Genomic DNA, 195,983 nt, shown 5'->3' with positions numbered 1-195,983 from the left:
GGCGGGAACACGTCCCGGATCAGCTCCCAGACCTCGTCCGTGATGACATCTCGCGACACGACTCAAGAATCACCCGAAGGCTCCACACCCACATTTAGCAACACGGCCTAGTAGCTTTTGGCCACCTGCCCATGACGACGCGCCGTAGCGGACGTCGGGCACCAGTCCAATCCACGGGGCCATCGGCCCCGCGACCAGGAGGCCCCCATGCGAGCACCTCGCACTCTGGCCGTCGCCATGGTCACCGTCGCCCTTGCGACGAGTGCCTGTGGTGGTGGCTCCACCGAGTCCGGCTCCGGCAGCGACGGCGCTGCCAAGTCCGGTGGTGAGATCACGATCCGCGGTTGCACCCCGGAGAACCCGCTGCTCGGCTCCAACACCACCGAGGTGTGCGGAGGCAATGTCATCGACGCCGTGACCTCCAAGCTGGTCCGGTACAACTCGGAGACCGCGGAACCGGAGATGGACCTCGCCGAGTCGATCGAGACCTCCGACAACAAGGTCTTCACGGTCAAGCTCCAGAAGGACCGCAAGTTCTCCGACGGCACCCCGGTGACGGCCAAGAGCTTCGTCGACGCCTGGAATTTCGCCGCCTACGCCCCCAATGGACAGCAGAACGGCTACTTCTTCGAGCCCGTCCAGGGCTTCGCCGACGTCCAGTGCGCAGATGAGGAGTGCAAGACCAAGCCCAAGGCCCAGACGATGAGCGGTCTCAAGGTGGTGGACGACTCCACCTTCACCATCACCACCAGCGAGCCGGTCTCGAACCTTCCGGTACGCCTGGGCTACTCGGCCTTCGTGCCGCAGCCGGAGGCCTTCTTCAAGGATCCGAAGTCCACCGAGTTCGGCAAGATGCCGATCGGCGCCGGCCCCTTCAAGATCACCAGCAACACGGCCACCGAGATCGTGATGGAGAAGAATGCCGAGTACACCGGCAAGTTCCCCGCGCACGTGGACAAGGTGACCTACCGCATCTACAACGATGCCGCGGCTGCCTTCACCGAGGTGGTTGCCGACCAGCTCGACTTCACCGACATCATCCCCGCCGACCAGCTGGTGGGCGACCAGTGGAAGTCCCAGCTGGGCGAGGACCGCACCACGGTGCGCGAGTCGGGTGTGCACCAGACCCTGACCTTCACGCCCAATGACGAGCAGCTCAAGAATGTGGAGCTGCGCAAGGCGATCAGCAAGGCGATCGACCGCGCCACCATCACCGACAAGGTCTTCAACGGCACGCGTACCCCGGCCGACGGCTGGGTCTCCCCCGTCGTCGACGGGTACAAGGCCGGCGCCTGCGGTGATGCCTGCACCTTCGACAAGGACGCTGCGAAGAAGGCCTACGATGCCGCTGGCGGCTACAAGGGTGTCTTCCAGATCTCCGTGAACGGCGACGGTGGCCACAAGATGTGGGCCGACGCGGTCTGCAACCAGCTGAAGACCAACCTGGGGATGAACTGCCAGGTCAACATCACGCCTGACTTCAAGACCCTGCGCACCCAGATCAAGGCCGGCGAGCTGAAGGGCGCCCACCGCAGCGGTTGGCAGATGGACTACCCGTCGATCGAGAACTTCCTGACGCCGCTCTACACCAAGAACGCGGCCTCGAATGACGCCAAGTACGACAACCCGGCCTTCGACAAGAAGCTCGTCGAGGCAGCCGCCGCCAAGACGCCGGAGGAGGCCAACAAGCTCTACCAGGAGGCCGAGGCCATGCTCGCCGACGGCATGCCGGTGACCCCGCTGTGGAGCGCCGCCACCCCGGTGGCTTGGTCCAGCAAGGTGACCAATGTCAAGGTGACCCCCTTCGGAACCCTCGACCTGAGCGCCATCAGCGTCAAGTGACCCGGTCAGACAAGCAATCTTGACGTCCACGATGCGGTGGTGCGCCGGAGGATCCCGGTGCACCACCGCATCGTGTGGTGTGTGAGGAGAAGTCCCAGATGCTCAAGTATGTCCTGCGCCGCCTGGTGCAGATGATCCCGGTGGTGATCGGCGCCACCTTCCTGCTCTACCTGATGGTCTTCGCCCTGCCCGGCGATCCCTGGGTGGGGCGTTGCGGCGAACGAGACTGCAGCCCCGCCTACATCGAGGCATTCAAGGCCGAGTACAACCTGGACAAGCCACTGCTGGTCCAGTACGCCCTCTACCTGGGCAAGCTCGTCCAGGGCGACCTGGGCGTCAACTTCTACCAGAACTCGGTGGCCTCCGAACTGGCCGTGCGCTACCCCACCACGGTCAAGCTGGCGCTCATCGCGCTGCTCTTCGAGGCCCTCATCGGCATCACCGCCGGCGTGCTGGCCGGCATCCGCAAGGGCAAGTTCCTGGACAACCTGGTCACCGTCTCCACCCTCGTGGTCATCTCCATCCCGGTCTTCGTGATCGGCAGCATGGCCCAGTTCGGGGTGCTCAAGACTGGCCTGAACGACGTGATCCCGGTGACCGCCAGCCAGGGCACCCTCCAGCAGCTGATCCTGCCCGGCCTGGTGCTCGGCTCACTGTCCGTCGCCTATGTGGCACGCCTGACGCGAACCAATCTGGTGGAGAACCTCCGCGCCGACTATGTGCGCACCGCCCGTGCCAAGGGGCTCAGCAATGGCCGCACCATCGGCGTGCACGCCCTGCGCAACTCGCTGATCCCGGTCATCACCTTCATGGGCTATGACTTCGGGGCACTGATGGGCGGCGCCATCGTCACCGAACGCATCTTCAACATCAACGGAATCGGCGGTTTCATCTTCCGGTCCATCAACCAGCGCGACGGCATCTCCGTCGTCGGCGCGGTCACCTGCCTCGTGCTGGTGTACCTGTTGATGAACCTGATCGTCGACATCCTCTACAGCGTGCTCGACCCGAGGATTGCCCATGACTGAGTACACGAACCTCCCGCCGCTGGCCGACGGCGCAGCCCCAGCCGCTCTGTCCGTCGACGAGCCCGGCCCCGGCATGCCCGCAAGTCAACCCGAAAAGGCCCTCTCCCTGTGGACCGACGCGTGGCTGGAAATGCGCAGCAAGCCCATGTTCTGGTTCTCCGTCGTGATGATCATCATCCTGGTGGTCATGGCCATTGCCCCGGGGCTGTTCACCCGCACCGATCCGTACGCCTGCGACCTGCAGATCGCCCGCGAGGCGCCCAACGCAACCCACTGGTTCGGCACCGATCTGCAGGGCTGCGATGTCTATGCGCGCACGGTGTACGGTGCCCGCGCCTCGATCCTGGTGGGCCTGCTCACCACCCTGGGCACCACGCTCTTGGGCGGAATCGTCGGCGTGATCGCCGGCTATGCCGGGGGCTGGCTCGACACGCTGCTGTCCCGGCTGGGCGAGATCTTCTTCGCCATCCCGCTGCTGCTCGGTGGCATCGTGATCCTCTACTCCTTCCCCAGCAACTCGGAGACCCCCTACCTGGTGGTCGTCGCCAAGGTGGTGGCCGCGCTGGTGGTGCTGGGCTGGCCGAGCATCGCGCGCCTCATGCGCTCGTCGGTCCTGCAGGTCAAGCCCAATGAGTACGTCCAGGCTGCCCGTGCACTCGGGGCCAGCCCGTGGCGGATCATCCGAAGCCACATCCTGCCCAATGCGATGGCCGCCGTGCTCGTGGTGGCCACGATCAACCTGGGCTCCTACATTGCCGTGGAGGCCACGCTCAGCTTCCTCGGCATCGGACTGCGCCCTCCGGTGATCAGCTGGGGCATCGCGATCAGCGAGGCCTCGGGACTGGGGTACATCCAGTCCGCACCGTGGATGCTGGCCTTCCCGTCCCTCTTCCTGTCGCTCACCGTCCTGGCCTTCATCCTGCTGGGCGAAGTGATTCGCGACGCCCTCGACCCGAAGCTGCGGTGAGACGATGACAGCAACACAGACCAACCGCCGGACCAGCATCGGCGTGGACCGGATCGGTTTCGACTGGGACGCTCCCCTGCTACGGGTCGAGGACCTGCACGTCGAGTTCCGGATGCGGTCCGGGATCGCCAAGGCGATCAATGGCGTGGACTTCCATCTGGATCAGGGTGAGACCCTGGCCATCCTGGGCGAGTCCGGCTCGGGCAAGTCAGTCACCGCCCAGGCCATCATGGGCATCATCGACTCGCCACCCGGCTTCGTGACGGGCGGCAAGGTGGTCTACCGCGGCGTGGACCTGCTGCAACTGCCCGAGAAGCAGCGACGGGCAACCCGCGGGCCGCTGGTCTCGATGATCTTCCAGGACGCGTTGAGCTCGCTGAACCCGGTCTTCCCAGTCGGGTGGCAGATCGCCGAGATGTTCCGAGTGCACCGGGGCATGAACAAGTCCGACTCCATGGCCGAGGCCGTGCGTCTGATGGAGAAGGTGCAGATCCCCGCCGCCAAGGAACGGGTGAAGGCCTTCCCACACCAGTTCAGTGGCGGCATGCGCCAACGCATCATGATCGCCATGGCCATCGCGCTGGAGCCGGAGGTGTTGATCGCCGACGAGCCCACCACCGCCCTCGACGTGACCGTCCAGGCTCAGATCATGGGGCTCCTGCGGGAGCTGCAGGACGATTCCGGCATGGGTCTGATCCTGATCACCCATGACCTGGGCGTGGTGGCCGACGTCGCCGACCGGATCAATGTGATGTACGCCGGCCGGATGGTGGAGACTGCTGACGTGGCGGACATCTACTCACGTCCCGCTCACCCCTACACCAAGGGGCTGATCGACTCGATCCCGCGGCTCGACCAGAAGGGCGGCACCCTGCAGGCCATTGGTGGCCTTCCGCCAAACCTGCTGGCCATGCCCGCGGGCTGTGCCTTCCACCCGCGCTGTCCCCGGGCCACGGACCAGTGCCGCAGTGGAGAACCGCCGGCCCTGCTTCCCGTTCCTGATCCGGCGGCTTCCCCCAACCGTGCCAGCGCCTGCCATTTTGCCCAGGAGGTCTTCCATGGCTGAGCCCATCCTGTCCGCGCGCGGACTCACGAAGTACTACCCGATCAAGGACGGCGTCATTCGCCGAACGGTGGGCCATGTCAAGGCCGTCGACGGGGTGGACCTGGACCTGCATCCCGGTGAGACCCTGGGCATCGTCGGCGAGTCCGGCTGTGGCAAGTCGACCCTGGGGCGGCTCCTGATGCGCCTGGAGGACCCGACCGACGGCACCATCACCTTCCAGGGTGAGAGCCTGCACGACAAGCAGGGGGCTGCCCTGCGGCGCCTCCGGCGTGACATCCAGATCGTCTTCCAGGATCCCTACACCTCCTTGAACCCCCGCATGACCGTGGGAGACATCATCGGCGAGGCCTTCGAGATCCATCCCGACGCGGTGGGCAAGGGCGGACGACGGCAGCGGGTGCAGGAGCTGCTGGAACAGGTGGGCCTCAATCCCGAGCACATCAACCGCTACCCGCACCAGTTCTCGGGTGGCCAGCGCCAACGCATCGGGATCGCGCGCGGCATCGCGCTCAACCCGAAGGTGCTGATCTGCGACGAGCCGGTCAGCGCCCTGGACGTCTCCGTGCAGGCCCAGGTGGTGAACCTGCTGGAGCGGCTCCAGGACGAACTGGGGCTTGCCTATGTCTTCATCGCCCACGACCTGGCCGTGGTGCGCCACATCTCCGACCGGGTGGGCGTGATGTACCTGGGCAAGATGGTGGAACTGGGCGACGAGGAACAGATCTATGAGCGCCCGACGCACCCGTACACCCAGGCGCTGCTCTCCGCCGTCCCATTGCCCAACCCGGAGCTGCGCGGAAAGCGCGAGCAGATCATGCTGAGTGGCGATGTTCCCAGCCCGGCCAACCCGCCGTCGGGCTGCCGCTTCCACACCCGGTGCTGGAAGGCCACCGAGGTCTGTTCCCAGCAGCTCCCCGTGCTGGAGGATCGCCCAGACGGGGTGGGCGCGCACCCCAGCGCCTGTCACCACGCCCAGGTGCGCCGCGTGGTTCCCGTCGACTGACCGGACCCCGGCCGGCCCGGTGGAGGGGCAGAATGGATCCATGCGTCCCGTCGTCGTGATCCAGTCCACCGTGGGCCGGTGGGGTTTCCGCCTCGCCGCTGCCCTGGCCATCGGCCTGCTGGTGGCGGAGCTGGTCCTGGGCGGTCCAGTCGCTGCGCTGCGGGCTCTCCCGTGGCTGGCGCTGGTCGTGATGATCTGCTGGTTGCTCTGGTCAGCGGCAAGCATCGAGCTGGGGGCTGATCGGCTACGGCTCGACAATCCGCTGACTCGCACCGACATCGGCTGGGATGCCGTCACCGGTGTCCGCAACTCGTGGGGCATCAGCGTCGACGCCCAAGGCCGTAGCTATCGCGCCTGGGCCGCCCCTGCCCGCAGCGGTGCCTCGATGGCGCAGGGCCGTGCGGCTGGTGTCCGCGACCTGCAAACGGCTCGTCCGGACGCTGCCCCTTTGTACTTCGACCTGGATGCCCGTGCCGCGGAGCTCCTGATCGGCGAGGAGGCCCGAATCCGGCATGGTCGCCCCGACTGCGGACAGTGCGTCCAGCACGTGGTCCGCTGGCCGCGCATCGCTGTCTTGGCCGTGTTGGCCATCGCCGCGGGCCTGACCCTGCTCTGAGGCCTGAAAGCGCTACACCCTGAAGGCGTGACAAGCGGCCACGGGCCCGGCTCCCTCATCAGGGAACCGGGCCCGTGGCCGGTTGTGGTCCGTCGTGTTCAGCGGCCCACGGTCAGTGATCGCCGATCACTTGACGTAGCCGATGTCTTCCTTCGGCAGTTCCTTGAAGGTGGCCGCGCCGATGTTGGCGAGGTTCTTCGGGGCAGCGGTGTAACCCACACGACGGTAGATCGGCAGGGTGTGCACCTGCTCCCAGATGATCTTGTCCACCTGGTTGACCAGCTCGGCGCGCTTGGCCTTGTCCGGCTCGGTGTCGATCTGCGGGATCAGCTTCTCGATCTCGGGATCGACCAGCTGGGCGTAGTTCGACTCCGAGGGCTCCTTGCTACCGGCCGTCTTGGCACCGTAGATCTGACGCACATTGTTCATCGGGTACTGGGTGCCCTGCCAGGTGAACGCGAGGATCTCGAAGCTGTGGGCGCGCAGGTTCTTGCTCATGTCATCGGGAGCGATGTTCACGAACTTGAGGTCGATGCCCACGGCCGCCAGGTCCTTCTGCAGCAGCTTGCCCTCGTTCTCACTGGTGGGAATGCCGGTCAGCATCGTGTACTTCACGACGAGCGGCTTGCCGTCCTTCTCGCGGATGGTCTTGCCCTCGGGCAGCTTCCAGCCGGCCTCGTCGAGCTGCTTCTTGGCCGCCTCGACGTCGTACTTGAAGTCACCGGAGTTGTCCTCGTAACCCTCCTGGCCGGGCATGAAGAAGTGGTTGCCCAGCATCAGTTCGGAGGGGTTAACCGGCAGGCCCACCAGGTCGGACTTGGTGATGGCCTCGCGGTTGGTGGCCTTCACGATCGCCTGACGCACGTTGATGTCTGCCAGGTGGCCCGACTTCGTGTTGAAGGTGAAGTGACGCCACTGACGCGAACCTGCGGCGCGGATGTCGGCGTCGGAACGCTTCTTGGCCGTGTTCACCGCGGTCGCGTTGATCATGGTCTCGACGACGTCGATCTCATTGTTGGCGAAGGCGTTGACGTCGGCCGGGGTCTCCAGCTGGCGGAAGCTCACCGAGTCGAGCAGCGCTGGGTTGCCCCACCACTTGGGGTTGCGCTTGAAGGTCACCATCTTCTGGGCCTTGTCCAGCTTGTCGAAGATGAAGGGGCCGCTGGCCCAGTCGGGGTTGTACGTGGTCCAGCCCTTGTTGTACAGCTCGGGAGTGGCCACGCCCTCCTTGGGCTGCACGCTGGACAGCACGGCAGACCAGTCGGGGTAGGCGGCCTTGAAGGTGACGACGACGTCGGTCTCCTTCTCACCCTTGGCGACGCTGACGATCTCGGAGAAGCCGTCGGTGGTGGCCGGCTTGAACTCGGGGTTGGAGCCGTTGTTGGCCTTCCAGGTGGCCTCGTAGTCGGTCCAGTCGATGGTGCGGCCCGAATTCCACTTGGCCTCGGGGTTCAGGTGCAGCGTGACCACCTGGCCCTTGCCGTCCTTGGGCTCCTGGACGTCGTAGCTCTCCAGGAAGGGCTTGTTCTCCTTGATGGAGGCGTCGTCCTCGTAGAGGAAGTTCACCGGCTGGGTGTACTCGGAGATCGTGTCATTGTCCACACCATTGCCGTCGATGCTGGAGGTATTCCAGTCCGGGGGCAGGAAGCTGATGGCGAAGCGGACGGTACCGCCCTCCTTGAGCTCCTCGCGGGGCTTCTCGTTCATCGCCGAGAGCGCGGGACCCTCATTGCTGGTGGTGTTGCCTCCGGTGCTCGACGTGGGGGCGCCACAGGCCGAGAGAGCCAGGGCTCCGACGGCGAGCAGGGCGACCGCTGATGCGGGCTTGCGCACAATGACCTCCGAGATGATCGTGGACGCCACCCACACTGGTGCGTCCGATGATGGAAACCTACGACATGGCGTACGCGAGGCAAACAGTTGTGACGGGCTCGTGTCCACATCGTTACGTGACCGTGATTCCCCTAGCCGCAGCGGCGATGCCGGAGTGATGAACGCCTCCGGTGCATGAAGAATGCCCCTCCCCCGGCGATGGCTCGGGGAAGGGGCACTTCTATAAGGCAGACATCCCTGTGGACACAGCGATCGCGGCAGCCGGCCGTCGATCAGAAGACCTGCAGGGCCTCCGGATAGTGGCAGGCAACCTCCTGGTCGGCACCCTGCACCAACAGTGCCGGCCGTTCGGAGTCGCAACGGGAACGGTGCTGCTCGTCGAGCGTCTGGTACTTGGGGCAGCGAGTGTGGAAGGGGCAGCCGGCCGGCGGGTTCGCCGGGCTGGGCAGGTCTCCCGTGAGCACGATCCGGTCGCGGGTGGCCTCCTTGGCCGGGTCGGGAACCGGGATCGCCGAGAGCAGCGCCTGGGTGTAGGGGTGCTGAGGGGCATCGAAGACGTCGTCCACGTCGCCGATCTCCACGATGTGGCCCAGGTACATCACCGCCACGCGGGTGGCGATGTGGCGCACCACGGACAGGTCATGGGCGACGAAGAGGTAGCTCAGACCCAGCTCGACGCGCAGCTGCTCCAGCAGGTTCAGCACACCGGCCTGGATGGAGACGTCCAGCGCACTGACCGGCTCGTCGAGCACCAGCAGCTTCGGCTCCAGGGCCAGGGCTCGCGCGATGCAGATGCGCTGGCGCTGCCCACCGGAGAAGTTGCGCGGGTAGCGGTTGGCGTGGGCGGGCTCCAGACCGACGAGCTTCATCAGCTCACGCACGCGGCCCTCGATCTTCGCCTTCGGGTAGCCGTTGTACTTCAACGGCTCGGCCAGGATCTCGGAGACCGGCATGCGCGGGTCCAAGGAGGCCATCGGGTCCTGGAAGACCACCTGCAGGTCCTGACGGACCGCCTTGCGGCCGGATCCGTTCAGTTCCGCAACATCCTTGCCCATCACGACCACCCGGCCGCTCTCCGGCTTCTTCAGCTCGAGGATGCTCATGATCGTGGTGGTCTTGCCGCAACCCGACTCCCCCACCAGACCCAGGGTCTCACCGGCCCGGATGTCCAGGTCGATGGTGTCGACGGCGTGCACCGTGCCCACGCGACGCTTGAAGACCGCGCCCTTGGTGAGCGGGAAGGTCTTCACCAAGCCCTCGACGCGCAGCACCTCCTCGCGCTGCTCGCGCGGCAGGGCGGTCAGTTCGCTGGCCCGCACCTTCGGAATCGGGTAGATGTCCTGGTAGGTGAGGTCGCCGTCGATGATCTGGTTCACCTTGACGCAGGCGGCAAAGTGCCCGGCCTTGTCGGTCTCCGCCAGGGCCGGCTCGTCCCGTCGGCACTCGTCGGAGGCCATCGGGCAGCGCGGTGCAAAGGGGCAGCCCGGCGGCAGCTTCAGCAGCGACGGCGGATTGCCCTCCACGGGGGTGAGCATCTCGTCGCGGCTCATGTCCGGGCGGGGCAGCGATCCGAGCAGACCGATGGTGTAGGGCATCCGGGTGCGGTAGAAGATGTCGCCCACGTCGGCGGCCTCGACGACGCGCCCGGCATACATCACGGCCACCTTGTCGGCCATGCCCGCCACGACGCCCAGGTCATGGGTGATCATGATGACGGCCGCGCCGGTCTCCCGCTGTGCCACCTTCAGCAGGTCGATGACCTGCGCCTGGATGGTCACGTCGAGGGCCGTGGTGGGCTCGTCGGCGATGATCACGTCGGGATTGTTGGCGATCGCCATGGCGATCACCACGCGCTGGCGCATGCCGCCGGAGAACTCGTGCGGGAAGGCCTTGGCGCGCACCTCCGGGTTCGGGATGCCCACCATGCGCAGCAGTTCGATCGCGCGCGCGTGGGCCGCGTCGTCGTCCATCTCCTGGTGGATCTGCAGGGCCTCGACGATCTGGTCACCGACGGTGTAGACCGGTGTCAGGGCGGACAGCGGGTCCTGGAAGATCATGGCGACCTTGCGGCCCCGCACATTGCTCATCCAGTTGTCGTCGCGGCCGATCAGCTCGGTGCCGTGCAGCTTGACCGAGCCGTCCACGCGGGCGTTCTCGTCCAGCAGGCCCATGACGGCCATCGAGGTCACGGACTTGCCGGAACCGGACTCACCGACGATGGCGAGCACCTCGCCGGCGTCCACCTGCAGGTTCACGCCACGAACGGCGTGCACCACGCCGTCCTCCGACGGGAAGCGCACGTTGAGGTCGGCCACCTGCAGGGCAGGGACGCCCGCACTTGCGGTGGGCAAATTGCCTTCGTTGCGGAAGCGGGCGGGGTTGACAGCGGCGTGGCTCATGCCTGGCCTCCGGACTTGGACGACGGGTCGATGGCGTCGCGCAGGGCGTCACCGATGAAGTTGACGGACAGCAGCGTGATCACCAGCACCGTGGCCGGGGCCAGGAAGACCCACGGGAAGGTGGTGGCCATCTGGGTGCCCTCACCCAGCAGCGTGCCCAGCGACGTGTCCGGGGACTGCACGCCGAAGCCGAAGTAGCTCAGCGCGGTCTCACTGATGATCGCGCTGGCCACGGCGAGCGTGGCGTCGATGATCAGGTAGGACGAGATGTTGGGCAGCACGTGCTTGGTGATGATGGCCCAGGACGGGACGCTCATGAACTTGGCGGCATTCACGTAGTCCAGGTTGACCACGCTCAGCGTCATGGCGCGCACCACGCGGGCGCTCAGCATCCAGCTGAAGGCCACCAGCAGCAGGATGAACAGCCAGGTGGAGCCCTTCTGGCCGCCGGTGTTCTGGCTGATGATGGCGATCATCAGGAAGGACGGGATCACCAGCATCATGTCGATGATCCACAGGATGGCCTTCTCCACCTTGCCGCCGAAGAAGGCAGCTGCGGCACCGACCAACGCCGCGATGGCGGTCACCAGGAAGGAGACGGAGAAGCCGATGATCAGCGACTTGCGCAGGCCCTGCATGGTCATGGCGAAGACGTCGCGACCACCCTGGGTGGTGCCGAACCAGTGCAGGTTCGACGGCGGGGAGAGGAACCATTCGTTGTCTACGTCGTCGAAGCGCCACTGGCCGATGTGTGGGCCGATGATGGCCGCCAGCACCACCAGGGACAGACCGAAGACACCGATCTTGGCGCCCAGCGGGCGCCAGAAGCGCTTGAGGATCAGCCGTCCACGAGACAGGTGCTTCTCGTCGTCCACGAGGTGGTCGACGGCCGCCGCGGTGGCTTCCACCTCGGTCTTCGAGGAGGCCTCGGGTTCGAGATTGCTCATCTGGCCAGCTCCTAGTTCGTGCGCACGCGCGGGTCGATGGCGGCGATCAGGATGTCGGACAACAGCGCGCAGGCGAGGACACACACGCCGGAGAAGGCCACGACGGCGGCGGTGCCGTTGATGTCCTGGGCGGTGATCGACTCGACCGAGTAGGCACCCATGCCGTGCCAGCCATAGATCTTCTCGGTCAGCGCTGCGCCGGTGAAGACCAGCGCGACGCTGAAGGCGAAGTAGGTGGTCATCGGGATGATGGCATTGCGCAGCGCGTGGTGGCGGATGGCCTTGCCCTTGCGCAGGCCCTTGGCGCGTGCGGTGCGCACATAGTCGGCTCCCAGCGTGTCCAGCATCAGGTTGCGCTGGTAACGCGAGTAGGAGGCCATCTGCATCAGCGAGAGCGAGAGCGTGGGCAGCAGCAGGTGCTGCATCCGGTCCACCAGCTTGGCGCCGAAGTAGTCGCCCGCCTGGCCGGTCTCGCCGATGAACTCGAACAGCGGGTAGCCGACGGCAGTGTTGATCCAGGTGGCAACCATCTGCAGGCTCGGGGCCAGCACCAGCACCGGGGTGGAGATCAGCAGCAGGGCCAGGAAGGAGACGGCGCGGTCGGCGAAGGAGTACTGGCGCACAGCGGTCCAGGCGCCGAGCGCGACGCCACAGATGATGCCCAGCAGGGTGCCGATCGTCATCAGGCGCAGCGAGACCCAGATCCGGGTGCCCAGCAGCTCATTGACCGAGTCTCCCTTGGGCGTGAAACCCCAGTCCCAGGAGCCGAAGACCATCTTGAGCCACCGGCCGTAGCGGGTCAGGGGCGATGTGTCGGGATTGATGTTGTAGCTGGTCAACGTGGCGTTGACCGCATCACGGTTCAGGCTGGGGTTCTGCCAGTCGAACGCATTGCGCGGGTCCATCGAGACCGATGCAAGCAGGTAGGCCACCGAGACTGCGATGAACAACAGCAGCACGTAGTTGGCCAGACGCCGGAGCAAGAAGCGGAGCACGGACGTCCTTTCTGTGATGGTGCGGGAGCCACGATCCCTGACCCTTGTCGCGTCGGCCACAATGCCCCGCGAGCCTTGGTTGAGTCAAGGTTCTCAGCCGGTCCAGAAGCGGTTCTGGCCGTAAAATTATCAGTTGACCCCACGGAATCGATTCAGCATTCAGCGCTTTGAACGCTCCACATCCGTGACTAGTCAAGGACTGAACTCGTCGCGAATCCCCGTGACGAATGACGAGCGGGGCAGCGACATGAATGTCGCTGCCCCGCTCCTGTTCAGACCGGATCGATCACAGCTCGGTGACCGAACCGCCGGCCTTCTCGATCTTCTCCTTGGCGGAGCCGGTGAACGCGTCGGCGCTCACCTGGACTGCCACCTGGATGTCGCCATTGCCGAGCACCTTGACGAGGTGACCCTTGCGAATGGCGCCCTTGGCGACGAGGTCATCGACGCTGACGGCACCACCCTCGGGGAACAGCTCGGCGATGGTGCCGACGTTGACAACCTGGTACTGCACCTTGAAGGGGTTCTTGAAACCCTTCATCTTGGGCAGACGCATGTGCATCGGCATCTGGCCGCCCTCGAACGCCTCGGGGACGTTCTTGCGCGCGCCGGTGCCCTTCGTACCGCGACCAGCAGTCTTGCCCTTCGAGCCCTCACCACGACCAACACGGGTCTTGGCGGTCTTGGCTCCGGGGGCAGGACGCAGGTGATGAACCTTCAACGCCATGTCACTCAACCTCTTCCACAGCAACGAGGTGCTGCACAGCCTTGACCATCCCGCGGATCTCGGGACGGTCCTCCTTGACGGCAACGTCGCCAACCTTCTTGAGACCCAGCGTGCGCAGGGTGTCCTTGTGGTTCTGCTTGCTGCCGATGCCCGACTTCAACTGGGTCACCTTGAGGCGTGCCATCAGTTGGTCACCCCTTCCTTGCGAGCCCGCAGCATCGCGGCGGGAGCAACGTCCTCGACGGGCTTGCCGCGACGCTTGGCGATCTGCTCGGGCTCCTCGAGGCTCTGCAGCGCCTCAACGGTGGCGTGCACCACGTTGATGGCGTTGGGCGAGCCCAGGGACTTGGCGAGCACGTCGTGCACGCCGGCGCACTCCAGCACGGCGCGAGCCGAGCCACCGGCGATGACACCGGTACCGGGCGAAGCCGGACGCAGCATCACGACACCAGCAGCCTTCTCGCCCTGCACCGGGTGCGGGATGGTGCGCTGGATCAGCGGCACCTTGAAGAAGTGCTTCTTGGCCTCCTCGACGCCCTTGGCGATCGCCGCGGGCACCTCCTTGGCCTTTCCGTAGCCGACGCCCACGGTGCCCTCACCATCGCCCACCACGACCAGCGCGGTGAAGCTGAAGCGACGGCCACCCTGGACCACCTTGGCGACGCGGTTGATGGCAACCACGCGCTCGAGGTACTGCGACTTCTCTTCGGTCTGCTTGGCGTTGCCTCGACGGTCCTCACGACCCCGACGCTCGCCTCCGGCACCGCCACCGCGGCGCTGAGTTTCACTCATCGTCATATGCCTTTCAGTCGTGATCAGAACCCGAGGCCAGCCTCGCGCGCGGCGTCAGCCAGCGCAGCGATGCGACCGTGGTACTTGTTGCCAGCGCGGTCGAAGACCACGTTCTCGATGCCAGCGGCCTTGGCGCGCTCAGCGATCAGCGCACCAACCTTCGCGGCCTTGGCGGACTTGTCGCCCTCGGCGCCGCGGACGGCGGCCTCCATGGTGGACGCCGATGCCAGGGTGTGGCCCTGGACGTCGTCGATCACCTGGACGGCAAGGTGACGGGCGGAACGGGTGACGACCATGCGGGGACGCTCGGCCGAACCCTGGATCTTCTTGCGGCCACGAGTCTGGCGACGCACACGCGACGCGGTCTTCGGAGCCAGTCCCTTGCGGACTGCCAGTGAGATAGCCATGGTCACTTACCAGCCTTTCCGACCTTGCGGCGAACGACCTCGCCGGCGTAGCGCACGCCCTTGCCCTTGTACGGCTCGGGCTTGCGGAGCTTGCGGATGTTGGCCGCGACCTCGCCGACAACCTGCTTGTCGATGCCCTGAACGCTGAAGGCGGTGGGCTTCTCGACGGCGAAGGAGACACCCTCCGGCGCGTCGATGATGACGGGGTGCGAGAAGCCGAGCGCGAACTCGAGCTGCTTGGGGCCCTTGGAGATCACTCGGTAACCAACGCCGACGATCTCGAGCTTCTTCTCGTAGCCCTCGGTCACACCGATGATCATGTTGTTCACCAGGGTGCGGGTCAGGCCGTGCAGCGAGCGGCTCTCGCGCTCGTCATTGGGACGAGCGACCTCGAGCTGGCCCTCGTCATTCTTCTGGATCTTGATGGGCTCAGGAACGACGTGGGTCAGGGTGCCCTTGGGGCCCTTGACCTCGACATTCTGGCCGTCAAGCTTCACCTCAACACCGGACGGGACGGTGATCGGGAGCTTGCCAATGCGTGACATTCAAATTCTCCTTATCAGTCTCGTCGGGTCACCAGACGTAGGCGAGCACTTCGCCGCCCACGGACTTCGCGTGTGCCTGGCCATCGGTCAGCAGGCCCTGCGAGGTGGAGATGATGGCAATGCCCATCCCACCCAGCACCTTCGGCAGCGCGGTCGACTTTGCGTAGACGCGCAGGCCCGGCTTGCTGATGCGACGCAGGCCCGCGAGGGAACGCTTGCGATCGTCGCCGTACTTCAGCGTGATCTTGAGGGTCTTGCCGACCTCGCCCTCGGCGGGATCGAGCACCTCGAAGTCAGAGATGTAGCCCTCCTGCTTGAGGATCTCGGCGATACCCACCTTGATCTTCGAGCTCGGCATGGAGGTCTCGTCGTGGAACGCCTGATTGGCGTTGCGCAGACGCGTGAGCATGTCTGCGATTGGATCAGTCATTGTCATGGCTGTTTGCTACTTCCTCGCGACGGTTTCATGGCCGGGTCCACCCAGACATGACCTTTCGCGCTATGTCCCGACCGGCGGCCGGGAAGTTCTTGGGGCCACCGCTCCAACGAAGCGATGACGGGTGTGAGCCGACGACGGGGATCGCTCCCCGTCGTCGGCCACGAGTTCTCAGCGTGCTGGGCTCACCAGGACGACTTGGTCACACCGGGCAGCTCGCCCTTGTGTGCCATCTCGCGCAGGCAGACGCGGCACAGACCGAACTTGCGGTAGACCGACTTCGGTCGGCCGCACTTCTGGCAGCGGGTGTAGGCGCGGACGCCGAACTTCGGGGTACGAGCCTGCTTGACCTTCAGGGCTGTCTTGGCCATGGTTCAGCGCCTCACTTCTTCTTCTTGTAGTACGCCGGGCCGCGACGCACCTTCTTGGCCTTGGGGTCGTCGACCTCCTTGAAGGGGAAGCCCAGGTGCTTCAGCAGCGCCTTGCCCTCCTCATTGTTGGAGGCGGTGGTGACGAACGTGATGTCCATGCCGCGCACGCGATCGATCTTGTCCTGGTCGATCTCGAGGAACATGACCTGCTCGTTCAGGCCGAAGGTGTAGTTGCCCAGGCCGTCGAACTGGTTGCCGTTGAGGCCGCGGAAGTCGCGGATTCGGGGCAGGGCCAGGGTCAGCAGGCGGTCGGCGAACTCCCACATGCGGTCACCGCGCAGGGTGACGTGGCAGCCGATCGGCATGCCCTCGCGCAGCTTGAACTGGGCGATGGACTTGCGGGCCTTGGTCACCTGCGGCTTCTGACCGGTGATGGCGGTCAGGTCGCGGATGGCACCGTCCATGACCTTGGAGTCATTGGCGGCATCGCCGACACCCATGTTCACCACGATCTTGGTGAGGCCAGGGATCAGCATGGGGTTGGCGTACTTGAACTCATCCTGCAGGGCGGGACGGATCTCGTCGCGGTAACGCTGCTTCAGGCGCGGCATTTCGCGCGCGTAGGTCTCGGCGCTCATCAGATCTCCTCCCCCGTCTTGCGGGCGATGCGAACGCTACGGGTGGTGGTGTACTCCGAACCGTCGGGACGACGCTTGGTGACCTCGACGCGCTTGTAGCCGACGCGGGTGGTCTGGGCGTCCTTGCCGGTACCGATGACCAGCTGGACGTTGGAGACATGGATGGGGGCCTCGGACGAGATGATGCCGCCCTTGGTCTGCTGGCCGGAGGCGGTCGCCTGGTCACGCAGGTGACGCTTGACGATGTTGACGCCCTCGACGGTGACGCGCTGGTTCTCGATGTCCACGGCGATGATCTCGCCGATGGTGCCCTTGTCCTTGCCGGCGATGACCTTGACGCGGTCACCCTTCTTCACGTGGAGCGACTTCATGTCAGATCACCTCCGGGGCAAGCGAGACGATGCGCATGAACTTCTTCTCGCGAAGCTCACGGGCCACGGGGCCGAAGATGCGGGTGCCGCGGGGCTCCCCGTCGTTCTTCAGGATGACGGCGGCGTTCTCGTCGAACTTGATGTAGGAGCCGTCAGCGCGACGGTTCTCCTTCACGGTGCGAACGATGACAGCCTTGACGATCTCGCCCTTCTTGACGTTGCCACCGGGGATGGCGTCCTTGACGCTGCACACGATGGTGTCGCCGAGACCGGCGTAGCGGCGACCGGAACCACCGAGAACACGGATGCACAAGAGCTCCTTGGCACCAGTGTTGTCGGCGACCTTGAGCCGCGACTCCTGCTGGATCATTGATTCTCCTCTGCCCCACCGGTTCCCCGCAGGGCCTTGTGGAGCTTGATCTGGTCCCCCTGGATTTTGCCAGGAGGGGTGGACAACCCCGAGCCGTGAGGCCCGCAGGCAGAGGGACGATCTCTCATCCCCCGACGAACGGTCTCCCGTTCGAGACTGGAGGGCTCCCCCACACCGCGTGCACCTGAGCGCACAGCTGGGGCGATTGAAGCCAACTTCTCAAGTCTAAACGACCAAGGGGCCCTCTGGCGAATCGACCCGGTGGCGAATCGACCCTGTGGCGAATCGGCCCGGTGGCGAATCGACCCTGTGGCGAATCGGCCCGGTGGCGAATCGACCCGGTGGCAAATCGACCTCGCAACAGGGGAAGGGCCCGTCCTGGTGGACGGGCCCTTCCGGGAGATCAGACGCACAGGGCGTGGATCACTTGGCCTTCTCGAGGATCTCGACGAGGCGCCAGCGCTTGGTCGCCGACAGCGGTCGGGTCTCCATGATGCGCACACGGTCACCCGTGCCGGCCTCGTTGTTCTCGTCGTGGGCCTTGAGCCGCTCGCTCTTGGTCATGACCTTGCCGTAGAGGGGGTGCTTGACGCGGTCCTCCACGAGCACGGTGATGGTCTTGTCCATCTTGTCCGAGACGACGAGTCCCTCGCGCACCTTGCGGGCGGAGCGGGCCTCGGTCTCGACGTTGGTGTTCTCGCTCATGATCAGGCCTTCTTCTCAGGGTCGTCAACGATGCCCAGGTTGCGCTCCTGGAGCACGGTGTAGATCCGGGCGATGTCCTTGCGGACCTCGCGCAGACGTCCATGGGACTCCAGCTGGCCGGTGGCGGCCTGGAAGCGCAGCGTGAACAGCTCTTCCTTCAGCTCGAGGACCTTGGCGTTGAGGTCGTCACGGCTGAGGCCGCGCAGTTCGGCGGCGGTGGTGGTCTTCGCCATCAGATTTCACCTGCTTCGCGCTTGATGAAGCGAGCCTTGAAGGGCAGCTTGTGGATGGCGAGGCGCATGGCCTCGCGAGCGACCTCTTCCTCAACACCGGAGAGCTCGAAGAGCACACGACCCGGCTTGATGTTGGCCACCCAGAACTCGGGCGAACCCTTGCCGGAGCCCATTCGGGACTCGGCAGGGTGCTTGGTCAGCGGACGGTCCGGGTAGACATTGATCCACACCTTTCCGCCTCGCTTGATGTGACGGGTCATGGCGATACGAGCGGCCTCGATCTGACGGTTGGTCAGGTAGGAGCTCTCCAGCGCCTGGATCCCGTACTCACCGAAGGCAAGCTTGGTGCCACCCTTGGCCATGCCATCACGCTTGGGGTGGTGCTGCTTGCGGTACTTAACACGACGAGGAATCAGCATGCTCAGGCTCCTGCGTTCTCAGCTGCCGGGGCCTGGGCCTCTGCCTTGGCGCCGGCATTGTTGTCATTGCGCGCCTCGTCGGCGCGGCGGCGTCCGCCACGCTCGGGGCGATCGCCACGACGGTCGGGACGGCGGCCACCACGACGGTTGGCGCCGGGGGCGGCTGCACGAGCGGCCTTCTGGGCAGCGCGCTCGGCGCGGGTGCCCGTGACGTCGCCCTTGTAGATCCACACCTTGACGCCGATGCGGCCGAAGGTGGTGCGGGCCTCGTAGAAGCCGTAGTCGATGTCGGCACGCAGCGTGTGCAGCGGGACACGACCCTCGCGGTAGCCCTCGGAACGGCTCATCTCGGCACCGCCCAGACGGCCGGAGCACTTGATGCGGATGCCCTGGGCACCCGAACGCATCGCGGTCTGCTGCGCCTTGCGCATCGCGCGGCGGAAGGCCACGCGGGCGCCCAGCTGCTCGGCGACACCCTGGGCAACCAGCTGGGCATCGATCTCGGGGTTCTTGACCTCGAGGATGTTCAGCTGGATCTGCTTGCCGGTCAGCTTCTCCAGGGCATTGCGCACGCGCTCTGCCTCGGCGCCATTGCGGCCGATGACGATGCCCGGACGGGCGGCGTACAGGAAGATGGTCACGCGCTCGGAACGACGCTCGATCTCGATCGAGGAGATGCCGGCACGCTCCAGGTTCTTCAGGAGGTACTGACGGATCTTGACGTCTTCACCGACGAAGGCCGCGTACTGCTTCTCGGCGTACCAACGGGTCTTGTGATCGGTGGTGATGCCGAGGCGGAAGCCATGCGGGTTGATCTTCTGGCCCATGCTCAGGCTCCCTTCTTGCTCTCAGTTGCGGTCTTGTTGGACTTGGGCTCGACAACCACGGTGATGTGGCTGGCGCGCTTCAGGATGCGGCTGGCGGATCCCTTGGCACGGGGACGGATGCGACGCATGGTCACACCCTCGTCCACGAAGCACTGGGACACGTACAGGTCGTCCGCACGCAGGTTCTCGGTGTTCTCGGCGTTGGCGATGGCCGAGGCCAGCACCTTGTAGACGGGGTCGCTCGCGGCCTGCGGAGCGAACTTCAACGTGACCAGGGCCTCGTTGGCGTCCATTCCACGGACCAGGTCGATGACACGACGCACCTTCATCGGGCTCATCCGGACGTGACGCGCAATCGCGTACGAGCCAGGACGATCCCCGAGCAGGGCAGCGCGACGGCTGGGCCGGCTTTCGTTGTTGCTCATTCTTTGATCAGTTCCTTGTCTCGCCCGCTCAGCGGCGGCGCGCCTTCTTGTCGTCCTTGACGTGACCCTTGAAGGTACGCGTCGGAGCGAACTCGCCCAGCTTGTGGCCGATCATGGACTCGGTCACGAAGACCGGGACATGCTTGCGACCGTCGTGCACGGCGATGGTGTGACCCAGCATGTCGGGCACGATCATCGAGCGACGCGACCAGGTCTTGATGACGTTCTTGGTTCCCTTTTCGTTCTGGGCATCGACCTTCTTGGTCAGGTGCTCGTCGACGAAGGGACCCTTCTTCAAGCTACGTGGCATTTTTTCTCAGGCTCCCAATCAGCGCTTCTTGCCGGTCTTGCGGCGACGGACGATGAGGCGGCTGCTCGCCTTGTTCTTGTCGCGGGTGCGACCCTCAGGCTTGCCCCAGGGCGACACCGGGTGACGACCACCCGAGGTACGGCCCTCGCCACCACCATGCGGGTGGTCGATCGGGTTCATGACCACACCACGCACGGTCGGGCGGACGCCCTTCCAGCGCTTGCGGCCAGCCTTGCCCCAGTTGATGTTGGACTGCTCGGCATTGCCGACGGATCCAACGGTGGCGCGGCAACGGACGTCGACCATACGCATTTCGCCCGAGGGCATGCGCAGGGTGGCGTACTTGCCCTCGCGAGCGACCAGCTGGATCGACGCGCCGGCGCTGCGGCCGAGCTTCGCGCCGCCACCGGGACGCATCTCCACGGCGTGCACGGTGGTGCCGACGGGGATGTTGCGCAGGGCCAGGTTGTTGCCCGGCTTGATGTCGGCGCCCTCACCAGCGGTCACCGTGGCGCCCTGGGTCAGACCCGAGGGAGCGATGATGTAGCGCTTCTCGCCGTCTGCGTAGTGCAGCAGCGCGATGCGGGCGGTGCGGTTCGGGTCGTACTCGATGTGAGCGACCTTGGCCGGAACGCCGTCCTTGTCGTAACGCTTGAAGTCGATGATGCGGTACGCCTGCTTGTGGCCACCACCGATGTGACGGGTGGTGATGCGTCCGGAGTTGTTGCGGCCGCCGGTCTTCGGCTTGGGGGCCAGCAGCGACTTCTCCGGCGTGGAACGAGTCAGTTCGACGAAGTCGGCCACGCTGGAGCCGCGACGGCCCGGCGTAGTCGGCTTGTACTTACGGATACCCATGAGGTCTCAGTTTCCTTGTCTCAGCGAACGTCCGGTCAGGCGACCGGACCTCCAAAGATGTCGATGCGCTGGCCCTCGGCCACGGACACGATCGCGCGCTTGGTGTCGGGGCGCTTGCCCAGACCGAAGCGGGTGCGACGGGTCTTGCCGGGACGGTTGATGGTGTTCACACCGGTGACCTTGACATTGAAGATGGCCTCGACGGCGATCTTGATCTCGGTCTTGTTCGCGTGCGGCGCGACGAGGAAGGTGTACTTGTTCTCGTCGAGCAGGTTGTAGCTCTTCTCGCTGACCACGGGTGCGAGCAGGATGTCGCGGTGGTCGCGGATCTTCACGGAATCAGTCACTTCTCGGTCTCCTCTGCGGCGGCCTCGGACTCCGTGGCCACGGCCTTGGCGCCACGACCCTTGACGGGGCCGGCGGTGTAGGTCTCCAGGGCGGCCTTGGTGAAGACCACGCCGTCGTTGACCACGACGTCGTACGCGTTGAGCTGGTCAACGGCGATGACGTGCACGGTGGGAACATTGCGCAGGCTCAGCCAGGCAACGTCGTCGGCACGATCCAGGACGACCAGCAGCTTGCTGACGTCACCGGCGGCGGCGAGGGCCTTGAGGGCGGCCTTGGTGTTGGGGGTCTCACCCGCGACGATCTGGTCGAGGACGAAGACCTTGCCGTCACGAGCGCGGTCGGACAGGGCACCCTTGATCGCGGCGGCGATCATCTTCTTGGGGGTGCGCTGCGCGTAGCTGCGCGGCTGCGGGCCGTGGACGGTGCCACCGCCAACCCAGATGGGCGAGCGACGCGAGCCGTGACGGGCGCGGCCGGTGCCCTTCTGGCGCCAGGGCTTGATGCCACCGCCGCGGACCTCGCCGCGGGTCTTGGTGGCGTGCGTGCCCTGACGAGCAGCGGCCTGCTGGGCCACGACAACCTGGTGGATCAGCGGGATGTTGGTCTGGACACCGAAGAACTCGACGGGGAGCTCGGTGCTACCGGCCTTCTTGCCGTCGACGTCGAGGACGTCGACCTTCAGCGACTCGCTCATGCGACATCACCCTTCTTGGCAGCGCTGCGAACGACGACCAGCGAGCCCTTGTTGCCAGGGATCGCGCCCTTGACGAGGATCAGGCCGCGCTCGGCGTCGACAGCGTGGATGGTCAGGTTCTGCACGGTCACCTTGTCGACACCCATGCGACCCGCCATGCGCATGCCCTTGAACACGCGACCGGGGGTCGAGCAGCCGCCGATCGAACCCGGCGAACGGTGCTTGCGGTGCACACCGTGCGAGGCGCGCAGGCCGTGGAAGCCGTGGCGCTTCATGACACCAGCGGTGCCCTTGCCCTTGCTCACGCCGGTGACGTCGACGACGTCGGCGGCGGCAAAGGTCTCAGCGGTGATCTCCTGGCCGAGCGTGTACTCGGAGGCATCCGAGGTGCGCAGCTCGACGAGGTGCTTGCGAGGGGTGACGCCGGCCTTCTCGAAGTGACCGCCCTCGGGCTTGGTCACCGACTTGGCCTTCTTGGCGCCGAAGCCGAGCTGGACGGCGTTGTAGCCGTCGACCTCGGGGGTACGGACCTGGGTCACGACACAGGGGCCGGCCTGGATCACGGTCACGGGCACGACGCGGTTCTCGTCGTCCCAGAGCTGGGTCATGCCGAGCTTGGTGCCCAGCAGGCCCTTCACCTTGCGTTCGTTGTTCATGTTCACGGACCTCACGGGAGCTTGATCTCGATGTCCACACCGGCCGGAAGGTCGAGACGCATCAGCGAGTCGACGGTCTTCGGGGTGGGATCAAGAATGTCGATGAGCCGCTTGTGGGTGCGCATCTCGAAGTGCTCGCGGCTGTCCTTGTACTTGTGGGGCGAACGGATCACACAGAACACGTTCTTCTCGGTCGGCAGCGGCACCGGGCCGGCAACCTTGGCACCCGTACGGGTCACCGTGTCGACGATCTTGCGCGCCGACGAGTCGATGACCTCATGGTCATAGGCACGGAGCCTGATGCGGATCTTTTGTCCCGCCACAGTTGTTCCTTCTACTCGTCCAAGCTTGAGTCCGGAGGTTTCCGGCTTCGCGTCGGAGATCCCGGCGGGATCTCCCAAATGCTCACTGGCCATTGAGTTCCGTGGTCTCGTCCCTTGGGGACCAAGTCCACTTCCCTCCGACCCCCGCGGTCGGGCGTGTCGCAACTGTCAGGCACTCACAAACGCTCTATTTCCGTTATGTAGTGCTCTCTTCAGTTCCGTCCACACGGCGACTGCCCAGGATCGGGGCGACATCCACAGCGGGCCTGCGAGGCAGTCCCGTCCGGCGGCATGACGCGCCAACTCCATCGGAGCAACCTGACAAGTTTGTCATGCCAAGGGGGCGGATGCAAAATCGGCCCCACTTGAGGTCCATTTCTGCCCCGACGGCCGCCCCGGATGGCAGTCTGGTGCCAGCCACCCGGCCCCTGGATGGTCTTCCGGCACCTTCCCCGGAGACCCCCGACCACCACGACGAAGGAGTTGTGATGGACGTCGAACTTCGTGAGGTTCGTGACTTCCTGGCCGAACACGAGCCCTTCGCCGCGCTGCCCGCAACCATCCTCGACGAACTGCCGAGCCGTCTCCAACTGCGCTACCACCGCCGCGGCACCGTGCTGATGGAGGTGGGCAAGCCCAACAATGTGCTGCACATCCTGCGCTCCGGCGCCGCCGACATCGTCGACGTCAGTGGTGCGCTGGTGGAGCGCGCCGAACCCGGCGGCGGTTTCGGCGCCTCCTCCCTACTCTCCAAGGCGCCCTCCCGCTACACCATCTCCACCGTGGAGGACAGCCTGGTGCTCGTGATGGGTTCCGAGGTCTTCGGCCACCTGGTCAAGCACTACCCCCAGGTCCGGGACTTCTACGACCAGCAGTCCGACGGGCGCCTGCGTCGAGCCGTCGCCGTACAGCAGAGCGCCGACGGTTCGGCGGCCTGGCTACGCACCCGGGTGGATGACATCGGCAGCCCCGACCCCGTCTCGGTCGCCTCCAGCATGTCGATCCGAGAGGCCGCCGGTGTGATGACCCAGCACCGGATCTCCGCACTGCTGGTCAGCGAGGGTGATCAGATGGAGGGCATCCTCACCGACCGCGACCTGCGGTCCAAGGTGGTGGCCCAGTCACTGGACGTCCAGCGGCCGGTCTCGGAGATCATGACCCGCTCCCCCATCCATGTGGCCCCTGGCACCCAGGCCTTCGAGGCCCTGCTCGAGATGACCAGCCGGGGCGTCCACCACCTGCCCGTCGTGGAGGACGGCCGCGCGGTGCGGATCGTGACCGCAGGCGACATCGTGCGGCTGCAGCAGGCCGACCCGGTCTTCCTGGTGGGCGACATCTCACGCCAGCGCGACGTGGCCTCCCTGGCCCGGCTGGCTGGCCGGACCCCCTCTCTGGTTGCGCAGCTGCTGCGCCAGGACGCCTCCGCCGACGACATCTCCCGCCTGCTGTCCACCGTCGCCGACGCCCTCACCCGTCGCCTGATCGGCTTCGCCGTCGACGAGCTGGGCGAGGCACCCGGCCCGTGGGCCTGGATCGCGTTGGGTTCCCAGGCGCGGCGCGAATTGTCCGTCCATTCGGACCAGGACCACGCCATGGTGATCGCCGATGGCGTGCTGGAGCAGGAAGGGGCAGCCCAGTGGTTTGCCGCCGTCGCCGAGCGCGTGACGGCCGGGCTCGCGGAGTGCGGGCAGGAGCTGTGTCCGGGCGACGTCATGGCCAGCAATCCCACCTGGCGCCTCTCGGTCAGCCAGTGGCGCCGACAGTTCGCCCAGTGGATCCACGAGCCCGCACCGGAGGCGGTGCTGCACAGCCAGATCTTCTTCGACGCCCGCACCGTGCACGGCGATCCATCGCTGCTGGCCGCGGTGCGCAGCGACGTGCTGGCCGCCACCCCCAATGCCAAGCGATTCCTGGGTCAGATGGCAGCGGAGGCGGTGGAACGGCAGACCCCGGTTGGCTTCTTCCGCGGCATCGTGCTGGCCACCCGTGGCGAGGAGGCCGAGACCTTCGACATGAAGGCCAATGGAGTGCACGCCATCATCGAGATCGCGCGCGTGCACGCCCTGGCCCAGGGACTCGACGCGGTCGGAACCCTGGACCGCCTGCGCGTCGCATCCGCCAATGGCGCCGCCAGCCTCAATGACCTGGCCGACGCCTTCGAATTCGTCGCCCACGTGCGGCTGGCGCACCAGAGTCGGCAGCTGGAGGCCGGCCGGACCCCGGACAATGTGGTGCGGGCCGATGAGCTGTCGAACTTCGACAAGCGGCACCTCAAGGACGCCTTCGCGGTGATCCGCAAGGCCCAGGAGGGCCTGTCGTACAGCTACCAGACCCACCTGATGAACTGAGGCGGCCATGGCACTGTTCCGAAAGTCCGCCCAACACCGCAGCGGGTCGCTGCCCGACGGCCCCCTGCGCGACTGGCTCGCCACCCCGGCGCCGGAGGGCAGCACCCCGGCGTCGTCCCTGCGTCTGCTGGCCGTCGACGTGGAGACCACCGGCCTGGACCCGAAGAAGGACCATCTGCTCAGCATCGGCTTCGTGCCCGTCGACGGGGACGCGATCACCCTGCGCGGGGCGGGTCACATCGTCCTGCGAAGCCAGGCCGACGTGGGGCAGAGCGCCACGATCCACCGGATCACCGATGACCAGCTGGCCCAGGGCGTCGAGCCGGAGGAGGCACTCACCCAGCTCCTCGCTGCCCTGCGGGGCCGGGTGCTGCTGGCCCACCATGCGGTGATGGAGACGGGCTTCCTGGAGAAGGCAATGCGCGACGTGTGGGGACACAGCGTTCCCATCCCCACCGTCGACACGATGCAGCTGCAGTACCGGCTGCTCACCAAGGGCTTCGACGACGAACCCCCCCAGGGCTCACTGCGCCTGTGGGCAGCCCGTGACCAGTACGGACTCCCCCGCTACCGGGCGCACGAGGCGCTCACCGACGCCCTGGCCTGCGCGGAGCTGTACCTCGCCCAGGTCTGCGAGCTCGGATGGCAGACGCCGCTGAAGAAGCTGCGCTGACGGCTCACAGACTGGCGCGGAAGGACCTCAGACGCGCCAGCGACGAGTCGTGGCCCAGCAGCTCCATCGACTCGAAAAGCGGCGGGCTGACATTCGATCCGGTGATTCCGACACGCAGCGGGGCGAAGGCGAACTTGGGCTTGATGCCCATGTCCTCCACCAGCTTGGCGCGCAGCGCGGCCTGGATCGTCTCTGCGTCGAAGGGTTCCAGCCCTTCCAGCACGGACAGGGCCGCGTCCAGCACGTCAGCGGCGTCATCCTTGAGCTTGCCCACCACCTCGTCGGGGGCGCTGATCTCGGCGTCGGCGGCGAACAGGAAGGCGAGCTTCTCCTTGGCCTCGCTGAGCAGCGTGAGGCGCTCCTGGATCAGCGGGGTGGCCCCCACCAGGATGCGCCGACCCTCGTCGTCCAGCGCGGGCTCACCCTGCTCGGCCCAGTAGGTCTCGATCCGGCTGGCAACGTCCTCGGCCGACATCTGGCGGATCCAGGCTCCGTTGAGCCAGTTCAACTTGTCGAGGTCGAAGATCGGGCCCGCCGGGTTGATCTTGGACCAGTCGAAGGCGGCGACGAACTCGTCGAAGGTCTGCACCTCCTCGCCCTCGCGGACCGGCGGGTAGCCCAGCAGCATCAGGAAGTTCAACAGCGCCTCCGGCAGATAGCCCTGCTCGCGGAACCAGGTGAGGCGGGCGGCCGGGTTCTTGCGCTTGCTGATCTTGGACTTGTCCGTGTTGCGCAGCAGCGGCATGTGCGCAAAGCGCGGCATCGGCAGGCCCAGCCAGGTGTAGAGCAGCATGTGCTTGGGGGTGGAGCTGATCCACTCCTGCCCACGCACCACGTGGGTGATGCCCATCAGGTGGTCGTCGACGACGACGGCCAGGTGGTAGGTGGGGAATCCGTCGGTCTTGAGGATCACCTGGTCATCGGGGCGCGGGGCGTGCGTCTCGCCGTTGACCAGGTCATCGAAGACCAGCTCGACGTCATCGGGAATCAGCATCCGCACGACCGGGGTCTCCTGGAAGCCGGGCAGCTGGGCCCGCTCCTGTTTGGTCTTGCCCAGGCACAGCCGGTCATAGCCGATCACATCGCGCTTCTCGGCCTGCTGCTGCTCACGCATCTCCTTGAGCCGATCCGAGCTGCACCAGCAGTAGTAGGCGTGGCCGTCGGCGATCAGCTGGTCGACGAAGGGACGGTAGGTGTCCAACCGCTCCGACTGCTTGTACGGGCCGAACTCGCCGCCCTGGCGGGGCCCCTCGTCGGGCGCCAGACCCAGCCAGTCCAGGGTGGAGTGGATCTGCTCCTCGGAGCCCTCCACCAGCCGCGCCTGGTCGGTGTCCTCGATGCGCAGCACGAAGGCACCGCCGGTGCGCTTGGCCCAGGCCTTGTCGAAGAGCGCCATGTACGCCGTTCCCACGTGGGGATCGCCGGTCGGGGACGGGGCGACACGCAGTCGCGCGGGGGTCAGGGCGTCACTGGAGAGCTGTTCAGTCATGATGCCCAGAGCCTACCGCCTGGGCGCACGGGAGGGCGGGCGACGCGAGCCGGCAAGCTGGGCCCCAGCCGCCCCGCTGGATGTCGGCGTCGCATGCTAGTTTCGTCGCCATGACCGCACCTGTTCCTGCCGCCAGCAACGACTTCATCCGCGAAGCGATCCGCCGCGACAACGAGCAGGGAATCTATGGCCAGCGGGTGCAGACCCGTTTCCCACCCGAGCCCAATGGCTACCTGCACATCGGCCACGCCAAGGCCATCGTGCAGAACTTCGGGGTGGCCAAGGACTTCGACGGCATCTGCAATCTGCGTCTGGACGACACGAATCCGGGCGCCGAGGAGTCGGAGTACGTCGAGTCGATCAAGGACGACATCGCCTGGCTGGGCTACACCCCGGGCATCACCGTGCACGCCTCGGACTACTTCGAGCAGCTCTACCAGTGGGCCGAATGCCTGGTGGAGCAGGGCCTGGCCTATGTGGATGACCAGGACGGGGAGACGATCAGCGCCCAGAAGGGCGGCTTCGGCACCCCCGGTGTGAACTCCCCCTTCCGAGACCGCCCCGTCGCCGAGAGCCTGGACCTGCTGCGCCGGATGCGCGACGGCGAGTTCCCCGACGGCTCGCGCTGCCTGCGCGCCAAGATCGACATGGCGGCCGAGAACATGTGGCTCCGCGATCCCGTCATGTACCGCATCCGTCACGCCCACCACCACAACACCGGCGACGAGTGGTGCATCTACCCCACCTATGACTGGGCCCACGGCCAGAGCGATGCCATCGAGGGCGTCACGCACTCCCTGTGCAGTCTGGAGTTCGACTCGCACCGCCCGCTCTACGACTGGTTCCTGGAGCACCTGCCGCTGAGCGGTGACAAGCCACGCCAGATCGAGTTCGCCCGTCTGGAGCTCACCCACACGGTCACCTCGAAGCGCCGCCTCAAGAAGTTGGTGGACGACGGTCTGGTGGACGGCTGGGATGATGCCCGGATGCCGACGCTGCGTGGCATGCGCCGCCGTGGCTACCCGGCTGCCGCGATCCGCGACTTCATGACCGCCATCGGCACCACCCGCAACAACTCGGTCAAGGCGATCGAGGAGTTCGAGTCCTTCGTGCGCCGCGAGTTGAACCTCACCGCCCAGCGCCGGATGGCCGTGCTGCGCCCGCTGAAGCTCACGCTCACCAACTGGCCCACCGACGAGTCGGGCGCGCCCGTGGTCGAGTACTTCGAGGTGACGAACAACCCGGAGCGCGCCGAGGATGGCACCCGACAGGTGCCGTTCAGCGGCAGCCTGTACATCGAGCAGGAGGACTTTGCGGAGGTTCCGCCGCCGAAGTACTTCCGCCTGACGCTCGACCGCGAGGTGCGCCTGCGCGGGGCCTACTTCGTCAAGGCCCACAACGTGGTCAAGGACGAGGCCGGCAATGTGGTCGAGGTACTGGCCACCTACGATCCCGAAACCCGCGGCGGTGATGCCCCCGACGGCCGCAAGGTGAAGTCCACGATGCACTGGGTTTCCGCCAGCCATGCCGTCGACGCCACGGTCGCCCTCTACGAGCGACTGTTCACCGCCAAGGCCCCGGGCGAGGCCACCGGCGAGGCGCTGGACGACCTCAATCCGGACAGCCGCGAGATCCTCACCGGCTGCAAGGTGGAACCGGCGCTGGCCGAGACCCCGGCCGGGGACGTCGTGCAGTTCGAGCGCACCGGCTACTTCGCGGCCGACCCGGACCAGCCGATGCTCTTCCACCGCACGGTGGGCCTGCGCGATGAGTGGGCAGCCCAGCAGAAGAAGAAGTAGCCGCTCCCTCCCCGAGCCTGTCGAGGGCCCTTGGATGATCCCCCGAGCCTGTCGAGGGCCCTCAGATGATGCCGAGCAGCTTCGCCACCCACCACAGGGCGAACAGGGTGCCGGCCACCATCACCAGGATGGCCGTCAGCACCATGGCGCTGGCGGCCACCAGGTAGGCGACGCTGCGGCGGCGAACCCGCTCCGGGTCTGCGACGGCGCGTTCCAGCAGGCGCAGGTTCATGCGGTTGGACCGGAAGCCGATGTCGGCCAGGTCGCCCACCAAGGGCAGCTGGCCCAACAGGGCGTCGGCTCCGCAGTTGACCACCATGCGGCCCAGCACGGGCAACGGCACCTGCGCCCGCACCGCCTCCACCAGGATCAGGCTGGCCATCGCAGTGGTGGCGGCATCCCCCACCCCCGGCACCAGGCCGAACAGCGCATCGGCACCGATGGTGATCCTGGTCCCCGGAATGGTGACCAGGTCGTCGAGGATGTGGGCCAGGCTGCGCGAGCTGCCGGTCTCCGACGAGACGGCATCGGCGGCGAGACCGCGAGTGCGCGGCGTCCGGCTGGAGTGGGAGGCCATGGGACCAACGGTAGCGGCGGCATCCCCACCGCCGCCCTTGCGCAGCTGTGCCGACAGCGGAACGCAGCGTCAGGCGAGCCCTCGCGGCCGGGCCAGCACTAGGCTCGGTGCCATGAATCCCACCTCCACGTACCGGCTGCAGATCACCCCCGAGTTCCGGCTGCAGGATGCCGCGGGCCTGGTCGACTACCTTGATGCGCTCGGTGTGGGCGCGGTCTACCTCTCCCCTGTGTTGACCTCGACGACCGGCTCCGGTCACGGCTACGACGTCACCGATCCCACCAGCATTGATCCACAGCGGGGCGGCGAGGAGGGCTGGCGGGAGCTGGTCACGGCGGCCCGCAGCAAGGGTCTGGGCATCGTGGTGGACATCGTGCCGAATCACCTGGGCGTCGCCCACGCCTGGGAGAATTCCGCGTGGTGGAGCGTGCTGGCACAGGGCCGGGACTCGACGTACGCCGCATGGTTCGACATCGACTGGACTGCCGACAAAATCGTCCTGCCCGTCCTGGGCAGCGAGGACGATCTGGATGCGCTGACCCTCTCCGAGGATCTGGCCGAGCTGCACTTCTACGAACACCGCTTCCCCGTCGCCGAAGGCACCGCGCTGCCCGGGGACAGCCCTCGTCAGGTGCACGACCGGCAGCACTACCGGCTGGTGCCCGGCTCCCAGGGCAATGACCTGCTCACCCACCGCCGCTTCTTCACGGTTGCGACACTGGCCGGAGTGCGCGTCGAGGATCCCGAGGTCTTCGACGCCACCCACGCCCGCATCCTGCAGATGGTGCGCGAGGACGGCATCGAGGGCCTGCGCGTCGACCATCCCGACGGCCTGCGCGACCCGCGCGGCTACTTCGCCCGGTTGCGTGACATGGCCCCCGAACAGTGGATCGTCGCGGAGAAGATTCTCGAGCACGGCGAACCGATGCCGGACTGGGCCGTGCAGGGCACCAGCGGCTATGACGCGATGACCGAGGTCAACCAGATCTTCATCGATCCGGCTGCGGAAGACTTCTTCACCGGCGACTACCAGCGACGCACCGGTGACGAGCTGGACGTGGAGCAGCACGTCCTGGCGGGCAAGCGCTGGATGGCGCAGGAGATGTTCGGCGCGGAGACCCGTCGGATCCTGGGTCTGCTGGACCTTGGGGAGCTGTCCGACGAGGAGGTCGCACGAGCCCTGCACGAGCTGGCCGCCCGGATGGAGTACTACCGCAGTTACCTGCCGGAGAACGACTCGGCCCTCACCGCGGCCCTGGGACACACCCGCCACGATCTGCCGGAGCTGGGTGACGCGTTGGATCTCCTGGAGCCGCAACTGCTCGACGGCAGCAATGAGGCGGCGCTTCGCTTCCAGCAGCTCACCGGCGCCGTCATGGCCAAGGGAGTCGAGGACACCGCGTGGTACCGGGCCAATCGCTTCGTGGCGCTGAACGAGGTGGGCGGCCACCCGTCGAGCTTCGGCACCGACCTGAACACCTTCCACCGCGCCATGGAACGTCGCGAGGCCGAACTGCCCGAGTCGATGACCTCGCTCTCGACGCACGACACCAAGCGCGGCGAGGACGTGCGCGCCCGCCTGGCGGCCCTGGCGGAGGTGCCCGACGCCTGGACGGCCTTCGCCGATGTCTTCGACGAGCGCACCAACATTCCGGAAGCCACCTTCGCCCACCTGCTGGCCCAGACCCTGGCTGGTGTCGGCCCCGTGCAGCGCGAGCGGCTGCACGCCTACGCGGAGAAGGCGATGCGCGAGGCGAGTCTGGCCACGAACTGGATCAGTCCTGACCAGAGCTTCGAGCAAGCCGTGCACCAGGCGATCGACACTGCCTATGACGACGAGGTGCTCTTTGGTGCATGGCGGGAGCTGCAGCAGACCATCGCACCGCTGGGACACTGGAACAGCCTCTCGCAGAAGCTCGTGCAGCTCACCATGCCCGGCATCCCCGACGTCTACCAGGGCACCGAGATCTGGGACGACTCGCTGGTGGACCCGGACAACCGTCGACCGGTCCACTTCGACGAATTGCGAACGCTGCTCGACGTCGACTCCCCCGACCCGCTGGATCCGGCCTACAAGCAGAAGGTGGTGCGCACGGTGTTGCGGCTGCGTCGTGAACGGCCTGAGCTGTTCACTGGCTACCGCCCGATCACGGCCGATGGCATGGCGGCCGACCATCTGGTGGGCTTCGAGCGCAACGGTCTGGTCACCCTGGCGACGCGTCTGCCCCACCGGCTCCGGTCGATGGCGGGCTGGCAGGACACCACCATCACCCTGGACGGGACGTGGCGTGACCGGCTCAGCAACCGCGAGGTGACCGGCACCGTGAGGCTCGCGGAGCTGATGACCGACGGTCCTGTTGCCCTGCTGATTGCCAGCTGAAGCCTCCCCCAGCCGGGGCAGCTTCCAGTTCTGCCCCCGGCGTAAGAGCGGCCTCCCCACCCCACGGGGTGGCGCCGCCCCGCTACCGTTGAAGCACTGCCCGCAGTTGGGCACCGCACCAGGAAGAAGGACCCATGGGACTGTTCGACAACATCAAGGACAAGCTGACCGGCAACAAGGATGAGGCCGCCCAGCCGGCCCCCGAGGTGTCGCCCGACGACCAGGCGCGAATCGACCGCCAGCAGGCCAGCAACGAGGCCACCGCGGCCGCCGCCCAGGCCGAGCTCGACGCCCAGGAGAAGGCCGCCGCCGAGGCTGCTGCCAAGGCCGAGGCTGAGGAGAAGGCCAAGCAGGAGGCTGCTGCCAAGGCCGAGGCTGAGGCCGCCGCCAAGCAGAAGGCCGAGGCCGACGCGAAGGCCAAGCAGGAAGCCGACGCCAAGGCGAAAGCGGATGCCGAGGCTGCCGCCAAGCAGAAGGCCGAGGCTGACGCGAAGGCCGAGCAGGAAGCCGAGCAGAAGAAGGCCCAGCGCACCTACACGGTGAAGCCCGGCGACAACCTGAGCGAGATCGGCGCCAAGTTCGGCGTCAACTACATGGACATCGCTCGCGCCAACAACATCCAGAACCCTGACCTGATCTACCCGGGCCAGGTCTTCGTCATCCCGGAGTGATCTCCGGCTGACCGGGCTCCAGCTGGGTCACCTACGGGCTCGCCAGAGGGAGCCGCCACAACGCATGAGGGGCTGTGCACCATCCAGTGCACAGCCCCTCATGCCGTCCCCGCCCCCGAGTGAGGGCACCAGCACCAGCACCAGCACCAGCACCAGCACCAGCACCAGCACCAGCACCAGCACCAGCACCAGCACCAGCAAGATCAAACCAGATGCATATGCGGTGTCCAGTGCATCTACTGCACTGGACACCGCATATGCATCTGTTTCTGGCGAACTTGTGCCCAGGGTGGGATGAGCTGGAGCCGAGAGGTGCGGACCGGCAGAAGCTGGGGCCCGCCGGCCGGCAGACCCGCCCACGCTCCCATCGCGCGGGCCGACGTCTCTCCCCACTCCCCACCGCAATGCTGGAGATGCAGCAGGGCCCCGATCCTTGCGGATCGGGGCCCTGCTGTTGATCAGGCTTCTCGCCGTGATTCAGATCGTCGGTGACAGGGTCACTTGATGATCTTGGTCACGCGGCCGGCGCCGACGGTACGACCACCCTCACGGATGGCGAACTTCAGGCCGTCCTCCATGGCGACGGGCTTGTTCAGGTGAACAGTCATGTCGGTGTTGTCACCGGGCATGACCATCTCGGTGCCCTCGGGCAGCTGAACAACGCCGGTCACGTCCGTGGTACGGAAGTAGAACTGGGGCGAGTAGTTCGAGAAGAACGGCTTGTGACGGCCACCCTCCTCCTTGTTCAGGATGTAGACGCTGCCCTCGAAGTCGGTGTGGGGCGTGGTCGAACCCGGCTTGATGACACACATGCCGCGCTCCACGTCCTCCTTCTTCGTGCCACGGAGCAGGAGGCCCACGTTCTCGCCAGCCTGGCCCTCGTCGAGGATCTTGCGGAACATCTCAACACCGGTGACGGTGCTGGTCTGCTTCTCGGGGCGGATGCCGATGATGTCGACGGTCTCGCCGGTCTTGACGACGCCACGCTCGATACGGCCGGTGATGACGGTGCCACGACCGGTGATCGTGAAGACGTCCTCAACGGGCATCAGGAAGGGCTTGTCGGTCTCGCGCTCGGGCTGCGGGATGTACTCGTCAACAGCGGCCATCAGGTCCTGGACGCTCTTGCCCCACTTCTCGTCGCCCTGGAGGGCCTGGAAGGCGGAGACGCGGACGACCGGGCAGTCGTCACCGTCGAACTCCTGCGAGGTCAGCAGCTCGCGGACCTCCATCTCGACGAGCTCGATGAGCTCCTCGTCGTCGACCATGTCGCACTTGTTCAGGGCGACGACGATGGCCGGCACGCCCACCTGGCGGGCGAGCAGCACGTGCTCGTGGGTCTGCGGCATGGGGCCATCGGTGGCGGCAACCACGAGGATGGCGCCGTCCATCTGAGCAGCACCGGTGATCATGTTCTTGACGTAGTCGGCGTGGCCGGGGCAGTCAACGTGGGCGTAGTGACGCTTCTCGGTCTGGTACTCGATGTGCGAGATCGAGATGGTGATACCGCGCTGACGCTCCTCGGGGGCCTTGTCGATCGTGTCGAAAGGCGACGCCTCGTTCAGATCCGGGTACTGGTCGTGGAGCACCTTCGAGATCGCCGCGGTGAGCGTGGTCTTGCCGTGGTCGATGTGTCCGATGGTGCCGATGTTGCAGTGCGGCTTAGTCCGCTCGAACTTGGCCTTTGCCACTTGGGCTCCTTCTGGATTGCCGCCACGCTCTCCGCGGGGCGTACTGGTGTGTAACGGCTCGGGGAGATCCCGCACCGAGGTCTTGATACTTGCCGACCTTGCTCAACGTTCGATGGGCAAGGCTACCGTCCAAGTTTTGTGCACCGAGGGCCGAGAGTCAAACTCATTCCCCGCTGCGAGTCGGATCTGGGGCCGAGGAGCGCACTCCTCGGCCCCAGATCAGACTTGACTGTGTGTCATTCGCCGCCGTTGGCCTTGGCGACGATCTCGTCGGCGACATTCTTCGGGGTCTCGCCGTAGGAGTGGAACTCCATCGAGTACGAGGCCTGGCCCGAGGTCTTCGAGCGAAGGTCACCCACGTAGCCGAACATCTCGCTCAGCGGCACCAGCGCACGGACGACGCGGTTGCCGTGCAGCTCGTCCATGCTCTGGACGGCGCCGCGGCGGGAGTTCAGGTCACCGATGACGGTGCCCAGGAAGTCCTCCGGCGTGGTGACCTCGACGGCCATCAGCGGCTCGAGGATGGCCGGGTCGGCCTTGCGAGCGGCCTCCTTGAAGACCATCGAGCCGGCCAGCTTGAAGGCCATTTCCGAGGAGTCGACGTCGTGGTAGGCGCCATCGGTCAGGGTCACGCGGATGTCCTCCACCGGGTAGCCGGCCAGGACACCGAACTGCATGGCCTCCTTGACACCGGCGTCGACGGCGGGGATGTACTCCTTGGGAATACGACCACCGGTGACGGCATTGACGAACTCGTAGCCCGAGCCCGGCTCCAGCGGCTCCAGGTCGATGATGACCTTGGCGTACTGGCCCGAACCACCCGACTGCTTCTTGTGGGTGTAGTCGACCTTCTCGACCTTGCGACGCAGGGTCTCACGGTAGGCCACCTGCGGCTTGCCGATGTTGGCCTCGACCTTGAACTCGCGCTTCATGCGGTCGATCAGCACCTCAAGGTGCAGCTCGCCCATGCCGGCGATGATGGTCTGGCCGGTCTCCTCGTCGGTGTGGACGCGGAAGGTCGGGTCCTCCTCGGCCAGACGCTGGATGGCGACACCCAGCTTCTCCTGGTCAGACTTGGTCTTGGGCTCGATGGCCTGCTCGATCACCGGCGCCGGGAACTCCATCGACTCCAGGATGATCGGGTTGGCGGGATCGCAGAGGGTCTCACCGGTCGTGGTGTCCTTCAGACCCATCACGGCGACGATCATGCCGGCGCCGATCGAGTCGATCTCCTCACGCTTGTTGGCGTGCATCTGGTAGATCTTGCCGATGCGCTCCTTCTTGCCCTTGGTGGCGTTGAGCACCTGGGTGCCGGCCTGCAGGACACCGGAGTAGATGCGCACGAAGGTGAGCTTGCCCAGGTGCGGGTCGGCCGCGATCTTGAAGGCCAGGATCGACAGCGGATCCTCGTTGTTCGGGTGACGCTCCAGCGTGGTCGACTCGTCGCCGGGCTTGAAGCCCTCGATGGCGGGGACGTCGAGCGGGGAGGGCAGGTAGTCGACGATGGCATCGAGCAGCGGCTGCACACCCTTGTTCTTGAACGAGGTGCCACACACGACGGCGTTGAACTTGTTGTCCAGCACGCCCTTGCGGATGCCAGCCTTCAGCTGCTCCACGGAGGGCTCCTCGCCCTCGAGGAACATCATCATCAGCTCGTCGTCGGCCTCGGCCACGACCTCGAGCAGCTCGGCGCGGGCGGCCTTGGCCTTCTCCAGCATGTCGGCCGGGATCTCCTCGACCTCGTACATCTCGCCCATGCCGGTCTCGCCGCGGTAGGTCTTGGCGTTCATCTCGACCAGGTCGACGACGCCCATGAAGTCGGCCTCGGCACCGATCGGGAGCTGGATGATCGCCGGGGTGGCCATCAGACGCTCACGGATGGTGTTGATGCAGTGGTCGAAGTTCGCGCCCGTCCGGTCCAGCTTGTTGATGTAGCAGATGCGGGGCACGTTGTACTTGGTGGCCTGACGCCACACGGTCTGGCTCTGCGGCTCAACACCGGCCACACCGTCGAAGACGGCGACGGCGCCATCGAGCACGCGCAGCGAGCGCTCCACCTCGACGGTGAAGTCCACGTGGCCGGGGGTGTCGATGATGTTGATCTGGGTGTCGTGCCAGAAGCACGTGGTGGCAGCGGACGTGATCGTGATGCCACGCTCCTGCTCCTGCTCCATCCAGTCCATGGTGGCGGTGCCTTCATGGGTCTCACCGATCTTGTGGTTGATACCGGTGTAGAACAGGATGCGCTCGGTCGTGGTGGTCTTGCCGGCGTCGATGTGGGCCATGATGCCGATGTTGCGGACCTTGGCCAGGTCAGTCTTCAAGTCGATGGCCACAGGGCTTCAACCTCAAATCTTTGATGGGTTTGAACAGGTTTGGACAGATCACGTCCGGGACAGGAGTCTAACCGGTCCCGGACGTGATGACGCCCCAACGTCGAATCCGACGTTGGGGCAGTGAAATCACCAGCGGTAGTGGGCGAATGCCTTGTTGGCCTCGGCCATCTTGTGCGTGTCCTCGCGCTTCTTGACCGAAGCGCCCAGACCGTTCGAAGCGTCCAGGATCTCGTTCATCAGACGCTCGGCCATCGTCTTCTCGCGACGGGCGCGGGAGTAGGTGACCAGCCAGCGCATGCTCAGCGTGGTGGCGCGAGCCGGCTTGACCTCGATCGGAACCTGGTAGGTGGCGCCACCGACGCGGCGGCTCTTGACCTCCAGCGAGGGCTTGATGTTGTCAAGCGCGCGCTTGAGCGTCTGGACGGGATCCACACCGGTCTTCTCACGGGTGCCCTCGAGGGCGGTGTAGACGATGTCCTGGGCAGTGGTCTTCTTGCCGTCGAGCAGGATCTTGCTGACGAGCTGCGTCACCAGCGGCGAACCGTAGACCGGATCGGCGATGACGGGGCGCTTGGGCGCCGGTCCCTTGCGAGGCATTACTTCTCCTTCTTCGCGCCGTAGCGGCTGCGAGCCTGCTTGCGACCCTTGACACCCTGGGTGTCGAGAGAGCCACGAATGATCTTGTAGCGGACACCGGGGAGGTCCTTCACACGACCGCCGCGGACCAGCACCATGGAGTGTTCCTGCAGGTTGTGGCCAACACCCGGGATGTAGGCAGTCACCTCAATGCCCGAGGAGAGGCGCACACGCGCCACCTTGCGGAGAGCCGAGTTCGGCTTCTTGGGCGTGGTGGTGTACACACGCGTGCACACGCCACGACGCTGGGGCGAACCCTTGAGCGCAGGCGTGCTGTTCTTGCTGACCTTGTCAGTGCGGCCCTTGCGGACCAGCTGCTGGATTGTAGGCACCGGCTGGTATCACTTTCGTTGTCTGGATGGTCTTACCCTGGCTTGCAGCTTCCGCACGTCAGATGTGGACCACCGTTATCCCATCTGGTGCAGTTGTCTGCAGTGCGAACTCCGCACCGTTGCCACCCGTCCTCGCAACGTTTAGGAGGGTGACCCCACTGCCAGGGCACGCACAAAGGCCCGATTGAATCGAGCACAGAATCCAAATCTACTCGACTGCCCTGCAAGGGTCAAAACGTGGGTACCGAATCTGGCATACTCTGCGCCCGCCAGGATGCGGTTTCGCCACTGTCCGTCGGATGGGGCCGCCGACGGAGACGTGCCGGACCCCGTGCCGTCGAGCTGCTGTCAGCCCACTGCCGTCAGCCCAGCACCGTGGTGAGGCGGCTGCGCAGCTTCTCGGTGTCCGCAGCGGTGAGGAATTCTGCTGCTGTCAGGACGTGTTCGGCCAGTTCGGGCTGGCCGGTCCTGGCTCGGAAGAAGTCGCGGATGGTGACCCCGTGCGGCGGGATGGCAGCGCGGCGCACAGACATGCCCGGTTCGATCCTCCCGGCTTCGAGGACGCGCAGATAGGTGCCCGCTCCCCCACCGGCGATGAACTCCTTGATCCAGGTGGGCCGGCCCGCCACCACCTGGAAGGTGCGGCACGGGATGCGCGGCACGCTCACCTGGAGCAGAACCTCCCCGATCCGCCAGGTCTCCCCCACGATCGACTGGTTGAGGTCCCAGCCCAGCGTGGTGAGGTTCTCACCCATCCAGCCGTCGGGGAGCTCTCGGCCCAATCGTTCACCCCACAGGTCCAGATCCTCCCGCCCGACGGCGTAGACCGCCTTGTGGGTGCCGCCATGGTTCTTGCGGTCTCCGACGAAGTCGCCCTCCACCCCGGAGGCGCGGGGACCGTCGGGGGTACGGGGCCCGGGATCGCTGACGGTGATGCTGCGCACTGGCCGCTTGTCAATCCCCGTCGGCCGGTCATACCCTCCCAGATCGCCCCGAGGTGCCCCGATGTTGGTGGAGAGGATCCGCATGGCCCCAAACTAGTCCCTTGCCGCCCAGGTGCCCCGCTCCAGCCTGAAGGCGCACGTCCCGCCGGCGCCCATCCAGAAACAGATGCATAGGCGGTCTCCAGTGCATTTGGTGCACTGGAGACCGCCTATGCATCTGTTTCTGGCGGCGACGGGCGCGAAAACCCACGCGGGACGCGGGACGGGGACGCGGGACGGGGACGGGGACGCGAGGCGCGCAAACCCACGCGGCGACGGGGACGCGCAAACCCACGCGGGGCGAAGACAACGACACCGGGGTGCGCCCAACAGGACGCACCCCGGTGTCAGGGATCAGACGAGGATCAGCGCATCTCGCCGAAGTCGAGATCCTCCAGCGGAACAGCCGCGCCGGTACCCGTGCCGAAGTCGTAGTCGAACGGGTCGTAGCTCATGGTGAAGGCGGTGGCCTTCGCCTCGGCCGTGGGCTCCACACGGATGTTGCGGTACCGCTCCAGGCCGGTGCCGGCCGGGATCAGCTTGCCCAGGATCACGTTCTCCTTCAGACCACGCAGCGAGTCCGACTTGCCGTGGATAGCGGCGTCGGTGAGCACCTTGGTGGTCTCCTGGAAGGAGGCCGCCGACAGCCACGACTCGGTTGCGAGCGAGGCCTTGGTGATGCCCATCAGCACCGGACGACCCTCGGCGGGCTTGCCACCCTCGGCCAGAGCCTTGCGGTTCTCGGCCTCGTAGGTGGGACGGTCCACCAGCTCACCGGGCATCATCATCGTGTCGCCGGAGTCGATGACCGTCACGCGACGGAGCATCTGGCGAATGATGATCTCGATGTGCTTGTCGTGGATCGGGGCGCCCTGGGTGCCGTACACCTTCTGCACCTCGTCCACCAGGTGCTCCTGCACCTTGCGGACACCACGCACGCGCAGCACGTCCTGCGGATCCATCGTGCCGGCGGTCAGCTGCTGACCGGCCTCCACGTGGTCGCCGTCCTGCAGCGAGAACTTGACGCCGTCCACCTCGAAGTCGAGGCGCGCACGACGCGGCACCGGGTACTCGAGGTCTTCCTGGCCGTCGTCGCGCTTGATGATGATCTTGCGCGAACGGTCGCCTTCCTCGATGGTGACGCGGCCGGCGGCCTCGGCCATCGGGGCCTTGCCCTTGGGCTGGCGAGCCTCGAAGAGCTCGACCACTCGGGGCAGACCCTGCGTGATGTCGTCACCGGCCACACCACCGGTGTGGAAGGTACGCATCGTCAGCTGGGTTCCGGGCTCACCAATCGACTGGGCGGCGACGATACCGACGGCCTCGCCGACGTCGACCAGCTTGCCGGTGGCCAGCGAACGGCCGTAGCACATGGCGCAGGTGCCGGTGGCTGCCTCACAGGTGAGGACCGAACGGACCTTGACGCTGGTGACACCGGCCGCGACGAGCGCGTCGATCTCCAGATCGCCCAGGTCGGTGCCGGCGGGCACCACCACATTGCCCTCGGCGTCGACGCCGTCGACGGCCAGGGTGCGGGCGTAGACGGCGGTCTCGACATTGCCCAGCTGACGCAGGGTGCCGGTCTCGTCGGCCTCGGCGATGACCTTGGTCAGGCCACGCTCGGTGCCACAGTCCTCCTCGCGGATGATGACGTCCTGGCTGACGTCCACCAGACGACGGGTCAGGTAACCCGAGTCGGCGGTACGCAGAGCCGTGTCGGCCTGACCCTTTCGACCACCGTGGGTGGAGATGAAGTACTCCAGGACCGACAGGCCCTCACGGAAGTTCGACTTGATGGGTCGGGCGATGATCTCGCCCTTCGGGTTGGCCACCAGGCCTCGCATTGCAGCGATCTGACGCATCTGGGTCATGTTTCCTCGAGCGCCCGAGGAGACCATCATGAAGATGGGGTTGGTCTCGGTGAAGTTGCGCTCCATGGCGGTGGTCAGCTCGGCCGTCGCGTCGGTCCAGATCTGGATGAGCTCCTGACGACGCTCGTCCTCGGTCACGGCACCGCGCTCGTACAGCTTGTCGATCTTGGCTGCCTTGGCGTCGTACGCGGCGATCAGCTCGGGCTTGTTCGGCGGCGTCTGCACGTCGCCGATCGAGACGGTCACGCCGGAACGGGTGGCCCAGTGGAAACCGAGGTCCTTCAGGTTGTCCAGCGCCTGGGCCACGACCACCTTGGAGTAGCGCTCGGCCAGGTCATTCACGATGGCACCCAGCTGCTTCTTGCCGACGGTCTCGTTGATGAACGGGTAGTCGGCCGGCAGCGCCTCGTTGAAGATGGCGCGGCCCAGCGTGGTCTCCACGATGCAGGAACCGTCGGGACGCATCTCGGCACCCTCGGGGGCGACGAAGTTCTCCGTGAGGCGCAGCTTGATGGGCGCACCCACCAGCAGCTCCTTGCGGTCGAAGGCCATCAGGGCCTCGGCGATCGAGCTGTAGGCATTGCCCGTGCCGGCGCCCTTGCGCTCCTGGGTCAGGAAGAACATGCCGATGATCATGTCCTGGGTCGGCAGGGTGACGGGACGGCCGTCAGCCGGCTTCAGGATGTTGTTCGTCGACAGCATCAGGATGCGCGCCTCGGCCTGGGCCTCGGCGGACAGCGGCAGGTGGACGGCCATCTGGTCGCCGTCGAAGTCGGCGTTGAAGGCCGTGCAGACGAGCGGGTGCAGCTGGATGGCCTTGCCCTCGATGAGCTGCGGCTCGAAGGCCTGGATGCCCAGACGGTGCAGGGTTGGTGCACGGTTCAGCAGCACCGGGTGCTCCTTGATGACCTCTTCGAGGACATCCCACACCTGGGGACGCTGACGCTCCACCATGCGCTTGGCGCTCTTGATGTTCTGCGCGTAGTTCAGGTCGTCCAGACGCTTCATGACGAAGGGCTTGAACAGCTCCAGGGCCATGGCCTTGGGCAGACCGCACTGGTGCAGCTTGAGCTGCGGTCCGACGGTGATGACCGAACGGCCGGAGTAGTCGACGCGCTTGCCCAGCAGGTTCTGGCGGAAACGACCCTGCTTGCCCTTCAGCATGTCGCTGATGGACTTGAGCGGACGGTTGCCGGGGCCCGTCACCGGGCGGCCGCGACGACCGTTGTCGAAGAGCGAGTCCACGGCCTCCTGCAGCATGCGCTTCTCGTTGTTCACGATGATCTCGGGCGCACCGAGGTCGAGCAGGCGCTTGAGGCGGTTGTTGCGGTTGATCACGCGACGGTACAGGTCGTTCAGGTCGGAGGTCGCGAAGCGGCCACCGTCCAGCTGCACCATCGGACGCAGGTCCGGCGGGATGACCGGGACGGCGTCCAGCACCATGCCGGCGGGCGAGTTCTTGCCGTCGAGGAAGGCGGAGACCACCTTCAGACGCTTCAGGGCGCGGGTCTTGCGCTGGCCCTTGCCGGTCTGGATGGTGTTCTTAAGGCTCTCGGCCTCGGCCTGCAGGTCGAAGGTGGCCAGGCGACGCTTGATCGCCTCGGCGCCCATGAAGCCCTCGAAGTACTTGCCGAAGCGGCTCTTCATCTCGCGGTAGAGGATCTCGTCGCCCTCGAGGTCCTGGACCTTCAGGCCCTTGAAGCGGGTCCAGACGGCATCCAGGCGGTCGAGCTCACGCTGCGAACGGTCGCGGAGCTGCTTGAGCTCCTTCTCCGCACCGGTCTTGACCTTGTTCTTGATGTCGGCCTTGGCGCCCTCGCTCTCGAGCTGCTCCATGTCCTGCTCGAGCTTGGCCATGCGCGCCTCGATGTCGGCGTCGCGACGCTGCTCGATGCGCTTGCGCTCGGTCTCCACCTTGGCCTCCAGCGACGGCAGGTCGCGGTGACGCGCGTCCTCGTCGACGGAGGTGATCATGTACGCGGCGAAGTAGATGACCTTCTCCAGGTCCTTCGGCGCGATGTCCAGCAGGTAGCCCAGGCGCGACGGGACGCCCTTGAAGTACCAGATGTGGGTCACGGGAGCGGCCAGCTCGATGTGGCCCATGCGCTCACGACGCACATTGGAGCGGGTCACCTCGACGCCACAGCGCTCGCAGATGATGCCCTTGAAGCGCACGCGCTTGTACTTGCCGCAGTTGCACTCCCAGTCCCGGGTGGGGCCGAAGATCTTCTCGCAGAAGAGGCCGTCGCGCTCGGGCTTGAGCGTGCGGTAGTTGATGGTTTCCGGCTTCTTGACCTCGCCGTGCGACCACTCGCGGATCTGGTCGGCCACTGCCAGGCCAATCCGCAGTTCGTCGTAGAAGTTCACGTCCAGCACGTTTGGTTCACCTTCCCCTGCCTGTCTGGCAGGTGCCTTTCATGGGTGTCTGAGTTCGAGTGACCGGCCCCCGGGGGATTGCTCCCCCGGGGTCAGGTCAGGGACTGAGTTGGAACTCAGACTTCGTCGACTGCGGCGAACGAGTTGTCCGCACCCGGGCGACGGGAGAGATCGATGCCGAACTCCTCGGCGGAACGGAAGTCGTCCTCGCTGTCGCGGAGCTCCACCACCGTGCCGTCGCTGGAGAGGACCTCCACGTTCAGGCACAGCGACTTCATCTCCTTGACCAGAACCTTGAAGGACTCCGGGATGCCGGGCTCGGGGATGTTCTCGCCCTTGACGATCGCCTCGTAGACCTTCACGCGGCCGGGGACGTCGTCGGACTTGATGGTCAGCAGCTCCTGCAGGGCCCAGGCGGCGCCGTACGCCTCCATGGCCCACACCTCCATCTCACCGAAACGCTGGCCACCGAACTGCGCCTTACCACCCAGCGGCTGCTGGGTGATCATGGAGTACGGGCCCGTGGAACGGGCGTGGATCTTGTCGTCCACCAGGTGGTGCAGCTTCAGCATGTACATGTAGCCGACGCCGACCTTCTCCGGGAAGGGCTCACCCGAACGACCGTCGAACAGGCGGGCCTTGCCGTCGGCGTCCACCAGGTGGTCACCGTCGCGGGTCGGGATGCCGTGCTCGAGCAGTCCGGCGATCTCGTCCTCGTTGGCACCGTCGAAGACCGGGGTGGCCAGACGGGAGTTGCCGTCGACGTGGGCCAGGCCCACGTCACGCAGGCGGTCTGCCCATTCACCCTCGGCCTCGGTGAGGTCCCAACCGGTCTTGGCAATCCAGCCCAGGTGGTTCTCCAGCACCTGGCCCATGTTCATTCGCGACGGAACACCCATCGGGTTCAGCACGATGTCGACGGGGGTGCCGTCCTCCAGGAAGGGCATGTCCTCCACGGGCAGGATCTTGGAGATGACGCCCTTGTTACCGTGACGGCCGGCGAGCTTGTCACCGTTCTGGATCTTGCGCTTCTGGGCCACGTACACGCGGACCAGCTGGTTGACGCCCGGAGGCAGCTCGTCGCCATCCTCGCGGTCGAAGACGCGCACGCCGATGACCACGCCGGTCTCGCCATGGGGCACCTTCATCGAGGTGTCGCGCACCTCACGCGCCTTCTCGCCGAAGATGGCGCGCAGCAGGCGCTCCTCGGGGGTCAGCTCGGTCTCGCCCTTGGGGGTCACCTTGCCGACGAGGATGTCGCCGGTGCCCACCTCGGCGCCGATGCGGATGATGCCGCGCTCGTCCAGGTTGGCCAGCATCTCCTCGGAGACATTCGGGATGTCCCGGGTGATCTCCTCGGGGCCCAGCTTGGTGTCACGGGCGTCCACCTCGTGCTCCTCGATGTGGATCGAGGTGAGGACGTCGTCCTGCACGAGGCGCTGCGACAGGATGATCGCGTCCTCGTAGTTGTGGCCCTCCCAGCTCATGAAGGCAACCAGCAGGTTCTTGCCGAGCGCCATCTCGCCACCGTCGGTGCAGGGGCCGTCGGCCAGCGGGGTGCCGACCTCGACGCGCTGTCCCTGGGAGACCAGCGGGCGCTGGTTGATGCAGGTGCCGGCGTTGGAACGCTTGAACTTCTGCAGCTGGTAGGTCTGGTAGGTGCCGTCGTCGCAGGCCAAGTCGATCAGGTCTGCGGAGACGCTCATCACCACACCGGCCTTGGAGGCAACGGTGACGTCGCCCACGTCGATGGCGGAGCGGTACTCCATGCCGGTGCCGACGAAGGGGGCCTCGTTGCGCAGCAGCGGAACTGCCTGGCGCTGCATGTTGGCGCCCATCAGGGCTCGGGAGGCGTCGTCGTGCTCCAGGAAGGGGATCAGGGCGGTGGCCACCGAGACCATCTGGCGCGGCGAGACGTCCATGTACTCCACGTCGTCGCGCGGGACGGTGTCCACGTCGCCGTGCTTGATGCGCACCAGGATGCGCTCCTCGACGAACTTGCCGTCCTCGCCGATCTCGGCATTGGCCTGGGCGATGACGTAGCGGTCCTCCTCATCGGCGGTGAGGTAGTCGATCTGGTTGGTGACGACGCCGTGCTCCACCTTGCGGTAGGGGGTCTCGATGAAACCGAAGGCATTGACGCGGGCGAAGGAGGCCAGCGAGCCGATCAGGCCGATGTTCGGGCCTTCGGGGGTCTCGATGGGGCACATGCGGCCGTAGTGCGACGGGTGGACGTCACGCACCTCCATGCCGGCGCGGTCACGGGACAGACCGCCGGGGCCCAGGGCCGAGAGGCGACGCTTGTGCGTCAGGCCGGCCAGCGGGTTGTTCTGGTCCATGAACTGCGAGAGCTGCGAGGTTCCGAAGAATTCCTTCAGCGCCGCGGTCACCGGGCGGATGTTGATCAGCGTCTGCGGCGTGATCGCCTCGATGTCCTGGGTGGTCATGCGGTCACGCACGACGCGCTCCATGCGGCCCAGGCCGGTGCGCAGCTGGTTCTGGATCAGCTCGCCGACGGTGCGCAGACGACGATTGCCGAAGTGGTCGATGTCGTCCTCTTCGATGATGATCGTCTGGCCGTCGCGCTCCAGTTCGGTCTTGCCCTCGTGCAGGGCGCAGACATAGTGGATGGCGGCGACGATGTCGTCGATGGTCAGCACCTGCTGGTCGAAGGGCAGGCCCAGGCCGAGCTTCTTGTTGATCTTGTAGCGACCAACCTTGGCCAGGTCATAGCGCTTCGGGTTGAAGTAGTAGTTCTTCAGCAGCGCCTCGGCGGCGTCGCGGGCCGGCGGCTCGCCCGGGCGCAGCTTGCGGTAGATGTCCAGCAGGGCCTCGTCCTGGGTGGAGACATTGTCCTTCTCCAGGGTCTGGCGGATGCTTTCGTACTCGCTGAACTCCTCGAGGATGCGCTCCTCGCTCCAGCCCAGCGCCTTGAGCAGCACGGTGACGTTCTGCTTGCGCTTGCGGTCGAGGCGGACGCCCACCAGGTCACGCTTGTCAACCTCGAATTCCAGCCACGCACCGCGCGACGGGATCAGCTTGGCGGTGAAGATGTCCTTGTCCGACGTCTTGTCCGGGGTCTGCTCGAAGTAGACGCCGGGCGAACGGACCAGCTGCGAGACGACGACGCGCTCGGTGCCGTTGATGATGAAGGTGCCCTTGTCCGTCATCAGCGGGAAGTCGCCGATGAAGACGGTCTGGCTCTTGATCTCGCCCGTGTCATTGTTCATGAACTCGGCGGTGACGAAGAGCGGGGCTGCGTAGGTGACGTCGCGGTCCTTGCACTCCTCCACCGAGTACTTGGGGCTCTCGAAGCGATGGTCGCGGAAGCTCAGCGACATCGTCTCGGAGAAGTCCTCGATCGGGGAGATCTCCTCGAAGATCTCCTCCAGCCCGGATTTGGTGTTGACATCGGTGCGTCCCGCCTCGAGGGCCTCCTCGACGCTGTTGCGCCAGGCCTCGTTGCCGATCAGCCAGTCGAAGGACTTCGTCTGGAGATCGAGGAGATTGGGGACTTCGAGCGGTTCATGGATCTTCGCGAAGGAGATTCGTCCGCTGGTGGAGACGACATTCGTGTTCTTCGACGCAGTGCGCGAGGCGGCCAAGATATTGGTCCTTCCAAGAACTCGGAAAGGGTTCTTTGCATGCAGAACGACCCGAGTCAAGTGACGGGTCGACAGTTTGGCGATGGGGCAAAATAACACACTACTGCATGGGCGTCAGGAAATCAACATCTGCGCACAGCACCGCTCCGGCCCCATCACGTCCGATGCCGCGTCCTTGCGGCTCGTCCTGCCCGAGTTGGCTCCACTGTAGCGGTCGGGGGCGCACAGGCAAAGGAGCGCGCCCCAAGGTCAGCCGATCGGTCCGGACGTGGGGCTGGCGGCTGCCTGCCCGGCGATCTGGCCATCCGCCGCCGGGCTGGCGATCCGTCGCGACGCTCCCCCGCTGGGCCGGGTGGTCACGCGGTCCGGCGCGGGGGCGGTGCCCGGTTGCGTGTCACTGGGAACGGTGGGGGCCGGGTCCTGGGCCCTGGTGGTGGGCGATGTGGTGGTGGGCGATGTGGCGGTGGGCGCCGTGGCCGGGGCACTGGTGGTGCCCCCGCTGCCGTTGCTGTTGGTGCCGTTGCCGAACTCGACGACGCTCGGCCTGGGCTGGGTGGGCACGCGCACCACTGGACCCTGATTGACGGGTGCTTCCGGGGCTCTGGTGGTACGCACGGGCTCGGGGACGGCCTCGGGCTCCGGGGTCCAGGCAGGCTGGGTGGAGGCGCTCACCACGGGCGGCACCCAGGTGGCGGTGGCGGGCGCCGGGACCGGCATGGAGATCCGGCTCCTGCTCGGTGTGGGCGACGGGCTGGCCGTGGGGGTGGCCGACGGCGTCACGGAGTGGCTGCTGGATGGGCTGATCTCCGGCGCCGGCTCCGCCTGCACGGGCGGATTGACCCACGACGACATCATCCCGGGGTGCACCCCGGCCAGGTAGCCGGCGCTGCACAGCCCCAGCCCCACCAGGCCCAGCGCGGCACCGCGGCGCTGGCGTCGCTTCCCGCGGCCGATCCACACCACGGCGGCCCAGACCAGCGTCGCCAAGCCGCCGAAGAAGTACAGGAACCAGCTGCCGGCCACCCAGCCGCCCACCAGCAGGTAGACGAGCAGGGCGGCCAGCAGCACATGGGGCCTGGCGAGGCGTCGCATCAGTTCTCCTCCGCTGACTGTTTCTCAACCGCGGGGAACGACGCGGCGGCGTGGCGCGTCAGGCGCGCCACAGTCCCTTGGTGTCGATGACGGTGCGGCCCTCCAGACGGGCCGGGTCCAGCTGCTTGAAGGCGGTGTGGTCCACCAGCAGCAGCACGATGTCGGCGGCCTCCAGGGCCTCGTCCAGCTCGGCCAGCCGCACGCCACGGCCGGCCAGCTGCTGGGGCAGCGTGTCAACATGCGGCTCCACGGCCAGCACGGTGACGTCGCCGAGTTCCTTGGCGATGGTCTCCACGATCTGCACCGACGGCGACTCGCGCAGGTCGTCGATGTCGGCCTTGAAGGCCAGACCCAGGCAGGCGATGGTGGCATCGGACCGCGAGCCCACGGCCTTGCGCACCTGCTCCACAACCCAGCTGGGCTTGCCGTCGTTGACCTCGCGAGCCTGGCGGATCAGCTTGGCCTCCTCCGGGGTGCTGGAGACGATGAACCAGGGGTCCACGGCGATGCAGTGGCCGCCGACGCCCGGGCCGGGCTGCAGGATGTTGACGCGGGGGTGCTTGTTGGCCAGCTCGATCAGTTCCCACACGTCGACCCCGAGGCGGTCGCTGATCAGGCTGAGTTCGTTGGCGAAGGCGATGTTGACGTCGCGGAAGGCATTCTCCGTGAGCTTGGCCATCTCTGCGGTGACGGCGTCGGTCTGGTGCAGCTCACCCTGGCAGAAGGTGGCGTAGAGGTCGCAGGCGCGCTGCGCCGCATGCGGAGTGAGGCCGCCGACGATGCGGTCATTGGTGACCATCTCCACCATGATGCGGCCGGGCAGTACACGCTCGGGGCAGTGGGCGAACTCCACCTCGGTCAGCTCGGGGCGCAGGGAGAGCAGGACGTCGCGGACGTGCTCGGTGGTGCCGGGCGGGGAGGTGGACTCCAGGATCACCAGCTCGTCACCCTCCAGCTGGGGGGCCATGGCGGCGGTGGCGGCGTCGATGTAGCTGAGGTCGGCCTTGTGGCCGTCGGCGAAGGGGGTGGGCACGGCGATGATGTAGACGTCGGCCTTGGGGGTCTCCTTGGTGGCGGTCAGCTTGCCGGCCTTGACCACCTCCGCGACGACCTCGCCCAGCCCTTCCTCGACGAAGGGCAGCTCCCCGCGGTTGACCGCGTCAACATGCTTGTCGCTGACGTCAACTCCCACCACGTCCAGACCTGCACGAGCAAGTACTGCGGCGGTGGGCAGACCGATGTAGCCCAGCCCAATGACGGCGACCTTGTTGTCCACGACTCTCCTAGAAGTCCAGCGATGACAATGACGAGCCCCCGAAATCTCGGTATGCAGGCTATCATTGCGAGAAGACGTCGGGGGATGTTTGTCGCGTGACGCCCACGGGCCGTTCGGGAGACGGCAAGGGGGTTGGCTCGCACGGTGCGGTGAGGAGCCACCATTCGCATTCTGTTGCTGACGCAGCACTTCCCCCCGGAGGCCGGCGTGCATGCCGCGCGCTGGAGCTGGCTCGGCCAGTCGATCGTCGACGAGGGTCATGAGCTCGATGTGGTCGTCCCCCGGTGGCGCAACCAGCCACGGCTCCCCCACGACAATCCCGCGCTGCGCGTGCACGAGGTGCGTTCGCTGGTTCCCGGCCTGGGGATCCGCCGACGTGTGGCCAATGAGGCGCTGGGCACCGTGCAGTCGCTGGTGCAGGCGCTCTCCACGCCGCGCCCCGACGTGGTGGTGGCCACCGTGCCGGCCCTGTCCACCCTGCCGCTGGGCTGGCTGGTCTCACGGCTGCGCAGGACGCCGCTGGTGCTGGAGCTGCGCGATGCCTGGCCGCACCTCCTGCAGGACTTCCCCACCTGGGACGACGACGGCACCCAGGACTCCCCCACCCTGCCGCAGAGGGCCCCGCTGTGGACCCGCGCTCTGACCTGCCTGGCGTGGCGGATGGAGAGCGCGGCCGCCACGGTGGTGGTGACCAGCGATGCCCTGCGCGATGACCTGCTGCAGCGCGGATTCGCGTCGGTGGAGCTGGCCCGCAACATTGCCCAGCGGCCCGCCCGTCAGCCGCACACCCAGCGGACGGAAGGGCCGCTCCACGTGGTCTACCTGGGCAGCTTTGGCCGGGCGCAGAAGCTCTCCACGGCCGTCCGGGCGGCGGCGCTGGCCCAGCAGCGAGGCGTCGATGTGCAGCTGCGACTGGTGGGCGGCGGCGTGCATGAGGCGGCACTGCGTGATCTGGCGGCTCGGCTTGATGCTCCGGTGGAGTTCGTGCCCCGGGTGCGGGCCGACGAGGTGGACTGCCACTACGAATGGGCCGATTCGGTCCTGGTGATGCTGCGCGACTGGGACGGCATGCGGCTGACCGTTCCCAGCAAGCTCTACGAGGCGCTGCACAGCGGCCGCCACATCAGCGCCAGCATCGACGGCGAAGCGGCCCGGATCGTCGCCCAGACGGGCGCCGGTGACGTGGTGCCCCAGGACGATCCCGAGGCTCTGGCGCAGCTGTGGACCGAACTCGCCGCGCATCGGGAGCGTCTGCAGGTGGGCGTTGGCGGCCAGGAGTGGCTGGCGGGCTACGCGGATCTGGCCAGTCAGGCGACGGCCGCGATCAAGGCTTTTGGCGATGCCGCCCGCCGCTCCCCCGTCCGCGGTTCCGGGCGGGTCACGGCGCTGGCCGATGACGTCCGACTGACCGGCGACACGATCCTGGGCCATCTTGGATCGGACAGCGCCACCTTCTACGTGCAGTTGGCCCGCCGCACCGGCCTGGCGCGCCGGGTGCCCACGGGCCGTGGGCCCGCCGCCGTGCAGGTGGTGGCTGCCCATTTGTCCGACCAGCCGGCGCTGGTGGACGAGGCCGTGGCCCGGTGGGCGCCCGAGGCCGGCCAGCGACGCAGCCACCGGGTGCTGGACCGGGTGGCCGCGGCCGCAGCCCAGGCTCGGGGCCTGCAGCCCCAGGTGCCCCAGAACCTGGTACAGGCCGAGGACCGGGCGCGGGAGCGCGTCGCCGCCGGCGACCTGAGCGGCGCGATCGATGGGCTGCCCGCGGGCTCCGCCATGGCCGCCCGCCTGCGCAGCACCCGGGCCACGATGCAGCCCGACTTCCGGCTGTCTGCACCGGCCGCAGACCTGGCGCAGTGGCGCCCCCGCCCGCAATCGGTGCTGCACGTGCTGACCAACTCCCTGCCGCACACCCGTTCCGGTTCCACGCTGCGCAGCCAGGCCATCATGCAGGCGCAGCGTGATTCCGGGTGGCGGGTGGAGGCGGCCACCCGGATTGGCTACCCGGTGACCATTGGCCGGATCGGCACCGCCCGGGTGGAGATGGTGGACGGCATTCCCGTGCACCGGATCATTCCCCCCTCCTTGCCGCCGCTGGCGCAGGACCGGCTGGCCGAACACGCGCGACGCCTGTCCGCGCTGGTGGCCACGGTGCGCCCGTCGGTGCTGCACACCACCACCGACTACACCAATGGGCTGGTGACCCAGGCCGTCGCCGAGGCGTGGGGCATTCCCTGGGTCTACGAGATGCGTGGCCAGCTGGAGCTCACCTGGCTCTCCAAGCGTCCCGAGGCGGTGCGGGCCGAGGCCGCCAGCAGCGAATTCCTGCGGCTGCAACGCGACCGCGAGACAGCCTGTGCCCGGGCGGCCGATGCCGTGGTGGTGCTCAGTCAGGTGCAGAAGGATGACCTGGCCGCACGCGGTGTGGACGCCGGCAAGATCCTGGTGGTGCCCAATGCGGTGGACCAGGAGCTCCTGCTGCGGGACGGTTCGCCCAGGCAGGCCCGAGCCCGGCTGGGGCTCGACGCCGACGCCCGCTGGGTGGGTGCGATGAGTTCCCTGGTGGAGTACGAGGGATTCGAGACGCTGCTGCGGGCCGTCGCAGAGCTGCGTGGCCAGGGGCGTGATGTGCGCTGTGCCCTGGTGGGCGACGGGACCAGCCGTCCGTCGCTGATGGCCCTGGCTCGGGAACTGGGCATCTACGACGCGTGCGAGTTCCCCGGCCGCGTGGGGCGTGCGGCGGCACTGACCTGGGTGGAGGCGCTGGACGTGGTCTGCATCCCCCGCCAGGACACGCCGGTCTGCCGGGTGGTGACGCCCCTGAAGCCCGTGGAGGCCATGGCGCTGGGCCGTCCCGTCGTCGCCAGCGACCTGCCGGCACTGCGAGAACTGGTGGAGCCCAGCGGCGCGCCACTGGTGGCGCCCGGTGATCCCGGGCAGCTGGCGCAGGGCATCGCGAGCTTGCTCGACACCCCGGATCTGTATGCCGATTGTGCGACACGCGGGAGGGCGTGGGCGGCCGAACGCACCTGGCAGGCGGCGGCTGATGGTTACGATCGCCTGTACCGATCTCTGGAGGCCCTCCGATGAGCAGCGCTCGGCGACCCGCCGAAACCGCCCCTCGACTCCCCCACCAGCCGCCCCGCCGATCCGCAGATCCCCCCGAGCTGCGCCCGGTCAGCGGTCGCCCACCACTGGCGATCTACCTGCGGCAGCTGTGGGAGCGTCGCCACTTCATCACCGAACGCGCCTGGAGTCTGGCGGTCACGCAGAACAAGGGGATGTTGCTGGGCAATCTGTGGCTGCTGCTGAACCCCCTGATGGACGCGGCTGTCTACCTGGTGGTCTTCGGCTTCCTGTTCGCGTCGAACATCCCGAACTTCCCTGCTTTCCTGCTCATCGGCATCTTCATGTTCGGCATTACGAGCCGTGATGTGAATGGCGCCTCGGGCATCATCAAGTCCAATTCCGGCTTGATCCGCGCCTTCAGCTTTCCCCGCGCGTCACTCGTGCTCGCGTCGGTGCTGCGCAACCTGCTCGAATCGGTGCCCAACATCCTGGTGCTGTTCGTGCTGGCCACCATCTTCGTCGGCGCCCCGGGGCCGTCGGCGCTGCTCTTCCCGCTGCTCTTTGCCCTGCAGGTGATGATGAACACCGGTTTCGCCTTTGTGGCAGCCCGGCTGTGCTCCGACATTCCGGATGCCCAGAAGTTGGTGCCCACCATCTTCCGCTTCCTGATGTATGGCTCCGGTGTCATGTTCTCCATCCAGCGTTACGAGGCCATCCCCTGGTTGGCGATGCTGGTGCGCAACAATCCGCTGTACCTGCTGATCGACGGTTACCGCCAGTTGCTGTTGACCAAGGTCGTGCCACCACCGGGCCAGTGGTTCGAGCTGACCCTGTGGGCCGTGGCCGCCCTGGTGATCGGTTTGGTCTGGTTCTGGCGTGGGGAGGTGACCTATGGACGCCCCGACTGATGCCATTGGGCAGGACACGACTCCTGGCCCCTTCCCCACCGTGGTGGTGGACAACGTGGTGGTGCGCTACCGCTCCGAGATGAGCAGTGACAAGCCGTCGCGCAAACGAATCCGCCGGATGCTGGAGCTCGTGGCCCCCGGCCGGCGGCGGGCGACGGTGGAAGCCCTCAAGGGGGTCTCCTTCACGGTCTACGAGGGCGAGCACCTGGGCATCCTGGGTTCCAACGGTTCCGGCAAGAGCACCCTGCTGCGCGTGATCGCCGGCGTGCAGCAGCCGACCTCCGGGCAGGTTCGCGCCGCCGCCACGCCCGTCCTGCTGGGCGTGCAGGCGGCATTGGTGCAGCAGCTCAGCGGCCGACGCAATGTGATGCTGGGCCTGCTGGCACTGGGCTTCACACCGGAGCAGGCCGAGGAGCGCCTGCCGGCCGTGGTGGAGCTGGCCGGAATTGGCAGTGCCATCAACCGGCCGATGAACACCTACTCGTCGGGCATGTCCGCCCGCCTCACCTTTGCCATTGCCGCAGCGGCCGAACCCGAGATCCTGTTGATCGACGAGGCACTGGGCACCGGCGATGCCGCCTTCGCGAAACGCTCGGAGGAGACGATCGAGCGGATCCGGGAACAGGCAGGCACCATCTTCCTGGTCTCGCATGCCGCCCAGACCATCGAGACCATGTGCACCCGGGCCATCTGGCTGCACATGGGCGAGATCATCGCCGACGGGGACGCCAAGACGGTGGCCCGCACCTACCGCTGGTGGGCGTGGAACATGGCGTCGAACGAGAAGGATGTTGCGGACAAGGTGATGCAGCAGGCCCGCGACGGCTTCCTGGTGGCGTCCATGGAGGACCAGTGACCACGTCCACCGGGCCGCTGGCCTCCGCCCGCAAGGCCCTGTGGCACCTCCGCGAGGGGGGTTTCCCCCAATTGCGAGAGCACCTCAAGCGCCGACGCCGTGGCACCGTCGTGACCTGGAAGGGTGACCTCTTCACCCGGGCCGACGATGGCTCGATGCTCTTCCATCCCTTCCAGTGGCCGAAGTCCGCTCCTCGTCGGGACCTGCGCGTGGGAACGATTGCCGACGACTTCACCCGGGCCGCCTTTGGCTACGAGTGGCAGTCGGTGCTGTTGAAGCCCTCCACGTGGCGTGAACAGGTGGACGGGATTGACCTGCTCTTCGTCGAGAGCGCCTGGCACGGCAACCACGACACGTGGCAGTACCAGCTGACCGGCAGCAAGGCCCCCACCGACGAGGTCCGCGCACTGGTGGCGGCCTGCCGGGAGCGCGGCATTCCCACGGTCTTCTGGAACAAGGAGGACCCGACGCACTTCGAGGACTTTCTCGACTCGGCGCGCCTGTTCGACCACGTCCTCACCACCGACGCCAGTTGCGTGCCCCGGTACCGGGAGTCGCTGGGTCATGACCGGGTGGACGTGCTGCCCTTCGCGGTCCAGGAGCGCATCGTCAATCCCGTGCGTCGCCTCCATGGCGAGCACGAACGCGGCATCGCCTTTGCCGGCACCTGGTTCAACCACAAGTACCCCGAGCGACGTGACCAGATGCGGCTGCTTTTCGACGCCGCGCTGGAGGCCGAGGACGACGAGAACCGGTTCGAGATCTTCTCCCGTTTCCTGGGCGACGACGAGCGCTACCAGTTCCCCTCCCCCTACGCAGAGCGGGTGGTGGGCAGCCTCTCCTTTGACCAGATGCTCTCGGCCTACCGCGCCTACAAGGTCTTCCTGAATGTCAACACGGTCACCGACTCGGAGACGATGTTCGCCCGTCGCCTGCTGGAGATCACCGCCTGCGGAACGCCGGTGGTGACCACCCCCACGCCCGCGATCCGGGCCTTCCTGGGCGACGGTGTTGCGCAGGTGGATTCCACACCGCTGGCGACCCTGGTGATCGACGAGTTGCTGCACGATCGTGACGCCGCGCGACGCCTGGTGCACCTGGGGCAACGGGAGCTGTGGCGATCCCACACCTACTCCCACCGGGTGGACCAGGTCTTGCAGGCCGTGGGGCTGCCGGGTGCGATGCCGCCCTCGAACCAGGTGAGCGTGGTGATGTCGACCAAGCGCCCCCACCAACTGGACCACGCGCTGGAACAGGTGGCCCGGCAGAGCGACGTTGAGATCCAGTGGCTGCTGGGAGCCCACGGATTCGAGGTAGGCGCCGATTTCCGTGACCGCGCCGCCGAACGGGGGGTTGACCTACAGGCGTTGAGCGCGCCGGATGACTGGCCGCTGGGCCGGGTGCTCAACGCCCTGGTGGAGCGTAGCGACGCCCCGATCGTCTCCAAGATGGACGATGACGACCTCTACTTTGAGCACTACCTGTCAGACCTGCTGGCAGCACAGCGGATCACTGGCGCCGACGTGGTGGGCAAGTACGAGCGCTGGGTGCACCTGGCGCAGCGTGACCTGACCGTGCTGGCCTCAGAGGGCATGGCCTGGCGGCCATCCAACCTGGTGGCCGGGCCGACGATCACCACCACCCGCGACGTGGCCCGGCAGGTGTCCTTCCCCGCCCTGAACCGCTCCGAGGACACCGGCTTCCTGCAGGCCGTGACCGCGGCGGGCGGCACCATCATTGCCACCGACCCGTTCAACTTCGTCCAGATGCGTCAGGGCGCCGACGGCGGCCACTCGTGGAATGTGGAGGACGACCACTTCCTGGGCGCCGAACGGCAGCTGCCGGGGATTCCCCGGCAGCTGGTGGTGGTGTGACTCAGACCTGACGCCGCCCGGCTGCCGTGGCCATGGTGATGACCTCGTTCGCAATCTCTGCGTACACCTCCGGCGTGTAGTGGAAGGCGGCCAGACCCCAGCGGTGCTCGGGGTCTGCTTGGGGAGCAGCGCTCGACACGGAGCGCAGCCCCAGTGTTTCGAGGTGTGTGTGATACCTGGGATACAGAGCGTTCGCCTGTTCCGGGATGATGCCCATCGATCCCGGCACCGCGCTCCCATCGCTACTAGTGACGGCCCAAGGGGTGGTCACCAGCAGCGTGCGCTCCAACAGCCCAGATGTCCGCAGCCAGCTAACAAAGCGATCCGCCGCATGGGACCAAGCATGGAAGTGCTCATCGCTACCAAGCGGCAGCACTCTTCCGCACTCCAGAGCGCCGGACAGACCATCATTGGTGACGACGTCAATGCTCTTTGTCACGTAGCTGCCATCGTGCATTCTCACGACACCGTGCCGCTCGTCGCACAGGTCGATCAGGAGCACGTCCACGCTATCCGCAACCTCTTGGAGGCGATCGGTGAGGTCCCCTGCAAAGTCCCCCTCCACCTGCTTCTGCTGAAACTGGTTGGCAAAGGGCACCCCGGGCGGTAGATGGTGCGTGGCGTCGCTGCCCCAGGACAACAGCGATTGACGCGCCACGTAGCACTGCAGTTCGTGACCGGCAGGGTCCATGCAGGCCACCGTGTCACGCGAAACACAGCTCCCGGCCACTGCCAGACGCGTTCTCGCATCCGATCGCTGAGTTTCGTCCATACCCGCCTCCACAAATCACAGTATTAGCCGTGTTCCGGGTCTGTCCCGCAACCCTGAGCCATCCATCCTAGATATGATCCCCTACAGATCCCCCGAACCTCCCCCCGATCGGAGCAGCCTGGTGCTGAAACGTGACGACATCTGGCACCACCCCGCGCTCAAGGATGAAGTAGTGGTGTGCGCTCCCGAGGAGCGCTCCAAAGGTCTCCTTGGCTTGGTCAATTCGGCGTCACTGGTGGTCGACTCTGTCGCCGACATTCCTGCCGGAGCTGGTGGAGTGATCCTGTTGGACAGCCGCCCCCACGCCCTGAACGAATTGGTCCGCGAGTCCATCCAGCATGGCTTCCCCAGCGCTGACGCGCGGCTGTTGCTGGTCTTCTCGACCGAGGACCTGAGCATCTTCGCCTCCTTGGCTGAGGGCGCAGCAGCCAAGGAACTCACGATCACCAGCTTCGGGGTGGAGGATCGCTCGGTCACCGTTGAAGTCGCTCCCAGCCTGCCTCAGGACGAATCCGCTGAGGACATGATTCGCATGCTGAAGCTCGGCATGCTGACTGCCTCCCCTATCGCACGGACCGGCCCCGACAGTGACGAGATTCCACTTCTCAGGGCACGTCTGGCCAGCGCCTTGGAGCTGCTTGGCGAGTACGCCTCACAAGCTCCCTCGGCAGAGGCTCCCACTGAAACCGCACCCGTGTCGGCACCGGAACTCGCCGAGCTCCAAGGCCGCATCACAACGTTGAACGTCAAGTTGGCTGCTCTCCAGCGCAAGTATGACGCCCTGGCGGGATCTCGCCTCGGACGCATCACGCTCGCCAACTGGGAACGAAAGAAGGCTCACTGACATGGAATCGCGTGTGGATAGCCAGGAGTACGCCCGCCGGTTGGTCCTTTCGCCTGATGACCTCAAGGCCGAAATCGATGCCCTGCGGGGCGCCGGACCGGCCCAGGAAGCCATCGACCCGACCGCCAATGGTGTTTCCGTCATCATGCCGACCTATCAAGGCGCGGGGCGTATCGCCGTCGCGCTGGAATCCTTGGCGAGCCAGAGCCTCGACAGGTCCCGCTACGAGGTGATCGTCGTGCCCAACGGCGAGGACGATGGCACGCTGGCCCTACTTGCGTCCCTCGGCCCCGAGCTGGACATGGATCTGAGGGTCCTGCGGTCGTCCCGGGCAAGCGCTGGCGAGGCGCGCAACCTCGGGCTGGCGGCCGCCCGGATGAGTCATGTCACCTTCGTCGACGACGACGACACGGTGGAGCCGCGCTTCTTGGAAGAGCTCATGCTCGCGGTCGAAGGCGGTGACATTGCCCTGGCCCCCATCGTCAATGTCACGCCCGATGGCGACATTGACCCGAACAATTCCCTCGGCACACGAATCGATGCCCTCCTCGGCAAGCGGGTGCTGGCTCGCGAGATCCCGTGGGCCCTCGGCTTCAACGCCTGCAAGCTCGTCCCCATCGAGCTGGCACGCAAGGCCAGCTACCGGACCGACCTGCGCAGCGGTGAAGACCTCGTCTACTTCGCGCACCTGCTCACCGAACCTGGCATTCACATCACTGCAGTGCGCCCCGGGCCGGACAGGGCCTACCTCCGGCAGCTCCGCGACGACTCGATCTCACGCCGCACCGGCACCTTCGAGTTCCTAGTGGAAGAGCGCCTTGCGTGCATCAAGGACCTTGAGGCCACCCAGCGGGCCGCCTCGAAGCAGGATGCCGCCGCGATCACCCAGCTGATCAAGGCCCAGCAGGGGTTCATTGCTCGATATGCCGAAGCGAACGAGGGGGGACGGGATGAGATCCTGCGTCGGGTGCCCATTGAGGATCACCGTCACCTCCCCTGGGCGAAGCTGAACAGTGGCATGGCTCGTGATCTTGCGATCGCCTACTGCTTCATGCCCTTCTCCGACACTTCCGGTGTCGTCGCGGGCAAGGCAATCGCGGAACGCGAGCGGATCGTTGACGTGATCTCGAATGACATGTCGAAGATCCGTCGGGTAGACGAATCGCTGCGCATGTTGTCCGATCCGTGGGTGGATCAGCACGTCGTGGTCCAGGCGCCCCCGTCCTTCGCGGACTGGAACAACATCTCCGACTTCGCAGCGAAGGCTCTCGACAAGGCGGAGAAGCTCGACGCCACCAAGGGTCCGTACGAGACCATGTACAGCCGCGCCCTCTGGGCCGGGTCCCACGTTGCCGCGGCCCTGTTCAAGCTGCGCCATTGGAACGTGGTGTGGACGGCCGAGTTCTCCGATCCGCTGCGCAGGGATGCGGCCGGCCTGCCTCGAAAGGCAGCCCTGGTCGACAACGACGTCTCGGAACGTCTGCGACAGGGCATCGCTGGCAAGGGCTTCGCCCACCTGCCCATCGAGTCCAGCTTCGACTTGATCGAGGCAGCCACGATGGTGCTCGCGGACGACCTCCTGTTCACAAACCAGAACCAGCTCGACTACATGCTGTCCTTGTACAAGGACCAAGACTTCAAGGCGATGGTGCTCAAGAAGGCACGTGTCCGTCCGCATCCCACGCCAGCTCCTGAGCTGTACCACGTGTCCCCCACCTCATATGAGGTGCCCGATGGCGTGGTGAACATCGCCTACTTTGGCAGCTTCTACCCGAATCGTGGGATCGGTGAGGTGATGACGGCCCTCCAGAACTCGTCTTCTGAGGTGCGTCGCAAGGTGCGGTTCCACATTTTCTGCAACAACCCGAAGCTCGTCAAGGAACAGATCGCCGAGCAACATCTCAGCGCCAACGTCTACGTGAACCCGTACTTGGACTATTTGGAGTTCCTGAACGCGGCCACTCTGTTCGACGTTCTCCTGGTGAACGATGTCATCCGTGACGTCAACCTTCCCATCAACCCCTTCCTCCCCTCCAAGCTGAGTGACTACAGCAGCGCTGGTGGAAAGGTGTGGGCTCTGGTGGACGATGGGTCACCCATGACGCAACGGGAGGATATTGATTTCCTCACACCCGGCGGCGACACACCGAAGATCCGCGAGTCTTTGGCGCAAATCGCCTACGCCACTTCCCCGATGAGCAATCTCTGATGCCTCGAGTGACCGAGATCGGCCCTTACGAGGATGAACTGGGGAACAGAATCATCGGAAGCCCCTCAAAGACCATGCCCGGAAGCTCAATCAATTTCAATTCTACAAATTGTGTCATCCGGTTCGAACAAGGAGTCACCTGGTCGGGAGGAGTTCAGTTCCACCAACCCAATGGCCGGATCTCCATCGGACAGCGAAGCTGTTTTAGAGGGGCAATCGCCGTGGGCCGGGACTGCACGGTCACGATTGGTGAGCTCCTCAGCGTGACGTCAAATTTGGAGATCGTTACAGAGGATGGCGTCTCAGTTGACATCGGAGATGACTGTCTATTCGCAAAGAACGTGGCGTTGCGCGCCTATGACAATCACCCAATTTATGACCTGGAGAGTGGGGAGCGCATTAATTTCAGTCGCCCCATCAAAATCGGGGACCACGTGTGGATCGGCGCAGGCGCAACGGTGATGGGAGGCAGCACCATCGGCGGGGGAGCAATCATCGGAACCATGTCCGTAGTGACTGCGTCGCATCCCATTGACGTCCACGCATTGGCCGTCGGAGTCCCAGCGACAGTGCGTCGGAGAGGCGTAGCTTGGGTGAAGCCAGGCAATCCTCCGGCGCCTACGCTGCCGCACCGAGAGTCATATCCTAGATTCATCTGACTACAGCCAGCCAAGTTCAGGATCCCAAGAAGCAATCCCCCACTGAACAGGGCAACCGAAGGGTTAAAAGGACGGATTCCAGTATGACGAGGGTAAATGGTACAGAAGGCGAAAGAACCTCTTCGATTGACCGAACTCACAGTGCTCTCACCGTGACCGGAGTCGGCACTGGGCGTCCTCGCATGGGTTCGCGCCCCACGGCCGACTTCCGCCCCGTAGCATTAATCGGAGTCATCGCCACGCCCCAAGGCGTATGCCAGTCAACACTTGACACTGCCCTGCAGGGTGAATTGGCGTCAGCCACGCTGGAAGATGCCCTTCTGTGGACGGGCGAGTGGTTCGGCATGTTCCAGTCCTCCGACCAGCAGGCGGTCGTCTTCGCCAGCGACTTCTTCGGCTACTGCCCCGTCAATTGGGCCTTCCGCGGAGGCGGATCACAGGGCAAGGTTCACGTCTCCAGCTCCCTGAGAGGTCTGGCGAAGAGCCTCACCGATGACGGCGACGTCCCCGCCATCGACTGGAGCACCGCGATCCCCTCCTTGGTCACCAACGCCACGATCTTCACCCAGCGTTCCTCGCCCCTGTCGGTACGTGCGGGGGCGCAGACCCTCCGTCCGGACCAGTTCCTCCTGGTGACCCAAGAGGGTGTGGAGCTGTGCACGCGCCCCTTCTTCCAGGACCCTCATGGCCGTTCATTCGAACAGCTGATCGCCGCTGGCACCGAGCGCGCCACGGCCACCCTTCGGTCTGCGGCACGCGGAGACCTGTCCGGCTTCACGTTGGGTCTCTCAGGTGGCAAGGACTCACGCGCAGTCTTGGCGCTTGCCATCGCCGCAGGCCTCGAGAGGCAACTCGAGATCTATTCGGCCGACCCGCGGAGCGCCCCTCCGGGGCCAAGTCGGGAAGTCATCGCGCGCGATCTACCTCTCGCCGCAACGATGGTGGACCACTATGCTCTGCGCTGGCAGTCAGCCAACGAAACTCCGCAGCGCCCCGTCACCTTCCAGGAGTCGCTGTCGTTGTGGCAGGACTATCGCGGGGGTCAGAGCTACGAGTTCCGCGCCCCCGCCCGCGTCGGAGTTCCCAGCACATCTCCAACGCTCAGCCTCCACGGCGGTGGCGGCGAGCTCTATCGCAGCCACTACGGTCACCTACACCATGACTCCTACCCAGGATGGGCTGCCGGCAACCTGAATACCCGGCAGGGCATCCGAACTGATCTCGAACGACTGTTCACGACTCTTGTCCCTCGCGCTGCTGTCCAGGAAAGTCACTACGCCGCCGCCCAGCAAGCGTTCGTCAATGCCATCGACTACGGCCTTGGCGAGGATGTCGAATCGACCCTTGACCGCTATTACGCCATGCACCGAAATCGTTCACACTTCGGCACCATCCAACTCGCGGCAGCGACTGGAAATCTCATGGTCTATCCCCTGGCTCAGCCCGAGTTCTTCTGGGCCAATCAACTCTTGGAGCGCAGCGATCAGGAGACGGGACGACTCTTGTTCGCACTCATCGAGCAGAGTGCCCCGGACTTGAACGTCCTGCCTTTCGAGGCACACCCTTGGCCCACTGAATGGCTGGCGGAATCACGCGGCGACGTCACGGTCTGGACCGACGCGAAGCGCGAGCGTGGCTTGATTTCGTGGGAAGACCAGAACCAACGCAACAGGCAGAAGCCGTTGCAGGTCCTGGAGACCGGCGGCCAACCGTGGAAGACCGTTCCCGAGGCGCAGGCGACCATCAACGAGAACATGGACCTGCTCATGGTCCACCCACAGACGCGGGACGTCGCAAAGCTGCTGGCGCCCTCCATTGCCGTGGCTCAGGACAGCAGCCCGTCGTCGACGGTGACCTATGCAGCACGCACCGCCACCATCGTCGACGCGCTCGGGATCTCCGAGAGCGTGAAGGTCGACAAGCGCACTATCAGCCTTGCCGCGAGCGTCTCTCAGGACGCGTGGCAACCGCAGCCGGGTGCCTACGCGGCAGTGCTCTCGAAGGCCACGGTCGGCCCAGCTCATCTGCACGTCACATCCACTGACGGACGGCTGGCCATCGCCGTCGATGGTGTCGAGGGACCGGCCGAGTACGCCTTCTACATCCACCACGAGAACCAGCGCGTGTTGACTCGTTGGTACGAACAGGACGCGACGATGGTCCACCCCCAGGAAGGCAATCTCGCGCCCGGACGGTGGCGTGTGACGGCATACATTCGCCGTCCGGACTTCCCCTGGAGCTCGCGTGTCCTCACCTCGGAGGACCTCGCCGTGTGAAGGGAGGCCGGTGGGCCATCCGTCCCGTCAGCCGGTGATGGCTGCCGCCACTAGGTCACGTAGCTCAATGAACTCCTGCATGGACTTCATCTCTGGACCGAGCAGGTGTCCGGCGTGCATCGAGAGCTCGATTGGCACGTCCAGCACGATGTGCCCAGGACGCGCCCCCATCACAATGACGCGGTCACCGAGGAAGACTGCTTCCTCGACGGAGTGCGTGATGAAGAACACTGTCTTGTGCGTCTCCCGCTGCAGTGCCAAGAGGTCTGCCTGAAGCCTTTCGCGGGTCAGGGCGTCCAAGGCCCCGAACGGCTCATCCATGAGGATGATCTCCGGAGAGTTGGCCAGCACTCTGGCGATCTGCGCCCGCTGTTGCATGCCACCCGAGAGTTCATACGGTTTGGCGTCGCAGAAGCTGCCGAGGCCCACCATCTCGAGATACTCACGAGCAGTTCGGGAGCGCTCCGAACGGCCGACTCCGCGCAACCGCAGACCCAGCGACACGTTCTCCTCCACCGAGAACCACGGGTAGAGGTTCGGGTGCTGGAATACGACGCCTCGCTCAGCTCCAGGACCCGTGACGTTTTTCCCCCGCACGAGAACCTCTCCGCGTGTAGGACGGAGGAATCCCGCGATTTGTTTCAGAAGGGTTGTCTTGCCGCAACCCGAGGGCCCTACGACACACAGGAACTGCCCTGCAGGAATGTCGAGGGTGGTGGGTGCCAGAGCGTGTACGGCCTCCCCTGAGTCCGAGAAGTACACGTGCTCGGATTCCTTGATCTGGATCATCGGCAAGGCTGACGTCCCAGATGCCTTCAGGCCCCACTCCTGACTCATCGGCCGCCCTCCTTCTTGCTCGGGCTGAAGGCGCGAACGCACCTGTCGGCGGAGGCAGGCACGGTCACAGAGCCTTGGTCCCTGAGGAACCCGCCGGTGCTGGTGCACAGACGGACCATCCCCCCACCGAAGTACTTCTTGGTGTTCTGCTCGTGTGCGGTCGGGTATTCGTAGCCGGGCAACAGGGTCTGGGCTTCCTCAGCTGGCACACCGAGTGCGCTGCCGATGCTCGCCGCAGCCTGGTCTGGCCTGTCCCTGATCATGGTCACTGCCCGATCCTGGAGTTGGGTCCACACTGTCATGAAGGCTGGGTTGGCGGCCGAAAACTCAGCGGTGGCCGCTTCGAGGTCGAAGGTCGGAGATCCCTGGCTGGCGGTGTCAGCGCTGGAAAGAACCACCCGTCCCTTGGCGGCAAGCTGGGACAGGACGGGGTCCCAGACCCAGGCCGCATCGATCTCGCCACTGTTCCAGGCACCGAGCATCGCATCGGGGGCCAGGTTGACCAGCGTGACAGAGTTGAGCAGACCTTGGGCGCTCAGAGCACGGATCAGTGAGTAGTGCGCGGTGGAACCGAAGGCTGCCGCGACGCGCTTGCCCTTGAGCCCATCGAGGCCAGTCACGCCCGAATCCCGGACCACCAGGGATTCGGCCTTGCCGATGATGTCATGGATCCAGACCGTCTGGATGTCCAGGTCCAGCGGTCCTGACACGGACTTGACCATCGGCGACGAGCCGATCTGGCCCATGTCGATGGCATTCGCGCCGAAGGCTTGTACGACATCCGCGCCGGAGCTCATCTTCATCCACTCGATGGTCGCGTTGGGCATGCAGGCTTCCAGCCAGCGACGGTCCTTGACCACAAGGTCACCATTGGGGACTGGCTGCCAGGCAATGCGGACCTTCGTGGTCACTGACTCGTCCACCGCAATCGGGCAGGCTTCCCTGACCTGGGCGTCTGGATGCACTGCCCTGTTGGGATCGATCATTCCACCGGAGGCAAAAAGAGTGACTACACCGACCGCCACCACCCCAGCACGTACCTTCTTCGCGGCGGCTGATCGCAAGACATCCGTGCTCATCTCATCCACCTCCCTTCCAAGGCACCAGAGCTGTCCCGACACGGGCGATGCCCCAATCGAGCGCTACTGCCACCAGACCGATGGTGATGACGCAGGCCAAGGTCAGCGGTGTCTGAAGTCGCGTGCCCGAGAAGTAAGCAAGACCCCCGATTCCGGGGATGCCGTTGTTGAGCTCGGCAGCAACGACCGTCGTCCAAGCGAACCCAACCGCCAGACGCAGGCCTTGCACGATGGACTCCAACGAATGGGGCAGCACGACATAGCGCCAGATCTGCAGACGAGTCGCGCCCATCGACTGCGCGGCTTGTAGACGTTCGGGGCTGACCGAAGAAACCCCTTGCATGGCGGAGATCGCAATCGGAGGGAAGGCGGCCAGGAACAACAGCCAGATCTTTGCCGCTGCACCAATCCCCACCCAGACGATGACAAGACCGGCATAGCCCAGAGGGGGCAGGGCTCTCACAAAATTGAGCATGGGCGACAGCGCAATCCGGAGGGGGCGCACCATTCCAAGCGCGAATCCGAATAGGAGTCCCACAACCATGGCCAGCGCGACACCGACCCCGATTCGGTTGAGCGAGACGAGTAGGTGTTCCCACAGATAGTAGTTCTGCTCACCGCAGGCGGTCTGCCCGTCGCCGATGTCACGACAGGTATTTGCTTGGAGAAATGCCTTCCCCACGCTTGCGGGCGATGGGAGGTACTGCGGCGAAACCCAGTGCGCCGCCGCAACGATCCACCAGACGGCGATGAAGAACACCAAGACACCCACCTGGAGGGTGACATCCTGGATTCCTCTTCGGCGACGCCCCCTGCTCTCCCGGTGGGCCACATCAGTAAGGTGTCGCACCTTGGAATCAACGATGGTGTGCGTGGCGGTCACTGGGTCACTCCTTCCATCGACCGAGCACGGGCTCCGCCATCTAGAAATCCCTCTGATGCCAACACATCCAGGACGCTATTGACCTCAAGCGAGAAGTCGGCCGTGAGAGGCGTGTTCGACGCCCCTGACGCTTGGATCCCCACGTACCTGCCTTGTTTGAGCGACACGATGTCGTAAAAGTAGTCGTGTGACATGCCCGGGGTCGCTAGTGCCACCATGTTGACGCCGGGAGGTGAAAAGACGAGATTCGTGAGCGCGGCACCCATGTTTCCCACCACATGTCGCGCACCGCCCAAAGTGCACATCTGGTCGTACAGGCACAGTTCCTCGGGGTAGACGACCTCGTACCCCTGCTTGACCAGGTGGGGCACGAGCTCATCTTCGTTGGTGAGCATCCGTTTCCCTGTTCTGTTGCGGCTCAGATACACCTTGCCGGACGGAGCATGATTTCGCCCTCCAGCCTCGGCAGCGAGGGGCACGAGGGATCGAAGGAAGTCGACGGCTTGGGGGTGTTTCATTGAGGGCGCTCTGGAGACCGGCCCCGGGTAGTAGGCCTCCGCGAGGTGGATCGAGTGAGTGCCCTGCACCACGATCTGGTCCTTGCCGATCCCCAGCAAATTCATGCACTGCACCATCACCCCGTGCATGGGTTCGGGAACATCATTGACCAAGACAGAAACCTCGCCCAGGTCCAGGTACTCTCCCACCCGCGCGAGCCTGGCGAAATTGTCGACCAGCCAGTGACCGTAGTTGGCGTCCCACGTCTGCTTGAGGATGATGCAGGGCTTTTCCACCGCCACACCTTGGCGCGGAGTGACGTCCTGTACGGATGTCCACCAGTCCGTATCCCCGTTGCGCTGCAGAAGCCCTCGAGTGGTCGTGTGCCACGAGTTCGCGAATGACTCCTCAACGACGGCCCCTTCTGAGGGGTGGACATTGCCATACCCGGACACGAAGCACTCTCCCAGCGCAGACAAGAACTGGGCTGGGACAAACTGCGGCTGGTAGTCGCGGTGCGCGTCGCGCGCCATACGCTCCTTAACCGGAGAACCGACGATCAAGGGCGCCTCACGCCGGTAGAACGCAGCCGGTAGCAGCTCCACCCGATGGGCCGAAGCTTGGCGTTGTGACACGGCATGCATGCGCTGATGGCGATAGACCGACTTGGAGAGCGTCACAACCTCGGAATCACTCACCACCTGCGACACCGTCCGCACCAGAAAGGCCACGGTCTCTTTGCGACCTCCATCCAGATACTCCTGGGCGAAGGAGGCCGCATCACGAACTGGCTGCCGGCAGCCACCAACCTCGTAGGAACCTCCCGGTTCAAGTGCCGGCCAGAGGGTAGCGAAACGGTCACCAAAGCCAGCGGTCTCTACATCACTCACGGACAGGATGTCGTACCCGTCCAGGACGTCATCCCAAGTACCGACAACAGGTTCATCCCCACCGCACATGCGCAGGGCTGTCCCAGAAGATGCCGCGGCAACAGGGAGTCCGTCCACGTTCCAAAGCACGCCCCCCACAGCCAGTGCCTGTTCACCAACTGTCAGATGGACGGGGACACGCGAGCACGGAGCATTCATGGCAGCGGCTTTCCAAGGGGGGTGGGATGGAACTTGGGAATGAAGGGCTGCCCTCGGCCGGGGCACCCCTGCCGAGGGCACGAAGGATCAACTGACTGCGGCCATGACCTGAGCGCTCACGTTCACGGCGTCAAACTCGATGATCTGTCCAGGCAGGAGCGGCTCGAAGTCAGCCACGCGCGTGCCCACCCCGAGCAGCTGCTCGATCGCGGCCACGGCCCGCCGGGCGGCCAGGCCGTCGCCGTAGGGATTGACGGCGTGGGCCATCTCCTCGTAGGCGATGGGGTTGTCCATCAGGCGCGCCACCTCGTTGACGATGCGCTCGGTGTCGGTGCCAATCAGGCGCACCGTGCCGGCGGTGACGGCCTCGGGACGTTCGGTGTTGTTGCGCAGCACCAGCACGGGCTTGCCCATGCTGGGGGCCTCCTCCTGGACGCCGCCCGAATCGGTCAGCACCAGGTGGGCATTCTTCTGCAGGTGGATGAACTGCACATAGTCCAGTGGCTCGATGGTGATGACATTCTCGTGCTCATTGAGCACGGGCAGCATCGCCTCGCGCACGGCCGGGTTGCGGTGCATCGGGAAGACGATGGTCGCCTCCGGGTACAGCGACGCGATCTGCCCCACGGCCGCGGCGATCGAGGCCATCGGGGCGCCCAGGTTCTCACGACGGTGCACTGTCAGGGCGATGATGCGTCGACCGGCCTCCACGGCGGCGGTGAGTCGCTCGTCGTCGAAGGTGTTGCTCATCTCCGCGGTCTCCAGCATGGCGTCGATGACGGTGTTGCCGGTCACGACGACACTGTCGGGGTTGACCCCCTCGGCCAGCAGGTTGGCCCGCGCCTCGGGCGTCGGCGAGAGGTGCAGCTTGGCCACCTGGCCGGCCAGCTTGCGGTTGGCCTCCTCGGGGAAGGGCGAATCAATGTCGCCGGAGCGCAGGCCCGCCTCCAGGTGCACGACGGGGATCTGGCGATTGAAGCCGGCAATGGCGGCCACGGCGACGGTGGTGGTGTCGCCCTGCACCACGATGGCCGACGGCTGAACCTCGGTGATCAGGGCATCCATGGCGGCAAAGACCTTGGAGGAGAGCTTGTTGAGCGACTGCCCCGCCTCGAAGAGCGCCAGGTCATGATCCGGGACGATGCCGAAGACCTCGTTCACCTGGTCCAGCATCTCGCGGTGCTGGCCGGTGACCGCGGTCACGCACTCCAGTTCGGAGGAGGACTGCATGGCCCGCACCAGCGGCGCCACCTTCACAGCCTCGGGGCGGGTTCCGTAGATCACCAGGACGCGGTGCTTCATGCCGACTGCTTTCTGCTCGGTTCCAGCTCCGACGAGTGGGGCGTCGGAGTTGTGCCCAGCCGCCCCCGCGGGCCAAGCACGCTGAGTTCCCCCGAAAACAGCGAAAAGGGTGGCGGGACTCGTCCCGACCACCCCCATTGGTCTCGATCACTATAGCGTCATACCGGCATAGAGAGACACCGAGGATGAAGTGATGCTTCGCCCAGTGGCACAGTCCCCCGCCGACATCTGCACGCGCTCATACTCCCAGACTCCCTGCCCTGACAGGAATTCCTTGCCCAAAGGACAAACGGCAGGGGGTGGCTGGATTGCTCCAACCACCCCCTGCCGGGTGCTGAGTGCGGCAACCGTCAACGGGTCACGCGCAGATCAGGCGCAAAGAGTCACTTGATGGTGACGGTGGCGCCGGCGGCCTCGAGCTGCTCCTTGGCCTTGGCGGCGGCGTCCTTGGCCACGTTCTCCAGAACGGGCTTCGGGGCACCCTCGACGAGGTCCTTGGCCTCCTTCAGACCGAGGGAGGTCAGGGCGCGCACCTCCTTGATGACCTGGATCTTCTTGTCGCCAGCGGCCTCGAGGATGACGGAAACCTCGTCCGAGCCCTCGTCGGCGGCGGCGGCGTCGCCACCGGCAGCGCCACCGGCCGCGGGAGCGGCGGCAACGGCAACCGGAGCAGCGGCGGTGACCTCGAAGGTCTCCTCGAACTGCTTCACGAACTCAGAGAGCTCGATCAGGGTCATCTCCTTGAAAGCGTCAAGGAGCTCTTCAGTGCTGAGCTTGGCCATGATGGTCCTTTCGTATTTCTGTCTGATGCAGCGTCAGTTGGCCGCGTCGGTGTTGTCAGCAGCGTCAGCTGCATCTGCCGCATCAGCGGCGGGTGCCTCCGAGGTGGCCTCGGCGGCGTCCTGGTCAGCCGCGGGCGCCGAACCGGCACCAGCGATGATCGAGGGGTCTCCCTGAGCCTTGGTCTCCAGGGCACCCAGGGCGCGAGCGGCCTGGGCGAGCGGAGCGGCAAACAGCGAAACAGCCTGCTGGGGGGCGGCCTTCATGGCGCCCGCGAGCTTCGCGAGGAGGACCTCACGCGACTCGAGATCGGCAAGCTTCTTGACCTCGTCGGCGTTCAGGACCTTTCCGTCCATCACACCGCCCTTGATGACCAGGAGGGGGTTAGCCTTTGCGAAGTCGCGCAGACCCTTCGCAACGGTGGCAACGTCACCGTTGATGAAGGCGATGGCGGTGGGTCCGGTGAGCTGCTCGTCGAGCCCCTCAATACCGGCTTCCTTGGCCGCGATCGTGGTCAGGGTGTTCTTCGCAACGGCGTAGGTGGCGTCCTCACCCAGCGACCTGCGCAGTTCCTGCAGGTTGCCGACGGTGAGTCCGCGGTACTCGGTCAGCACGGCTGCATCGGCGTTCGTGAAGCCCTGCTTCAGCTCGTCGACCGCAGCTGCCTTGTCTGGCCTCGCCATTGGGTCTCCTTCCCACTTCCTGTAGTCCGCGAGCCGCCCACGAGGAGCGACCCGCCGTATGCCAGCAACCAGGAGGGACTCGGGACATCAAAAAAGCCCCGACGCACAAGTGGCGCGGGGCAACTTCCAGACTGGACACGTGCGGGGCACGTGGTCGGGCCTGGGAATCGTACTGCGGTCACCTGCGCGGGCGCCGTTCTTGCGAGCGGCATTAAATCTCTACCAGCGGTCTTTGGCTCAGCCAAGCGTACGACACTTCACCGTCGACGCAAAATCGGGGATGACACGCCCCATCGACCGCTCCTGGCTCATCGATCCTCCCACGCCCATCGACGCACACGTCGACCCCGTCGGGGAAAACCCTGAGAGGCCCCGACACCGCGTCGCGTGACCGTCCAGGATTCAACTGTGAGCAAGTTCACACTCAACTTCTCGACGTCGAGGCAACCCCCTTGCCACTAGGCGTTCAACGGACGTTCACCCAACGCGATATCGCCCTGAGCTGATCCTTAATCAAACCTGAGAGTTGGTGAAGAAGATTCAGGGACGTAGAGTCCTGACAGTCGCCCAGTGGGGGTGGCACTCCAAGAAAGACGACCGGCTCCGCGCCCCACTGAGCGAAGCCGTACACCTAACAAGGGGGACCATGTCCACGATCCGCAGGACCGCCGCAGTCTTCGCCGCCACCGCGGCAATGGGCGTCAGCACCTTCGCCACCGCCACGCCCGCCGAGGCAGCCGTGTGCGGCAAGAAGGCCAACGTCTACTGCTCCATGAGCCACGCCAAGAAGATCAAGGGCACGGTCAAGTACGGCACCCGTGGCGCCCAGGTCAAGAACCTGCAGCTCGCGCTCACCCAGATGGGCTTCAAGGTCTCGGCCACCGGCTACTTCGGCCCCCAGACCCTCAACGCGATGCAGCGCTACCAGGACTCCCGTCTGGTCCCCCGCAGCCGCAATCTCGACGCCCGCACCCTGCGCGCCCTGCAGAGCGGCGCCGGCAACTGGGCCGCCAAGAAGGGCGTGAAGAAGGCCGCCCCCAAGCGCACTGTCACCAGCAGCATCACCGCCCCCGCCTCCAGCAAGGGCCAGCGCGCCGTCAACTTTGCCTACTCGCAGATCGGCAAGCCCTACCGCTACGGCGCCACCGGCCCCAGCAGCTACGACTGCTCCGGCCTGACCGGTGCCGCCTGGAAGGCTGCCGGCAAGAGCATCCCCCGCACCAGCCACGCCCAGCTGCGCGGCCTGAAGCGCGTCAGCAAGTCCAACCTCCAGCCCGGCGACATCGTCGGCTTCTACGGTGGCGGCCACGTGGGCATCTACGTCGGCAACGGCTACGTGATCCACGCTCCCCGCACTGGCCAGAACGTCAAGAAGGTCAAGATGAGCACCATGGGCTTCTACAGCGCGGTGCGCCCCGCCTGATCCAGGTGGCAGCCTGATCCAGGTTCCAGACCCGGCCCATTGGGCCAAGGGCAAGGGCCCGATTCTCTCGAGGAATCGGGCCCTTGTTGGTTCCTCCTGGGGTGTAGACGCTCCCCGTGCGTCGGGCGGCGTGGGATGTGAGCACCGCCAGCCCGCGTGTGCTCTAGCACCCCGCGCGGCTTCCATCTCCCCGCGTGGGATCCACGAGCCCGCGTGGGATCCCACTCCCCATCGCAGCCCCGCGTGGGATCCAACTCCCCCATCGCAGCCCCGCGTGGGTTCCATCACCCCGCGTGCGCTCTGCCCGTCGCGAAGCCACCAAACCCACGCGCGGGGACAGTGGCCAGCCCAAACCCACGCGCCGTCAGGCGCCCAACATGCCCCGGCCTCCGCCCAAGACCTGCGGCCGCGGCACAGGGTGGCTCCTTCGCCCCGCGTGGCTTCCAACACCCCGCGTGGCTTCCAACACCCCGCGTGGCTTCCATCACCCCGCGTGCGCTCCACCCGTCGCGAAGCCACCAAACCCACGCGAGAGCACAGTGGCAAGCCCAAACCCACGCGCGACGTCGACGGAGGGCCTGTGGACGAGGAGTTGTCCACAGGCCAGTGATGATCATGAACATTTCGAGGTCCGAATGTCCACATTGGAAGCGTGAAGACCTACGCGCATCATGAGCTCATCGCCCGCGGGATGACACCCGCCGACATCCGCCGCAACCTGGCCCAGGGCACGTTGGAGAGACTGCGACGAGGGGACTACCTGGATCTCTCGCAGGGTCCCGCCCCCGAGTATGAGGAACGGCACCGTCTGCTGATCACGGCGACCTGGCCACGACTGCACTCGGGGGTCCTGAGCCACCACTCCGCAGCCGCGCTGCTGGGCCTGCCCCTGCCTCCCGACGAGCTCAATCGCGTGCACATCACCCGCCCCGGCCGGTCGGGTGGACTGGTGCGCACCACCGTGCAGGTGCACCGCGCCCCGCTCGATCGCAGCGAGATCGTCGAGGTCAATGGCTTTCCCGTCACCAGTCTTGAGCGAACGGCCGTCGATCTGGCCCGGACGCTGTCTCCCGACCGTGGGCTCGCCGTCGTTGATGCCGCCCTCCGTGCCCATGCCGACCCCGGCACCCTGCAAGACATCCTGCAGTCGCAGAAGAACATGCACGGCATGCCACGTGCGCGCGCCGTCCTTGGCCTGGGCGACGGGCGGGCCGAGAGCGCCGGGGAATCGCGCAGCCGCTGGTTCATGCACGACGCCGGGTTGCCGATGCCCACCCTTCAGCTGCCCATCCACGACGCCCACGGACGACTGCTGGGCCGTGCCGACTTCGGATGGGAGGAATTGAAGGTGCTCGGCGAGTTCGACGGACGCATCAAGTACGGACGGATCTTGAAGCCCGGGCAGGAGCTCGCCAGTGTGCTGCAGGCCGAGAAGGAACGCGAACACTCCTTCCGCGGCCGCGGCTGGTGGGTGCACCGATGGACCACCCCCGAGATGGCAGACCTCACCCGGTGGACCGCCACTCTCTGGAATGTGCTGCGGCACGGCGGCCTGCGCTGATCCCATTGTCGCTCCCGCGACTCGCCTGAATTCTGCCTGCCTGTTGAGGTTCTGCCTGCACGCGTGGGCCCCGTCTGAACGCGTGGGCCCTGTCTGAACGCGTGGGCCCTGCCTGCACGGCTTGCCAGCGCGCGTGTGTCCAGCCAACCCGCGTGGGTTCCAACTCCCCATCGCGGCGCCGCGTGGATTCCATCAGCCCGCGTGCGCTCTACCCGTCGCGAGCCCACCAAACCCATGCGCGGGCTATCTCACGAGTCCAAACCCACGCGAGGACAGGGCCCACTGCGCCCGGCCCAAGACCAGCGACCAGCTGCCAACGGCACAGGCCCCTGCCACCACCCTCGCGTGGCCTCCATCACCCCACGTGGCCTCCATTACCCCGCGTGGGTTCCAACTCCCCATCACAGCGCCGCGTGGGATCCATCACCCCGCGTGTGCTCTACCCGTCGCGAAGCCACCAAACCCACGCGAGAGCACAGTGACGAGCCCAAACCCACGCGAGAGCAGAGTGGCGGCACCAAACCCACGCGAGGCACCAGCCCCCGCACGAGCTCCACGCCCAACGCCAGCACACGCAAGAACTCCCCGCCAGCAAGGCTGACGGGGAGTTCTGGTGCTACAGGGGTGCTGCTCAGGCCTTCTCGGCCGGCTTCACCTTGGTGGGGTCGATCAGGACGCCCGGGCCCATGGTGGAGGAGACGGAGATCTTCTTGATGTAGCGGCCCTTGGAGGAGCTCGGCTTCAGTCGCAGGATCTCGTCCAGGGCGGCGAAGTAGTTGTCCACGATCTGCTCGGCGTTGAAGGACGCCTTGCCGATCAGGAAGTGGAGGTTGGCGTGACGGTCCACACGGAACTCGATCTTGCCACCCTTGATGTCACTGACGGCCTTGGCGACGTCCATGGTGACGGTGCCGGTCTTGGGGTTCGGCATCAGGCCACGGGGGCCCAGGACGCGGCCCAGGCGGCCAACCTTGCCCATCAGGTCGGGCGTGGCCACGACGGCGTCGAAGTCGAGGTAGCCGCCAGCCACCTTCTCGATCAGCTCGTCCGAGCCAACCTCGTCCGCGCCGGCCGCCTTCGCGGCCTCGGCGTTGGCGCCATTGGCGAAGACAAGGACCCTTGCCGTCTTGCCGGTGCCGTGCGGGAGGTTGACCGTGCCACGGACCATCTGGTCCGCCTTGCGGGGGTCGACGCCGAGTCGCATGGCGACATCGATCGTCTCGTCGAACTTGGCCGACGCGCCAGCCTTGACGAGCTCGAGGGCCTGCTCCGGAGAGTAGAGCTCGTTCTCGTCACGCTTCTCGGCGGCGGCCATGTAGGCCTTGCTGCGCTTCATTGATCTGGTTCCTTACGTTTGTGTTGCAGTCAGCCTCGAGGGCTGATCCACCAGGTTCTGGTGCGGGCCGCGCAGGCCCTCCCAGGGGTGCCGCCCCAACTGCGGGCAGCGGGGAGCGTCACTCGACGGTGACGCCCATCGAACGGGCGGTGCCGGCGACGATCTTCATGGCCTGCTCGACGTCGTTCGCGTTGAGGTCCGGAAGCTTGGTCGTGGCGATCTCGCGCACCTGGTCAGCGGTGAGCTTGCCCACCTTGTCCTTGTGCGGAGCGGCGGAGCCCTTGCTGAGGCCAGCGGCCTTCTTGATCAGCTCGGCGGCCGGCGGGGTCTTCGTGATGAAGGTGAAGGTGCGGTCCTCGTAGATGGTGATCTCGACGGGGACGATGTTTCCACGCTGGGATTCCGTCTTGGCGTTGTACGCCTTGCAGAACTCCATGATGTTGACGCCGTGCGGGCCGAGAGCGGTACCGACCGGCGGTGCGGGAGTGGCTGCACCCGCCTGCAGGGCGACCTTGACGAGCGCCGCTACCTTCTTCTTGGGAGGCATGTTTGGGTCCTTTTCTTGGCTGGGCGACGCGGGATGCGTCGCCACTGGTCTTGCTGGGGGCCGAACTGGCGGCTCGGCCCGACGTGAACTGCCGTCAGATGCGAGCGATCTGCGGGAAGGTCAGGTCGACCGGGGTCTCGCGACCCAGGATCTCGACCAGGGCCTTGAGCCGCTGGCTGTTCACGTTGATCTCGGTGATGGTGGCGTGGACACCCGCGAACGGGCCGTCGACCACCTGGACGGAGTCGCCAACCTGGAAGTCGACAACCTCCACCTTCTTGCGCGTCCGCGGCGTCGGAGCGGTCTGCTCCGAGGCCACACGGGCGGCGATGGACGGGGTGAGCATGCGCTCCACCTCGTCGAGGCTCAGCGGAACCGGCGTCTGGCCATTGCCGACGAAACCGGTGACGGAGGGAGTGTGACGGACGGTGCCCCACGACTCGTCGGTGAGGTCCATGCGCACCAGCACGTAGCCGGGCAGCACGGTGCGCGTCACCGTCTTGCGGGCACCATTGCGGATCTCGACGGCCTGCTCCGTGGGCACGATCGTCTCGAAGATGTAGTCCTCCATGTTCAGCGTCTGGACGCGGGCGTCCAGGTTCTGCTTCACACGGTTCTCCATGCCGGAGTAGGTGTGGATGACATACCAGTCGCCGAACTTGGTGCGCAGCTCCTGGCGCAGCTCCTCGAGGGCAGCTTCCAGGGCAGCGTCGGCGTCCTCGCTGGACTCGGCCTCGTCCTCGTCGGTGGCCTCGTCCTCGTCATCGTCGAAGTGCAGCTCGATCTTGTCGGCCTCGTCGGCCAGATCGTCACCGAAGTCGAGGTTGAGCTCCTGCTCAGGCTCCTCGGTGTCCTCGATGTCATCGAGCTGGCCCAGATCGATTTCGACCTCGGGGGTCTCGTCGACGGACTCGTCGAATTCAGGATTGGTCACGTGATGTCTCCGTTGGTTTGACTGGGTCACTTGCCGAGGAACTTCAGCATGACCCAGCCGAAGGCGGGGTCAAGAAGTCCGACGTAGGCAACGATGAACAGAACGAACAGCAGGACAACCACGAAGTACTGGCTGAGCTGGGCACCCGTCGGCCAGATGACCTTGCGCAGCTCGTCGGCCGACTGTCCGACGAAGGCCACCGGCGTGGTGCGCTTGGGCTGTGCCGCAGCCGCCTTCGACGACTTCTTGGCGCTGGCACTGCGACCCTGGGGAGCTGCAGACTCGAGCTCCTGGGCCTTGGCCGACTGGCGACGCACCGGACGGGGCACGACGGGCTGGGCCGCGGCCTGCCCCTCAGCTGACTCGGAGGTCTCGACGGACCCGGCGGTCTCCACCGGCTCCGACTCCTCCGCCGCGCCCGCGGCGGAAGCCTCGGCGCGGCTGCGACGCTTGGGACGCGACGAGCGGGCCTGTGCGGCGAGTCGCTCAGCCGCCGCGAGCTGCTCCGGATCGTCGATCACCATGTCCTCGGGATCGGCGTGGCCGGGGGTGTCGTCCTGGACGGGCTCTCCGCGAAGCTCCTCGGCCTCGGGATCGACGATCTCGCCGGGGGCAACATCGTCGGTGTGGGCGGCAAGCTGCTCGCCAGAGGGAACGTCCAGGAATTCTTCCGGATCCGACTGGCTTGCGGCGTCATCAAAAGACTTGCGCGTCTGGTCGTCGGTCACGGTGTTCCTTCGTTCTCGCCTCTCGGCTTGCTCGGTGACCCTCTCGGATCGACGTGCTCGCCCCCACGAGCCTTCTGGACTGTTCGGCAGGTCAAGAGACCTGCTTCGCAGGGCAAGAGGGACTCGAACCCCCAACCTGCGGTTTTGGAGACCGCTGCTCTGCCAGTTGAGCTATTGCCCTTGGGTGGCGCTGAGCACCACCAAGATGAAAAGTGTAGGGCTTTTGGGCCCCGGAGTCGAACTGACTCCTACTTGGAGCCCCGGACGCGCGTCAACGCGGCCTGACCCACCAGTCCCACAGCGTACGGCAAGTCGTCCACCAGGTAGCGACGCGCCAGTCGGCGTGGCTCCTGCACCAGACGATGCAGCCACTCCGCGCCCACCTCCTGCAGCAGGGGGTGCGCCCGCGGCACCTCCCCCGCGGCCATGTCCAGCGCGCCGCCGCAGCCCATGAACCAGGTGGCGGGCAGGTGCTCGCGCAGGGCGAGGGCGACGCGGTCCTGCTTGGGGAAACCAAGCGCCACGAAGACCAGGTCCGGCTGCGCCTCCACCATCCGTCGGGCGAGCTCGGCCATGTACTCCGGATCCTTGTCGAAGCCCTTGGGCGGCGACTCGTGGCCCACCACCTGGAGCCCCGGGTAGGCCTTCACGAAGGTGGCTCCCGCACGTTCGGCGACGCCGGGACCGGCGCCCAACAGGAAGACCTTGCGACCCTCGCGGGCCGCGGCCTCCGACAGCTTCCACACCAGATCGGCACCCGTCACCCGCTCCGGCAGTGGCGTGCCCAGCAGACGGCTCGCCCACACCAGGGGCATTCCGTCGGCCACCACGGTGGTGGCCTCCGAGACCAGATCAGCATGCTCGGGGGCACGCAGGCGGAACATGATGTCCACATTGGCGGTCAACAGCAGACCACCACGCCCGGCGTCGAGTTCGGCCATCACGTGGTCCACCGTCCCCGCTTCGGAAAGCGCGTGGATCGGCACCCCGTCGAGCACGACGGTTTCGTGGCCAACCTGCCCAGAATTCATTTATGTCCCCCTGTGTCACGTCTACGGCCCTGCGCTGTAAGGAAATGAATCCACCAGGGCCGCGCCGATTCGAGACTACGGTAAAAAAGCTGAGAGCCGCTCGGTCAGGTGCCCCGGACGGCCGCCCTACAGGGGGAATGGACTAGGTCTTTCACGCTTCTGGTGGAGCCTCGGCAGGAATCGTACAGCCGACGAGGACCGGCTCCGGAATCAGCGTGACGCCATATTTCCTCGTCACCCCGCGCCTGACCACGCCCGCAAGTTCCATCAGGTCAGAGGTTGCGGCTCCTCCCCTGTTCGTCAAGGCCAAGGTGTGCTTCGTGGAAAGACTGACCTTTGCGCCAACAGTGAAACCCTTTTGGAAGCCCGCATGGTCAATCAGCCAGGCCGCCGAGGTCTTCACCCGCCCCTCGCCGGCCGGGTACCGAGGAGCCGCCTCCGGCAGCTGCTCGGCCTCCTGCGCGGTGAGGATCGGGTTGGTGAAGAAGCTGCCCGCACTCCAGGTGTCATGGTCGGACGGATCGCTCACCATCCCCTTGCCCGCACGCAGGGCCAGCACGGTTTCACGCACCAGGGTCATGTCAGCCCGCTGCCCCACCTGGATGCCCAGACGGTTGGCCAGCTCCTGGTATCCCACGGGGGCGCTCAGATTGCCCAGCAGCATCTGGAAGGTGACCTCCAGCACCACATAACGTCCCGTCGGGCCGCCGTCGGGCATGCGCGTCTGCTTGAAGACCGAGTCGCGGTAGGCGAACTGGCACTCCGGCGCCGTGAAGGTGCGCAACTCCCCCGCCACCCGGTCATAGGTGCGCACCCGGTAGATGGTCTGCGAGACGTCGCTGCCATAGGCACCGACATTCTGGATCGGGGTGGAGCCGACCAGCCCGGGAATGCCCGAGAGCGCCTCCAGGCCACGCCACTCGTTCGCGATGGCATGCGCGACGAAGTCGTCCCACACCTCACCCGCCGCCACCGTCACCACGGCCCCGCCGCAGTCCGAGACATCAGCCGAGATGCCACGCGTTGCCACCTTCACCACCGTGCCGGGGAAACCCTCGTCGCCGATCACCAGGTTGGAGCCGCCGGAGAGCACCAGCAGTGGCTCGCCCGCCTCATCGGCCTCGCGGACGGCCGCCACCAACTCCTGCTCCGTGGTTGCCACCACCATCCGACGCGCAGGGCCGCCCAGCCGCAACGTGGTGTGGTCGGCGAGCAGCGAGGAGACCTCACCCTGCTGGGGTGCCGGGCTCGCCGTTGACTCGGTGTGGGTGGTCTCGCAGCTCGCCGGCTCGGCGCCGGGTGTCAGGACGTCCGGGCCGTTGGACTCAGGGCCCTCGGAGAGGGAGGACAGATCAATGGGCAGGCTCACAGCGCCACCTCCACCTTCACGGCACCCAGCACCTTGTCGTCGTCGCTGGTGGCGGTCAGGGCCACGGTGGCCATACCGTCGCTGACTGCTGTCACGCTTCCACTGAAGTGCACGGGGGCTCCTTCGTCATTGTCGGGCACCAGAATCGGACGGGTGAAACGCACGAAATAGCTGGTGACGCGAGCCGGATCCTGGCACCAGTCGGTCACCACGCGCAGTGCGGTGCCCATGGTCCACATGCCGTGGGCAACCACGCCGTCGAGTCCGATCTGGCGGGCATGCCGATCGCTGAAGTGAATGGGGTTGAAGTCTGTGGAGGCACCCGAGTAGCGCACCACCTGCTCTCGGGTGATGTGCACGTCAAGGCCGGGCAGCTGGTCGCCGACGGCAACCTGGGCGGGATCGAAGCTCATGCCTGCTCCTCCTCGGGCCGGGTGTGGATCAGCTGACTGGTGGCCGTGCACAGCGCCTCCCCCTGGACGGTGCGCATCTCCACACCGACCGTGACCATGTCCGTGGTGCCGCGATTGCGCACCTTCTCGATGGTGAGCTGGGCCACCACGTCGTCGCCCTCCCGCATGGGGCGGTGCCAGACGAACTTCTGGTCTGCGTGCATGGTGCGCATCAGGGCCAGATCGAGCTCCTCGTCCTGGAAGAGGGCATCCCAGGCCTGCGCGCCGATCACGATCGCGAAAGTGGGCGGGGCGATGGGGTTCTCACCGGCGTAGGCGGGGTTCGCGTCGCCACCCTCCCGGCCGCCCAGCGCCGCGGCGAACTCGGCAATCTTGGCGCGACTGACGCGATACGGGGCCGTGGGCGGATAGCTGCGCCCGACGTGTTCAGGGGTGATCGGCATGCGGTCAAGGCTACCGGCCGTCGTCCGGCCCGGGTGGATGGCTGGCAGGTGGGGTTGTGGGGTGATCACCGCAGCCCCGCGTGGGATTGGCCCCCTTTGGCTCAGCCCCGCGTGGGTTTGGCCCCCTTTGGCTCAGCCCCGCGTGGGTTCCAACACCCCGCGCGCGCCCTACCCATCGCGAGCACACCAAACCCACGCGACGGCTGTCCCACGGGAGCGACGGCTGCCCCACGGGCACACCCCTACACCAGCCAACCCAGCAGCTCCCGCTCACCCGGACACCCGTCGGAGCCCGTGCGCACCCCAGCATTCCCACCCCAGCAGAAGAACGCCCGGCTCGTTCACCGTTGCCACACCAACGCCTCCCCCGACGTTCACCATGGATTGCTTGGCTGAGCCCTCCACCACGGCGCGGAGTACCCCGTCCGCGCCCCCACTCGTGAGGGGAACAACCTTGAACAGCAGCATCCGTCGCGGATCCGCCGGCCTGGCCGCAGTCGCCCTGGCCGTCAGCCTCGCCTGCACCGCGCCCGTCGCCCACGCCGACCGCTCCGACCGCGCTGGGCACCATCACGGCAAGCACCAGAACAAGGCGGCCGGCTCCTTCCAGCGCGTCTCCACCTTCCCGGCCTACCTCAACGCCAGCAAGGATGAGGTGGCGGTGGCCGAGATCTCCACCATCACGCCCGACGGCAAGACCGTCATCTACACCGACGCGGCCGGCAAGCGCATCGGCTTCGTGGACCTCCGAGACCCGGCCAACCCGAAGCCGCTCGGCACCGTCGCCGTCCCCGGCGAGCCCACCAGCGTCTACGCCACCGGCGACAAGATCCTGGTCTGCGTCGACAAGACCGACGGCAACTTCACCGATCCCAAGGGCAGCATGCTGGTCTTCGACCTCAAGAGCCGCGAGCTGCTGCGCGAGATCGACCTGGGCGGCCAGCCCGACTCCATCGACGTGAGCCCCGACGGCCGCTGGGCCGCCATCGCCATCGAGAATCAGCGTGACGAGGAGTTCACCCCCGAGGGCCTCGAGGAGGGCGACATCCCGCAGCCTCCCGCGGGATTCCTCGCGTCGCTGGAGCTCACCGCCGACGTTGCCGACTGGCAGGTCAAGCGCACCGACCTCACCGGTCTGCAGGGCATGGTGGCCAACACCGATCCCGAGCCCGAGTACGTCAAGTTCAGCCCCGATGGCAGCCGCGTCGCCCTGACGATGCAGGAGAACAACCACATCGCCATCATCGATCCCCGCGCCCAGAAGGTGCTGAACCACTTCAGCGCCGGCACTGCCACCGTCGACGGCGTCGACACCAAGAAGGACGGGGTCATCAACCCCACCGACAGCATCACCGCACCGCGTGAGCCCGACAGCATCGGCTGGGTGGACGGCCGGCACGTCGCCATCGCCAACGAGGGCGACTGGAAGGGTGGCACCCGCGGCTGGACCATCTTCGACGCCACCAGCGGCAAGGTCACCTGGGATGCGGGCAACAGCCTGGAGCAGGCCGTCATCGCCAATGGCCACTGGCCGGAGGGTCGCGCCGCCAAGAAGGGCGTCGAGCCCGAGGGCCTGGCAGTGGCCACCTTCAACGGCAAGCGCTACGCCTTCGTCGGCTCCGAGCGTGCCAATGTCGTCGCCGTCTACGACGTGAGCAAGCCCAGCAAGCCGCGCTACCTGCAGATGCTGCCCTCCACCAATGGCCCCGAGGGACTGCTGCCGGTGCCGTCGCGCAACCTGCTCGTGGTCTCCAGCGAGGTGGACGAGGCCGAGAACAACATCCGCGCCACCGTGCAGACCTACCAGTTCAGCCGCAAGGCCAAGCCCGCCTACCCGCAGATCAGTGCCACCCATGACATTGCATGGGGTGCCCTGGGCGCGCTGACCGCCGACCCCAAGAAGCCCGGCCTCCTCTGGAGCGCCACTGACGCCGCCTACAAGGACACCCGGATCCTGCAGATCGAGGCCACCGGATCGCAGGCCAAGGGCAAGGGCAAGCAGGCCCAGCCGGCTCGCATCACCCGCGAGATCCCCGTCACGAAGGACGGCAAGCAGGCCAGCTATGACGTCGAGGGCATCTGGCTGAAGCGGGATCGTTCCGGCTTCTGGCTGGGCGTCGAGGGCGCCAAGGGTCCCGAGAACATGCTCGTCGAGACCGACGCCAGGGGTGCCGTGCTCCGCGAGGTGACACTGCCCGAGGGCTACACCGCCAAGCTGGGCAAGCAGGGCATCGAGGGCATCACCGGCACCGCCGACGGCTCCGTGCTCTACGTCGCCATGCAGCGCGAGGCCAAGGGCGAGGACGTCACCCGCATCGGCCGCTATGACGTGAAGGCCGGAACCTGCACCTTCTACGGCTACCAGCTGGAGAGCACCGACGTCGAGGGTGACTGGATCGGCCTGAGCGAGATCCACCTGCTCGACCAGGACACCCTCGCCGTCATCGAGCGTGACAAGCTCAATGGTCCCGACGCCAGCATCAAGCGCATCTACACGGTGGACATCAAGGGCAAGGGCGTCGCCGACGGCCAGCTGCTCCCGGTACTGGCCAAGGAACTGGCCGTCGACGTCCTGCCGCACCTGCAGGCCACCAAGGGCTGGACCCAGGAGAAGTTGGAGGGAATGACCGTCGACGCCCGGGGTGACCTGTACGTCATCACCGACAATGACGGCGTCGACGACAACAATGGGGAGACCGTCTTCCTCAACCTGGGCCGCAAGCTGAAGGGCTGACCCAGCCGCTGCCCCTTGGAGATGGGGCAACATGCGGGCTCCCGGACCATGGTCCGGGAGCTCGTTGTTGTCCCGGGGGGGCCGGCGGACCTGGTCTCCCGCTCGTCTCGCGTGGGATTGGAACACCCAGCCCCGCCCTCGCGTGGGTTCCAACACCCCGCGTGCGCAATACCCGTCGCGAGACCACCAAACCCACGCGACGCGCAAACACCGGGCCGCCTGGAGCCCCCAGCACTGACCCCGCGTGGGATTGGAACACCAGCACTGATCCCGCGTGGGTTCCAACACCCCGCGTGCGCAATACCCGTCGCGAGACCACCAAACCCACGCGACGCGCAAACACTGGGCCCGAGGGACACCGGGCCAGGGAGCCCCCCAGACCAGTGAAAGCACCAACCCCACGCGCCACTCCCGCCACCCCCCCGCCGCTGGACGACGCAGAACCGGCCGCCACCCATGACGGGTGACGGCCGGTTCTGAAGTTCAGTAACTGCTCAGCGGGTCTCGCGGTGAGCGGTGTGGCTGCTGCACTTGGGGCAGAACTTCTTCAGCTCAAGACGATCTGGGTCATTGCGACGGTTCTTCTTGGTGATGTAGTTGCGCTCCTTGCACTCGGTGCAGGCAAGCGTGATCTTGGGACGAATGTCCCCGCCCTTCTTGGCCATGTTCGTTCCTTCGTGTGGAGCGTGGTCTGCCTGTGGCAGAGGTGGATCTATCTTGGTAGCGGAGGCGGGAATCGAACCCGCGACACAGCGATTATGAGCCGCTTGCTCTACCCCTGAGCTACCCCGCCATGTTGCTCGCGAACCTGTTCGGTTTCCCGAGCCGCTGGGTCAACGGCCGTCCGTGAACAATCAGAGCCCCCAAGCAGAATCGAACTGCTGACCTTCTCCTTACCATGGAGACGCTCTGCCTACTGAGCTATAGGGGCGTGCCGAGGATTCAGCTTAGTACAGGGCTTTCGTCCTGCCAAATCTGACTCTCTGGCCAGTCTCCCGATCAGGACTTCCTGCTCCGGGCGACCCGCAGAACTTTAGAGGAAGTTGCGTCACCAACACAAATCGGCGTCGCGTCGGCGATTCCCAAAACCACTCCCACCAGCGGGAGAAGAAAGCCATCGGCCAACCCCTCCCGGGCAGCGGGTCACGCGGCAACCCCATCCCATACCCGAAAGCGGCCCGGACACTCTGGCCAGCGTCCGCCCCTTCGCCTAGCCTTTCACCATGAACTGGCCCTCCAGCGCCGCCAGTGATCCCGCCCAGTGGGAGGCCGATGTCGTCCTCGCCGACGGTGGGATCGCGCAGCTGCGACCAATCACCCCCGAAGACCGCGACGCGATGGTCGCCTTCTACTCCCGCGTCTCCGAACAGTCCAAGTACCTCCGCTTCTTCGCCGCCCACCCGACGCTGAGCGAGCAGGAGCTCGAGGAGTACACCAACCCGGACAACCGTGACCGGGTGGCCATCCTGCTGGCCGTCGACGAGGAGATCGTCGCCTTCGCCCACTACGAGGTGATCGAGCAGTTCCTCCCCCAGCGGGTGGCCAATGTCGCCTTCCTGGTGCAGGACGACCAGCAGGGCCGCGGCGTGGGCAACATCCTGCTGGAGCACCTGGCGCAGATCGGGCGCGAGTGCGGCGTCGAGCGTTTCACCGCGGAGATGCTCACCCAGAACCGACGCATGGTGCAAGTCTTCACCCGTGCCGGCTACTCCGTGCGGCCCGAGCTGAGCGACGGCTGCATCCTGGTGGACTTCCCGCTGGAGGCCACCGAGAAGTCGCGCGAGGTGATGGAGCAGCGCGAACACAAGGCGGAGAGCAATGCCATCCGCGGCCTTCTGACCCCCCGACGGATGGCCGTCGTCGGGGAGGTCTCCCAGGTGAGCCCGATCATCAGCTCCATCGCCGACGTGGGTTACCGCGGCGAGCTGCTGGTGGTGACCACCGCCGACAGCTCCACCGAGAGCCACGAGCGCAGCCTGCGCCAGATTTCCGGCGACATCGATCTGGTGGTGGTTCGGGCCGGCGTCGACGGGCTGGAAGAGCTGATCGTCGAGGCGTCGGAGAAGAATGCCCGCGGCATCCTGGTGCTGGCCGGCACCAGCCCCGCCCCGATCGGCCAGGAGGACGCCCGCCAGCTGGTCTCCTGGGCGCGCACCCATGGGCTGCGGGCGCTCGGCCCCACCGCCCTGGGCCTGGTCAACACCGATCCGGAGGTCTGCCTCAACGCCTCCCCCGCCCGACGCCCCCGACGCGGCGTGGTCGGCCTGTTCACCCAGACCGCCGGCGTGGCCACCATCGTGCTGGCCCGCGCCCAGGAGCTCGGCATCGGCCTGTCCTCCTTCATCGCCACCGGCGCCTTCGCCGACGTCACCGGCAATGACGTGATGCAGTACTGGACCGACGACGAACGCACGCGCGTCTGCCTGCTCTCGCTGGACTCCGTCGGCAACCCGCGCAAGTTCTTCCGCGTGATGCGACGCCTGGCACTGACCAAACCCGTGGTGGTGTTCACCCCGTCGCGTGCCCTGAACTCCGCCCGCAATGACCAGTTGGACCTGCCCAGCGCGCCGGCCAAGGCGCTGGACCAGGTGATCAACCAGACCGGCGCCATTGTGGTGAGCCGACGCGACACCATGTACGACATCGCGCAGCTGATCGCCCGCCAGCCCATTCCCCGCGGCCGGCGCGTGCGCGTGATCGCCAACTCGGGTGGGCTGGCGCACCAGATGGCACAGGCCGCCATCCGCTTCGGGTTGGAGCCCGGCGATCCCGTCGTCGTGCACGACCAGCCCGCCGCCGAACAGCTGATTGCCCGCACCGCCGAAGCCGCTGCCAGCGGCGAGGTGGACGCCGTGGTGAGCGCCGTCGTGGAGGTGGCCGACCCCCTGCTCGACGAGGTGCACCGCGGCCTGACCGAGATCGCCAGCACCAGCCCAGTGCCCGTCGTGGGTGTCTTCGTCGGCTTCCGGGACGCCCCGATGCGCACCGACGGCGACGACGGGATGGGTCAACTGCCCACCTTCACCCACTACGCCGACGCCCTGCAGGCCCTGGCGTTGGTGGTGGAGAACGAGAACCACCGGGAGCGCCAGCGCAGCGCCGGCGAGCAGGACGCCCTGCCGTCGGGCGACACCCGCCGTGCCCGCGCCATCATCGAGGAGATCCTGGCCGATGCCCCCGAGGGTCGCTGGGCCACCGACGCCGAGTGCGCCGAGATCCTGGATGCCTACGGCCTGACCCTGGTGCCGTGGCGGCCTGTCACGAGCCTGGAGCAGGCCGTCGCAGCGGCCGAGGAGCTGGGCTGGGACGTCGTCCTCAAGGCCACCGCCTCGCTGGTGCGTGGACGTCCCGAGCTGGCCACCAATTTCTTCCACATCGAGGATGCCGAGGGCATGGAGCGCGCCTGGGAGTCGCTGGGCCGCACCGCACAGGACCTGGGACTCACCGACGGCCTGGACCCACTCGAGCTCAAGCCGGTGGTGCAGACGACGATGGCCACCGGAACCTCGCTGACCGTGCGCGGGCTGGAGGACGCCGTGCTGGGCCCGATGATCAGTGTCGGGGTGGCCGGGCCACCGTCGGACCTGCTGGGCGACATCGCGTGGGGCGTCCCACCCCTGCACCCCCGCGACGCCCGTGCCCTGCTGGACGACCTACAGGCCGCGCCCCTGCTGCACGGCTACCGCGGCTCGCGGCCCGTGGACATGGATGCGATCAGCGACGTGCTGGTGCGGCTGGCCCTGCTCAAGGATGACCAGGCGGCGCTGGCCGAGATCGAGCTGCAGCCGGTGATCGCCTCCCCCGGCGGCACCGCGATCGTCGGCGGGCGGATGCGGATCGTCCCGATGCCCGTGGAACGTGACCCTCTGGCCAGGCGCGCCACATGAGTGCCCCCACCCTTCCCCCGGCCGCTCCCCCTGGCACCCGCCCCGTCCTGGTGCACGACGGTGTGCTGACCGAGTACAGCTTTGGAGACACCCACCCGATGGGGCCGGACCGGGTGCGACTGGCGATCGAGCTGGCCGACCACTGCGGCGTGCTCGACCAGTACGACCTGGTGGCACCCCGCGAGCCCAGCGACGACCTGCTGCGGTTGGTGCACTCCGACGAGTACGTCCAGGCGCTGCACGACGGCCAGGAGCACCCCGAGCTGGGCATCGGCGGGGAGGACAATCCCGTCGTGCCAGGGTTGCCGGACGTCGCCTCCCGGATTGCCGCGGCCACCACCACCGCCGCGGAACTGGTCTGGACGGGCCGGGCACGCCGCGCCGTGAACGTGTCCGGCGGGCTGCACCACGCCATGCCGGCCCAGGCTGCTGGCTTCTGCCTCTACAACGATGCGGCCGTGGCGATCGCCTGGCTGCTGGACCAGGGCGCCCAGCGGGTGGCCTACCTGGACCTCGACGCACACCACGGCGACGGCGTGGAACAGGCCTTCTGGAATGATCCGCGCGTGCTGACCATCTCCGTCCACGAGACGGGGCTGCACCTGTTCCCCGGCACCGGCTTCGCGCACGAGATCGGCGGGCCGGACGCCTTCGGCACCGCCGTGAACGTGCCGTTGCCGCCGGACGCCTGCGACCTGCAGTGGCTGCGCGCCATGAATGCCGTCGTGCCACCCCTGCTGGGCGCCTTCCGCCCGCAGATCCTGGTGACCCAACACGGCGCCGATCCGCACCGCAGCGATCCGCTCACCCACCTGCCGATCACCATGGACGCCATGTCCATCTCCATGCGCCAGGTGGGCGTGTGGGCGGAACGCTATGCCGGTGGACGCTGGGTGGCCGTCGGCGGCGGAGGTTACCGTCGCGACGCCGCCGCCCGGGCCTGGACCCACCTGCTGGCGGAGGTGGCGGGCACTCCCGTCGATCCGACGATGCCGACCCCGAAGGACTGGGCCAGCCGGCTGCGCGACGAGGGCTGCCCCACCATGGGCGACCCCGACGCAACCATCAGCACCAGCATCCTGACCACGGACAAGATCTATCCCGACGAGCCGGACCCGGCCCTGGTGGCCACGTCACGGGCGGTCTTCCCGTGGTGGGGGCTGCAGCCCTACCACTGAGCGAACGCGACGACGCCCCGGCCTGCACGGCAGATCCCTGCACGGCAGGCCGGGGCGTCCCAACGCGGCCACACCCGCGAGGGATCCTCAGCGAGGCGGCATCCGCAGTCCACCGTCCAGGCGGATGGTCTCCCCATTGAGGTAGTCGTTCTCCACCAGCGAGCCCACCAGCGCGGCGAACTCCTCGGGCTTCGCGAAGCGGGCCGGGAAGGGCACGCGGGCCTCCAACTCGTTCCGGAAGTCCTCATTGATGGCCTCCATCATCGGCGTCCACACCACGCCCGGCGCGATGCTGTTCACCCGGATGCCCTGACTGGACAGGTCACGCGCCGCGGAGATGGTGAGCGAGTGCACGCCACCCTTCGACGCGGCATAGGCAGCCTGGCCCACCTGACCCTCGAAGGCGGCCACCGACGCGGTGTTCACGATCACGCCGCGCTGACCGTCCTCGTCGACGGGCTCATTGCCAGCCATCGACGCGGCCGCGTGGGCCAGCACGTGGAAGGTGCCCACCAGGTTGACCGTGATGGTGGTGGCGAACAGGCCACCGTCGTGCACCCCCTTGCGTCCGACGATGCGCGCCGAGGGGCAGATGCCCGCGCAGTTCACGGCCACGCGCAGCGGCGCCCGCCCTGCGGCCTCCTCAACGGCAGCCTGCACGGCCTGCTCGTCGGTGACGTCGACGGCGACATAGGTCACGTCGGGATGGGCCTGTCCGGCCTGCTGCATCTTCTCGATGCCCGACGCCAGGTCGAAGGCCGTGACGGTCATGCCCTTGGCGGCCAGGTGCGCTGCGGTGGCAGCGCCCAGACCGGAGGCGCCGCCGGTGACGATCGCACCGGCAGGGCCCAGCTGTGCCAGATCCATGGTTCTTCCTCTCCTGCTGTGGTGGGTGGTGGGGCTCAGACGAAGCTGCTCAGACGAAGCTGCTCACACGAAGCTGCTCACACGAAGGCCGAGACGCCGGTGATGGCGCGGCCGACGATCAACGAGTTGATCTCATAGGTGCCCTCATAGGTGAACAGGATCTCCACGTCATTGAAGAGCTTCGACATCTCGTGGCTGGTGATGATGCCGTTGCCGCCCAGCAGACCCCGACCGGCGGCGGCCGACTCCCGGGCCAGCCGGGTGCTGGTGGCCTTGACCATGGCGGCGTGCGGCATGTCGAAGCGGCCGTCCTCCTGCAGCCAGGCGATCTGGGACATCATCGCCAGCGAGGCCGAGGCATTGCCGACGATGCGGGCGAGCTGCTCCTGCACCAGCTGGAACTTGGCCAGCTTCTTGCCGAACTGCTCACGTCCCAGGGTGTACTCGCGGGCGCAGTCAAGGATGGCCAGCTGCACGCCGGCTCCCTGCCAACCGACCCAGGCACGGGAATTGCGCAGCATCTCGTTGGTGGCGGCAAAGGAGGCGCACCCGGGGATCAGGTTCTCGTGGGGGATGAGCACGTCATCAAAGGTGATGTCCGCGTTCTGCATGATGCGCAGACCCATCTTGTTCTCGATCTTGGTGGCCTGGAAGCCCTCACGGTCGCTCTCCACGATGAAGCCCTTGACCGAGCTGTCGGCCACGTCCCGGGCGAAGACGATCGCGAAGTCGCAGAACGTGCCACCGCCGATCCAGCGCTTCTCACCGTTGATCACCCAGCCCTCGTCGGTGCGGGTGGCCGACGTGGCCAGGCCGCCCGCGATGTCGGAGCCGTGGTCGGGTTCGGTCAGCGCAAAACAGCCCACCTTCTCGAAGCGACGAAGACCCGGCAGCCAGGTCTGCTTCTGCTCCTCGGACCCAAGCTGGTTGATCAGGTCCAGCACCAGCTCGTTGTGGATGCCCACCAGCGCGGACAGCGAGACGTCGGCGCGGGTGACCTCCGCATAGGCCAGGCCCTTGAACAGGCGGCTGGCACCGGAGAACTCCAGCTCGCCCAGACCGTACTCGGCCAGCTTGGGCAGCAGGTCGAAGCAGAACTCCTCGCGGTCCCAGAAGGGGCCGACGACGGGGCGCACCTCGGACTGGAGGAAGTCGTGCAGCTGCTGCAGACGCTCCCGCTCGGCGGGCTCCAGCCTGTCTGCCACGTGAAGCAGGTCGGCGTCGGGGAAGGGGATCTGGTGGGGCTGCTTGGTGCTGGTGGTCTCGCCGCGCACTACGGGTGGCATGATTCTTTCCTCTCGGTCGTAAGGAGCGCCCTTGCACCCCACGTGGGAATTCGGGTCTCACCGCAGGTCCTGATCTGTGCGACGCGAGCCACACAGTACGATCATTGCCTGTACCGTACTGCCGAATCGCACCCAGGGGAAGCCCTGGCGTGAAAATTGTCACACCGCCGACCGGATGGAGAAGCACCGTGAGCGAGCCCGCCACCAACACCCCACTGGCCACCCCCCGCCAGCGGGAGATCTTCGAGGCGCTGCTCACCCACTTCCTCGCCGAGGGATTTGCAGACTTCACCATGGACGGCGCCGCGCAGCGGCTGCACTGCTCGAAGTCCACGCTCTACTCCCTGGGCCGCACCGGCGACGACGTGATTCGCCGCGTCCTGGTGAGCTTCTTCCGAGAGGTGGCCCGTCGAACCGATCTGGCACTGACCACCCATCGCTCGCCCACGCTGGCCATGGAGGCCTATTTCGACGCCATGGCGGCAGCCATGGAACCCGCCTCCCCCGCCTTCATGCGCGACGTGGCCACCACCCCCCTCGCCCGTCGCGTCTACGAGACGAATACCCGTCTGGCCACGGAGAAGATTCGCAGCCTGGTGGAACGCGGCATCCAGGAGGGCGAATTCCGCAAGCTCCCCGTGGACCTGACAGCCCACTTCATCGAGGTGATGCTGGAGCACATCCAGCAGGGCGGCGTGACGGCCACCACTCCCTCGCAGGCCTACGCCGAGCTGGGCCAGCTGGTGCTGCGAGGCATCCAGTCGAGCTGAGCACCACGCCGGCCGACCAGCACCCACCACCCCGTCCTACAACCGGACGCCGGACAAAATTGTCCAGAATTCCTGCCGATTGGGTCTCGCATTTAGTTTGAGATCCAAGTAGAGTCCATGTGACATAGATCACAGTGGCAGTGCCGCCACGCCTCTCCACCGTCGGACAGGAGCATCATGACCGCCAACAGCACGGCCACCGAGCAGTTCAAGGCCGCCCGCGACCACCTCGTCAGCCTGCAGCACGACTACGACGCCGCGCGCGCCAGCTTCGAGTGGCCCCGATTCGAGGAGTTCAACTTCGCCCTCGACTGGTTCGACCACCTGGCCACCGAACCCGACTCCCGAGACCGCCTCGCCCTGGTGATCGCGGACCAGGACGGCCCCGAGACCCGCCGCACCTTCGCCGAGATGAGCGAGCGCAGCAACCAGCTCGCCAACTGGCTGCGCGGTCTGGGCGTGAAGCGCCAGGACCGCGTGATGATCATGCTGAACAACCAGGTGGAGCTGTGGGAGAGCATGCTCGCCTGCATCAAGCTCGGCGCCGTCATCGCCCCCACCACCGTCATGCTCGGCGCCGCCGATCTGGACGACCGCACCGAGCGGGCCGAGATCAGCTGGGTCATCGCCAATGTCGGTGACGCCGCCAAGTTCGCCGACGTGCCGCGCGAGCTCACCGTCATCCAGGTGGGCGAGGGCGAGGCCGCCCAGGACAAGCACCCCACGCACTTCTTCGCCGACTCCTTCCAGGCACCCGTCGAGTTCAGCGCCGACGCGCCGACCAAGGCCGACGAGACGCTGCTGCTCTACTTCACCTCCGGCACCTCCTCCAAGGCCAAGCTGGTGGAGCACACCCACACCAGCTACCCCGTCGGCCACCTCACCACCATGTACTGGATCGGCCTGGAACCCGGCGACGTGCACCTCAATGTCGCCGCGCCCGGTTGGGCCAAGCACGCGTGGAGCAACTTCTTCGCCCCGTGGATCGCCGGCGCCACCGTCTTCCTCTACAACTACGGCCGCTTCGACGCCAAGGCCCTGATGGCCCAGATGAGCAAGGAGGGCGTCACCAGCTTCTGCGCCCCGCCCACCGTGTGGCGGATGCTGATCCAGGCCGACCTGAGCCAGATGACCAACCCGCCCAAGAAGCTCGTCGCCGCCGGTGAACCGCTGAACCCGGAGGTCATCAGCCAGGTGGAGAAGGCCTGGGGCACGCAGATCCGCGACGGTTTCGGCCAGACCGAGAGCTCGCTGCAGGTGGGCAACTCCCCCGGCCAGCCCGTCAAGTCCGGCTCGATGGGCCGTCCGCTGCCCGGCATGGACGTCGTGCTGATCGACCCGGCCACCGACGAGATCGGCGACGTCGGCGAGATCTGCCTCAAACTGGACCCCCGCCCCGTCGGCCTCACCCCTGGCTACTACGGCGACCCCGACCGCAATGCCGACGCCTTCCGCGACGGCTACTACCACACCGGTGACATCGCCGAGCGCGACGAGGACGGCTACCTGACCTACGTCGGCCGCAGCGACGACGTCTTCAAGGCCAGCGACTACCGCCTCTCGCCCTTCGAGCTGGAATCGGCCGTCATCGAGCACCCGGCCGTCGCCGAGGTCGCCGTCGTCCCGTCGCCCGACCCCATCCGCCTGGCCGTGCCCAAGGCCTATGTGGTGCTGGCCGCGGGACACGAGCCCACTGCCGAGACCGCCGAGTCGATCCTCAAGCACTGCCGTGAGACGCTTGCCCCGTACAAGCGCATCCGTCGTCTCGAATTCCACGACCTGCCCAAGACCGTCTCGGGCAAGATCCGCCGAGTCGACCTGCGCAAGCGCGAGAACGAGATCCACGCCGCCGACGGTGGCGCTGACAAGGCCAGCACCGAGTTCGCGGACACGGACTTCCCGTCGCTGCGAGGCTGAGCCAGACATCAACGAAGGACCGGGATCCCGCCCGGGCATCCACCGGATGCCCGAGCGGGCCCACGTGCCCCCAGGAGGACCCATGACGCAGGCGCGCACCACCACCGACCCGATCGCCGAGGCCGGCCGGCAGTGGACCGCACACGGGTGGGAACACGCCGCCACCGGGATGACCACGGTGGTCTCCCTGGTCCGCGTGCACCAACTCCTGATGGGACGGATCGAGACGGCGCTCAAGCCCTTCGGCATCACCTTCTCCCGCTTCGAGCTGCTGGCCCTGTTGATGTTCAGCCGTGCCCGCGCCCTGCCGATGAGCAAGGCCAGCGCCCGCCTCCAGGTGCACCCCGCCTCCGTCACCAACACCGTCGACCGGCTGGTGGCCGACGGACTGGTGGAACGCCGGCCCAATCCCACCGACGGCCGCGGCACCCTGGTCGCCATCACCGATCAGGGCATCACCCTGGTGCAGCAGGCCGCCCGGGCACTCAACGAGGTCTTCACCGACATGGGCTTCGAACCGGCCGAGCAGGAACAGCTGCTGGAGCTGTGCAATGCCTTCCGGGAGCGCACCGGCGACCTCGGGTGAGGCTGACGGGGCACGGCGGGGAAAGCGCACAGAAAAGGGGCTCGGGGACCGCGGACGCCACCACGGTCCCCGAGCCGATCAGGGGTTCTGCTGACCTGGTCAGCAGTGCTTGAAGTCGGGCTGGCGCTTCTCGACGAAGGCCGCCATGCCCTCCTTCTGGTCCTCGGAGGCGAAGACCGAGTGGAAGACCCGACGCTCATAGTCGATGCCCTGCGCCAGGCCGGTCTCGAAGGCCGCGTTGACGACCTCCTTGACCATCATCGACGCCACCAGCGACTTCGACGCGATGGTCTCGGCCACCTTGTGGGCCTCGTCCATCAGGTCGTCGGCGGGGATCACCCGCGAGACCAGGCCGGCCCGCTCGGCCTCATCGGCGTCCATCATCCGGCCGGTGAGGCACATCTCCATCGCCTTGGCCTTGCCCACCGCACGAGTGAGGCGCTGCGAGCCACCCATGCCGGGGATGACGCCCAGGTTGATCTCCGGCTGGCCGAACTTGGCGGTGTCCGAGGCCAGGATGAAGTCACACATCATCGCCAGCTCACACCCACCGCCCAGGGCGTAGCCGGAGACTGCGGCCAGCACCGGGGTGCGCAGACGGGTGAAGTCCTCCCACCCCTTGAACCAGTCCGACATGTACATGTCGGTGGCCGACCGTTCCGCCATCTCCTTGATGTCGGCGCCTGCCGCGAAGGCCTTGGCCGATCCGGTCAGGATGATGCAGCCGATGCCCTGGTCGGCGTCGAACTCACGGCCGGCCGCGACCACCTCGCGCATCGTCTGGTCATTGAGCGCATTGAGGGCCTTGGGCCGGTTGAGGGTGATGACACCCACCCGCCCGCGGGTCTCGACGAGGATGTTCTGGTACTCGGTCATGCTCATGCCTCCTGGTCAGTGGACTGCTCACGGATGCTGTTGATGATGCCCGAGAAGTCCTTGCGGGCGCCTTCACCCTCGCTGAACTGGCGGTAGAACTCCACGGCCAGGCGCCCGAGCTGGGCGTCGGTGCCGGACAGGTCGATCGCCCCCAGGGCCAGGCCCAGGTCCTTGGCCATCAGCGCGCCCATGAAGCCTGGCTCGTAGTTCCGGTTGGCCGGGCTGGTGGGCACCGGGCCGGGCACCGGACAGTTCGTGTTGAGCGCCCATGACTGTGCCGTGCTGGTGGAGGCGACGTCGAAGAAGGCCTGGTGGCTGACACCCAGCCGCTCCGCCAGCACGAAGGCCTCGCTGATGCCGATCATGTTGATGGCCAGCACCATGTTGTTGCACAACTTCACGGCCTGGCCGGCGCCGGCCCCACCGCAGTGCACGATCTTCGCACCCATGGCCTCCAGGACGGGGCGGGCCCGTTCCAGGTCGGCCTCGTCGTCGGCGCCCACCATGAAGGTGAGCGTGCCCTTCTCCGCACCGACGGTGCCGCCCGACATCGGTGACTCCACCAGCGTGTGGCCGGCCCCCATGACGGCTTCACGAGCCGCCAGGCAGTCGGCAACGCCCACGGTGGAGGTGTCGATGAACAGGGTGCCCGCGGGAGCGGCGGCCAGCAGGCCGTCCTCCCCCGTCAGCGCACCGAGCAGGATCTTGCCATTGGGCAGGCTGGTCACCACCACCTGCGCCTGGCTGGCAGCCTCGGCCGCCGAGGCACAGTTGATGATGCCGTATTCCTCGGCGCGGGTGCGGGCCTCGGACACGGGATCGAAGCCGCGGACGGTGAAGCCAGCCTTGGCACAGTTGGCGGCCATGTGCGCGCCCATGTTCCCCAGGCCGATGAAGGCCACGGTGGTCTGCGTCATGTCAGTCCTTCCTGGAATGGTGTGGTCTCAGGCCCGGGCGGCCAGGTTGGGCTCGGTGATGCGCGGGTCCTCGATCGGCGCAAAGGCCTGCTCGACGTCTGCGGGCTGCACCTGGTCGAGGCTGGCCGGCTGCCACTGCGGATTGCGGTCCTTGTCGACGAGCTGGGCACGGATGCCCTCGACGAAGTCGTGACCGCGCTGCATGTTCACCGAGACCCGGAATTCCGTGTCCAGCGCCTCGGCCAGGCTCTGCCCCTTGGCGCGTCGAAGCGACTCGAGGGTCACCTTGAGCGCCAGCGGGCTGTTGCGGCGGATCCGCTTGGCCGCATCGGCCGCCCATTCCCGCCCCTGGCCGGCCAGGTCGTCGAGCGCGTCGAGGATGTCCTCCACCGACTCGCGTGAGTAGACGTCCTCCACTTCCTGTGGCTCCGCGGCAAAACCACGGGGCGCCTCGACGGCGAACTGCTCCACGACGGCGGCATCGCCACTGGCGCACAACGCCTCGACGAGCTCCTCGAGCTGGGCCGACGGGACGAAGACGTCCGCCAGGCCAGACTCAATCGCCTCGCCCGCGCCCACGTGCTGGCCGGTGAGGGCCAGGTGGGTGCCCAGGTGGGAGGGCACATGGGTCAACAGGTGCGAACCGCCCACGTCTGGCACGAAGCCGATGCCGGTCTCGGGCATGCCCACCCGGGTGTCGTCGGTCACGATCCGGTGGGAGCCGTGGGCCGAGACGCCGATGCCGCCGCCCAGCACGATGCCGTTCATGATGGCGAGATAGGGCTTGGGGTAGGTGGAGATCACGAGGTTGAGCAGGTACTCGTCGGCCCAGAACTTCGCACCGTCGACGCCATTCGCCTTGGCATCGTGGTACAGGCTGACCACGTCACCGCCGGCACACAAACCCCGCTCACCGGCGCCGGTCAGGATCACCAGACGGACGGCCTCGTCATCCCGCCAGGCGTCCAGCACTGTGGACAGTGCATCCACCATCGGCTGGTTGAGCGCATTCATCGCCTTCGGTCGGTTGAGGGTGATCACCCCCGCCATGCCCCGGACCTCGGCGAGCACCTCGTCGGTGCCCAGGTCGAGTGCACTCACGACTGGTCACCCATCGGCATCACGAAGCTGGCGCCCTCCTTGATGCCCGAAGGCCAACGCTCGGTGACCGTCTTGGTCTTGGTGTAGAAGCGGAAGGCATCGGGGCCGTGCTGGTTCAGGTCACCAAAGCCGGAGGCCTTCCAGCCGCCGAAGGTGTAGTAGCCGATCGGCACGGGGATCGGGACGTTGATGCCGACCATGCCGGTGTCCACGCGATGCGCGAAATCGCGGGCGGCGTCACCGTCGCGGGTCATGATCGAGGTGCCGTTGCCGTACTCGTGGTCGCTGACCATGGCCAGCGCCTCCTCGTAGTCATTGGCGCGCACGACGCACAGCACCGGGCCGAAGATCTCGTCGGTGTAGATGCTCATGTCGGTGGTGACCTTGTCGAACAGGGTCGGGCCGACGAAGAAGCCCTCCTCGTGGCCCTCCACCTTCAGGCCTCGGCCGTCGACGACCAGCTCGGCGCCAGCGGCCTCGCCCTGGCCGATGTAGTCGATCACGCGGTCCAGGGCGGACTTGGCGACCAGCGGGCCGTAGTCGGCCTTCGGGTCCTCCGAGACACCGACGGTGAGCTTCTTGGCGCGCTCGGCCATCTTCTGCACCAAGGCGTCGGCGGTCTCCTGGCCGACGGGGACGGCCACCGAGATGGCCATGCAGCGCTCGCCGGCCGAACCGTAGGCGGCACCCACCAGGGCGTCGGCCACCTGGTCCAGATCGGCGTCGGGCATGATCACCATGTGGTTCTTGGCGCCACCGAAGCACTGGGCGCGCTTGCCGAGCTCGGCGGCACGCGTGTAGATGCTCTGGGCGATCGGGGTGGAACCGACGAAGCCGTAGGCCTTCACGCGGGGATCCTCGAGCAGCGCGTCGACGGATTCCTTGTCGCCGTTGACCACCTGGAAGATGCCGTCGGGCAAGCCGGCCTCGGTCCACAGCTCGGCCAGACGCAGCGGCACGCCGGGGTCGCGCTCCGACGGCTTGAGGATGAAGGCATTGCCCGACGCGATGGCGGGGCCGCACTTCCACAGCGGGATCATGGCGGGGAAGTTGAAGGGCGTGATGCCGGCGACGACACCGAGCGGCTGGCGCATGGAGTAGGTGTCGATGCCCTTGCCTGCGTCGTCGGTGAACTCGCCCTTCAGCAGGTGCGGGGCACCCATGGCGAACTCGACCACGTCGAGGCCACGCTCGATGTCACCGACGGAATCGGCCAGCACCTTGCCGTGCTCGCTGGAGAGCAGGGCAGCCAGCTCGTCCATGTTCTCGCGCACCAGGTTGACGAACTTGCCCAGGATGCGGGCGCGACGCTGGGGGTTGGTGGCACCCCACGCCTTCTGGGCCTCCTCGGCCACGTCGATGGCCTTGGTGACCTCGTCACGAGTGGCCAGGGCCACCTTGCCCTGCACCTGGCCGGTGGAGGGGTTGTAGATGTCCGCGAAACGGCCGGACGTGCCCTGGACGATGCTGCCGCCGATGTAGTGATGCACTTCACGAGTCATGGTGTCTTCCTCCGCCGATTGTCGTCATTGACTGCCAAAGTGTGGCCTAAGTCACACATTACATAGTTGGACATCCAAATACCAGAGTCAGTTTCACTGCTCGGGACCACGGTCAGCCTCCAGCAGCAGGGCGTCCCCCTGGCCACCTCCACCACACAGCCCGATGGCACCACGGTGCCCCTCGCCGCGTGCCAGTGCGCGAGCCAGGTGGACGGTCAGGCGAGCGCCCGAAGCCCCGATCGGATGGCCGAGCGCGATGGCCCCACCCGCGGTGTTCACCTTGTCCAGGGAGACCCCCAGCTCACGCGCGGAGTGCACACCCACGGCCGCGAAGGCCTCATTGATCTCCACCAGGTCCAGATCCGCAGCCCGCCACCCCTGACGTTCGAGCGCGCGCTCGATGGCGCGGGCCGGCTGGGCCTGGAGTGACGCATCGGGACCCGCAACCTGGCCGGGAGCGCGCAGCACGGCGAGCACCGGCCAGCCCTCCCGCTCGGCCCGGGCGCGCGTGGTGAGCACCACGGCGGCCGCCCCGTCGGAGATGGGCGAGGCATTGCCGGCCGTGATGGTGCCGTCCTTGGTGAAGGCGGGGCGCAGCCGGGCCAGGGATTCGGGTGTCGAATCCGGGCGAATTCCCTCGTCGGTGGCTACCTCGACGTCTCCCTTGCGCCCCTTGACGGTCACGGGCGTCACTTCCTGGGCGAGGATCCCGGACTCCCACGCCTGCGCGGCGCGCTGGTGGGAGCTGGCCGCGAACTGGTCCTGCTCCTCGCGGGTGACTGGATAGCGCTCGGCGTGCAGCTCGGAGAGCTCCCCCATCGGAATGCCGCTCTCGGCGCACATCAGCCCGTCGTAGGCCATGTGGTCGACGATCTGACCGGGGCCGTAGGCAACGCCGGCACGCATCGCCGGGACCAGATGGGGAGCCTTGGACATGGATTCCATGCCGCCCGCCACCACGACGGTGGCCTCCCCCGCACGGATCAGGCGAGCCGCGTCGATGACCGCGGTCAGACCAGACAGGCAGATCTTGTTGATGGTGACGGTGTGGGCACTGGCGGGGATGCCGGCGCCCAGCGCGGCCTGCTTGGCCGGGTTCTGGCCGACCCCGGCCTGCAGGACCTGCCCAAGGAAGACGGCCTCCACCTGATCGGCGGGCACCCCGGCATCCTCAAGGGCGGCCCGGATCGCCACCGACCCGAGTTCTGTGGCGGGCACGCTGGAGAGCTGCCCCAGGAGCCTGCCGAAGGGCGTGCGTCGAGCCCCCACCACCACGACGTCGCCTGCCTGCTTCACGAATTCACTGGATCCCTGCACGGCACACCTCTCTCAAGTACGTTTCTGAGCCAAATCGTACCGTCACTCTGTGATATTCACCACACACTGGTCGAGATTGGTCCACCTGGCCAGCCCCGGGTCGGCACGCACCGCCAGATCCCCCGCCAGACGCGATGCCGACTAGGCTGGCCCGGACCGACGAACGATAGGAAGCGCAATGGCCACACCCCACATCTCCTGCGAGAAGGGCGACATCGCCGAACTCGTCCTGATGCCCGGCGACCCACGCCGCGCCAAGCGCATCGCCGAGACCTTCCTCGAGGACGCCCGACTGGTCAGCGATGTGCGCGGCAACAACATCTTCACCGGCAGCCACCGGGGCACCCCGATGAGCGTCATGGCCTCCGGCATGGGCGTTCCCACCACCGCCCTGTACGCCACGGAACTCTTCCGCTTCTACGGCGTCAAGCGCATCTGCCGGGTGGGCACCACCGGAGCCATCTCGTCGTCGGTGAAGGTGCGCGACGTGATCATCGCGAACGCCGCCCACACCAATTCGAGCATCTCCACCATCCAGGTGCCGGGCGTGACCCTCTCCCTGACCGCCAGCTTCGACATGCTGCGCGGCGCCGTCGACGAGGCGCGCGCCACTCCCCCGGCCGGCGCCCAGGTGCACGTGGGCGCCGTCTACTCCAGCGACTTCTTCTACCTGGACCGCCCGGACATCACCGAGGGTCTGGACAAGCTGGGGACGCTGGGCGTCGAGATGGAGTCGGCCGCCCTGTTCTCCTGCGCCCTGGCCGAGGGCGGCGAGGCCCTCACCGTGCTGACGGTCAGCGACCACCTCAAGGACGGCGCGGGCGACATGACGGCCGACGAGCGCGAGACCCGCTTCGGGGACGCATTGCGGATCGCCGCCGCCGGCCTGATGGCCTGACACCCCGGCGGGCCCGGGGAACGACTCACCAGGCTCACCGAGTTCACCGAACAGAACTGCCCCGCACTCCAGCTGGAGTGCGGGGCAGTTCTGCGCTGCAGCCGATCAGGCCTCGGCGGAATTGCGAATGATGTAGTCGAAGGCGCTCAGGGCGGCGGTGGCACCAGAACCCTGCGCGACGACGATCTGCTTGTACGGCTCGGTGGAGCAGTCACCGGCGGCGAAGATGCCGGGCACCGACGTCTCGCCACGGTCATTGATCTCGATCTCCCCGCGGGGCGAGAGCTGGATGCCGCTGTCAGCGAGCCACTTGGTGTTGGGAAGCAGACCGATCTGGACGAAGACGCCGGACAGGTCCAGCTGCTTCTCTTCCTCGGTATTGCGGTCCTTGTACTTCAGCGCGGTCACCTGGGCGCCGTCGCCGACCACCTCGGTGGTCTGGGCGCTGGTGATGACGTCCACATTGCCCATCGAGCGCAGCTTGTCCTGCAGCACATTGTCGGCCTTCAGGGTGTCCATGAACTCGACGACGGTCACATGGTCGACGACACCAGCCAGGTCGATGGCAGCCTCGACGCCCGAGTTGCCACCGCCGACGACGGCGATCTTCTTGCCCTTGAACAGCGGGCCGTCGCAGTGCGGGCAGAAGGTGACGCCCTTGTTGCGGTACTCGTCCTCGCCGGGAACCGACATCAGGCGCCAGCTGGCACCCGTCGCCAGGATCACGGTGCGGGCCTTCAGCGAGGCCTCCTCACCGAACTTGACGGTGTGGTAGCCGCCCTGTTCGGTGGCCGGGATGACGCCGGTGGCCGAGACATTCTTGTGCACGTCGATCTCGTAGTCGCCGACGTGCTGCTCCAGCGCGGCCGCGAACTTGGGGCCCTCGGTCTTGGGCACGGAGATGAAGTTCTCGATGCTCATGGTGTCCAGCACCTGACCACCGAAGCGCTCACCGACCAGACCGGTGCGGAAACCCTTGCGGGCGGTGTAGATGGCGGCGGCGGCACCGGCGGGGCCCTGGCCGATCACCAGCACCTCGTAGGGATCCAGCTCGTTCAGCTTGGCCGCGGCGCGGGCACCGGCGCCGGAGTCCAGCTTCGCGACGAAGTCGGCCATCTCCATGCGGCCCGACGCGAAGGGCTCACCGTTGAGGTAGACCTGCGGCACGGCCAGGATGTTCTTCTCCTTGACCTCGTCCTGGAAGACGGAGCCCTCGACGGCCGTGTGCTTGATGCGCGGGTTGAGCACCGACATGGCATTGAGCGCCTGCACCACCGTCGGGCAGTTCTGGCAGGTCAGCGACATGTAGGTGACGAACTCGTAGTCACCGTCGAGCTGCTTGACCTGCTCCATGACATCGGCATCCTCCTTGACGGGGTTGCCACCCACCTGCACCAGAGCAAGGACCAGGGAGCTGAACTCGTGACCCAGCGGGATGCCGGCAAAGCGGACACCGATGTCCGTGCCGGTGCGCTCGATGGAGAAGGAGGGCTTGCGGGCATCGTCGCCGTCGGTGCGGACGGTGATCTTGTCGGAGAGGGCAGCAATCTCGTTGAGGAGCTCGACCATCTCCGTGGACTTGGGACGATCGTCGATGCTGGCAACCAGCTCGATCGGCTCGACGACCTTGGTCAGCAGCTGCGAGAGCTGGGTGGTGAGGGTGGAATCAAGAACGGCCATGGCTCCTACTTGGTGGTGCTGTCGAACGGGCGACGACGAATGGGGTGATCCGCGAAGGGGCGGCTGCGCGCGGCCGCCGCCCCTCCTGGAACGTGTGATCCTGGGATCGGTTGATCAGATCTTGCCGACGAGGTCGATGCCGGGCTTCAGGGTCTTCTCGCCCTCTTCCCACTTGGCGGGGCAGACCTCACCCGGGTTGTTGCGCACGTACTGGGCGGCCTTGATCTTGCGGATCAGCTGGCCGGCCTCACGGCCAATGCCCTCGGCGGTGGTCTCGATGTACTGGATCACGCCGTCGGGATCGATCAGGAAGGTGGCGCGGTCGGCGCGGCCCTCGTCCTCACGCAGGTTGTCGAAGTTCTTGGTGATCTCCCACGTGGTGTCGCCCAGCATGTAGTACTTGATCTTGCCGACCTCCTCGGAGGCCTCGGTCCAGGCCTTGTGCACGAAGTGCGAGTCGGTGGAGACGCCGAAGACCTCGACACCGAGACCCTGCAGCTCCTCGTAGTGGTCAGCCATGTCGCCCAGCTCGGTGGGGCAGACGAAGGTGAAGTCGGCCGGGTAGAAGAAGAAGACGGCCCACTTGCCGAGGACGTCGGCCTCGGTGACGTCCACGAACTGACCATCCTTGTAGGCGGTGGTGCTGAAGGGCTTGATCTTGGTGTTCATCAGGGACATGGGGTGAACCTTTCATCGAATGATCTGGAAGTATTCCAGAAACTGGAACCTTTCAAGGTTGAGTCTAGGGGCTCCGGGGCAGGATTTCAAGACCCGTCGCCGTCATGCTCACACCTGCACCCACCACATCGGGGAGCACCTCAAATCTAGCCAGCACTGGGCCCCCGGGACAGGCCCCGGCGACTGTTGAAAAACGACGAAACCCGATGCCAGACGGCATCGGGTTTCCGCACGGCGCGAGTGCGCCAGACCTGCTGCAAGGGGACTCAGTCGCGGCGACAGTCCGGACACAGCCCCCAGTAGATGACCTCGGCCTCATCGAGCATGAAGCCGTGCGTGTCCACCGGCGTCAAGCAGGGCATGCGCCCCACGGCGCACGGCACATCGACGATCTTGCCGCACTCCCGGCAGGCCATGTGGTGATGGTTGTCATGGGCGTGCAACTGGTAGAGCGCCGGATGCCCGGCGAGCTCGACCTTGCGCACCACCCCCGCCTCACGCAAGGCATTCAGTGCGTCGTAGACGGACTGGACCGACGCGGAACCCACACGCTGCAGCACGCCGGTGCGCACCGCGTCCACCTCGGCGTGGGTGACCTCCGCCAGGACGTCCAGCACGGCGGTCCGGATGGCGGTGACCCGCATTCCGGCCGCGCGCAGCAGCTCGGCAGATCCCTGTTCGCTGCCCATCACCCTCCTGTCGTCCTGCTCCAAGATCCTGGGTCAACGGTGTCCATGATGCGTCATCGGGCAAGACATCCCCGAGCACACCCAGCTGACACCGCCCAGATGACACCGCCCAGATGACACCGCCCAGATGACACGAAAGCCCCGGATCACGATCCGGGGCTTTCGAGTGGCAGGTGTAGGGTTCGAACCTACGTAGGCGTACGCCGACAGATTTACAGTCTGCTCCCTTTGGCCACTCGGGCAACCTGCCATGCCGGTGAACCCGGCGAGGAGAAACACTAGCAGGAGTCATCCCGATCGTGCCAATCGAGCCAACACCGCAGCTCCCCCGCCTTGCTCCAGCACACCGGCGAGCCGTGCCGGGACGTGCCACCGGAGGCCGAGTGGCAGAATGGGGACGACCAGATGCCCCGGGCATCACTTCCACCCGGGCATCACTTCCACCCGACCACCCCCGGCCCCGCGCCGGCCAGCACAGGAGGCCCCATGGCAGCCGACAGCTCCTTCGACATCGTCAGCAAGGTGGACCGCCAGGAGGTGGACAATGCACTGGGCCAGGCCGCCCGCGAGGTGAGCCAGCGCTTCGACTTCAAGAACACCGACTCCACCATCAAGTGGTCCGGGGACGAGACCATCGAGATCGAGAGCAATGGCGAGGAGCGCGCCAAGGCCGTCCTCGACGTCTTCCAGTCCAAGCTCATCAAGCGCGGAGTCAGCCTGAAGGCGCTGGAGACCGGAGATCCCCGTCTCAGCGGCAAGATGTGGAAGATCACCTGCACCACCAAGCAGGGCATCAGCCAGGAGAATGCCAAGAAGATCTCCAAGCTGATCCGCGACGAGGGCCCCAAGGGCGTCAAGGCGCAGATCCAGGGCGACGAGCTGCGCATCAGCTCCAAGAAGCGCGACGACCTGCAGGCGGTCCAGCAACTGGTGAAGGCACAGGACTACGACTTCGCCGTCCAGTTCGTGAACTACCGCTGACCCTGATCCACCGCTGACCCCGGCCCCCGCTGACCCCGGGGAATAGATCCGTCACGGGCACGGTTGAGGCATCATCCAGATACCCCAAGGAGGTATTCCGATGAGCATCGTGCCCACCACCCTGACCTTTGCAGCCGGCGTGCGCGCCTTCGACGAGCGCGACTACCGCACCGCTGCCGAGAACTTCCTCGAGGTGCTCGCGGAGGACCCCCACCACGGGCTGGCGCGGGAATACCTGGCCCGGGCCTACTACCACCGGGCCTCGCTGGGCCGCGCCGAGGAACAGTGCCGCACCATCCTGGCCGCCGACCCCACCGACGAGTACGCGCTGCTGCTCCTCGCCCGCTCCATCGAACGGCAGGGGCGTGCCGATGAAGCGCTGGGGATCCGCCGCCAGCTGGCCGCCCTCACGGGTGACCCGCAGCACCTGCCCAACCACACCGTGGCAGCCTGAGCCCCAGCCCCGCTGAGCATCCGGTGCCCGTCAGCCTCCCGGCGGACGGGCACCGGTGCGTCTCCGGGCTAGGCTGGCGGCCATGTTCCGCGTCGCCACCTTCAACGTCAATGGAATCCGGGCCACCCAGAAGCGGGGCTTCGAGGACTGGCTCGCCACCCGCGGCTGCGACGTGGTCGCTCTCCAGGAGGTCCGCTGCCCGGTCCCGCTGCTGCCCGACGGCGTCTTCGGCACCTACCACCTGGCCTATGACGCCGGGCAGCTGGCCGGGCGCAATGGCGTCGCAGTCCTGACCCGCGAGAAGCCCACCGACATCCGCAGCTGGGGCGCCGGGGCCCTGGTGCGCGCCCCGGGCGACTCGCACGTCGAGCTGCGCGAGGAGGCAGAACGCGATGCCCTGGCACGCGAGCTCAAGGCCTTCGCCACCGAGGGTCGCTACCTGGAAGTGGACCTGGCCGACAAGCCGCTGACGGTCGCCAGCCTCTATCTGCCCAAGGGAGGGCTACCCGCCGAACTCCAGGCCGACGGGAAGAATGGCCGCGACAAGCCCGACGGCGGCGCCAAGTACGAACGCAAGATGCGCTTCCTCAAGGGCTTCGCCCGCCACCTCACCAAGGCTCGACGCAAGGCCGCCGCCGAAGGCCGAGAATTCCTGGTGATGGGCGACTTCAACATCGCGCACACCGAACAGGACATCAAGAACTGGAAGGGCAACCTCAAGAGCGAGGGCTTCCTGCCCGAGGAACGCGCCTGGCTCGACGAGATCCTCTCCCCCAGAACCCTGGTGGACGTGGTCCGACGCCTGCACCCCGACGAGAACGGTCCGTACTCGTGGTGGAGCTGGATGGGGCAGGCCTTCGTCAACGACGCCGGATGGCGGATCGACTACCACTTCGCCAGCCCCAAGCTGGCCAAACTGGCCGTCGAGGGCGGCACCGACCGGGCCGACACCTACGACGCCCGGATGAGCGATCACGCCCCGGTGGTCGTCGACTACGACTTCTGAGCCCTCGACGAGATCGGGCAGCGGGTCAGCGGAACATGCCCAGCACCAGCTCGCGGGGCACGTCCTCGACGCGGGCGTGGCGCCACTGCGGATTGCGGTCCTTGTCCACCAGCTGGGCGCGCACGCCTTCGACGAAGTCGGAGTCCGCGACGAAATTGCGTGCCAGCGCCAGGTCCTGGGCCAGCACCTCGTCCACCGACGACATGCCCCCGGCGCGACGGATGGCCTCCAGCGCCACACACACGCTCCATGGCGACTTCTGACGGACCAGCTCGGCGCACTCGCGGGCCCGCGGCTCGGAGTGGGCCTCGAGACGTTCCAGGATCTGGGCGGCGTCGTCCCCGGTGAAGCACTCGTCGATCCACGGCTGGTCCTCGGCCACGGCACACGGCGCATCGTCGCCCAGCCCCTCCACCTGGTGCACCAGACCCATCCACCGGGCGCTCGCCGCGTCGATCGTCGTGCCCGTCATGGCAAGCCAGACACCCGTCTGGCCGGGCGCCTTCGCCAACTGCCAGGTGATGCCGACGTCGGGGAACAGGCCGATCCCCACTTCCGGCATGGCCAGGGCGAGGTCGTCGGTGGCCAGCACCCGGCCGGCATGCAGCGCCAGCCCGAGCCCACCGCCCATGGAGATGCCGTGCAGGTACGAGGTGACCGGCTTGGGGTAGGAGGCGATCTGCTGGTTGACCCCGTACTCCTGGGTGAAGAAGTCGACGGCCTGCTGGGGATCCTCCAGGACCAGGGTGCGAATCTCGCGCACATCGGCGCCGGCACAGAAGCCGCGCTCCCCCTCGCCACGGATCTCCACCCGCTCCACCTGGGGATCATCACGCCACTCGTGCAGGCGGGCGTCGATCGTGTCCATCATGGCCACGCCCAGCGCATTGATGGCCCGCGGCCGGTCGAGGACCAGGCTGGCCGTGCCACCGTCGATCTGGCAACGAACCAGTTCCTGCGGTGCCGCCTGGCCGTCAGTGGTCTTCTGGTTGTCCTGCATGCTCATGGTGCCTCCTGTGGCGATTGCGTCGCGCCTCGGTGACCCGTTCGTGGGTCAGGACCTGCCATCCAAAGCCTGCCACGGCGGCAACTCCGAGCGCCACGGCCGGATTCATCGAGTCCAGGGAGCTGACGCTGTTGCGATAGGCCAGGTTCACCGCGGCATAGCTGAGCAGCACCACGGTGGCGTACACGCTGGCCCGCACCATCTTCTTGGAGGGCTGGGTGAGCGGCAGCAGCACCCCGCCCCACAGCACGTACCAGGAGTGCAGCGCCGGAGCGCACAGCGCCACGGCCAGGAAGCTCCAGGACAGGAAGGTGACCGGCCGGTGCCGGGCGACGGTCACCGCGAAGACGCTGATCAGGAGGCCCGCCAGCGCCAGGCCCGCGGTGCGGGAGAGTCGGATCAGGGCGTGCCCCGTGGGGTCCAGGCCCAGCTGGTTGGCGACGAATTGCGAGGCCTGGCCCAGGATGGTGAAGGGCGAGACGGTCACCACCATGCCGGGCACGTCGACGGCGTCGAGCCAGCCCCAGCCCAGCCCGGTGAGCCGGGTGATCAGGGCGAAGCTGCCGATCGCCACCGCCAGTCCCAGCACCGCACGAGAGACCACCACCAGGAGTTCTCGCCAGTGCCAGCTGTTCCAGCCCCGCGGGATCAGCGGCAGGGCGTAGGCGGCCATGATCGCCGGCTGTTTGATGGCCGCGGCGGCACCGATCACCACCGCCGCCGGTAGCCACGCCCAGCTGGCGCGGTAGGCCAACCAGATGGCCAGCACCATCAAGCCCACCATCAGGGCGTCATTGTGGGCGCCGCCGATGAAGTCGATCACCAGCACTGGATTGAGGGTGGACATCCACGCAGCCTTGGCGGGATCGACGCGTAGGTCAACGGCGATCCGCGGCACGAGCAGTCCGATCATGACCACCCCCAGCAGGGCGGGGATGCGCATCGCCAGCGCGGACAGGTAGGGGTCGAATCCCGTCATGTCCACGATCAGGTGCTGCATCTGCAGACTGAGCGGGCCGTAGGGCGCCGGCGTGCGCCGCCAGACCCACGCCACCTGGTCTGCGAAGGCGCCCGGCAGCAGCATCACATTGCCGTGGTACGGGTTGATGCCGTTGTGGATCAGCCAGCCCTGGGCGGCATAGGAATAGGCGTCGTGGCTGAAGATGGGTGGGGCCAGCAGGAAGGGCGCGCCCCAGATGCCCAGCACGGCCCAGTGCTTGAGGTGCGTGTAGGCGACGGCCTCGCCCTGCGCCTGCGCGCCGGGACGCATCCGGAACCAGGCGTCCACCAGGAGGGCCAGCCCGGCCATCACCAGCAGCGTCCCCACCACCCGGGCGGGAGTGCCCGTGAAGTGCAGCCAGCGCAGCACCCGCCACCACGGAGAATTCTGCGGGAGGTAGGCCGGCGTCAGCGATCCGAGCGCGATCAGCGAGGTGCCGTAGGCACCCCGTCGCACATTCGGCACGGCCCAGGCCCGTCGCACGCTGCTCCAGTGCAGGTCCAGGCTCTGGATGCTCGAGGCAAGACTCACCGCAGCTGCTCGCGTCCCTGCCGCAGGCCGTCGAGCGTCGGGGCGCTGGAGACGTGCGCGCCGGCCCACTCCAGGGCGTCGAAGGGACACTCCTCCACGCAGATGCCGCAGTACATGCACAGTGACCAGTCGATCTCGAAACGGTCCAGCACATTGCGGGAGCGTTCCCGGGAGCGCGCATAGCCGGAAGTGCGGGAGGCTGCCGCGGCGCCACCGATCGGAGCGCCGCCCTCTCCTTCGACCTTCTCGGTGTGGGAATCGATCTGGATGCACCAGGCCGGGCATTCGCGAGCGCAGATCATGCAGGAGGTGCACTTGTCCTCCACCAGACGGATGGAGCCGTGTTGCACGACGCCTTCGCCGTGGACCATCCCGGGGGTCTGCCGTGGATCCTGCGTCATCGGCGCCTCCTCACCCGGCCACCTGCGACGGCGGCCGCGATCTCGTCGGGCGTGGCAGGCGGCTGCTGCGGGTCACGGTCTCCCCAGACCGACGGGTCGGGAACCCCGGGCGGAGCCATCCGTCGCCGGCTGGGCGCCGACGCATCCTCACCCGGCTCCTTGGATCCCGGCCAGGGCTGCGCTGCCCGCGCAGCCAGCACGAAGTCCTTGCGCAGGGGCGCAATGCTGCCGCCCAGGCCCGCCGAGTGGTTCAGCAGGGGCGCGGCGTCACCCCCGTCGAAATGGATTCCGAAGAAGTCGTGCACTTCCCGCTCATGCCAGGCAGCGCCACGAAAGATCGACGTGCAGCTGGGCAGGTGTGGATCCTGCCGGGGCACGCGTGTCTGCAGCCGCACACCTCGGGCCGGCTGCGTCGAGAAGTCCACCAGACGGATGATGACGCGGAATTCGTCACTGCGTCCCAACTCGTCGACGGCGGTGATCCAGTCCAGGAAGGGGTGGCTCGAGCTGGTCTCCCGCACGGACTCCAGCCAGCCGTCCACGGGCAGGTCGCGAACCTCGTCGCTCAGTCCGTGGGCCAGACCCGACCCCTGCTGCTCGGTCATGCGGCACCTCCCGGGCCTGCGACCAGCGCACGTTCCCGCACTGCGACGATCTGTTCGTGCAGCGCCGACGGGGGTGGCGGACAACCCGCGATGTAGCTGTCCACCGGGACCAGCTGGTCGATGCCCTTGGTCACCGACCACGCATCCCAGTAGGGGCCGCCGGCGCAGGCGCACGCCCCGAAACTCACCACATGGCACTCGCCCAGCGCGTCGATCCGCGCCTTGACCAGCGGGGACATCGCGTCGGTCAGCGTGCCGGAGACCACGGCCACCACGGCCGCCCCAGCGGGCACCGCATCCAGCCGGGGCGCTCCCACGGGCACCGCGAACTCGGACTCGATGGCGCAACAGGCCAGCGCCAGGTCCACGACGACCACGGATTGGTCGCCGAACCAGTCGATGTACTCGCCTTGGGCCACTGTTGTCACGGGCGTCAGCCTAGCCTCCCCGGGAATTAACCCGCTCGTGCCCGGGTTACGCTTGTGAGTCGAGTGTTGTCGTCGTTGTGAAAGAGGCCCGTTGTGACCGGTGTAGAGGTACTCGAGCGAGTGGTGATCAGGTTTGCGGGTGATTCCGGCGACGGAATGCAGCTCACCGGCGACCGTTTCACGCACGACTCGGCGACGATGGGCAATGACATCTCCACGCTGCCGAACTTCCCGGCAGAGATCCGCGCCCCGCAGGGCACGCTGCCCGGCGTCTCGAGCTTCCAGGTGCACTTCGCCAATTTCGACATCGTCACCCCCGGTGACCATCCCGACGTGCTGGTGGCGATGAACCCCGCCGCACTGAAGGCCAACCTGAAGGATCTGCCGCGCGGTGGTCTGGTGTTGGTGGACACCGCCGAGTTCACCAAGCGCAACCTCACCAAGGTGGGCTACGAGGCCAATCCGCTGGAGGACGGCTCGCTCACCGACTACCAGGTGGTCGCACTGGACCTGACCGGCCTGGCCGTCGGCTCAGTCAAGGAGTTCGGCCTGGGCCGCAAGGAATCGGCCCGTTCCAAGAACATGTTCGCGTTGGGTCTGCTGAACTGGCTCTACAGCCGCCCCACCGAGGGAACCGAACAGTTCCTCGCGGAGAAGTTCGCCAAGAAGCCGGAGATCCGCGATGCCAACATCGCCGCCTTCCGCGCGGGCTATGCCTACGGTGAGACCACCGAGGAGTTCGCGGTGCGCTACGAGGTGGCCAAGGCCCCGATGCAGCCCGGCATCTACCGTCAGATCTCGGGCAACCTGGCCACCAGCTACGGCCTGATCGTCGGCGCCGAGAAGGCCGGTCTCCAGCTCTTCCTGGGCTCCTACCCCATCACCCCTGCCTCCGACATCCTGCACGAGCTGAGCAAGCACAAGGACCAGGGCGTCATCACCTTCCAGGCCGAGGACGAGATCGCTGGCGTCGGTGCCGCCCTGGGCGCCTCCTTCGCCGGGGCGCTCGGCGTCACCTCCACCTCCGGCCCCGGCATCGCCCTCAAGGCCGAGACCATCGGTCTGGGCGTGATGACCGAACTGCCGCTCGTGGTCGTCGACGTGCAGCGCGCCGGGCCCTCCACCGGCATGCCCACCAAGACCGAGCAGGCAGACCTGCTGCAGGTGATGTACGGCCGCAATGGCGAGGCCCCCCTGCCGGTGCTCGCCCCGGCCACGCCCGCAGACTGCTTCGAGATGGCCGTGGAGGCGGTGCGGATAGCGGTCACCTACCGCACCCCGGTGATCTTCCTCTCCGACGGCTACCTCGCCAATGGCGCCGAGCCGTGGCGCATCCCGGAGATCGACCAGATCCCGCAGATCGACCCCAACTTCGCCACCGGACCGAATGACGGTGAGGACTTCCTGCCCTACAAGCGCGATCCCGAGACGCTCGCCCGCGCCTGGGCCAAGCCGGGCACCCCCGGTCTGGAGCACCGCATCGGCGGCATCGAGAAGGCTGACGGCACTGGCAACATCTCCTACGATCCCGCCAACCACGACCACATGGTGCGCCTGCGCCAGGCCAAGGTGGACGGCATCGTGCGTGACATTCCCGACGTCGAGGTGGACGACCCCACTGGCGACGCGAAGGTGCTGGTGCTGGGCTGGGGATCCACCTACGGCCCCATCGCCGCGGCAGTGCGCCGCGTGCGCAAGGACGGCCGGGCCATCGCCCAGACCCACGTGCGTCACCTGAACCCGCTGCCCGCCAATCTTGGCGAGGTGCTCAAGCGCTACGAGAAGGTGATCGTCCCGGAGATGAACCTGGGTCAGTTCGCCATGATGCTGCGCGCCAAGTACCTCGTCGACGTGCAGAGCTACTCCCGCGTCTTCGGCCTGCCCATCTCGCTCAACGAGCTGGCGGCGGACCTGGAACAGGAGATCGACGCGCTCACCCCGTCCGGGCAGGGCCAGGTTGCCGATGTGGATGCGCCGCAGGGCCCCGGCAGCGAGGACATGGGCGACGGCGAACTCGCCCCCGACTCGGAGCAGGCGCAGCTGCGCGCCGAGTCGGCCCGAATCAACCCCACCACCGAGGAGCAGAAGTGACCACCACTGCCGACCAGGCCTCCGGCTACCGCGGTCTTGCCGGAGTCCCGCTGAGCATCGAGCCGCTGAACCGCAAGGACTTCACCAGCGACCAGGAGGTGCGCTGGTGCCCAGGCTGCGGTGACTACGCCATCCTCGCCGCCTTCCAGGGACTGATGCCGGAGCTGGGCATCAAGCGCGAGAACACCGTGATCGTCTCGGGCATCGGCTGCTCCTCACGCTTCCCGTACTACGTGGACAGCTACGGCATGCACTCGATCCACGGCCGCGCCCCGGCCATCGCCACCGGTGTGGCCACCACCCGTCCCGATCTGGGTGTCTGGGTGGTCACCGGCGACGGCGATGCCCTGTCGATCGGCGGCAACCACCTGATCCACGCGATCCGACGCAACGTCAACATGACGATCATGCTGTTCAACAACCGGATCTACGGCCTCACCAAGGGTCAGTACTCCCCCACCTCCGAAGCGGGCAAGGTCACCAAGTCCAGCCCGCTCGGCTCGCTGGACACGCCCTTCAATCCCGTCTCCCTCGCCCTGGGCGCCGAAGCCGGCTTCGTCGCCCGCACCGTCGACTCCGACCGCCAGCACCTCACGCAGGTGCTGAAGGCGGCTGCCAACTACCGGGGCACCGCGCTGATCGAGATCTACCAGAACTGCCCCATCTTCAACGACGGCGCCTTCGAGGACCTCAAGGGCAGTGGCTCCGACGAGTCGATCATCCCGCTGCGCCACGGCGAGCCGATCGTCTTCGGCGCCGAGAACCACCTGGGCGTCGTCCAGAAGAGCGACGGCTCGGTGGAGGTGGTCGAGGTGTCCGAGGTGGGCCTGGACAAGATCCTGGTCCACGACGAGCACCACGCCGACCCGTCGCTGGCCTTCGCGCTGAGCCGCCTGACCGACGGCGGTGTCATGCACCGATCGCCGATCGGCGTCTTCCGCAATGTGGAGCGTCCCGCCTACGACGACCTGGCGCGTGAGCAGATCTTGGTGGCCCACGGTGACCGGACCGCGTCCGGCCTGCAGGCCATGGTGAATGGTCGCGACACCTGGACGATCCTCTGATGGGCCCTGCACTGGACCACCCTGCACTGGACCACCCTGCACTGGACCACCCCGCACTCGACGCGTCTGCGCTCGATCCCGCCACCCGCCCGCAGGACGACCTGTTCCGGCATGTGAACGGCTCCTGGCTGACCAGGACACCCATCGACGCCGACAAGGCCTCTGCCAGCGCCTTCCAGACGGTGCGGGAACAGTCCAGGCAGGCCGTCCGTGAGATCGTCGAGGAGCTGGCCGCCGATGGGGCCCCGGATCCAGGCAGCGAGGCCGGCAAGATCGCCGCACTGTATGGCACCTTCATGGACACCGAGACGGTCGAGGCGCTGGGCGCCGCTCCCCTGCTGCCCCTGCTGGAGCGCGTCGACCGGATCGCCGATGCCCAGTCACTGGCGCAGTTCTGGGGCTGGTGCCTGCAACACGAGCTGTCCGCCCCCTTCGCTCTGGGCCCCGACGCCGACATGGACAACCCCACCCGCTACGCCATGTTCTGCCATCAGTCGGGGCTCGGACTGCCGGACCGGGAATACTACCTGGAGGACTCGCACGCGGAGCTCCGCGAGGCCTACTTGGCCCATGTGGCCGAGATGCTGGGGCTGGCCGGCGTCGCGGACGCCGACGAGCAGGCTGCCCTGGTGCTGGACCTGGAGACCCGGATCGCCGCCGCGCACTGGACCCGCGAGCGCAGCCGTGACCTGGGCGCCAAGCACAACCCGACCAGCTGGGCCCGGCTCACCGAGGAACTGCCGGCCCTGCACCTGGACGCCGTGGCCCGTGGGCTGGCCGTCGAGGCCGACGAGCTGGATCTGGTCATCAACTGCCAGCCCAGCTACCTGAGCGGCCTGGCGGAGCTCGTCACCGACGAGAACCTGCCGGCCTGGCGCGCCTGGGCCCGCTGGCACCTGGTGCACGACCTGGCGAACTTCCTCAGCGACGACTTCGTCACCGGCACCTTCGACTTCTACCAGACCCGTCTGATGGGTGTGCAGGAGCAGGAGCCCCGGTGGAAGCGCGGCGTCGCGCTCGTGGAGTGGGTGCTGGGCATGGCCGTCGGGCGCATCTACGTCGAACGGTACTTCTCCCCGGAGGCCCGGCAGCGGATGGACGAGCTGGTGGCCCACCTGCTGGAGGCCTACCGCCAGTCGATCAGCCAGCTGGACTGGATGGGCGAGCAGACCCGCCAGGAGGCGCTGCACAAGCTGGAGCAGTTCCGCCCCAAGATCGGCCACCCCCGGGCCTGGCGCAGTCACGACGCACTGGAGGTTATCCCGGGCGACCTGGTGGGCTCCATCCTGCAGGGGGGACTCTTCGAGTGGCGTCGTGCGGTGGACAAGCTGCGCACCCCGATGGATCCCGACGAGTGGCTGATGTACCCGCAGACGGTCAACGCCTACTACCACCCGCTGCGCAACGAGATCGTCTTCCCGGCCGCTATCCTGCAGCCGCCCTTCTTCAACCCGCAGGCAGACGACGCCGTCAACTACGGCGCCATCGGATCGGTGATCGGGCACGAGATCGGCCACGGCTTCGATGACCAGGGCTCCCGGTGCGACGGCGACGGGCGCCTGCGTGACTGGTGGACCGCCGAGGACCGGGCGGCCTTCTCTGCCCGCGCCGATGCCCTCAAGGCCCAGTATGCGGCCCTCACGCCCCGCCAACTCACCGATGACGATCCCCGCCCACACGTCAACGGCGAGTTGACCATCGGCGAGAACATCGGAGACCTTGGTGGGTTGGGGATCGCCCTCAAGGCCTGGCAGATCAGCACCGATGGCGAGGACCCGGAGCCGGTGGACGGCCTGACCGGGCTCCAGCGCCTCTTCCACGGTTATGCCACCATCTGGCGCGCCAAGTACCGCGACGAGACCGCCCGGCGGCTGCTGGTGATCGATCCGCACTCCCCCGCGGAATTCCGAACCAACCAGGTCGCGATGAACCAGGATGCCTTCCACGAGGCCTTCCAGACCGCCCCCGGCGACGGGATGTGGCTGGCGCCCGAGGAGCGCGTGCGGATCTGGTGAGCCGACGCTCGTGGCGCCCACCCTCAGGAACCGCGAAAGCCCCGGCCGGAGATGATCCGGCCGGGGCTTCGTCGTTCGAGAGGGGCCTCGTCAGGCGGAGCGGCTCACCAGGTCGTTGCAGATCTTGGCCAGGGCCTCCTTGGCCGGCCCCTCGGGCAGCGGCTCCAGGTAGGACAGGGCCAGATCAGCGTGGCGCTGCACTTCCGCGCGGGCCTGCTCGATCACCGGATGGGCGCGCAACTGCTCCAGCACCTCGGCCAACTTCTCGTCGGAGCTGAGATCGGAGGCGATCAGGTCCGTGAGCGCCTGGTCCGCCGGATCCTTCGATGCCTTCAGCATCAGGGTGGGCAGCGTCGGGATGCCCTCGCGCAGGTCTGTGCCGGGGGTCTTGCCCGTTTCATTGCTGGTGATGTCGATGATGTCGTCGCTGAGCTGGAAGACGACGCCGATCTCCTCGCCGAAGGCATCCAGCGCGGACAGGTACTCCTGCGACGCCCCGGCGACCATGCCGCCGAAGACGGCCGAGGTGGCGATCAGGGAACCGGTCTTGTCGGCCACCACCTGCAGGTAATGCGCCAGCGGGTCCTCGTCGCCCTGCGGGCCACGGGTCTCGGCGATCTGGCCCTGCACCAGCCGCGCGAAGGTCTCCGCCTGCAGCCGGACGTACTCGGTGCCCAGGTCCGCGACCGTGGTGGAGGCGCGAGCGAAGAGGTAGTCGCCGACCAGGATGGCGATCGAGTTGTCCCAGCGACGGTTGGCGCTCGGCGCCCCACGCCGCATGTCCGCGTCGTCCATCACATCGTCGTGATACAGGCTGGCGACGTGGGTGAGTTCCACCACCAGCGCCGCACGGGTCAGGTCGGCCTCGTCGACGTCGTTGCCGAAGTGTGAGCCGAGGATCACCAGCAGGGGACGGAAGCGCTTGCCGCCGGCATTGATGATGTGACGCGCAGCCTCAGTGACGAAGGGACTGTCGGCGACGGCGGCCTTGACCAGTTCGTCCTCGATGACGGCAAGCCGACCGGTGACGGAGGCCTCGAAGTCCTCGTCCACGACGTGGGTCACAGTTCTCCTCATTTCATGCGGCTGGGGTCATCCGACACCTTGGACCAGCCTAGTGGTTGGTGAAGCGACCGCCCAATTGGGCGAGCCCGCCTGGCAGGGGGAATTCCACGGCGGGCAGCGCCCCAGAGGCCTCCACGACGCCGCACGGCCCGCCTCCCGGATGGGGAGAGCGGGCCGTGCAGCGGATGTGATGTCCCCGGGGTCAGCGCAGGAAGATCGAAGCCTTCTCCGCGAAGTCGACCAGCGGCTGGCTCCACACGCCAAGGGCCAGGGTGCCGAAGGCGCCCACGGCCACGACGAGCCAGCTCATCCACGAGGCCTCCGCCACCTCCACCTCGTCGTCCACCGGGTCACGGAAGAACATCACGACGATCATGCGGATGTAGAAGAAAGCGGCCACCAGGCTCAGCAGGATGGCGACGGCCACCAGCCAGGCGTACCCGCCCTTCCAGGCGGCGGTGAAGGCCAGCAGCTTGCCGACGAAGCCCGCGGTCGGCGGGATGCCGGCGAAGCTCAGCAGGAAGAGCGTCATCATCACGCCCACCACCGGCTTGCGACGGCCGATGCCCCGCCACGAGGCCAGACCGGTGGCCTCGCCACCCGCCTTGCGCACCATCGGGATCAGGGCGAAGGCGCCCAGCGTGGCCAGACCGTAGGCGGCCAGGTAGAAGAGCACCGCCGCGGTGGAGCCGATGCCACCGACCGGCAGACCGCTGACGGCCGTGTTGGCGCCGACGACGGCCACCAGGATGAAGCCTGCGTGGGCGATCGACGAGTAGGCCAACATGCGCTTCACGTCGGTCTGGCTGAGGGCGACGAGAGCACCCACCACCATGGTCAGCACGGCGATGGCCGCCAGCAGCGGCTGCCAGTCCCAGCGGGCGCCGCCCAGGCCCACGTAGAAGACGCGCATCAGCGCGACCACCGCGGTGAACTTGGTGCAGATCGCCATGAAGCCGGTGACCGGAGTGGGCGAACCCGTGTAGACGTCGGGCGTCCAGGAGTGGAAGGGCACCGCACCCACCTTGAAGAGCAGGCCGATGGCCACCAGCGCCATGCCCGCCATCAGCAGGCCACGGCCCTGCGTGCCGGCCGAGACCGCCGCGTCGATGTGACGCAGCTGGAAGGAGCCGGAGAAGCCGTAGAGCAGCGCCACACCGTAGAGGAACATCGCACTGGACAGCGAGCCCAGCAGGAAGTACTTCAGCGCGGCCTCCTGGCTGAGCATCCGGCGACGACGCGCCAGGCCCGCCAGCAGGTACAGCGGCAGGGAGAAGATCTCCAGCGCGACGAACATCGCGAGGAGGTCATTCGAGGCGGCGAACAGCATCATGCCGAACAGGCTGAACAGCAGCAGCGGGAAGACCTCGGTGTGCTCGGCACGGGCCGCGCTCGCCTCGCGCTCCAGGGGCGAACCGGGAACGGCCGAACCCATCGGCGTGAACTGCGACTGGCCACCCGAGACCTTGCGTTCGGCGAACAGCAGCGCCGCCAGCAGCCCGAAGACCAGCAGGCAGGCCCACACGAAATAGGTGGGACCGTCGAAGGCGATCATGCCCATCGCGCCGATCTGACGGCCGCCGCTGAGCCAGTTGCTGACCGTCACGACGAGCGCGGTGAGCAGCGTGATCGAGGTGACGATCAGCTGCGCGCCGTAACGCGGGCCGCGCTTGCTCGTCGACTCGACGCCGATGCCCAGACCGGCACCCACCAGCACCACGATCATGGGCGCCAGCAGGCGGTACTCGAGCTGCGGGTAGGAAAACTCCATCGGGACCATGATGTCGAAGGGAACCATCACTTCTCCCCCTTCACGACGGGTGCCGGATCGGTCATGCCAACGGTGGCCATGGTGTCCTTCACGGTGTTCTCGGTGACCTTGAGCATCGGCGTGGGCATGAAGCCCAGCACCAGCAGCAGTGCGATGATCGGGGCCATCACGGCCTTCTCACGCAGGTCCAGGTCATTGTTGGTGAAGTGCTCCTCCGCCTGCTCCGTGACCGGGCCGGTCATCGTGCGCTGGTAGGCCAGCAGCACGTAGAGGGCGGCCAGCACGGTGCCGATGGCGGAGACCGCGGTCAGCACCGGGTGGCGCTGCCAGGCACCGGCCATGACCATCCACTCGCTGATGAAGCTGGACATGCCGGGCAGGGCCAGCGCCGAGAGGCCGGAGACCAGGAAGAGGCCGGCAGCCACCGGAGCCACCTTCTGCACGCCGCCGAAGGCCTCGATGTCGGCCGATCCACGACGGCGGACGATGAAGCCCACCACCAGGAAGAGGGCCGCTGTGGAGAAGCCGTGGTTGAGCATGTAGAAGATCGCACCATTCATCGACTGCGTGGTGAAGGCGAAGATGCCCAGCACCATGAAACCGAAGTGGCTGATCGAGGTGTAGCTGACCAGACGCAGCAGGTGCTTCGAGCCGATCGCCATCAGCGCGCCGTAGAAGATCGACAGCACGGCCAGGCCGAGCACCACCGGGGTGGCCCACTTGCTGGCCTCCGGGAAGATCTCCAGGCAGAAGCGGATCATGCCGAAGGTGCCGATCTTGTCCAGGATGCCGACCAGCAGCGTCGAGGAGCCGGGGGTGGCCTGCTCGGCGGTGTCCGGGAGCCATGTGTGCACCGGCACCATCGGGGCCTTGATGGCGAAGGCGATGAAGAAGCCCAGCCACAGCCAGCGGCCCACATTGCCGTCGATGTTCAGGGCGGCCAGGTCGTCGATCAGGAAGCTCGGATTGGCCGAGGCGGCGGTGTGGGCACCCAGACCGATGATGCTGACCAGCATCACCAGACCACCGGCCAGCGAGTAGAGCAGGAACTTCAGCGCAGCCTGGGCGCGGCGCGGGCCGCCCCAGCCACCGATCAGGAAGTACATCGGGATCAGCGTGGCTTCGAAGAAGATGTAGAAGAGCAGCGCGTCGGTGGCCATGAAGACGAACAGGGCCAGGCCCTCCAGGACCAGGGCCAGCGCGAAGAAGGTGCTGGCGCCCCAGGTTCCGGGCTGTTCGTCCACATTCCACTCGGCCAGCAGGACGATCGGGACCAGGACCACGGTCAGCAGGACCATGGCCTTGGCCATGCCGTCCAGGCCGAGCGCGTAGTGGGCACCGATCGAGGAGATCCACACGTGGGTCTCCGCCAGGTCACTGCTGCTGAAGAAGGCGGCCAGCCCCAGTGCCAGGGTCACCAGGCTGACGCCCAGGCCCAGCATCTTGCCGGCACTTCCCTTCACGAAGAAGAGGAGCAGGCCACCGACCAGTGGCACCAGGGCCAGCGCGGTGAGCAGGGGGAAAGTCATCGTTTCTCCTCCCCTCAGGCCAGCTGGCCGAGGATCAGTGCAAGCCCAACCAGGACCGCGCCGGCGACCATGGTGAGGGCATAGCTGCGGACGTAACCGTTCTGCAGCTTGCGGACGGCAGTGGAAAGGCCGGCCAGGGCGGTGGCGGTACCCATCACGGCACCGTCGACCACGTGGCGGTCGGCGTGGTCGACAGCACCCACGAGCGCCTGACCCGGACGCATGAAGACGGCCTCGTTGAATGCGTCGCCGTAGAGGTCATTGCGACCCGCGAGGGCGAAGACATTGTCGGTGGCCGGCTGGTAGGCCGGGATGTCCTTGCGGAAGAAGAACCAGCCCAGGAAGACGCCCAGCGCGACGGTGGCCATGGTGATCCAGCCGATGGTGGTGATGTGCAGCAGCTGCATCTCGTGCACCTCGGCACCGGTGGCCGGGGCCAACCAGTCACCGATCCAGTTGTTCATCACGGCGCCCGCGACGATCGACAGGATGGCCAGGATGACCAGCGGGACGGTCATGGTGGCGGGCGACTCGTGCGGGTGCACGCCGTCGAGCCAACGCTTGTCACCGAAGAAGGTCATCATCATCAGGCGAGTCATGTAGAAGGCCGTCACCAGGGCGCCCAGCAGCGCGAGGCCACCGAAGACCGGGGACTTCTCGAAGGCCGCCTCGATGATGTGGTCCTTGGAGTAGAAGCCCGAGGTGAACGGGAAGCCGATGATCGCCAGGTAGCCCATCGCGAAGGTGAGGAAGGTGATCGGCATCGCCTTGGACAGAGCACCGAAGTGGCGCATGTCCACGTCGTCGTTCATGCCGTGCATGACCGAACCGGCACCCAGGAACATGTTGGCCTTGAAGAAGCCGTGGGTGACCAGGTGGAAGATGGCGAAGGCCGCACCGATCGGGCCCAGGCCGGCGGCGAGCATCATGTAGCCGATCTGGCTCATGGTGGAGCCGGCCAGCACCTTCTTGATGTCGTCCTTGCTGGTACCGATCCAGGCGCCGAAGAGCAGGGTGACGGTACCGACGACCGCGACGGCCAGCTGCGCGGTGGGCGTCTGGTCGTAGATGTGGTGGCTGCGGATGACCAGGTAGACACCAGCGGTCACCATCGTGGCGGCGTGGATCAGGGCCGAGACCGGGGTCGGGCCCTCCATGGCGTCGAGCAGCCAGGACTGCAGCGGCACCTGCGCCGACTTGCCGCAGGCGGCGAGCAGCAGGAAGAGGCCGAGCAGCGTCGCCCAGGTGGACGACAGGCCGGCGGCCTGCTCGTTGACGTCGATGAAGGCCGTGCTGCCGAACTGGGCCAGCATGGTGAACAGCGCCATCATCAGGCCCAGGTCACCGACGCGGTTGACCACGAAGGCCTTCTTGCCCGCGACCGCTGCCGAGGTGCGGTGCTGCCAGAAGGAGATGAGCAGGTACGAGGCCAGGCCCACACCCTCCCAGCCGAAGAAGGTGATCAGGTAGTTGTCACCGAGCACCAGCACCAGCATCGCGGCGATGAACAGGTTCAGGTAGGCAAAGAAGCGGCGACGACGCTCGTCGTGTGCCATGTAGCCGATCGAGTAGATGTGGATCAGCGATCCGACGCCGGTGATCAGCAGGACGAACAGGATGGAGAGCTGGTCGATCAGCAGACCGACGTTGATCTTCCAGTTGCCCGACTCGAGCAGCGTCCAGAGGTGCTGCGAGACGGCGCGGTTGGCCTCGTCGGCCAGCATCATCTCGGCGAACAGGCAGGCGCCGATGGAGAAGGAGTAGAGGGCTGCCGCCGTGGCGAGCAGGTGGCCCCACTTGTCGGTGGCCCGGCCGGCCAGCAGCAGGAAGGCTGCCACCGCGGCGGGCACCGCGATCATCGTCCACGCAAACCGGAACATGCCGGTCGCGGCGACGGGAGTGACGATTTCGAGAAGATTCACCGATGCCCCCTCAGAACTTCAGCAGGTTTGCGTCGTCGACCGAGGCCGAGCGTCGGCTGCGGAAAATGGTGACGATGATCGCCAGGCCCACCACCACTTCGGCCGCGGCAACCACCATCACGAAGAAGGTGGCCACCTGACCGTCGAGGTTTCCGTGGGCGTGCGAGAAGTTGACCATCGCCAGGCATGCCGCATTGAGCATGAGCTCGATGGACATGAAGGCCACCAGGGCGTTGCGGCGCAGCAGGAAGCCGAGCACGCCCAGGCTGAACAGGATGGCGCTCAGCACCAGGTAGTAGTTCGGGTTCATTCCCGGCCCTCCTCGGCCTTGACGGACTCGATGGCGTGGAAGGTCTTCTGGGCAGGGCCCGCCAGCTCCTCCGGATTGGCCACCACGCCGCGACCGACCATGGCCTCGGGCACCGAGTTCTCGGCAACCGTGCCGTCGGGCAGCAGTGCCGGCGACTGGACCGCATTGCTGGTGGCGTAGACGCCCGGGTTGGGCATCGCACCGGGGTGACGACCCTCGGTGGCGTAGCTGCGCAGACGATTCTTCAGCTGGCCAGCCTGGCGCACCTTCGGACGCAGCTGCTCGCCGTGGGCGAGCACCATGGCCGCGACCGCTGCCGTGATCAGCAGGGCGCTGGTGGCCTCGAAGAGGATGATGTAGTCACCGAAGATCAGCGCTGCCAGACCGGGGACATTGCCGCCCTGTTCCGCAGTGGCCTCGGCCAGACCATTCGGCATGCCGACGATGCCCTTGCCGATCGCGCTGATCAGCAGGACGCCGAAGCCGAGGGCGGCCAGCAGCGATGCGGTGCGATGGCCCTGGATCGTCTCCACCATCGAGTCGGTGGTGGACACGCCCACCAGCATCAGCACGAACAGGAAGAGCATCAGGATGGCGCCGGTGTAGACGATGATCTGCACCACGAACAGGAAGGGCGCATCCAACGATGCGTACAGGCCTGCCAGCGAGATCATCATGCCGGCCAACGAGAGCGCGGAGTGCACGGGCTTGCGGAAGAGCACCATGCCCAGCGCACCCAGCACGGCGATCGGCGCGAGCACCCAGAAGGCCACCTCCTGGGCCGTCGCGAGCGGGACGAGGCCGATCATTTGTTCCCTCCCTGGGTGCTCGGCGGTGCGGTACGGACATCGGGCTGCCCGGTGGGCGGCAGACCGAGGAAGTAGTCCTTCTCGTCATCGCCCAGACGGCGCGGGTGCGGCGGCTGCTCCATGCCGGTCAGCAGCGGGGCCAGCAGCCGGTCCTTCTCGTAGATCAGGACCTCGCGGCTGCGATCGGCCAGCTTGAACTCCGTGGTCATGGTGAGGGCACGCGTGGGGCACGCCTCGATGCACATGCCGCAGAAGATGCAGCGCAGATAGTTGATCTGGTAGACGCGGCCGTAACGCTCACCGGGGCTGTAACGCTCGTCCTCGGTGTTGTCACCGCCCTCGACGTAGATCGCGTCGGCCGGGCAGGCCCACGCGCACAGCTCGCAGCCCACGCACTTCTCCAGGCCGTCCGGCCAGCGGTTCAGCTGGTGACGTCCGTGGAAGCGGGGGGCGAAGACCTTCTCCTTGCCCTTCTGGGGGTAGCCCTGGGTGAAGGTCTTGCGGAACATCGTTCGGAAAGTGATGCCGAAACCGGCCCACTGGTCGAGGAGACCCATCAGGCGTCAACTCCGTTCTTGGTGGTCGCGAGATCGTCGTCGAGCGCAGCGCGCTGTGCGCTGACCACCCGAGTGGTCCCCGGCAATTCCTGACCGGGCAGCGGAGGCACCGGGTAGCCGCCGGCGAAGGCGTCGAACTCACCCTCCGGCTCCTCGACCTCCTCCTCGGCGGTGCCGCCCAGCATCAGCCAGGCCAGCAGGCCCAGCGCGACGGCACCCATCAGGCCCATCAGGACGATGCGGGCGGTGCCGCTGGTGCCCATGGTGGCGCGCATCAGGGTGACGCAGACGATCCAGACCAGGCTGATCGGGATCAGGCGCTTCCAGCCGATGCCCATGAACTGGTCATAGCGGAAGCGGGGCAGCGAGCCGCGGCACCAGATCAGGCAGAAGATCATCACCTGGGTCTTGAGGAAGAACCACAGCAGTCCCCACCAGCCCTGGTCGATGCCCTCGATCATGTTGAAGGGCCACGGAGCGCGGTAGCCACCGAAGAAGAGCGTCACCGCCAGCGCGGACAGGGTGGCCATGTGGATGAACTCGGCCAGGTAGTAGGTGCCGTACTGGAAGCCGGTGTACTCCGTCGAGTAGCCGGAGACCAGCTCCTGCTCGCACTCCGACAGGTCGAAGGGCGGGGTGTTGGACTCGGCGAGGATGGAGATGAAGTAGACGCAGAAGGCCGGGAAGAGCGCCACCGCGTACCAGCTCGGGATCGGGACGTCGACCCCGAAGAAGTTCATGTGCTGCGCCTGGGCCTCGACGATCTGCGAGGTGGACATGCTGCCCGAGAGGATGAAGACCGAGACCAGCGAGAGGCCCATGGCCACCTCGTAGGAGATCATCTGGGCGCTCGCGCGCAGGCCGCCGAGCAGCGAGTAGGAGTTGTCCGAGCTCCACCCGGCGAAGACGGTGCCGTAGACGGCCATCGATCCGGTGGCCAGGGTGAACAGCACCGCGACGGGCATGTCGGTGACCTGCAGGTGCGTGGTGTGTCCGAACATGTTCACCTCGCCGGCCAGCGGGATGACCGCCCACGGGGCGAAGGCACAGATGCCGGCGATCACCGGGGCCAGGGAGAAGACGATCCGGTCGGTGTTGTTGGGGATGAAGGTCTCCTTGAACAGGAGCTTCATGCCGTCACCGATCGCCTGACCCATGCCATTGATGAAGGCGGTGTTCATGATCGGGCCCTTGCGGTTCTGCATCTTGCCCAGGATTCGACGCATGAACCACACGTTGAACAGGCACCAGAGCAGCTGGAGCATGAAGACCCCGACCACCTTGATCAGGACGATCCACCAGACGTCGGGCCCGAAGATCGACGAAGAGTTGAGTGGCGTCATGCCACACCTCCAACCATTGAGGAGCGAACTGCGCTGGCAGCGAGGCTGACCGGCGCGCCGTGACCGGCGGCCAGGGCCTCTGGGGTCGCCGGCGCCGAGTTGGCGGGAAGCCACACGACATCGTCGACCATCTCGGACTCGACGACCACTGGCAGGTCAACGCTGCCCCGGGCCGTCCGAACCTGCACCATGCCGCCGGGGACAAGTCCGTGGGTGGCAGCCGTGGTGGCCGAGACCCGGGCCACCGCGACCGGTGCGGTGTCCATCAGGTGCTGGGCCCCGTCGACACCGGCCGAACCGTCCAGCAGCAGGCGCCAGGTGTCCAGCAGGACTCCCTGCGGCGCGGCCGCCGGGGAGGTGGCGGTGACGGTGGCGCGGGCGCCTTCCCAGTCGCCGAGTTCGGCGAGGTCCGCGGCGGCCTGACTGGCGGTGCGGACTCCCAAGTCGGTGCCCATCGCGTCGGCCAGGGCGGCAAGGACGCGGATCTCGGTCATCGGCGACTTGTTCTGGCGGTTGACCACCTTCACCTCGCGGGAGCGGTGCTCCCAGTTGGTGAAGCTGCCGGCCTGCTCCTCGATCAGGGCGACGGGGAAGACCACGTCGGCACGCTCGGCCACCTCGGAGAGGCGCTGCTCGAGGCTGACGACGAAGCCGGCGGACTCGATCGCGGCACGGGCCGCGGCCGGGTCGGCCAGGTCGGCCAGCTGCACGCCGGAGACGACGAGCGCCTTCAGGCTGCCCCGGGCAACCGCGTCGATCATCTGGTCGGCCGACAGGCCCACCTGGCTCGGCAGGTGCTCCACGCCCCAGGCGGCCTGCATGTCGACGCGCGCGGTGGCATCGTGCACCGGGCGTCCGCCCGGCAGCAGGTTCGGCAGGCAGCCGGCGTCGATCGCACCCATGTCACCGGCACGACGCGGGATCCAGGCCAGACGGGCGCCGGTGGCATCGGCCAGGCGGCTTGCCGCACCGAGGGTGCCGACGGACTGGGCCGCCCGCTCCCCCACCAGGATGATCGTGTCGGCATCCAGCTGCACCTGCCCGGCCAGCTGCTCCAGGGCCTGCGACTCCAGACCCGGAAGGGCCGGAACCAGACGGGCGCCCATCTTGCGGGAGCCGTCCGACAGGTGCGTGCCGACGCTGAGCACCTCGAGCTTGTTCTTCCGGAAGGCCTTGCGCAGGCGCAGGAAGACGATCGGGCTCTCGTCCTCGGGCTCGAAGCAGACCAGCACGACGCGCTTGGCATTCTCCAGGTCCGCATAGGTGACCGATTCGTCCAGACGACGGCCGGCGACCCGGGCGGCCAGGAAGTCGGCCTCCTCGATGCTGTGCGGACGCGAGCGGAAGTCCACATTGTTGGTGCCCAGGACCGCACGGGCGAAGCGACCATAGGCGTAGGCGGTCTCGGTGAGCAGTCGACCACCGGTGAGCACTCCCACCTGCTGGCCCGCTGCCTGCAGGCCGGCGACGGCCGCGTCGATGGCCTCGTGCCAGCTGGCCGGCACCAGCACACCATCGCGGCGCACCAGCGGGGTGGTCACCCGGTCATCGCCCCGGGTGGAGAGGAAGGCGAAGCGACCCTTGTCGCAGTTCCACTCCTCGTTCACCTCCGGATCCAGACCGGCCAGCCGACGCTTGACCTGGTAGTGACGGTGGTCCGTGCGCAGCGCGCAACCGGCCGCGCAGTGCTCGCAGCTGGTCTCCGTGCTCACCAGATCGAAGGGGCGGCTCTGGAAACGGTAGTCGGCGCTGGTCAGCGCACCGACGGGGCAGATCTGGATGACATTGCCGCTGAAGTAGGAGTCGTAGGCGTGCTCACCGTCGGTGTTGATCTGGCTGAACGCGCCGCGCTCCTGCAGGTTGATGAAGGGATCACCGGAGATCTGCGCGCTGAAGCGGGTGCAGCGCTGGCACAGGACGCAACGCTCGCGGTCCAGCAGCACCAGCTTCGAGATGTCGATCGGCTTGGCGAAGGTGCGCTTGGCGCCTTCGTAGCGGCTCTCTGCCGGGCCGTGGCTCATCGCCTGGTTCTGCAGCGGGCACTCGCCGCCCTTGTCACAGATCGGGCAGTCCAGTGGATGGTTGATCAGGAGGAATTCGAGCATGCCCTCCTGGGCATCCGCGACGACCTCGCTGGTGGCGGCCGTGTTGATCTTCATGCCCGGCATCACCGTGGTGGTGCAGGAGGCCGACGGCTTCATGGGGCGACCGTTGCCACCGTCGGGAATGTCGACGATGCACTGGCGGCAGGCGCCAGCCGGGTCGAGCAGCGGATGGTCGCAGAAGCGCGGGATCTCGATGCCCACCTGCTCGGCGGCGCGGATGATGAGCGTGCCCTTGGGCGCGCTCATCTCGATGCCGTCAATGGTGAAGCTGACCTCGTCGGGCTTGGCGACCGGTGCGGTCTTGTTGGTGTCGACGCTCATGCGTGGGCTCCCGCCTTGTTCGGATCGGCGAAAAGGGCGCTCTTCTCATAGGGGAACAGTTCCCAGGCCGGTGTGTGGTAACCGGCCTCGAACTCGCTGCGGAAGTGCTTGATGGCGCTCTGCACACAGGCCACGGCGCCGTCGGCGAGGGTGCAGAAGGACTTCATCGACATGTTGCCGGTGACGCTCAGCAGCTTCTCGATGTCGCCCTCCTGCGCGGTTCCCTGCTCGAAATTGCGCAGGGTCTGCACCAGCCACCAGTTGCCCTCGCGGCAGGGGGTGCACTTGCCACAGGACTCGTGCTTGTAGAACTCCACCCAGCGCAGCGTCGAGCGCACCACGGAGGTGGTCTCGTCGAAGCACTGCAGGGCCTTGGTTCCCAGCATCGAGCCGGCAGCGGAGACCGCTTCGTAGTCAAGCGGGGTGTCGATCTGCTCCGCGGTGAAGATCGGCGTGGAGGAACCGCCCGGCGTGAAGAACTTCAGCTGGTGGCCCTCACGGATGCCGCCGCTCAGCTCGAGCAGCTGGCGCAGGGTGATGCCCATCGGTGCCTCGTACTGGCCTGGGTGCTTCACATGGCCGGAGACCGAGTACAGCGTGTAACCATTGCTCTTCTCGGTGCCCATGTGGGCGAACCAGTTCTTGCCGTGCTCGATGATGCTCGGCACGGAGCTGATCGACTCCACATTGTTGACCACGGTGGGCGACGCGTAGAGGCCGGCGACCGCCGGGAAGGGCGGGCGCAGTCGGGGCTGACCGCGGCGACCCTCGAGGGAGTCGAGCAGTGCGGTCTCCTCGCCACAGATGTAGGCGCCCGCGCCGGCGTGGACGATGATGTCCAGGTCGAAGCCGGTCCCCAGGATGTTCTTGCCTGCGTAACCAGCCGAGTAGGCCTCACGCACGGCCTGCTGGACGCGACGGATCACGTGCAGCACCTCACCACGGATGTAGATGAAGGCCGTATTGCAACCAATGGCATATGAGCTGATGATGACGCCCTCCACCAGGGTGTGGGGGCTCGCCATCATCAGCGGCATGTCCTTGCAGGTGCCCGGCTCCGACTCGTCGCCGTTGACGACGAGGTACTTCGGGTTCGGGTTGTCCTGCGGCACGAAGGACCACTTGAGTCCGGTGGGGAAGCCAGCGCCACCGCGGCCGCGCAGCCCGGCGTCCTTGACCTCGTTCATCACGTCGGCCGGCTGCATCTTGAGGGCCTTGCGCAGCGCGTTGTAGCCGCCCTGGCGCTCGTAGTTGCTGATCTTCCAGGACCGGTCATCCGCCCAGTTCTTGCTCAGGACGGGGGTCAGGGTGTCGGTCACTTCGCCTCCTCCTGGGTGGGGGCCGGGATCTCGGCCGGGTTCGGGGCCGTCCAGCCCTGCTCCTGGGCAATGCGGGTGCCCCGCAGCGAGGGCTCGCCACCGGCGGGGCCCTCGTCGGCACGACCGTCGGGGAAGCCGGCGATCACCCGCTCGGCCTCCTTCCAGCTGGTGATGGTGGCGCCGCGCGGCGACTGCACCTCCTGGCCCTGGACCAGGGCGTCGATCAGCTCGTCGGCCTTCTGGGGCGTCATGTTGTCGAAGAATTCCCAGTTGACCATCATCACGGGGGCGTAGTCACAGGCGGCATTGCACTCGAGGCGCTCCAGCGAGATCTTGCCGTCGGGCGTGGTCTGCCCCTCGCTGATGCCGAGCTTCTTCTCCATGCAGCTCATCAGGATGTCGCCACCCAGAACCGCACAGGTGGTGGTGGTGCAGACACCGACGTGGTGCTCTCCCGCGGGGCGACGCTTGTACATGGTGTAGAAGGTGGCCACACCGGTGATCTGTGCCTCGGTCTGGCCCACCAGCTCCGCGATGATCCGGATGCCGGCCGGCGAGACGCGGCCGTCCACCGACTGCACCAGGTGCAGCATCGGCAGCACGGCCGAGTGCTTCTGCGGGTAGCGGGCCGCGATGGCGCGCATCTCCTCGATGGTGTGCTCGGTGATGTTCGTCGACTGGTCGTCGAAGTCGACGCCGCTGTCGGCGTCCGAGAAGTGGGACTGGAACTCGTGGCCGCTCATGCGGTGGCCTCCTGGGTGCAACGGACGAGCTGGGTGCAACGGACGAGCTGGGTGCAAGGGGCGAGCTGGGTACAACCGGTGGGTCGGGTGCTCATCGGTCCACACCACCCATCACCGGGTCGATGGACGCGAGGGCCGGGATGACGTCGGACAGCATGCCGCCCTCCATCAGGGCCGGGATCGCCTGGATGTGGTTGAAGCCTGGGTCACGAAGGTGCGCGCGGAAGGGCCGCGTGCCGCCGTCGGAGACCAGGTGCATGCCCAGCTCACCGGCCGGGGCCTCCACCGCGGTGTAGACCTGACCGGCGGGCACCTTGAAGCCCTCGGTCACGATCTTGAAGTGGTGGATCAGCGCCTCCATGGACTCGCCCATGATGTGCTTGATGTGTTCGTGCGAGTTGCCCTGGCCATCGGGGCCGATGGCGAGCTGCGCGGGCCACTTGATGTGCGGATCCTCCACCATCACGGGCTGGCCGTGCGTGGCCTCCAGCTTGTCGATGACCTGCTTGAGGATGCGCACGGACTGGTTCATCTCCTCCAGACGGACGCGGAAGCGGCCGTAGCAGTCGGGGGCGTCCCAGGTGACGGCATCGAACTCGTAGTTCTCGTAGCCGCAGTAGGGCTGCGTCTTGCGCAGGTCCCAGGGGTAGCCGGCGGCACGCAGCGGCGGGCCGGTGACGCCCAGCGCCATGCAGGCCGGCAGGTCCAGGGTTGCGACATCCTGCATACGGGCGCGGAAGACCGGGTTGGTGTTGCAGAAGCCGGCCACCTCGGGCAGGTACTTCTCCATCCGGCTGACCAGTGCGCGCAGCCGCTCGACGCCATCGCCCGGCATGTCCACCGCGACGCCGCCGGGACGGATGTAGGCATTGTTCATCCGCAGGCCCGTGACGGCCTGCAGGAATTCCAGGCAGATCTCGCGCTCACGCAGACAGACCTCGGCCACCGAGGAGGCGCCGAGCTCCAGTCCACCGGTGCCGATGGCCACCAGGTGGGATCCGAGGCGGTTGACCTCCATCACCATCACGCGCATGATGTCGGCGCGCTCCGGGACCTCGATGCCGAGCAGCTTCTCGACGCCCAGGCAGTAGACGGCCTCGTTGAAGATGCTGGCCACATAGTTGGCGCGCGTGACATAGGTGACGCCCTGGGTCCAGGTGCGGTACTCCATGTTCTTCTCGATGCCGGTGTGCAGGAAACCGATGCCGGGACGCACCGAGAGGACGGTCTCGCCGTCCAGCTCGAGCACCATGCGCAGCACGCCGTGCGTCGACGGGTGGTGCGGGCCGAAGTTGACGACGATCGTCTCGTCGCTGCGCTCGGCCTGGCCCTGGACGATCTCGTCCCAGTCGGAACCCTGCGTCATGTACACGTGGTCTGCGGGCTTCTCACCCGGACCCGCGTAGAGGTCCTCATTCATGGCGTGGCTCATCAGTAGCTCCTCCGCTGGTCCGGCGGCGGCACCGTCGCACCCTTGTACTCGACCGGAATGCCGCCCAGTGGGTAGTCCTTGCGCTGCGGGTGTCCCGCCCAGTCATCCGGCATCAGGATGCGGGTCAGGCCGGGATGGCCGTCGAAGATGATGCCGAACATGTCCCAGGTCTCGCGCTCGTGGTAGTCGGCCATCGGGTAGGTGGCCACCACCGAGTCGACGTGGGGATGGCCGTCGGGCAGGGCCACCTCCAGACGGATACGACGGTTGTGGGTGATGGAGAGCAGGTGGTAGACCACGTGCAGCTCCTCCCCCTCCTGCTCCGGGTAGTGCACGCCGCTGACGCTCATGCAGATCTCGAAGCGCAGGGCCGGGTCATCGCGCAGCTGGCGCATGACCGACGTGATCTGCTCCGGCACGACGAAGAAGGTGATCTCGTCGCGGTGCACCAGCACGCGCCCGGTGGAGAAGCCGGGCACCAGCTGCTCCAGACGGTCGGCCACCTCGTCGAACCAGCCACCATAGGGGCGCTGGGCGACACCATTGGCCTCGATGGTGCGCTGCATCCCGGCGAAACCGGAGGTGTCCGGCGAGCCCTTGCCCCACATGCCGCTGGTCTGCTTGAGCACATAGGGCTTGTCCAGGTGGACCGGCGGGTCCGGGGTGGGCTGCGCATCCTCGCGCTCGATGCCGCGCTTGGGGGCGGCCTCGGGCGAGGTCACGGGCTCGTTGATCGTCTTGTCCTCGATCGGCTTCTCGTCGCTCATCGCATGAGGCCCTTCATCTCATGGGTGGGGGTGGCCACCAGGGCGGCGGCCTCGTCGCGCTCACGCTTGCGGTCCTGGTTGCCCATCAGCGGGTAGCTCTGGATGTCCGCACGCAGCTTGAAGATCGCGTCGATCAGCTGGTCCGGGTTGGGCGGGCAGCCCGGCAGGTAGTAGTCCACCGGGACGATGTGGTCACAGCCCTGGACGATCGCGTAGTTGTTGAAGATGCCGCCGGAGCTGGCGCAGGCGCCCATCGAGATCACCCACTTGGGATTGGGCATCTGGTCGTAGAGCTGGCGCACCACGGGGGCCATCTTCTGGCTCAGTCGGCCGGAGACGATCATCAGGTCTGCCTGACGGGGCGAGGCGCGGAAGACCTCGTGGCCCCAGCGGGCGGCGTCATGGCGGGGGCCACCGTAGGAGATCATCTCGATGGCGCAGCAGGCCAGCCCCATGGTGAGGGGCCAGAAGGAGGTCTTGCGCAGCCAGCCGACGACGGCCTCGGAGGAGGCAAGAAGGACGCTGCCCTCTGCTTCGTTGTTCATGGTCATTCCCTTCGTTCAGCTGGAGGTTCAGTCCCAGTCCAGGCCGCCGCGGCGGTAGACGTAGTAGTAGGCGATCAGGACGGCGTTCATGAACAGCAGCATGGCGATCACGGAGAACAGGCCCAGCTCGTCGAAGCCGACCGCCCACGGGTACAGGAAGACGATCTCGATGTCGAAGATGATGTAGAGCATCGCGATCACGTAGTACTTGACCGGGAAGCGACCACCACCGGGCGCCTGGGGCGTCGGGTCCATGCCGCACTCGTAGGTCTCGTACTTGGTGCGGTTGGCGCGCGTCGGGCTGAAGACCAGGTTCAGGCCCACCATGACGAGGACGAAGAGCGCGGCCAACGCTGCCAGGCCGACGATCGGAATGTAGGGGTTCATGCGCTGACGCCCTTCCTGAGGTGTGCTTGCTTCATTCTTTCCCGAACCTGCCTCTCCGTCATGCCTTGGGGGCCAGACGGGTCAGCGTGTTGATGATGTGGTCGTCCAGGTCGCCACCGCGGCGATCCGTCAAATTGGCCAGCAGCTTGTGCACCAGCTTCATCAGTCGACGTCGTGGGAGCCCGTACTTGATGCACACGTGCATGACGGCCGGCTTGCCGATCAGCCACGCGAAGATGTGCCCGAGACGGAAATATCCCCCGAAACTGCCTTCCAATTGAGAACTGTATCCCGCGAGCGCCCGCTCGGCTGCGGCGGTCCCCATCCCTTGCGCGTGGGCCTGGGCGATCGCGTCGGCGGCCAGCTCGGCCGCCTCCAGTGCATAGTCGATTCCTTCACCGTTGAACGGGTTGACCATGCCACCCGCATCGCCGACCAGGAGCAAGCCCTTGGCATAGGCCGGCTTGCGGTTGAAACCCATCGGCAAGGCCGCGCCGCGGATCGGGCCCAGCTGGTTGGCCTCGGTGAGTTCCCACTCGGGCGGGGTGGCCGCGAGCCAGCGACGCATCAGATCCTTGTAGTCGGTCTTGCCGAAGGCCTCTGAGGTGTCCAGCATGCCCAGGCCCACGTTCACGATGGCATGGCCCTCGGCGTCGCGGCCCATCGGGAAGATCCATCCATAGCCGGGCAGCACATTGGACTTGCCGGGCTCGCCGTCCCACAGCTCCAGCCAGGACTCCATGAAGTCGTCGTCGCCGCGTGGGCTCCTGTAGTAGGCACGCACCGCCACGCCCATCGGCCGCTTGTCCAACTTGTGCACGCCCATGGCCACACCCAGCCGGGAGCTGACGCCGTCGGCGGCCACGACCACCGGGGCCATGAAACGGCGACCATCCTTGGTGGTCACGCCGGTGATCCGTCCCTCGGCGTCCAGCACCGGCGCGTTGACGGAGGCACCCTCCACCAGTTCCGCCCCCAGGGAGGCGGCGTGGCGGGCCAACTTCTCGTCCAGGTCCATCCGGGCGCAGGTCAGACCGAAATTGGGGAAGTCGGTGAGTTCCGGCCAGGGCATGAACAGATCTGTGCCGTCGTCGACGCGCGCTGCGCCGCCATAGATCTTGAGGCCCTCATTGCGATGGAAACCGTTCTCCGCGCTGATGTCCATGCCCAGCTTCACCAGGGCGCGCACCGCGCGGGGCGTCAGGCCATCGCCGCAGATCTTGTCGCGCGGGAAGGTCGCCTTCTCCAGCAGCACCACATCCAGGCCGCGGCGAGCCAGATGGGCCGCGGTGGCCGAGCCTCCCGGGCCGGCGCCCACGACGATGACATCGGCCTCGCGGACCTCGACATGATCCTGCGACGTTGAAGCCGACACGGGCACCACTGATCACTCCTCCAGGCAGCCCCGGACCGATTCCGGGCGCGCAAGCACGTTGCCGCAGTTGACTGCCCCGTGAGTCTAGGGTCTGCCCGGCGACGAACCCAAGCCACACACCGCACCTGGGATCACCGGTGGCCGACAAGCCGCCGACAAGGGGCTTTGGCAGCTGATTCCACAAGATTCTCGTTGCGTAATTCAGGCTCCGCGACGCCCGTGAAGGGCACGTTTAGCTGCAACCCTGCGCGGGTAGTTAGGATGCCGTGGTGATCCTCAATCCCGGTTCTGAACGTCTGCGTGCCCGCACTGTGGCCATCGAGGACCCCGGAAACCTGGAACGCTTCCTTCCCGAGGGCGCCAGCAGCGCCTTCCTGCGCCGCGGCGACGGCGTCGTCGGCATCGGCGAGGTGGCCCGCTTCACCACCGACTCCCCCGAGGCTGCCGACGTCTGGTGGCAGCAGTTCGTCGAGGAGCTCGAGAACGAGACCGAACTGATGGGAGTCTCCGGCACCGGACCCATCGCCTTCGGCTCCTTCAGCTTCGACGGCGACCGATCGGCGGAACCATCCGTCCTGGTGGTCCCCCAGGTGGTCATCGGCCGCCGACGCGGACAGGCCTGGATGACCCGCATCGGACACGGCAGCGTCGAGGACCAGCTGCCCGAGGTGCAGCCCGCTCCCGTGGCCCCCGGACATGTGGAACTGGGCGACGGGGCGCTGGACGCCGATCGCTGGGCCGACGCGGTGGCCGAGGCCATCCAGTTGATCCGGGCCGGCGAGGTGGAGAAGGTGGTGCTGGCCCGCGACATGATCGCGCGCACCGAGAGGCCGCTCGACGCGCGGTGGCTCGTGAACCAGCTGGTGAACCGCTACCGCGACTGCTGGACCTATTTGGTGGACCGCACCCTGGGAGCCACCCCGGAGATGCTGGTGCGCACCGAGGGTGGGCTGGCCACGTCGCGGGTGCTGGCCGGAACGATCCGTCGTCCCTATGCGGCCGATGCCGCGGAACTGGCGACGGTGCTCACCGGATCCATGAAGGACCTGCGGGAACACGAGTACGCCGTCGTGAGCGTCGCGCAGGGACTGGAGCCGTGGTGCTCGGGCATGAATGTGCCCGATGCCCCCTATGTCCTCGAGCTGCCCAATGTGCTGCACCTAGCCACTGACATCACCGGCGTGGTGAAGCCCGGCACCTCGTCGCTGGCCCTGGCCGCGGCCCTGCACCCCTCGGCTGCTGTCTGTGGCACGCCCACGCCCGTGGCACGCGACGTGATTGCCGATCTGGAACAGCTGGACCGCGGGCACTATGCCGGTCCCGTCGGCTGGATCGACACGGCGGGCGACGGAGAGTGGGCCATTGCGCTGCGTGGCGGCCAGTTGAGCGCCGTCGACGAGCACGAGATCCAGCTCTTCGCCGGCTGCGGCATCATGCGCGACTCCGTGCCCGCCGACGAGGTGACCGAGACACTCGCCAAGTTCGCCCCGATGCGGGAGGCCCTCACCGGCGAGTGACCCCCGCCGGAGGTCATCGCTTCTTGCGCTGCACGACCTTCTTCTCAGCCTTCGGCCCACTGGTCTTCTCGGCCTTCGCCTCCCTGGTCTTCTCGGCCTTCGCCTCCGCGAGGAGGCGCTCGTTCTCCTCCTTCTGGGCCTGCAGCTCGTCGGCATCCAGGCCTCCCATGCGCAGCACGGAGAAGGCCATCGCTGCCAGGAAGAGCGAGATCCACGGCGACAGACCGAAGACCACGGGCAGGGTGATCAGGGCCACCATGTCGAAACCGCGCAGCAGATTCATCGCCACGCCCGGCGGCATCGCACCGGCACTGGTGGACAGCATCGGCTTGGAGAAGTCCGGCGGGGCGGCGGCCACCCAGCGGATGGCCGCCACCAGCCCGGCGACACCGCAGACCAGCGCCACCATCACGCCGTCGTTGACCTGGCGGGGCGCCTCGGTGCCAAGCCCGACGAAGGCGGGGATGACCGCCAGGGTCCACAGGCCGGCCAGCACCATCGGCACCACGCAGGCGGCGGTCCGCAGCTGTGACGTGCTCCATGGGAAGGCGCGGGCCAGACCCCGGGTGCGGGTGAGCACGCGCAGGCTGGAGAAGAACGGGATCAGCGCCGCCATCAGGACCAGGGCGGAGATGGCGGCATTCAACGCACCCAACCCCAGCGCCTGCACCGCATAGGGCACCACCGCGCTGACCAGCAGCAGGACCAGCGGCTTCGGGAAGCGCAGCACCCGCTGGAAGTCACGCCACACCAGGGCACTCGTGCCGATGCCGCGGCCCCGCGTGGCACGCACGCTGCCGCGACGCATCGCCTCCCGCTGCACCAGGATGTCTCGCATCAGGCCGAAGTCCAGCCCGAACATGGCCCCCTGCATACCGCTGACCAGCGAACCGCCGCTGAGCAGCCGAGCACGTCTGATGCCGTTCAGCCGGGCGCGCGCCAGGATGCCGAAGCCCACCAGGGCCACCGCCCCGAGACCGGCCACCAGCAGGGCCCACAGCCGGGTGCTGTCGTGCGAGATGTGGATCGAGGCCCGCCCCGTCGCGGTGGCCACCACCGCCAACATGGTCAGCACGCCCGCCACTGCCGCCAAGGACTGCAGGAGGCGCACCGGCCAGGATCGTTCGGCCCCCTGCTGGGCAGCGGCGAAGGCCACCAGACCCGCCGCCCCCAGCCCCGTCGCAGCGGCCCATGCGCCCACCAGCACCAGCGGAGAACCGGTCAGGGCCGCCACCAGCGCCCCCAGGGCAGCACCCAGGACGAGGGCCGCCATCAGGGCCATCACCAGACGTCGGACCAGGAGGCGCGAGCGCCGCAGCGGGGCGTCCAACAACCAGAAGCCCTCGGCCGCAGACGCCAGCACCGGACCGAACAGGGTGCAGGCCGCCAGGGTCAGCACGAAACTGCCGAACAGGGCCGCCCACGGCAACAGCCCGCGACCCGAGAGGCACGCGGTGGTCTCGCAGTTGGAGGCCATCTGCTGGGCGCGGATCACCACATTGGTGAGCATCGCGACGATCATCACCCCGGCGAAGACGGCAATGTACGCGTCGGACAACATCTGCCCCAGGTGACGCTGGGCGCGGCCCTGACGCCAGTCCTTGATCAAGAGCTCCAGTTGTCGCTCGTCGACCTCCCCCAGCGAGGGCAGCGGTTCGGCCACGTCCGGCCCAGGGCGGTGGGCCTGTGGGGAAGTGCTCATCCGCGGGCACCGCCCAGTTCCACCTCACGCGCCCGCACCGCGGCCACCAGCGACGGCTCGTGCGAGGCCATCACCACCGCCAGCCCCTGGTCCAGGTCCTGTCGGAGCCGACGGCCCAGCCACGCGATTCCCTCCACGTCCAGGCGCTGCTCCGGTTCGTCGAGCACCAGCAGCCTTCGCGGACGGACGAAGGCCGTGGCCAGGGCCAGACGACGGCGCTGGCCCGAACTCAGCGTGCCGGGCAGCTGTCCCGCCTGCGGCACCAGCTGCACCTGGTCCAGCACCTCGTCGACGAGGGCATCGGGCTCCTCCTGGCCGTGGGCCCGGGCCAACAGGTCCAGGTGTTCCACCACCGAGAGGTCGGGGAAGAAGTCCAGATCGTCGATCACCGTGGCCACATTGCGTCGAATGTCCGGATTGGTCTCACGCATCGGCATGCCGCAGACCTCGACCGTGCCGGAGGTCGGCTTGTCGGCACCCACCAGGCAGCGCAGCACGGTGGACTTTCCGGCACCATTTCGGCCGGTCAGTGCCACGGCCTCCCCCTCCTTGACGTCCAGGTTGAAACCGTCGACGATGACGTGCTCCCCGTAGTGCTTGCTCAAATCCCTGACCGACAGGACGGTCTTGCGTGATGCCATGCGTCCCATTGTGCGCCATGCCCCTGCGGCCACCGGAACGCACCGACACTGGTCGGTGGCAAGGCATGGAAGAATGGGCCCCGTGTTCGAGTCCCGTGCCACCCTCGCCAAGCGACGCAATGACGTCGCCCAGATGTTCGACGGCGTCGCCCAGCGCTACGACCTGTTGAACGACCTGATGACCTTTGGCCTGCAGCGCCAGTGGCGTCGCGACACGGTGGAGGCGGTGAACCCCAAGCCGGGCGACGTGATCCTTGACCTGGCCGGTGGCACCGGCACCTCGGCGGCCACCTTCGCCGAGCTGGGGGCCGAGGTCTTCCCGACCGACCTGAGCATGGGCATGCTGCGCGTTGGCCAGCAGCGCCAGCCGCAGCTGCAGTTCGTCGCCGGCGACGCCCTCCAGTTGCCCTATGCGGACAACACCTTTGACACGGTCACGATCAGCTACGGCCTGCGCAATGTGGAGGACACGCTGGCCGCGCTGCAGGAGATGCTGCGTGTCACCCGCCCAGGTGGCCAGGTGGTCATCTGCGAGATGAGTCATCCCACCAATCGGGCCTTCGAGTTCGTCTACGACCAGTGGATCCCGCGCGCACTTCCCGCCCTGAGCCGTTTCTCCAGCAATCCCGCCGCCTACGAGTACCTCTTCGAATCGGTGCTGACCTGGAAGCGCCAGGAGGAACTGGCCGACCTGATGGCCAAGGCCGGTTGGCAGGCCGTCGGCTGGCGCAACCTCAGCCAGGGAATCATCGCCCTGCATCGCGGCTGGAAGGCCTGATACCGCACCAATGGCAATCATCCTCGACCCGTACGCTGCGCGCTCCTGCCCGGTCAAGACGCAGAACCGCTACGACCCCACCGTGGTGGCTCCCCAGAGCCAACCCGACGAGGCGTTGCAGGAGCTCTTTGCCGGCGGCAAGACCTTTGAGGACGAGGTCCTGCAACTGGTGATCGACCACGCGCCCGATGTGGCAGACCTGCGCCAGATCGAGGATCGCGATGAGGCCCAGCGTCTGACGCAGGAGGCCCTGGCGGCCGGGCGTCGCGTCGTGATCGGCCCCAGGCTGCCGGCAGATGTGGCCGGCCACCGCCGAGGACAACCCGACATGCTGGTGCGCGGAGCCGACCAGCCCGACGGCCGCGCTGGCTACCGGCCCGTGGAGGCCAAGCGGCACCGCGTGGTGGAGATGAGCCACACCGACCAGCTGCTGCGCTACAGCACCCTCGCAGACCCGACGACGGAGCTGACCCTGCCCCAGCTGGTCTTCAAGCCGTCACGCGAGGCGGACCTGCTGCAGATGTCCCACTACTGGCGACTGCTGGAGGCCGCCGGCTGGGCCGATGGGGGTGGGGCCGTGGCCGGGGTGATCGGAACCGACCACCTGAACGGCCAGCACCGTCCCGCCATCAGCTGGGTGGACCTCTCGGCCAAGTTCATCCGTACCTTCTCCCGAACCTCCAGCACGGGGTGGAAGCTGCGCAGCGCGCTCGAGCGCTATGACCACGAGTTCGGTTTCCGGGTGAAGGTGGCCCAGGTGGCCGCCGCCCGCACTGGGGTGGGCGAGGACCACCGGCCGATGGTCTCCCCCATCGTCGTGCGCGAATGTGACCACTGCACCTGGTGGGAGGTCTGCAAGCCGCAGCTGGGCGAGGATGACCTGAGCCTGCGGATCAACAAGTCCCCGCTGGATGTTCGTGAGATCAGCGTGCTGCGCAATCACGGCATCAACACGCTGGCGGATCTGGCGCACGCCGACGTCGAGGCACTGATGGAGAGCTATCTGCCGGAGGTGGCGCACCGCAGCGGTGCCGACTCCCGGCTGCGGCTGGCGGCACGACGCGCCTCCTTGATGCTGGCCGGGGTGGAGCTGGAACGTCTCACCTCCGAGCCGGTCGACCTGCCCGAATCCAGCCTGGAGATCGACTTCGACATCGAGACCTCCGCGGGTGACCGGGTCTACCTGTGGGGTTTCCTCGTCGACGACCGGACCACCGGCTCCGACCCCTTCTACAAGGCCTTCTCCCGGTTCGAGGAGTTGGACAATGCCGGTGAGGTGGCGCTGGCCGTGGAGGCCATCACCTGGCTGGACCGGTTGGTCACCGAACGGCCCGACACCCGCGTGTACCACTACTCGGACTACGAGGTGGTGCACCTGATGCGGCTGGCGCGTCGCAGTGGCAAGCCGGACGTGCTGGCCGCCGCCCACCGGGTGCGATCCCACTTCGTGGACCTGTTCTCCCTGGTCAAGGGGCACTTCTTCGGCACCAATGGCCTGGGCCTCAAGGTGGTGGCCCGGTCCGGCCCCGGCTTCGAGTGGCGCGACGACGACCCGGGCGGCCTGAACTCCCAGCGCTGGTTCCGCGATGCCGTGCACGGCCCCGACGAGCTCACCCGCAGCGAGGCGACCACCCGCGTGCTGGAGTACAACGAGGACGATGTGCGGGCCACCCACCAACTGCGGGCCTGGCTGCGCACCCTGGACGACGAGGCGCCCGACGCCGAGACGCCCACCACCTGAGCCCGCGCAGGCCCCGGCCGATGCCGGCTCAGAGGCTGGCGAGCTGCTGCGCCCAGGCCCGTCGCCCGTCGCGGGCCACCGGGACCACCAGCAGCTCAGGGCCACGTACCGGGACCCGCAGCCGCTGGCCCAGCTCCTCCAGGTCGGTGACCGTCGCGACCTGCCAGCCGTAGCCGCCGGCAATCGCGGACAGATCGGCCCGGTGCGGCGTGCCGAAGACCTTCTCGAAGCCGTCGCGGTACTCGTCGCCGCCCTGCTCCAGGGTGTGGAAGATGCTGCCGCCCCGATCGTCGAGGACCACCAGCCGTAGCCGGGGCGCCGTCTCCAGCTGACCCAGCCACAACCCGCCCACGTCGTGCAGGAAGGTGAGGTCACCCAGCAGACAGGTGGTCGGGCTGTCCAGGGCCAGCGCGATACCGGCGGCGGTGGAGATCACCCCGTCGATCCCGGCCAGCCCCCGGTTGGCGAAGACCCGGGTGCCCGGTACCTCCGGGCCCAGCAAGGCCTCGGGAATCGGGGCGAGGTCCGCATCACGAATCGGGTTGGAGGAGCCCAGCACCAGCACCTGCCCTGCCGTGCGCTCCACCACCAGCGAGGCGACGGCGTGGCCGGTGACCGCAGCGCTCTCCCCCACGGGCGGGCGTTGCGCCAGCTCCAGCCGGGTCTGCATGTCCAGGTCTGCCGTCAGCCACTGGTTCAGCCAGTGCTGCTCGTGCGCCGGGGAGAGCACCACGTCGTCGACCACCCGGGAGGCAGTGAAACCCGGGTCTGGCCAGCGGGCTCCGTCGGCCACGACGATGATCTCCACGTCGTCGCGACGCAGCAATCGGGTGACGGGGCGTGACAGAGTCGGGTGCCCGAAGACCACCACCCGCTGGATCCTGCCGCCCAGATCCGCCTTGCCCAGCAGCAGGCGGTAGGTGCTGATGGCGCGGCCGGTGCGGGCATTGCTGGACGGCTCGGCCAACAGCGGGACGTGTCCGGCCTGGGCCACCTGGGCGGCGTGCCGTCCCGTCTGCGGTGTGGCATCCCCCACGAGCACCACCGTGCGCGCAGCGCCGTCCAGGAGCACGGGCGCACTACCGCGAACCAATTCCACCTGCCAGTGCCCCGGCTCGGGCAGCGACTCGTCGGTGGGCATGAGGGGCTCGTCGAAGTGCAGGTTCACCTGGACGGGGCCGGGATCGGCGGTTCGGTCGCCAGCTGCAAGGGTGAGGGCGCGGCGCAGCTGGAAGCGCCAGGAGGGAACCGTCCCGTCGCTGGTCAGCTGCACCTGGTGACGAACCTGCCCCGCAAACAGCCCGAACTGGTGCCCGGTCTGGTTGCCGCCGGAGTTGATCATGGTCAGCGGCCGATCAGCTGACAGCACCACCAGCGGCACTCCCGCCTCGCTGGCCTCCATCACGGCCGGCGAGAGGTTGGCCACCGCCGTGCCGGACGTGGTCACCACGGCCACCGGCTCCTGCAGCGCCTTGGCCATCCCGAGCGCGAGGAAGGCGGCGGACCGCTCGTCGATGCGCACGTGCAGGTGCAGGCCCGGGGTGCGCTGCAGCGCCATCGAGAGCGGCGCATTGCGCGATCCTGGGGCCAGGACGACGTGCCGCACCCCTGCCTGCTGGAGCTGCTCGACGACGCACTGCGCCAGCAACCAGGAAGTCATCGGGCGCCACCCGTGGCTGCCGAGGCCGCGCGATCGGCCCACGCCTCGACGCGGTCCACCGGGGCCGAGCAGGCAGCCAGCCGCTGCGGGGCCACGGTCAAATCCCCCACCGGGAGATGTCCGTCGACGGCGACCAAGCAGGGGTCCGCGACGTCGTCGGTGAACAGTCGTACGGTGTTGAGTCCGCACGCGAAGGGCAGCTCGGGCAGGGCTGCGGCCAGCGCCACGCCCATCCGGATCCCGACGCTGGTCTCCAGCGCCGAGCTGACCACCACGGGCATCGCCAGGTCTTCGGCCAGTTGCAGGCAGCGCCGCACGCCGCCCAACGGCTGCACCTTCAGCACCGCCACATCGGCCGCCCCGAGCCGCTTGACCCGTTCCGGATCGCCGCTGCGCCGAATCGACTCGTCGGCTGCGATCCGCACGTCGATGCCGTGGTGTGCGAGCTGGGTGCGGAGTCTGGCCAGTTCCTCGGTGTCCAGCACTGGTTGCTCGGCGTACTCCAGATCGAAGCGGGCCAGCTGACGCAGGTTCTCGACGGCCTCGTCGAGGGTCCAGCCACCGTTGGCATCGATCCTGACCCGCCCCTGCGGGCCGAGGGCATCCCGGACGGCCTCCACGCGCGCCAGGTCATCGGCCAGCCGCTGCCCACGCTCGGCCACCTTCACCTTGGCCGTGCTGCACCCGGACTCCACCACGATGCTCCGGGCCTGCTCCGGGTCAACGGCCGGGACGGTGACGTTGACGGGAATGCGGTCGCGCACCGGATCGGGAAAACCCAGGTCTGCCGCCTCCCGAGCCGCCTGCCACCAGGGGCGAATTTCGTCCCCCTCGTAGTCGAGGAAGGGGCTGAACTCCCCCCACCCGGCGTCGCCGGACAGCACGATCCCCTCGCGAACCGTGATGCCGCGGAAGCGAGTGCGCAGGGGAATCTGGTAGACGTGCGTGGCCATGCGTCCAGCCTAGTGGGCGGCACCGACCCTGCCCTGTCAGGTGCGTGACCACCCGCAAAATCCCGATGTGCGCCTGTTTGGGATTGTCGCCCCGTCCGCGCATATGGGTACCAGATCCAGTACAAGGGGGAGGAGACAGCCCACCTGCTCCGCGTCCCGGCCAACGCGAACAGCACGGCCTCGAACGATGAGGCTCGTCTTCACCCCCCGGTTGGGCCGACTACCCCTCCTGGCTCGGCGCGGACCGGCAGAACCTCAAGCGCATCAACCGCCTGATCGACGACGCGCTTGGCGACCAAGGAGAACATGTTTCAGGAATTGAGCAGGACTTGCCTGCACGCAATTCATCGAATAACGTGATGAACATGTCAGCAATTCTTGTCGCCAGGTACTACCTGGACCTCATGCGCCACTGCGGCGCATGTGTTTGTTGACCCTGCCCACGGGTGGCCACCAGGCCACACCCGCGCGGCTCGATCCCTGCCACAGCTGACTCTCGTCAGGCGTCTGTGATTCAGGACAGGTAGATCGACTTTCTTCCGCACTGCCAATTGCACCGCCTCGGCGGGTCTTTTGCATACCTGAAATGTCGTCCATTTCCGCATTCGGGCATGCAAAGTTCGAACAATCCTCACACCAGAATCCACAGAAGAGGTATACCCATGTCCAATTCCGATTTCGCACTTGAGGGCATCGACGCCGAGGGCCTCGACCGTCTTTCCTGCAATGCCAAGGAGGATCCCAGCACGGGCCGAAAGACCCTGAAGGCCACCACGGTCTGTGAGGCGGGCTTCCGCAACCTGACCTATGTGCGTGACCTGCAGCCCGTGCTGGTGGGCGAGCCCCCGGCCCTGCTGGGCGACGACTCGGCCCCCAACCCGTCGGAGATGGTGCTGGCCGCCCTGGGCTCCTGCATCTCGGTGGGCCTGCTGGCCAATGCCACGCACCGCGGCGTCACCCTGACCAAGATCGAGGTGGTGATGGAGGGCGACATCGACATCTCCGCCGTCTGGGGCGTCGGTGACATCCCCGAGGACAAGGTGGCCGGTTTCAGCGACATTCGAGTCAACGTCACGCTGGCCGCCGATGCCAGCGACGAGGTGCTGCAGGAGATCCACGACAACGCCATCGTCTGGTCGCCCGTGGTGAACACCATGCGCCGCCCCGTCCGACTCGACTCCACCCTCACCATCGGCTGACCAGCCACCCATTCAGGAGAAGGCCATGACCACCACCCTCAGCACCCCCCTCGTTCGCCCCGAGACCCTGGACCGCATCGCCGAGCGTGCTGGCGCCCTGGACCGGGGACACGAGACCACCCAGGACGTCTTCCCGGAGCTCGGCCAGCAGCAGGTGCTGGCGCTCGGCGCCCCGCACAATGCCGATGGCGGACTGCCCGCCATGGCGGAGCTCGTCCAGCAGGTGGCTGCCCGGTGCATGAGCACGGCCTTCTCCCTGTGGGCCACCCGCGTGACCATCGAATACCTGCTGGCCTCGGGCGCCGAGCTCGGCGCCCGGTACGCCGCGGAGCTGGCCAGCGGTGAGCGGCTGGGCATCACCGGCATGGCGTCGGCCTTCAAGGACCTCTCGGGCTGCGGCGAGTTGGACCTGCAGGCCACCCCCACCGACGATGGGCTGGTGCTGGACGGCACCCTGCGTTGGGCCAGCAACCTGTTCGACGACTCGATCCTGGTCACCGCGGCGCGGACCGCCGACGGCCAGAAGGTGGTGGTCGCGCTGCCGCTCGACACCCCGGGCATCACCGTCGGCAAGGGTTTCGAACTGCTGGCCCTGGGCAGCACCTCGTCCTCCTTCGTGAAGCTGGAGCAGGTGCGGGTCCGCGAGGAGCAGGTGTTGACCCGCGACGTCACCACCTTCCTCACCGGCATCCGCCCCACCTTCCTGGTGCTGCAGAGCGCCATGTGCCTGGGGCTGGCTGGCGCATCGCTGGAGGCGGCGGCGCAGGGCCTTGCCGGAGTCAACGACTCCTTCTCCGACGAGGTCTCGGCCGTGCGCGAGCGACAGCAGCAGACCGTGGCCACGCTGACCGGAATTGCCGAGCGGGTGGGCACCACCACACCCCCGCAGCGTGTGGAGCTGCTGGAGCTGCGCCTGGCCGCCGCCGAGATCGCCACCGCGGCGGCCGGCCTGGAGGTCCGCACCGCCGGTGGCAAGGGCTATGCCCGTTCCACCCCGGCCAGCCGACGTTTCCGCGAGGCCACCTTCATCCCGGTGCAGTCCCCGTCCGAGGGACAGCTGCGCTGGGAACTGGCCAACAACAACTGACCCCCGAGAGGCGGACCCATGACCGCGGTACTCACCGATCCCGAGACCTTGCAGGAGAACTGGCACACCGGCCATCCGGTGGATCCCGCCCGGATGCGTGCCGTGATGGGCGCCTTCCCCACCGGGGTCACGGTGGTCACCACCATGAGCGGCCCGCGACCGGTGGGCATGACCATCAGCTCCTTCGCGTCGGTCTCCCTCGACCCACCGCTCGTGCTGGTCTGCGTGGCCCGCACCGCGGCGAGCCTGCCGGCCTTCCGCGTCGGCCGCCCCCTGGCGGTCAACGTCCTCGGGCACGGCCAGGCCCACCTGGCGCGACGCTTCGCCAGCCGCGTCGAGGACCGATTCGAGGGCGTCGACCACCGCCCCGGGCGCAATGGCTCTCCCCTGCTGAGCGGCACCGCCGCGTGGGTGCAGGGCCATGTGCAGCAGATCCACGACGCGGGTGACCACGTGCTGCTGCTCGTCAACGTCCAGCGGCTGCACCGCAGCGAGATCCAGCCCCTGCTCTACCACTCCGGCCTCCTGCACGACTGGGAGCCGCCCACCCCTGAGGACTTCCGATGACCGTCGCCCCACAACGACATGTTCCGCCCACCACCACTTCCCCTGCCCCCGCCGCCACCCCCCGGCCGCGCCCGGAGCGCGACGAACTCGAGATCTGGGGCATCGGCGAAATGGTCGACCGTGTGATCGCGGTGGCCGTGGAGAAGGCGCACCGACCCACCTCCATGCTGCTGCGCTCCTTGATCGGCGGGACGATGGTGGCCTTCGGCGTGCTGCTCAGCACCACCGTGAGCACCGGCATCACCACGCCTGGACTGTCCAGCATGGTGATGGGTCTGGCCTTCGGCTTCTCCTTCGTGCTGATCCTGGTCTCGGGCGCCTCGCTGATCACCGCCGACATGGCCGCGGGCCTGATCGCGGTGCTCTCCGGCCGGCTCGGCTGGGCGCACTACCTGCGTTTCCTGACGCTGGGGCTGGTGGGCAACCTGGCCGGGGCGCTCGGTTTCATCACCGTCGCCGCAGCGGCCGGCGGTCCCTATCTGGCCAAGCCCTTCGCGACGAATGTGGTGGCCATCGGCACCGCAAAGAGTGGCGCGGGCAACACCAGCGCCTTCCTGCTGGCCATCCTGTGCACCTGGTTCCTGCAGACCGCGATGTTCATGTTCTTCAAGGCCCGCACCGACGTGGCGCGGATGGGCTTTGCCTTCTACGGCCCCTTCGCCTTCGTCGTGGGTGGCACGCAGCACGTGATCGCCAACATCGCCTTCATCGCCTTCCCGATGCTGCTGGGCGCCTTCCACCCCGGCGCCATCCCCGCCACCCCCATCACGTGGGGCCTGGGAGAGCATGGCCTGCTGCGCAACCTGGCGCTGACCACGGCCGGCAACTTCGTCGGCGGCGCGCTGCTGGTGGCGGTGCCCTTCTGGCTGGTGGCCCGTCTGATGCGCCAGGACCGCTGAGCAGAACCTGCTCGTGGCACGCAACAGCGTCCGTCCCCCCGTGGGGACGGACGCTGTTCCTTCGTCAGCGGCGGCGTGGGATCAGAGCTTGGCCTGCCACTTGCCGGCCCAGACCAGGTCATTGGGCGTGCCCTTGAACTCGCTCTTGCCCTCCAGCTTGTCCAGCACCCCGGCGATGATGTCGGGGTTGGAGTTGTAGGCATTCACGAAGCACTTCACCATGGTCAGGTCGTGCAGGTGGGTGGTGAAGTTCAGGCTCACCGCAAAGGTGGGCACCTCGTGCACATACCAGGGGATCTCGTTGCTCATGGCAGCGCTCCACTGGATGCGGTAGTTGTTCTGGGCGCCGTAGCCGATCACCTCGGCGATGAACAGGGCTGCGTCGGTCTCCTGCTTGTACTTCTCGATGGAGCCCTTGACGCGGCTGCCGCCCTCCTGGACGCTCACCTCGTAGCCACGGGCCGTCAGCTCGTCGACGAAGAGCTGGACGGTCTGGTCATTGCCCGAGTAGATGCCGCCCTTCTCACCGGCGACATAGTAGAGCTTGATCCGGCGGTGCTGCTCCGGGTTGAGGGGCAGCTCGTCGAGGGTATTCTTCACCAGGGTGATGCCCTTGTCAGCGGCATCCTTGCGCATGGCCAAGTGCTCCTCGCAGCCAACCACCTCCAGCTCCTTGGGATCCTTGATGAGGGTCCCGTCGGCCTTCTTCTCGTGCAGGCGACGCTTCGCCTTGAGGCCCAGGACGCGGCGCAGGGCGTCGGTCATCCGCTCCTCGGTGATGACCCCCTTGCGGTAGCCATCCAGCATGTAGCCGTAGTCCTCGTCGATCTGGTTGAAGAAGAGGAACATGTCACAGCCTGCCGCGATGGCGCCCGGCACGTAGTCCTTGCGCTGCATCGCCGAGGTCATGCCCAGCATGTGGCTGGCGTCGGTGATCAGCATGCCGTTGAAGTCCAGCTGCTCCTTGAGCAGGGTGGTTGCCAGCTCGGGCGCCAGCGTCGCCGGCAGGATGTCAGAGTCCTGCAGCCCGGGCACGAGCTTCTTCTGGTAGGCCGGCAGGGCGATGTGGCCGGCCATGATCATCTCCACACCGTTGTCGATGTGGTGCTGGTAGACCTTGCCGAAGCTGGCGTCCCACTCCTCCACGGAGAGCTCGTTGACACCCAGGATGAGGTGCTGGTCGCGCTCCTCGGTGCCGTCGCCGGGGAAGTGCTTGATGCAGACGTTGACGTCGCTCTCCCGCATGCCGTCGATGTAGGCCTGGGTGTAGGTGATGACATCGTCGGCATTGGTTCCGTAGGCGCGGGTGTTGACGATGGTGTTGCGCCAGTTGAACAGGATGTCGACGCACGGGTCGAAGTTGGTGTTGACGCCCAGCGCGCTCTCCTCGCGGCCCGAGACATAGCCGGCATTGCGGGCCACCGACGGGTCCCCAGCGGCCTCGCTCTGGGCGCCGGAGGCAATGTAGGTGCCGTCATTGCAGGCGCCATTGCCACCGGAGTCGCAGTTGGCGGCCACCATCAGCGGGATCTTCGAGCCGCTCTGCAGTTCGTTGATCAGGCCCTGCACCTGGGCGGCGGTGCCACCCTGGTAGCGCGCGCCGCCAATGTGGTAGCGGTCCATGATCTCCTGGTTGGTCAGTTCATTGCCGCTGTAGGCGTCCTTGCCGAAGAAGAAGAGATTGGTGAACAGCTGTCCCACCTTCTCCTCGTCGGTCATGGAGGCGATGGTCTCCTCAACCCAGGCCACCTGGGACTCGTCGAGGTTGTAGGGGCTGGCGGTGAGGTCAACGAGCTTTGGCATGTGCTGCTCCTTCTGGTCCGGGGATGGGTACGTCAGGCCTTCACGACGGGCTTGGTGACCTTGCGGTTGCCGCTGACGGTGGGCCACGGAACCTCGTCGGGCAGGTAGGTCTCGAACTCGGTGATCAGGGCCTGCTGGTACTCACCGGCGAAGGTGCCGTCGAGGAATTTCGGCAGCGCCTCGGCGACGAAGCGGTGCCAGGACTCCTTCTCCTTGCCCGGGTTGATCGGGTAGTAGAGGCAGCCGGCCTTGGCGGCGGCATCGCGGTCACCGGGGGCGTCGCCGATCAGCATGATCTTGTCGTCGTCGTACTTGCCCTTGGCCGCGTACTCGACGTGCTGGGCCTTGCCGCCCATCTCCTGTCCGGCGATCACCTTCATGTACTGGGCCAGACCGTGCTCGGTCCACTCCTTCTCCAGCGCGTGCAGCGGGGTGGCGGAGACGGTCATCTGGTCGATGCCGGCGGCGTCCATGGCCTGCATGGCCTCGCGAACACCGGGGAAGGGACCGCAGCCGTGCACCATGTCCGCGATGGTGGCGTTGACGCCATTGCCCCAGCGGATGCAGCGGTCGATGGTCTCCGAGGGGTGCTCGGCGGCGAAGGCGGCGATGCCCTTGTCACTCAGCGGATGGCCGGACTCGATGAACTCGGTCAGCTCCGGGTAGTCGGGGATGGTGACGCCGCGCTCGGCCACCTCGGTGCGGTCCCGCAGCAGGTCCAGCAGCTGACGCAGCGCCAGCCAGCGGTTCAGGCCGCGGGTGACCGATCCCAGGTTCACGAACAGGGCGGTCTGCCGGGCCAGGGTGGAGACGGGCTGCAGGTCGAAGTGCTTGATGTAATTGGGCGTGAAGCACTCGGTGTGCTTGATGTCCATGGCGTCCATGGCACATCCGTCGGAATCGATGCCCACGAAGAACTTCTGGGTCGGGACGAAATCGACGAGCACCTGTGCCGCCGCGGGGATCTGCGTCATTGCCACTCCTTTGTTGCCGGTGTCACCAGCCAATCAAAGGAGCACTACTTGCCACAGGGGTTGCCACCAGTTGTTCGTCGCCCACAGGTGCCGCTGGGGCGCGCGGCTCAGCCCAGCACGCAGCCGACGAAGATGCCGACGGCACAGAGCAGCTCGGCGATGCCGGTCTGCTTCAGCACGCCGATCAGCGGCTTGCCCGTGGCACCGGCCAGCACCGTCCGGGTGGCCGGCAGCAGCAGCACCAGCGTCGCCAGCCCCAGCAGCACCCACCAACTGGTCAGCCCCGCCATCACCACCACGCAGACCACCACCAGGGCGGTCAGGAACGCGAAGAAGCGACGCGTGCCGGCGTCGCCGAGCCGGGTGGCCAGCGTGCGCTTGCCCACCTCTCGGTCGCCGACGATGTCGCGCAGATTGTTGGTCACCAAGATCTGGCAGGCGATGGTGCCGATGGCCACCGCGGCGGCCAGGCTGGCCCACGTCACGCGGTCGATCTGCACATAGGTGGTGCCGCACACGGCCACCAGCCCGAAGAAGATGAAGACGAAGACCTCGCCCAGCCCGGCATAGCCGTAGGGGTGCTCTCCGCCGGTGTAGTACCAGGCGGCGATGATGCAGGCCAGGCCCACGGCAATCAGCCACCAGTGCCCGGTCAGGGCCACCAGCACCAGACCGGCGACGGCGGCCAGCCCGAAGCAGCCGAAGGCGGCGGCCTTCACCTGTGCTGGACGCGCAGCCCCCGAGCCGACCAGCCGCATCGGGCCGACGCGGTCCTCGTCGGTGCCGCGGATCCCGTCGGAGTAGTCATTGGCGAAGTTCACGCCGATCTGCAGGGCCAGCGCGACGACGAAGGCCAGCAGGGCATGCCCCAACCGGAATCCGTCCTCGAACCAGGCCACGGCCGATCCGGCCAGCACCGGCGAGAGCGCCGCCGGAAGGGTGCGCGGGCGCGCTCCCTCGATCCATTCACCAACAGTTGCCACGAGGCCTCAGTCCTTCTCGTCCAACAGCTCGCCCAGCAGCGACTGCCGGTCAATCTTTCCAGAACTCGTCCGCGGCACCACATCAATCCTTGTCAGCTGGCGGGGCAGGGCCGCCCTCCCCAGCCTCGCGGAGAGCTTGGAACGCCACCAGGCAAGGTCATGCGCCGAGGTGGTGGCCAGCACCACCCGGCTGCCCCATTCCGCATCCGGCAGGGCCAGGACCACCCCACTACCGGGTTCGACGGCGTCGACGGCGGCCTGCACGGCGGCCAGGTCCACATTCACGCCGCCGCTGGTGACCACGTCGTCGAAGCGTCCCAGGACGCGCAACCGTCCGTCGCGCCACTCACCGCGATCATTGGTGCGCACCGCGCCATCCGTGAGGGTCTGCGCGGTGAGTTCCGGGTTGAGCCGGTAGCCGCTGAAGACCATGTCACCGCCCAACAGGATGCGGCCCTGTGGGCTGACGGTGGCCTGGACTCCGGGCAGCGGTTCGCCGTCCCAGACGCAGCCGCCACAGGTCTCGCTCATGCCATAGGTGGTGACCAGGTTGAGCCCCCGCGACCGGGCCCGATCCAGCAGCACCGGGTCCACGGCAGCGCCGCCCAGCAGGATCGCGTCATAGCGCGCCAGGCTCGCCATCGTCGCCGGATCGTCCATCGCCCGGAAGAGCTGGGTCGGCACGATCGAGATGGCATTCGCCCCCGCTTGCGGCGCCAGGTCCGAGAGGTCGGGCGAGGCAAAGACCACCGGACGGCCCGCCACATGGGCCCGCACCAACACCATCAGGCCGGCGACGTAGCCGGTGGGCAGCACGCAGGTCCAGCTCATGAGCCCCAGCACCTGCTGCGAGGCCTCGGCGGCGGCCAGCAGCGCCTTCCGGGAGAGCACCACACCCTTCGGCACGCCCGACGAGCCGGAGGTGGAGACCACCACGGCCGCATCCGGCTCCGTGATCGGCAGTTCGGGACGCAGCATCGCCAGCGCCTGTTCCGGGTGCTCCCCGATGGGGGCGAGGGTGAGCCGCCCTGCCAAGGCCTCGGGCAACCGGGCCGGCAGCTCGTCGGCGGTGCAGGTGGTGAGCAGGCGATCCATCCCCCGACCGTATCGCCAACGGGTCGGCAGGGTTAGTGTGACCCGGTGAGCCAGACCTTCTCCTCCCTTGCCAACCCGAACTACCGCATCTGGTTCGTCGGTGGCCTGGTCAGCAACATCGGGGGCTGGATGGCGCGCACCGCGCAGGCGTGGTTGGTGCTGGTGGTGCTCACCGACGGCAATGCCCAGGCGCTGGGCTACCAGACCGCCGCGATCTTCCTGCCCGGCCTGCTGCTCAGCCCGGTGGCGGGAACCGTCGCGGACCGCTTCCCCAAGCGCAGCATCCTGCTGGTCAGCTGCACGGTGGGCATGCTGAGCGCGGCGCTGCTGGCGGGATTGACCATCACGGGCCGCGTGGAACTGTGGCACGTCTTCGCGCTCAGCTTCGTCGACGGGTTGGCGATGGCCTTCGACAATCCCGCCCGCCAGGCCTTCGTCAGTGAGATCGTCAGCTTCGAGGACCTGCCCAATGCCATCAGCCTGAATTCGGCCAGCTTCAATGCGGCCCGGCTGCTGGGCCCGGGCATCGGCGGCGCACTGATCGCCGTGGTGGGAACCGGCTGGGTGATCGCGGCCAATGTGGTGGCCTTCGCGGCCATGACGGTGGCGCTGCTCAGCATGAGGACGAATCTCCTGCACCCGGCCAGGCCCACCGGCGGCAAGGCAGGCGGCTTCGTCGCGGGCCTGCGCTATGTCCGCAGCCGGCCAGACCTGATGGCGCTGTTGACGGTAGGCCTGGCGGTGGGCGGCCTGGGCTTCAACTACAACATCTCCAATGCGGTGATGGCGACGCAGGCCTTCGCCCGTGGCGCCGGCGACTACGGCATCGTCGGCTCGTCGATGGGGATCGGAGCGCTGGCCGCCGCCCTCTGGTCGGCCCGCCGTGGCCGCCCGCGGCTGCGCCACGTGCTGATGGGCATGGCGGGCTACACCGTCTTCAACCTCTTCGCCGCCCTGAGCGGTTCCTTCTGGCTCTTCGTCGTCCTGCAGATCCCGGTGGGCTTCTTCACCATCACCGCCCTGGTCACCGGCAACTCGCTGCTGCAGACCGCGACGGCACCGCAGATGCGAGGCCGGGTGATGGCCCTGTGGGGGCTGATGATCATGGGCGTGGCGCCGCTGGTCTCGCCCCTGGTCGGCTGGCTCGGGGACCAGTTGGGCCCGCGAGCCACGATCCTGTTCGGCGTGGTCTGCGTCGGGATCATCTTCGTGGCGCTGACCGCCACGATCATGCACAATGACCGGATCCGGGTGCGGCTCGACTGGCACAAGCGCGCCCCGTGGATGCGGATCGAACGCCTGATCACCCAGGACATCCCGGAGCTGAAGCGCTGAGCCCCGCTTTCACCCGCGGGCCACGCTTCTGGCCTAGTTTGGTGCCATGAGCACCGTCATCGCCCACCGGGGAGACTCGGAGCAGGCCCGGGAGAACACCGCCGAGGCCTTCGCCGCCGCTGTCGAGGCCGGCGCCGACGTGGTGGAGGTGGACATCCGCACCACCGCCGACGGCACGTCGGTGATCCTGCACGACGAGACGCTGCTGCGGCTGTGGGGACGCCCCAAGCACGTCGCAGACATGGCCGGAACCCTGGCCGAGCAGGGCGATGCGCAGTACCGGATCCCCACCCTGGCCAGCACCCTGCGCCAGTTCGCCGAACTGAACCGGGCGCGCCGCCACCGCGTGACCCTGCTGATCGACACGGTCAGCGAGTACGACGTCCGGGTGGCCGTCGACGAGGTGCGTCGCTTCCAGGCCAGCGATGACGGCCGGCTGGTGCCGATCAGCTGGTGCGGTGCCACCGAGGCGATGCTGGTGGTCCGGGAGTTGCTGCCGGACGCCGATCTGGCCTACAACCACAGCGGTCCGCGGTTGGACATGGCCATGGTGCGGCGCCTGCGCCCCAGCGCCGTGAACCTGGAGTGGACCCTGCTCTCGCCCCGGCTGGTGGACCAGATCCACCGGATGGGTCTGGACGTGGCGGTGTGGACCATCAATGACGCCTGGACCATGACGCTGGCGATCCACGCGGGCGTCGACCGGATCACCACCGACCGGCCGCGCCTGTTGCGCCGCCTGCTGATGGGCGGCGCCAGTCCCCTGGCACTGGCCATCCTGGACGCGGACAGCCTGGCCGTCGCGGCCGAGGTGGGCCGGGAGACGGCGATGGCGGTCAAGGTGGCGTGGGAGCTGGCGGTCTGGGCTAATGCCCACCTGCGCACCGCCTCCCTGGTGACGGATGTTGACCTGGCCATCGAGCGCCATGTCCGTGAGGTGGTGGAGCACACCTTCGGCGGCGCCCATCGGGTGGTGGGTCGTGAGCTCGGTGGCAACCCGGAACGTGACCGCCCCACCTGGTACCTGGGTCCGGTGGTGGGCACGACGAACCTGGTCAATGGTCTGCCCTGGTCCTGCATGAGCCTGGCACTGGCCGTCGACGGCGAACCGCTGGTGGCCAGCCTGGCCCAGCCCGCCCTGGACAATGTCTTCCTGGCCGCGCAGGACATGGGTGCCGTGCTCAATGGCGAACCGCTGCAGGTGGCCCGCTGCGACTCGTTGGCGGGCCGCACCGTGCTCGCAGAACTCGACGCGCAGGGCCTGTGGCCCGGCCTGGAGGGCTTGCTCACCGGGTTGGGGGAAGCGCACTGCACGCCCCGCCTGATGGGTTCGGGCGCTCTCAGCCTGGCCGGGGTGGCTGCCGGCTGGGCGGCCGCGGGAGTGGTGCACCGCTTCGATCCGAGGGAACACCTGGCCGCCATGCTGGTGGCCCGGGAGGCGGGTGCCGACGTGGTCGACCTGGCCGGCGCGCCGAACCTCTTCCCAGAGGACGGTGGCGTGCTCGTCGCCGCCCCGGATGCCACCCAGACCGTGTTGCGCTGTCTGTCGCGGTGAGGCCGGATGCTTGGATGGGGGGCATGAAGAAGCTCCTCAACCAGGCTGGCGACGCCGTCGCCGACTCCCTCAGGGGCCTCGAGGCCGCCCACGGGCACCGCCTGCGCGTCGACCACGAACACCGCGTGGTCCTGCGCGGTCAGGATCCGGACGTCCCGCGGGTGGGGGTGGTCTCCGGTGGGGGCAGCGGGCACGAGCCCCTGCACAGTGGCTATGTGGGCCGCGGCATGCTGGACGCGGCCTGCGCCGGGGAGGTCTTCACCTCCCCCACCCCGGACCAGGTCATCGCGGCCAGCCGCGCCGTGGACCAGGGCCACGGGGTGCTGCACATCGTGAAGAACTACACCGGCGATGTGCTCAACTTCGAGATGGCCGCCGAGCTGCTGGCCGACGAGGGCATCGACGTCGAGCAGGTGGTGGTGGACGACGACGTCGCCGTCACCGACTCGTTGTACACCGCCGGCCGACGCGGAGTGGGGCTCACGGTGCTGTTGGAGAAGGTGGTGGGCGCGGCCGCCGAGCAGGGCTGTCGGCTGACCGAGCTGGCAGCCCTGGCCCGATCGGTCAACGACCGTGGCCGATCGATGGGACTCGCGCTCAGCAGCTGCACCGTTCCCGCCGTGGGGCGGCCCACCTTCGAACTACCCGAGGACCAGTTCGAACTTGGGATCGGTATCCATGGTGAGCCCGGCCGTGAGAGGCTTCGTGCTGTGGGAGCGCGCGATGCCGCGGAGCTGCTCGTCGATCCCGTGCTCGCCGACCGTGACTTCACCGGGTCCCCGACGATCTGCATGCTCAATGGGATGGGCGCCACCCCACTGATGGAGCTGTACGTCATGTACGGCGAGGTGTCGAGATTGCTGCAGGCCCGCGGGGTGACGATCGCCCGCAACCTGGTGGGCAACCACGCCACTTCCCTGGACATGGCGGGCTGCTCCCTGACGCTGCTGACTGCCGACGACGACCTGCTTGACCTGTGGGATGCGCCGGTGGACACGCCCGGACTGAGATGGGGTTGCTGACCATGGACCTGACCACTGCCATGGCCTGGATGGCCGACTATGCCGAACTCATCGCCGCGCACGCCGCCGAGCTCACCGAGCTCGACCGGCAGATCGGCGACGCCGACCACGGTTCCAACCTGGACCGCGGCATGCAGGCCGTCGTCGCCCTGGACGCCAGCTCCTTCGACTCCGCAGCCGACTACCTCAAGAAGGCGGGAATGACCCTGGTGAGCACGGTCGGCGGCGCCGCCGGACCGCTCTATGGCACCTTCCTGCTGCGCTTCGCCTCCGCCCTGGGTGAGACCAACGACGCCCCCGCCACGGCCCGCGCCTGGCGCGCCGGCCTCGAGGGCCTGGTGGCCCGCGGCAAGGCAGGCGTTGGGGACAAGACCGTCGTCGACGCACTGGCGCCCGCCGTGGAGGCGATGGAGGCCCACACGGGCGACGTGCGCAGCTGCCTGGAGGCGGGGCTGGCCGCGGCCCGGGCCGGGCGCGACGCCACCGTCCCGATGGTCGCCCGACGCGGACGGGCCTCCTATCTGGGTGAACGCAGCGCCGGACACCAGGATCCCGGCGCCACCAGTATCACGCTGCTGGTGGAGTCCGCCCTTGCCGTCCTGCCCTGACCACCGCTGACCACTACCTCGGGGGAGCCATGATCAGCATCGTCGTCGTCTCGCACAGCCGTGCGCTGGCCCGTGCCGCCGTCGCCCTGGCCCATGAAATGGTGCCGGAGGCAGTGCGCCCTCGCATCGTCGTCGCCTCCGGGCTGGACGACGAGACCACCGGAACCGATGCGGTGGCCGTGGCCGCCGCGATCGACGAGGTGGATTCTCCCGACGGAACGCTCGTGCTGGTGGACCTGGGCAGTGCCCTGCTGTCCACGGAGATGGCTCTTGAGTTCGTCGAGCCCGACGTGGCCGAACGAGTGCGGATCAGCTCCGCCCCGATGGTGGAGGGCCTGGTGGCCGCCGCCGTGTGCGCCTCCAGCGGCGCCGGCCTGGACCAGGTGGATGCCGAGGCGGGACAGTCCCTGCTGCCCAAACGCCAGCATCTGGGCCACCCGTCGTCCGGCCAGCAACCGACCATCCGCAGCACTCCCGCACCCGCAGCCACCGCCATCGCACCGGGCGACGAGCTGGAGCTGCGGGTGGTGGTGCAGAACCAGCACGGCCTGCACGCCCGCCCCTGCGCCTCGATCGTCGCGGCGATGGCCGGATTCGATGCCACCGTGACGATCAGCCGGGCCGACGACCCCGACGAGCTGGGGACGGTGGATGCCCGCAGCATCATGGCAGTGCAGGGGCTGGGCCTTCGTCGGGGAGAGGAATTGGTGGCCCGGTTCAGCGGCCCCCAGGCACACCACGCGCACCGGGACTTCGCCGAACTGGCCGCCCGCAATTTCGGCGACGGAGTGCCTGCCCACCAGCCGCAGGCCGTGGCCCAGACGCTGGGCGGCAGCCCGATCGTGGAACTGCCCCTGTGCGTTGACGTCAGCACCTACGGGCCCGGTGACCCGCAGGAGGAGGCCGCCCGGTTGGAGCGGGCCATGGCGGCCGCCGACGGATTCGTGGAAGGGCTGGCCGCTCGGGTGCCCGACGGCAGCGCCACCGGCGCGGTGCTGCGCGCCATCCGCTCCATCCTGGCCGATCCGATGTTGGGGCAGGGATTCCGCGAGGAGGTGCAGGACGGGGCCAGCGCCGTGGCGGCGGTGCGCACCACGATGGCCGAGGCCTGCCGTTTCTTCGAGACGATGACCAATCCCTACCTGCGCGAACGCGGCACGGACCTGCGGGCGCTGGAGCGGCTGGTGCTGCGCGCCCTGGTGGACGAGGGTGACCTGACCATTGCGGACGTGCCGGCCGGTCACCTGGTGCTGGTGGAGGAGCTCGATGCGATCACAGCCACCCAGCTGGACCCCCGCCAGGTGCCCGGGGTGTTGACCCGCACCAGCGGCAGCAATGGCCACGGCCTGATCGTCGCCCGTGACCGCGGGCTGGCGGTCCATGTCGTCGACGCGGGCTAGTCTTTTCCGCATGACTGACGCCGATGGACTCGTCTGGGCGTGGGGATGGGGCCTGGCCACCGTCCACGACTCCGGCCAGGTGCTGGACACCTGGTTCCCCGAGCCCCAGCTGGGGCACCCCGCCGATGACGTGAAGGCGCCGTCGGCCATGGTCTCGTCGCAGACCGAGGACACAGACCGCCGGGTGCGCGTGCAGCTGGTGAAGTCGGTGGTGGACCTCACCGCCCCACCCGCCGATGTCAGCGACGCCTACCTGCGCCTGCACCTGCTCAGCAGCCGTCTCGTGCAGCCGCACGGGATGAATCTGGACGGCCTGATCGGCATCCTGCCGAATGTGGTGTGGACCAGCTGTGGGCCCTGCGCCCTGGAGGCCTTCGAGCAGGTGCGCCTGCAGCTGCGCAATACCCGGGGCGTGGTGAACGTGCTCTCGGTGGACCGCTTCCCCCGCATGGTGGACTATGTGGTGCCGTCGGGCGTGCGGATCGGCGACGCCGACCGCGTGCGGTTGGGCGCGCACCTGGCCGAGGGCACCACCGTGATGCACGAGGGTTTCGTGAACTTCAATGCCGGCACGCTGGGCCACTCGATGGTGGAGGGCCGGATCTCGGCCGGTGTGGTCGTCGACGACGGCACCGACGTGGGTGGGAGCGCCTCCATCATGGGCACCCTCAGCGGCGGCGGCACCCAGGTCATCCGGATCGGCAAGGGCTGCCTGCTGGGCGCCGAGAGCGGGGTGGGCATCTCGTTGGGTGACAACTGCGTGGTGGAGGCCGGCCTGTACGTGACGGCCGGAACCAAGGTGCGCCTGCCCGACGGGAAGGTGGTCAAGGCCGTCGAGCTGAGCGGCCGCAACGACCTGCTGTTCATCCGCGACTCCCAGACCGGCGCGGTCCTGGTGAAGCCCCGCGACGGCCAGACGATCGCGCTGAACTCGGCGCTGCACCAGAACTGAGGCCCACCGTGCGCAGGTCCGTACCCCTCCTGGTGCTGCTGGTGCTGGTGACCAGCCTGGTGATCGGCACCATCACCCTGCTGGGCTGGATCAGGAGTGGGGCCACCTCCGTGATCCCGCCCGCGCAGCAGTGTGTGGTGCAGGTGGGCACGGTGCGGGACTCCCTGAGCCTGGAGCAGTCGGAGAATGCGGCGATCATCGTCGCGGAGGCCCAGCGACGGGGGTTGCCGGCCCGGGCATCGTCGATCGCCCTGGCCACGGCGATGCAGGAGTCTGACCTGCGCAACATCGACTACGGCGACCGTGACTCGGTGGGCCTGTTCCAACAGCGCCCCAGTCAGGGCTGGGGCACTGTGGAGCAGATCATGGACCCCTGGTATTCCGCCGGGAAGTTCTACGACCACCTGGTGCACGTGCCCAACTGGCAGGCGGGCGACATCAATGACGTCGCGCAGGCGGTGCAGCGTTCCGGGGTGCCCGACGGCTACCGCAAGCACGTGGAGGTCTCCCGGGCCTGGGCCAGCGCGCTGACCGGCCACTCCCCCGCGGCGGTGCGCTGCATCGACCGCGGCGCTTCGACGCCGGAGACGGCGCGGGCGACGAAGGTGGTGGAGCGGGCCTTCGGTGGGAGTGTGAAGGCCAGCCACGGTCAGGCGCAGATCACGCTGAACTCGTCGGATCCGACGAAGCTGTGGGCCGCCGCCCAGTTGGTGCTGGCCACCACGGAGACGACGGGTGTGACCGCGGTCACCGTCGGGGACCAGACACTGGAGCTGAGCGCCACCGAACTGGCCCAGTGGAGTGCCGCCTCGGCGGGCACGAACAAGCCCACCGAGGCGACCATCACGCTGCGTGCGTGACCTGGGCGCACCCGGGCCACAGGGGGTAGACGTCGCACCATCCATCGGTTCCGCGGTCACCCCCGCCTCCGATCGGCACGGAAAGCGCGAGCGCGAAACTCATCAGAATCGTCCAACCTGACGCGCGTTGAAGTACCCTTTTCACAATTCCTCCTTAGTTAAGTGATTGATATTGATGATTGGAAGGACGTCCGGGAAGTGAGTCGTGGCAGATCAGCCAGACTGAGCAACAGTGGCCTTGTCGAAGTGTCTGCATCTGTATTTCTGGCTCTGCTCACACTGGTCAACCAGACCGCACACCCAGACTCCTTGACAGTGGCAGTCTTTTCAGTGCTCGCCTGCCTTGGGGCGGGCTTGTGCGGGCGTCGGCCAACGGTCGGTGCCCTCGTCGTGGCTCTCGGAATCGCCGGTATGGCGCCCCTGCCCGCTTCGCAGACCGGCGTGGCCTTTCATTCCTGCCTAATACCAACCTTCAGTTTCGCCCGGCGGGGCCGCTCCCTGCGGGCCTGTGGATGGGCCGTCGTCGCCCTTGTGGTGGCCACCGGCAAGACAAGTCGTGAGGTGACCAACACCAGTTCATTGCTCAGCTACTCGCTGGCATGGTTGGTGCTCCTGGTCCTTGCCGGGCTTGCGGGGCACCTCATCCATGCCACTGCTTCCGCCGCTGCCTCCAGACGTGCCGCGGAGTTGCTCGAACAGCGTCGAGCACTGGCTCGCCAACTCCATGACACTGTCGCCCATGACCTCGCCGTGATCGCCATGACGAGTCAGCGAGCGCAGCTGGACGGTCATCTCTCGGCAGCGGACCTCGAGACCATCGCCGCGAGCTCCCGCAGGGGGAGCACCACCTTGCGTTCCACGCTGGACCTGTTGATCTCCGCTCAACAGGAACCCTTTCGGGAGCCGACGAGCACCTCACCATTCCCCACGCTCATTGCCTCAAGAGCCAACTATCTGGAGCGATTGGGATTTCAGGTCAACGTGGATCTTGACGGCGACTGGAGCACGGTGGACGCCACCACCGCCCAGTGTTTTTCCCACGTGCTGCAGGAAGCAATCAATAATGTGGAGAAGCACGCGGACCGCACCAAACCAGTGGCGCTACTCGTGGAAGTCACCCATGAATCCGTCAGCCTGGTCGTACTGAACCAAGCCACTGCGCACACCACTCGGTTGAATCACAACCCTCTGGGCCTGAAGGCGATGAAGCAGCGCCTGCAGGGCTTGGGGGGAAGCCTCGAAGCCGGTCTGCACGAGACGACGTGGACCCTGCGCGCCACATCTCCGCTGCTGAGGCTGTGACCCGGGACCTGCGAGGCCCGAGCCACAGCCTCGGCGGGTGAGACCGCGTTCGTCGAATCAGTTGCGAGTCTCGAGAGTGGCCGCCTCGGCTCGGCCGACCAGGCAACCCATGGCGGTGCTGCCCGGCGTACTGATCCAGCTGCTGGTCCGGTCGGGGGCGTTGTTGCAGATGACCCGGAGCCGGAACTCCCCGGTACCTGACGTGCACTTGGCGACGAACTTCCCGTCGGAGGTACCGGTCACGGAGCAGCCCGTCGGCAGCGCCTCGGCAGTGGCGGGGCTGGACAGCAGCAGCGCACTGCTGGCAGCGAGCATGGCGCCCGTTGCAGCCACGATCTTCTTGATGGACTTCATTGCTCTTCCTTTCCGTCATCCAATCCGACTCTCGGGGAGACACCGACGAAATTAAGAGATGCCCTCGAGCGGTGGACGGCTACAGCGGCAGACGTGAGCTCTTTGGCCCAAGTCTTGGCCCTGGCGGCCCAAGAGCGCACAGGGTCTACGAAAAGACGCTAGAAAGGACCAACGGCTCGAAAGCATGCAGATCAGGAGGCTCTCGTGTTGGAGATCGACCGCGTGACCGTCGCGTACGGCAGCACCGTCGCCTGTCAGGACATATCACTGGCACTCGACACTGGACTGCACGCGCTGATTGGCCCCAATGGTGCAGGAAAGTCATCGCTGATGTCCGTGGTTTCAACCCTCAGGCGTCCCTCCTCAGGGACCATCCGTCTGGATGGCCAGTCCCGCATTGCCGAGCGTCGCCTGCACACGAGCTTCCTGCCCCAGGAGAACCTCCCCGAGAAGTCTCGCTTCAACGTTGCGGACTTCGTGCGCTACATGTGCTGGCTACGCAAGGTTCCCCGACAGGCCACGAACACCGAAGTGGATCGGGTTCTGGAGTGTGCCCGGCTGACTGAACTACGGGACAAGCAGCTTGCGGAACTCTCCGGCGGCCAGCGACGCCGTGTCGGTATCGCGGCAACGCTGACCGGACAGCCACGCCTCCTGGTGCTCGACGAACCGTCGGCTGGTCTCGACATCGCCCAGCGATCCCTGCTGGCCGAGGTGCTGCAAGAAGCGGCGCGCGAGGCCGTCGTACTGGTCTCCACGCACATCGTTGAGGATGTCCTCGACACGGCTGACACCGTCACCGTACTGGCGCACGGACGAATCCTCCACCACGGTCCGGACTTCGCACCACCCCATGACCTCAAGGCCTTCGAGCAGCGCTATCTCGCCCTGGTGACCCCATGAGCACGCGACACCTCACCTCAGGCGAGGCCCTGTGGCTCCGGTACCAGAAGGTCCATGTCGGGCTCGTCTGCGCTCTGCTGGGACTACTTGTCGTCCATGTCGGTTTCGGGGCCCTGACCCGGATGGCTGACTGTCAAGACCCGGAATGCCGTGCCAACGTCAGCTACTGGGCGCCCGTGGTCGTCGTCGCCAGCCTCGGAATCTCGCTGCGTCCAGAGTCCGCGCTGGAACGCGTTGCCGCCTACTCGCCCGTTCGCCGCAGGACCATCCTGCTGTCCGCCGTGACGGTCATGGCGATACTCGCCACGAGCCTCCCGGTCCTGTCTGCTCCCACGGAATTCGGTGCCGCGGCCGCGATTCGCAATGTGCTGGGCTTCGTTGGCCTGTTGCTTCTGGGGCACTCGGCCACGCGTGGCCGCTCGGCATGGGTCCCGTTCATCGTCCTGATCCTGCTCACCGCCTTCTACAGCTGGGGCGGGCACCCCACCGTCGCGGAGACCATCTGGGGATTCCCGAGGCAGCCGGGCGGTGTGAGCACCCCCGATGGCCTGGTTGACCTCAGCTGGCCCACGGCCTTGACAATCTACGCCGTGGGAACGGCCCGCTACCTCGCGTCCGTCAGCGCCTCATCGCGCCAAGCCCGACGTGGTTCACTCGCCCAGCGCTTCCAGCAGGGTCGGTCCGGCCAGGCCTCGACGCTGCCCATCATCGCGTTGCTCGGAATCATCGGCACGGTGAAGCTGTTCAGCACCAGCAGCAGATGGGCCGGGGACCTCGGAGCGCTCATTCCCCACGCCATCACAGGAGAATGGCTCGCCATGGTGCCTGTCAGCGCCGCCATTGGCGCGTGGGCGGGCCAGACCCGGTGGCGGAGCGGAACGGCGCAGTTCGACGTCATCGCAGCGCGCGGCGTCCCGGCGCGCTGGTGGTCCTTTGCCCGCTACGGACTGCTCGCGCTGGTCACTGGTCACGCCATGATCCTCGCGCTGTGCGTCACGGCCACGCTCGTCTCCAATGCACGAATCGGCGTGGGCGTGGCAGAGACCTGGGCAACTGTCCCGAATGCCGGCACTCTCGTGCCGTACTACACCGTCCTCGCCGCCACGTGTCTGGTTGCCTCCATGGTCGGCTTCACCCTGCGGGCTCGCTGGGTCACGCCCCTCGTGGCGCTGGGGGTCTACGTGCTGCAGTTCCTCCTGATGCCGACGGGCCTGCTCGTCGCCAGGTACACGGCACCCACCTATGACCTGCGCGAATACAGCGCGTGCACGGGTGACTTCCCTCGGGTGTGTGCCCGTCCTGTCGACGCCGCCTATCTCCCGGCAGGCCATGCCATGGTGGCTGAGGTCTACGCGGGCTCGCCCTTCAAGCAGTCCCTCCCCGGCCTGGTCCTGCTCGCCAATGACGCCGGTTTCGCGGACAAGGTGGCCACGGTGATCGGCACGCCACCACGAGGCCTCGCAGTGGTCTCGCTCGACCACAACCGCTCCTTCGGGTCCACCAAGCAGTTTGACCGATTCGCTGCCCTCAACGACCTCCGCACAAGCGTCGGTGCCGGCTGTCCCGTCACGCTGGACCAACGAGCCTCGATCCCCGTGCTTGACGATCCACAGGCCGACCGTGAGTGGGGTCTGTCCTATCTGGCAGCCATCAGGGACTGTGACCAAGCCCGGATGTCCAGGCTGCAGCGATGACCAGCGCAGCCATTCGCGTCGTGATCTGCGACGACGATCCCCTGGCCCGCCAGACCTTGGCCACCTACCTCAACCACGCCCCGGGGATCTCGGTCGTGTCCGTCCATGCCGATGCCACCTCTGCACTGGACGCCGTCATGCGAGACTCCCCGGACGTCCTGCTCTCCGACATCAACATGCCCGCGCTCAGCGGTATCGAGGCCGCGCGCTGGGTGGCGGAGCAGCATCTTCCCACCAAGGTGCTGCTGATCACCGCGCTCAGCGATCTGAGCACCACGGCCGCCTTGCAGGCAGGGGCTGCCGGATATGTCCTCAAGAGCGTGTCGCCCGGAGCGCTCGTCGATGCCGTGCGCGCTGTCCACCGCGGACTTGCCGTGGTATCAGAGGCGCCCTTTCGCAGCCTCTTCCCGCAGGTGCCGGATGGTGTGCGCCCAGACCTGACCGCCGAGGAACGCAGGACGCTGAACCTGCTGTGCCGGGGACTGTCCAATGCGCAGATCGCCGAGACGATGTATGTCAGTCTGTCGACCGCGAAGCGACACCTCACGTCCGCGATGCGCAAACTGGGCACCACCAGCAGGTTGTCGACCGTTCTCGAGGCCCAGCGGCTGGGTCTGGACGACATGTCCCCCGAGTGATCAGCCCTTGAGGCGCTCCACGGCCGCGTCGATCCGCTCGTCGGTGGCTGTCAGCGCAATCCGGACGTGCCGGGTGCCGGCCTTGCCGTAGAAGTCGCCGGGGGCGGCCAGGATGCCGCGCTCGGCCAGCCAGTCGACGGTGACGCGGCAGTCCTCGCCCCGCGTCGCCCACAGGTAGAGCGAGGCCTCCGAGTGGTCGATGGTGAAACCGGCCGCCTCCAACGCGGGACGCAGCCTCGCTCGTCGGGACAGGTAGCGCTGGCGCTGCTCCTCGACGTGCTGGTGATCGGCCAGGGTGGCAGCCATCGCCGCCTGAACCGGCCCGGGCAGCATCATGCCGAAGTTCTTGCGCACGTCCAGCAGATCCATCACCAGCGTCGGACAACCGGCGATGAAACCCGCCCGGTAACCGGCCAGGTTCGAGCGCTTGCTCAGCGAGTGCAGCACCAGCAGGTTGCTGATCTCGCCGTCGCAGACCGCAGGATCCAGGATGCTGACGGCCTCGGCCTCCCAGCAGAATTCGCCGTAACACTCGTCGGAGGCCAGCACCGCCCCGGTCTGGCGGCAGAAGGTCACCCAGGCGCGCAGCTCGTCGACGGTGAGCACCTGGCCGTGCGGGTTGGCGGGTGAGTTGATCCACACCAGGGCGGGCGTGATGCCGTCGCGGGCCAGCTGCGCCGGATCGTCACTGGCGATGATCGTGGCGCCGACCATGGCGGCCCCCACCTCATAGGTGGGGTAGGCGGTGGTGGGGATCACGATGGTGTCGTCGGCGCCCAGATCCAGCATGGTGGGCAGCCAGGCGACGGCCTCCTTGGTGCCGATCACGGGGAGCACGTTCTCGTCGGCGAGCTCGACGCTCCTCCACCGGCCCTGCAGGTAGCCACGGATGGCGGCACGCAGCTCCGCGGTGCCCCAGACCGTCGGGTAGCCGGGCCAGTCGGCGGCCCCGGCCAGGGCCTCGCGCGCCAGCTGCGGAGTCGGGTCGACGGGAGTTCCGACGCTGAGGTCGACGATGCCGCCGGGATGGACCTGCGCCTTCTGCTTCGCTCCCGCAAGGGAGTCCCACGGAAAATCGGGCAGACGCGACGCCAGCGGCGCCCGCCTGCCCGACTCCATGGCAGTGTCGGTGCTCATCAGCCCTGCGGAGGCAGGGCCTTGACCACCTCGTGGTCCTTGTCGATGACGCCGAGCTTCGAGGCGCCACCGGGCGAACCGATGCCGTCGAAGAAGTCGACGTTCACGTCGTAGTACTGCTTGAACTCGGCCGGGACGTCGTCCTCGTAGAAGATCGCCTCGACGGGGCAGACGGGCTCGCAGGCACCACAGTCCACGCACTCCTCAGGGTGGATGTAGAGCATGCGGTTGCCCTCGTAGATGCAGTCGACGGGGCACTCCTCGACGCAGGCACGGTCCTTCACGTCCACACAGGGCTGCGCAATGACGTAGGTCACTGGGTTCTCCTAAAACTGAGGTTCTGGGGCCGAAACGGCTGGTTGCATCGCCCGGCAAAGCCACTCTACAACGTGTGACGCGAGGTCCAACCACTCACTCACAGGTGATCTCATCAGTTGGCGCATAGGTCCAGGAGTAGGGCTCGCGCTTGACCACGGAACCGCCCTTGTAGAAGAGCCGGGCGTAGTTGACGGTGAAGCCGGGCGCCGCCGCCTGCGGGTTGCACTTGGGGCCGGACCGGGTGAGCTTGCGGCCGGTGGTGAAGTTGGACTTCACCAGCTCCGTGGAGGTCACCTTGTCGTAGACCTTCGTCGACCAGATCTTGACCGTCATGGAACCCTTGCCGCCCGGCGACGACTTGTCCACCCAGGACTGGATGATGGCGCCATAGGGGCTGTCATTCTTGAACTTCACGTCGATGTGGCCGTAGTAGAGGGTGGCCTCACGGCCGGCCGGGTAGCGCGAGAAGTACATCGTGTGCGGCTGGTGCTCGATGCGCTGCAGACCAGAGAAGAAGAGCGCATTGAACACGGCGGTGCCGCTCTGCGAGATGCCACCGGCATTCTCCTTGACCAGGTGGTCTCCGGAGACCACCCACCCGTCGACGAAGCCCGAACCGGGGGTTCGCGGCCCGATGGTGTCGTTCAGGCTGAAGGTCTCCCCCGGGGCGATGTAGGTGTTGTTGATCCGTGAGGCGACCACCGAGAGGTTGGTGTTGCGGTAGTCGGCATGCGGGTAGGTGGTGGTGAACTCACCGGTCACCTCGGACACCTTGGCCTTCTGGGCCTGCTCGGTGGTGACCTCCGGCTGCTTGGTGGTCACGGGCACCGTGACGGTGCGCTGCGCGCCGGTCTTGGTCAGGGCCTCCCCGACGGCCTTGTCGAAGGCCTTCCGGTCGATCGACATGCCGGGCTTGCCAGGCACCACGACGGGCTTGCCGTCCTTCAGCTGCCACTTGGCGTCCTGCGGCTCGTCGAAGCCGATCGGTTCGGCCTTGCGCACGGCCGCCTTGTAGAGCTTGTCCATGTCGCTGGTGGCGGTGAGCATGCCGTCCTTGGCCTGGATCTTGGTCAACTCCCCGATGCCGGGGCCGGTGAGCTCCACCTTCCCCTTGCCCAGGTCCACGATGATCGGAGCGCTGACGCGTGGGGTGATCTGCTCCTTGACGAAGGCCTTCGCCTTCGCGGTGGTGATCGCCGGTTCGCTCTTCGTCAGCGGCGCCTCGAGCTGCTGCTCCTTCATCCACGCGGAACGAACGGCCTTGGCCGCGGCGTCGACGTCGAGTTCGGTGCCCACCACCCCGTCCTTGACGGTGACCTTGTCCCGGTCCAGCGAGACGGTGGCGTCGGCGGGCTTGACGGTGAAGTTCTGGGCCTGCCCCTTCAGGGCGGAGGTGAGCGCCGCCTCGTCGACCGACGTCTTCAACTTCATCTCGCCGCCGCCGCTGAGCACATTCCAGATGTGGGCGGGGTGCAGCGACTTGCCGGCACCGGCCTGCTCGATGGTGCCCGCGTAGTCCACCACCAGTCCGGCCGTGGGCGGGGTGACGGTCGCCTTCTGCTTGCCGGCGCTCAGCGTGATCGGCGCCTCTGCTGCAGGGGCCACCGCCTTCTTCAGGGCATTGATGGCCTCGTCGGAGGGCATGCCGCCGACGGGGACTCCCCGAACCGTGCTGTTGCGGGGCAGCTTGTCACCAGCCATGGCGTAGCCCGCGGCATAGGTGCCACCGGCCAGGACGGCCAGCGTTCCCACGCCGACGAGTGCCCACTTGGCGCCGGAGCGCTTCGGCTGCTCGGAAGTCACAGATGGTCTCCTAGACCTGGAGGCGGCGCGGACCTTCACGCACCGAGAGGTACTCATTCTAGGCCGAGCCGGCCAGTGCTTCAGGGCCCCTTCAGGAGTCGACCTGCTGCCAGCTGACGGCCTGGCGCACCAACACGTCGAAGCCATCGGACAGGGCGCGCAGGACCTGGGGATCAATCCCGTCCTGTGCGATGGCCTTCCGGGCAGCATCGCGCACCTGGTCGTCGGCGAATCCCGTCGGGAAACCGGCGCGGATGGTTCCCGTCAGGCCCCAGCCCTGCCGGATGGCGGCGGTGGCATTGATGCCGGCGAACCAGTCGACGGCCAGGGGTGCCACCAGCTCGTGCTGTTCCGGCAGGAAGAGGCCGCGTGCAATGGCGGAGATCTCGTAGGCCGACGCGTCGTCGTGCAGGACGCGGTGCAGCATGGCGCGCTTGTGGTCGGCATCGGGGATGGCGGCACGGGCGGTCAGCGATTTCAGCTGCCCCTGGCTCGAGGGGTCGCGCGCCAGTTCGGCGTCGATGATCCCGGGATCGGCACCCAGCGTGACGAGCCGACGCACCGCCAACCAGCGTTCCTCGGCACCCAGCGGGCGACCGGTTTGGTCGTCGAGGAGTCCGCGGATGACGTCTTGGTCGTCGCTGCTCGCCACCAGTGCCCGCTGCAGCACCAAGTACCGGTCGGAGCTGGGCGCGGTGCTCGCCAGCATGAGCTGGCAGGTGTGGGCCAGCTCCGCTCGGCGCCCGGTGCGGTGCTCGGGGCGGCTCCAGCCTCCAACGCAGTCCAACGCGAGATCGAGTTCGGCGTCGAGCAGGGTGTCATCGGACTCGCCGGGCAGGGCGCGCAGCAGCATGCCGAGCAGCGCGGCTGGGGCCACGCAGGCGTCGTGCAGGTGCATCTGGAGGCTTCCCACCAGCGCAACGCGGGCGCAGGTGGGCAGGTTGGCCAGCGGGAAGTCGGTGAGGACACCGTCGACGACGTGCCCAGAGGTCAGTGCCCAGGCGGTGTCGTCGGCGTCGGGCAGCACCAGGTCACCGGGTTCGGCGGCCAGGGGCAGCGGGGTGTGATCCTCGGTCACCGAGAGTTGCGTCTGGTCGCGCAGCATCCCGTCGGGTGCGTGCACGGCCACGCGCAGGGCGTGTGGCCGGGGCCGGGACTGGTGCGGGGTGCGTCGGGTCAACGCCAGGTCCCCACCTTCCTGCACCACGGCCAGCCGGTCTACGCCGCTGGTGCCCAGCCACAGGTCCAGCCAGTCATCCAGCCCGTCGACGCCCTGGGCCCGCCAGGCATCAACCAGTTCGGCCATCGACGCATTGCCCAGTGCATGCCGCCGGATGTGGGTCCGCAGGCCCGCGAAGAAGGCGTCGTCGCCCATCCAGGTGGCCAGCTGCCGCAGCACCGCCGCCCCCTTTGCGTAGCTGATGCCGTCGAAATTGGCCAGGGCCGCCGCGGTGTCGGCGGCCCCATTGCCCGCGACGGGGTGCGTGTTGGGCCCCTGGTCGGCCGTCAGGCCCCAGGTCTTGCGTCGCAGCCCGAACTCCGCCCACAAGGGGTAACGGGTGTGCTCGGTGCAGATCCGATGGCCCAGGTATTCGGCGAAGGATTCATTGAGCCACAGGTCATCCCACCAGCGCATGGTGACCAGGTCCCCGAACCACTGGTGCGCCAGCTCATGCGCGATGGTGCCGGCGCGGCTGGCGCGCTGCGCATCGGTGGCCCCGCCGCGGTGCAGGAATTGTTCCCGCAGCACGACGCAGCCCGGATTCTCCATGGCGCCGGCGTTGAAGTCGGGCGCGAAGACCTGCAGGTAGTCGCCGAAGGCGTACGGGATGCCGAAGAGCTCCTCGTAGGCTGCAAGGCTCTGCGCGGTGACCTGGAAGAGGTCATCGGCGTCGCGGTGCAGTTCGTCCGCCAGCGCAGGACGGGCCAGCAGACCCAAGGTCATCGGGCCACTCGCGCCGTGGTGGGTGCGGGTCAATTCCACCCACGGGCCGGCCACCAGGGTGACGAGGTAGCTGGAGATCGGCTGGCTCGGGAGGGAATGCCAGTGGCCGTCGGCTTCCTGCTCGGTGCGGGTGTTGCCGCGCACCAACCAGCCCTCGGGGGCCAGCACGTCCAGCTGGTGGCTGGCCTTCAGATCGGGCTGGTCGAAGCAGGCGAACCAGCGCGGGGCGGCGTCCAGGAAGCTCATCGCGTAGACGTGGGCCGTGCCGTCGGCCGGATCGACGCTGCGGTGCAGGCCCTCGCCGTCGCTGGACCAGGCCATGGTGCCGCGGACGGTGATGGTGTTGTGCGCCAGCAGGCCCGGCAGGTGGATGCGGCGGCCGTCCCACTGGGGATCCGCGACCACGTCCCCGTTGAGGACCAGTTCGTCGAGGCTGGTGCCGGCGAAGTCGACGAAGGTCTCCGCGCCTGGTTCCTGGCAGTCGACCGTGATGGTGGTGCTGCCGGTGAAGGCGTCGGGTGAGGTGAGATCCAGGCTGATCCGAACCTCCCGGACCCGCAGCAGACTGCCGCGGCGGCGGGCCTCGTCGTGGGTCAGGTTCATGCCGCGCCACCCACCAGGCTGGCGGGCAGGTCCAGCACGAAGCCGTACTCGCGCTGCTCGTCGGGCTCCATCGCGCGCACCCACCGTTGCATCTCGCGGATGCTGGGAGCCGTCGTCGCGCCGCCCAGCCGGGAGACGGTGACCGTGCTGACCAGGGTGGCGAAGCGCAGTTTGTCGGCCAGGGGCCAGCCGCTGGTCAGGGTGGCGGCCAGTCCGGCGGAGAAGACGTCACCGGCGCCTCCCGTGTCCACCACGTCGACGCGCAGGGCCGGGACGCGGGCCTGCTCGCCGGTGCGGGCGTCGACGGCGATGCAGCCACGCGGACCCAGCGTCACCACTGGGAGCGGCACGATCTCCGCCAGGGCGTGCACGGCGTCGGCGGGGGTTTCGGTGCCGGTGTAGCGGACCGATTCGAGTTCATTGGGCGTGAAGACGGTGCAGTGCTGCAGATCCGGCAGTTCGGCCAGGTCCCAGCGGCCCGTCTCGTCCCAGCCAATGTCGCCGATCACCTGGGTGCCGCTGGCCGCGGCGGCCGCCAGCCACGGCATCGGGAAGGGCTGGAGGTGCGTGATCGCCACCCGCGCCGATGGGGCCTGCCGGGCGCGCATCACGCACGGACCGGGGTGGGCGGTCTCGCTGGTCACCATCGCACGGTCCCCGTCGTAGTTGAGGATCACGGTGAGCGGGGTCTGCCAGCCGTCGTGCACCAGCACGTGGCAGGTGTCGATGCCCTCCTCCGCCAGTGCCGCCAGCGCGCCGGTGGTCATCGGGTCGTTGCCGCAGTCGGTGACCATGCAGGTGTCCAATCCCAGACGGGCGGCCGCGATGGACGAATTGGCGATGCCGCCAGGACTCTGCTCATAGGGGCCGGTGCGCAGCTCACGACCGGCCACCGGGCCACCCGTCGGCAGCCCGGAGAAGCCAAGGTCATTGAAGAATAGGCCACAGGCCAGCAGGTCGTAGTCGGCGTCCAGCACCTGACCATGGTGGTGCCCGCCTGCGGAGAAGACAACCGACCACGCCAACCGTGCGGCACACTTGCAGCATGAGCACAGATCGCACCGAGCTGGCGGCCCGCCACACCAGCACCGCCGCCACCTTCTCCCAGAAGGTCCAGAATGTCTCCGACTGGGACGTTCCCACCCCCGTTGTCGAGTGGTCCGCCCGCGACATCGTGCGCCACCTCGTCGACTGGTCGCGTGGAATGTTCGGCCAGGTGGAGGGAATCACCTTCGCAGAGATTCCGTCGGTCGACGTCGATCCCGCCGAGGCCTGGCGCAAGCACACCGAGCAGATGACCACACTGCTGGACAATGCCGGCATCGAGAAGCTGACGATGCCCGCCGAGATGTTCGACGGCATGCCGCTACTGGACGCCATCGCGACCTTCTACGTGCCCGACGTCTTCATGCACACCTGGGATCTGGCCACTGCCACCGGACAGGCCTCCGGTCTGGACCAGGCCGCCTGCCACGAGATGTACGAGGGCATGAAGGCGCAGGAGGAGATGATCCGCTCCTCCGGCCAGTTCGGTGAGCAGCAGCCGGTGGCCGACGATGCGTCGAGCGAGCAGAAGCTGATGGCCTTCCTCGGCCGCGATCCGCAGTGGGCGCCGCCGGCCGCTCCTTCGGTCTGAGCTGGAGGGCTCGTCCACCCGGCACCGACCATCCGTCGAGGCACCCTGTCACGGGCGCTCGACGGATGGTCGGTTCATTCTCAGAAGCGGTGGATCACGGTGAACCTGCAGCAGACGACGGGAGTGTCGTCGTCCAACTGGATGGGCGGATCCCCGATGGCCTCCAGGAACTCGGGCGAGCTCCAGAAGCGTTCGTGGGCTTCACGCCACGCAGCGGCGTCGGCATGACCCTCACCTTCTGCCCGCGCGTGGGCGTCGTCGACTTCGGCCAACCGCACCTCGCGCACCTCGGTCACCTCGGTGACGCACACGGGCTCACGCTGCGAGTCGACGACGACTTCCCGGTGGCCGGGCAACGTCGGTTCGTCGTCGAAACGCTCGGCCTCCTCGGCCAGCCAGGCGGTGGCGGTCTTCTCACCGGAGAGGATGGCGGCCACCAGCCGGTCTCGCAGCGGTCCGGGGAAGGCGTACTCGCCAGTGGGGAGATCATCGAAGCTCACGCCTCCAGCGTGCCACGCCCCAGCACCCCGGAACCACCCGCCGTCAGGCAGGGGTCACGGGGTTGTGGATCATCCAGGAGCGTGAGGGTGTGACCAGATAGACGAAGCCGTCGGGCGATCGCCAGAGGAAGATGCCGGGAAACAGTTGTCGCAGTTGCCAACCGCCGTGGGTCTTGGCCCGGTGCACCGTTCGGGACAGAGGCCCCAGGTTGTCGGCCCGGGTGGCCGGTGGAGCGGCGGGCTCCGACTCGACAGGGGGTTCCGGCCCGACAGGGGGTTCCGGCCCGACAGGGGACGCTGGGGGCGGTCGCCACGGATCGGTGTGGTCAAGGTCGCAGTCCTGGGCCCATTTCTTGGAGCCCGGGAAGACTTCGACGGGGTTGCGAGCGATGACCACCTGCCGCATGCGGTGGCTGATCTCGTACCGGTCGCTGGCCGTGACGGTGGCCGGATCAACGACGGGCTTCAACGTCACCCGAGAATGGCCGAGCAGTTCGGACAGCCAGTCCACCAGGACGGGGCCGCTGCGCTCGATCCGGGCCACACCGTCCAGCTCGGCCAGTGCCGCCTCGGCCAGGTGAACCACGACGGTGGATCGAGGCAGCAGGAGCTCGGGATCGACCGTGACCGAGCCACAGGTGTGCCCCCGCTGGCCGACAGCAGGGCAGCCGGCTTCCTCTGACAGGTGGGCGTCGTCTGACAGGTGGGCGTCAAGGGGCAGTTCAGGGTCGTCGGCCTCGTCCAGCAGCGAGGCCTGGATCAGCTGCAGGGCGCGGGCTGGCGAGGCCAGGATGCCCAGTGCGGTGGCTCGTCGACCATCCGTCGACTCAACGTGGCCGCCCTGCGCCAGGATGGAGGCGACCCGATCGAGCTGCGCATCGAGGAAGACGGCATCGGCCGCGGCCAGCCGACCCTGCATGGGGGCGACGCCATCCTCGGACTCGCCGAACCACACGCCCCGATGGGCCATCGCGCGCTCATGGTTGCTGCGGGCCTCGTCAGATGGTGTGAGCTCCAGGATGTGCCCCTCGGCGATCCGCACCAGACGCCCCGGACTCGTCCCACCCACCAGCGGTGCGATCCGACGGTCCAGCTCGAGCGCCGCGCGTAGCGGCAGGGACCGGGACTTCATCACCAGCACGCGGGCCAGCCCCACGCGCAGGTCGCCGTCGTGCAGGCGCTGCCACAGCAGGGGCAGCCGATGCCGCAGCGCCAGCGCGTCGCCGATCATCATCTCCGCCGACTCACGAGTGATGGTCAGCGCGGCAGCGATCTCCAGGGAGGCGAACTCCGCAACATCGGGCGTGCCGTCGCCACCCAGACGGATCATCCGCTCGCCGAAGACCACCTCCCCATCATCGGCCGCGACGGCGTGCAGGTCCGCAAAGTGCGCGGCCAGCAGGAACTGCTCCGCCTCCGCCTGCCACGCCCGACGACGGGCGGACAGCAGCGCGTCGACAGTCTGCGCCGAGGACAAGTTGGCCACGGCCCCCTGATCCTCCACAGCTCCCGGGTTCACCGGCTGCGCGATCTCCTGCATCTCCACCCCCATCCCCAGACCACCATTGTCGAATCTTTGTTCTATTCTATCATCCGGCATGGCTCTGACAAGCGGCAGAATCCAGAATCTCGCAGCGATTCACCCCTGCAGGGCCAATGCGAACGGCAGCACCGCGGGTGCGCCCGCATCACGCAGGGCTGCCGCGGCCACCGTCATGGTCCAGCGGGAGTCCACCAGATCGTCCACCAGCAAGACCGGACCCTGCACCTGGGCGAGCTGCCGGGTGAGGTACTCGTCGACGACGATCCGGCCGTACACACCGGCCAGGCGGAAGGCCGAATTGCCGCCGGGCTCCCCCGTCGGGCCACCATCAGCCAGGGCCAGCGCACCAAGATCAGTCATCCGGCCCAGACGGGCCAGACCGGTGGCCAGCGACGAGACCAGTTCGGGCCTGGTCCGCGACGGCACATGCGCCACCGCAACCGGACGCGCCGCCCAGTCCCACTCCCGCAGCACCGGGATGCAGGCCTTCAGGACGTCATCGGGCACCGGCGCATCCGGTTGGGCCAGCAGCGCACGCAACCTCTGTCCCATCCCCAGATCAGTCAGGCGAGCCAGCGCCCGCCCCATGTCCGGCCCGTTCTTGATCTTGCCCTTCAGCGGCACACCGAGCCGGTCCATGCCGGTGGGCCACATGCCACGCGGTTCCACCAGGACTCCGGGCCGGTCCAGCACGGACCGAGCCGCCTGGACTGCCCCGTCCGGGAGCGAAGCGTCATACCAGGGCCCCGCGCAGACATCACACCGGCCACAGTCGCGCGCCTCCGGATCGTCCAGTGCCGACGTGAGGAAGGCCATCCTGCAGCGCTCCCCCTTCTGATAGTCCAGCATCATCTGCTGCTCACGCTCCCGCGCCTGGGCCACCCGGGAATAGCGTTCGGCGTCGTAGACCCAGGGCCGCCCCGTCGCCGTCCAACCACCCTTCACCCGCTGGACGGCACCGTCGACGTCGAGCACCTTCAGCAGCAGTTCCATCCGGGTGCGACGCAGGTCCACCAGGGTCTCCAGGGCCGCCGTCGAGAGCGGCTTGCCGGCGCCCTGCAGGACCTCGATGACTGCCTGTGCCTTCTGCTCGTCGGGCATCGACGCGGTGGCGAAGTAGTGCCAGATGTCCTTGTCCGCCGCGGTGGGCAGGAGCAGCACATCGGCGTTGACGGCGCCACGACCGGCCCGACCCACATGCTGGTAGTAGGCCACCGGAGAGCTCGGTGCCCCCAGATGGATGACGAATCCCAGATCGGGCTTGTCGAAGCCCATGCCGAGCGCCGACGTGGCCACCAGTGCCTTCAGCTCATTGGCGCGCAACTGGTTCTCCAGCTGTTCACGCTCAGCCGTGTCCGTACGGCCCGTGTAGGCCTTCACCGCGAAGCCCGCCTCCTGCAGGGCACGGGCCACGTCCTCGGCTGCGGAAATGGTCAGCGTGTAGATGATGCCCGAGCCCGTGAAGTCGTCCAGATGGGCCGACAACCAGGCGAGCTGCGCCTCGGCATGGGGCAGCTGCAGCACGCCGAGCCGCAGCGACTCCCGCGACAGCGGGCCTCGAATGGTGAGCACCTGGTGCCCACCGGCGCCCAACTGCTCGGCCACGTCCGCCACCACCCGCTCATTGGCCGTCGCCGTCGTCGCCAGCACCGGGGTGCCCTGCGGCAACTCCAGCAGAAGGTCCTTGATGCGCCGGTAGTCGGGACGGAAGTCGTGACCCCAGTCAGAGATGCAGTGCGCCTCGTCCACCACCAACAGACCGCAGCGGGCGGCCAGGTCAGGCAGCTGCTCCGCGCGGAAGGACGGGTTGTTCAGCCGCTCCGGACTGATCAGCAGCACGTCCACCTCGTCACGCGCCAACGCCCCCGAGACCTCCCGCCAGTCCGTGGCATTGGCCGAGTTCATGGTGACTGCACGCACACCGGCCCGCTCGGCGGCCCCGATCTGGTCCCGCATCAGGGCGAGCAGGGGCGAGACGATCACGGTGGGGCCAGCTCCCTGCCCCCGCCGCAAGGCCGTCGCGACGAAGTAGACCGCCGACTTTCCCCACCCCGTGCGCTGCACCACGAGTGCGCGCTGGCGCTGCTCCACCAGGGCCAGCACCGCCTCCAGCTGCCCCGGATGGAAGGAGACGTCATCCCGCCCAACCAGCCTCCTCAGCACCGTGAGAGCCTGATCGGCCACGGGGGCCTCGGCGAGCTCGGCCAGCAGGGGCGATGCCTCAACAGGCTCGGCGTGCGGGGGCAACCACTCGTCGTCGGGTGGCACGTCCCACGGGTCAACCGGCGGCTCGTCGGGCAGCGGGGGCAGGTCCTGGGTCATGGCTCCACCCTAGGAGCCGCCACCGACAGAACCGGCCCTCGCTCCGCAGGGAGCGAGGGCCGGAGAGTACGAACCTGGATCAACTGCCGATCGCTGCGCGCTCCCCCGAGGGCAGCGCCGCCAGGATCGCCTGCACACTCGCCTTCGCGTCGCCGAAGCACATCGACGTGTTCTCCCGGAAGAAGAGCGGATTCTGCACGCCGGCGTAGCCCGCGCTCATGGAACGCTTGAAGACCACCACCCGTCGGGCATCCCATACGTGCAGCACCGGCATGCCGCTGATCGGCAGACCCGGCTCCATCGCCGCGGGGTTGACCGTGTCATTGGCCCCGATCACCAGCACCACGTCGGTGTCAGGGAAGTCATCGTTGATCTCGTCCATCTCCAGCACGATGTCGTAGGGGACGTGCGCCTCGGCCAGCAGCACGTTCATGTGCCCCGGCAGACGGCCCGCGACGGGATGGATCGCGAAGCGGACCTGGGCACCATTGGCCTCCAAGGCCTTGGTGAGCTCCGCCACCGGGTACTGCGCCTGCGCGACGGCCATGCCGTAGCCGGGCGCGATGATGACGCTCCTGGCCTCGGACAGGGCCTGCGCCACCTCGGCGACGCTCCACTCGGTGTGCTCGCCCTCCACCGCCGGGCCGGCCGCCACGGAGTCACCGAAGCCGCCCAGGATCACGGAGATGAAGGAACGATTCATCGCCTTGCACATGATGTAGCTCAGGATCGCGCCCGAGGCCCCCACCAGCGCACCGGTGATGATGAGCACGGTCATGCCCAGCATGAAGCCGCTGAAGGCCGCCGCCCAGCCGGAGTAGGAGTTCAGCATGGAGATCACCACGGGCATGTCCGCGCCGCCGATCGAGGCCACCAGATGGATGCCGAGCAGCAGCGAGACGACGGTGATGAGCAGCAGGGGCAACAATGCCGGTGCCTGCACGAACCACACCGTCATCACGATGATGGCCACCAGCGCCGCCAGGTTGAGCCAGTTGCGGCCGGGCAGGGCCAACGGCTTGGAGGCGATCTTGCCGTTCAGCTTGCCCCACGCGACGACCGAGCCGGTGAGGGTGACCGCGCCGATGAAGATGCCCAGCGCCACCTCGGTGAGGTGGAAGGCATTGGAGTGCGGCGCATCCAGATAGGAGTTGAAACCCACCAGCACCGCGGCGGCACCCACGAAGGAGTGCAGCAGGGCGATCAGCTCCGGCATGCCGGTCATCTCCACCTTGAGCGCGCGCTGCACACCGATGGCACCGCCGATCACGACGGCCAGCAGCAGCAACCCGACGGCCGCCAGGTCTGCCCCGTCGCCCTTCAGGTCCGTCCAGCCCATGGAGAAATTGGTGGCCACCAGGGCCAGGATCATGCCCAGCACGCCGAAGGCATTGCCGCGCCTGGCCGTCTCGTGCTTGCTGAGTCCCTGCAGGGCGAGGATGAACAGCAGGCCGGAGACGATATAGGTCGCCGTGACGAAGTTCTGCAGCATGTCAGGCCTCCTTCCGGAACATCTGGAGCATGCGATGGGTGACGGTGAAACCGCCGAAGATGTTGATGCTGGCGATCAGCACGGCGATGAAGCTCATGATCTTGACCGCCCAGTTGTCACTGCCCAGCTGGGTGATGGCTCCGACGATGATGATGCCGCTGACCGCATTCGTGACGCTCATCAGCGGGGTGTGCAAGGCATGGGTGACATTCCAGACCACGTAGTAGCCCACCACCACGGCCAGCGCGAAGATGCCGAAGAGCTCCACGAAGTGCGTCGGTGCCACCGTCAGCAAAGCGATCAGCAGCACGGACCAGAGGCCAACGTCGAGCACCGGACGCCACCACGGCTTGGGGGCCTTCACCGGATCGGGCACGGCCGGCGCCGGCGCGGCCGCCGGTGCGGCTGCCGGGGCGGCCGAGACCTGGATGGGGGGCGGCGGGAAGGTCACCTCGCCATTGCGCACCACCGTCATGGTGCGCACCACCTCGTCGTCGAAGTCGACCACCAGCTGGCCGTCCTTCTCCGGCGTCATCAGCTTCAACGCGTTCACCAGATTGGTGCCGTAGAGCTGCGAGCTCTGGCCGGGCAGTCGGCTCGCCAGATCCGTGTAGCCGATGATCGTGACGCCATTGTCCGTGACGTACTTCTCGCCGGGCCGGGTCAGTTCGCAGTTGCCACCGCCCTGAGCGGCCAGGTCCACGATGACCGAACCATCCTTCATCGTCGAGACCATCTCGGCGGTGATCAGCCTCGGGGAGGGGCGGCCCGGGATCGCGGCCGTCGTGATGATGATGTCGCAGTCCTTGGCCTGCTCCGCATACAGCTCCGCGGCGCGGGCGGCGAAGTCGTCGCCCACCTCCTTGGCGTAGCCATCGGTGCTGACCTCCTGCGAGGCACCCTTCACGTGCAGGAAGGTCGCTCCCATGCTCTCCACCTGCTCGGCCGTCTCGGGACGCACGTCGGTGGCGCGGACGATCGCACCCATCGCATTCGCCGCACCGATCGCCGCCAGACCCGCGACGCCCGTGCCGGCCACCAGGACCTTGGCCGGTGGCACCTTGCCCGCCGCCGTCACCTGACCGGTGAAGAAGCGGCCGAAACTGTGCGAGGCCTCCACCACGGCGCGATAGCCGGAGATGTTCGCCATCGAGCTGAGCGCATCCAGCGCCTGCGCCCGGCTGGTGCGCGGCACCATGTCCATGCTCATCGCCGTGATGCCCTGCTGGGCCAGTCGTTCCACCAGCTGGGGATTCTGGCGCGGGAAGAGGAAGGTGACCAGGGTGGCGCCCGGCCGCATCATCGAGAGTTGGGACTCGTCGGGCTCGTTCACGGCCAGCACGAGGTCACTGGTCCAGACCGTCTGGGCGTCGACTGCCTGCGCACCCGCCGCCTCGAAGGCGGCATCAGTGGCGCTGGAACGTTCGCCCGCACCGTGCTCGACGACGACGTCGTAGCCGAGCTTGATCAGGTCCTGGACTGTCCTCGGGGTTGCCGCGGCCCGGTTCTCCCCGGGCTTGGATTCTCGTGGAACTCCAATTCGCATGACCCGAATCTAACGAGCCTCGTCACGGGCGGTTCAGGCGGGGTGTGGCATTGCGGCCAGCCGTCCAGCCGCCTCGGTCAGGGTGCGTTCGTCCTTGCAGTGGGCAAATCGGATCCAGCTGCGCCCCATCGACGAGTCGGGGTGGCAGAAGGCCGGGAAGGGAATGCCGACCACGCCCACCTGGTGCGCCAGCTCCCGGCAGGCCCGGTTCGCGTCGGTGATGCCCAGCGGCGCCGCATCCGCGACGGTGAAGTATCCGGCGCTGGGACGGATCACGTCGAAGCCACCGTCGGTCAGGGCGGCCATCAACAGGTCCCGCCTCCCCCGCAGGCTGTCCCGGGCACCGGTGAAGAAGTCGTCGCCCAGACCCAGCCCCACCGCGACGGCCGGCTGGAAGGGAGCACCGTTCACATAAGTGAGCCACTGCTTCACCGCGAGCACCCGGTTTACCAGGTCTGCGGGGGCCGTGAGCCAACCGATCTTCCACCCCGTGACGCTGAACGTCTTGCCGGCCGAACCGATCGCGATGGTCCGCTCGAAGGCACCCGGCAGACTGGCCACCGGCACATGCTCCGCATCGAAACACAGGTGCTCATAGACCTCGTCGCTGACGATGGTGGCGCCCACCCGTTCGGTGGCCTCCACCAGCACGGCCAGATCCTCGCGGGTCCACTGGAAACCCGTCGGATTGTTCGGGTTGTTGACCAGCACCACCCGGGTGCGGCCGGTCACCGCGGCACGCAGCTCGTCGTGGTCCAGCACGAAGCGTCCGTCCACCAGCCGCAGCGGCACGGTGGTGTGGGTGGCCCCGGCCAGCCGCGTGACCGCGGCATAGGCGTCGTAGAAGGGTTCGACGGTGAGCACCTCGTCGCCCGGCCCCACCAGGGCCAGCAGACTCGCCGCGATCGCCTCGGTGGCGCCGGCGGTCACCAGCACCTGGGTCTCCGGATCCAGCCGCTCGCCCCAGAAACGCTGCCGATGCTCCGCGATCGCCGCCCGCAGCACCGGCATCCCCCGTCCCGGCGGATACTGGTTCACACCCTCGCGGATGGCCCGCTGGGCAGCCTCGAGCACCTCGGCGGGGCCGTCGTCGTCAGGAAAACCCTGCCCCAGGTTGAGCGCTCCGGTCTGCACCGCCAGCGCACTCATCTGGGCAAAGATCGTGACGTCGCCCGCCATCAGCGGACCACGAGACGCGGGATCTCCAGGGCACCCGCCTGCAGCCCCAGACCGGCACGACTGGCCAGCTGCTGCAGCATCGCCTCCGGCGTCCAGGATGCCGTCACCGACGCCATGTCCACCGAAGCCGCCGTGGGCTGTTCGGTGGAGTCCGCCGGACGGATCCGCTCCAGCATGCCCAGCACCGGCTGACTGCGCAGATGGATCCGGTCACGCTTCAGGCCGGCCAACTGGCAGGCCCGCTCGACGGCCAGATCCATGCCTCCCAGATGGTCCACCAGGCCCCGGTCCTGCGCGTCGCGGCCCGTCCAGACCCGCCCCCGGGCCAGCGCTTCGAGCTGCGCGTGATCCATGCCACGATCCGCCGCGGCCTTGTGGGTGAACTCGTCGTAGATCCGGTCCAGCCAGGCATTCAGGCGGGCCCACTGCTCGTCGGTGAAGTGCTGGTCGTCGGCCAGGAAAGCCGCATTCTCCCCGCTGTCCACACTCTCGTGCACCAGGCCAAGCTTCTGGTACAGACCGGTGGTGACCATCTTGCCCGCCAGCACACCGATCGACCCGGTGAGGGTGGCCGGCAGCGCGACGATCTCGTCGGCGCCCATCGCGGAGTAGTAGCCGCCCGACGCCGCCAACGCACCCATCTGCGCCACCACTGGCCGGCCCGACTCGCGCAGTTGGTGAACCGCGCGCCAGATGGTGTCCGAGGCCACCGCCGAACCGCCCGGGGAGTCGATGCGCAGCACGACGGCCTTGACCTTCTCGTCGCGCTGGGCCGCCCGCAGGTGCTCGCACACGACGTCGGCACCCACCTGCGGCTCCCCCATGCCACCCGAGCGACCACGGCCCGTGACGATCGCACCACGCAGACCCACGACCGCCACCACCGGCTGGCGACGCTCCACCAGGTCCTTCACGGCGCTGCTCGCAACCCCGCCCACGGCACCACCCGGATGCCAGCGGTGCACGAAACGCAGCTGATCGGCGCCCAACTCGGTGTCCTTGGGTGCCCACTGCTCGAAGGCGTGCGCCAAGGCCTCGTCGCGGTAGCCGATGTGGTCCACGAGGCGCAGATCCAGGGCACGCTCCGGCGTCACCGGCGACTGGCTGACCGCCTCCCAGACCTGCTCTGCCCCAATCCCCCGCCGACGGGCCACCGTCTCGACGAAGTCATGGGCCAACGAGTTGGCAATCGCCTGGGTCATCTCCCGGTTCGCCTCGGTCACCTCGTCGGCGGCGATCCGATCTGCCGCAGACTTGTACTCGTGACGCTTCGCCATCTGCGGCTCGATGCCCAGTTTGGCCAGCAGGCCCTTGGCCAGCGTGATGCCCAGGTGCACGCCGCCGATGCCGACCTGCCCCGACGGCTGGATCCAGATCTCCTTGCAGGCCGTCGCCAGCGTGTAGCCGGGCAGATCGCTGGCCAGCTCACCGAAGCCGTGTGCGAAGGCCAGCGTCGGCTTGTACCGGGCGAAGTCCTCCACGGACAGTGCGAGTTCCTGCGCCTGGGCGAGCGCCAGGGGAACCGTGCCACAGTGCACCACCAGCCCCACGACGTCCTTGTCCTTGGCGGCCTTGCGGAGGTTCTCCCGAAGCACCTTCATGGTGGGGGCATTCATGGCCTTCACCGCCTGCAACGGATTGTCCGGCGCGGCCACCAGCACCCCCCGGGCCAGGTCGATCTCCAACACCACCCGGCCGGTCTGGGCACGGCCCTTCAGCGGCGTGCGGGAGATGATGCGATCGATCAGCGGTGACGAGAGATCCATGTCCCCAATCTACGGCCCGCACAAGGTTGCGAGGCCAACCCAGTAGCCTCGACGACATGCCTCGCTCCCCGCTGCCCGTACGCCATGGCCTCAATGCGGCATGGGTGGGCACCCCGCGCGAACACCACTGGGCGACGATGCGCGACTTCCTGGTGTGGAAGATCCCGCGCCTGACGCCGCAACGCATCGACGAGATGTTCGCGGAGCAACGCTTCGTCGACGAGGACGGCACGGTGATCCCGATCGATGCGCCCTACCGGCACCACTCGTTCATCTTCTTCCACCGCGACCTGCCCGACGAGACCGAGCCGCCCGGAGAGTTGCGAGTGCTGCACCGCGACGAACGGATCGTCGTGCTCGACAAGCCGCACTTCACCTCGACGATCCCCCGCGGACAACACATCATCTACTCCGCGGTGGTGCGGGCGCGCCGCGAGCTCGACCTGCCCGACCTCTCCCCCGCGCATCGTCTGGATCGCGCCACCGCGGGAATCCTGTTGTGCACCACCCAGCGCGAGCATCGTCGCGCCTACCAGACCATGTTCGAGAAACGAGTACCGCAGAAGACCTACGAAGCGATTGGTCGCTTCCGCGACGACTTGGCCTTCCCACTGGAGTGCTCCAGCCACATGGTGAAGGAGCGCGGCGTGATGCAGGCCCAGGAACTGCCCGGCCGTGAGCCCAATGCGCACACCCGGATCGAGCTGCTGGACCACGCCGAGCATCCTGCCCACGGCCCGATCGCCCGCTATCGAGTGCTGCCGGCCACCGGCAAGACGCACCAGATCCGCTTGCACATGTCGTCGGCGGGGATTCCGATCGCCAACGATCCCTTCTATCCCGAGGTGCTGGATCGTTCGCTGGACGACTTCAGCCTGCCGCTGCAGTTGTTGGCCCGGGAGCTGCGCTTCGTCGACCCGGTGGACGGCACTGAACGGGTCTTCAGAAGCGACCGCACGCTGAGCGTCTGGGACGAGGTCGTGGATCAGCGCTGACGCGTCAGAAGTTGGTCGAATATTGCGAGCCGAGGAAATTTGAACGTGTCGCGCGCCGTATATGACCAAGTTCTGATGCCGATCCGCCTTCCTCCAGGTTGTCCACAGATCTCGGTCGTCAAGGATCCATGCACAGGCCGTTCCATCTGGCTGGTCCCGCAGCGGGCGCCGGCGGATCATCGGCCTTGTGAGGCTTCGAGACGACTGGATCAGTGAGCAGGGCGGAGTCCTTCCGCGCCACAGGCTCGAGGCCTGGGGCAATACGGCACATGAGATCCGCACGGCGGTGGCCAAGGGTGGCCTGGAGCCGGTGCGCCACGGCTGGTACGCCACACCCGGGGCCGACGCCGACGTGGTGCGCGCGGTGGCAGCCGGCGGGGCTCTCACCTGCGTCTCGGTGCTGCGACGCCATGGCGTGTGGACTCTGGACCGCAGGCTCCATGTGGCCACGGGCAGGCGCGGCTTGCTCCGGCCGCTGTGCGACGCCGTGGTGTGTCCCGCGGGACAGCGGCGCTCGACACCCGTCGTGGCGGTGTGTGACCTGGACACGGCGATCCAGTGCGCCGCGCGCTGCTGCCCTGCCGAAGACCTCCTGGTACTGCTCGAATCGGTGGTGAACCTGCAGCTGCGCAGCCACGAGCAGCTGGAATGCCTGCTGGTGACCGCCCCGCGCCGGGTCCAGCGCGTCCTGCAGCGCATGGCGCCCTCCGAATCAGGAACCGAGACGATGGTGCGCTCCCGCCTGGAGGCCCGCGGCATCAAGGTGCGCAGCCAGGTTCAGATCGGCGACATCGGCCGGGTCGACCTGCTCGTGGGCAGCTCGCTGGTGATCGAGGTGGACAGCCTCGCGCACCACACGAGTGCGATCGCCTACGAGAAGGACCGGGAACGTGATCGGCGGCTACGGGCGCTGGGCTACACCGTGATCCGTCTCTCCTACCACCAGGTGGTCCACCGTTGGGATGAGGTTGAACCCGACCTGCTGCACCTGATCGCGATGCGCGCGCATCGGCAACGGGTGGAGGCTGCCTGACAGACCACGTCAGAACTTGGCTGGATACGGACCGCGAAGGAAATTGGAACGTGTCGTGCGCCGGACACGACCAACTTCTGACGCGGTTCAGTCACCTTCAACCGTGATGTGGGCCGCGCGGACCTCGTCGACGGTCCAGACCCGCAGCCGGGGAGGCCATCCGGCGCGCAACCTGACCCGGACGCCACGGTGGACCATGAACCAGACGGCGACTCCCAGGAAAGTGAGGCCACAGGCCAGGCTTCCCGCCCAGATCGTCCATCGCGGGCCGAAGAAGTCTCCCACCCACCCAATCAGGGGTGCTCCCAGCGGCGTACCGCCCATGAAGATCGCCATGTACAGGGCCATCACCCGTCCACGGACCTCGGGATCGCTGGCCAGCTGCACCGAGGCATTGGCACAGGTCATCATCGTCAGCGCACACAAACCCGTGGGCACCAGCAGCAGGGCGAAGGTGGTGTAGTTGGGTGCTGCTCCCAGCAGGGCCGTGCACAGCGCGAAACCACCCAGGGCCGAGAGCAGCACGCGCAGCCGGGGCCGCTCTCGTCGGGCGGCGATCAGGGCCGCGGCCAGGGTGCCCACCGCCATGATCGAGCCCAAGAGCCCGTATTCCCCGGGCCCCTTGCCGTAGACCTTGGTCGCCATCAGGGCATTGGTGATCTGGAAGTTCATCCCGAAGGTGCCCAGCATGAAGACCATCAGCAGGATGACCATGATGTCGGGGCGCCGGCCCACATAGCGCAGCCCCTCCCGGACCGCACCCTTGCCGTTCTTGCGCATCGGCGCCGGTGACAGCTGCTCGGGACGCATCATCAACAAGGAGGCGATCACCGCGCCGAAGCTCACCGCGTTGAAGAACATCGCGGGCGCCACTCCCCACCAGGCGATGATCAGGCCGGCCAGCCCCGGGCCCAGGAGCCGGGCGCTGTTGAAGGAGGCGGAGTTCAACCCGACCGCATTGGAGACCAGTTCGCGTGGCACCATCTCACTGACGAAGGCCTGGCGGGTCGGGTTGTCGAAGGCGGTCACCACACCGGTGAGGAAGGCGAGCACGAAGACGTGCCACAGTTCCACCCAGCCGGTCACCACCAGCAGGAACATCACCAGGGCGTTGAGGGCCAGCGCAGCCTGGCTGGTGAGCAGGATCTTCCGCTTGGGGAATCGGTCGGCGATCGAACCGGCATAGGGAGCCAGGAAGGGAATCGGCAGGAACTGCAGACCCGTGACGACGCCGAGTGCCGACGACGAGTGGTCGGTCAGGATGGTCAGCACCAGCCAGTCCTGGGCCACGCGGTACATCCAGGTGCCCACATTGCTGACGGTGGCCCCGCTGAAGAAGATCCGGTAGTTGGGAACCCCGAAGCTGGCGAAGGTGCCGGAGCGGCGGGCAACGGCCTCACTCACCGGCGGCCACCTCCAGCAGGATGTCGGCGGCCTGCCGCAGGATGCGCAGCTGCTCGGCGTCCAGGCCGTCGAGGTGCCGCATCATCCAGCTGTCGCGCTCGACGAAGGTCTGTTGCACCACGGCTCGGCCGGCCTCGGTGATGCCCACCAGCACCTGTCGGCGATCCTCGTGGTGGGGCTGGCGCTCGACGAGGCCCGCGTCGACCAGACCGCTGACGGTTCGGGTCATCGACGGGGTGCTGACGCGTTCCAGCTCCGCCAGCTCGGTGGGGGTGCGTGGCTCGTGGCGAACCCGCACCAGCACGCTGAACTGGTGGGGCGCGACGGCCGCCGTCCCCTCGAAGCGGACTCGGCGGGCGATGCGTTGGCAGGCAAGACGGAGGTCATTGGCCAGTTCTGGCAGCTCGGACGAAGGAAGTTGTTCTGACATCAATAATTAGCCTAGCTCGTTAGCTTGGCTAATCAAGTCAGCTGCGGGCCCTCCTCATCGAGCCGATCGCTCCGGCCAGGTAGACCAGACAGCCGCTCCACACCAGCACCATGCCCGCCCAGTAGCCGGCGCTGACCTGCTGCCCGAAGACGAACAGCCCCAGCAGCAGCTGCATCGTCGGAGCCAGATACTGCAGGATTCCCAACGTTCCGAGGGGAATCCCGGGGGCGGCGACGGCGAACAGCCACAGCGGCACCGCGGTCAGCACACCGGCGGCCACCATCAGCAGTGAGACGCGCCAGTTGACGCCGATCTGCCCGGTGCCCTGGATCGCCAACCACCCCAGCCAGCCCAGCGCCAGCGGGGTCAACGCAAGCGTCTCGGCCGTCAGGCCCTCGAGCGCCCCCAGCCGGGCGCGCTTCTTCATGGCGCCGTAGAGGCCAAAGCTGAAGGCCAGCACCAGCGAGACCCACAGGGTGCGCCAATTGCCCCACGCGATGATGCACACCCCCACCAGCGCCAGCACGCAGCCGATCTGCCCGTAGCGCGACATCCGCTCGCCGAACAACAACAGCCCCAGCGCGATGCTCACCAGCGGATTGATGAAGTAGCCCAGCGACGCCTCCACCACGTGCGACGAGTTGACCGCCCAGATGTAGGTGAGCCAGTTGAGCCCGATCAGCACCGAGGCCGCCAACAGCCACGGCCAGGTGTCTCGCCGTGCCGCGGTGCGCACCCATCCCCAGCTGCGACGCAGCACCAGCAACATCACCGCGACGAAGACCAGGCTGAACACGATGCGTCCGGCCAGGATCTCCAGGGCACCGGCCGGCTTCAGCAGCGGCCAGAACAGCGGGAAGCCGCCCCAGATCAGGTAGCAGCCGATGCCGGCCAGCAGTGCCTGCCGACTGTGGGTGGGTTCGTGGTCAGTCATCTGTCTCCTGTCTCGGCCTACAGTCTCTCCCGAAGCCGAGACACAATGGCAACCATGTCCACCACGAATCCACCAACGGGCCCCTTCGAGGCAATCGTCTTCGACATGGACGGCACCCTGACCGACACCGAGCACGTGTGGGACGTGGTCCGGCGCGGGCTGGCCGAACAGGATGGCCTTGCGTGGCCCGAGGAGTCCACCACCGCCATGATGGGAATGTCCACCGCCGAGTGGAGCCGCCACCTGACCGAGGTGGTCGGCATCAAGGGCTCTCCCGAGCAGGCGGCCCGACGCACCATCGACGGCATGGTGGAGCACTACCGCACCGGGGTGCGGCTGCTGCCCGATGCCAGCGAGTCGGTGCGTCGGATGGCCGAGTTGATGCCCGTGGGCATCGCGTCGTCGTCGCCGGTGGTCTTGATCGAGGCAGGAATCCAGGCGCTGGGCATCGGCGACGTGGTGCGCCAGTACGTCTCCACCGAGCAGGTGCCGCGCGGCAAGCCCGCCCCGGACGGTTACCTGCGGTGCGCGGAGCTGCTGGGCGCGGACCCGGCGCGGTGCCTGGCCGTGGAGGACTCGAGCAATGGGATCCGCTCCGCGCTGGCTGCGGGCATGACCACCATCGCGGTGCCTCCCCACTTCCACCCGCCCTCCGACGAGCTGCTGGCCCGCTGCACCGTCATCGACAGCCTCGAGGAACTGACCGCCGACCTCGTCCGGGGGCTGGCAGGCTGAGGACAGGGCCTCAGCCCAGGACCGCCTGCATGTCGGCCTCGAAGTCGACCACGGCCCGGGTGGTCAGTTCGTCGTCGAAGAGGTCGGCGATGACCGCCGGGGGAAGGGTGAACACCCGCACCCCCGCGCCGACCAGCGCCATCACCTGCTGGGCGCTCTTCACCGAGGCGGCCATGACCAGCGGCCCGGTGCCGTCCTGGGGCACTGCCCGGGTCATCGCCTGGATCTCGGAGAGGGCATCGCGTCCCGCCACCTGCATGCGGTTGAAGTAGGGGGCCAGGTAGCGAACGCCCAGCGCCGAGGCCACCGCCACCTGCTTGGCCGCATAGACGGCCGTCATCAGCACCGGTACCTGCTGCTCGTGGAGGCGGGTGATCACCTGCGCCCCCGTGGGGGTGACGGGAATCTTGATCGTGGCCGAGGGCGCCTGCTCGCGGATCTGCATGGCGGCGGCGTACTGCTCCTGCGCGCTGTCCCCCCACAACTGGAAGCAGACCTCGCGCTCACCGTCGCCGCTGGCCCACCGGGCCACCTCGGCAAGGTCGTCCACCCCCAGCCCTGCCCGTCGCAGCAGCGTCGGATTGGTGGTCACTCCGTGCACCAGCCCGGTGCGCAGCCAGGGTTCGGTCTCCTCACGCACCGCACTGTCGACGAAGATCCTGATCGGAACCGGATTGCCCATCATTCCTCCTGTGGGGCCGCACCTCAGTGCAGCATCGTCTGGCCGCCGGTCACGGGGATGGCCTGACCGGTCTCGTAGTCCTGGTCGACGGCGTAGCAGATCGCCTTGACCACGTCGTCTGGCCGGCAACCGCGCCCGAGCGGCACCTTGGCCTGGTAGAAGTTGCGCACGTCCTCGACCGTCGTGGCACCCGGTACCTTGCCTGCTCGCAGGTACTGGACGAACAGTCCGTCGTCGGGATCGGACCACAGGGGGCCGTCCAGGTAGTTCCCGGGGCACACCGCGTTGACCTTGATTCCTTGGCCCGCCAGTTCCAGGGCGAAGGACTGGGTGAGCCCGATGCCGCCGAACTTGCTGCCGGCATAGGGGGCATTGCGGTTGGAGCCGGCCAGGCCCGACTTCGAGTTCACCTCGACGATGTCGAAGCGGTGGGCAGGCGCGGCACGATGTTGCGCCGCCATCACCGGGACCACCGCCTGCACCCCGACGAAGTAGCCGCGGTAGTTGACGCGAGTGACCAGGTCGAAGTCGTCGACGGACAGTTCCGTCACCGCCCCGGCACGCACCACGCCGGCATTGGCGACGAACAGGTCCAGCCCGCCGAAGGCCTGCACCACCTCCGCCACGCCAGCCCGGGTGGACTCGGGATCCGCGACGTCCATCCGGAGGCCGATCGCCTGCCACTCACCGTGCTCGGCACGGATCTGCTCGGCCGCGGCCAGCACACCATCGTGGTTGAGGTCGGCCAGGGCAACCACGACGCCACGGGCGGCGAGCCCCTGTGCGATGCCCAGGCCGAAGCCCTGGGCGGCGCCGGTCACCAGGGCGACCTTGCCCGCCATCGGGCCTGCCATGGAATTGGCCTGTGTGGAATTGGCCTGTGTGGAATCAATCGATGTGGCGGGCCAGTCGATGCGGTAGCGCCCCACCCCGTCGATCGCCACGCTGCAGGGTTCCCCCTGCTGCGAGCGAACCTGCTGCAACCGTTCCCGCCACGCCTCGACGGGCGGCTCGCCGTGGATCGGCCCCAGCTGCCAGTCGGCGGTGCCCTCCTCGGCAGCCTCCTCGGCGACGGCCCGCAGGACCGGCAGCCTGCCATCGCGTGCCAGCAGGGCGCGGATCGTGGCGATCTGGACCTGTCGGTGTGGATCAACGCTGGATTCCATGGTGTCCTCCCAGATGGGTGGACGCGGCCCGCCGGGATCTTCCCAGCTGGCCGCGCCCGTCATGCCCTGCCGTGTCCGTCAACTGATGCCGTCATCACTGCTCGATGGTGAGCACTGATCCAACCTGGACCTCCGGCTGACCGTCCTCACACAGGATGTGGATCGCGCCGGCCAGGCTCGCGGTGCTGCTGCCGTCGACGTTCACGGTGAGGTGCCCCAGTCCGTTCAGGTTCTTCTGGGCGGCCTCCCCCACCGCGGTGATGGGGAAGAGCTTGCCGTCGACGCCGAAGGACTGCCCCACGGCCAGGTCGGCGCTGGTCTGGGTCATCTCGATGATGAAGCAGTAGTCACGCAGCGCTTCGGGGGCGCTCTCGCCGAAGGTGACGAACAGGCCGTCGGCGATGAAGGCGGACGCCATGCTGCCGGCGTCGCGAACGGTGGTGCGGAAAATTTCGGTCATGTCAGCTCCAGGTTCTGGTGCGTGCGGTCAGGATCAGGGGATCAGGAATAGCGGGGGTCAGGAATAGAGTCCGATGCTCGCGAGCCAGGCAATGCCGACGCGGGGAACACCGTTGAGGAAGCGGGAGTACAGGACGGCGGGAACACCGACCTCCACGGTCTCCGGGTCGGCCTCGGACAGACCGAGACCAACGGGGATGAAGTCACAGGCATTCTGCGTGTTGATCGCGAACAGTGCGGGCAGCGCCAGGTGCGGCGCCACATTGCCCTTGCCGATCTCCACACCGATCAGTGTGCCGATGATCTGCCCGATCACGGCGCCCGGACCGAGCAGCGGGGACAGGAAGGGGATCGAGCAGATGAATCCCAGCACCATCAGACCCCAGCCGGAGCCGGCCAGCGGCGTGAGGAAGCTGGTGAACCACTTCCCGAAGCCCGAGGCGTTGATGATGCCGATCAGCATCGAGATGAAGGCCATGAAGGGCAGGATCGTGTTGATCATGGTCTGGATGGCATCGCGGCCGGCCTGGAAGAAGACCGACACCACCTTGCCGGCGCCCAGACCGATCTTCATCAGCAGCGTCTGGTCCTTCTGCTCCCGCAGGGTCTCGGAGACCTTCTTGTCTGCGGTGAACTTCGCCTTCTCCTGGCCCGCGGCCGCCCCGGTCGCGGCGGTGGCCGCGGCCTCGGTCTCGGCACCATCGGCGGGACGGACCTGGGCCGGCCCCACCGCGGAGACGTAGATGCCCTCGTGGATGAACTGGGCCAGCGGACCCGTCTTGCCGGTGGGCATGACATTGATCGTCGGGATGTTCTTCTTGGGGTAGATGCCGCACCGCAGCGTGCCACCGCAGTCGATCACGGCCATCGCGATCTGGTCGTCCGGCACGGAGGTCTGGAAGCCGTTGACGGCCTCTCCCCCGGTCAGCTCCACCAGCTTGTCGACCACCTCGGGCTTCTGCCCGCCACCGACGATGTAGACGATCTTGTTGCGCTCCGGGGTGACGGTGATGGTCAGCGGACCGCCGTAGCCGCCCTGCCCCTTGGAGACGACGACGCTCTTGTGCTCGCTCATGCCGCCACCTTCACTTCACCGCTGAGGGTGACACCCTGCTGCTTGGCCACCCAGGGGGTGATGAAATCGGTGACCCAACCACCGAGGAAGTTCAGGATCATGCCAACCACCAGGTAGCGCAGGGCGAGCTCGGCGGTGTTGAGCCCCAGCTTCTCGATGCCGGCCGCGATGCCCAGCCAGATGAACAGCTCACCCGCATTGATGTGCGGGAAGATACCGCTCGAGGTGTGGCAGAACTGGGCGGCGCTGGCGTAGTAGCTCGGCTTGTACTTCTCCGGCAGGAAACGTCCCAGGGTGAAGCCCATCGGGTTGGCCAGCATGAACATGCCCAGGAAGGGCAGCACCAGGTAGCGGCTGAACGGGTTGCCGGAGGCGCGGCGGGCGAGCTTGTTGATCTTGTCCTCGCCGATCAGCTGGATCAGCGAGTTCATGGCGATGAGGAGCATCAGGACCAACGGCACGATGCCGGTCATCCAGCTGATGAAGGTCTCCCCTCCAGCGCGGAACAGCCCAATGAACCATTCGGCTGCACGGACGGTGAAGTCCATGATCGTTTCCTTTCTTCGAACGTGGGATTGGTGGGTCAGGCGAATGCCTGTTGGGTGCGGCTCCTGCGTGACAGGAGCTTGCTGATCGGGCCCGGGGGCTCCAGTGGCACCAGGCCCTCAGAGGCGAGCAGGTAGTTGTCGCGCGCATTGTTGACGGCGATTCGGACGCTGCGGTTCAGCTGTCGGCAGTCCTCGCCGTCCAGTCCGGCCAGCGGGCGCCCGTTGTAGGCGGTGAATTCCCGAAAGCGCGAGAAGACCGTGACGCCGCTGAGCACCCTGCCCTCGACCACCACGCCGTCGTCGTCCAGGCGGAACATCACGATGGCGCCATTGGCCACCAGGTTCTTCTGCTTGCCCAGGGCGACGCGTCCCTGGCGGCGCATCCGCGCGTAGTGCCGTGCGTAGTCCTTGGTCTGACGCATGGACAGCACCGTCTGCACGATGTAGAAGACGGCGAATCCGATGATGACTGGCCAGAACATGTCAGCTCCCTTGCTTGGTCTCGCGCATGGCGTCGAGCACGGCCAGCAGCGAGCGGTAGTCGGTGACGGCGCCCAGGCGCGTCATGAGTTGGGGATCGGTGCCCAGGGCGATGAGTTCCTCGTAGGTGCGGATGAGGATGCGGTCGTCATAGTCGGCCTTCTCCGGCACGGCCATCAGGAAGACCGCATCCAGCCCGTCGCTGCCCTCGCCAGCATCGATCGTGCCCAGCGCGCACGTCACGGCGCGCAGCCCGGCCGAGCTGGCGTGGGGGAAGGCGAGCCGGTCGCCGATCAGGACGGGCTCCTGTTCGGCGAGCCGGGTGGCGATGGCCTGCAGGAACTGCTCGTCGACCAGCCCCAGGGCCACCAAGTGGTCGCACAGCAGTTCCACGGCACCGTCATGGGTGCATCCGGCAGGCAGCCGCAGCACCCGATCGTCGTCCAGCAGGTAGGTGAGCATCGAGCCGTCCGGCTCGTCCATGGGCAGCGGGCCGAAGTCGTCGAAGCGCATGGTCCGCAGCGTGGCGACCAGCTCGGAGGGGTCGAAGAATTCCGACAATTCGATGACCGGCATCGGCAGTTCGAGCTCGCTGCCCGGTGAGGCGACCACCAGGTCGAACTCCCCCGCGGCAATCCGGCTGGCATCGGCCACCTGGGTGTAGACGGTGTCGATCAACAACGCCTTGGACATCTGCGAGCGCAACAGGCTGGCGGCGGCCGGGCCCCGCTGCGAGACGATGCCCACGCGGAAGGGTCGATTGCGGCGTGAGGCATTGTCGTCCAGGAAGACCTGGAAGTAGGTGGCCGCAAGGGACAGTTCCACCTCGTCCATCAGAAGGCCGGTGTGTTCCCCCACCACGTCTGCCGCCACCTGGGCCATGCGATGGGCCAGGGGGAAGCGCTCCCTGATCTCGTGCAGGTCATTGCCGGGTTCGGCCGGCAGGCTGAAGCGCATCCGGTTGATCATGAAGTGCAGGTGTGACCCGAACTCTCCCAGCAGTGAATTGGGGCGGATGTCCACCTCCAGCACCTGCCGGACCCGGGTGAAGATCTCCTCGACGAGTTCGCGGATCTGTGGCGGCAGCTCGTCCTGGGTCATCGAGTCGGCACCCACGGTCGTTCGCCGCCCGGAGGCGGGCAGGGCCAGGTACAAGACCTCGGCCTCGGGCAGGGTGCCTCCTTGTACCTCGGCCACGGCGTCGGCGAGCTGGCGGGCAAAGTCATGGGCCGGGCTGCCGACGATCTCCTGGTAACCCTCGGGCAGGTCCTCGAGTTCGTGGCCGGAATCGCACCGGTCCAGCTGGACCACCAGCCAACGTCCCGTCTCGCGGGCGGTGGCCTCGTCGAGCCCGTGGGCACGGCAGGTTCGCGCCAGCGCCGCCTCCAGTTCCGGATCCAGCGGGTAGTTGCCATAGGCGACGTGGAAGCAGTGCCGCAGGACAGCCAGCCGAATGGCCAGCTCCTCACCCACCAGCTGCAGCCCGACATTGGGGCGGCCCTCGATCCCGACGCCCTGTGGCTCCAGGACGCGGCGCAGCTGCGCGAGGTCGGCCGTCACCGTGGTGCGTCCCACATTCATCCGGCGCGCCAAGATCTCCGTGGTGACCGTGGTGTAGATGGTGACCAGGTCGGCCAGGATGAAGGCCCGGCGGTGCTCGGGATCGTTGAAGTTCTCGGGAACCTCGAGCACGTCGAGCCGACGCTCGGCGTACTGCAGGGGATTCACCACTCGCAGCCGGTAGCGGCCATTGATCAGGCGAACCTGGGCGGCGGGCGCGAGCGACGTGTTCAGGGAGGCCACCTCCGTGGCCAAGGTGCGATTGCCCACGCCCAGCACACGCGCCAGTGACTCGGGCGCGGCCGACAGGCTCGTCTCGAGTTGCTGCAGGATCAGTGCTGGGCGCTGCATGTCTCCCCTTCGTTGGTGGATGCTGTGAAACCTAACCCTGCAGTCACCTCGACCGCCCGCTCCAATGGCCCGCTGGATTGCGGAGGGATCGGCAAGTCTCCGACGCACCTCGAGCGCCTCCCGGCTTCCCCACGCGCGCACCATGGGGGAGCATCGGCGGTGGAGGGGATCATGCGAATGGCAAGGGTCACGGTCGGGTTGGACAGGGGTGTCCATGCCCGCGTCGCGACGCAGTTGTGCGAGTGCGCTGCGCAGTACGACAGTTCGGTCTTCCTGCGTACCCACCGTTCAGCCAGTGCTGCCAACGTGTTCGACGTGCTGGCGCTGGGTATCGCACGCGGGGATGAAGTGACCGTGATGGCCGATGGCACGGACGAGCGGCTTGCTCTGGCTGCCGTGGTCGAGTTCCTGACCGCAGATCCGCACCCTGGGATGCAAAGCGCCGACTGAACTGCGACCCCGGGACTTCCGGGGCGGGACCTAGCCTGATGACACGGGCGGCATGGCTCGCCTCGACGACGCAGCAAGGAGATGGATCAACGATGGACAGCATCCTGGCCCAGGCACTGGAAGGTGCAGACCAGACGGATGTGGTGAGCACGGGCCGAGGGGTACTCGACGACTGCGGCCCAGCCCTGGCCCGTTGCGCTCCCGGGAGCGCGGCCCTGCTGGTGGCCGACGAGAACACCTGGCGGGTGGCCGGTGAGCGGACCAGCCGCGCCCTGGAGACCGCTGGCATCACACTGGCCGCTCCCCTGGTCTTCCCCGCCCGCCCCACCCTGTACGCGTCGCTGGACAATGCCGCGCGGATCCGTGAGGCGCTTGCCGAGGCCGAGCGGCAGCACGGCCCGGTGCTTCCCGTCGCGGTGGGTGCCGGAACCCTCAATGACCTGGTGAAGATGGCCGCCCACCAGAGCGGCCGTCGCTATGCCGTGGTGGGAACCGCCGCCAGCATGGACGGCTACACCGGGGCCGGTGCCCCCATCAGCGACAACGGCGTCAAGATCACCATGAACTGCACCGCCCCGCAGGCTGTGATCTTCGACCTCGACATCACGGCCGCCGCACCGCAGTGGATGGTGGCCTCCGGCTATGGAGACCTGGCCGCGAAGATCCCCGGTGGGGCCGACTGGATCCTGGCCGACGCCGCCGGGGTGGAGGCCATGGACGACCATGTCTGGAAGCTGGTGCAGTCCGGCGTGCGTGATGCACTGGCGCATCCCACCGCGCTCGCCCAGGGGGAGCCGGAGGCCTTCGAGGGCCTGGTGGACGGCCTGGTGCTCTCCGGTCTGGCGATGCAGGTCTATGGCGGCACCCGCCCCGCTTCTGGCGCCGAGCACTATTTCAGCCACATCTGGGAACTCGACCATCTGGGGGCCGACGACGAGCCCCCGCTGTCGCATGGTTTCAAGGTGGCCATCGGCACGCTGGCCATGCTGGCCTTCTACGAGGCCTTCATGGAACGCGACCTGGCAAGCCTTGACATCGGTCAGGCCGTCGCCCAGTGGGCTGCCTGGGACCAGGTGGAGGCCGACATCCGCCGCACCTTCAGCGGCCCGCTGGCCGAGCACGCCGTGAAGGAGACCCGGACCAAGTACGTCACGCCGCAGGGCCTGACCGAGCGGCTCACCCGGCTGCAGGACGGCTGGGGCACCACCCGGCAGCGCCTGCAGGACCAGCTGGTGGCCGCGCGCGACTTCCAGGCCATGCTCGCCGCCGCGGGGGCCCCGAGCCGTCCCGAGGACATCGGCCTGACCGCCCAGCAGGTTCGTGAGACCTTCCCCAAGGCCATGTACTACCGGTCGCGCTACACGGTGCTGGACGTGGCTCGCGAAGCCGGCTGGTACGACGAGATCGTGGACGAGATCTTCGCTCCCGGAGGCATCTGGAGCTAAGCCGAGAACAAGGCAAGGGCCGGTCCCCGGTGGGGTGACCGGCCCTTGCCCATCTTGGAGCCGTGAAGGTCAGCCGAGGACATTCTTGGCGGTCTCGACGACGTTGTCCACGGTGAAGCCGAGCTTCTCGAACATCACATTGCCGCTGGCGGAAGCGCCAAAGGTCTCGATGGAGACCGAGGCACCCTCGAAACCGACGTACTTGGCCCAGCCCTGGGCAATGCCGGCCTCGATCGAGACCCGCTTGGTGACGGCCTTGGGCAGCACCTGCTCCTTGTACTCGTCGCTCTGCTCCTCGAACCACTCCTGGCACGGCATGGAAACGACGCGGGTGGCGACGCCCTGCTCCTCGAGCACCTTCTGCGCCTCGACAGCCAGGGCAACCTCGGAACCAGTGGCGATCAGGATCAGCTGCGGCTCGGCCGAGGCGTCCTTCAGCACGTAGGCGCCCTTCAGGGTGCCCTCGGCGGCCGCGTACTCCGTGCGGTCGACGATCGGCAGGTCCTGGCGGCTGAGCACCAGCCCGGTCGGCTGGTCGGTGTGCTGCAGGGCGCCGAGCCAGGCGTAGCTGGTCTCGTTGGCGTCTGCCGGACGGACCAGCGCCAGGTTCGGGATGGCGCGGTAGGCGGCCAGGTGCTCGATCGGCTGGTGCGTCGGGCCGTCCTCGCCGACACCCACGGAGTCGTGGGTCCAGACGAACAGGCTCGGCAGCCCCATCAGCGCGGCCAGACGGACCGGCGGACGCATGTAGTCCGCGAAGACGAAGAAGGTGGCGCCGTAGCAGCGGGTCAGGCCCGAAAGGGTGATGCCGTTGACGATGCCGCCCATGCCGTGCTCACGGATGCCGAAGTGCAGGGTGCGACCGTACTCGTTGCCCTGGAACTCCTCACTGGAGCGCTCGGAGGGCAGGAAGGAGGGCTCGCCCTTCATGGTGGTGTTGTTCGAGCCGGCCAGGTCGGCCGAGCCGCCCCACAGCTCGGGCAGCTGGCTGGCCAGAGCGCTCAGGACCTCGCCCGAGGCGGCGCGAGTGGCCTTCTTGCCGGGCTCGAAGACCGGCAGCTTGAGATCCGCGGGCAGGGTGCGGCCGGAGACACGCTCAAGAAGCTCTGCCTTGTCCGGGTTGACCTGCTTCCACGCCTCGAACTTCTGCTCCCACTCGGCGCGCAGGCGCTTGCCGCGCTCCGACGCGTTCTGGCGGGCGTGGGCCACAGCCTCCTCGTCCACCGCGAAGGGGGTGTCCTCGAAGCCGAGCTCCTTCTTCAGCGCGCTGATCTCCTCACCACCGATCTTGGCGCCATGCACGGAGTGCTTGCCCTGCTTGGTGGGCAGCGGCCAACCGATCACGGTGGTGACCTTGATGAAGGAGGGCTTGTCCGTGACGGCCTGAGCAGCCTCGATGGCCGCGTAGAGCTCGTCGATCTTCTCCTCGTACTTCGTGCCGCCATTGGTGAAGTCGACGTGCTGCACGTGCCAGCCGTAGGCCTCATAGCGAGCGGCGACGTCCTCGCTGAAGGCGATCTTGGTGTCGCCCTCGATGGAGATGCGGTTGTCGTCGTAGAACAGGACCAGGTTGCCCAGGTTCTGGGTGGCGGCAAGCGACGAGGCCTCACTGGAGACACCCTCCTGCATGCAGCCGTCGCCGGCGATGCAGTAGATGGTGCGGTCGAAGGGGCTCTCGCCAGCAGGTGCCTCGGGATCGAACAGGCCGCGCTCCTTGCGAGCGGCCATCGCCATGCCGACAGCCATGCTGATGCCGGCGCCGAGCGGACCGGTGGTG

175 protein-coding genes, 4 tRNA genes and 1 pseudogene (1 of these 180 cut by a window edge) are annotated in these 195,983 nt (G+C 67.2%); 59 read left to right on the top strand and 121 right to left on the bottom strand.

Going from position 1 to position 195,983, the window contains the following annotated elements; genetic code table 11:
• The first annotated feature begins 207 nt into the window (after nt 1-207).
• From ACTQ49_RS03755 to ACTQ49_RS03730, 6 genes are all read left to right on the top strand, one after another.
• Nucleotides 208-1,842 (top strand): peptide ABC transporter substrate-binding protein, encoded by a 1,635-nt coding sequence (locus tag ACTQ49_RS03755; protein ID WP_441826499.1) that lies wholly within the window; start codon nt 208-210, stop codon nt 1,840-1,842.
• A gap of 98 nt (nt 1,843-1,940) precedes the next feature.
• Nucleotides 1,941-2,870 (top strand): ABC transporter permease, encoded by a 930-nt coding sequence (locus tag ACTQ49_RS03750; protein ID WP_441826498.1) that lies wholly within the window; start codon nt 1,941-1,943, stop codon nt 2,868-2,870.
• Between the two features lie 73 nt (nt 2,871-2,943).
• Nucleotides 2,944-3,837 (top strand): ABC transporter permease, encoded by an 894-nt coding sequence (locus ACTQ49_RS03745; RefSeq protein ID WP_441826512.1) that lies wholly within the window; start codon nt 2,944-2,946, stop codon nt 3,835-3,837.
• 112 nt (nt 3,838-3,949) lie between these two features.
• Nucleotides 3,950-4,903: an ABC transporter ATP-binding protein gene (locus tag ACTQ49_RS03740; RefSeq protein WP_441826511.1), complete on the top strand. Its 954-nt coding sequence runs from the start codon at nt 3,950-3,952 to the stop codon at nt 4,901-4,903.
• Nucleotides 4,896-5,906, top strand: coding sequence for an ABC transporter ATP-binding protein (locus tag ACTQ49_RS03735; protein ID WP_441826497.1), 1,011 nt, complete (start codon nt 4,896-4,898; stop codon nt 5,904-5,906). The genes ACTQ49_RS03740 and ACTQ49_RS03735 overlap by 8 nt, the downstream gene beginning before the upstream one ends.
• 40 nt (nt 5,907-5,946) lie before the next feature.
• Nucleotides 5,947-6,522: a hypothetical protein gene (locus ACTQ49_RS03730; RefSeq protein ID WP_441826496.1), complete on the top strand. Its 576-nt coding sequence runs from the start codon at nt 5,947-5,949 to the stop codon at nt 6,520-6,522.
• 126 nt (nt 6,523-6,648) lie between these two features.
• On the opposite strand, the gene ACTQ49_RS03725 is transcribed toward ACTQ49_RS03730, so the two are convergent.
• The 25 genes from ACTQ49_RS03725 to rpsJ all read right to left on the bottom strand — a co-directional run bounded on the left by ACTQ49_RS03725 (nt 6,649) and on the right by rpsJ (nt 23,148).
• Nucleotides 6,649-8,355 carry an ABC transporter family substrate-binding protein gene (locus ACTQ49_RS03725; RefSeq protein WP_441826495.1) on the bottom strand — a complete coding sequence of 569 codons (1,707 nt, stop codon included), beginning with the start codon at nt 8,353-8,355 and terminating at the stop codon, nt 6,649-6,651.
• Between the two features lie 272 nt (nt 8,356-8,627).
• Entirely contained in the window at nt 8,628-10,754 is a 2,127-nt protein-coding gene (locus ACTQ49_RS03720) for an ABC transporter ATP-binding protein (protein WP_441826494.1), read from the bottom strand.
• Nucleotides 10,751-11,701: an ABC transporter permease gene (locus tag ACTQ49_RS03715; protein WP_441826493.1), complete on the bottom strand. Its 951-nt coding sequence runs from the start codon at nt 11,699-11,701 to the stop codon at nt 10,751-10,753. The genes ACTQ49_RS03720 and ACTQ49_RS03715 overlap by 4 nt, the downstream gene beginning before the upstream one ends.
• A gap of 11 nt (nt 11,702-11,712) precedes the next feature.
• Nucleotides 11,713-12,696 (bottom strand): ABC transporter permease, encoded by a 984-nt coding sequence (locus tag ACTQ49_RS03710; protein ID WP_441826492.1) that lies wholly within the window; start codon nt 12,694-12,696, stop codon nt 11,713-11,715.
• Nucleotides 12,697-12,982: 286 nt separating this feature from the next.
• Nucleotides 12,983-13,423, bottom strand: coding sequence for a 50S ribosomal protein L15 (rplO, locus tag ACTQ49_RS03705; protein WP_441826491.1), 441 nt, complete (start codon nt 13,421-13,423; stop codon nt 12,983-12,985).
• A gap of 1 nt (nt 13,424) precedes the next feature.
• Nucleotides 13,425-13,607 carry a 50S ribosomal protein L30 gene (gene rpmD / locus ACTQ49_RS03700; protein ID WP_441826490.1) on the bottom strand — a complete coding sequence of 61 codons (183 nt, stop codon included), beginning with the start codon at nt 13,605-13,607 and terminating at the stop codon, nt 13,425-13,427.
• Nucleotides 13,607-14,215, bottom strand: coding sequence for a 30S ribosomal protein S5 (gene rpsE / locus ACTQ49_RS03695; protein WP_441826489.1), 609 nt, complete (start codon nt 14,213-14,215; stop codon nt 13,607-13,609). The genes rpmD and rpsE overlap by 1 nt, the downstream gene beginning before the upstream one ends.
• Nucleotides 14,216-14,238: 23 nt before the next feature.
• Entirely contained in the window at nt 14,239-14,622 is a 384-nt protein-coding gene (rplR, locus tag ACTQ49_RS03690) for a 50S ribosomal protein L18 (protein WP_441826488.1), read from the bottom strand.
• A 2-nt stretch (nt 14,623-14,624) separates the two neighbouring features.
• Nucleotides 14,625-15,167 (bottom strand): 50S ribosomal protein L6, encoded by a 543-nt coding sequence (gene rplF, locus ACTQ49_RS03685; protein WP_441826487.1) that lies wholly within the window; start codon nt 15,165-15,167, stop codon nt 14,625-14,627.
• A gap of 28 nt (nt 15,168-15,195) precedes the next feature.
• Nucleotides 15,196-15,603, bottom strand: coding sequence for a 30S ribosomal protein S8 (gene rpsH / locus ACTQ49_RS03680; RefSeq protein WP_441826486.1), 408 nt, complete (start codon nt 15,601-15,603; stop codon nt 15,196-15,198).
• Nucleotides 15,604-15,788: 185 nt separating this feature from the next.
• The gene (locus ACTQ49_RS03675) at nt 15,789-15,974 is read right to left on the bottom strand and encodes a type Z 30S ribosomal protein S14 (protein WP_441826485.1); all 186 of its coding nucleotides are present in this window, start codon (nt 15,972-15,974) and stop codon (nt 15,789-15,791) included.
• A gap of 11 nt (nt 15,975-15,985) precedes the next feature.
• Nucleotides 15,986-16,612, bottom strand: coding sequence for a 50S ribosomal protein L5 (gene rplE, locus ACTQ49_RS03670; protein WP_441826484.1), 627 nt, complete (start codon nt 16,610-16,612; stop codon nt 15,986-15,988).
• Nucleotides 16,612-16,983, bottom strand: coding sequence for a 50S ribosomal protein L24 (gene rplX, locus ACTQ49_RS03665; protein ID WP_441826483.1), 372 nt, complete (start codon nt 16,981-16,983; stop codon nt 16,612-16,614). Before rplX ends, rplE begins: the two co-directional genes overlap by 1 nt.
• 1 nt (nt 16,984) lies before the next feature.
• Nucleotides 16,985-17,353: a 50S ribosomal protein L14 gene (rplN, locus tag ACTQ49_RS03660; protein ID WP_441826482.1), complete on the bottom strand. Its 369-nt coding sequence runs from the start codon at nt 17,351-17,353 to the stop codon at nt 16,985-16,987.
• 423 nt (nt 17,354-17,776) lie between these two features.
• Nucleotides 17,777-18,058: a 30S ribosomal protein S17 gene (gene rpsQ, locus ACTQ49_RS03655; protein WP_441826481.1), complete on the bottom strand. Its 282-nt coding sequence runs from the start codon at nt 18,056-18,058 to the stop codon at nt 17,777-17,779.
• 2 nt (nt 18,059-18,060) lie between these two features.
• Complete coding sequence (gene rpmC, locus ACTQ49_RS03650) at nt 18,061-18,291, bottom strand: 50S ribosomal protein L29 (RefSeq protein ID WP_441826480.1); 231 nt, start codon at nt 18,289-18,291, stop codon at nt 18,061-18,063.
• A complete protein-coding gene (gene rplP, locus ACTQ49_RS03645; RefSeq protein WP_441826479.1) occupies nt 18,291-18,710 on the bottom strand; it encodes a 50S ribosomal protein L16 in 420 nt (139 codons plus the stop codon). Before rplP ends, rpmC begins: the two co-directional genes overlap by 1 nt.
• A 2-nt stretch (nt 18,711-18,712) precedes the next feature.
• A complete protein-coding gene (gene rpsC, locus ACTQ49_RS03640) occupies nt 18,713-19,537 on the bottom strand; it encodes a 30S ribosomal protein S3 (protein WP_441826478.1) in 825 nt (274 codons plus the stop codon).
• A gap of 2 nt (nt 19,538-19,539) precedes the next feature.
• Nucleotides 19,540-19,962 carry a 50S ribosomal protein L22 gene (gene rplV, locus ACTQ49_RS03635; protein WP_441826477.1) on the bottom strand — a complete coding sequence of 141 codons (423 nt, stop codon included), beginning with the start codon at nt 19,960-19,962 and terminating at the stop codon, nt 19,540-19,542.
• Nucleotides 19,963-19,990: 28 nt separating this feature from the next.
• A complete protein-coding gene (rpsS, locus tag ACTQ49_RS03630; protein WP_094763869.1) occupies nt 19,991-20,272 on the bottom strand; it encodes a 30S ribosomal protein S19 in 282 nt (93 codons plus the stop codon).
• Nucleotides 20,273-20,290: 18 nt separating this feature from the next.
• Nucleotides 20,291-21,127 (bottom strand): 50S ribosomal protein L2, encoded by an 837-nt coding sequence (gene rplB, locus ACTQ49_RS03625; protein ID WP_441826476.1) that lies wholly within the window; start codon nt 21,125-21,127, stop codon nt 20,291-20,293.
• Nucleotides 21,128-21,162: 35 nt separating this feature from the next.
• Nucleotides 21,163-21,474, bottom strand: coding sequence for a 50S ribosomal protein L23 (gene rplW / locus ACTQ49_RS03620; RefSeq protein ID WP_441826475.1), 312 nt, complete (start codon nt 21,472-21,474; stop codon nt 21,163-21,165).
• Nucleotides 21,471-22,169 carry a 50S ribosomal protein L4 gene (gene rplD, locus ACTQ49_RS03615; protein WP_441826474.1) on the bottom strand — a complete coding sequence of 233 codons (699 nt, stop codon included), beginning with the start codon at nt 22,167-22,169 and terminating at the stop codon, nt 21,471-21,473. Before rplD ends, rplW begins: the two co-directional genes overlap by 4 nt.
• On the bottom strand, nt 22,166-22,825 hold the full coding sequence (rplC, locus tag ACTQ49_RS03610) for a 50S ribosomal protein L3 (protein WP_441826473.1): 660 nt from the start codon (nt 22,823-22,825) through the stop codon (nt 22,166-22,168). Before rplC ends, rplD begins: the two co-directional genes overlap by 4 nt.
• Nucleotides 22,826-22,836: 11 nt before the next feature.
• Nucleotides 22,837-23,148: a 30S ribosomal protein S10 gene (gene rpsJ / locus ACTQ49_RS03605; protein ID WP_015071250.1), complete on the bottom strand. Its 312-nt coding sequence runs from the start codon at nt 23,146-23,148 to the stop codon at nt 22,837-22,839.
• Nucleotides 23,149-23,636: 488 nt separating this feature from the next.
• Here rpsJ and ACTQ49_RS03600 point away from each other — a divergent pair, with 488 nt between their 5' ends.
• Nucleotides 23,637-25,496 carry a DUF294 nucleotidyltransferase-like domain-containing protein gene (locus ACTQ49_RS03600; RefSeq protein ID WP_441826472.1) on the top strand — a complete coding sequence of 620 codons (1,860 nt, stop codon included), beginning with the start codon at nt 23,637-23,639 and terminating at the stop codon, nt 25,494-25,496.
• 7 nt (nt 25,497-25,503) lie between these two features.
• A complete protein-coding gene (locus ACTQ49_RS03595) occupies nt 25,504-26,169 on the top strand; it encodes an exonuclease domain-containing protein (protein ID WP_441826471.1) in 666 nt (221 codons plus the stop codon).
• Nucleotides 26,170-26,173: 4 nt separating this feature from the next.
• On the opposite strand, the gene gltX is transcribed toward ACTQ49_RS03595, so the two are convergent.
• Nucleotides 26,174-27,658: a glutamate--tRNA ligase gene (gene gltX / locus ACTQ49_RS03590; protein WP_441826470.1), complete on the bottom strand. Its 1,485-nt coding sequence runs from the start codon at nt 27,656-27,658 to the stop codon at nt 26,174-26,176.
• Between the two features lie 110 nt (nt 27,659-27,768).
• Here gltX and ACTQ49_RS03585 point away from each other — a divergent pair, with 110 nt between their 5' ends.
• Nucleotides 27,769-29,457 carry a glutamine--tRNA ligase/YqeY domain fusion protein gene (locus ACTQ49_RS03585; protein ID WP_441826469.1) on the top strand — a complete coding sequence of 563 codons (1,689 nt, stop codon included), beginning with the start codon at nt 27,769-27,771 and terminating at the stop codon, nt 29,455-29,457.
• A 61-nt stretch (nt 29,458-29,518) separates the two neighbouring features.
• On the opposite strand, the gene ACTQ49_RS03580 is transcribed toward ACTQ49_RS03585, so the two are convergent.
• Complete coding sequence (locus ACTQ49_RS03580; RefSeq protein WP_441826468.1) at nt 29,519-30,034, bottom strand: DUF4112 domain-containing protein; 516 nt, start codon at nt 30,032-30,034, stop codon at nt 29,519-29,521.
• 112 nt (nt 30,035-30,146) lie between these two features.
• Here ACTQ49_RS03580 and treY point away from each other — a divergent pair, with 112 nt between their 5' ends.
• Nucleotides 30,147-32,414, top strand: a complete 2,268-nt coding sequence (treY, locus tag ACTQ49_RS03575; protein WP_441826467.1) for a malto-oligosyltrehalose synthase — start codon at nt 30,147-30,149, stop codon at nt 32,412-32,414.
• A gap of 134 nt (nt 32,415-32,548) precedes the next feature.
• Complete coding sequence (locus ACTQ49_RS03570; protein WP_441826466.1) at nt 32,549-33,085, top strand: LysM peptidoglycan-binding domain-containing protein; 537 nt, start codon at nt 32,549-32,551, stop codon at nt 33,083-33,085.
• 27 nt (nt 33,086-33,112) lie between these two features.
• On the opposite strand, the gene ACTQ49_RS03565 is transcribed toward ACTQ49_RS03570, so the two are convergent.
• From ACTQ49_RS03565 to wecC, 10 genes are all read right to left on the bottom strand, one after another.
• A complete protein-coding gene (locus ACTQ49_RS03565) occupies nt 33,113-33,337 on the bottom strand; it encodes a hypothetical protein (RefSeq protein WP_441826465.1) in 225 nt (74 codons plus the stop codon).
• A 245-nt stretch (nt 33,338-33,582) separates the two neighbouring features.
• The gene (gene tuf / locus ACTQ49_RS03560) at nt 33,583-34,776 is read right to left on the bottom strand and encodes an elongation factor Tu (protein WP_441826464.1); all 1,194 of its coding nucleotides are present in this window, start codon (nt 34,774-34,776) and stop codon (nt 33,583-33,585) included.
• 236 nt (nt 34,777-35,012) lie between these two features.
• On the bottom strand, nt 35,013-37,061 hold the full coding sequence (gene fusA / locus ACTQ49_RS03555) for an elongation factor G (RefSeq protein ID WP_441826510.1): 2,049 nt from the start codon (nt 37,059-37,061) through the stop codon (nt 35,013-35,015).
• Between the two features lie 177 nt (nt 37,062-37,238).
• Nucleotides 37,239-37,709, bottom strand: a complete 471-nt coding sequence (gene rpsG, locus ACTQ49_RS03550) for a 30S ribosomal protein S7 (protein WP_441826463.1) — start codon at nt 37,707-37,709, stop codon at nt 37,239-37,241.
• Nucleotides 37,709-38,080 (bottom strand): 30S ribosomal protein S12, encoded by a 372-nt coding sequence (gene rpsL, locus ACTQ49_RS03545; protein WP_441826462.1) that lies wholly within the window; start codon nt 38,078-38,080, stop codon nt 37,709-37,711. The genes rpsG and rpsL overlap by 1 nt, the downstream gene beginning before the upstream one ends.
• Nucleotides 38,081-38,442: 362 nt before the next feature.
• The gene (locus ACTQ49_RS03540; protein WP_441826461.1) at nt 38,443-39,108 is read right to left on the bottom strand and encodes an MOSC domain-containing protein; all 666 of its coding nucleotides are present in this window, start codon (nt 39,106-39,108) and stop codon (nt 38,443-38,445) included.
• A 320-nt stretch (nt 39,109-39,428) separates the two neighbouring features.
• Nucleotides 39,429-43,310, bottom strand: a complete 3,882-nt coding sequence (locus ACTQ49_RS03535; RefSeq protein WP_441826460.1) for a DNA-directed RNA polymerase subunit beta' — start codon at nt 43,308-43,310, stop codon at nt 39,429-39,431.
• A gap of 116 nt (nt 43,311-43,426) precedes the next feature.
• A complete protein-coding gene (gene rpoB / locus ACTQ49_RS03530; protein ID WP_441826459.1) occupies nt 43,427-46,915 on the bottom strand; it encodes a DNA-directed RNA polymerase subunit beta in 3,489 nt (1,162 codons plus the stop codon).
• Between the two features lie 249 nt (nt 46,916-47,164).
• On the bottom strand, nt 47,165-48,007 hold the full coding sequence (locus ACTQ49_RS03525) for a hypothetical protein (RefSeq protein WP_441826458.1): 843 nt from the start codon (nt 48,005-48,007) through the stop codon (nt 47,165-47,167).
• 58 nt (nt 48,008-48,065) lie between these two features.
• Nucleotides 48,066-49,283, bottom strand: a complete 1,218-nt coding sequence (gene wecC, locus ACTQ49_RS03520; RefSeq protein ID WP_441826457.1) for a UDP-N-acetyl-D-mannosamine dehydrogenase — start codon at nt 49,281-49,283, stop codon at nt 48,066-48,068.
• 174 nt (nt 49,284-49,457) lie between these two features.
• Here wecC and ACTQ49_RS03515 point away from each other — a divergent pair, with 174 nt between their 5' ends.
• The 4 genes from ACTQ49_RS03515 to ACTQ49_RS03500 are packed head-to-tail and all read left to right on the top strand — an operon-like array spanning nt 49,458 to nt 55,987.
• Complete coding sequence (locus tag ACTQ49_RS03515) at nt 49,458-52,370, top strand: glycosyltransferase family 4 protein (RefSeq protein ID WP_441826456.1); 2,913 nt, start codon at nt 49,458-49,460, stop codon at nt 52,368-52,370.
• Nucleotides 52,367-53,257, top strand: coding sequence for an ABC transporter permease (locus tag ACTQ49_RS03510; protein WP_441826455.1), 891 nt, complete (start codon nt 52,367-52,369; stop codon nt 53,255-53,257). The genes ACTQ49_RS03515 and ACTQ49_RS03510 overlap by 4 nt, the downstream gene beginning before the upstream one ends.
• Nucleotides 53,241-54,113, top strand: a complete 873-nt coding sequence (locus ACTQ49_RS03505) for an ABC transporter ATP-binding protein (RefSeq protein ID WP_441826454.1) — start codon at nt 53,241-53,243, stop codon at nt 54,111-54,113. Before ACTQ49_RS03510 ends, ACTQ49_RS03505 begins: the two co-directional genes overlap by 17 nt.
• A complete protein-coding gene (locus tag ACTQ49_RS03500; RefSeq protein ID WP_441826453.1) occupies nt 54,110-55,987 on the top strand; it encodes a glycosyltransferase family protein in 1,878 nt (625 codons plus the stop codon). The genes ACTQ49_RS03505 and ACTQ49_RS03500 overlap by 4 nt, the downstream gene beginning before the upstream one ends.
• Before the next feature lies 1 nt (nt 55,988).
• Here the strand turns inward: ACTQ49_RS03500 and ACTQ49_RS03495 are convergent, their stop codons facing one another.
• Nucleotides 55,989-56,759 (bottom strand): DUF6270 domain-containing protein, encoded by a 771-nt coding sequence (locus tag ACTQ49_RS03495; RefSeq protein ID WP_441826452.1) that lies wholly within the window; start codon nt 56,757-56,759, stop codon nt 55,989-55,991.
• A 121-nt stretch (nt 56,760-56,880) separates the two neighbouring features.
• Here ACTQ49_RS03495 and ACTQ49_RS03490 point away from each other — a divergent pair, with 121 nt between their 5' ends.
• From ACTQ49_RS03490 to ACTQ49_RS03475, 4 genes are all read left to right on the top strand, one after another.
• Nucleotides 56,881-57,603 carry a hypothetical protein gene (locus tag ACTQ49_RS03490; RefSeq protein WP_441826451.1) on the top strand — a complete coding sequence of 241 codons (723 nt, stop codon included), beginning with the start codon at nt 56,881-56,883 and terminating at the stop codon, nt 57,601-57,603.
• Between the two features lies 1 nt (nt 57,604).
• Nucleotides 57,605-59,812, top strand: coding sequence for a glycosyltransferase (locus ACTQ49_RS03485; RefSeq protein ID WP_441826450.1), 2,208 nt, complete (start codon nt 57,605-57,607; stop codon nt 59,810-59,812).
• The gene (locus tag ACTQ49_RS03480; RefSeq protein WP_441826449.1) at nt 59,812-60,471 is read left to right on the top strand and encodes an acyltransferase; all 660 of its coding nucleotides are present in this window, start codon (nt 59,812-59,814) and stop codon (nt 60,469-60,471) included. The genes ACTQ49_RS03485 and ACTQ49_RS03480 overlap by 1 nt, the downstream gene beginning before the upstream one ends.
• A gap of 539 nt (nt 60,472-61,010) precedes the next feature.
• Complete coding sequence (locus ACTQ49_RS03475; protein ID WP_441826448.1) at nt 61,011-62,747, top strand: hypothetical protein; 1,737 nt, start codon at nt 61,011-61,013, stop codon at nt 62,745-62,747.
• Between the two features lie 27 nt (nt 62,748-62,774).
• Here ACTQ49_RS03475 and ACTQ49_RS03470 read toward each other — a convergent pair whose 3' ends face one another.
• The 7 genes from ACTQ49_RS03470 to rplJ form a co-directional block, all read right to left on the bottom strand.
• Nucleotides 62,775-63,536, bottom strand: a complete 762-nt coding sequence (locus ACTQ49_RS03470) for an ABC transporter ATP-binding protein (RefSeq protein WP_441826447.1) — start codon at nt 63,534-63,536, stop codon at nt 62,775-62,777.
• Between the two features lie 44 nt (nt 63,537-63,580).
• Nucleotides 63,581-64,495, bottom strand: coding sequence for a taurine ABC transporter substrate-binding protein (locus tag ACTQ49_RS03465; protein WP_441826446.1), 915 nt, complete (start codon nt 64,493-64,495; stop codon nt 63,581-63,583).
• A gap of 169 nt (nt 64,496-64,664) precedes the next feature.
• Nucleotides 64,665-65,546 carry an ABC transporter permease gene (locus ACTQ49_RS03460; protein ID WP_441826445.1) on the bottom strand — a complete coding sequence of 294 codons (882 nt, stop codon included), beginning with the start codon at nt 65,544-65,546 and terminating at the stop codon, nt 64,665-64,667.
• Complete coding sequence (locus ACTQ49_RS03455) at nt 65,543-66,934, bottom strand: glycosyltransferase family 61 protein (protein ID WP_441826444.1); 1,392 nt, start codon at nt 66,932-66,934, stop codon at nt 65,543-65,545. The genes ACTQ49_RS03460 and ACTQ49_RS03455 overlap by 4 nt, the downstream gene beginning before the upstream one ends.
• Before the next feature lie 285 nt (nt 66,935-67,219).
• Nucleotides 67,220-68,434 (bottom strand): non-hydrolyzing UDP-N-acetylglucosamine 2-epimerase, encoded by a 1,215-nt coding sequence (gene wecB / locus ACTQ49_RS03450; protein WP_441826443.1) that lies wholly within the window; start codon nt 68,432-68,434, stop codon nt 67,220-67,222.
• A gap of 383 nt (nt 68,435-68,817) precedes the next feature.
• Complete coding sequence (gene rplL / locus ACTQ49_RS03445) at nt 68,818-69,216, bottom strand: 50S ribosomal protein L7/L12 (protein ID WP_441826442.1); 399 nt, start codon at nt 69,214-69,216, stop codon at nt 68,818-68,820.
• Nucleotides 69,217-69,249: 33 nt separating this feature from the next.
• On the bottom strand, nt 69,250-69,897 hold the full coding sequence (rplJ, locus tag ACTQ49_RS03440; RefSeq protein WP_441826441.1) for a 50S ribosomal protein L10: 648 nt from the start codon (nt 69,895-69,897) through the stop codon (nt 69,250-69,252).
• A 646-nt stretch (nt 69,898-70,543) separates the two neighbouring features.
• Here rplJ and ACTQ49_RS03435 point away from each other — a divergent pair.
• Both ACTQ49_RS03435 and ACTQ49_RS03430 read left to right on the top strand, forming a co-directional pair.
• Nucleotides 70,544-71,320 carry a C40 family peptidase gene (locus ACTQ49_RS03435; protein ID WP_441826440.1) on the top strand — a complete coding sequence of 259 codons (777 nt, stop codon included), beginning with the start codon at nt 70,544-70,546 and terminating at the stop codon, nt 71,318-71,320.
• Nucleotides 71,321-71,972: 652 nt separating this feature from the next.
• Nucleotides 71,973-72,881 carry a type IV toxin-antitoxin system AbiEi family antitoxin domain-containing protein gene (locus ACTQ49_RS03430; protein WP_441826439.1) on the top strand — a complete coding sequence of 303 codons (909 nt, stop codon included), beginning with the start codon at nt 71,973-71,975 and terminating at the stop codon, nt 72,879-72,881.
• 631 nt (nt 72,882-73,512) lie between these two features.
• On the opposite strand, the gene rplA is transcribed toward ACTQ49_RS03430, so the two are convergent.
• The 9 genes from rplA to ACTQ49_RS03385 form a co-directional block, all read right to left on the bottom strand.
• Nucleotides 73,513-74,217, bottom strand: coding sequence for a 50S ribosomal protein L1 (rplA, locus tag ACTQ49_RS03425; protein ID WP_441826438.1), 705 nt, complete (start codon nt 74,215-74,217; stop codon nt 73,513-73,515).
• A 118-nt stretch (nt 74,218-74,335) separates the two neighbouring features.
• Complete coding sequence (gene rplK / locus ACTQ49_RS03420) at nt 74,336-74,764, bottom strand: 50S ribosomal protein L11 (RefSeq protein ID WP_420174524.1); 429 nt, start codon at nt 74,762-74,764, stop codon at nt 74,336-74,338.
• 94 nt (nt 74,765-74,858) lie between these two features.
• A complete protein-coding gene (gene nusG / locus ACTQ49_RS03415) occupies nt 74,859-75,698 on the bottom strand; it encodes a transcription termination/antitermination protein NusG (protein ID WP_441826437.1) in 840 nt (279 codons plus the stop codon).
• A gap of 26 nt (nt 75,699-75,724) precedes the next feature.
• On the bottom strand, nt 75,725-76,426 hold the full coding sequence (gene secE / locus ACTQ49_RS03410) for a preprotein translocase subunit SecE (RefSeq protein WP_441826436.1): 702 nt from the start codon (nt 76,424-76,426) through the stop codon (nt 75,725-75,727).
• A gap of 108 nt (nt 76,427-76,534) precedes the next feature.
• Nucleotides 76,535-76,607: transfer RNA gene (locus tag ACTQ49_RS03405), tRNA-Trp, on the bottom strand.
• Nucleotides 76,608-76,674: 67 nt separating this feature from the next.
• Nucleotides 76,675-77,457: a WecB/TagA/CpsF family glycosyltransferase gene (locus tag ACTQ49_RS03400; RefSeq protein WP_441826435.1), complete on the bottom strand. Its 783-nt coding sequence runs from the start codon at nt 77,455-77,457 to the stop codon at nt 76,675-76,677.
• A 151-nt stretch (nt 77,458-77,608) separates the two neighbouring features.
• Nucleotides 77,609-78,763 (bottom strand): UDP-N-acetylmuramate dehydrogenase, encoded by a 1,155-nt coding sequence (locus ACTQ49_RS03395; protein WP_441826509.1) that lies wholly within the window; start codon nt 78,761-78,763, stop codon nt 77,609-77,611.
• Between the two features lie 59 nt (nt 78,764-78,822).
• Nucleotides 78,823-79,239, bottom strand: a complete 417-nt coding sequence (locus tag ACTQ49_RS03390; protein WP_441826434.1) for a MaoC/PaaZ C-terminal domain-containing protein — start codon at nt 79,237-79,239, stop codon at nt 78,823-78,825.
• A complete protein-coding gene (locus tag ACTQ49_RS03385; protein ID WP_441826433.1) occupies nt 79,236-79,682 on the bottom strand; it encodes an FAS1-like dehydratase domain-containing protein in 447 nt (148 codons plus the stop codon). Before ACTQ49_RS03385 ends, ACTQ49_RS03390 begins: the two co-directional genes overlap by 4 nt.
• A gap of 454 nt (nt 79,683-80,136) precedes the next feature.
• Here ACTQ49_RS03385 and ACTQ49_RS03380 point away from each other — a divergent pair, with 454 nt between their 5' ends.
• Nucleotides 80,137-82,416: an esterase-like activity of phytase family protein gene (locus tag ACTQ49_RS03380; protein ID WP_441826432.1), complete on the top strand. Its 2,280-nt coding sequence runs from the start codon at nt 80,137-80,139 to the stop codon at nt 82,414-82,416.
• Between the two features lie 494 nt (nt 82,417-82,910).
• On the opposite strand, the gene rpmG is transcribed toward ACTQ49_RS03380, so the two are convergent.
• The 3 genes from rpmG to ACTQ49_RS03365 all read right to left on the bottom strand — a co-directional run bounded on the left by rpmG (nt 82,911) and on the right by ACTQ49_RS03365 (nt 83,347).
• Nucleotides 82,911-83,081 (bottom strand): 50S ribosomal protein L33, encoded by a 171-nt coding sequence (gene rpmG / locus ACTQ49_RS03375; protein WP_343885101.1) that lies wholly within the window; start codon nt 83,079-83,081, stop codon nt 82,911-82,913.
• A gap of 53 nt (nt 83,082-83,134) precedes the next feature.
• Nucleotides 83,135-83,209: transfer RNA gene (locus ACTQ49_RS03370), tRNA-Met, on the bottom strand.
• Nucleotides 83,210-83,274: 65 nt separating this feature from the next.
• Nucleotides 83,275-83,347 (bottom strand) — tRNA-Thr (locus ACTQ49_RS03365).
• A 292-nt stretch (nt 83,348-83,639) separates the two neighbouring features.
• Here ACTQ49_RS03365 and ACTQ49_RS03360 point away from each other — a divergent pair.
• Together ACTQ49_RS03360 and ACTQ49_RS03355 are read left to right on the top strand one after the other, a co-directional pair.
• Nucleotides 83,640-86,303, top strand: a complete 2,664-nt coding sequence (locus tag ACTQ49_RS03360) for a GNAT family N-acetyltransferase (RefSeq protein ID WP_441826431.1) — start codon at nt 83,640-83,642, stop codon at nt 86,301-86,303.
• Nucleotides 86,300-87,481, top strand: coding sequence for an acetoin utilization protein AcuC (locus ACTQ49_RS03355; RefSeq protein ID WP_441826430.1), 1,182 nt, complete (start codon nt 86,300-86,302; stop codon nt 87,479-87,481). The genes ACTQ49_RS03360 and ACTQ49_RS03355 overlap by 4 nt, the downstream gene beginning before the upstream one ends.
• Nucleotides 87,482-87,568: 87 nt before the next feature.
• Here the strand turns inward: ACTQ49_RS03355 and ACTQ49_RS03350 are convergent, their stop codons facing one another.
• Nucleotides 87,569-88,348 (bottom strand): SDR family NAD(P)-dependent oxidoreductase, encoded by a 780-nt coding sequence (locus ACTQ49_RS03350; protein WP_441826429.1) that lies wholly within the window; start codon nt 88,346-88,348, stop codon nt 87,569-87,571.
• Nucleotides 88,349-88,425: 77 nt separating this feature from the next.
• A complete protein-coding gene (locus ACTQ49_RS03345; RefSeq protein WP_441826428.1) occupies nt 88,426-89,634 on the bottom strand; it encodes an acyl-CoA dehydrogenase family protein in 1,209 nt (402 codons plus the stop codon).
• Between the two features lie 188 nt (nt 89,635-89,822).
• Here ACTQ49_RS03345 and ACTQ49_RS03340 point away from each other — a divergent pair, with 188 nt between their 5' ends.
• From ACTQ49_RS03340 to ACTQ49_RS03330, 3 genes are all read left to right on the top strand, one after another.
• The gene (locus ACTQ49_RS03340; protein WP_441826427.1) at nt 89,823-90,404 is read left to right on the top strand and encodes a TetR/AcrR family transcriptional regulator; all 582 of its coding nucleotides are present in this window, start codon (nt 89,823-89,825) and stop codon (nt 90,402-90,404) included.
• 177 nt (nt 90,405-90,581) lie between these two features.
• Entirely contained in the window at nt 90,582-92,321 is a 1,740-nt protein-coding gene (locus tag ACTQ49_RS03335) for an AMP-binding protein (RefSeq protein WP_441826426.1), read from the top strand.
• A gap of 82 nt (nt 92,322-92,403) precedes the next feature.
• The gene (locus ACTQ49_RS03330; RefSeq protein WP_441826425.1) at nt 92,404-92,907 is read left to right on the top strand and encodes a MarR family winged helix-turn-helix transcriptional regulator; all 504 of its coding nucleotides are present in this window, start codon (nt 92,404-92,406) and stop codon (nt 92,905-92,907) included.
• 99 nt (nt 92,908-93,006) lie between these two features.
• Here the strand turns inward: ACTQ49_RS03330 and ACTQ49_RS03325 are convergent, their stop codons facing one another.
• The 5 genes from ACTQ49_RS03325 to ACTQ49_RS03305 form a co-directional block, all read right to left on the bottom strand.
• A complete protein-coding gene (locus ACTQ49_RS03325) occupies nt 93,007-93,789 on the bottom strand; it encodes an enoyl-CoA hydratase (RefSeq protein ID WP_441826424.1) in 783 nt (260 codons plus the stop codon).
• Nucleotides 93,786-94,700, bottom strand: a complete 915-nt coding sequence (mmsB, locus tag ACTQ49_RS03320) for a 3-hydroxyisobutyrate dehydrogenase (RefSeq protein ID WP_441826423.1) — start codon at nt 94,698-94,700, stop codon at nt 93,786-93,788. The genes ACTQ49_RS03325 and mmsB overlap by 4 nt, the downstream gene beginning before the upstream one ends.
• A 27-nt stretch (nt 94,701-94,727) precedes the next feature.
• Nucleotides 94,728-95,801, bottom strand: a complete 1,074-nt coding sequence (locus ACTQ49_RS03315; RefSeq protein WP_441826422.1) for an enoyl-CoA hydratase/isomerase family protein — start codon at nt 95,799-95,801, stop codon at nt 94,728-94,730.
• The gene (locus tag ACTQ49_RS03310; protein WP_441826421.1) at nt 95,798-97,303 is read right to left on the bottom strand and encodes a CoA-acylating methylmalonate-semialdehyde dehydrogenase; all 1,506 of its coding nucleotides are present in this window, start codon (nt 97,301-97,303) and stop codon (nt 95,798-95,800) included. The genes ACTQ49_RS03315 and ACTQ49_RS03310 overlap by 4 nt, the downstream gene beginning before the upstream one ends.
• Nucleotides 97,304-97,396: 93 nt before the next feature.
• On the bottom strand, nt 97,397-98,599 hold the full coding sequence (locus tag ACTQ49_RS03305; RefSeq protein ID WP_441826420.1) for an acetyl-CoA C-acetyltransferase: 1,203 nt from the start codon (nt 98,597-98,599) through the stop codon (nt 97,397-97,399).
• A 199-nt stretch (nt 98,600-98,798) separates the two neighbouring features.
• On the opposite strand from ACTQ49_RS03305, the gene deoD reads away from it, so the two are divergent.
• Nucleotides 98,799-99,518: a purine-nucleoside phosphorylase gene (gene deoD / locus ACTQ49_RS03300; RefSeq protein WP_441826419.1), complete on the top strand. Its 720-nt coding sequence runs from the start codon at nt 98,799-98,801 to the stop codon at nt 99,516-99,518.
• Between the two features lie 105 nt (nt 99,519-99,623).
• Here deoD and ahpF read toward each other — a convergent pair whose 3' ends face one another.
• The 4 genes from ahpF to ACTQ49_RS03280 form a co-directional block, all read right to left on the bottom strand.
• A complete protein-coding gene (gene ahpF, locus ACTQ49_RS03295) occupies nt 99,624-101,198 on the bottom strand; it encodes an alkyl hydroperoxide reductase subunit F (RefSeq protein WP_441826418.1) in 1,575 nt (524 codons plus the stop codon).
• Between the two features lie 114 nt (nt 101,199-101,312).
• The gene (gene ahpC / locus ACTQ49_RS03290) at nt 101,313-101,876 is read right to left on the bottom strand and encodes an alkyl hydroperoxide reductase subunit C (protein WP_441826417.1); all 564 of its coding nucleotides are present in this window, start codon (nt 101,874-101,876) and stop codon (nt 101,313-101,315) included.
• 266 nt (nt 101,877-102,142) lie between these two features.
• Complete coding sequence (locus tag ACTQ49_RS03285; RefSeq protein WP_441826416.1) at nt 102,143-102,565, bottom strand: Fur family transcriptional regulator; 423 nt, start codon at nt 102,563-102,565, stop codon at nt 102,143-102,145.
• Nucleotides 102,566-102,732: 167 nt separating this feature from the next.
• Nucleotides 102,733-102,815 (bottom strand) — tRNA-Tyr (locus ACTQ49_RS03280).
• Between the two features lie 236 nt (nt 102,816-103,051).
• On the opposite strand from ACTQ49_RS03280, the gene ACTQ49_RS03275 reads away from it, so the two are divergent.
• From ACTQ49_RS03275 to ACTQ49_RS03265, 3 genes are all read left to right on the top strand, one after another.
• Entirely contained in the window at nt 103,052-103,546 is a 495-nt protein-coding gene (locus ACTQ49_RS03275; protein WP_441826415.1) for a YajQ family cyclic di-GMP-binding protein, read from the top strand.
• 100 nt (nt 103,547-103,646) lie between these two features.
• On the top strand, nt 103,647-104,000 hold the full coding sequence (locus tag ACTQ49_RS03270) for a tetratricopeptide repeat protein (protein ID WP_441826414.1): 354 nt from the start codon (nt 103,647-103,649) through the stop codon (nt 103,998-104,000).
• An 82-nt stretch (nt 104,001-104,082) separates the two neighbouring features.
• Nucleotides 104,083-105,006, top strand: coding sequence for an exodeoxyribonuclease III (locus ACTQ49_RS03265; RefSeq protein WP_441826413.1), 924 nt, complete (start codon nt 104,083-104,085; stop codon nt 105,004-105,006).
• Between the two features lie 25 nt (nt 105,007-105,031).
• Here the strand turns inward: ACTQ49_RS03265 and ACTQ49_RS03260 are convergent, their stop codons facing one another.
• The 5 genes from ACTQ49_RS03260 to ACTQ49_RS03240 are packed head-to-tail and all read right to left on the bottom strand — an operon-like array spanning nt 105,032 to nt 108,977.
• Nucleotides 105,032-106,012 (bottom strand): enoyl-CoA hydratase/isomerase family protein, encoded by a 981-nt coding sequence (locus ACTQ49_RS03260; protein WP_441826412.1) that lies wholly within the window; start codon nt 106,010-106,012, stop codon nt 105,032-105,034.
• Entirely contained in the window at nt 105,981-107,543 is a 1,563-nt protein-coding gene (gene mptB, locus ACTQ49_RS03255) for a polyprenol phosphomannose-dependent alpha 1,6 mannosyltransferase MptB (protein WP_441826411.1), read from the bottom strand. Before mptB ends, ACTQ49_RS03260 begins: the two co-directional genes overlap by 32 nt.
• A complete protein-coding gene (locus tag ACTQ49_RS03250; protein ID WP_441826508.1) occupies nt 107,540-107,893 on the bottom strand; it encodes a 4Fe-4S binding protein in 354 nt (117 codons plus the stop codon). The genes mptB and ACTQ49_RS03250 overlap by 4 nt, the downstream gene beginning before the upstream one ends.
• A gap of 47 nt (nt 107,894-107,940) precedes the next feature.
• Nucleotides 107,941-108,549, bottom strand: coding sequence for an NADH-quinone oxidoreductase subunit C (locus tag ACTQ49_RS03245; RefSeq protein WP_441826410.1), 609 nt, complete (start codon nt 108,547-108,549; stop codon nt 107,941-107,943).
• Nucleotides 108,546-108,977 carry an NADH-quinone oxidoreductase subunit B gene (locus ACTQ49_RS03240; protein WP_441826409.1) on the bottom strand — a complete coding sequence of 144 codons (432 nt, stop codon included), beginning with the start codon at nt 108,975-108,977 and terminating at the stop codon, nt 108,546-108,548. Before ACTQ49_RS03240 ends, ACTQ49_RS03245 begins: the two co-directional genes overlap by 4 nt.
• A 93-nt stretch (nt 108,978-109,070) precedes the next feature.
• Between ACTQ49_RS03240 and ACTQ49_RS03235 the strand changes: the two genes are divergently transcribed.
• Genes ACTQ49_RS03235 through ACTQ49_RS03225 form a run of 3 tightly spaced genes read left to right on the top strand, consistent with a single transcriptional unit; the run spans nt 109,071 to nt 114,147 of the window.
• Complete coding sequence (locus ACTQ49_RS03235; RefSeq protein ID WP_441826408.1) at nt 109,071-111,068, top strand: 2-oxoacid:acceptor oxidoreductase subunit alpha; 1,998 nt, start codon at nt 109,071-109,073, stop codon at nt 111,066-111,068.
• Complete coding sequence (locus ACTQ49_RS03230; protein ID WP_441826407.1) at nt 111,065-112,132, top strand: 2-oxoacid:ferredoxin oxidoreductase subunit beta; 1,068 nt, start codon at nt 111,065-111,067, stop codon at nt 112,130-112,132. Before ACTQ49_RS03235 ends, ACTQ49_RS03230 begins: the two co-directional genes overlap by 4 nt.
• The gene (locus ACTQ49_RS03225; protein WP_441826406.1) at nt 112,132-114,147 is read left to right on the top strand and encodes a M13 family metallopeptidase; all 2,016 of its coding nucleotides are present in this window, start codon (nt 112,132-112,134) and stop codon (nt 114,145-114,147) included. Before ACTQ49_RS03230 ends, ACTQ49_RS03225 begins: the two co-directional genes overlap by 1 nt.
• A gap of 90 nt (nt 114,148-114,237) precedes the next feature.
• On the opposite strand, the gene ACTQ49_RS03220 is transcribed toward ACTQ49_RS03225, so the two are convergent.
• From ACTQ49_RS03220 to ACTQ49_RS03145, 16 genes are all read right to left on the bottom strand, one after another.
• Entirely contained in the window at nt 114,238-115,212 is a 975-nt protein-coding gene (locus ACTQ49_RS03220; RefSeq protein WP_441826405.1) for a polyprenyl synthetase family protein, read from the bottom strand.
• Nucleotides 115,213-115,414: 202 nt separating this feature from the next.
• Complete coding sequence (gene nuoN, locus ACTQ49_RS03215; RefSeq protein WP_441826404.1) at nt 115,415-117,010, bottom strand: NADH-quinone oxidoreductase subunit NuoN; 1,596 nt, start codon at nt 117,008-117,010, stop codon at nt 115,415-115,417.
• Complete coding sequence (locus ACTQ49_RS03210) at nt 117,010-118,512, bottom strand: NADH-quinone oxidoreductase subunit M (protein WP_441826403.1); 1,503 nt, start codon at nt 118,510-118,512, stop codon at nt 117,010-117,012. Before ACTQ49_RS03210 ends, nuoN begins: the two co-directional genes overlap by 1 nt.
• Before the next feature lie 14 nt (nt 118,513-118,526).
• Complete coding sequence (gene nuoL, locus ACTQ49_RS03205) at nt 118,527-120,392, bottom strand: NADH-quinone oxidoreductase subunit L (RefSeq protein WP_441826507.1); 1,866 nt, start codon at nt 120,390-120,392, stop codon at nt 118,527-118,529.
• Nucleotides 120,393-120,444: 52 nt separating this feature from the next.
• A complete protein-coding gene (gene nuoK / locus ACTQ49_RS03200) occupies nt 120,445-120,744 on the bottom strand; it encodes an NADH-quinone oxidoreductase subunit NuoK (protein ID WP_441826402.1) in 300 nt (99 codons plus the stop codon).
• On the bottom strand, nt 120,741-121,553 hold the full coding sequence (locus tag ACTQ49_RS03195) for an NADH-quinone oxidoreductase subunit J (protein WP_441826401.1): 813 nt from the start codon (nt 121,551-121,553) through the stop codon (nt 120,741-120,743). Before ACTQ49_RS03195 ends, nuoK begins: the two co-directional genes overlap by 4 nt.
• Nucleotides 121,550-122,110 carry an NADH-quinone oxidoreductase subunit NuoI gene (gene nuoI, locus ACTQ49_RS03190; RefSeq protein WP_441826400.1) on the bottom strand — a complete coding sequence of 187 codons (561 nt, stop codon included), beginning with the start codon at nt 122,108-122,110 and terminating at the stop codon, nt 121,550-121,552. Before nuoI ends, ACTQ49_RS03195 begins: the two co-directional genes overlap by 4 nt.
• On the bottom strand, nt 122,110-123,453 hold the full coding sequence (nuoH, locus tag ACTQ49_RS03185) for an NADH-quinone oxidoreductase subunit NuoH (RefSeq protein WP_441826399.1): 1,344 nt from the start codon (nt 123,451-123,453) through the stop codon (nt 122,110-122,112). Before nuoH ends, nuoI begins: the two co-directional genes overlap by 1 nt.
• Nucleotides 123,450-125,879, bottom strand: a complete 2,430-nt coding sequence (locus ACTQ49_RS03180) for an NADH-quinone oxidoreductase subunit G (RefSeq protein WP_441826398.1) — start codon at nt 125,877-125,879, stop codon at nt 123,450-123,452. The genes nuoH and ACTQ49_RS03180 overlap by 4 nt, the downstream gene beginning before the upstream one ends.
• The gene (nuoF, locus tag ACTQ49_RS03175) at nt 125,876-127,198 is read right to left on the bottom strand and encodes an NADH-quinone oxidoreductase subunit NuoF (protein ID WP_441826397.1); all 1,323 of its coding nucleotides are present in this window, start codon (nt 127,196-127,198) and stop codon (nt 125,876-125,878) included. Before nuoF ends, ACTQ49_RS03180 begins: the two co-directional genes overlap by 4 nt.
• The gene (nuoE, locus tag ACTQ49_RS03170; protein ID WP_441826396.1) at nt 127,195-127,941 is read right to left on the bottom strand and encodes an NADH-quinone oxidoreductase subunit NuoE; all 747 of its coding nucleotides are present in this window, start codon (nt 127,939-127,941) and stop codon (nt 127,195-127,197) included. Before nuoE ends, nuoF begins: the two co-directional genes overlap by 4 nt.
• A 91-nt stretch (nt 127,942-128,032) precedes the next feature.
• On the bottom strand, nt 128,033-129,361 hold the full coding sequence (locus ACTQ49_RS03165) for an NADH-quinone oxidoreductase subunit D (protein WP_441826506.1): 1,329 nt from the start codon (nt 129,359-129,361) through the stop codon (nt 128,033-128,035).
• Nucleotides 129,362-129,372: 11 nt separating this feature from the next.
• Nucleotides 129,373-130,140, bottom strand: a complete 768-nt coding sequence (locus tag ACTQ49_RS03160; protein ID WP_441826395.1) for an NADH-quinone oxidoreductase subunit C — start codon at nt 130,138-130,140, stop codon at nt 129,373-129,375.
• Nucleotides 130,137-130,691 (bottom strand): NADH-quinone oxidoreductase subunit B, encoded by a 555-nt coding sequence (locus tag ACTQ49_RS03155; protein ID WP_441826394.1) that lies wholly within the window; start codon nt 130,689-130,691, stop codon nt 130,137-130,139. The genes ACTQ49_RS03160 and ACTQ49_RS03155 overlap by 4 nt, the downstream gene beginning before the upstream one ends.
• Nucleotides 130,692-130,712: 21 nt before the next feature.
• Nucleotides 130,713-131,072, bottom strand: coding sequence for an NADH-quinone oxidoreductase subunit A (locus tag ACTQ49_RS03150; RefSeq protein WP_441826393.1), 360 nt, complete (start codon nt 131,070-131,072; stop codon nt 130,713-130,715).
• A 58-nt stretch (nt 131,073-131,130) separates the two neighbouring features.
• Entirely contained in the window at nt 131,131-132,447 is a 1,317-nt protein-coding gene (locus tag ACTQ49_RS03145; protein ID WP_441826392.1) for a geranylgeranyl reductase family protein, read from the bottom strand.
• 269 nt (nt 132,448-132,716) lie between these two features.
• On the opposite strand from ACTQ49_RS03145, the gene ACTQ49_RS03140 reads away from it, so the two are divergent.
• Complete coding sequence (locus ACTQ49_RS03140; protein WP_441826391.1) at nt 132,717-133,964, top strand: isochorismate synthase; 1,248 nt, start codon at nt 132,717-132,719, stop codon at nt 133,962-133,964.
• Between the two features lie 13 nt (nt 133,965-133,977).
• On the opposite strand, the gene ACTQ49_RS03135 is transcribed toward ACTQ49_RS03140, so the two are convergent.
• Nucleotides 133,978-135,666, bottom strand: a complete 1,689-nt coding sequence (locus ACTQ49_RS03135; RefSeq protein WP_441826390.1) for a DUF6297 family protein — start codon at nt 135,664-135,666, stop codon at nt 133,978-133,980.
• The gene (locus tag ACTQ49_RS03130) at nt 135,663-136,316 is read right to left on the bottom strand and encodes an ABC transporter ATP-binding protein (RefSeq protein ID WP_441826389.1); all 654 of its coding nucleotides are present in this window, start codon (nt 136,314-136,316) and stop codon (nt 135,663-135,665) included. Before ACTQ49_RS03130 ends, ACTQ49_RS03135 begins: the two co-directional genes overlap by 4 nt.
• A 64-nt stretch (nt 136,317-136,380) precedes the next feature.
• On the opposite strand from ACTQ49_RS03130, the gene ACTQ49_RS03125 reads away from it, so the two are divergent.
• Both ACTQ49_RS03125 and ACTQ49_RS03120 read left to right on the top strand, forming a co-directional pair.
• Nucleotides 136,381-137,085 (top strand): demethylmenaquinone methyltransferase, encoded by a 705-nt coding sequence (locus tag ACTQ49_RS03125; RefSeq protein WP_441826388.1) that lies wholly within the window; start codon nt 136,381-136,383, stop codon nt 137,083-137,085.
• Nucleotides 137,086-137,095: 10 nt separating this feature from the next.
• Nucleotides 137,096-138,826, top strand: coding sequence for a TM0106 family RecB-like putative nuclease (locus tag ACTQ49_RS03120; RefSeq protein ID WP_441826387.1), 1,731 nt, complete (start codon nt 137,096-137,098; stop codon nt 138,824-138,826).
• A 28-nt stretch (nt 138,827-138,854) separates the two neighbouring features.
• Here ACTQ49_RS03120 and menD read toward each other — a convergent pair whose 3' ends face one another.
• Both menD and ACTQ49_RS03110 read right to left on the bottom strand, forming a co-directional pair.
• The gene (gene menD, locus ACTQ49_RS03115) at nt 138,855-140,486 is read right to left on the bottom strand and encodes a 2-succinyl-5-enolpyruvyl-6-hydroxy-3-cyclohexene-1-carboxylic-acid synthase (protein WP_441826386.1); all 1,632 of its coding nucleotides are present in this window, start codon (nt 140,484-140,486) and stop codon (nt 138,855-138,857) included.
• The gene (locus tag ACTQ49_RS03110; protein ID WP_441826385.1) at nt 140,483-141,439 is read right to left on the bottom strand and encodes an o-succinylbenzoate synthase; all 957 of its coding nucleotides are present in this window, start codon (nt 141,437-141,439) and stop codon (nt 140,483-140,485) included. The genes menD and ACTQ49_RS03110 overlap by 4 nt, the downstream gene beginning before the upstream one ends.
• Nucleotides 141,440-142,101: 662 nt before the next feature.
• On the opposite strand from ACTQ49_RS03110, the gene ACTQ49_RS03105 reads away from it, so the two are divergent.
• The 4 genes from ACTQ49_RS03105 to ACTQ49_RS03090 are packed head-to-tail and all read left to right on the top strand — an operon-like array spanning nt 142,102 to nt 145,191.
• A complete protein-coding gene (locus ACTQ49_RS03105; protein ID WP_441826384.1) occupies nt 142,102-142,638 on the top strand; it encodes an OsmC family protein in 537 nt (178 codons plus the stop codon).
• A gap of 25 nt (nt 142,639-142,663) precedes the next feature.
• The gene (locus ACTQ49_RS03100; protein WP_441826383.1) at nt 142,664-143,725 is read left to right on the top strand and encodes a hypothetical protein; all 1,062 of its coding nucleotides are present in this window, start codon (nt 142,664-142,666) and stop codon (nt 143,723-143,725) included.
• Nucleotides 143,726-143,743: 18 nt separating this feature from the next.
• Nucleotides 143,744-144,292, top strand: coding sequence for a flavin reductase family protein (locus ACTQ49_RS03095; protein WP_441826382.1), 549 nt, complete (start codon nt 143,744-143,746; stop codon nt 144,290-144,292).
• Nucleotides 144,289-145,191, top strand: a complete 903-nt coding sequence (locus ACTQ49_RS03090) for a formate/nitrite transporter family protein (protein ID WP_441826381.1) — start codon at nt 144,289-144,291, stop codon at nt 145,189-145,191. Before ACTQ49_RS03095 ends, ACTQ49_RS03090 begins: the two co-directional genes overlap by 4 nt.
• Nucleotides 145,192-145,272: 81 nt before the next feature.
• Here ACTQ49_RS03090 and ACTQ49_RS03085 read toward each other — a convergent pair whose 3' ends face one another.
• The 4 genes from ACTQ49_RS03085 to ACTQ49_RS03070 all read right to left on the bottom strand — a co-directional run bounded on the left by ACTQ49_RS03085 (nt 145,273) and on the right by ACTQ49_RS03070 (nt 150,046).
• Nucleotides 145,273-146,994 (bottom strand): glycoside hydrolase family 3 protein, encoded by a 1,722-nt coding sequence (locus ACTQ49_RS03085; protein ID WP_441826380.1) that lies wholly within the window; start codon nt 146,992-146,994, stop codon nt 145,273-145,275.
• Nucleotides 146,995-147,026: 32 nt separating this feature from the next.
• Nucleotides 147,027-147,968: an HAD family hydrolase gene (locus ACTQ49_RS03080; protein ID WP_441826379.1), complete on the bottom strand. Its 942-nt coding sequence runs from the start codon at nt 147,966-147,968 to the stop codon at nt 147,027-147,029.
• Between the two features lie 107 nt (nt 147,969-148,075).
• The gene (locus ACTQ49_RS03075) at nt 148,076-148,951 is read right to left on the bottom strand and encodes a 1,4-dihydroxy-2-naphthoate polyprenyltransferase (protein ID WP_441826378.1); all 876 of its coding nucleotides are present in this window, start codon (nt 148,949-148,951) and stop codon (nt 148,076-148,078) included.
• A gap of 6 nt (nt 148,952-148,957) precedes the next feature.
• A complete protein-coding gene (locus ACTQ49_RS03070) occupies nt 148,958-150,046 on the bottom strand; it encodes an AMP-binding protein (RefSeq protein ID WP_441826377.1) in 1,089 nt (362 codons plus the stop codon).
• Nucleotides 150,047-150,091: 45 nt separating this feature from the next.
• Here ACTQ49_RS03070 and ACTQ49_RS03065 point away from each other — a divergent pair, with 45 nt between their 5' ends.
• The 9 genes and pseudogenes from ACTQ49_RS03065 to ACTQ49_RS03025 all read left to right on the top strand — a co-directional run bounded on the left by ACTQ49_RS03065 (nt 150,092) and on the right by ACTQ49_RS03025 (nt 159,080).
• Entirely contained in the window at nt 150,092-151,381 is a 1,290-nt protein-coding gene (locus tag ACTQ49_RS03065; RefSeq protein ID WP_441826376.1) for an MFS transporter, read from the top strand.
• A 46-nt stretch (nt 151,382-151,427) separates the two neighbouring features.
• On the top strand, nt 151,428-152,936 hold the full coding sequence (locus ACTQ49_RS03060; protein ID WP_441826375.1) for an inositol monophosphatase family protein: 1,509 nt from the start codon (nt 151,428-151,430) through the stop codon (nt 152,934-152,936).
• 23 nt (nt 152,937-152,959) lie between these two features.
• Nucleotides 152,960-153,958, top strand: coding sequence for a dihydroxyacetone kinase subunit DhaK (gene dhaK / locus ACTQ49_RS03055; RefSeq protein WP_441826374.1), 999 nt, complete (start codon nt 152,960-152,962; stop codon nt 153,956-153,958).
• Nucleotides 153,946-154,566, top strand: a complete 621-nt coding sequence (gene dhaL, locus ACTQ49_RS03050) for a dihydroxyacetone kinase subunit DhaL (RefSeq protein WP_441826373.1) — start codon at nt 153,946-153,948, stop codon at nt 154,564-154,566. Before dhaK ends, dhaL begins: the two co-directional genes overlap by 13 nt.
• A gap of 29 nt (nt 154,567-154,595) precedes the next feature.
• Nucleotides 154,596-155,003: pseudogene (dhaM, locus tag ACTQ49_RS03045) on the top strand (dihydroxyacetone kinase phosphoryl donor subunit DhaM); the annotation flags it as partial.
• Nucleotides 155,004-155,090: 87 nt separating this feature from the next.
• Entirely contained in the window at nt 155,091-155,966 is an 876-nt protein-coding gene (locus tag ACTQ49_RS03040) for an HPr family phosphocarrier protein (protein ID WP_441826505.1), read from the top strand.
• A gap of 10 nt (nt 155,967-155,976) precedes the next feature.
• Nucleotides 155,977-156,918 carry a 2,3,4,5-tetrahydropyridine-2,6-dicarboxylate N-succinyltransferase gene (gene dapD / locus ACTQ49_RS03035; protein ID WP_441826372.1) on the top strand — a complete coding sequence of 314 codons (942 nt, stop codon included), beginning with the start codon at nt 155,977-155,979 and terminating at the stop codon, nt 156,916-156,918.
• 8 nt (nt 156,919-156,926) lie between these two features.
• Nucleotides 156,927-157,778: a hypothetical protein gene (locus ACTQ49_RS03030; protein ID WP_441826371.1), complete on the top strand. Its 852-nt coding sequence runs from the start codon at nt 156,927-156,929 to the stop codon at nt 157,776-157,778.
• A gap of 411 nt (nt 157,779-158,189) precedes the next feature.
• Complete coding sequence (locus ACTQ49_RS03025) at nt 158,190-159,080, top strand: sensor histidine kinase (RefSeq protein WP_441826370.1); 891 nt, start codon at nt 158,190-158,192, stop codon at nt 159,078-159,080.
• A gap of 57 nt (nt 159,081-159,137) precedes the next feature.
• Here ACTQ49_RS03025 and ACTQ49_RS03020 read toward each other — a convergent pair whose 3' ends face one another.
• Nucleotides 159,138-159,434 (bottom strand): hypothetical protein, encoded by a 297-nt coding sequence (locus ACTQ49_RS03020; RefSeq protein ID WP_441826369.1) that lies wholly within the window; start codon nt 159,432-159,434, stop codon nt 159,138-159,140.
• A gap of 204 nt (nt 159,435-159,638) precedes the next feature.
• Between ACTQ49_RS03020 and ACTQ49_RS03015 the strand changes: the two genes are divergently transcribed.
• The 3 genes from ACTQ49_RS03015 to ACTQ49_RS03005 are packed head-to-tail and all read left to right on the top strand — an operon-like array spanning nt 159,639 to nt 162,669.
• On the top strand, nt 159,639-160,337 hold the full coding sequence (locus tag ACTQ49_RS03015; RefSeq protein WP_441826368.1) for an ATP-binding cassette domain-containing protein: 699 nt from the start codon (nt 159,639-159,641) through the stop codon (nt 160,335-160,337).
• Complete coding sequence (locus ACTQ49_RS03010; protein ID WP_441826367.1) at nt 160,334-162,031, top strand: hypothetical protein; 1,698 nt, start codon at nt 160,334-160,336, stop codon at nt 162,029-162,031. Before ACTQ49_RS03015 ends, ACTQ49_RS03010 begins: the two co-directional genes overlap by 4 nt.
• Nucleotides 162,028-162,669 carry a response regulator gene (locus tag ACTQ49_RS03005; protein ID WP_441826366.1) on the top strand — a complete coding sequence of 214 codons (642 nt, stop codon included), beginning with the start codon at nt 162,028-162,030 and terminating at the stop codon, nt 162,667-162,669. The genes ACTQ49_RS03010 and ACTQ49_RS03005 overlap by 4 nt, the downstream gene beginning before the upstream one ends.
• On the opposite strand, the gene dapC is transcribed toward ACTQ49_RS03005, so the two are convergent.
• From dapC to ACTQ49_RS02980, 5 genes are all read right to left on the bottom strand, one after another.
• Nucleotides 162,670-163,806 (bottom strand): succinyldiaminopimelate transaminase, encoded by a 1,137-nt coding sequence (gene dapC / locus ACTQ49_RS03000; protein WP_441826365.1) that lies wholly within the window; start codon nt 163,804-163,806, stop codon nt 162,670-162,672.
• Nucleotides 163,806-164,123: a ferredoxin gene (fdxA, locus tag ACTQ49_RS02995; RefSeq protein WP_441826364.1), complete on the bottom strand. Its 318-nt coding sequence runs from the start codon at nt 164,121-164,123 to the stop codon at nt 163,806-163,808. Before fdxA ends, dapC begins: the two co-directional genes overlap by 1 nt.
• Before the next feature lie 94 nt (nt 164,124-164,217).
• Entirely contained in the window at nt 164,218-165,927 is a 1,710-nt protein-coding gene (locus ACTQ49_RS02990; RefSeq protein WP_441826363.1) for a VanW family protein, read from the bottom strand.
• Nucleotides 165,928-166,018: 91 nt separating this feature from the next.
• The gene (gene pepN / locus ACTQ49_RS02985; RefSeq protein ID WP_441826362.1) at nt 166,019-168,475 is read right to left on the bottom strand and encodes an aminopeptidase N; all 2,457 of its coding nucleotides are present in this window, start codon (nt 168,473-168,475) and stop codon (nt 166,019-166,021) included.
• Complete coding sequence (locus ACTQ49_RS02980) at nt 168,472-169,452, bottom strand: carbohydrate kinase family protein (protein ID WP_441826361.1); 981 nt, start codon at nt 169,450-169,452, stop codon at nt 168,472-168,474. Before ACTQ49_RS02980 ends, pepN begins: the two co-directional genes overlap by 4 nt.
• 68 nt (nt 169,453-169,520) lie before the next feature.
• Here ACTQ49_RS02980 and ACTQ49_RS02975 point away from each other — a divergent pair, with 68 nt between their 5' ends.
• Entirely contained in the window at nt 169,521-170,111 is a 591-nt protein-coding gene (locus ACTQ49_RS02975; protein ID WP_441826360.1) for a TIGR03086 family metal-binding protein, read from the top strand.
• A gap of 80 nt (nt 170,112-170,191) precedes the next feature.
• Here ACTQ49_RS02975 and ACTQ49_RS02970 read toward each other — a convergent pair whose 3' ends face one another.
• The 7 genes from ACTQ49_RS02970 to sppA all read right to left on the bottom strand — a co-directional run bounded on the left by ACTQ49_RS02970 (nt 170,192) and on the right by sppA (nt 180,459).
• Nucleotides 170,192-170,611 carry an ASCH domain-containing protein gene (locus ACTQ49_RS02970; protein WP_441826359.1) on the bottom strand — a complete coding sequence of 140 codons (420 nt, stop codon included), beginning with the start codon at nt 170,609-170,611 and terminating at the stop codon, nt 170,192-170,194.
• Between the two features lie 43 nt (nt 170,612-170,654).
• On the bottom strand, nt 170,655-172,151 hold the full coding sequence (locus ACTQ49_RS02965) for a DUF222 domain-containing protein (protein WP_441826358.1): 1,497 nt from the start codon (nt 172,149-172,151) through the stop codon (nt 170,655-170,657).
• A 99-nt stretch (nt 172,152-172,250) separates the two neighbouring features.
• Complete coding sequence (locus ACTQ49_RS02960; RefSeq protein ID WP_441826357.1) at nt 172,251-174,476, bottom strand: RecQ family ATP-dependent DNA helicase; 2,226 nt, start codon at nt 174,474-174,476, stop codon at nt 172,251-172,253.
• Nucleotides 174,477-174,555: 79 nt separating this feature from the next.
• Nucleotides 174,556-175,968 carry a Re/Si-specific NAD(P)(+) transhydrogenase subunit beta gene (gene pntB, locus ACTQ49_RS02955; protein ID WP_441826356.1) on the bottom strand — a complete coding sequence of 471 codons (1,413 nt, stop codon included), beginning with the start codon at nt 175,966-175,968 and terminating at the stop codon, nt 174,556-174,558.
• Between the two features lies 1 nt (nt 175,969).
• On the bottom strand, nt 175,970-177,514 hold the full coding sequence (locus tag ACTQ49_RS02950; RefSeq protein WP_441826355.1) for a Re/Si-specific NAD(P)(+) transhydrogenase subunit alpha: 1,545 nt from the start codon (nt 177,512-177,514) through the stop codon (nt 175,970-175,972).
• 33 nt (nt 177,515-177,547) lie between these two features.
• Complete coding sequence (locus ACTQ49_RS02945; protein WP_441826354.1) at nt 177,548-178,693, bottom strand: aminotransferase class I/II-fold pyridoxal phosphate-dependent enzyme; 1,146 nt, start codon at nt 178,691-178,693, stop codon at nt 177,548-177,550.
• Nucleotides 178,693-180,459, bottom strand: coding sequence for a signal peptide peptidase SppA (gene sppA / locus ACTQ49_RS02940; protein WP_441826353.1), 1,767 nt, complete (start codon nt 180,457-180,459; stop codon nt 178,693-178,695). The genes ACTQ49_RS02945 and sppA overlap by 1 nt, the downstream gene beginning before the upstream one ends.
• A 137-nt stretch (nt 180,460-180,596) precedes the next feature.
• Between sppA and ACTQ49_RS02935 the strand changes: the two genes are divergently transcribed.
• On the top strand, nt 180,597-181,454 hold the full coding sequence (locus tag ACTQ49_RS02935; protein ID WP_441826504.1) for a pseudouridine synthase: 858 nt from the start codon (nt 180,597-180,599) through the stop codon (nt 181,452-181,454).
• 187 nt (nt 181,455-181,641) lie between these two features.
• Nucleotides 181,642-182,487: an endonuclease domain-containing protein gene (locus tag ACTQ49_RS02930; RefSeq protein ID WP_441826352.1), complete on the top strand. Its 846-nt coding sequence runs from the start codon at nt 181,642-181,644 to the stop codon at nt 182,485-182,487.
• A gap of 87 nt (nt 182,488-182,574) precedes the next feature.
• On the opposite strand, the gene ACTQ49_RS02925 is transcribed toward ACTQ49_RS02930, so the two are convergent.
• The 3 genes from ACTQ49_RS02925 to rarD are packed head-to-tail and all read right to left on the bottom strand — an operon-like array spanning nt 182,575 to nt 185,255.
• Complete coding sequence (locus ACTQ49_RS02925) at nt 182,575-183,891, bottom strand: MFS transporter (protein WP_441826351.1); 1,317 nt, start codon at nt 183,889-183,891, stop codon at nt 182,575-182,577.
• On the bottom strand, nt 183,884-184,321 hold the full coding sequence (locus ACTQ49_RS02920) for a MarR family winged helix-turn-helix transcriptional regulator (protein WP_441826350.1): 438 nt from the start codon (nt 184,319-184,321) through the stop codon (nt 183,884-183,886). The genes ACTQ49_RS02925 and ACTQ49_RS02920 overlap by 8 nt, the downstream gene beginning before the upstream one ends.
• A gap of 37 nt (nt 184,322-184,358) precedes the next feature.
• Nucleotides 184,359-185,255, bottom strand: a complete 897-nt coding sequence (gene rarD / locus ACTQ49_RS02915) for an EamA family transporter RarD (protein ID WP_441826349.1) — start codon at nt 185,253-185,255, stop codon at nt 184,359-184,361.
• Between the two features lie 54 nt (nt 185,256-185,309).
• On the opposite strand from rarD, the gene ACTQ49_RS02910 reads away from it, so the two are divergent.
• Nucleotides 185,310-185,990, top strand: coding sequence for an HAD family hydrolase (locus tag ACTQ49_RS02910; RefSeq protein ID WP_441826348.1), 681 nt, complete (start codon nt 185,310-185,312; stop codon nt 185,988-185,990).
• Nucleotides 185,991-186,000: 10 nt separating this feature from the next.
• Here ACTQ49_RS02910 and ACTQ49_RS02905 read toward each other — a convergent pair whose 3' ends face one another.
• The 7 genes from ACTQ49_RS02905 to ACTQ49_RS02875 all read right to left on the bottom strand — a co-directional run bounded on the left by ACTQ49_RS02905 (nt 186,001) and on the right by ACTQ49_RS02875 (nt 192,311).
• Complete coding sequence (locus ACTQ49_RS02905) at nt 186,001-186,672, bottom strand: transaldolase family protein (RefSeq protein WP_441826347.1); 672 nt, start codon at nt 186,670-186,672, stop codon at nt 186,001-186,003.
• Between the two features lie 23 nt (nt 186,673-186,695).
• Nucleotides 186,696-187,838 carry an SDR family NAD(P)-dependent oxidoreductase gene (locus ACTQ49_RS02900; protein WP_441826346.1) on the bottom strand — a complete coding sequence of 381 codons (1,143 nt, stop codon included), beginning with the start codon at nt 187,836-187,838 and terminating at the stop codon, nt 186,696-186,698.
• A 94-nt stretch (nt 187,839-187,932) separates the two neighbouring features.
• On the bottom strand, nt 187,933-188,298 hold the full coding sequence (locus ACTQ49_RS02895) for a PTS glucitol/sorbitol transporter subunit IIA (RefSeq protein WP_441826345.1): 366 nt from the start codon (nt 188,296-188,298) through the stop codon (nt 187,933-187,935).
• Between the two features lie 57 nt (nt 188,299-188,355).
• On the bottom strand, nt 188,356-189,372 hold the full coding sequence (gene srlE / locus ACTQ49_RS02890; protein ID WP_441826344.1) for a PTS glucitol/sorbitol transporter subunit IIB: 1,017 nt from the start codon (nt 189,370-189,372) through the stop codon (nt 188,356-188,358).
• The gene (gene srlA / locus ACTQ49_RS02885) at nt 189,369-189,920 is read right to left on the bottom strand and encodes a PTS glucitol/sorbitol transporter subunit IIC (RefSeq protein WP_441826343.1); all 552 of its coding nucleotides are present in this window, start codon (nt 189,918-189,920) and stop codon (nt 189,369-189,371) included. The genes srlE and srlA overlap by 4 nt, the downstream gene beginning before the upstream one ends.
• A 35-nt stretch (nt 189,921-189,955) precedes the next feature.
• Entirely contained in the window at nt 189,956-190,402 is a 447-nt protein-coding gene (locus ACTQ49_RS02880) for a transcriptional regulator GutM (protein ID WP_441826342.1), read from the bottom strand.
• Between the two features lies 1 nt (nt 190,403).
• Nucleotides 190,404-192,311: a BglG family transcription antiterminator gene (locus ACTQ49_RS02875; protein ID WP_441826341.1), complete on the bottom strand. Its 1,908-nt coding sequence runs from the start codon at nt 192,309-192,311 to the stop codon at nt 190,404-190,406.
• 171 nt (nt 192,312-192,482) lie between these two features.
• On the opposite strand from ACTQ49_RS02875, the gene ACTQ49_RS02870 reads away from it, so the two are divergent.
• Both ACTQ49_RS02870 and ACTQ49_RS02865 read left to right on the top strand, forming a co-directional pair.
• Nucleotides 192,483-192,761, top strand: coding sequence for an HPr family phosphocarrier protein (locus tag ACTQ49_RS02870; RefSeq protein ID WP_441826340.1), 279 nt, complete (start codon nt 192,483-192,485; stop codon nt 192,759-192,761).
• Between the two features lie 92 nt (nt 192,762-192,853).
• Complete coding sequence (locus tag ACTQ49_RS02865) at nt 192,854-194,206, top strand: sn-glycerol-1-phosphate dehydrogenase (protein WP_441826339.1); 1,353 nt, start codon at nt 192,854-192,856, stop codon at nt 194,204-194,206.
• A 69-nt stretch (nt 194,207-194,275) separates the two neighbouring features.
• Here ACTQ49_RS02865 and tkt read toward each other — a convergent pair whose 3' ends face one another.
• Nucleotides 194,276-195,983, bottom strand: the 3' portion of a protein-coding gene (gene tkt, locus ACTQ49_RS02860) for a transketolase (protein ID WP_441826338.1). Its footprint extends 353 nt past the window's final position; the window shows 1,708 of its 2,061 coding nt (coding positions 354-2,061); its start codon lies off the right edge, out of view — the gene reads right to left on this strand; its stop codon occupies nt 194,276-194,278.

It is taken from the genome of Luteococcus sp. Sow4_B9 (assembly GCF_052116585.1).
Taxonomy (GTDB): domain Bacteria; phylum Actinomycetota; class Actinomycetes; order Propionibacteriales; family Propionibacteriaceae; genus Luteococcus.
The sequence above is the reverse complement of the archived record's forward strand: the minus strand, read 5'-3'. Positions and strand labels throughout refer to the sequence as shown.

Bases quoted from the DNA above. Each gene is read 5' to 3' on its own strand.
- ACTQ49_RS03400 (WP_441826435.1), bottom strand. From the start codon at position 77,457: ATGAATTCTGGGCAGGTTGGCCACGAAACCGTCGTGCTCGACGGGGTG.
- nuoL (WP_441826507.1), bottom strand. From the start codon at position 120,392: ATGTTCCGGTTTGCGTGGACGATGATCGCGGTGCCCGCCGCGGTGGCA.
- rplC (WP_441826473.1), bottom strand. From the start codon at position 22,825: ATGAACAACGAACGCAAGGTGAAGGGCCTGCTGGGCACCAAGCTCGGC.
- treY (WP_441826467.1), top strand. From the start codon at position 30,147: ATGAATCCCACCTCCACGTACCGGCTGCAGATCACCCCCGAGTTCCGG.
- ACTQ49_RS03125 (WP_441826388.1), top strand. From the start codon at position 136,381: ATGGGCCCCGTGTTCGAGTCCCGTGCCACCCTCGCCAAGCGACGCAAT.
- ACTQ49_RS03345 (WP_441826428.1), bottom strand. From the start codon at position 89,634: ATGCCACCCGTAGTGCGCGGCGAGACCACCAGCACCAAGCAGCCCCAC.
- rarD (WP_441826349.1), bottom strand. From the start codon at position 185,255: ATGACTGACCACGAACCCACCCACAGTCGGCAGGCACTGCTGGCCGGC.
- ACTQ49_RS03335 (WP_441826426.1), top strand. From the start codon at position 90,582: ATGACCGCCAACAGCACGGCCACCGAGCAGTTCAAGGCCGCCCGCGAC.
- ACTQ49_RS03225 (WP_441826406.1), top strand. From the start codon at position 112,132: ATGGGCCCTGCACTGGACCACCCTGCACTGGACCACCCTGCACTGGAC.
- ACTQ49_RS02920 (WP_441826350.1), bottom strand. From the start codon at position 184,321: ATGTCAGAACAACTTCCTTCGTCCGAGCTGCCAGAACTGGCCAATGAC.
- ACTQ49_RS03735 (WP_441826497.1), top strand. From the start codon at position 4,896: ATGGCTGAGCCCATCCTGTCCGCGCGCGGACTCACGAAGTACTACCCG.
- ACTQ49_RS03110 (WP_441826385.1), bottom strand. From the start codon at position 141,439: ATGGCCACGCACGTCTACCAGATTCCCCTGCGCACTCGCTTCCGCGGC.
- rplR (WP_441826488.1), bottom strand. From the start codon at position 14,622: ATGGCTATCTCACTGGCAGTCCGCAAGGGACTGGCTCCGAAGACCGCG.
- ACTQ49_RS03750 (WP_441826498.1), top strand. From the start codon at position 1,941: ATGCTCAAGTATGTCCTGCGCCGCCTGGTGCAGATGATCCCGGTGGTG.
- ACTQ49_RS03485 (WP_441826450.1), top strand. From the start codon at position 57,605: ATGGAATCGCGTGTGGATAGCCAGGAGTACGCCCGCCGGTTGGTCCTT.
- ACTQ49_RS03135 (WP_441826390.1), bottom strand. From the start codon at position 135,666: ATGAGCACTTCCCCACAGGCCCACCGCCCTGGGCCGGACGTGGCCGAA.
- dapD (WP_441826372.1), top strand. From the start codon at position 155,977: ATGACTGACGCCGATGGACTCGTCTGGGCGTGGGGATGGGGCCTGGCC.
- ACTQ49_RS03740 (WP_441826511.1), top strand. From the start codon at position 3,950: ATGCGGTCCGGGATCGCCAAGGCGATCAATGGCGTGGACTTCCATCTG.
- srlA (WP_441826343.1), bottom strand. From the start codon at position 189,920: ATGGACTTCACCGTCCGTGCAGCCGAATGGTTCATTGGGCTGTTCCGC.
- ACTQ49_RS03390 (WP_441826434.1), bottom strand. From the start codon at position 79,239: ATGAGCTTCGATCCCGCCCAGGTTGCCGTCGGCGACCAGCTGCCCGGC.
- ACTQ49_RS03510 (WP_441826455.1), top strand. From the start codon at position 52,367: ATGAGCAGCGCTCGGCGACCCGCCGAAACCGCCCCTCGACTCCCCCAC.
- ACTQ49_RS02965 (WP_441826358.1), bottom strand. From the start codon at position 172,151: ATGCAGGAGATCGCGCAGCCGGTGAACCCGGGAGCTGTGGAGGATCAG.
- ACTQ49_RS03580 (WP_441826468.1), bottom strand. From the start codon at position 30,034: ATGGCCTCCCACTCCAGCCGGACGCCGCGCACTCGCGGTCTCGCCGCC.
- pntB (WP_441826356.1), bottom strand. From the start codon at position 175,968: ATGCTGCAGAACTTCGTCACGGCGACCTATATCGTCTCCGGCCTGCTG.
- ACTQ49_RS02865 (WP_441826339.1), top strand. From the start codon at position 192,854: ATGGACAGCATCCTGGCCCAGGCACTGGAAGGTGCAGACCAGACGGAT.
- ACTQ49_RS03095 (WP_441826382.1), top strand. From the start codon at position 143,744: ATGACCGCGGTACTCACCGATCCCGAGACCTTGCAGGAGAACTGGCAC.
- ACTQ49_RS03130 (WP_441826389.1), bottom strand. From the start codon at position 136,316: ATGGGACGCATGGCATCACGCAAGACCGTCCTGTCGGTCAGGGATTTG.
- dhaL (WP_441826373.1), top strand. From the start codon at position 153,946: ATGGGGTTGCTGACCATGGACCTGACCACTGCCATGGCCTGGATGGCC.
- ACTQ49_RS03495 (WP_441826452.1), bottom strand. From the start codon at position 56,759: ATGGACGAAACTCAGCGATCGGATGCGAGAACGCGTCTGGCAGTGGCC.
- ACTQ49_RS03060 (WP_441826375.1), top strand. From the start codon at position 151,428: ATGAGCACCGTCATCGCCCACCGGGGAGACTCGGAGCAGGCCCGGGAG.
- rpsS (WP_094763869.1), bottom strand. From the start codon at position 20,272: ATGCCACGTAGCTTGAAGAAGGGTCCCTTCGTCGACGAGCACCTGACC.
- ACTQ49_RS03085 (WP_441826380.1), bottom strand. From the start codon at position 146,994: ATGCCAAAGCTCGTTGACCTCACCGCCAGCCCCTACAACCTCGACGAG.
- ACTQ49_RS03570 (WP_441826466.1), top strand. From the start codon at position 32,549: ATGGGACTGTTCGACAACATCAAGGACAAGCTGACCGGCAACAAGGAT.
- rpmD (WP_441826490.1), bottom strand. From the start codon at position 13,607: ATGGCACGCCTCAAGGTGACCCAGTTGAAGTCGGGCATCGGCAGCAAG.
- ACTQ49_RS03720 (WP_441826494.1), bottom strand. From the start codon at position 10,754: ATGAGCCACGCCGCTGTCAACCCCGCCCGCTTCCGCAACGAAGGCAAT.
- ACTQ49_RS03470 (WP_441826447.1), bottom strand. From the start codon at position 63,536: ATGATCCAGATCAAGGAATCCGAGCACGTGTACTTCTCGGACTCAGGG.
- ACTQ49_RS03090 (WP_441826381.1), top strand. From the start codon at position 144,289: ATGACCGTCGCCCCACAACGACATGTTCCGCCCACCACCACTTCCCCT.
- ACTQ49_RS02960 (WP_441826357.1), bottom strand. From the start codon at position 174,476: ATGACCCAGGACCTGCCCCCGCTGCCCGACGAGCCGCCGGTTGACCCG.
- rpmG (WP_343885101.1), bottom strand. From the start codon at position 83,081: ATGGCCAAGAAGGGCGGGGACATTCGTCCCAAGATCACGCTTGCCTGC.
- ACTQ49_RS03675 (WP_441826485.1), bottom strand. From the start codon at position 15,974: ATGGCCAAGACAGCCCTGAAGGTCAAGCAGGCTCGTACCCCGAAGTTC.
- ACTQ49_RS02945 (WP_441826354.1), bottom strand. From the start codon at position 178,693: ATGGCGGGCGACGTCACGATCTTTGCCCAGATGAGTGCGCTGGCGGTG.
- pepN (WP_441826362.1), bottom strand. From the start codon at position 168,475: ATGAACCTGACCCACGACGAGGCCCGCCGCCGCGGCAGTCTGCTGCGG.
- rpsE (WP_441826489.1), bottom strand. From the start codon at position 14,215: ATGAGTGAAACTCAGCGCCGCGGTGGCGGTGCCGGAGGCGAGCGTCGG.
- ACTQ49_RS03600 (WP_441826472.1), top strand. From the start codon at position 23,637: ATGGACGTCGAACTTCGTGAGGTTCGTGACTTCCTGGCCGAACACGAG.
- ACTQ49_RS02870 (WP_441826340.1), top strand. From the start codon at position 192,483: ATGCGAATGGCAAGGGTCACGGTCGGGTTGGACAGGGGTGTCCATGCC.
- ahpC (WP_441826417.1), bottom strand. From the start codon at position 101,876: ATGTCCCTGATGAACACCAAGATCAAGCCCTTCAGCACCACCGCCTAC.
- ACTQ49_RS03435 (WP_441826440.1), top strand. From the start codon at position 70,544: ATGTCCACGATCCGCAGGACCGCCGCAGTCTTCGCCGCCACCGCGGCA.
- ACTQ49_RS03180 (WP_441826398.1), bottom strand. From the start codon at position 125,879: ATGAGCGTCGACACCAACAAGACCGCACCGGTCGCCAAGCCCGACGAG.
- ACTQ49_RS02905 (WP_441826347.1), bottom strand. From the start codon at position 186,672: ATGGGCAATCCGGTTCCGATCAGGATCTTCGTCGACAGTGCGGTGCGT.
- nuoH (WP_441826399.1), bottom strand. From the start codon at position 123,453: ATGACGCCACTCAACTCTTCGTCGATCTTCGGGCCCGACGTCTGGTGG.
- rplP (WP_441826479.1), bottom strand. From the start codon at position 18,710: ATGCTGATTCCTCGTCGTGTTAAGTACCGCAAGCAGCACCACCCCAAG.
- ACTQ49_RS03505 (WP_441826454.1), top strand. From the start codon at position 53,241: ATGGACGCCCCGACTGATGCCATTGGGCAGGACACGACTCCTGGCCCC.
- ACTQ49_RS02950 (WP_441826355.1), bottom strand. From the start codon at position 177,514: ATGCGAATTGGAGTTCCACGAGAATCCAAGCCCGGGGAGAACCGGGCC.
- ACTQ49_RS03730 (WP_441826496.1), top strand. From the start codon at position 5,947: ATGCGTCCCGTCGTCGTGATCCAGTCCACCGTGGGCCGGTGGGGTTTC.
- rplA (WP_441826438.1), bottom strand. From the start codon at position 74,217: ATGAAGCGCAGCAAGGCCTACATGGCCGCCGCCGAGAAGCGTGACGAG.
- ACTQ49_RS03100 (WP_441826383.1), top strand. From the start codon at position 142,664: ATGACCACCACCCTCAGCACCCCCCTCGTTCGCCCCGAGACCCTGGAC.
- ACTQ49_RS03010 (WP_441826367.1), top strand. From the start codon at position 160,334: ATGAGCACGCGACACCTCACCTCAGGCGAGGCCCTGTGGCTCCGGTAC.
- rpsG (WP_441826463.1), bottom strand. From the start codon at position 37,709: ATGCCTCGCAAGGGACCGGCGCCCAAGCGCCCCGTCATCGCCGATCCG.
- rplX (WP_441826483.1), bottom strand. From the start codon at position 16,983: ATGAAGTCGCTCCACGTGAAGAAGGGTGACCGCGTCAAGGTCATCGCC.
- mmsB (WP_441826423.1), bottom strand. From the start codon at position 94,700: ATGACGCAGACCACCGTGGCCTTCATCGGCCTGGGGAACATGGGCGCG.
- ACTQ49_RS03755 (WP_441826499.1), top strand. From the start codon at position 208: ATGCGAGCACCTCGCACTCTGGCCGTCGCCATGGTCACCGTCGCCCTT.
- ACTQ49_RS03275 (WP_441826415.1), top strand. From the start codon at position 103,052: ATGGCAGCCGACAGCTCCTTCGACATCGTCAGCAAGGTGGACCGCCAG.
- ACTQ49_RS03525 (WP_441826458.1), bottom strand. From the start codon at position 48,007: ATGCGACGCCTCGCCAGGCCCCATGTGCTGCTGGCCGCCCTGCTCGTC.
- srlE (WP_441826344.1), bottom strand. From the start codon at position 189,372: ATGAGCGAGCACAAGAGCGTCGTCGTCTCCAAGGGGCAGGGCGGCTAC.
- nuoI (WP_441826400.1), bottom strand. From the start codon at position 122,110: ATGGGTCTCCTCGACCAGTGGGCCGGTTTCGGCATCACTTTCCGAACG.
- ACTQ49_RS03210 (WP_441826403.1), bottom strand. From the start codon at position 118,512: ATGACTTTCCCCCTGCTCACCGCGCTGGCCCTGGTGCCACTGGTCGGT.
- ACTQ49_RS03260 (WP_441826412.1), bottom strand. From the start codon at position 106,012: ATGAGCATGCAGGACAACCAGAAGACCACTGACGGCCAGGCGGCACCG.
- menD (WP_441826386.1), bottom strand. From the start codon at position 140,486: ATGACTTCCTGGTTGCTGGCGCAGTGCGTCGTCGAGCAGCTCCAGCAG.
- ACTQ49_RS02910 (WP_441826348.1), top strand. From the start codon at position 185,310: ATGTCCACCACGAATCCACCAACGGGCCCCTTCGAGGCAATCGTCTTC.
- ACTQ49_RS03330 (WP_441826425.1), top strand. From the start codon at position 92,404: ATGACGCAGGCGCGCACCACCACCGACCCGATCGCCGAGGCCGGCCGG.
- ahpF (WP_441826418.1), bottom strand. From the start codon at position 101,198: ATGGCCGTTCTTGATTCCACCCTCACCACCCAGCTCTCGCAGCTGCTG.
- ACTQ49_RS03480 (WP_441826449.1), top strand. From the start codon at position 59,812: ATGCCTCGAGTGACCGAGATCGGCCCTTACGAGGATGAACTGGGGAAC.
- rplJ (WP_441826441.1), bottom strand. From the start codon at position 69,897: ATGGCGAGGCCAGACAAGGCAGCTGCGGTCGACGAGCTGAAGCAGGGC.
- rpmC (WP_441826480.1), bottom strand. From the start codon at position 18,291: ATGGCGAAGACCACCACCGCCGCCGAACTGCGCGGCCTCAGCCGTGAC.
- ACTQ49_RS02895 (WP_441826345.1), bottom strand. From the start codon at position 188,298: ATGACCGAAATTTTCCGCACCACCGTTCGCGACGCCGGCAGCATGGCG.
- dhaK (WP_441826374.1), top strand. From the start codon at position 152,960: ATGAAGAAGCTCCTCAACCAGGCTGGCGACGCCGTCGCCGACTCCCTC.
- ACTQ49_RS03025 (WP_441826370.1), top strand. From the start codon at position 158,190: ATGGCGCCCCTGCCCGCTTCGCAGACCGGCGTGGCCTTTCATTCCTGC.
- nuoN (WP_441826404.1), bottom strand. From the start codon at position 117,010: ATGGTTCCCTTCGACATCATGGTCCCGATGGAGTTTTCCTACCCGCAG.
- ACTQ49_RS02935 (WP_441826504.1), top strand. From the start codon at position 180,597: ATGCGCGACTTCCTGGTGTGGAAGATCCCGCGCCTGACGCCGCAACGC.
- gltX (WP_441826470.1), bottom strand. From the start codon at position 27,658: ATGACTGAACAGCTCTCCAGTGACGCCCTGACCCCCGCGCGACTGCGT.
- dapC (WP_441826365.1), bottom strand. From the start codon at position 163,806: ATGAGCACCGACACTGCCATGGAGTCGGGCAGGCGGGCGCCGCTGGCG.
- rplV (WP_441826477.1), bottom strand. From the start codon at position 19,962: ATGAGCAACAACGAAAGCCGGCCCAGCCGTCGCGCTGCCCTGCTCGGG.
- rplK (WP_420174524.1), bottom strand. From the start codon at position 74,764: ATGCCTCCCAAGAAGAAGGTAGCGGCGCTCGTCAAGGTCGCCCTGCAG.
- ACTQ49_RS03585 (WP_441826469.1), top strand. From the start codon at position 27,769: ATGACCGCACCTGTTCCTGCCGCCAGCAACGACTTCATCCGCGAAGCG.
- nuoE (WP_441826396.1), bottom strand. From the start codon at position 127,941: ATGAGCGGCCACGAGTTCCAGTCCCACTTCTCGGACGCCGACAGCGGC.
- rplB (WP_441826476.1), bottom strand. From the start codon at position 21,127: ATGGGTATCCGTAAGTACAAGCCGACTACGCCGGGCCGTCGCGGCTCC.
- ACTQ49_RS03270 (WP_441826414.1), top strand. From the start codon at position 103,647: ATGAGCATCGTGCCCACCACCCTGACCTTTGCAGCCGGCGTGCGCGCC.
- ACTQ49_RS03310 (WP_441826421.1), bottom strand. From the start codon at position 97,303: ATGACTCGTGAAGTGCATCACTACATCGGCGGCAGCATCGTCCAGGGC.
- ACTQ49_RS03155 (WP_441826394.1), bottom strand. From the start codon at position 130,691: ATGACCATGAACAACGAAGCAGAGGGCAGCGTCCTTCTTGCCTCCTCC.
- ACTQ49_RS02875 (WP_441826341.1), bottom strand. From the start codon at position 192,311: ATGCAGCGCCCAGCACTGATCCTGCAGCAACTCGAGACGAGCCTGTCG.
- sppA (WP_441826353.1), bottom strand. From the start codon at position 180,459: ATGGATCTCTCGTCACCGCTGATCGATCGCATCATCTCCCGCACGCCG.
- nuoK (WP_441826402.1), bottom strand. From the start codon at position 120,744: ATGAACCCGAACTACTACCTGGTGCTGAGCGCCATCCTGTTCAGCCTG.
- ACTQ49_RS03540 (WP_441826461.1), bottom strand. From the start codon at position 39,108: ATGCGGATCCTCTCCACCAACATCGGGGCACCTCGGGGCGATCTGGGA.
- rplD (WP_441826474.1), bottom strand. From the start codon at position 22,169: ATGAGCGAGTCGCTGAAGGTCGACGTCCTCGACGTCGACGGCAAGAAG.
- rplN (WP_441826482.1), bottom strand. From the start codon at position 17,353: ATGATCCAGCAGGAGTCGCGGCTCAAGGTCGCCGACAACACTGGTGCC.
- ACTQ49_RS03120 (WP_441826387.1), top strand. From the start codon at position 137,096: ATGGCAATCATCCTCGACCCGTACGCTGCGCGCTCCTGCCCGGTCAAG.
- ACTQ49_RS03160 (WP_441826395.1), bottom strand. From the start codon at position 130,140: ATGAGCGACGAGAAGCCGATCGAGGACAAGACGATCAACGAGCCCGTG.
- rplO (WP_441826491.1), bottom strand. From the start codon at position 13,423: ATGGCGTTGAAGGTTCATCACCTGCGTCCTGCCCCCGGAGCCAAGACC.
- ACTQ49_RS03745 (WP_441826512.1), top strand. From the start codon at position 2,944: ATGCCCGCAAGTCAACCCGAAAAGGCCCTCTCCCTGTGGACCGACGCG.
- ACTQ49_RS03020 (WP_441826369.1), bottom strand. From the start codon at position 159,434: ATGAAGTCCATCAAGAAGATCGTGGCTGCAACGGGCGCCATGCTCGCT.
- ACTQ49_RS03005 (WP_441826366.1), top strand. From the start codon at position 162,028: ATGACCAGCGCAGCCATTCGCGTCGTGATCTGCGACGACGATCCCCTG.
- ACTQ49_RS03595 (WP_441826471.1), top strand. From the start codon at position 25,504: ATGGCACTGTTCCGAAAGTCCGCCCAACACCGCAGCGGGTCGCTGCCC.
- deoD (WP_441826419.1), top strand. From the start codon at position 98,799: ATGGCCACACCCCACATCTCCTGCGAGAAGGGCGACATCGCCGAACTC.
- ACTQ49_RS03385 (WP_441826433.1), bottom strand. From the start codon at position 79,682: ATGCCGATCACCCCTGAACACGTCGGGCGCAGCTATCCGCCCACGGCC.
- ACTQ49_RS03080 (WP_441826379.1), bottom strand. From the start codon at position 147,968: ATGACGCAGATCCCCGCGGCGGCACAGGTGCTCGTCGATTTCGTCCCG.
- ACTQ49_RS03150 (WP_441826393.1), bottom strand. From the start codon at position 131,072: ATGAACCCCTACATTCCGATCGTCGGCCTGGCAGCGTTGGCCGCGCTC.
- ACTQ49_RS03285 (WP_441826416.1), bottom strand. From the start codon at position 102,565: ATGGGCAGCGAACAGGGATCTGCCGAGCTGCTGCGCGCGGCCGGAATG.
- rpsQ (WP_441826481.1), bottom strand. From the start codon at position 18,058: ATGAGCGAGAACACCAACGTCGAGACCGAGGCCCGCTCCGCCCGCAAG.
- rplE (WP_441826484.1), bottom strand. From the start codon at position 16,612: ATGAGCGCCGAGACCTACGCGCGCGAAATGCCGCGCCTGAAGCAGCGT.
- ACTQ49_RS03360 (WP_441826431.1), top strand. From the start codon at position 83,640: ATGAACTGGCCCTCCAGCGCCGCCAGTGATCCCGCCCAGTGGGAGGCC.
- ACTQ49_RS03325 (WP_441826424.1), bottom strand. From the start codon at position 93,789: ATGAGCATGACCGAGTACCAGAACATCCTCGTCGAGACCCGCGGGCGG.
- ACTQ49_RS03355 (WP_441826430.1), top strand. From the start codon at position 86,300: ATGAGTGCCCCCACCCTTCCCCCGGCCGCTCCCCCTGGCACCCGCCCC.
- fusA (WP_441826510.1), bottom strand. From the start codon at position 37,061: ATGGCCCACATCGACGCCGGCAAGACCACCACGACCGAGCGCATCCTG.
- rpsH (WP_441826486.1), bottom strand. From the start codon at position 15,603: ATGACAATGACTGATCCAATCGCAGACATGCTCACGCGTCTGCGCAAC.
- ACTQ49_RS03070 (WP_441826377.1), bottom strand. From the start codon at position 150,046: ATGGATCGCCTGCTCACCACCTGCACCGCCGACGAGCTGCCGGCCCGG.
- ACTQ49_RS03715 (WP_441826493.1), bottom strand. From the start codon at position 11,701: ATGAGCAATCTCGAACCCGAGGCCTCCTCGAAGACCGAGGTGGAAGCC.
- rplL (WP_441826442.1), bottom strand. From the start codon at position 69,216: ATGGCCAAGCTCAGCACTGAAGAGCTCCTTGACGCTTTCAAGGAGATG.
- ACTQ49_RS03265 (WP_441826413.1), top strand. From the start codon at position 104,083: ATGTTCCGCGTCGCCACCTTCAACGTCAATGGAATCCGGGCCACCCAG.
- ACTQ49_RS02880 (WP_441826342.1), bottom strand. From the start codon at position 190,402: ATGTTCTGGCCAGTCATCATCGGATTCGCCGTCTTCTACATCGTGCAG.
- ACTQ49_RS03105 (WP_441826384.1), top strand. From the start codon at position 142,102: ATGTCCAATTCCGATTTCGCACTTGAGGGCATCGACGCCGAGGGCCTC.
- ACTQ49_RS03165 (WP_441826506.1), bottom strand. From the start codon at position 129,361: ATGAATGAGGACCTCTACGCGGGTCCGGGTGAGAAGCCCGCAGACCAC.
- ACTQ49_RS03350 (WP_441826429.1), bottom strand. From the start codon at position 88,348: ATGGATCTGGCACAGCTGGGCCCTGCCGGTGCGATCGTCACCGGCGGC.
- ACTQ49_RS02975 (WP_441826360.1), top strand. From the start codon at position 169,521: ATGAGCACAGATCGCACCGAGCTGGCGGCCCGCCACACCAGCACCGCC.
- ACTQ49_RS03195 (WP_441826401.1), bottom strand. From the start codon at position 121,553: ATGATCGGCCTCGTCCCGCTCGCGACGGCCCAGGAGGTGGCCTTCTGG.
- rpsC (WP_441826478.1), bottom strand. From the start codon at position 19,537: ATGGGCCAGAAGATCAACCCGCATGGCTTCCGCCTCGGCATCACCACC.
- ACTQ49_RS02900 (WP_441826346.1), bottom strand. From the start codon at position 187,838: ATGGAATCCAGCGTTGATCCACACCGACAGGTCCAGATCGCCACGATC.
- rplF (WP_441826487.1), bottom strand. From the start codon at position 15,167: ATGTCACGCATTGGCAAGCTCCCGATCACCGTCCCGTCCGGTGTTGAG.
- ACTQ49_RS03245 (WP_441826410.1), bottom strand. From the start codon at position 108,549: ATGACCGAGCAGCAGGGGTCGGGTCTGGCCCACGGACTGAGCGACGAG.
- wecB (WP_441826443.1), bottom strand. From the start codon at position 68,434: ATGAAGCACCGCGTCCTGGTGATCTACGGAACCCGCCCCGAGGCTGTG.